The organism is Bellilinea caldifistulae (assembly GCF_001306055.1).
Lineage (GTDB): Bacteria > Chloroflexota > Anaerolineae > Anaerolineales > Anaerolineaceae > Bellilinea > Bellilinea caldifistulae.
In genome coordinates this window covers 1-230,686 of record NZ_LGHJ01000011.1, presented here as the reverse complement: position 1 = coordinate 230,686, position 230,686 = coordinate 1, and the positions used below count along the sequence as shown (strand labels likewise).

215 protein-coding genes, 5 tRNA genes, 1 pseudogene and 1 CRISPR repeat array (1 of these 222 cut by a window edge) are annotated in these 230,686 nt (G+C 57.1%); of the genes and pseudogenes, 161 read left to right on the top strand and 60 right to left on the bottom strand.

The features are described 5' to 3' along the window. The 3 genes from AC812_RS05655 to AC812_RS05645 all read left to right on the top strand — a co-directional run. A protein-coding gene (locus AC812_RS05655) for an SDR family NAD(P)-dependent oxidoreductase (protein ID WP_061912903.1) crosses the window boundary here: on the top strand, nucleotides 1-227 show its 3' end. Its footprint begins 718 nt before the window's first position; only the last 227 of its 945 coding nucleotides appear in the window; its start codon lies off the left edge, out of view; its stop codon occupies nucleotides 225-227. Then, nucleotides 217-1,830: a phytoene desaturase family protein gene (locus AC812_RS05650; protein WP_061912850.1), complete on the top strand. Its 1,614-nt coding sequence runs from the start codon at nucleotides 217-219 to the stop codon at nucleotides 1,828-1,830. The genes AC812_RS05655 and AC812_RS05650 overlap by 11 nt, the downstream gene beginning before the upstream one ends. Nucleotides 1,831-1,962: 132 nt before the next feature. Then, nucleotides 1,963-2,382, top strand: coding sequence for a hypothetical protein (locus AC812_RS05645; RefSeq protein WP_061912849.1), 420 nt, complete (start codon nucleotides 1,963-1,965; stop codon nucleotides 2,380-2,382). Between the two features lie 41 nt (nucleotides 2,383-2,423). On the opposite strand, the gene AC812_RS05640 is transcribed toward AC812_RS05645, so the two are convergent. The 3 genes from AC812_RS05640 to AC812_RS05630 form a co-directional block, all read right to left on the bottom strand. Then, the gene (locus AC812_RS05640; RefSeq protein ID WP_061912848.1) at nucleotides 2,424-4,880 is read right to left on the bottom strand and encodes an HD domain-containing phosphohydrolase; all 2,457 of its coding nucleotides are present in this window, start codon (nucleotides 4,878-4,880) and stop codon (nucleotides 2,424-2,426) included. Between the two features lie 5 nt (nucleotides 4,881-4,885). Beyond that, nucleotides 4,886-5,329, bottom strand: a complete 444-nt coding sequence (locus AC812_RS05635) for a response regulator (RefSeq protein WP_061912847.1) — start codon at nucleotides 5,327-5,329, stop codon at nucleotides 4,886-4,888. 375 nt (nucleotides 5,330-5,704) lie between these two features. Next, nucleotides 5,705-6,586 carry an EamA family transporter gene (locus AC812_RS05630; protein WP_061912846.1) on the bottom strand — a complete coding sequence of 294 codons (882 nt, stop codon included), beginning with the start codon at nucleotides 6,584-6,586 and terminating at the stop codon, nucleotides 5,705-5,707. Nucleotides 6,587-6,851: 265 nt separating this feature from the next. Here AC812_RS05630 and AC812_RS05620 point away from each other — a divergent pair, with 265 nt between their 5' ends. The 3 genes from AC812_RS05620 to AC812_RS05610 all read left to right on the top strand — a co-directional run bounded on the left by AC812_RS05620 (nucleotide 6,852) and on the right by AC812_RS05610 (nucleotide 9,826). Then, nucleotides 6,852-8,009 (top strand): ATP-grasp domain-containing protein, encoded by a 1,158-nt coding sequence (locus AC812_RS05620; protein WP_061912844.1) that lies wholly within the window; start codon nucleotides 6,852-6,854, stop codon nucleotides 8,007-8,009. Between the two features lie 9 nt (nucleotides 8,010-8,018). After that, nucleotides 8,019-8,771, top strand: a complete 753-nt coding sequence (locus AC812_RS05615; RefSeq protein ID WP_061912843.1) for an esterase family protein — start codon at nucleotides 8,019-8,021, stop codon at nucleotides 8,769-8,771. 188 nt (nucleotides 8,772-8,959) lie between these two features. Further along, a complete protein-coding gene (locus AC812_RS05610) occupies nucleotides 8,960-9,826 on the top strand; it encodes a TerC family protein (protein WP_061912842.1) in 867 nt (288 codons plus the stop codon). Here AC812_RS05610 and AC812_RS05605 read toward each other — a convergent pair. Further along, the gene (locus tag AC812_RS05605; RefSeq protein ID WP_061912841.1) at nucleotides 9,823-10,263 is read right to left on the bottom strand and encodes a GNAT family N-acetyltransferase; all 441 of its coding nucleotides are present in this window, start codon (nucleotides 10,261-10,263) and stop codon (nucleotides 9,823-9,825) included. The two genes, AC812_RS05610 and AC812_RS05605, sit on opposite strands and share 4 nt — an antisense overlap. A gap of 222 nt (nucleotides 10,264-10,485) precedes the next feature. Beyond that, nucleotides 10,486-11,829, bottom strand: a complete 1,344-nt coding sequence (gene hisD, locus AC812_RS05600; protein ID WP_061912840.1) for a histidinol dehydrogenase — start codon at nucleotides 11,827-11,829, stop codon at nucleotides 10,486-10,488. Between the two features lie 352 nt (nucleotides 11,830-12,181). Between hisD and AC812_RS05595 the strand changes: the two genes are divergently transcribed. The 7 genes from AC812_RS05595 to AC812_RS18435 all read left to right on the top strand — a co-directional run bounded on the left by AC812_RS05595 (nucleotide 12,182) and on the right by AC812_RS18435 (nucleotide 16,911). Further along, nucleotides 12,182-12,529 (top strand): roadblock/LC7 domain-containing protein, encoded by a 348-nt coding sequence (locus AC812_RS05595; protein WP_061912839.1) that lies wholly within the window; start codon nucleotides 12,182-12,184, stop codon nucleotides 12,527-12,529. A 15-nt stretch (nucleotides 12,530-12,544) separates the two neighbouring features. Then, nucleotides 12,545-13,177, top strand: a complete 633-nt coding sequence (locus AC812_RS05590) for a 4-vinyl reductase (protein ID WP_061912838.1) — start codon at nucleotides 12,545-12,547, stop codon at nucleotides 13,175-13,177. 19 nt (nucleotides 13,178-13,196) lie between these two features. Further along, nucleotides 13,197-14,066, top strand: coding sequence for a response regulator (locus AC812_RS05585; RefSeq protein WP_061912837.1), 870 nt, complete (start codon nucleotides 13,197-13,199; stop codon nucleotides 14,064-14,066). Next, nucleotides 14,063-14,806 carry a polyprenol monophosphomannose synthase gene (locus AC812_RS05580; protein ID WP_061912836.1) on the top strand — a complete coding sequence of 248 codons (744 nt, stop codon included), beginning with the start codon at nucleotides 14,063-14,065 and terminating at the stop codon, nucleotides 14,804-14,806. The genes AC812_RS05585 and AC812_RS05580 overlap by 4 nt, the downstream gene beginning before the upstream one ends. Before the next feature lie 217 nt (nucleotides 14,807-15,023). Then, nucleotides 15,024-15,807: direct repeats of the CRISPR family, unit length 36 nt; unit sequence GTCCGAATCAACAAATGCCCGTAAGGGCATTAAGAC. A 111-nt stretch (nucleotides 15,808-15,918) separates the two neighbouring features. Then, nucleotides 15,919-16,332 carry a hypothetical protein gene (locus tag AC812_RS05575; protein WP_061912835.1) on the top strand — a complete coding sequence of 138 codons (414 nt, stop codon included), beginning with the start codon at nucleotides 15,919-15,921 and terminating at the stop codon, nucleotides 16,330-16,332. Beyond that, nucleotides 16,262-16,714 carry a hypothetical protein gene (locus AC812_RS17795; protein WP_169787262.1) on the top strand — a complete coding sequence of 151 codons (453 nt, stop codon included), beginning with the start codon at nucleotides 16,262-16,264 and terminating at the stop codon, nucleotides 16,712-16,714. The genes AC812_RS05575 and AC812_RS17795 overlap by 71 nt, the downstream gene beginning before the upstream one ends. Continuing rightward, entirely contained in the window at nucleotides 16,603-16,911 is a 309-nt protein-coding gene (locus tag AC812_RS18435; RefSeq protein WP_419714815.1) for a DUF559 domain-containing protein, read from the top strand. Before AC812_RS17795 ends, AC812_RS18435 begins: the two co-directional genes overlap by 112 nt. Nucleotides 16,912-16,942: 31 nt before the next feature. On the opposite strand, the pseudogene AC812_RS05570 reads toward AC812_RS18435, so the two are convergent. The 6 genes and pseudogenes from AC812_RS05570 to AC812_RS05545 form a co-directional block, all read right to left on the bottom strand. After that, a pseudogene (locus AC812_RS05570) lies at nucleotides 16,943-17,992 on the bottom strand (MFS transporter); the annotation flags it as partial. Continuing rightward, nucleotides 17,989-18,594, bottom strand: a complete 606-nt coding sequence (locus AC812_RS05565; RefSeq protein ID WP_061912833.1) for a hypothetical protein — start codon at nucleotides 18,592-18,594, stop codon at nucleotides 17,989-17,991. The gene AC812_RS05565 and the pseudogene AC812_RS05570, both read right to left, overlap by 4 nt. Then, nucleotides 18,594-20,096, bottom strand: a complete 1,503-nt coding sequence (locus AC812_RS05560) for a M20 family peptidase (RefSeq protein WP_061912832.1) — start codon at nucleotides 20,094-20,096, stop codon at nucleotides 18,594-18,596. Before AC812_RS05560 ends, AC812_RS05565 begins: the two co-directional genes overlap by 1 nt. A 43-nt stretch (nucleotides 20,097-20,139) precedes the next feature. Next, nucleotides 20,140-20,859 carry a lysophospholipid acyltransferase family protein gene (locus tag AC812_RS05555; protein WP_061912831.1) on the bottom strand — a complete coding sequence of 240 codons (720 nt, stop codon included), beginning with the start codon at nucleotides 20,857-20,859 and terminating at the stop codon, nucleotides 20,140-20,142. A 134-nt stretch (nucleotides 20,860-20,993) separates the two neighbouring features. Beyond that, on the bottom strand, nucleotides 20,994-22,475 hold the full coding sequence (locus tag AC812_RS05550) for an LTA synthase family protein (protein ID WP_145962450.1): 1,482 nt from the start codon (nucleotides 22,473-22,475) through the stop codon (nucleotides 20,994-20,996). An 80-nt stretch (nucleotides 22,476-22,555) separates the two neighbouring features. Continuing rightward, nucleotides 22,556-24,391: a hypothetical protein gene (locus AC812_RS05545; protein WP_061912829.1), complete on the bottom strand. Its 1,836-nt coding sequence runs from the start codon at nucleotides 24,389-24,391 to the stop codon at nucleotides 22,556-22,558. 172 nt (nucleotides 24,392-24,563) lie between these two features. Here AC812_RS05545 and AC812_RS05540 point away from each other — a divergent pair. Beyond that, a tRNA-Gly gene (locus tag AC812_RS05540) sits at nucleotides 24,564-24,636 on the top strand. Between the two features lie 191 nt (nucleotides 24,637-24,827). Here AC812_RS05540 and AC812_RS05535 read toward each other — a convergent pair. Further along, nucleotides 24,828-27,332: an ATP-dependent Clp protease ATP-binding subunit gene (locus AC812_RS05535; protein ID WP_201797681.1), complete on the bottom strand. Its 2,505-nt coding sequence runs from the start codon at nucleotides 27,330-27,332 to the stop codon at nucleotides 24,828-24,830. A gap of 260 nt (nucleotides 27,333-27,592) precedes the next feature. Here AC812_RS05535 and AC812_RS05530 point away from each other — a divergent pair, with 260 nt between their 5' ends. After that, complete coding sequence (locus tag AC812_RS05530) at nucleotides 27,593-28,534, top strand: aldo/keto reductase (protein WP_061912827.1); 942 nt, start codon at nucleotides 27,593-27,595, stop codon at nucleotides 28,532-28,534. A gap of 6 nt (nucleotides 28,535-28,540) precedes the next feature. On the opposite strand, the gene AC812_RS05525 is transcribed toward AC812_RS05530, so the two are convergent. Both AC812_RS05525 and AC812_RS05520 read right to left on the bottom strand, forming a co-directional pair. Further along, entirely contained in the window at nucleotides 28,541-30,184 is a 1,644-nt protein-coding gene (locus tag AC812_RS05525) for a ribonuclease J (RefSeq protein ID WP_061912826.1), read from the bottom strand. Nucleotides 30,185-30,358: 174 nt separating this feature from the next. After that, nucleotides 30,359-30,625 carry a hypothetical protein gene (locus AC812_RS05520; RefSeq protein WP_145962449.1) on the bottom strand — a complete coding sequence of 89 codons (267 nt, stop codon included), beginning with the start codon at nucleotides 30,623-30,625 and terminating at the stop codon, nucleotides 30,359-30,361. Nucleotides 30,626-31,177: 552 nt separating this feature from the next. Here AC812_RS05520 and AC812_RS17120 point away from each other — a divergent pair. The 3 genes from AC812_RS17120 (at nucleotide 31,178) to AC812_RS05510 (ending at nucleotide 33,464) form a co-directional block, all read left to right on the top strand. Beyond that, nucleotides 31,178-31,609 carry a DUF2690 domain-containing protein gene (locus tag AC812_RS17120; protein WP_082148835.1) on the top strand — a complete coding sequence of 144 codons (432 nt, stop codon included), beginning with the start codon at nucleotides 31,178-31,180 and terminating at the stop codon, nucleotides 31,607-31,609. 50 nt (nucleotides 31,610-31,659) lie between these two features. Next, a complete protein-coding gene (locus AC812_RS05515) occupies nucleotides 31,660-32,355 on the top strand; it encodes a hypothetical protein (protein ID WP_061912824.1) in 696 nt (231 codons plus the stop codon). 143 nt (nucleotides 32,356-32,498) lie between these two features. Next, nucleotides 32,499-33,464 (top strand): hypothetical protein, encoded by a 966-nt coding sequence (locus AC812_RS05510; protein ID WP_061912823.1) that lies wholly within the window; start codon nucleotides 32,499-32,501, stop codon nucleotides 33,462-33,464. Between the two features lie 3 nt (nucleotides 33,465-33,467). Here the strand turns inward: AC812_RS05510 and guaA are convergent, their stop codons facing one another. The 5 genes from guaA to AC812_RS05485 all read right to left on the bottom strand — a co-directional run bounded on the left by guaA (nucleotide 33,468) and on the right by AC812_RS05485 (nucleotide 37,184). Continuing rightward, the gene (guaA, locus tag AC812_RS05505) at nucleotides 33,468-35,024 is read right to left on the bottom strand and encodes a glutamine-hydrolyzing GMP synthase (RefSeq protein ID WP_061912822.1); all 1,557 of its coding nucleotides are present in this window, start codon (nucleotides 35,022-35,024) and stop codon (nucleotides 33,468-33,470) included. Beyond that, entirely contained in the window at nucleotides 35,021-35,593 is a 573-nt protein-coding gene (xpt, locus tag AC812_RS05500; protein WP_061912821.1) for a xanthine phosphoribosyltransferase, read from the bottom strand. Before xpt ends, guaA begins: the two co-directional genes overlap by 4 nt. A gap of 174 nt (nucleotides 35,594-35,767) precedes the next feature. Continuing rightward, nucleotides 35,768-36,271, bottom strand: a complete 504-nt coding sequence (locus tag AC812_RS05495) for an Hsp20/alpha crystallin family protein (RefSeq protein ID WP_061912820.1) — start codon at nucleotides 36,269-36,271, stop codon at nucleotides 35,768-35,770. A 34-nt stretch (nucleotides 36,272-36,305) separates the two neighbouring features. Further along, nucleotides 36,306-36,707, bottom strand: a complete 402-nt coding sequence (locus tag AC812_RS05490) for an Hsp20/alpha crystallin family protein (protein ID WP_082148834.1) — start codon at nucleotides 36,705-36,707, stop codon at nucleotides 36,306-36,308. 3 nt (nucleotides 36,708-36,710) lie between these two features. Next, nucleotides 36,711-37,184 (bottom strand): Hsp20/alpha crystallin family protein, encoded by a 474-nt coding sequence (locus AC812_RS05485; RefSeq protein WP_236839225.1) that lies wholly within the window; start codon nucleotides 37,182-37,184, stop codon nucleotides 36,711-36,713. A gap of 233 nt (nucleotides 37,185-37,417) precedes the next feature. Between AC812_RS05485 and AC812_RS05480 the strand changes: the two genes are divergently transcribed. From AC812_RS05480 to AC812_RS05445, 8 genes are all read left to right on the top strand, one after another. Further along, nucleotides 37,418-38,959, top strand: a complete 1,542-nt coding sequence (locus AC812_RS05480; protein WP_061912819.1) for a histidine kinase N-terminal 7TM domain-containing diguanylate cyclase — start codon at nucleotides 37,418-37,420, stop codon at nucleotides 38,957-38,959. Between the two features lie 290 nt (nucleotides 38,960-39,249). Then, on the top strand, nucleotides 39,250-43,611 hold the full coding sequence (locus tag AC812_RS05475; protein ID WP_061912818.1) for a GAF domain-containing protein: 4,362 nt from the start codon (nucleotides 39,250-39,252) through the stop codon (nucleotides 43,609-43,611). After that, nucleotides 43,608-43,910: a hypothetical protein gene (locus tag AC812_RS05470; RefSeq protein ID WP_062158823.1), complete on the top strand. Its 303-nt coding sequence runs from the start codon at nucleotides 43,608-43,610 to the stop codon at nucleotides 43,908-43,910. The genes AC812_RS05475 and AC812_RS05470 overlap by 4 nt, the downstream gene beginning before the upstream one ends. 140 nt (nucleotides 43,911-44,050) lie before the next feature. Then, nucleotides 44,051-44,455, top strand: coding sequence for a hypothetical protein (locus tag AC812_RS05465; protein ID WP_061912816.1), 405 nt, complete (start codon nucleotides 44,051-44,053; stop codon nucleotides 44,453-44,455). A 141-nt stretch (nucleotides 44,456-44,596) separates the two neighbouring features. Beyond that, nucleotides 44,597-44,989 carry a NifB/NifX family molybdenum-iron cluster-binding protein gene (locus AC812_RS05460; RefSeq protein WP_062158822.1) on the top strand — a complete coding sequence of 131 codons (393 nt, stop codon included), beginning with the start codon at nucleotides 44,597-44,599 and terminating at the stop codon, nucleotides 44,987-44,989. 111 nt (nucleotides 44,990-45,100) lie between these two features. Beyond that, nucleotides 45,101-45,787 carry a DUF5995 family protein gene (locus AC812_RS05455; RefSeq protein ID WP_061912814.1) on the top strand — a complete coding sequence of 229 codons (687 nt, stop codon included), beginning with the start codon at nucleotides 45,101-45,103 and terminating at the stop codon, nucleotides 45,785-45,787. A 68-nt stretch (nucleotides 45,788-45,855) separates the two neighbouring features. Beyond that, nucleotides 45,856-45,928, top strand: a tRNA-Asn gene (locus AC812_RS05450). Nucleotides 45,929-46,137: 209 nt separating this feature from the next. Next, nucleotides 46,138-46,950 (top strand): SDR family NAD(P)-dependent oxidoreductase, encoded by an 813-nt coding sequence (locus AC812_RS05445; RefSeq protein ID WP_061912900.1) that lies wholly within the window; start codon nucleotides 46,138-46,140, stop codon nucleotides 46,948-46,950. 27 nt (nucleotides 46,951-46,977) lie between these two features. Here AC812_RS05445 and AC812_RS05440 read toward each other — a convergent pair whose 3' ends face one another. The 9 genes from AC812_RS05440 to AC812_RS05400 form a co-directional block, all read right to left on the bottom strand. Next, nucleotides 46,978-48,018 carry a [LysW]-lysine hydrolase gene (locus AC812_RS05440; RefSeq protein WP_061912813.1) on the bottom strand — a complete coding sequence of 347 codons (1,041 nt, stop codon included), beginning with the start codon at nucleotides 48,016-48,018 and terminating at the stop codon, nucleotides 46,978-46,980. Then, on the bottom strand, nucleotides 48,006-49,181 hold the full coding sequence (locus AC812_RS05435; protein WP_061912812.1) for an aspartate aminotransferase family protein: 1,176 nt from the start codon (nucleotides 49,179-49,181) through the stop codon (nucleotides 48,006-48,008). Before AC812_RS05435 ends, AC812_RS05440 begins: the two co-directional genes overlap by 13 nt. Then, on the bottom strand, nucleotides 49,178-49,981 hold the full coding sequence (locus tag AC812_RS05430) for a [LysW]-aminoadipate kinase (protein ID WP_061912811.1): 804 nt from the start codon (nucleotides 49,979-49,981) through the stop codon (nucleotides 49,178-49,180). The genes AC812_RS05435 and AC812_RS05430 overlap by 4 nt, the downstream gene beginning before the upstream one ends. 14 nt (nucleotides 49,982-49,995) lie before the next feature. Further along, on the bottom strand, nucleotides 49,996-51,036 hold the full coding sequence (gene argC, locus AC812_RS05425; RefSeq protein WP_061912810.1) for an N-acetyl-gamma-glutamyl-phosphate reductase: 1,041 nt from the start codon (nucleotides 51,034-51,036) through the stop codon (nucleotides 49,996-49,998). Beyond that, nucleotides 51,033-51,983, bottom strand: coding sequence for a lysine biosynthesis protein LysX (gene lysX / locus AC812_RS05420; RefSeq protein ID WP_082148833.1), 951 nt, complete (start codon nucleotides 51,981-51,983; stop codon nucleotides 51,033-51,035). The genes argC and lysX overlap by 4 nt, the downstream gene beginning before the upstream one ends. A 23-nt stretch (nucleotides 51,984-52,006) precedes the next feature. Next, nucleotides 52,007-52,174: a lysine biosynthesis protein LysW gene (gene lysW / locus AC812_RS05415; protein ID WP_061912809.1), complete on the bottom strand. Its 168-nt coding sequence runs from the start codon at nucleotides 52,172-52,174 to the stop codon at nucleotides 52,007-52,009. 252 nt (nucleotides 52,175-52,426) lie between these two features. Continuing rightward, a complete protein-coding gene (locus tag AC812_RS05410) occupies nucleotides 52,427-53,368 on the bottom strand; it encodes a LamG domain-containing protein (protein ID WP_114676066.1) in 942 nt (313 codons plus the stop codon). A gap of 277 nt (nucleotides 53,369-53,645) precedes the next feature. Further along, a complete protein-coding gene (heR, locus tag AC812_RS05405) occupies nucleotides 53,646-54,452 on the bottom strand; it encodes a heliorhodopsin HeR (protein WP_061912808.1) in 807 nt (268 codons plus the stop codon). 778 nt (nucleotides 54,453-55,230) lie between these two features. Beyond that, nucleotides 55,231-56,478 carry a trans-sulfuration enzyme family protein gene (locus AC812_RS05400; RefSeq protein WP_082148832.1) on the bottom strand — a complete coding sequence of 416 codons (1,248 nt, stop codon included), beginning with the start codon at nucleotides 56,476-56,478 and terminating at the stop codon, nucleotides 55,231-55,233. Nucleotides 56,479-57,158: 680 nt separating this feature from the next. On the opposite strand from AC812_RS05400, the gene AC812_RS05395 reads away from it, so the two are divergent. From AC812_RS05395 to abc-f, 21 genes are all read left to right on the top strand, one after another. Further along, nucleotides 57,159-58,421 carry a Glu/Leu/Phe/Val family dehydrogenase gene (locus AC812_RS05395; RefSeq protein ID WP_061912807.1) on the top strand — a complete coding sequence of 421 codons (1,263 nt, stop codon included), beginning with the start codon at nucleotides 57,159-57,161 and terminating at the stop codon, nucleotides 58,419-58,421. Between the two features lie 81 nt (nucleotides 58,422-58,502). After that, nucleotides 58,503-60,830: a PEP/pyruvate-binding domain-containing protein gene (locus tag AC812_RS05390; protein WP_061912806.1), complete on the top strand. Its 2,328-nt coding sequence runs from the start codon at nucleotides 58,503-58,505 to the stop codon at nucleotides 60,828-60,830. A 28-nt stretch (nucleotides 60,831-60,858) separates the two neighbouring features. Next, the gene (locus AC812_RS05385) at nucleotides 60,859-62,301 is read left to right on the top strand and encodes an aspartate kinase (protein WP_114676065.1); all 1,443 of its coding nucleotides are present in this window, start codon (nucleotides 60,859-60,861) and stop codon (nucleotides 62,299-62,301) included. Beyond that, nucleotides 62,298-63,353: an aspartate-semialdehyde dehydrogenase gene (gene asd / locus AC812_RS05380; RefSeq protein WP_061912805.1), complete on the top strand. Its 1,056-nt coding sequence runs from the start codon at nucleotides 62,298-62,300 to the stop codon at nucleotides 63,351-63,353. The genes AC812_RS05385 and asd overlap by 4 nt, the downstream gene beginning before the upstream one ends. A gap of 316 nt (nucleotides 63,354-63,669) precedes the next feature. Further along, complete coding sequence (ilvD, locus tag AC812_RS05375) at nucleotides 63,670-65,337, top strand: dihydroxy-acid dehydratase (RefSeq protein ID WP_061912804.1); 1,668 nt, start codon at nucleotides 63,670-63,672, stop codon at nucleotides 65,335-65,337. A gap of 61 nt (nucleotides 65,338-65,398) precedes the next feature. Then, nucleotides 65,399-67,117 carry a biosynthetic-type acetolactate synthase large subunit gene (gene ilvB, locus AC812_RS05370; RefSeq protein WP_061912803.1) on the top strand — a complete coding sequence of 573 codons (1,719 nt, stop codon included), beginning with the start codon at nucleotides 65,399-65,401 and terminating at the stop codon, nucleotides 67,115-67,117. Beyond that, nucleotides 67,117-67,680: an acetolactate synthase small subunit gene (gene ilvN / locus AC812_RS05365; protein ID WP_236839224.1), complete on the top strand. Its 564-nt coding sequence runs from the start codon at nucleotides 67,117-67,119 to the stop codon at nucleotides 67,678-67,680. Before ilvB ends, ilvN begins: the two co-directional genes overlap by 1 nt. 19 nt (nucleotides 67,681-67,699) lie before the next feature. Further along, nucleotides 67,700-68,761, top strand: coding sequence for a ketol-acid reductoisomerase (gene ilvC / locus AC812_RS05360; RefSeq protein ID WP_061912802.1), 1,062 nt, complete (start codon nucleotides 67,700-67,702; stop codon nucleotides 68,759-68,761). A gap of 29 nt (nucleotides 68,762-68,790) precedes the next feature. Next, a complete protein-coding gene (locus AC812_RS05355; RefSeq protein ID WP_061912801.1) occupies nucleotides 68,791-70,410 on the top strand; it encodes a 2-isopropylmalate synthase in 1,620 nt (539 codons plus the stop codon). 43 nt (nucleotides 70,411-70,453) lie between these two features. Next, nucleotides 70,454-70,663, top strand: a complete 210-nt coding sequence (locus tag AC812_RS05350) for a hypothetical protein (RefSeq protein ID WP_061912800.1) — start codon at nucleotides 70,454-70,456, stop codon at nucleotides 70,661-70,663. Beyond that, on the top strand, nucleotides 70,638-72,068 hold the full coding sequence (leuC, locus tag AC812_RS05345) for a 3-isopropylmalate dehydratase large subunit (protein ID WP_061912799.1): 1,431 nt from the start codon (nucleotides 70,638-70,640) through the stop codon (nucleotides 72,066-72,068). Before AC812_RS05350 ends, leuC begins: the two co-directional genes overlap by 26 nt. Nucleotides 72,069-72,080: 12 nt before the next feature. Next, complete coding sequence (leuD, locus tag AC812_RS05340; protein WP_061912798.1) at nucleotides 72,081-72,671, top strand: 3-isopropylmalate dehydratase small subunit; 591 nt, start codon at nucleotides 72,081-72,083, stop codon at nucleotides 72,669-72,671. Nucleotides 72,672-72,695: 24 nt separating this feature from the next. Further along, complete coding sequence (gene cimA / locus AC812_RS05335; protein WP_061912797.1) at nucleotides 72,696-74,282, top strand: citramalate synthase; 1,587 nt, start codon at nucleotides 72,696-72,698, stop codon at nucleotides 74,280-74,282. 17 nt (nucleotides 74,283-74,299) lie between these two features. Next, the gene (gene leuB / locus AC812_RS05330) at nucleotides 74,300-75,376 is read left to right on the top strand and encodes a 3-isopropylmalate dehydrogenase (protein WP_061912796.1); all 1,077 of its coding nucleotides are present in this window, start codon (nucleotides 74,300-74,302) and stop codon (nucleotides 75,374-75,376) included. Between the two features lie 24 nt (nucleotides 75,377-75,400). Beyond that, nucleotides 75,401-76,324, top strand: a complete 924-nt coding sequence (locus tag AC812_RS05325) for a branched-chain amino acid transaminase (RefSeq protein WP_061912795.1) — start codon at nucleotides 75,401-75,403, stop codon at nucleotides 76,322-76,324. Continuing rightward, the gene (gene pheA, locus AC812_RS05320; protein ID WP_061912794.1) at nucleotides 76,321-77,175 is read left to right on the top strand and encodes a prephenate dehydratase; all 855 of its coding nucleotides are present in this window, start codon (nucleotides 76,321-76,323) and stop codon (nucleotides 77,173-77,175) included. The genes AC812_RS05325 and pheA overlap by 4 nt, the downstream gene beginning before the upstream one ends. A 224-nt stretch (nucleotides 77,176-77,399) precedes the next feature. Next, entirely contained in the window at nucleotides 77,400-79,184 is a 1,785-nt protein-coding gene (locus AC812_RS05315) for a GAF domain-containing sensor histidine kinase (protein ID WP_061912793.1), read from the top strand. A 23-nt stretch (nucleotides 79,185-79,207) separates the two neighbouring features. Further along, a complete protein-coding gene (locus tag AC812_RS05310; RefSeq protein WP_061912792.1) occupies nucleotides 79,208-80,038 on the top strand; it encodes an alpha/beta fold hydrolase in 831 nt (276 codons plus the stop codon). Nucleotides 80,039-80,082: 44 nt separating this feature from the next. Further along, nucleotides 80,083-80,577 (top strand): HIT family protein, encoded by a 495-nt coding sequence (locus AC812_RS05305; RefSeq protein WP_061912791.1) that lies wholly within the window; start codon nucleotides 80,083-80,085, stop codon nucleotides 80,575-80,577. Between the two features lie 27 nt (nucleotides 80,578-80,604). Continuing rightward, nucleotides 80,605-81,012 carry an OsmC family protein gene (locus AC812_RS05300; protein ID WP_061912790.1) on the top strand — a complete coding sequence of 136 codons (408 nt, stop codon included), beginning with the start codon at nucleotides 80,605-80,607 and terminating at the stop codon, nucleotides 81,010-81,012. 178 nt (nucleotides 81,013-81,190) lie between these two features. Further along, the gene (gene abc-f / locus AC812_RS05295; RefSeq protein ID WP_061912789.1) at nucleotides 81,191-82,846 is read left to right on the top strand and encodes a ribosomal protection-like ABC-F family protein; all 1,656 of its coding nucleotides are present in this window, start codon (nucleotides 81,191-81,193) and stop codon (nucleotides 82,844-82,846) included. A gap of 18 nt (nucleotides 82,847-82,864) precedes the next feature. Here abc-f and AC812_RS18355 read toward each other — a convergent pair whose 3' ends face one another. Continuing rightward, complete coding sequence (locus AC812_RS18355; protein WP_346265124.1) at nucleotides 82,865-83,059, bottom strand: ribonuclease toxin HepT-like protein; 195 nt, start codon at nucleotides 83,057-83,059, stop codon at nucleotides 82,865-82,867. Between the two features lie 61 nt (nucleotides 83,060-83,120). Here AC812_RS18355 and AC812_RS05290 point away from each other — a divergent pair, with 61 nt between their 5' ends. Continuing rightward, entirely contained in the window at nucleotides 83,121-83,639 is a 519-nt protein-coding gene (locus AC812_RS05290; protein WP_145962448.1) for a hypothetical protein, read from the top strand. On the opposite strand, the gene AC812_RS05285 is transcribed toward AC812_RS05290, so the two are convergent. Both AC812_RS05285 and AC812_RS05280 read right to left on the bottom strand, forming a co-directional pair. Further along, complete coding sequence (locus AC812_RS05285) at nucleotides 83,589-85,100, bottom strand: dolichyl-phosphate-mannose--protein mannosyltransferase (protein WP_061912787.1); 1,512 nt, start codon at nucleotides 85,098-85,100, stop codon at nucleotides 83,589-83,591. The genes AC812_RS05290 and AC812_RS05285 overlap by 51 nt on opposite strands. Before the next feature lie 11 nt (nucleotides 85,101-85,111). After that, complete coding sequence (locus tag AC812_RS05280) at nucleotides 85,112-87,361, bottom strand: ATP-dependent helicase (RefSeq protein WP_211261464.1); 2,250 nt, start codon at nucleotides 87,359-87,361, stop codon at nucleotides 85,112-85,114. Nucleotides 87,362-87,474: 113 nt separating this feature from the next. On the opposite strand from AC812_RS05280, the gene AC812_RS05275 reads away from it, so the two are divergent. From AC812_RS05275 to AC812_RS05265, 3 genes are read left to right on the top strand one after another with little or no spacing between them, the layout of a single operon-like run. Next, nucleotides 87,475-88,563 (top strand): response regulator, encoded by a 1,089-nt coding sequence (locus tag AC812_RS05275; protein WP_061912785.1) that lies wholly within the window; start codon nucleotides 87,475-87,477, stop codon nucleotides 88,561-88,563. Between the two features lie 40 nt (nucleotides 88,564-88,603). Continuing rightward, nucleotides 88,604-89,110 carry a hypothetical protein gene (locus AC812_RS05270; protein WP_061912784.1) on the top strand — a complete coding sequence of 169 codons (507 nt, stop codon included), beginning with the start codon at nucleotides 88,604-88,606 and terminating at the stop codon, nucleotides 89,108-89,110. Nucleotides 89,111-89,170: 60 nt separating this feature from the next. Beyond that, entirely contained in the window at nucleotides 89,171-90,340 is a 1,170-nt protein-coding gene (locus AC812_RS05265; protein WP_061912783.1) for a S8 family serine peptidase, read from the top strand. Nucleotides 90,341-90,499: 159 nt separating this feature from the next. On the opposite strand, the gene AC812_RS05260 is transcribed toward AC812_RS05265, so the two are convergent. Then, nucleotides 90,500-91,288, bottom strand: a complete 789-nt coding sequence (locus AC812_RS05260; protein ID WP_061912782.1) for an SdrD B-like domain and LysM peptidoglycan-binding domain-containing protein — start codon at nucleotides 91,286-91,288, stop codon at nucleotides 90,500-90,502. A 19-nt stretch (nucleotides 91,289-91,307) separates the two neighbouring features. After that, complete coding sequence (locus AC812_RS05255; protein ID WP_061912781.1) at nucleotides 91,308-92,399, bottom strand: GGDEF domain-containing protein; 1,092 nt, start codon at nucleotides 92,397-92,399, stop codon at nucleotides 91,308-91,310. A 169-nt stretch (nucleotides 92,400-92,568) separates the two neighbouring features. On the opposite strand from AC812_RS05255, the gene AC812_RS05250 reads away from it, so the two are divergent. From AC812_RS05250 to AC812_RS05220, 7 genes are all read left to right on the top strand, one after another. After that, complete coding sequence (locus tag AC812_RS05250) at nucleotides 92,569-93,864, top strand: adenylosuccinate synthase (RefSeq protein ID WP_061912780.1); 1,296 nt, start codon at nucleotides 92,569-92,571, stop codon at nucleotides 93,862-93,864. After that, complete coding sequence (locus AC812_RS17790) at nucleotides 93,861-94,676, top strand: hypothetical protein (protein ID WP_169787261.1); 816 nt, start codon at nucleotides 93,861-93,863, stop codon at nucleotides 94,674-94,676. The genes AC812_RS05250 and AC812_RS17790 overlap by 4 nt, the downstream gene beginning before the upstream one ends. A 97-nt stretch (nucleotides 94,677-94,773) precedes the next feature. Next, nucleotides 94,774-95,190 carry a single-stranded DNA-binding protein gene (locus AC812_RS05240; RefSeq protein ID WP_061912779.1) on the top strand — a complete coding sequence of 139 codons (417 nt, stop codon included), beginning with the start codon at nucleotides 94,774-94,776 and terminating at the stop codon, nucleotides 95,188-95,190. 15 nt (nucleotides 95,191-95,205) lie between these two features. Then, nucleotides 95,206-95,541 (top strand): DUF3467 domain-containing protein, encoded by a 336-nt coding sequence (locus tag AC812_RS05235; RefSeq protein ID WP_061912778.1) that lies wholly within the window; start codon nucleotides 95,206-95,208, stop codon nucleotides 95,539-95,541. A 5-nt stretch (nucleotides 95,542-95,546) separates the two neighbouring features. Then, nucleotides 95,547-96,194, top strand: coding sequence for a translin family protein (locus AC812_RS05230; RefSeq protein ID WP_061912777.1), 648 nt, complete (start codon nucleotides 95,547-95,549; stop codon nucleotides 96,192-96,194). Further along, entirely contained in the window at nucleotides 96,191-96,436 is a 246-nt protein-coding gene (locus tag AC812_RS05225) for a hypothetical protein (protein WP_061912776.1), read from the top strand. The genes AC812_RS05230 and AC812_RS05225 overlap by 4 nt, the downstream gene beginning before the upstream one ends. 2 nt (nucleotides 96,437-96,438) lie before the next feature. Next, the gene (locus AC812_RS05220; RefSeq protein WP_061912775.1) at nucleotides 96,439-96,954 is read left to right on the top strand and encodes a CRISPR-associated protein Cas4; all 516 of its coding nucleotides are present in this window, start codon (nucleotides 96,439-96,441) and stop codon (nucleotides 96,952-96,954) included. On the opposite strand, the gene AC812_RS05215 is transcribed toward AC812_RS05220, so the two are convergent. Further along, entirely contained in the window at nucleotides 96,951-97,961 is a 1,011-nt protein-coding gene (locus AC812_RS05215) for a GNAT family N-acetyltransferase (RefSeq protein ID WP_169787263.1), read from the bottom strand. The genes AC812_RS05220 and AC812_RS05215 overlap by 4 nt on opposite strands. A 20-nt stretch (nucleotides 97,962-97,981) precedes the next feature. Continuing rightward, entirely contained in the window at nucleotides 97,982-98,686 is a 705-nt protein-coding gene (locus AC812_RS05210; protein ID WP_062158819.1) for a glycosyltransferase family 2 protein, read from the bottom strand. Between the two features lie 153 nt (nucleotides 98,687-98,839). On the opposite strand from AC812_RS05210, the gene AC812_RS05205 reads away from it, so the two are divergent. From AC812_RS05205 to gatB, 5 genes are read left to right on the top strand one after another with little or no spacing between them, the layout of a single operon-like run. Continuing rightward, nucleotides 98,840-99,160, top strand: coding sequence for an Asp-tRNA(Asn)/Glu-tRNA(Gln) amidotransferase subunit GatC (locus tag AC812_RS05205; RefSeq protein WP_061912772.1), 321 nt, complete (start codon nucleotides 98,840-98,842; stop codon nucleotides 99,158-99,160). Between the two features lie 6 nt (nucleotides 99,161-99,166). Continuing rightward, nucleotides 99,167-100,765, top strand: coding sequence for an amidase (locus AC812_RS05200; RefSeq protein ID WP_061912771.1), 1,599 nt, complete (start codon nucleotides 99,167-99,169; stop codon nucleotides 100,763-100,765). Between the two features lie 52 nt (nucleotides 100,766-100,817). Continuing rightward, nucleotides 100,818-101,291, top strand: coding sequence for a DUF4870 domain-containing protein (locus tag AC812_RS05195; protein ID WP_061912770.1), 474 nt, complete (start codon nucleotides 100,818-100,820; stop codon nucleotides 101,289-101,291). Beyond that, on the top strand, nucleotides 101,284-101,745 hold the full coding sequence (locus AC812_RS05190) for a DUF4870 domain-containing protein (RefSeq protein WP_061912769.1): 462 nt from the start codon (nucleotides 101,284-101,286) through the stop codon (nucleotides 101,743-101,745). Before AC812_RS05195 ends, AC812_RS05190 begins: the two co-directional genes overlap by 8 nt. Nucleotides 101,746-101,769: 24 nt before the next feature. Next, entirely contained in the window at nucleotides 101,770-103,224 is a 1,455-nt protein-coding gene (gene gatB, locus AC812_RS05185) for an Asp-tRNA(Asn)/Glu-tRNA(Gln) amidotransferase subunit GatB (RefSeq protein WP_061912768.1), read from the top strand. Nucleotides 103,225-103,359: 135 nt separating this feature from the next. Here gatB and AC812_RS05180 read toward each other — a convergent pair whose 3' ends face one another. Beyond that, nucleotides 103,360-104,772, bottom strand: a complete 1,413-nt coding sequence (locus AC812_RS05180; RefSeq protein WP_061912767.1) for a thioredoxin family protein — start codon at nucleotides 104,770-104,772, stop codon at nucleotides 103,360-103,362. Between the two features lie 75 nt (nucleotides 104,773-104,847). Further along, entirely contained in the window at nucleotides 104,848-106,209 is a 1,362-nt protein-coding gene (locus AC812_RS05175) for a sensor histidine kinase (RefSeq protein ID WP_061912766.1), read from the bottom strand. Nucleotides 106,210-106,332: 123 nt separating this feature from the next. Between AC812_RS05175 and AC812_RS05170 the strand changes: the two genes are divergently transcribed. The 4 genes from AC812_RS05170 (at nucleotide 106,333) to AC812_RS05155 (ending at nucleotide 113,544) form a co-directional block, all read left to right on the top strand. Next, nucleotides 106,333-107,490 carry a uroporphyrinogen decarboxylase family protein gene (locus AC812_RS05170; RefSeq protein ID WP_061912765.1) on the top strand — a complete coding sequence of 386 codons (1,158 nt, stop codon included), beginning with the start codon at nucleotides 106,333-106,335 and terminating at the stop codon, nucleotides 107,488-107,490. Nucleotides 107,491-107,740: 250 nt separating this feature from the next. After that, a complete protein-coding gene (gene amrS, locus AC812_RS05165; RefSeq protein WP_061912764.1) occupies nucleotides 107,741-108,853 on the top strand; it encodes an AmmeMemoRadiSam system radical SAM enzyme in 1,113 nt (370 codons plus the stop codon). A gap of 44 nt (nucleotides 108,854-108,897) precedes the next feature. After that, nucleotides 108,898-110,421 (top strand): L,D-transpeptidase family protein, encoded by a 1,524-nt coding sequence (locus tag AC812_RS05160; RefSeq protein ID WP_061912763.1) that lies wholly within the window; start codon nucleotides 108,898-108,900, stop codon nucleotides 110,419-110,421. A gap of 96 nt (nucleotides 110,422-110,517) precedes the next feature. Continuing rightward, nucleotides 110,518-113,544 carry a C25 family cysteine peptidase gene (locus AC812_RS05155; protein ID WP_061912762.1) on the top strand — a complete coding sequence of 1,009 codons (3,027 nt, stop codon included), beginning with the start codon at nucleotides 110,518-110,520 and terminating at the stop codon, nucleotides 113,542-113,544. Nucleotides 113,545-113,557: 13 nt separating this feature from the next. On the opposite strand, the gene AC812_RS05150 is transcribed toward AC812_RS05155, so the two are convergent. Next, nucleotides 113,558-115,825 carry a diguanylate cyclase gene (locus AC812_RS05150; RefSeq protein WP_061912761.1) on the bottom strand — a complete coding sequence of 756 codons (2,268 nt, stop codon included), beginning with the start codon at nucleotides 115,823-115,825 and terminating at the stop codon, nucleotides 113,558-113,560. Nucleotides 115,826-116,071: 246 nt separating this feature from the next. On the opposite strand from AC812_RS05150, the gene AC812_RS17115 reads away from it, so the two are divergent. Next, entirely contained in the window at nucleotides 116,072-117,697 is a 1,626-nt protein-coding gene (locus AC812_RS17115) for an HD domain-containing phosphohydrolase (protein WP_082148826.1), read from the top strand. Nucleotides 117,698-117,880: 183 nt separating this feature from the next. Here AC812_RS17115 and AC812_RS05140 read toward each other — a convergent pair whose 3' ends face one another. Continuing rightward, a complete protein-coding gene (locus AC812_RS05140) occupies nucleotides 117,881-119,011 on the bottom strand; it encodes an MFS transporter (protein WP_061912760.1) in 1,131 nt (376 codons plus the stop codon). A 202-nt stretch (nucleotides 119,012-119,213) separates the two neighbouring features. Here AC812_RS05140 and AC812_RS05135 point away from each other — a divergent pair, with 202 nt between their 5' ends. Together AC812_RS05135 and AC812_RS05130 are read left to right on the top strand one after the other, a co-directional pair. After that, a complete protein-coding gene (locus AC812_RS05135; protein ID WP_061912759.1) occupies nucleotides 119,214-120,185 on the top strand; it encodes a sugar-binding transcriptional regulator in 972 nt (323 codons plus the stop codon). Between the two features lie 20 nt (nucleotides 120,186-120,205). Beyond that, nucleotides 120,206-124,135, top strand: a complete 3,930-nt coding sequence (locus AC812_RS05130) for an NAD(P)-dependent oxidoreductase (protein WP_061912758.1) — start codon at nucleotides 120,206-120,208, stop codon at nucleotides 124,133-124,135. A gap of 155 nt (nucleotides 124,136-124,290) precedes the next feature. On the opposite strand, the gene AC812_RS05125 is transcribed toward AC812_RS05130, so the two are convergent. From AC812_RS05125 to AC812_RS05115, 3 genes are all read right to left on the bottom strand, one after another. Beyond that, nucleotides 124,291-124,569 carry a hypothetical protein gene (locus AC812_RS05125; protein ID WP_061912757.1) on the bottom strand — a complete coding sequence of 93 codons (279 nt, stop codon included), beginning with the start codon at nucleotides 124,567-124,569 and terminating at the stop codon, nucleotides 124,291-124,293. 13 nt (nucleotides 124,570-124,582) lie between these two features. Further along, nucleotides 124,583-125,755, bottom strand: a complete 1,173-nt coding sequence (locus AC812_RS05120) for a hypothetical protein (RefSeq protein WP_061912756.1) — start codon at nucleotides 125,753-125,755, stop codon at nucleotides 124,583-124,585. A gap of 282 nt (nucleotides 125,756-126,037) precedes the next feature. Then, complete coding sequence (locus AC812_RS05115) at nucleotides 126,038-126,781, bottom strand: serine hydrolase (protein WP_061912755.1); 744 nt, start codon at nucleotides 126,779-126,781, stop codon at nucleotides 126,038-126,040. A gap of 243 nt (nucleotides 126,782-127,024) precedes the next feature. Between AC812_RS05115 and AC812_RS05110 the strand changes: the two genes are divergently transcribed. From AC812_RS05110 to AC812_RS05070, 9 genes are all read left to right on the top strand, one after another. Next, nucleotides 127,025-128,014 (top strand): ABC transporter ATP-binding protein, encoded by a 990-nt coding sequence (locus tag AC812_RS05110; protein WP_061912754.1) that lies wholly within the window; start codon nucleotides 127,025-127,027, stop codon nucleotides 128,012-128,014. Continuing rightward, on the top strand, nucleotides 128,011-128,991 hold the full coding sequence (locus AC812_RS05105) for an ABC transporter ATP-binding protein (RefSeq protein WP_061912753.1): 981 nt from the start codon (nucleotides 128,011-128,013) through the stop codon (nucleotides 128,989-128,991). Before AC812_RS05110 ends, AC812_RS05105 begins: the two co-directional genes overlap by 4 nt. A 147-nt stretch (nucleotides 128,992-129,138) precedes the next feature. Continuing rightward, nucleotides 129,139-130,944 (top strand): peptide ABC transporter substrate-binding protein, encoded by a 1,806-nt coding sequence (locus tag AC812_RS05100; protein ID WP_061912752.1) that lies wholly within the window; start codon nucleotides 129,139-129,141, stop codon nucleotides 130,942-130,944. Between the two features lie 120 nt (nucleotides 130,945-131,064). Continuing rightward, nucleotides 131,065-132,060 (top strand): ABC transporter permease, encoded by a 996-nt coding sequence (locus AC812_RS05095; RefSeq protein WP_061912751.1) that lies wholly within the window; start codon nucleotides 131,065-131,067, stop codon nucleotides 132,058-132,060. Between the two features lie 11 nt (nucleotides 132,061-132,071). Next, on the top strand, nucleotides 132,072-133,070 hold the full coding sequence (locus tag AC812_RS05090; protein ID WP_061912750.1) for an ABC transporter permease: 999 nt from the start codon (nucleotides 132,072-132,074) through the stop codon (nucleotides 133,068-133,070). Nucleotides 133,071-133,210: 140 nt separating this feature from the next. After that, a complete protein-coding gene (locus AC812_RS05085; protein WP_062158818.1) occupies nucleotides 133,211-133,894 on the top strand; it encodes a hypothetical protein in 684 nt (227 codons plus the stop codon). 129 nt (nucleotides 133,895-134,023) lie between these two features. Continuing rightward, a complete protein-coding gene (locus AC812_RS05080) occupies nucleotides 134,024-134,770 on the top strand; it encodes an AzlC family ABC transporter permease (RefSeq protein WP_082149259.1) in 747 nt (248 codons plus the stop codon). Then, the gene (locus tag AC812_RS05075) at nucleotides 134,767-135,087 is read left to right on the top strand and encodes an AzlD domain-containing protein (RefSeq protein WP_061919848.1); all 321 of its coding nucleotides are present in this window, start codon (nucleotides 134,767-134,769) and stop codon (nucleotides 135,085-135,087) included. The genes AC812_RS05080 and AC812_RS05075 overlap by 4 nt, the downstream gene beginning before the upstream one ends. Nucleotides 135,088-135,149: 62 nt before the next feature. Next, nucleotides 135,150-137,039, top strand: coding sequence for a DUF6541 family protein (locus AC812_RS05070; RefSeq protein WP_061919846.1), 1,890 nt, complete (start codon nucleotides 135,150-135,152; stop codon nucleotides 137,037-137,039). Here the strand turns inward: AC812_RS05070 and AC812_RS05065 are convergent. Continuing rightward, the gene (locus tag AC812_RS05065) at nucleotides 137,036-138,088 is read right to left on the bottom strand and encodes a potassium channel family protein (protein ID WP_061919844.1); all 1,053 of its coding nucleotides are present in this window, start codon (nucleotides 138,086-138,088) and stop codon (nucleotides 137,036-137,038) included. The genes AC812_RS05070 and AC812_RS05065 overlap by 4 nt on opposite strands. Before the next feature lie 139 nt (nucleotides 138,089-138,227). Between AC812_RS05065 and AC812_RS05060 the strand changes: the two genes are divergently transcribed. From AC812_RS05060 to AC812_RS04990, 15 genes are all read left to right on the top strand, one after another. Beyond that, nucleotides 138,228-139,445 (top strand): M28 family peptidase, encoded by a 1,218-nt coding sequence (locus AC812_RS05060; RefSeq protein WP_145962601.1) that lies wholly within the window; start codon nucleotides 138,228-138,230, stop codon nucleotides 139,443-139,445. A gap of 178 nt (nucleotides 139,446-139,623) precedes the next feature. Next, on the top strand, nucleotides 139,624-139,980 hold the full coding sequence (locus AC812_RS05055) for an NADH-quinone oxidoreductase subunit A (protein ID WP_061919840.1): 357 nt from the start codon (nucleotides 139,624-139,626) through the stop codon (nucleotides 139,978-139,980). Further along, nucleotides 139,971-140,453, top strand: a complete 483-nt coding sequence (locus tag AC812_RS05050) for an NADH-quinone oxidoreductase subunit B (protein ID WP_061919838.1) — start codon at nucleotides 139,971-139,973, stop codon at nucleotides 140,451-140,453. Before AC812_RS05055 ends, AC812_RS05050 begins: the two co-directional genes overlap by 10 nt. A 75-nt stretch (nucleotides 140,454-140,528) precedes the next feature. Further along, nucleotides 140,529-141,041, top strand: a complete 513-nt coding sequence (locus tag AC812_RS05045; protein ID WP_061919836.1) for an NADH-quinone oxidoreductase subunit C — start codon at nucleotides 140,529-140,531, stop codon at nucleotides 141,039-141,041. 13 nt (nucleotides 141,042-141,054) lie between these two features. Then, on the top strand, nucleotides 141,055-142,284 hold the full coding sequence (gene nuoD / locus AC812_RS05040; protein ID WP_061919834.1) for an NADH dehydrogenase (quinone) subunit D: 1,230 nt from the start codon (nucleotides 141,055-141,057) through the stop codon (nucleotides 142,282-142,284). Next, entirely contained in the window at nucleotides 142,281-142,802 is a 522-nt protein-coding gene (locus tag AC812_RS05035; protein ID WP_061919832.1) for an NADH-quinone oxidoreductase subunit NuoE family protein, read from the top strand. Before nuoD ends, AC812_RS05035 begins: the two co-directional genes overlap by 4 nt. Continuing rightward, nucleotides 142,799-144,070, top strand: a complete 1,272-nt coding sequence (gene nuoF, locus AC812_RS05030; RefSeq protein ID WP_061919830.1) for an NADH-quinone oxidoreductase subunit NuoF — start codon at nucleotides 142,799-142,801, stop codon at nucleotides 144,068-144,070. The genes AC812_RS05035 and nuoF overlap by 4 nt, the downstream gene beginning before the upstream one ends. After that, nucleotides 144,067-146,559, top strand: a complete 2,493-nt coding sequence (nuoG, locus tag AC812_RS05025) for an NADH-quinone oxidoreductase subunit NuoG (RefSeq protein WP_061919828.1) — start codon at nucleotides 144,067-144,069, stop codon at nucleotides 146,557-146,559. The genes nuoF and nuoG overlap by 4 nt, the downstream gene beginning before the upstream one ends. 11 nt (nucleotides 146,560-146,570) lie before the next feature. After that, nucleotides 146,571-147,602, top strand: coding sequence for an NADH-quinone oxidoreductase subunit NuoH (nuoH, locus tag AC812_RS05020; protein ID WP_061919826.1), 1,032 nt, complete (start codon nucleotides 146,571-146,573; stop codon nucleotides 147,600-147,602). Nucleotides 147,603-147,606: 4 nt separating this feature from the next. After that, a complete protein-coding gene (gene nuoI, locus AC812_RS05015; protein WP_061919824.1) occupies nucleotides 147,607-148,098 on the top strand; it encodes an NADH-quinone oxidoreductase subunit NuoI in 492 nt (163 codons plus the stop codon). A 17-nt stretch (nucleotides 148,099-148,115) separates the two neighbouring features. Continuing rightward, the gene (locus AC812_RS05010; RefSeq protein ID WP_061919822.1) at nucleotides 148,116-148,673 is read left to right on the top strand and encodes an NADH-quinone oxidoreductase subunit J family protein; all 558 of its coding nucleotides are present in this window, start codon (nucleotides 148,116-148,118) and stop codon (nucleotides 148,671-148,673) included. A 3-nt stretch (nucleotides 148,674-148,676) separates the two neighbouring features. Beyond that, the gene (gene nuoK / locus AC812_RS05005; RefSeq protein ID WP_061919820.1) at nucleotides 148,677-148,976 is read left to right on the top strand and encodes an NADH-quinone oxidoreductase subunit NuoK; all 300 of its coding nucleotides are present in this window, start codon (nucleotides 148,677-148,679) and stop codon (nucleotides 148,974-148,976) included. Between the two features lie 79 nt (nucleotides 148,977-149,055). Next, nucleotides 149,056-151,038 carry an NADH-quinone oxidoreductase subunit L gene (nuoL, locus tag AC812_RS05000; RefSeq protein ID WP_061919818.1) on the top strand — a complete coding sequence of 661 codons (1,983 nt, stop codon included), beginning with the start codon at nucleotides 149,056-149,058 and terminating at the stop codon, nucleotides 151,036-151,038. A gap of 30 nt (nucleotides 151,039-151,068) precedes the next feature. Next, the gene (locus AC812_RS04995; RefSeq protein WP_061919816.1) at nucleotides 151,069-152,580 is read left to right on the top strand and encodes a complex I subunit 4 family protein; all 1,512 of its coding nucleotides are present in this window, start codon (nucleotides 151,069-151,071) and stop codon (nucleotides 152,578-152,580) included. Between the two features lie 10 nt (nucleotides 152,581-152,590). Beyond that, nucleotides 152,591-154,036, top strand: coding sequence for an NADH-quinone oxidoreductase subunit N (locus AC812_RS04990; RefSeq protein WP_061919815.1), 1,446 nt, complete (start codon nucleotides 152,591-152,593; stop codon nucleotides 154,034-154,036). On the opposite strand, the gene AC812_RS04985 is transcribed toward AC812_RS04990, so the two are convergent. Then, a complete protein-coding gene (locus AC812_RS04985; protein ID WP_061919813.1) occupies nucleotides 154,023-154,694 on the bottom strand; it encodes a TetR/AcrR family transcriptional regulator in 672 nt (223 codons plus the stop codon). The genes AC812_RS04990 and AC812_RS04985 overlap by 14 nt on opposite strands. A gap of 98 nt (nucleotides 154,695-154,792) precedes the next feature. On the opposite strand from AC812_RS04985, the gene AC812_RS04980 reads away from it, so the two are divergent. Beyond that, a tRNA-Arg gene (locus tag AC812_RS04980) sits at nucleotides 154,793-154,865 on the top strand. Between the two features lie 509 nt (nucleotides 154,866-155,374). Here AC812_RS04980 and AC812_RS04975 read toward each other — a convergent pair. Next, nucleotides 155,375-158,212: a PQQ-binding-like beta-propeller repeat protein gene (locus AC812_RS04975; protein ID WP_061919811.1), complete on the bottom strand. Its 2,838-nt coding sequence runs from the start codon at nucleotides 158,210-158,212 to the stop codon at nucleotides 155,375-155,377. 243 nt (nucleotides 158,213-158,455) lie between these two features. Here AC812_RS04975 and AC812_RS04970 point away from each other — a divergent pair. The 52 genes from AC812_RS04970 (at nucleotide 158,456) to AC812_RS04730 (ending at nucleotide 193,574) form a co-directional block, all read left to right on the top strand. Then, nucleotides 158,456-158,528: transfer RNA gene (locus AC812_RS04970), tRNA-Lys, on the top strand. A gap of 186 nt (nucleotides 158,529-158,714) precedes the next feature. After that, the gene (locus AC812_RS04965) at nucleotides 158,715-159,122 is read left to right on the top strand and encodes a hypothetical protein (protein ID WP_236839279.1); all 408 of its coding nucleotides are present in this window, start codon (nucleotides 158,715-158,717) and stop codon (nucleotides 159,120-159,122) included. An 842-nt stretch (nucleotides 159,123-159,964) separates the two neighbouring features. After that, nucleotides 159,965-160,177: a hypothetical protein gene (locus AC812_RS17520; RefSeq protein WP_061919807.1), complete on the top strand. Its 213-nt coding sequence runs from the start codon at nucleotides 159,965-159,967 to the stop codon at nucleotides 160,175-160,177. A 38-nt stretch (nucleotides 160,178-160,215) separates the two neighbouring features. Continuing rightward, on the top strand, nucleotides 160,216-160,560 hold the full coding sequence (locus AC812_RS04955; RefSeq protein WP_061919805.1) for a single-stranded DNA-binding protein: 345 nt from the start codon (nucleotides 160,216-160,218) through the stop codon (nucleotides 160,558-160,560). 75 nt (nucleotides 160,561-160,635) lie between these two features. Beyond that, nucleotides 160,636-160,911, top strand: a complete 276-nt coding sequence (locus AC812_RS04950; RefSeq protein WP_062158816.1) for a hypothetical protein — start codon at nucleotides 160,636-160,638, stop codon at nucleotides 160,909-160,911. Between the two features lie 3 nt (nucleotides 160,912-160,914). Next, nucleotides 160,915-161,211, top strand: coding sequence for a hypothetical protein (locus tag AC812_RS04945; RefSeq protein WP_061919801.1), 297 nt, complete (start codon nucleotides 160,915-160,917; stop codon nucleotides 161,209-161,211). Continuing rightward, a complete protein-coding gene (locus tag AC812_RS04940; RefSeq protein ID WP_145962600.1) occupies nucleotides 161,187-161,675 on the top strand; it encodes a hypothetical protein in 489 nt (162 codons plus the stop codon). Before AC812_RS04945 ends, AC812_RS04940 begins: the two co-directional genes overlap by 25 nt. Further along, nucleotides 161,672-162,583, top strand: a complete 912-nt coding sequence (locus AC812_RS04935; RefSeq protein WP_061919797.1) for a hypothetical protein — start codon at nucleotides 161,672-161,674, stop codon at nucleotides 162,581-162,583. The genes AC812_RS04940 and AC812_RS04935 overlap by 4 nt, the downstream gene beginning before the upstream one ends. 62 nt (nucleotides 162,584-162,645) lie before the next feature. Further along, nucleotides 162,646-162,894 (top strand): hypothetical protein, encoded by a 249-nt coding sequence (locus AC812_RS04930; RefSeq protein ID WP_061919795.1) that lies wholly within the window; start codon nucleotides 162,646-162,648, stop codon nucleotides 162,892-162,894. A 217-nt stretch (nucleotides 162,895-163,111) separates the two neighbouring features. Next, the gene (locus AC812_RS17515) at nucleotides 163,112-163,375 is read left to right on the top strand and encodes a hypothetical protein (RefSeq protein WP_145962599.1); all 264 of its coding nucleotides are present in this window, start codon (nucleotides 163,112-163,114) and stop codon (nucleotides 163,373-163,375) included. Beyond that, nucleotides 163,372-164,118, top strand: coding sequence for a ParA family protein (locus AC812_RS04920; protein ID WP_061919791.1), 747 nt, complete (start codon nucleotides 163,372-163,374; stop codon nucleotides 164,116-164,118). The genes AC812_RS17515 and AC812_RS04920 overlap by 4 nt, the downstream gene beginning before the upstream one ends. Then, nucleotides 164,115-164,891 (top strand): ParA family protein, encoded by a 777-nt coding sequence (locus AC812_RS04915; protein ID WP_061919789.1) that lies wholly within the window; start codon nucleotides 164,115-164,117, stop codon nucleotides 164,889-164,891. Before AC812_RS04920 ends, AC812_RS04915 begins: the two co-directional genes overlap by 4 nt. Before the next feature lie 12 nt (nucleotides 164,892-164,903). Beyond that, the gene (locus tag AC812_RS04910; RefSeq protein ID WP_145962598.1) at nucleotides 164,904-165,560 is read left to right on the top strand and encodes a hypothetical protein; all 657 of its coding nucleotides are present in this window, start codon (nucleotides 164,904-164,906) and stop codon (nucleotides 165,558-165,560) included. 5 nt (nucleotides 165,561-165,565) lie between these two features. Further along, entirely contained in the window at nucleotides 165,566-165,769 is a 204-nt protein-coding gene (locus tag AC812_RS04905) for a hypothetical protein (RefSeq protein WP_061919785.1), read from the top strand. Nucleotides 165,770-165,825: 56 nt separating this feature from the next. Continuing rightward, complete coding sequence (locus AC812_RS04900) at nucleotides 165,826-166,599, top strand: helix-turn-helix domain-containing protein (RefSeq protein ID WP_061919783.1); 774 nt, start codon at nucleotides 165,826-165,828, stop codon at nucleotides 166,597-166,599. Next, nucleotides 166,577-166,822: a hypothetical protein gene (locus AC812_RS04895; RefSeq protein ID WP_061919781.1), complete on the top strand. Its 246-nt coding sequence runs from the start codon at nucleotides 166,577-166,579 to the stop codon at nucleotides 166,820-166,822. The genes AC812_RS04900 and AC812_RS04895 overlap by 23 nt, the downstream gene beginning before the upstream one ends. Continuing rightward, nucleotides 166,809-167,210, top strand: a complete 402-nt coding sequence (locus AC812_RS04890) for a GxxExxY protein (protein ID WP_061919779.1) — start codon at nucleotides 166,809-166,811, stop codon at nucleotides 167,208-167,210. The genes AC812_RS04895 and AC812_RS04890 overlap by 14 nt, the downstream gene beginning before the upstream one ends. A 15-nt stretch (nucleotides 167,211-167,225) precedes the next feature. After that, nucleotides 167,226-167,657, top strand: coding sequence for a hypothetical protein (locus AC812_RS04885; protein WP_061919777.1), 432 nt, complete (start codon nucleotides 167,226-167,228; stop codon nucleotides 167,655-167,657). Further along, entirely contained in the window at nucleotides 167,629-167,817 is a 189-nt protein-coding gene (locus tag AC812_RS17510) for a hypothetical protein (protein ID WP_145962597.1), read from the top strand. Before AC812_RS04885 ends, AC812_RS17510 begins: the two co-directional genes overlap by 29 nt. Before the next feature lie 19 nt (nucleotides 167,818-167,836). Further along, nucleotides 167,837-168,142 (top strand): hypothetical protein, encoded by a 306-nt coding sequence (locus tag AC812_RS04880; protein ID WP_061919775.1) that lies wholly within the window; start codon nucleotides 167,837-167,839, stop codon nucleotides 168,140-168,142. A gap of 40 nt (nucleotides 168,143-168,182) precedes the next feature. Next, entirely contained in the window at nucleotides 168,183-168,710 is a 528-nt protein-coding gene (locus AC812_RS04875) for a hypothetical protein (protein ID WP_061919773.1), read from the top strand. Further along, complete coding sequence (locus tag AC812_RS04870) at nucleotides 168,707-169,171, top strand: hypothetical protein (RefSeq protein ID WP_061919771.1); 465 nt, start codon at nucleotides 168,707-168,709, stop codon at nucleotides 169,169-169,171. Before AC812_RS04875 ends, AC812_RS04870 begins: the two co-directional genes overlap by 4 nt. A gap of 14 nt (nucleotides 169,172-169,185) precedes the next feature. After that, nucleotides 169,186-169,416, top strand: a complete 231-nt coding sequence (locus tag AC812_RS04865) for a WGR domain-containing protein (RefSeq protein ID WP_061919769.1) — start codon at nucleotides 169,186-169,188, stop codon at nucleotides 169,414-169,416. A 113-nt stretch (nucleotides 169,417-169,529) separates the two neighbouring features. Next, a complete protein-coding gene (locus AC812_RS04860) occupies nucleotides 169,530-170,255 on the top strand; it encodes a hypothetical protein (RefSeq protein WP_061919767.1) in 726 nt (241 codons plus the stop codon). 25 nt (nucleotides 170,256-170,280) lie between these two features. After that, nucleotides 170,281-170,574 carry a ribbon-helix-helix protein, CopG family gene (locus tag AC812_RS04855; protein ID WP_061919765.1) on the top strand — a complete coding sequence of 98 codons (294 nt, stop codon included), beginning with the start codon at nucleotides 170,281-170,283 and terminating at the stop codon, nucleotides 170,572-170,574. Continuing rightward, on the top strand, nucleotides 170,559-170,990 hold the full coding sequence (locus AC812_RS04850; protein ID WP_062158814.1) for a type II toxin-antitoxin system VapC family toxin: 432 nt from the start codon (nucleotides 170,559-170,561) through the stop codon (nucleotides 170,988-170,990). Before AC812_RS04855 ends, AC812_RS04850 begins: the two co-directional genes overlap by 16 nt. A 5-nt stretch (nucleotides 170,991-170,995) precedes the next feature. Then, nucleotides 170,996-171,565, top strand: coding sequence for a hypothetical protein (locus AC812_RS04845; RefSeq protein ID WP_061919731.1), 570 nt, complete (start codon nucleotides 170,996-170,998; stop codon nucleotides 171,563-171,565). 188 nt (nucleotides 171,566-171,753) lie between these two features. Beyond that, nucleotides 171,754-172,263 (top strand): hypothetical protein, encoded by a 510-nt coding sequence (locus AC812_RS04840; protein ID WP_061919729.1) that lies wholly within the window; start codon nucleotides 171,754-171,756, stop codon nucleotides 172,261-172,263. Then, on the top strand, nucleotides 172,260-173,612 hold the full coding sequence (locus AC812_RS17785) for a hypothetical protein (RefSeq protein ID WP_061919727.1): 1,353 nt from the start codon (nucleotides 172,260-172,262) through the stop codon (nucleotides 173,610-173,612). Before AC812_RS04840 ends, AC812_RS17785 begins: the two co-directional genes overlap by 4 nt. A 9-nt stretch (nucleotides 173,613-173,621) precedes the next feature. Further along, complete coding sequence (locus AC812_RS04830; protein WP_061919725.1) at nucleotides 173,622-174,185, top strand: hypothetical protein; 564 nt, start codon at nucleotides 173,622-173,624, stop codon at nucleotides 174,183-174,185. 3 nt (nucleotides 174,186-174,188) lie between these two features. Then, on the top strand, nucleotides 174,189-174,788 hold the full coding sequence (locus AC812_RS04825) for a ClpP family protease (RefSeq protein WP_061919723.1): 600 nt from the start codon (nucleotides 174,189-174,191) through the stop codon (nucleotides 174,786-174,788). Between the two features lie 3 nt (nucleotides 174,789-174,791). Next, nucleotides 174,792-178,166, top strand: coding sequence for a serine-rich protein (locus tag AC812_RS04820; RefSeq protein ID WP_061919721.1), 3,375 nt, complete (start codon nucleotides 174,792-174,794; stop codon nucleotides 178,164-178,166). Continuing rightward, nucleotides 178,163-178,414, top strand: coding sequence for a hypothetical protein (locus tag AC812_RS04815; RefSeq protein ID WP_061919719.1), 252 nt, complete (start codon nucleotides 178,163-178,165; stop codon nucleotides 178,412-178,414). Before AC812_RS04820 ends, AC812_RS04815 begins: the two co-directional genes overlap by 4 nt. Then, the gene (locus AC812_RS04810; protein WP_061919717.1) at nucleotides 178,411-178,611 is read left to right on the top strand and encodes a hypothetical protein; all 201 of its coding nucleotides are present in this window, start codon (nucleotides 178,411-178,413) and stop codon (nucleotides 178,609-178,611) included. The genes AC812_RS04815 and AC812_RS04810 overlap by 4 nt, the downstream gene beginning before the upstream one ends. Next, entirely contained in the window at nucleotides 178,608-179,447 is an 840-nt protein-coding gene (gene cpaB, locus AC812_RS04805; RefSeq protein WP_061919716.1) for a Flp pilus assembly protein CpaB, read from the top strand. Before AC812_RS04810 ends, cpaB begins: the two co-directional genes overlap by 4 nt. Nucleotides 179,448-179,461: 14 nt before the next feature. Continuing rightward, nucleotides 179,462-180,754 carry a nucleotide-binding protein gene (locus tag AC812_RS04800; RefSeq protein WP_061919714.1) on the top strand — a complete coding sequence of 431 codons (1,293 nt, stop codon included), beginning with the start codon at nucleotides 179,462-179,464 and terminating at the stop codon, nucleotides 180,752-180,754. A gap of 3 nt (nucleotides 180,755-180,757) precedes the next feature. Then, nucleotides 180,758-182,002: a type II/IV secretion system ATPase subunit gene (locus AC812_RS04795; RefSeq protein ID WP_061919712.1), complete on the top strand. Its 1,245-nt coding sequence runs from the start codon at nucleotides 180,758-180,760 to the stop codon at nucleotides 182,000-182,002. A gap of 2 nt (nucleotides 182,003-182,004) precedes the next feature. Then, nucleotides 182,005-182,937: a hypothetical protein gene (locus AC812_RS04790; protein WP_061919710.1), complete on the top strand. Its 933-nt coding sequence runs from the start codon at nucleotides 182,005-182,007 to the stop codon at nucleotides 182,935-182,937. A gap of 1 nt (nucleotide 182,938) precedes the next feature. Continuing rightward, nucleotides 182,939-183,802, top strand: coding sequence for a type II secretion system F family protein (locus AC812_RS04785; RefSeq protein ID WP_061919708.1), 864 nt, complete (start codon nucleotides 182,939-182,941; stop codon nucleotides 183,800-183,802). A gap of 9 nt (nucleotides 183,803-183,811) precedes the next feature. Further along, nucleotides 183,812-184,384: a methyltransferase family protein gene (locus AC812_RS04780; RefSeq protein WP_061919706.1), complete on the top strand. Its 573-nt coding sequence runs from the start codon at nucleotides 183,812-183,814 to the stop codon at nucleotides 184,382-184,384. A 115-nt stretch (nucleotides 184,385-184,499) separates the two neighbouring features. Beyond that, the gene (locus AC812_RS04775) at nucleotides 184,500-187,826 is read left to right on the top strand and encodes an OmpL47-type beta-barrel domain-containing protein (protein ID WP_061919704.1); all 3,327 of its coding nucleotides are present in this window, start codon (nucleotides 184,500-184,502) and stop codon (nucleotides 187,824-187,826) included. Beyond that, entirely contained in the window at nucleotides 187,826-188,371 is a 546-nt protein-coding gene (locus AC812_RS04770; protein ID WP_061919702.1) for a hypothetical protein, read from the top strand. Before AC812_RS04775 ends, AC812_RS04770 begins: the two co-directional genes overlap by 1 nt. Next, complete coding sequence (locus tag AC812_RS04765) at nucleotides 188,368-188,775, top strand: prepilin peptidase (protein ID WP_061919700.1); 408 nt, start codon at nucleotides 188,368-188,370, stop codon at nucleotides 188,773-188,775. The genes AC812_RS04770 and AC812_RS04765 overlap by 4 nt, the downstream gene beginning before the upstream one ends. A 3-nt stretch (nucleotides 188,776-188,778) precedes the next feature. After that, the gene (locus AC812_RS17500; protein ID WP_157235426.1) at nucleotides 188,779-188,940 is read left to right on the top strand and encodes a hypothetical protein; all 162 of its coding nucleotides are present in this window, start codon (nucleotides 188,779-188,781) and stop codon (nucleotides 188,938-188,940) included. 13 nt (nucleotides 188,941-188,953) lie between these two features. Continuing rightward, a complete protein-coding gene (locus AC812_RS04760; RefSeq protein WP_061919699.1) occupies nucleotides 188,954-189,358 on the top strand; it encodes a TadE/TadG family type IV pilus assembly protein in 405 nt (134 codons plus the stop codon). A 2-nt stretch (nucleotides 189,359-189,360) separates the two neighbouring features. Continuing rightward, nucleotides 189,361-189,801, top strand: coding sequence for a pilus assembly protein TadG-related protein (locus tag AC812_RS04755; protein WP_061919697.1), 441 nt, complete (start codon nucleotides 189,361-189,363; stop codon nucleotides 189,799-189,801). Nucleotides 189,802-189,881: 80 nt separating this feature from the next. Further along, a complete protein-coding gene (locus AC812_RS18255; protein WP_272897789.1) occupies nucleotides 189,882-190,010 on the top strand; it encodes a hypothetical protein in 129 nt (42 codons plus the stop codon). 67 nt (nucleotides 190,011-190,077) lie between these two features. After that, nucleotides 190,078-190,518 (top strand): hypothetical protein, encoded by a 441-nt coding sequence (locus AC812_RS04750; RefSeq protein ID WP_061919695.1) that lies wholly within the window; start codon nucleotides 190,078-190,080, stop codon nucleotides 190,516-190,518. Further along, nucleotides 190,502-191,770, top strand: coding sequence for a hypothetical protein (locus AC812_RS04745; RefSeq protein ID WP_061919693.1), 1,269 nt, complete (start codon nucleotides 190,502-190,504; stop codon nucleotides 191,768-191,770). The genes AC812_RS04750 and AC812_RS04745 overlap by 17 nt, the downstream gene beginning before the upstream one ends. A gap of 239 nt (nucleotides 191,771-192,009) precedes the next feature. Continuing rightward, complete coding sequence (locus tag AC812_RS04740; protein ID WP_061919691.1) at nucleotides 192,010-192,234, top strand: hypothetical protein; 225 nt, start codon at nucleotides 192,010-192,012, stop codon at nucleotides 192,232-192,234. A gap of 200 nt (nucleotides 192,235-192,434) precedes the next feature. Then, nucleotides 192,435-193,142, top strand: a complete 708-nt coding sequence (locus AC812_RS04735) for a hypothetical protein (RefSeq protein ID WP_062158812.1) — start codon at nucleotides 192,435-192,437, stop codon at nucleotides 193,140-193,142. Nucleotides 193,143-193,181: 39 nt separating this feature from the next. Then, on the top strand, nucleotides 193,182-193,574 hold the full coding sequence (locus tag AC812_RS04730; protein ID WP_062158810.1) for a hypothetical protein: 393 nt from the start codon (nucleotides 193,182-193,184) through the stop codon (nucleotides 193,572-193,574). A gap of 508 nt (nucleotides 193,575-194,082) precedes the next feature. On the opposite strand, the gene AC812_RS04720 is transcribed toward AC812_RS04730, so the two are convergent. The 3 genes from AC812_RS04720 to AC812_RS04710 all read right to left on the bottom strand — a co-directional run bounded on the left by AC812_RS04720 (nucleotide 194,083) and on the right by AC812_RS04710 (nucleotide 203,650). After that, complete coding sequence (locus tag AC812_RS04720; RefSeq protein WP_061919686.1) at nucleotides 194,083-194,931, bottom strand: RHS repeat-associated core domain-containing protein; 849 nt, start codon at nucleotides 194,929-194,931, stop codon at nucleotides 194,083-194,085. A gap of 9 nt (nucleotides 194,932-194,940) precedes the next feature. Further along, a complete protein-coding gene (locus tag AC812_RS04715) occupies nucleotides 194,941-195,420 on the bottom strand; it encodes a hypothetical protein (protein WP_145962596.1) in 480 nt (159 codons plus the stop codon). A 184-nt stretch (nucleotides 195,421-195,604) separates the two neighbouring features. Further along, nucleotides 195,605-203,650 carry an RHS repeat-associated core domain-containing protein gene (locus tag AC812_RS04710; RefSeq protein WP_062158808.1) on the bottom strand — a complete coding sequence of 2,682 codons (8,046 nt, stop codon included), beginning with the start codon at nucleotides 203,648-203,650 and terminating at the stop codon, nucleotides 195,605-195,607. A 369-nt stretch (nucleotides 203,651-204,019) separates the two neighbouring features. Between AC812_RS04710 and AC812_RS04705 the strand changes: the two genes are divergently transcribed. Next, complete coding sequence (locus AC812_RS04705; protein WP_061919680.1) at nucleotides 204,020-204,838, top strand: tyrosine-type recombinase/integrase; 819 nt, start codon at nucleotides 204,020-204,022, stop codon at nucleotides 204,836-204,838. A 10-nt stretch (nucleotides 204,839-204,848) separates the two neighbouring features. Here the strand turns inward: AC812_RS04705 and AC812_RS04700 are convergent, their stop codons facing one another. Together AC812_RS04700 and AC812_RS04695 are read right to left on the bottom strand one after the other, a co-directional pair. Beyond that, nucleotides 204,849-205,163: a HigA family addiction module antitoxin gene (locus AC812_RS04700; RefSeq protein WP_061919678.1), complete on the bottom strand. Its 315-nt coding sequence runs from the start codon at nucleotides 205,161-205,163 to the stop codon at nucleotides 204,849-204,851. A gap of 8 nt (nucleotides 205,164-205,171) precedes the next feature. Next, nucleotides 205,172-205,456, bottom strand: coding sequence for a type II toxin-antitoxin system RelE/ParE family toxin (locus AC812_RS04695; RefSeq protein ID WP_061919676.1), 285 nt, complete (start codon nucleotides 205,454-205,456; stop codon nucleotides 205,172-205,174). Nucleotides 205,457-205,622: 166 nt separating this feature from the next. Between AC812_RS04695 and AC812_RS17495 the strand changes: the two genes are divergently transcribed. Further along, nucleotides 205,623-206,030, top strand: a complete 408-nt coding sequence (locus AC812_RS17495) for a hypothetical protein (protein ID WP_145962595.1) — start codon at nucleotides 205,623-205,625, stop codon at nucleotides 206,028-206,030. 594 nt (nucleotides 206,031-206,624) lie between these two features. After that, entirely contained in the window at nucleotides 206,625-206,858 is a 234-nt protein-coding gene (locus AC812_RS04690) for a hypothetical protein (RefSeq protein ID WP_061919674.1), read from the top strand. Nucleotides 206,859-206,878: 20 nt separating this feature from the next. Here AC812_RS04690 and AC812_RS04685 read toward each other — a convergent pair whose 3' ends face one another. Beyond that, nucleotides 206,879-207,292, bottom strand: a complete 414-nt coding sequence (locus AC812_RS04685) for a ribbon-helix-helix domain-containing protein (protein WP_061919672.1) — start codon at nucleotides 207,290-207,292, stop codon at nucleotides 206,879-206,881. Between the two features lie 180 nt (nucleotides 207,293-207,472). On the opposite strand from AC812_RS04685, the gene AC812_RS04680 reads away from it, so the two are divergent. From AC812_RS04680 to AC812_RS04645, 8 genes are all read left to right on the top strand, one after another. Beyond that, nucleotides 207,473-207,748, top strand: a complete 276-nt coding sequence (locus tag AC812_RS04680; protein WP_061919670.1) for a hypothetical protein — start codon at nucleotides 207,473-207,475, stop codon at nucleotides 207,746-207,748. A 312-nt stretch (nucleotides 207,749-208,060) separates the two neighbouring features. Then, entirely contained in the window at nucleotides 208,061-208,873 is an 813-nt protein-coding gene (locus AC812_RS04675) for a hypothetical protein (RefSeq protein WP_061919668.1), read from the top strand. Between the two features lie 453 nt (nucleotides 208,874-209,326). Continuing rightward, nucleotides 209,327-209,734 carry a hypothetical protein gene (locus AC812_RS04670; RefSeq protein ID WP_061919666.1) on the top strand — a complete coding sequence of 136 codons (408 nt, stop codon included), beginning with the start codon at nucleotides 209,327-209,329 and terminating at the stop codon, nucleotides 209,732-209,734. Nucleotides 209,735-209,913: 179 nt separating this feature from the next. Continuing rightward, nucleotides 209,914-210,708: a DUF4942 domain-containing protein gene (locus tag AC812_RS04665; protein ID WP_061919664.1), complete on the top strand. Its 795-nt coding sequence runs from the start codon at nucleotides 209,914-209,916 to the stop codon at nucleotides 210,706-210,708. A gap of 166 nt (nucleotides 210,709-210,874) precedes the next feature. Further along, nucleotides 210,875-211,240: a hypothetical protein gene (locus tag AC812_RS04660; protein WP_061919662.1), complete on the top strand. Its 366-nt coding sequence runs from the start codon at nucleotides 210,875-210,877 to the stop codon at nucleotides 211,238-211,240. Beyond that, nucleotides 211,237-211,476, top strand: coding sequence for a hypothetical protein (locus AC812_RS04655; RefSeq protein ID WP_061919660.1), 240 nt, complete (start codon nucleotides 211,237-211,239; stop codon nucleotides 211,474-211,476). Before AC812_RS04660 ends, AC812_RS04655 begins: the two co-directional genes overlap by 4 nt. Nucleotides 211,477-211,524: 48 nt before the next feature. Further along, nucleotides 211,525-211,794, top strand: a complete 270-nt coding sequence (locus AC812_RS04650; protein ID WP_061919658.1) for an SWIM zinc finger family protein — start codon at nucleotides 211,525-211,527, stop codon at nucleotides 211,792-211,794. Between the two features lie 106 nt (nucleotides 211,795-211,900). After that, nucleotides 211,901-211,972: transfer RNA gene (locus AC812_RS04645), tRNA-Val, on the top strand. Between the two features lie 151 nt (nucleotides 211,973-212,123). Here AC812_RS04645 and AC812_RS04640 read toward each other — a convergent pair. The 7 genes from AC812_RS04640 to AC812_RS17960 all read right to left on the bottom strand — a co-directional run bounded on the left by AC812_RS04640 (nucleotide 212,124) and on the right by AC812_RS17960 (nucleotide 221,965). After that, nucleotides 212,124-213,203 (bottom strand): DNA double-strand break repair nuclease NurA, encoded by a 1,080-nt coding sequence (locus tag AC812_RS04640; protein ID WP_061919656.1) that lies wholly within the window; start codon nucleotides 213,201-213,203, stop codon nucleotides 212,124-212,126. Continuing rightward, nucleotides 213,187-214,623 carry a ParB/RepB/Spo0J family partition protein gene (locus AC812_RS04635; RefSeq protein ID WP_061919654.1) on the bottom strand — a complete coding sequence of 479 codons (1,437 nt, stop codon included), beginning with the start codon at nucleotides 214,621-214,623 and terminating at the stop codon, nucleotides 213,187-213,189. Before AC812_RS04635 ends, AC812_RS04640 begins: the two co-directional genes overlap by 17 nt. Continuing rightward, a complete protein-coding gene (locus AC812_RS04630; RefSeq protein WP_061919652.1) occupies nucleotides 214,616-216,322 on the bottom strand; it encodes an ATP-binding protein in 1,707 nt (568 codons plus the stop codon). Before AC812_RS04630 ends, AC812_RS04635 begins: the two co-directional genes overlap by 8 nt. A 44-nt stretch (nucleotides 216,323-216,366) precedes the next feature. Beyond that, nucleotides 216,367-217,266 carry a hypothetical protein gene (locus AC812_RS04625; protein WP_061919650.1) on the bottom strand — a complete coding sequence of 300 codons (900 nt, stop codon included), beginning with the start codon at nucleotides 217,264-217,266 and terminating at the stop codon, nucleotides 216,367-216,369. Between the two features lie 27 nt (nucleotides 217,267-217,293). Next, entirely contained in the window at nucleotides 217,294-218,790 is a 1,497-nt protein-coding gene (locus AC812_RS04620; protein ID WP_061919648.1) for a restriction endonuclease subunit S, read from the bottom strand. Continuing rightward, on the bottom strand, nucleotides 218,783-220,726 hold the full coding sequence (locus AC812_RS04615) for a type I restriction-modification system subunit M (protein ID WP_061919646.1): 1,944 nt from the start codon (nucleotides 220,724-220,726) through the stop codon (nucleotides 218,783-218,785). The genes AC812_RS04620 and AC812_RS04615 overlap by 8 nt, the downstream gene beginning before the upstream one ends. 228 nt (nucleotides 220,727-220,954) lie before the next feature. Then, the gene (locus AC812_RS17960; RefSeq protein ID WP_211261462.1) at nucleotides 220,955-221,965 is read right to left on the bottom strand and encodes a thermonuclease family protein; all 1,011 of its coding nucleotides are present in this window, start codon (nucleotides 221,963-221,965) and stop codon (nucleotides 220,955-220,957) included. A gap of 224 nt (nucleotides 221,966-222,189) precedes the next feature. Between AC812_RS17960 and AC812_RS04600 the strand changes: the two genes are divergently transcribed. Next, the gene (locus tag AC812_RS04600) at nucleotides 222,190-223,014 is read left to right on the top strand and encodes a tyrosine-type recombinase/integrase (protein WP_061919640.1); all 825 of its coding nucleotides are present in this window, start codon (nucleotides 222,190-222,192) and stop codon (nucleotides 223,012-223,014) included. Nucleotides 223,015-223,349: 335 nt separating this feature from the next. Here the strand turns inward: AC812_RS04600 and AC812_RS04595 are convergent, their stop codons facing one another. Next, nucleotides 223,350-224,591: a transposase gene (locus AC812_RS04595; RefSeq protein WP_061919638.1), complete on the bottom strand. Its 1,242-nt coding sequence runs from the start codon at nucleotides 224,589-224,591 to the stop codon at nucleotides 223,350-223,352. A 147-nt stretch (nucleotides 224,592-224,738) separates the two neighbouring features. Here AC812_RS04595 and AC812_RS04590 point away from each other — a divergent pair, with 147 nt between their 5' ends. Continuing rightward, a complete protein-coding gene (locus AC812_RS04590; RefSeq protein WP_062158806.1) occupies nucleotides 224,739-226,886 on the top strand; it encodes a WD40 repeat domain-containing protein in 2,148 nt (715 codons plus the stop codon). A 335-nt stretch (nucleotides 226,887-227,221) separates the two neighbouring features. Further along, on the top strand, nucleotides 227,222-230,014 hold the full coding sequence (locus tag AC812_RS04585) for a DUF11 domain-containing protein (protein ID WP_145962594.1): 2,793 nt from the start codon (nucleotides 227,222-227,224) through the stop codon (nucleotides 230,012-230,014). Between the two features lie 148 nt (nucleotides 230,015-230,162). Here the strand turns inward: AC812_RS04585 and AC812_RS04580 are convergent. Further along, a partial coding sequence (locus AC812_RS04580; RefSeq protein WP_157235423.1) for a transposase occupies nucleotides 230,163-230,686 on the bottom strand: 524 nt, incomplete at its 5' end.

Genomic DNA, 230,686 nt, shown 5'->3' with positions numbered 1-230,686 from the left:
TCTATAAAATGTTAAAGAGCGTGTTGATTGATCCGTTCGCCCGCTCCACCGAAATTGCCGCTGAAGCGCTCTACTACCTGGGAGTTTCCCCGGAACTGGACAACATTTCGGGCAAGTTCTTTAACCTCACCACGCTGGAGGAACCTGCCCCGCCGGCGCTGGATAAAAACGCTGCCATGAAGTTGTGGAAGATCAGTATGGAGCTGGGAGGTTTAAATGGAACGTAACCGCAAAAAAGTCGTTGTCGTGGGTGGCGGGATGGCGGGCTTGACGGCAGCCGCCTATCTGGCACGGGAGAAACTGGATGTGCTGCTGTTGGAAAAAAACGCGCGCATTGGCGGGTTGGTGAGCACCTTTGAAAGCAACGGCTTCTTTTTTGACACCGGCCCGCGGGCTTTGATCAACTCCGGCATTGTCAAACCCATGTTAAAGCACATGGGGATTGAATGGGACTTCTTCAAGAACCGGATTTCGATTGGAATTGAAGATCACTTCATCAGCATTCTTTCCATGGAGGATTTAGACGAATACCAGCGGATGCTGATTCAACTTTACCCCGAAAATGAGCCGGATATCCGGCAAATCATCGCCGCCATCTCTCAAATTTCCGAATACACCCGCGTGCTGTACGAGTTTGACAACCCGAATTTTACCGACCTGACCAAAGACAAAGCTTTCATCTTTAGAAAACTGATTCCGTGGACCTTTAAGTTTTTACACGCCCTGAGAAAGCTCAATCAATACAACCTGCCGATGGAGGAATTCCTCAAGGGTCTGACCACCAATCAATCGCTGATTGACATCATCATCCAGCACTTTTTTAGAAAAACGCCAACCCATTTCGCCCTGGGCTACTTTTATGTCTACCTTGATTACTTCTATCCCAGGGGTGGCACCGGCGCTTTAAGCAACCTCGTCGAAGAGAAACTTCTTGAATGGGGCGGCAGGATCGAACTGAATAAAAAAATTGTGGAAGTCAACCCGTCTCAATCCAAAATCATCGCGGCAGACGGACAGGAATATCCTTATGATTATCTGATCTGGGCGGCGGACTTGAAAACCCTGTATCGCAGTCTGAAGGTGAACGATCTTGACCCACATACCGCCGCCAAAATCAAAACGGAATCGGAGCGTAAATTATCTTCCAAAGGAGCTGAATCCGTCTTTATCCTCTATGCTGGCGTAAACCGCCCGCCTTCCTACTTTCGTCAGAATGGCGGGGAGCATGTGTTCTACACCCCTTCCCGGCAGGGGCTTGGCGAAACAAATCAGGCAGAAAGAATTCGCATCATTCGAGATTTTGAGCAATTATCGAAGGAGGAAATTCTCGGCTGGTTGGAAAGATACCTGAGCTTGAATACCTATGAAATTTCCATTCCGGTCTTGCGGGATGAAACCCTGGCGCCGGAAGGGAAAACTGGTTTGATGGTCAGCTGCCTTTACGATTACCAGATTCTGGAAAAGGTCGAGCAAGCCGGCTGGTATGATGAATTCAAAGAAATTTGTGAAACCACGGTGATTCGCGTTCTTTCCGAATCGATTTACAAAAACCTCCACGAGGATATCCTTTTCCGGTTTTCCGCCACCCCCTTGACCATTCAAAAAGTATCCGGCAGTTCAGAAGGAGCGATTACCGGTTGGTCGTTTGAAACATCCTCCCCTGTGGTTCACACTTTGAAAGACATCCCCAAATCGGTGCTGACCCCACTGCCGAACGTTTTTCAAGCCGGACAATGGGTGTATTCCCCGGCGGGTGTGCCAATTGCGATGCTGACCGGCTGGTACGCATCCCAAAACATCCTCAAAAAGGCGAAGAAAAACCCGGCATGATCTTGCTGCCAGCCTGCACCGGCATACACAAGATGCCTCTCGAAATCTGTCCGCTAAGCAAAAGAGAGGGCCGCCCGTGATTTTTGTTCTGGCTTTCAGCCGGCTGGTTTTGAACTTGCGGGAGAATACGCAATGATCGTCAAAATAATTCTTTTAGCCTTTATTTTTTTAGAAACTTCCAACGTGTTGGCTCTGTACTTTGCACCCGGTTCGAAAAGAGCCAATGCGGTGGGTGTCTTCTCCGCCTGGGAAAAATCCAAACAGATGCCGGATGTTCATGCCTTTATCCGCTATCTGGTTTACTGGGTGGCCGGGGCAAAATTGATTTTCCTTCTCCTTCTGGTTGTAATTGTCCTGTTTGGAGACGAGGCCCTCCAGCGAATCAGCCTGCTTGCTCTGGCAATCGGGACGGTCTCCTTTTACTGGCGATTATTCCCCCTCATCCGCTCTATGGACCGGGATGGGCAAATTGAACCCCCCAACTACTCAGCGAGATTGGGATGGATGATTGTGGGGTTAATTATTTTGTTTTTAGGGGGAGCTTTTTTGTAACCGGCCGGCGCCAGAACGCAAATCCCTTTTGCCAGGATGGATTACTGCCCCTCATTCCCCGCTGCACCCTCTAACCCCAACTCTCTAAGGAACAGTTCAACGGCCCGCGGGTCAAAGTGTCGGCCGGTTTGCTCAATGATGTAAGCCAGCGCCCGCTCTTTTGACCAGGCCGGCCGGTAGGGACGGTCGGAGGTCAGCGCGTCCCACACATCCACCACCGCAAAGATGCGCGCCGCCAGCGGAATCTGCTCGCCCTTCAAACCGCGCGGGTAGCCAGTGCCGTCCCACTTCTCGTGGTGGCAGTAGGGAATATCCAGCGCCGGGCGCAGATATTCGATTGGCGCAAGCATCTCATAAGCATAGAGCGGATGGCGGCGCATGATGACCCATTCCTCATCCGTCAGCGGGCCGGGTTTGAGCAAAATGGCATCCGGGATGCCCAGTTTGCCAATATCGTGCAGCAAAGCGCCCCGTCTGACGTGAACAAGCAGTTCCTCGCTCAGGCCGGCCTTGCGGCACAGGCGCATCACCAGTTCCACCACCCGCTGGGTATGTCCCTCGGTTTCCTTATCACGCAGGTCAATCGCCCGAGTCCAGCCCTCGATGGTGGCGTCATAGGCTTGCAGCAGATCACGGTTGGAACGCTGAACATCCTCATAGAGGCGCGCATTTTCGATGGCAATCGCCGCCTGTCCGGCGAGCATCTGTAAAAATTGCAGCCATTCGGCGTCCGTCGGCGGTGCGGAACGCAGGTACAGTTCAATCACTCCCTGCGGACTGGTTTTGGTTACCAGCGGAATGGCCATCATCGTGTGGTAACCGGCCGCTCGCAGGCGGTCTAAAAATTCATTCAAGGCGTCCGGGAAGCAGTCGCATTGCTCATGCAGCGGACAGGCGGGCAAAACCCGGTTGCCTTCAATGGCCTTGCCGGAAAGGCTTTGCCGGTAATCAAAACGCAGTCCAAGCGGAAAATCCACTCCGCTCCCGCTGCCGGCCGCGTAGGTCAGGCTCTGTTCTAACGGATCGTACAGCAGCACGCCAATCCCATCCAGATTCAACTGGCTGCGCATCTGCTGGATGAGGACTTGCAGGGTTTGATTCAGATCGAGGTTTGAGCTGATGGCATCATCAATGGTGCGCAGGGCTTCCAACTGGTGCAGCTGACGCTCTATGCGCTGGGCGGCCAGTTTACGCTCGGTGATGTCTTCAAGCGCGACAATCACCCGTTCGAGGGTTTCTTCATAACCATCGAGGGCGTTCCAATGCAGGTTGATGAAAATGCAACGTCCATCCGGCAGGATGTCGGAAGTTTCCCGCTGAAAGTGAGCCTGTCCGGCGGCAATTTCACTCAGTTCGATGATAAAGTCCTGCCACACCGCTTCAAAGTCGAGCAATTCTCCAAGCGATTGCGGCGGGTTTTCCTCATTTACGCCGTAAAGCCGCAGCGCAGCCCGGTTGTATGCCACAATTACCGATTGATCCATCAAATCCCGGACGATTTCAGGATGTTGGAGCAGAAAATTCCGCACATCGCTCACCCCGTTCCGCTGCAACGCCAGCAGACTGCGTTTAACTTCCGCAAAATTCTGCTCCAGCATGGCTACCGGCGAATCCATGAACAGAGAGCGGAAGCGTTCTTCACTGCTGCGCAGAGCATCATGTTCCTGTTCCAGACGGGCGCGGTGATAGGCATCCGCCAGGGCGTAGGGCAGGCGGTCAAGGTAATGCTCGGTTTTGGGGATGTAATCCTGTACGCCAAGGCGCAAAGCCTGCAGTGCAATCATCTCGTCGCCCTGACCGGTCACCAGCACAATGGGGATGGCGAGACGGCGCACCTCGCGTATCTCTTTGATCAGTTCCAGTGCATTCAGTCCACCGGGTAACTGATAATCCATCAGCAGGACATCCGGCCGGTTAAGCCGGTTTGCGTCGGTCAGCGCCTCCAAAACCTGCTGGCCGGTGTTAACCACTTCGAGGGTGATGTAGGGGGCGTTCTTCTCCAGATGGCGGCGGGTCAGGTCAATATCGGCGGGATGATGTTCGGCATACAGCACCCGCAACGGACGGTTATAGCGGCTGATTTGCTGGTGGTGATGCTGCAGGGCTGCTTCTATCACCGTCGGCAGCCGTTCCAGATAGTCATCGCGCTTGATGATGTAATCATCCGCTCCGGCTTTCAGCGCCGCAATGACGGTTTCCTCGTCCCCGCCGCCGGTGACCATCACAATGGCTACCGGCAGGTTGAGGCTGCGCAGTTTAACCAGCAGTGAAAGCCCATCCCCATCGGCAAGATTGCGGTCTATCAAGACCAGATTGCAGGGCTGCTGCTGTTCGTAAAGTAGTTCCAACGCCCCTTTTTGAGAAACGACAACCTCTATCTGAATAAAGGGAGCGTGTTTTTTCAAATAGCGGACGGTTAAATCGGCATCCTGCGGGTTGTCTTCGACGTACAAAACCCGCACAGGTCTTTTGGCAAGAACACCTGAACCGCCAATCATCTTTCTCAAACGCTCCGCAGGGCCGGCGGCTGGTTGAGCAGCGTCCAGTACACCTCAATCTGGGCGGCTACCTCCACAAATTTTTCAAATTCCACCGGTTTGACAATGTAGGAATTCGCTCCCAGGCGGTAGGCTGTTTCGATGTCGCGGTCTTCCTCCGAGGTGGTAAGCACGACCACCGGAATGGAGCGATAAAGCGGATGTTCCTTGTAGCGGCGCAGCACCTCCAGCCCGTCCACCCGCGGCAGTTTCAGGTCCAACAGGACGAGGACCGGGATGGGCGCGCCTTCGTCCCAGTGGCGGATCCAGTCAATCGCTTCTTCGCCATCCCGCGCCACCTCAATGGGATTCAGCACCCGCCGGCGACTGAAAGCCCGCCGGGTGAGATCCAGATCCATGGGGTTATCCTCGACCAGCAAAATGGGACGAAAAGGAACGGATAATGTCATTCGGGGAAACCCTCCCGCCAGTTCAATTCACCTTGCCGGAAGGTCACCCCCAACCGACAAAGCCTGTTTTGTAAATCATAGCATAAAACCGGGGAGAATTGAAATTCAAATTAATTTAACCGGTCAATTCGGCGGGCATGTAATTGCGAGCCGCCGTCAGGCGGCTTGGCAATCTCCCGCAAGACCGGCGGGGAGACCCCTCACTCCGTTCGGGGTGACATTAAGGGGTTTACGTTATTGCGAGCGAGCGCAAGCGAGCGCGGCAATCTCCCGTAAGGCCGGTGGTGGAGGCGGGGAGTTATGTGTTCCCCTGGACTGGCAAACCCGCCACCACCTTACTCGACATTCCCAAACCATTTCCACGCCCGATTGAGTTTAATCGGTCGAAGCCGCCATCCGCAGAGGAGTGCGCCGACGCACATTCCACTCGTTCAGCGCCAGCGCCAGCAGGACAACTACCCCGCCGATCAAAAGGCGCGGCAGATCGGCTTGCTCGCCGAAGAAAACCAGCGAAACCGCCACCGCCAGCGGAATTTTCAGGTCATTGAAAATTGCCAGCGTCCCGGCATTGACCTTGCGCGCCCCAACATTCCACAGGAAAAAGCCCACCGCCGAGGCAACCACACCCAGATACAGCAGCGTGAGCATCTGATTGGGCAGCAGGGTCAGCGTAGCCCAGGGCGTGGTGAACAGCGCCGGCAGGCCGGCCGCCAGTGTGCCGCCCAGATAGAGCAGCCCAAAAATCTGACCATCCTTGAGTTGAGGATGAGGGCGCATCACCTCGCGGTAAGCGACCTGACCCAGCGCAAAGCACAGATTGCTGATCTGCACAATCAAAAAGCCGCGCGTCAGGTCAGGGCTGAGCAAATTAGCCTGCTGGACGATAGCCGTACCGGCCACCGCCATCACGGTTGCCAGCAGACTGAACCCGTTCAGCCGGCGGCGATAGGCGTCGTTGATCAGCGTCACATACAACGGCGTAAAAATGGTGAACAGAGCCACTTCGTAGGCTTTGAGAAAGCGGAACGAGTAGATGTAGGTCACATACATCAACCCGTACTGAACGGCACCGATGAGCGCCAGCCGCAAGGCCAGCCGCCGGTCAACCCCGCGCAGGCGCAAAAACGGTAAAAAGGCCAGCGCCGCCAGCAGCAACCGGGCAAACGCCACAAAACTGGCATCCAGCCCGGTCAATTGACCCTTGATCAATCCAAACGAAAACGCCCACAAGAGAGAAACAATCCATAAATAAATCATGACCGTTACCTCTGTAAAAGAAGGAATGAATGGGGTGGGGAAGGGAAAAGGTACTTCCGTATTATTATATCGTAAAGAATGTCAGACATCCTTCTGGATTAATTCAGGTAAAGGATAGGAAATTGCTCTTAATTTTTAAAAAGGACGGGCTGAGGGTTGGGTATGTCTCGAAAAGACCATACAAGCAATCTGTAAATCTGCTTGAAATTTCAATCTTTTTTCCTTAAAATGTCTAATTATTCATGATGCGTCAACGGAGTTATCCATGAACTTCATCGCTTTTTCTCCCCACTACCCGCCCAATTACCTGCCTTTTTGGGCCAACCTGCGCCGTTTTGGGGTGAATGTGCTGGGGCTGGGCGATGCGCCGTGGGACTCACTTCGCCCGCAAGTCCGCAGCACGCTGACCGAGTACTACCACGTCTGGAACGCCCAGGATTACGACCAGCTCATTCGGGCGGTGGGCTACTTTACCCACCGTTACGGCAAAATTGACCGGCTCGAATCACACAATGAGTTCTGGCTGGAATCGGATGCGCGACTGCGCACCGACTTCAACATCCGCGGTCTGCGCAGTGAGCACATTCCGGCCATCAAACGCAAGTCGGAAATGAAAAAAATGTTTGCCAAAGCCGGTCTGCAACCCATCCGCGGGCGGATTTGCCACACCCTTCAGGAAGCCCACGCCCTGGCGGATGAGCTGGGCTTTCCGCTGATTGCCAAACCGGATATTGGGGTCGGCGCTTTTCAAACCTACCGGCTGCAAAGCCGCCGCGACCTGGAGGACTTCTTTGCCCGCAAACCGCTGGTGGAATACCTGCTGGAAGAACAAATCGAGGGTGAGATTGTGACTTTCGACGGCCTGACCAATCAGACCGGCAAAATTGTGTTCTCATCTTCGATGCGCTACGGCAGCGTGATGGACATTGTCAACAACCAGACCAGTTTCTGGTACCTGATCACCCGCCAGATCGAGCCGGATGTCGAAGCCGCCGGGCGCAAAATCGTTTCGATGTACCGCTTACAGGAACGCTTCTTCCACTTTGAATTTTTCCGCACGCCGGATGGCAGTTTGCGTCCGCTGGAAGTCAACATGCGCCCGCCGGGCGGCCTGACCACCGATATGTTCAACTTTGCCAACGACATTGATGTGTTCTACGAATACGCCAATGTGGTGGTCAACAATCGCTTCGATGCCGAAATCACCCGCCCGTACGCCTGCGCGTATGTGGGACGGCGCAACGCCATCCCTTACCGCCGCTCGATTGATGAAATTACCGCGGCATTTCCTCAGCAGGTGGTTTACCACGGCGTCATTGACGGGGCGTTTGCAGCCGCCATCGGCGATTACGGTTTCATCGTGCGCTCGCCCTATGAGGAAGAAGTGATCGAGATTGCCAGTTACATCATCGAGCAGGTCTGAGAGATACCCATGAATATTGAATATCACCGCTACTGGAGCGAGAACCTCCATCAGGACATGGAATTTAAAGTTTACGGACACGCCGGCAAGCCGGTTCTGGTCTTCCCGGCGATGGGCGGAAGGTTTTACGACTTTGAAAACTTCGGCATGATCGAGGCGGCCGGCTGGTTCATTGAACAGGGGTTGTTCCAGTTCTACACGGTGGATAGTGTGGATAATCAATCGTGGTGCAACTGGGGCGCCCATCCCTACGACCGCGGCTGGCGGCATGAGGATTACGACCGCTACATCATCCACGAGGTTGTACCGTTCATCCGCCAGCGCTGCGGCGAAGAGGCGCTGCTGCTGACCACCGGCTGCAGCATGGGCGGCTATCATTCTGCCAACTTCTTCTTTCGCCACCCGGATGTGTTCGACAGCGTCATCAGCCTGAGCGGGGTATTCAGCCTGCGTTTGTTCGTGGGTGATTACGTGGATGAGCGGGTTTACTTCAACTCGCCGTTATTGTACCTGCCCAACCTGAGCGATGAGTGGTACCTGGAAAAGTACCGCCGCAGTCAGATCATCCTGTGTGCCGGGCAAGGTGCCTGGGAGGAGGAGATGAACGCCGAACTGGCCGTCCTGCGCGGCATTCTGGAAGCCAAAGGAATCCCGGCGTGGATTGACCTGTGGGGACACGATGTCAACCACGACTGGCCGTGGTGGCGCAAGATGCTGCCCTACTTTCTGGGAAAACTGACCGAACATCAACAGCGCGGATAATGCTTTTTATCCTGATGCGAAACGATAATCCGCTTAATTTTTAACCACAGCGCTCAGATGGTGGTATAAACAGAAAAGCAGTCCATTCCCCCTTCTTTCCAACACCCGCAATCACAGATGACATCTCCCGGCGGGGAGAGGGGTGTTTTTGTTCTTAACTGCGGAAAAAAAACGCAAGGAGCACACCAGTGGATTTTTCCTTCATTGTCATTATTTTGCAATTGATTTTTCTGGAAGGCATCCTTTCGATTGACAATGCAGCCGTGCTGGGGGCAATGGTATCGGTGCTGCCGTCCGATCAGCCGATTCCGTGGCCAAAAGCCCTGAGCTGGCTGGGCAAGATTTTGGAAAAACCGCTCGGACATCAGCGCGAAGGCGCTTTGCGGGCCGGTCTGCTGGGCGCTTACATCGGGCGCGGGCTGATGCTGCTGGCAGCCAGCTACATCATTCGCAACCCGTGGCTCAAACTGATCGGCGCCGCCTACCTGATTCGACTGGCGCTGGACGATTTAGGAGCCGGTCACCACGATGAAGCCGATGATGACGGGCTGCGCAAGGTCAAACAGACCGGTTTCTGGATCACGGTCCTGAATGTGGAGTTAATGGATCTGGCTTTCAGTCTGGATAATGTGGTTGCGGCGGTTTCCCTGTCGGATCAGTTGTGGGTGGTGATGCTGGGGGTGTTCATTGGCATTCTGGTGATGCGTTTTGCGGCGGGCATTTTCAGCAGCGTTGTGCTGCGCTTCCCGGTGCTGAAAGCGGCCGCCTATGTGCTGGTGTTGAACATCGGTATTGAACTGGTGCTGGAAGAATTAGGGGTGATGGAATTTTCCGACTGGGCGCGCTTTGGAATTTCGGTGGCGACCATTCTGATTGCGCTGGCGTACGACCGTTTCCACTCTCTGCAGGTGGTTCTGCGCCCCGTGCTGGTGTGGCTCAGCCAGGGATTTGGGTTAATCAACGGGCTGATCAACTGGCTGCTGGTGCCAATTGGCGGGCTGTTGGGTCTGTTGTTCCGGCGCTCAAAGCGTGCCCAGCCCTCGGTGGATGTTTAGTCCAGTTTTTTCTCCATCCAGACCACCTGGGTGGTGCCGAAGTACTGGGTCGGCAGGCCGGCAATCTGATAGCCGAATTTCTTGAAGTAATCGGTGGTGTTGAGGCGCGCCTGACAGCCCAACACTTTGAATCCGCGCTGGCGGGCGGCTTGTTCCACGGCGTCCATCAACATTTTACCGATGCCCCGGCGTTGGGCTTTGCCGGCTACCGCCAGATGCGAAAAACAGCCCACTCCCGGTTCTTTTTCGAATAACTTCACCACCCCCAAGACCTCACCGGTTTGCGTATCTACCGCCATGAAGTGCTGGCTGATCGGCTCGTAGTCGTCCTTTTCGGTGCCGCGCGGCAAGCCCCACGGTTCGCGCAAAATGCGGTAACGCAGGTCGTAGTAGGCTTTGAAGTCCTCGCGGGTTTGTGGGGAGCGGATTTCGATCATCAAAACCTCCGGTGAATTAACGCAGATGCTGGCTTTTTTTATTGTAGCACAAGTTCGACCCCGCCCGCTCCGCCAATCTCCCGCAGAGCCGTTGGGGTGGCGAGAGGGGAGATTGGCGGGGCGGGAGACTCCCCTGCATTGTAAAGCGTCGCTGACGCTCGGAATGGCGTTAAAAATGGCATGTCATTGCGAACCGCCGCAAGCGGCGTGGCAACCTCCCGCTCACCCTTTGCGCAGGCGGGCCGCCAGGGCGTGGGCGCCCAGTCCCTCGGCCAGCGCCAGCCGTTCAGCCAGCGGGCTGAGCTGCTGCACCGCGGCGCGGTTCAGCCCCACCAGACTGACGATCTTGACAAAGTCCCACACGTTCAGCGGGGAAGCGTAGCGCGCCGAACCGCCGGTCGGCATCACGTGACTTGGCCCGGCGATGTAATCGCCCATCACCTCGCACGAATCCTCATCCAGGAACACCCCGCCGGCATTGCGGATTTTAGGCAGCCAGGCCCAGCCGTCCCGCACCACCAGATTGAGATGTTCGGGGGCGTAAGCGTTGCACAAATCCACCGCCTCGTCCAGATCGCGGGTGACGACCGCCCCGCCGCGCGCCGCCAGCGAAGCGCGGATGATTTCGGCCCGTTCCAGCCGGTCGGCTGCCGTATCGCCCAGCAGTTCATCCACCTGCGCGGCAACCGCCTCGGCCAGCCGGCGTGAGGGGGTCAGCAGCAGAGCGGTTGCCAGCGGGTCGTGTTCGGCCTGGGCCAGTAAATCGGCTGCCACGCGGCGCGGGTTGGCGCTTTCATCGGCAATTACCAGCGTTTCGGTGGGGCCGGCCAGTCCCTCAATGCCGACCACGCCGAACACCTGCCGTTTGGCAAGGGTGACGAACAGCCCGCCAGCCCCGACGATTTTATCCACCGCCGGCAGGCCGGGCGTGCCGAATGCCATTGCCGCAATCGCCTGCGCCCCGCCAAGCCGGTAGACGGCATCCACCTCCGCCAGCGCGCAAGCCGCCAGAATGACCGGATTGACGCTGCCATCCCGCCCCGGCGGCGTGCAGACCACCACCCGGCTGACCCCGGCGACCCGCGCCGGGATGACCGACATCAGCACCGAGGAGGGCAGCGGCGCGCTGCCGCCCGGCACATACACACCCACCCGCTCAATCGGGCGGATTAACTGGCCGAGCGTGCCTTCCGGATTCTGCTCGATCCACGAAAGGGCCGGCTGGCGGCGGTGAAACTGGCGGATGCGCTCCGCCGCGGTTTGCAGGGCGGCGCGCAGATCGTCCGGCAGAGAGTCCAGCGCAGCGCGGCAGTCCTCCGGCGGAATTTGCAGCCCGCCGCTCAGGTCGGCGCCATCCAGTTTGCGCGTCCACTCGCGCAGCGCCTCATCGCCGCGCCGGCGCACATCGCTCACAATCCGCGCAACCGCCTGCTCGGCGGTCAGGGGTTCGCCGAACAGGGCGGCAATCCGCTCCTGCACGGCGGCCGGCAGGCTGACCTCGTCCGGCGGGCGGCGCAGCAAAACGGTACGGCGGGCGGTTTCGGAATCGTAAATCGGTAAAGACATGACAGATACCTCCGGTCAGAATATAAAAAAAATCCCCCGCGGCACGGGGGATTGGATGGACGGGCGGAAAAAATCAACTCCCGCAGAACGCCCGCACCCGCCGTGCCGCCGAGCGGACGGGGGGATGATGAGCGTGGGCGTGGCTGTGCGGGAACATCATGGGGCTAGTTTAGCACAACCCCGGCGGATTTGTCAAATTTTGGGATCGCCCCACTTTTCAAAACTAAAAAGTCGCTTTGCTTGACACTGCTTAAGCCCTATGCTAAAGTAATTAATAACCTTTCTGACCGTGCCGGTCAGAAGAGGATTTGTTCTGAGGAGTTCCACCGTGACACGATCGCGTACCCAATTGATGGTTGACCGCCTGCGCGAATTGCAGGCTTCATCGCCGGATATCGAAGCCTCAGCCGTCGTCAGCATTGACGGTCTTTCGATTGCCTCGGCCCTGCCCCAGGGGGTGGAGGAAGACCGCGTTTCGGCCATGTCGGCGGCCATGCTGGCGCTCGGCGAGCGCATTGCCGGCGAACTCGGCCGCGGCGAAATTGAGCAGGTCTACATCCGCGGGCAGAAGGGCTATGTGGTGCTGATGGCGGTGGGGGAAGAAGCCGTGCTGACCACCCTGGCGCGCGAACAGGCCAAACTGGGGCTGATTCTGCTGGATATGCGCCGCGCCGCCGAAGACCTTGCCAAACTCATCTAAAGGCGCTCAAATACCATGGAACCCATCCCAAAAAGCGGCCTCTACTACCCCAATAAAATTGCGCGGATTGCCATCCTCGCCTACGAAGAGGTGATGGGCAAGAACGGCCTGAACGCCATCCTCAACCTGGCCGGCCTGCCGCACCTGATCAACAACTACCCGCCCGATAATCTGGAGCGCCAGTTCGATTTTGCCGATTTTTCCGCCATTCAGGGCGCACTGGAAGAGATGTACGGGCCGCGCGGCGGACGCGGGCTGGCTCTGCGCGCCGGACGGGCAACCTTTGATGCCGCCCTGCGCAACTTCGGCGCGCTGGCCGGAGTCGGCGACCTGGCCTTTAAGGTCCTGCCCCTCCACGCCAAACTGCGCATCGGCCTGCCCGCCATGGCGCGCATCTTCACCCAAACCAGCGATCAACTCAGCACGGTGGAAGAAAAGGACGACCACTTTGTCTACATCATCCACCGCTGCCCGGTTTGCTGGGGGCGGCACACCGATAAACCGGCCTGCTTCATCGCCACCGGTTTGTTGCAAGAGGGCCTCAAATGGGTCTCCGGCGGCCACGAATTCCGCGTGACCCAGACCACCGCCCGCTCGGTGGGTGATGAAACCTGCAATTTTGTGATCCTCAAAGAACCGATTTCCTGAACCAGCGGACGGCATCCCCGTGGAAGACGAAAAGGCGACCCTTCTGATTGTCGAAGATGATGTGGATGTGGCGGAAATGCTCAGCGCCTATTTTCAATCGCAGGGGTACGAAGTCCACGCCGTCCACTGGGGAGAAGACGGCTTGCAGGCTGCTCAATCCACCCTGCCCGACCTGATCATCCTCGATATCCGCCTGCCGGATGTGGACGGCTTTGAGGTGGCGCGCCGCTTGCGCGAACACCGCAAGACCAAAGATATCCCCATCCTGTTTCTGACCGAGCGGCGCGAACGCAGCGACCGGCTGCGCGGCTTGCAGCTCAATGCCGAGGACTACATCACCAAGCCCTTCGATATTCAGGAACTGCGCCTGCGGGTGCGCAATACCCTGCGCCGCGCCCGTCAGGGCAGCCTGACCAACCCGGTCACCGGTCTGCCCGAAGGCGCACTGGTGGACGAACACCTGCAAGCCTGGCTGGATGACCCGACCGCCGCCCTGTTTGTCGTTTCCATCCTCAATCTCGACCACTTCCGCGAGGTGTACGGCTTTGTTGCCTCGGATGACCTGCTGCGCGCCCTGGGGCTGATGCTGCAGGACCTGACCCGCGAGATGAGCCGCGCCGAGTTCTTCCTCGGCCATCTTACGCCGACCGATTTTCTGATCATCGCCCGCTTTGAAAGCCGCGCCGCCTTTGCCGAACGCGCCCAAAAGCGGCTGGAACAGTCCTTCGATTACTTTTACCGCGATCAAGACCGCGAACGGGGCGTGTTCCGCCAGCACGGTCTGGGCGTGCGCATCCGCGAATGGCAGCCCCAGCCGGGCTCACCGCTGCGCACCGCCGGGCAGGTGCGCACTGCCCTTCAGCAACTTGTCCAATCCCCCGCGCCATGAAAATTACCGTTGTCATCCCCACCTATAATGAAGCCGAAAACCTGCCCGTGTTGACCGAGCGCCTGTTCAGCCTGCCGATGCCCGAACTTTCGCTGCTGATTGTGGACGACAACAGCCCGGACGGCAGCGGCGAGATTGCCGAGCGGCTGGCCGCCCGCTCCGGCGGACGCATGTCCGTGCTGCACCGCTCCGGCAAACTGGGGCTGGGCAGCGCCTACATCCAGGGCTTTGAGCGCGCCCTCAACCTGGGAGCCGAGGCGGTTTGCCAGATGGACGCCGACTTTTCGCACCCGCCGGAGAAGATTGTGGAACTGGCGCAGGCGCTGGAAGAGTGCGATGTGGCGCTGGGTTCGCGGTATGTGCCGGGCGGCAGCCTGGACGAACGCTGGCCGTTCTGGCGCAGGGGGCTTTCGGCGTTCGGCAATTTTTACGCCCGCACCATTCTGGGCATTCCGGTGCGGGATGTGACCGGCGGTTTTCGCCTGTGGCGGCGCGAGACGCTCAAACGCATGCCGCTCGAACGGGTGCGTTCGAACGGCTACATCTTTCAGGTGGAGATGATTTACGCCGCCCATCTGCTCGGCTTCCGCGCCCGCGAGATTCCGATTCACTTTGCCGACCGGCGCTGGGGGCAGTCGAAGATGTCCTTGCGGATTCAGGTGGAAGCCGCCTACCGGACGTGGCTGCTGCTGTGGCTGTACCGTGACCTGCGCCAGAAGCGTCCGCTGGCCAGCCCGTGAGGGGAGTAATTGCGCATAGATTATGTGTACCCCCTCTCCATTCCACCGAAAAAATACCAATTTCAGGAGGGGGGTACGCAACAAAGATTAAAATTGTACGGAAAGGGAAATTTTTTGCCAGAAATGGTTGATTTTTAGCGCAGAAAATGATAGTATGGTGGCATACGGTTCGGATAAGTATCGGAAAAATTCCGAAAAAAGCAGGAGCGAGTCAGCAGTCCGAATCAACAAATGCCCGTAAGGGCATTAAGACCTCGCGGATTGCTCCAATCACAGACTTCATTGAACAGTCCGAATCAACAAATGCCCGTAAGGGCATTAAGACGGAGCGCCCCCGACCGACTGTGCTGCGGCCGATTCCGGAGTCCGAATCAACAAATGCCCGTAAGGGCATTAAGACGGAATAACAGTAGTACGGATAACAAGAAGGTTGTTTCGATTGTCCGAATCAACAAATGCCCATAAGGGCATTAAGACCCTGATATAGTCTGTTGAAACGTTCTTCTCCGAATATCGTCCGAATCAACAAATGCCCGTAAGGGCATTAAGACGGACAGCCTTTCAACGGGGGGAGGAGAGGTATCTTAACAAGGTCCGAATAAACAAATACCCGTAAGGGCATTAAGACTGACGAATGCGATTAACGCAAAAAAAGCGATAACCCAGTTTGGTCCGAATCAACAAATGCCCGTAAGGGCATTAAGACGTATCCTGGTTCTGTCTCCGTGTGTCTTACCCTGAGTCCGAATCAACAAATGCCCGTAAGGGCATTAAGACCTACCAGTGTTTTGTGGAGCAATAAATCTGCTGACTCCGTCCGAATCAACAAATGCCCGTAAGGGCATTAAGACCTTTGCAAAATCATCAAGTATTTCGTATTCAGCCATAAGTCCGAATCAACAAATGCCCGTAAGGGCATTAAGACGCATTGATTGTTAGGTCAGGGGGTAAAACAATTTTGCTCAGTCCGAATCAACAAATGCCCATAAGGGCATTAAGACCGAGGTCGAGTTTTGCTACACCATAGCCCACACCGGCAACAATATCATCGTGGATAAACTGGCGCGCGAACAATCGGGCGCCCGATTTCCGATCGGAAATGGAGGCCGCAAATGACGGAAAACAACCCCTACATCTCCCAGGAAATAATGGACTATTACTTCAAACAGTACGGCTTGTTTCTCCACAAATATGAGAACAGGCTCATTGAGCTTAGGGAACAATTGTCCAACTACCAGTTCATTTTTGCGATGCAGTGGTCTGGCAGGGGCTCGCCAACCATTGATGCAAGAATGATGTGGCCGCAATATTCACGCCTTCTCACCGAATATCACTCCCTGGCGTGCTTATACAACAATTTGCTGGATCGAATCTATCCAAAACAAAGTGAAGTTCCTGCGGAAAAGGAAACAGAAGAGCAAGAACAAAATACACCAGAAGAAGGAGGTACTGAAAATGAAGGAGATTTCATCGACCGACTTATACGAGGTCTTCATCGCCTGCGCCGCTGGCTGTCAGAGACGTGACGCGTCCGAATCAACAAATGCCCGTAAGGGCATTAATACCCCACCCCCTCCTGCGCCTCCCCAAAATCGCAGAAGCGATTTTTTATTAGGGGGAGGAGGCAGCCCGAACCAATTACCCCTGCCCGCCGCAAGCGACCGCAGGCGCGAGGGGGACGCCTTCAACCACACCGCACAAAGCACAACCCCCTTCCCACAATCAAAACTTTTGCCCAAACCTGCCGTTGCCATGTGCCCCGCACCCCGCCGGTTACCCGCCAGCGAGCAAAAAGCCTGCGTCAAAACCTCACCCGCGCCGAACGGCGTTTACGGGCGCACCTACGCGCTCACCGCTGCTTGGGTGCGCATTGCCGCGTCCAGCATCCCAGCGGTCAATTCAGTGTAGATTTCGGCGCAGCGCGCCGCCGACCGGTCATCGAAGGGGACGGCAGTCCGCATCCGGGACGGGTCAGGCGTAGTCCCCAGCCGTTTTACCGGGCGGGCGAACCGCCACCCGCACCTGCACCCGCTGCACCAGCCAGAACGCCAGCAGGTTCATCGCCAGCGCCGCCAGCAAATTTCCCCCCATGCCCACCCCGTTGAACAACAGCGGAGCCAGCTGAGTCCCCACCGCCCGGCCGAGCGCACCCATCGCCAGCGTACCGGCCATCACCGTGGCGCGCAGTTCGGGCAGGGTTTCGCTCATCAACGGCAGCAGCGAAACCAGCGAAAACTCAAACGACAGGTAAAACAAAAACAGACCGGTCAGGGCGCCCCAGGCCTGGCCGCCCAGCCCGTACATCACCCCGGCTGCCAGCAGGTTGACCAGCAGTCCGGCGCGCACCGACCAGACCTTGCCCAGGCGGTCCACCAGCCAGGCCGAAAGCCCCTCGCCGCCCATCTCGGAAAGCCCGATGAGCACCGCGGCGGCTCCCAGCGCCGCCAGTTGAAAGTTGAAACGCTGCTCCAGCCACAAACCGAACACCAGATTGACCGTCTCGTTGGCGGCCGTCAACAGCAAAAAGGTGAGCAGGCCGGCGCGCGCCGCGGGCGACTGCACCAGGCGGCCGAGCGGCAGGGAGGCAGCGGCGGCCGGCCCGGTCTGACCGGCCGGCCGGTCGGCCGGCAGAATGCGCCACAACGCCAGCAGGCTCACCCCGCCCAGCAGCGCCAGCGGCAGGAAAGGCGACTGCCACGCCCCGCTGCGCCCCAGCAGCGCCCCCACCAGCGGCACGCCGAAGATGAACGACAGCGACCACGACAGTTCGGTGATGCCCATCACCCGCCCGCGGCGTTCGTACGCCACCCGGTCGCCGAGGTAAGCCTGCATGGCCGGCAGGAAAATGATGTAAGCCAGGGCCATCAGCGGCAGGCTGACGGCGAAGCCGCGGAAATCCGGCAGCCAGACGACCATCAGCGCGCCGAACGTGAACAGCCCCATCCCCAGCAACATGCTCACCCGCCGCCCGTAGCGGTCGGCAATCGGGGAGAGAAACGGCCCGGCAAAGGTGATCAGCGAGCGGAGCGTCAGCACCAGCGAGACGGCCGGCAGCCCAACTCCCAGCCCGCTTTGAAAGAGCGACAGGTAGGGGTACACCATCCGGTAACTGGTGTTCAGCACGCTGCGAATCAGCGTGAACAGGACTACCTGCGGGGTCAGGCCGGGTGAATGCGGGGATTTCATACGGCTTTGCGGGGGGTAAAGCGAAACCACACGGCAATCTGCGCGCCGGTCAGCAGCGCCAGCCCCAGCAGCAGCCCAAAGGTCAGCCGGATGACGGGCGAAGCGGACTGCGCCACCGGCGACTGGGGGTGGAGGATGTTTTCGGCGCCGCCCAGCGCCAGCCAGAGCGCCAGCCCAAAGCCGGCGTTCGCCAGACCGGTCAGGCGCGGCTGATTCAGCACCGCCAGTCCGCTTTGTAACAAGACCGCCACCACCCCAAAGGTGAAGGGAATGCGCCAGCGCGGCTCATCCCAGAAAATGCCGCCCCAGTTTTGTTGCTGCACCAGCAGCGACATGGGCAGGTAGGTCAGCCAGAAGAGCAGGCCGCTGGAAGCGAGGGCGCGCGACCAGTCCGCCCAGCCAGCCGGGCGGATCAGCGCTGCCAGCCCGCACAGACCGGCGGCCGCAAAAAGCAGCTTGCCGCTCCACACCCACGCCCCGTGCAGCAACACCAGCCGCAAATTAGCGCCCAGCGTCCGTTCGGAGGGGCCAAGGGCAGTCACCACGCCGATCAACACCAGCGTCAGCGGCAGAGTCAGGCGCAATGGGCGGGTGGTGATCATTAATCGTCCGCGTTTGCGTCCTCTGGTCGGCGTGGTTCATCAGCGCCGCACCACAGCCGGATCAGATGCTGGTAAAACTGCACCATCCGTCCCACAGCGGCAACGCTGATGCGCTCGTTGATGCTGTGGATGCTGTCCAGATCCTCGCGGGTCATCACCAGGGGGGTCAGGCGCAGGACGTTTTCACACAGACCCGTGTAATAACGGGCGTCGGTGGCGCCCATCACCAGATAGGGGGCGGTGATGACGCCGGGGAAGACCTCGCGCACGGCGCGGCTGAGGCTCTCGTATGCCGGGCTGTCCGGTGAAGTTAGCGGGGTGGCTTCCCACGAGCCGTGGGGAATGACCTCAATCTGGACATTCTGATCGTTTACCGCCCGGCGGACATGCTCAACGGCCGATTCGATGGTATCCCCCGGCATGAGGCGCAGGTTGACCACCGCCTCGGCGGCCGGCGGCAGGACGTTTTCTTTGACGCCGCCGCGCGTCATCGTCACCGCGGCGGTGGTACGGATGGCGGCGTTGGTTTTCGGGTCTGCCGAAAGGCGGCGTTTGAGCAGTCCGTCAAACAGCCACGAGTTGGCAAAAATCAACTGGAGCGCCGGCGAGGCGGCGGCCCCGATGGCGCGGAAGGTTTCGCGCAGAAAGACGCTCCTTGCCGGGAAGGGATGGTCTTCGATGGCGGTAATGGCACGCGAAAGGATGCCAATGGCGGTGCTGGGCGGCGGGGCGGACGAATGTCCGCCGGGCTGCTCAACCCGCAGGCGCAGGGTCAGGTAGCCCTTTTCGCCAATGCCGATCAGCGCAACCGGCAATTCGACGCCCGGTAAAGTCCCCTGTACAATGGCGCCGCCCTCGTCCAGCACGGCTTCGAGTGACTCGCCGCGCTCGGCCAGCAAAGCGGCAATCCGCGCGGCGCCACGTCGCCCGCCGGCTTCCTCATCCTCGCCGAAGGCAAAGTAGAGGGTGCGTTCGGGTTGAAAACCGGCTTTAATCAACCCCTCGGCGGCTTCCATGAGGGCAATCAACTGCCCCTTGACATCCAGCGCGCCACGTCCCCACACCTGCTCCTCGGCGATCTCGCCGCTGAAAGGCGGGTGCTGCCACTGAGAAAGGCTGTCCTCGGCGGCCGGCACCACATCCAGATGGGCGCAAAACAGGATGGCGGGCAGTTCCGGGTTATTGCCGCGCCAGCGGTACAGCAGACTGAAATCGGAGACGATCTGGCGTTCCAGCGTGGCGTGAACGCGCGGGTAGAGCGTTTCCAGGGTGCGGTGCAGTTCGTAGAAGGCCATGGCGTCCGGCGGCTGGTCATCGTAGGAAATGGTCTTTGCGCGAATTGCCAGCGAGAGATGACCGGCGGCGATCTCGGCGTCCACTTCCGGCAGTTCAACCGGTTCAACCGGTTCGGGAAGGCGCATGAACAAACTGGTGCGAATCAGCAGAAAAGCCGCCACAAAGATCAGCAGCGCCAGCACGGGAAATAAAATGGGGAGCAGCATTGGAATGAACCTCCGGGGAAAAGATGCGGCGGTTGAGAGCCGGTCAGTAATCGCCGCTGGCGAGCAGTTCGTGCAGGCGGGGGTGATCGGCGTACACGCCGCGATATTCGGGCGGCAGCAGGGCGGCAATCCGGCACATCACCTCATCGGTCTGGCGGCGCAGGTCTTCTTCGCGGTTTTCGCGCGAGAACGGCGGCAGGCGGAAGGGCTTGCCAAAGCGCGCCACAATCTCACCCCGCCGCAGTTTGAGCAGGGCTTTGAGGGCAGTGTGCGTGCCGCTGATGCCCACCGGCACAATCGGCACGCGGGCGCGGTGCGCCAGCAGTACGGTGCCGGGTTTTCCTTCCAGCAGGGTGGCGGTTGTGCTGCGGGTGCCTTCGGGGGCAATTCCCAGCGCCCGCCCGGCTTGCAGCACCGCCAGCGCCTGCCCAAAAGCGGTGAAGTCGGCTTTGCTGCGGTCGAGCCAGATGCCTCCCGCCGTCACCGCAAACCAGCGGAAGAAGGGGTATTTAAGGTATTTATCGGCAACCAGGGCGGTAATATCGGGACGCACCGGGTTGACAAACAGCACCGGGATATCCAGCCGGCTGATGTGGTTGGTGGCGACGATCACGCCCCCGCTGGGGGGCAGGTTTTCGGCGCCGATGAAGGTGGTGCGGGTCAGGTGACGGATGAGGAAGGCGACTGCGCGCTGCAAGCGGCGGCGCGGCGGGGGTTGTTCGGCAGCTTGCGCCGGAGAATGCGGGGAAATGTTGGCGTTCATGCGCCTAATTGTATCACCGGCGGGTGAAGTTATGCAAATTCACCCGTGGCGCCCTTTTGTAGAAGAATCAGGGTCAAGCCCCACAAATGAGGAAAAGGCGGTGGATGCGGTCTGGCGGGGTTGAGAGAAACTTCTCAGCGCAGGCGAAATACCGAAAGCGCTTTGGCGTTGCCCCACCACAGTGTAAAAATTTCGTTGGGAAAGGGATAATCCTCGGGATGCCAGCGGTAATTGGTGATGAAGTAATCGGCCTGTTCGATTTCGGGGACAAAATACAGCCGTCGAGCCTGGTCGGCGGGTAGAATGGCGGCGTTGGCTTCACCGGGAAAATTGGCGGCGTGGACGCGGATGACCGGGCGCGGGTCGTATTCGAGGATGGCTTCCAGCCCGCGGCGGTAGGTCAGCCCCCAGTAGTCCATGTCGAAGCGCATTTTGACCGTCTGCATGTCCGGCCCGGCCAGCCGGTTGAAATACAGATTCTGGTAGGGATGGTGGGATGCCATCCACAACCCCGACGGCACAAAAATCGCCACCGCCAGAGCGGCGTTCAGCAGGCCGCCCGCCCGGGTGTGAGCCAACCGCCGTCCAAGCAGGCTGCTCAACCACTCCCAGCCGCTGACCGCAAAGATCAGCAGGGCCGGGTAGATGAAAAACATCTGCCGCCAGCCGTCGTACATCGGCGACCCCCGCAGAATCACCGCCCCGGCCGGCACTCCCAGCCACAGGGCCGCCAGAAGGGAGGGGGTCTGCTGGTCTGCCAGCAGAGAGCTGGGGCGGCTGAGCCACTGCCGAATCACCCGGGCGAATCCCGCCAGCATCAACAACAGGTAGGGGATAGGGGTGGTGATTCCAATCCACACCGGCAGATAATGCCACGGCAGTTCCTGCGGCGAGAGAAAATGACCCATATAGAGGACGGAAGCAAAATGGGGAAAATAGGACATGATTTCGAACGCCTGCGGGATTTCGCCGAGCGGGTCATGCCAGAAGACCGGATAAAACAGGAATACCAGAACTGCCGTAAGCAGCAGGTAAGTCAGACCATGGGTGGCGGCGCGGCGTGGGGGCAGCCGCCTGGCCAGCGCTTCCCGGACGAGCATCAGCGCGGTGAGGGCCAGCAGGAACATCCCCGGCAGGCGAATTGCAATCGCAGCAGCCGAATAAAAACAAACCAGAAGTAATCTGACCAGAGAAGGCTTGCTTAAGTACAAGAAAAGAGCCGCCATTGCCCAAATCACCGCAACCAGAAAGGGAATATCCTTGCTGTTGTAAAATGCGTCCGCAAACAGGCGCGGGCTGAACACCAGCAGGGCCGCCCCGAACAACGACAGCCAGCGGCGGGGGTACATACTTTCCAGCAGCAGGTAAAAACCAATCACCCCCAGAAGGAAGGTGAAAAAGTTCCAAAAGTGGCGGCTGAGATACATGAGGCGCGGTGAGGATTGATCCATCATCCGCACCAGAAAGATCTCAAACAGCGGCCCGTAATGGCGATCTTTTAATTCTAACAAGCGCTCGTCAGCATTCTTTAGGTAACGATAATTCGAAATTCCAATGTCCAATTGGATTGGTTCATCCCATGAAATGCCGAAATCCTCAACAATGGTGAAACCCAACCAAAGTAATCCTGTAAAAAAGATTAAGGCAACCAATTTTTTTAGAGAAAATTCCCTAAAGAGATTTTGCATAGAACTTTTTAACTCCTTATCGTACGTAATTGTATTAAAAACCCGCCGCCGATTTGCTGGAACAGCAAAGGATTATGCTCTTTAAACAATTCCTCGCCGGCGGAAAAACCGCCCAGCAGCCCCACGACCAGTCCGTAGAAGGCCAGGGCTGCCATCAGCGCCGTCAATGAGGGGCGCAGCCAGCGATGCCCGGTCAGTTTCCCCTGCAGCCATAAGAAGACCAGCCAGGCCGAAAGGGAGAGCAACGGCACAATTTCAATTTGAAAGCGCATGGAGGGGAAGAAATACAGCAACAAAATCGCTGTTTGGGCCAGCCCGCTGCCCAGCAACCCCAGCAGCAGCCAGCCCTCCAGTGGGAGGAATGCGTCTTTCCAAAGGCGTGAGAAGCGCCGGTGGCTCAGGTAGGGGCGCAGCCAGCCCCAAAGCAGTGCCCCACCGGCAGGCAGGATCACCAGCATCGGGAAAATGCTCAACCAGCCGGCTTGCGACTCGTGGGCGGTGTAGTGCTCCGGCAGGCGGATGAACCAGGGCCAGCTGGTTTCGGGGATGAAAGGCACGAAGATGTACGGAAATTCAGCCCGCCAGACGGCCGGCCGCAGCAGGTAATGATACAGGTTGGGGAGCAGGTAGCGGGTCGAAAATACCCACTCGCGCTGCGGAGGGTAACCGGGAATACCGAGCTGGTAACTCAGCCCGCTCTCCAACGGGTTGCCAAAGCGGGCGGCGTTGTAAGCCATCAGCAAGCCAATGCTGACCAGAATCGGCAGGGCAAAGGCGGCGCTGGCGGCGTAAAAGGAACGCATTTGCCCACCAAAATGGACGCGGTTCAGCCAGACCACCAGCACCAGCAGCCAGAGAGCCGAGACCAGCAAGGTCATCCGACTGCCGATGGCCAGCCCCACAGCCGCCCCCGCCGCCAGATACCAGACCCGGCTGGCTTGCGGTCGGCGGACGGCTTCGATCAGCGCGGCAACTCCCGCCAGCAGAAAAAACTGCCCGCTCAGGATGGACGCTTCATACACGCCCGGTCGGCCGGTCGGCCAGAGCAGGTACAGGTTCAAGCTCAACGCCGGCAGGAAAATCAACAACCAGCCGGCCTTCCGCGGCGAGGGGACGATCTGCCACAGGCGGTAGCCAATCCACGGCAGCAGGGTGACCATGCCGAGCAAAAATCCGACCACAAGAGCCTGATCCTCAATCACCCCGCCTACCACACTCTTGATACCTGCCAGAATCAGCGCCGGGGCAGGCCCCCAATAGAGGTAAAAGCGCCCCCGGTAGTAGGAAACATCCCACAAGTAACGAGCATTCTGGCGATTTTCAAACGGGTAGGGATCGGCGAGGCTGGATAAGGAAACATCCGGCTGATCCAGAAGCGACAACTGCCCGTGACGGAAAGCCTGCGCCAGGCGGTCAAAGTAGGTGTGGGGATACGGGAACCAGCCGGTCAGCGTCCCGGCAGTAACATACCACCAGACCGCCGCCAGCGAAAAGAAAATCGAAACGATCAGGGCTGCCCGCCCGCGCCGCTCACGGCTGGAGAGGATCGGCAGCCTGTAGACAACTTGCAGCCAGCCCTGAAGCCGGCGGTAAGCGGTTGTTGTTCGGAGAAGTGCCAGCCGCTCCAAAAGGAGTGCTTCTGCTTTTCTCAACGGTGGTTGGATAAGCGGCAGGAAATACACCCCCAATCCGCAAAGCGCCCCCAGCAGACCGGCGAGGAAGAGAATCGTCCGTCCTCTGCCCCAGCCGGGGTCGTTATCCAGACCGAACTGCCCGGCAAAAAGAGCGACAACAATCCAGAAACAAGCGAGGATGAAAATGACAACCGCCGAAAGACGACGCATACAAAGTAGCCGTTGGTTGCAAAAAGGGATGACCAGAACGCGAGCGGAATTATAACACTTGAAAGGCGGCAGCCGGTGAGTCGCTTTCGCGCGTGGAAGGGAATGGAAAAATGCCCGTCAAAAGGTTGACGATTTTCGGATTCTTGCTATAATTGGGATGCGTTCGAAAACTGCGGGCGTGGTTCAGTTGGTAGAACGTCTCCTTGCCAAGGAGAAGGTCGTGGGTTCGAGTCCCATCGCCCGCTCTCTCAATCCCCTGAAAAGGGGATTTTTTTGTGGGAACATCCCACCAGCAGGTGGCGTGGCGGTCTCCCGTACAGCCGTTGGGGAGATATCTTCCCCAATTCGCTGAAGCAATTTAAGGCGCAGCACAAGAGGAACGGTAAAGCCAGATTAAATGAACAGAGGGCATTTCTGCCCTCTGTTTTTTGTGGGATCACACGCTGGCTTCCAGCGTTTTTTCGGGTTCGCCGGAGGGGCTGTCTTCTTTGCGCAGGGTAATATCCTGATCTTCGTTGACATCCACCACCACGGTATCTCCCTCGCGGAATTCACCGGCCAGCAGGGCATCCGAAAGGCGGTCTTCAATTTTGTTTTGAATGACCCGCCGCAGCGGACGGGCGCCCATATCCGGGTCGTAGCCCAATTCCGCCAGCAGTTGAATGGCCGCATCGGTTGCCCGCAGGCGGATGTTGTTTTCAACCAGCCGCTCGGCCACTTTGTTCAATTCCAGCGAGACGATCTTTTGAATATCCTCGCGGTTGAGCGCGCGGAAGACAATCACCGAGTCGAGCCGGTTGATGAACTCGGGGCGGAAAACCCGCTTGAGCGAGTCGGTCAGCTTCTTGCGCATTTCCTCGTAGGATTGTTTTTCCTCTTCGGCTTCATCGCGCTGCAGCGGAAAGCCCAGATTGCTCTGGCGTTTGATCATGTCCGCGCCAATGTTGGAGGTCATCACGATGATGGTGTTGCGAAAATCCACTTTGTGGCCACGCGCATCGCTCAGGTGACCCTCTTCCATGATCTGCAGCAGCATGTTATGGGCTTCGGGGTGGGCTTTTTCGATTTCGTCGAACACCACAATCGAATACGGTCGCCGGCGGATCGCTTCGGTCAACTGACCGGCTTCTTCGTAGCCCACGTAACCGGGAGGAGCACCTACCAGGCGGCTGACGGTGTGGCGTTCCATGAATTCGGACATGTCCAGTTGAATCAGGGCATCTTCACTGCCGAACAGGAAACGTGCCAGGGCTTTGGTCAGTTCGGTTTTACCGACGCCGGTCGGACCAAGAAACACAAACGAACCAATTGGACGGCGCGGGTCTTTCAGGCCAGAGCGGGCGCGTCGCACGGCTTTGGAGATGGTCTGAATAGCCTCTTCCTGGCCGATGATGTGCTTGCGTAGTTCGTCTTCCATGTGCAGCAGCCGTTCCGATTCAGCCTGTGCCATCTGCATGACCGGCACGCCCGTCCACATGGAAACCACTTCGGCAATGTCATCGGCGGTGACCACCGGGCTGGTGCTGCGATCCCAGCCGGAGCGCAGGTTTTCCAGTTCGCTCTCCAGACGGGCTTCCAGTTCTTGCAGTTCCTGGGCGTCGTCGTAGCGGCCGTCTTCCAGCGCCAGATTGTGGTTGGCGCGCACCTCGCGCAGTTTAGCCATGATCTCTTTGGCGGTGGTGGCGGCTTTGCTCTTGTACATGCGCACCCGTGAGGAAGACTCGTCAATCAGGTCAATGGCTTTATCGGGCAGGAAGCGTTCCGTCACATAGCGAGCCGAAAGGCGCGCCGCGGCTTCAATGGCTTCATCCGAAATTTGCAGGCGGTGATGCTCCTCATAGGCGCTTCGGATGCCGTGCAGGATCTGGATGGTCTCTTCCACGGTCGGTTCGTTGACCATGATCGGCTGGAAGCGGCGTTCCAGAGCCGCATCGCTTTCGATGTGTTTGCGATATTCATCCAGGGTTGTTGCGCCGATCACCTGCAGTTCGCCGCGCGAAAGGGCCGGTTTGAGGATGTTGGCAGCATCCACCGAGGAGCCCGCTGAACCGGCGCCCACCAGCATGTGGACTTCGTCAATGAACAGGATCGCCCCGGAAGCCTTCAATTCATCAATGACCCGTTTGAGGCGCTCTTCAAATTGCCCGCGGTACATGGTGCCAGCCACCAGTGAGCCGACATCCAGCTGCAAAACTCGCTTTCCCAGTAACGGCGCCGGCACATCGCCTTCGACAATCCGCTGAGCCAGTCCTTCGACGATGGCGGTCTTGCCGACGCCCGGCTCGCCGATCAAGGCCGGGTTGTTCTTGGTGCGGCGCGCCAGAATCTGGATGACGCGCTCAATTTCCATTTGACGCCCGATGACCGGGTCCAGTTTACCCTCTTCTGCCAGGGCAGTGAGGTCGGTAGCCAGTTGATCCACGAGGGTGGTTTTCTGGCTCTTCTGTTCCTGCCGTTGTTGGCTCTGAGCTGCCTGACTGCTGCGGGAGGCGCCCGTTTGGGGACTGCCGCTGCTTTCTTGCAGCACACGGCGGGTTTGGCGGCGGATCTGTTCGGGGGTAATCCCCAATTTTCGCAGGACATCCATTGCCCGTCCCTCGGTGGAGCGGATTAGCCCCAACAGCAAATGTTCGGTGCCGATATAATGATGTCCCATGCGGCGGGCTTCGTCAATCGCAAATTCCAGCACCTGCTGGACTCCCGCTGAAAGGTCAATTTTTCCACCGCGATATTGCCCAATGCCGCTCAGCCGTTCGACCATTTCCTGCACCCGTTCGGGTTCCAATCCAAGGTCGCGCAGCACACGGCCGGCAATCCCGCCTTCTTCTTGAATGAGCCCCAACAGCAGATGTTCGGTGCTGATTTGGGACTGGCGCATTCGTTCGGCTTCCTGATGCGCCAGACTCAGCACGCGGCGTGCTCGTTGGGTAAAACGTTCCATGCTGGACAAGGTGTCATCCTCCTTAACCTGTCAAACCATTCATTCGCTTGAATGGGCCGATAACGATGGGGCAAATTCCCCGAAACGTGCTGCGGTGTGCAGCGGTCAATTGGTTTTCTTTTTTATGATTCTACCAGAGTTTAGGGGCTTGTCGAGTCACCCGTTTGAGGGATTGTACAAGGCTTTCTCCACCTTTTCTTTCTTGTCTTTACATTCCTTGCGGTAAAATCAAATCAATTCCACCCGACGGAGGTCTGATTATGGAATACCGACCGCTTGGACGCAGCGGGGTTCAGGTCTCGGCGATTGGGATCGGCACCAACCGCTTTGGCTCCGAAAAGATGCCCCAGGAGGAAGTCAACCGCCTGCTGGATTTTGCCGAGGAAGCCGGCATCAACCATCTCGATACCGCCGATATCTACACCGGTGGGCGATCCGAAGAAACCATCGGCGAAGCGCTGAAAGGCGCCCGCCGGCGCAAGTTCTTCATCGCCACCAAAGTATTCTTCCCGACCGGTGAAGGGGTGAATGAGCGCGGCCTGTCCCGTCATCACATTCTGGAGGCGGTAGAAGCCAGCCTGCGCCGCCTGCAGACCGATACCATTGACCTGTATTACACCCACCGCTGGGACGAAAACACGCCGATTGAGGAAACCCTGCGCGCTTTGGACGATTTGGTGCGCGCCGGCAAGGTGCGCTATCTGGGCTGTTCCAATTATGCGGCCTGGCAGTTAGCCCATGCCAATCTGCTTGCCGAGGTGCGTGGCTGGACGGCATTCACCGTCATCCAGTCCGAGTACAATCTGCTCAACCGCGAGGTGGAGCGCGAGGTTCTTCCCTACTGCCGCCAGTTCGGGGTCGGTTTTGTGCCGTACTTTCCGCTGGCGGGTGGCTTTCTCACCGGCAAGTACCGCCGCGGTCAGCCGGCTCCGCCCGGTTCACGCGGCGAAAGTTCAGCCTATGTGCAGGGCTTTATGAGCGACGCCTTTTACGACCGCATCGAACGGCTGGAGGGCTGGGCGCAGGATCACGGCCACACGCTGAACGAACTGGCCATTGCCTGGCTACTTGCCCAACCCTCGGTTTGTTCGGTGATTGCCGGCGCCACCCGGCTGGATCAGGTACAGGCCAACTTGCGCGCCCTCGAATGGAAACTCACACCGGGCGATGTTGAGGAACTTGCCGGCCTGCTGAAAACCTGATGCGGCTCACTCGCGGGAAACGGTTACGTAGATCATCGGGCGGCGGTGGGTTTCGTTGTAGATGTAATTGCTCAATTCCTTTTCGATGTCGCGGCTGAGGTTGCCGTTCAGGCTGCTGCCGATCAGGCCGGCCACCCGCTTGCGGGCTTCTTCCATCACCGTTTCGCTTTCGCGTGAGAGCATGAAACCGCGGCTGGTGATCTGCGGCTCGCGGCGCAGCCCGCCGCTGAAGCGGTCGAGCACCACGTTGACCAGCACAATCCCATCGCGTGCCAGAATCTCACGTTCGCGCATCACATCGGTATCCACCTCTCCCACGCTGGAGCCTTCCACAAAGACGTACGAGGTCGGCACTTTTTCTGCCAGCCGCAGGCTTTTTCCATCCAGTTCAAGCACCTGCCCGTTTTCGATGATGGCGATATTCTCACGCGGGATGCCCACCTGCTGGGCCAGCAGAGCGTGCTGGTGCAGCTGGCGCAGTTCGCCGTGGATGGGGATGAGGAATTTCGGCCGGGTCAGGTGGATGAGCAGTTTCATCTCCTCCTGGCTGGCATGACCGGAGACATGCACCGGCGCAATTGCCTCGTAAATTACATTGGCGCCGCGCTGGAACAGGCGGTTGATGGTGCGGTAGACGTTTTCCTCATTGCCGGGGATGGGATGCGAGGAAAGCACCACCGTATCGCCGGGGATGATGTCGAACAGCCGGTTGGTGCCGGTGGAAAGCCGTCCCATGATGGAGGAAGGCTCGCCCTGCGAGCCGGTGCACATGATCACCACCTCGTCAGGCGGCAGAGTCAGCGCCTGCTCAATGGACACCTGCAATTTTTCGGGAATATCCAGATAGCCCAGTTTGCGCGCCATTTTGACGTTGTCCACCATGCTGGTACCGACAAACGCCAGTTTGCGGCCGTGACGCTGGGCGGCATTAGCCACCTGCTGCATCCGCGAAATGAGGGAGGCGAAGCTGGCAATGATGATGCGACCGGGCGCTTCCTTGAAGACGCGGTCGAAGGCATCGTCAATCACCTTTTCGGAAGGCGTCCAGCCGGCGCGCTCGGCATTGGTCGAATCGGCCAGCAGAGCCAGCACGCCGCGTTGAGAAAACTCGGCCAGTTTGGCGTAGTCGCTGGGCTTTTCATCCACCGGTGTATGGTCAAACTTGTAATCGGACTGATGAACGATCAGCCCCAGCGGGGTGGTGATGCCCAGCCCCACCCCGTCGGGAATCGAATGGCAGACGTGGAAAAACTCAATTTTGAAACTGCCAATTTCCAGCGTATCGCCGGCCTGAACGGTGTGCAGTTCAACCCGGTCGAGCAGGCCGTTTTTGGCCAGTTTGACCTCGATTAAGCCGCGTGTCAAGGGGGTGGCGTAAATGGGCGCCTGAATCTGCTCCACCACGTGGCGGATGGAGCCGGTGTGATCCTCGTGCCCGTGCGTAATGATGATGGCGCGAATCTTGTTGCGCCGTTCGAGGAGGTAGGAGATGTCGGGGATGATGTAATCCACGCCGAGCATGTCACTGTCGGGGAACATCAGGCCGGCGTCCACGACGATGATTTCATCGCCGTACTCATAGACCATCATGTTACGCCCAACTTCCCCCAAACCTCCGAGGGGGATAATACGGATTTTTTTGTCCTTCATTTATTCTGGTACTCTTTTTCCTTTATAAAGATTTTTTTGTTTAAAAACACAACAGACGTGTGTTTAAGGTTCTAAATCAGGTTTCAAAACAAAACCCCGCCAGGTTGCAGGGCTCACGAACGAAAACGTTCCCGCCTGAGTGATTTTTTTATAATCAGTTGATATATTTTAACATCAAAGGGAGTTTCTGTCAAAGTGGAAGCGAAGAGCATACCCAACCGTGAGCGGTTGCCCTCGACCGATGTCCACCGCCACCAAAACCGGTTGAGTTTTTCCCCAGCCCCGCACATAGGCCCCATCCACGCCCAGAACACGTACCCGCCGGTGCAGGCGTTCTCGCCGCAATTCCTCAGCCCGCTGCTGGACATCCCGCCACAGGCTCATCGCACTCAACACAACCCCAAAGGCAGTCAGAAACAGGGAAAGCTTCTGATAACTCATCCCAAATACCCATCCAATTGCCGCTAAGGCCCGCATCCGTACCGTTTGACGAGCCCGTTCGACCCCTTCCGGATAATGGCGAAAAGTCCTCCGACAACGGCAGCAGCGATAGCGGTACACCCAGGCCTCTTTCAAGCGCGGATCAGTTAGCCGTTTGACCGCCCCTCCCCAACGCTGGAATATTTCACCCCCGCAATATCAACATTTCTGTGGACGATTTTCCTGATAATACTTGACTTTGGGTAATCGAAGCAGCACAATAGACATGGCAAGCTCGGTGTACTGGAATCTTGGATACCATCATAGTACTACCGGCTTGCTTTTTTTACAAAACCCACCACCTTTGTGATAGATTCGATGCATCCCAATTTTGAAAAAGAAAACAATTTGAAAGGACGTAACCGATACGCGTAGATCATCGGAAAAATCGAACTGTTCGATAGGGGTCAAAGTCATGGTGGGGGATGTGACCAGCGGTACTTCCAATCTTGGCGCTAATATGCTATATAGATTACAGATGTTGATGGAAGTGATGAAAAGGAAGTAGTCTCTATGAGCAGTAAAATATACCTGTTGATCATCTTCATTGGAGCCATCATGGTTCTGGGTATTGGGGTGTTGACGGTAGAAGCTGCAACGTGTTCCGGTAGTGGGTGTAATGGTTTAAATCCAAATTCTACCGGTTGTGACGCAACCGCCATTCGCCTCTATTCAACCACGAGTAATGGAGCTTTTATCGAACTAAGAAAATCCACAGAATGTTCAACATTTTGGGCGCGTACCACCAATGTGAGTGGCATAAACAAGTATGCTAATGCCACTCTCAAGTATTATTACTACACGGCTTCTTCCGCTCCCATAGGCAATGGAGAAAAGGTTTATTCAGCCCAACGCTACAGTGCGGATGGTGCTGGAATGTACGCCTGTGGTATGGTAAGTAACTCACCGATTAACTCAATGGTGTATTCCCCCTGTGTTCCATAAAGAATTCCTGTTTGTTCCATTTGGAAAATAGGTATAAGGAGTATAAAGAGATGAAAAACAAAAACTACACTAAAACAGCCTATCTATCGCTGATTGGCCTGCTCGTCATCGCGCTGGTTGGGGTGGGTCTGCTGCTTAGTGGGGCGGTCTTCGCCAAACCGAATGGGGATGAGGCAGCCCCTGCTTCACCCTTCCTGAAGGAAGATGCGAACACCCAGAGTGGTCCGGCGGCTTACACCGCTGAAGCCGGTGGCGTTTGGATGCAACTGAGCGATCTGAAGGTCAGCTCCGCCCAACTCAGTTTCAAACTGTGCTACGAAGTTCCGTTTGAATCCGACTGGGCGGCTGATCGGATGGCGCTGATTGCTGGCGAGCGCGAGTTGCGCGACCAGTATGCCACCATGCTGCTGGAAGGGATGACGCAAGTCGAGGGGCGCAGTGTGCAATGCACCCTCAACCGCTTTCAACTGCCAGCTGGGATAAGCTTTGCCGATGCCCGGATTGTCATCGAACGAATTGCCACCTCGGCTCCCGAACAACCGGATTGCGAGGCCGCCCAACAAAAACTGCTCCAGAGCGGTGTGCCGATCCGCTTCACTTGTCAGCACGGTGAATATTCCTTCGGTTTTGAGGTGCTTGAAAAACCGGCGGAAATGAGCGAACTGGAAGCGCGGTCAGTGGTCAGCGATGCCTTCCACGATGTCATCACAGGTCCGTGGGTGTTCGAGGTCTCGATGGAGCAGTAAGGGGGTGTAATCCCCCACCCGGAGGCTGCGGGGCGCGCAGATTGCCCGGCAGCCTTTATTTATTAAAAATAATACACGAAATTTCAAAATTGATCGCTGAATCGAATTGCATTAAAGCAAACCACATACTATAATAAAACCGTATGAGGGGTATCTTTCGGCTTATTTTCCTGTTGACGCTGGCCGGGCTGCTTTCCCTTTCACTGGGAACAGGCTATGCCCAAACGCCTACCCCGCCGCAGGGGGAGGATTTCGGCACGGGCTTCTACGTCAGCGGCGCGTTTCTGGCGCAGTATTACAGCGTGCCGAACCCGCTGGAAATTTACGGCCTGCCGATTACGCAGGAATTTGAGGGGGTTTCTTCATTTGGTATTCGCACGCGAATGCAGTACTTTACCAAGGCACGTTTTGATTTAGTCCGCACACCGGAAGGTGAGCGGGTGGTGGTCGCCAATCTGGGTGAGTTGCTGTACCCCGGCGCCGGACCGCTGGCACCGGTTCCCACCGAAGGTCCTACCTGCCGGCGTTTTCCGGCGACCGGCAAGAGCGTCTGCTACGCCTTTTTGCAGTACTACGACGCCAACAACGGCGAGGTCAACTTCGGCAATCCGATTTCGGACCTGGAAATCCGCGAGGGGCGTTATGTGCAATACTTTGAGAAGGTACGCATGGAGTGGCAGCCCGAACGACAGGCCGAAACCCATGTGGTGCTGACCGATTTGGGCAAGCGTCACTTTGATCTGGTGCAGCGTGACCTGGAAGCCGGCCGCCCAATTGGCAGCGCCATCCCCGGCCGGCAGCGTTTCCCGGTGGCACATGCCTTCTTTGCCCGCCCGCTGGTCGGCCCGCAAAGCAGCCAGACGCTGTTTGTGGTGGTGATTGACCGCTTCCGGCAGCCGGTGGAAGGCGCCGAGGTTTCGGTCGTTTTGGAATATCCGGATGGGGAGCGGGCGGCTTACCGCCTGAACAATACCGATGCCAATGGCATCAGCAAACTCACCTTTAACGTGGGGGAGTGGCAGCCGCGTCAGGTGGTGACGCTGGAAGTGCTGGTCACGGCAAACGGTGAGGAAGCCCGCGCCCAGTCGTGGTTCCGCATCTGGTACTAGGTTTCATTCCCACTCGATCGTCGCCGGTGGCTTGCTGGTGATGTCGTACACCACCCGGTTGACGCCGTTGACTTCGTTGACGATGCGGTTGGCTACCCGTGCCAGCAGTTCATGCGGTAAATCGGCCCAATCCGCGGTCATAAAATCCAGCGTTGTCACGGCGCGCAGGGCAACCACTTCCTGATAGGTGCGCTGGTCGCCCATCACGCCGACCGAACGCACCGGCAGCAGCACGGCAAAGGCTTGCGCAATGCGTTGAGGGCTGCCGGGCGGGGTGCGCCCCAGCAGGCCGGCCTGTGCCAGTTCGGTGGTGAAGATGTGATCGGCGGCGCGCAGGCGTTCCAGCCGTTCGGCGGTGATTTGCCCCAGGCAACGTACTGCCAGCCCGGGGCCGGGGAAGGGCTGCCGCCAAACCAGTTCTTCCGGCAGGCCGAGCGCTTCGCCAACAATGCGCACTTCGTCCTTGAACAGGTAGCGCAGCGGCTCAACCAGTTCAAAGTCAAATTCGGCCGGCAGCCCGCCGACGTTGTGATGCGTTTTAATGCGCTGCGCCTTGCTGCGGTCGGGTGCGGCCGATTCGATCACATCCGGGTAGATGGTACCCTGCACCAGATAGGGGATTTTGCCCAAGCGGCGGGCTTCGCGCTCGAAGATGCGGATGAACGTTTCACCGATGATGCGCCGTTTCTCCTCCGGTTCTTCCACATCTGCCAGAGCGTTCAAAAAGTCAGCGGCGGCGTCCACCACAATCAGGTTTTCGCCCAGTGAACGGCGGAAAGCCCGCTCCACCTGCTCGCGTTCGCCGTGCCGCAGCAAACCGGTATCCACAAAGACGGCAATCAACTGATTGCCGACGGCGCGCTGCACCAGCGCCGTCGCCACGCTCGAATCCACCCCGCCGCTGACCGCTGAAAGCACCCGCTGCCCGCCGACCTGCTGGCGGATGCGGCTGACAGCCTGTTCGATGATGGTTTGGGGGGTCCAGTCCGGCCGACAGCCGCAAATCTCCACCACAAAGCGGCGCAGCATCTCCGCCCCGCCGGGGGTGTGATGCACTTCCGGGTGGAACTGTACGCCGTAAAGGGCGCGCTGGGGGTCGCCGATGGCAGCAATCGGACTGTTGAGGCTGCGCGCCAGCACCTCGAAGCCGGGCGGCGGCTGTTCAATGCGGTCGCCGTGCGACATCCACACCGGATGACTGCCCGGCGGGAGCAGCGGGTTGGGCCTGAGCGTCTCGACCTGAGCCGGGCCGTATTCTCGTTGCGCAGCCGGAGCCACGATGCCGCCAAGGGCGTGGGTCAGGGCTTGCATCCCGTAGCAAATGCCCAGCACCGGTAAACCGGATTGGAGGACATAGGCGGGTATGGATGGGGCATCCGGCTCATAGACGGAGGCTGGCCCGCCGGAGAGGATGAAGCCGCGCGGTTGAATCGCCAGTACCCGTTCCGCGGGGGTGTCCCACGGGAACAATTCGCAATAGACCTGCGCTTCGCGCACGCGTCGGGCAATCAGCTGGGCGTATTGCGAGCCAAAATCCAAAACAGCAATGGCATCGGTCATGGAGCGAAGACGATTTTCCCTTCCACCATTGAAACGATGCAGGCCAGTGAGACAATCGGCACGTTGAGGAAGGCGAGGGCGTCGCGTCCGCCCTCGAAGGTTTTTTCGATGAGCGCGCCAATGCCGACCACATCGGCGCCGGCTGCCTGAGTCAGACGCACCAGACCCAAAATGGTTGCGCCGGAAGCGAGGAAGTCGTCAATGATCAACACCCGCTCACCGGAAGCCAGATACTCCGGGGAAACAATCAATTCCACCGGTCGCCCGCGGGTGTGGGATGGAGCAATGGTCAGGTAAACCGTATCCGGCATGGTGATCGGCTTGGTTTTGCGGGCGTAGACCACCGGCACGCCGAGGTGCCTGGCGGTCATCAGCGCCGGGCCGATGCCGGAAATCTCGGCGGTCAGCACGCGGGTTGCGCCGACGTGGGCAAAACGTTTGGCCAGTTCGGCGCCGCAGGCGTCCATCAAGACGGGATCAACCTGATGATTGATGAAACTGTCCACTTTGAGGATGCCGCCCCCCAGATTTTTGCCTTCTTTCAAAATTCGCTCTTTGAGTGCCTGCATACGTTCCTCTCCCAAAAAAGTATTGTATGGACATTATTTTACGCCGAGTGAAGGGCGATTCCAATAGGGCAGGCAGGTAAAAACGAGAAATACACCATTTTTTAAGAATTGGAAGATTAACAAAAAGAGGCTGCCCCGCTTGCGGGGCAGCCTGAGCGGATTTGCTGCATGAGGTCAACTGGATTTGATCGGGATGACTTTGCGCGCGCTTTGGGCTTCGGGCGTTTTGGGCAGGTTGATGGTCAGTACGCCCTTGCGGAAGGTGGCATCGGCTTTATCCACTTCCACCTCGCACGGCAGCGGGATGACGCGCTGGAACGATCCGTAGCGCCGCTCCATGCGGTAGTAATCTTCGCCTTTTTCTTCTTCCTCTTGCCGTTTTTCACCGCGCAGGATGAGAGCATCACCACTGACGGTGATTTCGATGTCCTTCTCATCCAGTCCGGGCAGTTCGGCGGTGATGATCACTTTCTTATCGGTTTCTTTGACATCTACGCTGGGCGTGAAGGTCTCCCATTCCTCATCGAAGAGGCGCCACGGCATCAGCGACCAGGGCCGTTCGAAGAAGGAATCGAACCAGCGGTCGAAGTCCCGCATCAGCGCGCGCGGCTGGTCATTCTCGCGGCGGATGGCCAGCGAGCGTTTCGGTCGGAAGGGAATCAAGTCGGTGATCGGCATACCTTTCACCTCCTTTCGGTCAGGGGTTTATTCTTTATGAGGTTTTGACCGGTATGCGGCGGATGCGAGCCGGGCCGGCTTTGGGCAGGCGCAGATGCAGTACGCCTTGTTTCATTTCGGCTTCGATTTTGTCGCGGTCAATATCATCCGCGAGGGTGAAGACCCGCTCGTAATCGCCGCCTTCGTACTCGGCGTATTCAAGGTCGTATTCCTGCATGTGGGGCATCTGCACCGTGCCGCGGATGGTGAGGACGTTCTTTTCGAGAATCACCTCTAAATCATCCTGACGGACACCGGGCATATCCGCCAGCACCAGAATCTCATCGTTGGTTTCGACGATGTCCACCGCCGGAGCGAAGACGCGTCGGCTGCGGCTTTCGCGGACGGCGGGACGCTGTTCCTGTTGGACTTGAATGGCGCGGCTTTCGTCAGACATGGCTCATCCCTCCTTTCCGTTGGATTGGCCAGCGTGGACGGCAATGCGTTTGGGTTTATCGGCTTCGGCGCGCGGCAGGGTGATGGTCAGCACGCCGTTTTCGTAATGGGCTTCCACTTTGTCAGCATCAATGGCAAACGGCAATTGCAGGGAGCGGGCAAACTCACCCTGGAAGCGCTCACGACGTTGATAGCGGGCGCCTTCCGGCAGGTCATTGGCTACTCGCTTGCCGCGCAGAATGAGGGTATCGTTGTTGACCGACAGTTCCAGTTCTTCGGGCTGGATGCCGGGCAGTTCGGCGGTGACGACCGCCTGATCGTTATTCGTCCAGATGTTCAAAGGCGGGAATTCAACCTCCATCCAGCGTCGGCGGCGAGGGAAGAAGGTGTCGAACATGCGCTCCATCTCGCGCTGCATGCGATCCATTTCGCGCTCCATGCGGCGCATCTCACGCCAGGGAAACAGAGGTTCCAACATAAGCCATCCCTCCTTTCTATCAGGTGGTTGTTTTTTTGTTCATGCGTTTTATTAAGTAGCGCAAGAGTCTATGAAAAATATTAGCGAAGCGTAAAAAGAATATCAAAAACTGGCGGCGGAGATTGGTTTTTGCGACCTGATTCACTCAATATTTACGGAAAAACGCCCAAAACTGTCTATAATTAGGATGAGTCGAGGTTGACGATTTTCTTTCTCTGCGAAAAAAGTTAAGATTGCATACTTCTCCGCCCCTGATAATTATTTTTCTCTTGCTGCTTTCCGGTATCATGTGCGCTTACCTGGCGGCCTGGTCATCCCTGCGTCATCGTCAACCGGGGGCTTTGGAATTTGGGCTGCTGACGTGGGCAACGGCTATCTACTCGCTGGGATATGCCGTTGAAATCAGCCGCAATAACCTCGAAGATGTGCTTTGGGCGATCCGGGTTGAATACCTTGGACTGGCTTTTCTGCCGCCGTTGATTTTGATCTTCACCTTTCGTTTTGTGAGAAACAAACCCCTCAACCGCGCCGTTGTTGCGGGACTGCTGACGGTTTCGTTCATCACCTTGGGATTGGTGTGGACTGTCAACTTCCATTCGTTGTACTACATCTCTCCCCGCATAGAAAGCGGCAATTATTTCCCCGGACTGGTTTTTGAGCGCGGCCCGTGGTACAAGGTGCATCTTGCGTACCTGCTCCTGGCTGGCAGCCTTTCGCCAATCCTGTTGTTCTGGCATGCCAGGCGGGCTGAAGGCCGCCGCCGCAGCCAGATGATTGTGCTGGGGCTGGGCGCACTCATCCCAATTGTGGGTGGTTATCTTTTTGCTGCCGGAAAGATCCCGTACGGGATTGACGTCGGCCCGTTCGCCCTTTCGCTCTCGGTGTTGTTCTTTTGGGCAGCGTTGTTTCGTTATGGCTTGTTTGAGATTGTCCCGGCGGCGCGCGAACTGGCGCTGGACACGGTTGGAGAGGCGTTGATCGTTGTGGACTATACCGGGCGTGTCATAGACCTCAACCGGGCGGCGATTGACTTGCCGGGCCTGGCAGGGTTGAAAATAGGGCAGATGTTCCCCCGTGATGGTGTTCTGTCCGGCTTTGTGTTTCATAGCCTGCAAAATTCGGGAGGGGAGACAGAATTTTCAACCGAGGATCAAAACGGCAATCTGCGCAGTTACCGGGCGCGCTCCTACCTGTTGAAGGACACTCTCGGCCGGCAGGGCGGCTGTGCCGTTTTGATTACCGATATCAGCGAAACAACCCGCCTCATTCGCCGGCTGGATGAGCAGGCCAGCACCGATGAACTGACCGGTTTACTCAACCGGCGCTCCATCATGCAAATCGGCAGCCGCTTGATCGAGCAACTGAGCAGCAACGGCGGCTGGCTGGGGATTGTGCTGATGGATTTAGACCACTTCAAAGAGATCAACGATTCCTACGGACATCAGGCGGGGGATACCGTCCTGCGCTGTGTTGGCGAGTGCCTGCCGAAAGCCCTGCGCGACGAGGACGTGATTGGCCGTTGGGGCGGGGATGAGTTTGTGGTCTTTCTGCCCGGCGCCGACCGGCCGGCTGCCTGGCAGGTTGCCGAGCGCCTGCGCGCTCAGGTTGCTGCCTGTGAGCCGCTCAAGGCTGTCCCAACCATCCGGGTCAGCGCCAGTTTTGGGGTGTACGCGGCATGTGTGGACGGGAGTGTGGGGATGGATGATCTGATGCGCGCCGCCGATCAGGCGCTCTACCGTGCCAAGAACAATGGCCGCAACCAAAGCGCAGTCTGAAACCGACATGCAAGGCAATCATCAGGCTTGCATCCTGCCGTGTGATGACCGTTCCCGACAGCGGGCGAATAGTCGCTGGTTGAGAATCCTTACAGTTTTCAAACTGGCTCTTGTTTTCAGTATGATTTGTGGTATCTTAAAAAAGGTTCAATCCGTTCATCTCATTCCTTCCTCTCCCGCTGTTTTCTCTTTTCAGGGTGGTTGAATCAACGCTAAGGTGAAACCCGGTCAACAACGCCTGCAGGGAAGGATTGCGGTGGAGAAGCATCCAATCCCATTCAGGTAAATTTATGGGTCGGGTCTCATCCGAGTACTTTTCCTCCAATCGAGTGCCGCTCAGCGAACTGCTGACGCTCTATCAGGAATTGCAGGAACGCGAGGCTCTTCTGCGTGCCATCCTGTACAGTATTGGGGATGCGGTGATCACCTGCGACGAAAACGGGAAGATCACCCTGCTCAACCCGGCTGCCGAGTCGCTGACCGGCTGGAGCGAAGCCGAAGCCAGAGGCAAGCCGCTGGAAGACATCTTCCGCATCATCAACGAGGAAACCCGCCAGCCGGTTGAAAGCCCGGTGCGGCGGGTTTTGCGCGAAGGAGTGGTGGTTGGGCTGGCCAATCACACTCTGCTCCTCCGCCGTGACGGCAGCGAATTGCCGATTGCCGATTCGGGCGCTCCGATCCGCGGGGAGGGCGGCACCATCCGCGGGGTGGTGCTGATTTTCCGCGATCAAAGCGCCGAACGGGCGGCTCAAAAGGCGGTTGACGAAGCTCGTCGCTTTGCCGAGGGGATTGTCGAAACGGTGCGTGAGCCGTTGATTGTGCTGGACGGTGATTTGCGGGTGGTGCGCGCCAACCCGGCCTTCTACCGGTTGTTTCAGACCACGCCGATAGCAACCGAAAACCGGCTGTTGTACGAACTCGGCAATGGTCAGTGGAACATTCCCGAACTGCGCCGTTTGCTGGAAGATATTCTGCCGGGCAATACGCGTTTTGAGAATTATGAAGTGCGCCATGATTTTCCCGGGATTGGACGGCGTACCATGCTGCTGAATGCCCGCCGCATCTACCACGAAGATAACCGCACCCGCTTTATTCTGCTGGCAATTGAGGATATAACCGAACGCCAGCAGGCGGTTGATACGCTTAACCACAGCGAAGCACGTTACCGCACCATTTCCGAGATGATTTCGGACTACGCCTATGCCTTTGAAGTGCTTGAAGACGGCAGCCTGAAGCGCGAATGGGTGGCCGGCGGCTTTGAGCGGATAACCGGCTTTACGCCGGAAGAATCGGAAGCGCGCGGCGGCTGGCAGGCGCTGATTTACCCGCCGGATATGCCGGTTGCGTTGTGCCGGGCAGAACGCTTGATGAGCGGCCGGCAGGATACCAGTGAGTTCCGGATTGTGCGCAAAGACGGTTCAGTGCGCTGGCTGCGCGATCACGGCCTGCCGGTGTGGGATGAAGATCAGAAGCGCGTGGTGCGCATTTTCGGCGCTGCACAGGATATTACCGATCAAAAACGGCGCGAAAGAGAGTTGGAGGCGCAGGCGCTGGTGGTGCAGATTTTACAGGAAGAGGGCGACCTGCAGTCCCTGCTGATGCGTTTGCTGGAGGCGGCCTGCCATGCCATACCGGCTGCTGAAAAAGGCTCGGTGCTGCTGGCAGAAAGCGACGGCCGCCTGCACATGCGGGCGATGATCGGTTATCAGGATGAGCGGGTGATGACGGCTTCCTTTCCAATGGACTCGGGGTACTCGGCGAGGGCTTTCCGTCTCAATCAGCCGCTGGTGATTGAAGATGCCCGCGCCCATGCCGAAACCCGCTATGATGGCGAAATTGCGGAGATGGCTACCGTCCAGAGCGCGATTGTGGCACCGCTGGCCGTCAAAGGGCGGGCGATTGGCGTGCTGGCGCTGGACAATTGCAGCCTGAAATTTGCTTTTTCCGATCAGGATTTGCAAGTGCTGACCACTTTTGCCGCTACGGCCGGTCTGGTCATTGAACGCACGCGCCTGTTTGAAGAAACCCAACAACGGTTGAAAGAACTGCAAACCCTGCAGCAGGTCTCAGCCGCTCTCTCCCAGTCTGATTCGGTTGAGGATATGACCCATATCTTTGTGGAACATGCCGTCCATTCGGTGGATGCGCGGGCCGGTTCAATTTACCTGCTGGATGAACAGACCAATGAACTGACCGCCCGAGGCTGGTACAACCCGCGTGGCGAATGGATTGAGGGGCTGGAACGGGTCTTTCACCAGCAGCTTGGCGAAGGGGTGGTTGGCAAGGTGGCGGCCAGCGGCGAGGCCTACACGTTTGAAGACTGGCGCAGCGATCCACATACGGTTTTGAAACCGGGGGAAGAGGAACTGCTTCAGCCGGTGCGGGGCGGGGTTGCGCTGCCGCTGCGCGCCGGGGCGCGTACTATCGGCGTGATGAACATCTGGTTTGAGCGGGCGCGCATGGTAACCGAAACCGAACGGCGTCTGCTGGCTGCAATTGCGGATATGGCCGGGAATGCCCTTCAACGCGCTCACCTCAACGAACAAACCCACCAACGGCTGGCCGAATTGAGCGTGCTGCACTCGGTCAGCCAGGCGCTGCTGCTGAGCGGTATGGAAGCAGAGGCGGTCTACGAGGCCATCCATCAGGCTGTGGCGCAGTTGATGCCCTGCGAAGCCTTTACGATTGTGCTGGTGGATGCGGCTACTTCGGAGTACCTGGCTGTCTACCTGTACGATAAAGGCGGACGGTTTCCGCCGCGGCGCATTCCGCACGGCAGCGGGCTGAGCGGCCGGGTGATTGAGCAGGGCAGGACTCTGGTCATAGAGGATTACCCGCTCAGCAACCTGCCGGCGGTGCACTTTGGCGACCCCGAGTCGGTGCGCTCGATTCTGGCGGTGCCTCTCCGGCAGGGACGGCGCGTACTGGGAATGATTTCCGCGCAGAGTTATCAACCCGCCGCTTATACCTCCGCCCATACCCGCCTGCTGGAAACACTGGCTGCACAATTCGCCACCACGCTGGAAAACGTGCGCCTGTTCGGGGAAACCCGGCAGCGCCTGCGCGAACTGGAATTGATTGCCCACCTGAGCTCGGAATTGCGCCGGGCAACCACCCGCGCTGAATTGCTGCCAGTGTTGTTGGAGCAATTGATGACCCGGATGAAGGTGGATGGGGCGGTGCTGGAAACCGTTCACCCGCTTAGCGGGGATGTTACGATTGAACTGGGCGTTGGCATTTGGGAGTCGCTAACCGGCGAGATCATCCCGGCCGGGCAGGGTTTGAGCGCGGTGATTTTACAAAGCGGAAAGTCTTATTTGAACAATGATGCCCACCATGACCCGCGGGTGTACTTCCCCCAGCAATTAGGCGATTGCGCTTCGATTGCCGGCGTGCCGTTGCGCGCCGATGATACGATCAACGGTCTGTTATGGGTTGGCAGCTGCCGCCGGCTGGATGAGGATGATCTGCGTTTGCTGCATTCGGTGGCGGACATGGCCGCCAGCGCGCTGCTGCGGCTGCAATTGCATGAAGAGACCCGCCGACGGGTGGAGCAGTTGCAGGCTCTGCAAGCAATTGACCGGGTGATTACCAGCAGCCTGGACTTGCACTTTTCGCTGGACGCTTTGCTGGAGCAGACCCTGCTGCACTTGAAAATGGACGCTGCCGGTGTGTTACTGTTCAATCCCACTACATTGATGCTGGAATATGCGGCCGGACGCGGATTCCGCACCCGTTATTATCAGAAAGCCCGCCTGCATTTGGGAGAAAGTCAGGCCGGCATGGCTGCCCTGGAACGGCGGATTGTGCATTGCGGCGATTTGAGCGTTGCCGAACCGCCGTTCATCCATCCACAATGGGTTGAAGAAGAGGGTTTTGTGTCTTACTGCGGCGTTCCGCTGGTAGCCAAGGGGCAGGTCAAGGGTGTGCTGGAGGTGTTCAGCCGTTCCCCCTTTGAGCCGCAGGAAGAGTGGCTGGGCTTTTTTGAAGCAATTTCCCGCCAGGCGGCAATTGCGATTGAAAATGCCCAGTTGTTTGAGAATCTGCAGCGCAGCAATCTCGATCTTTCGCTGGCGTATGAGGCGACCATCGAGGGCTGGTCGCGCGCACTGGATTTGCGGGACAAGGAGACCGAGGGCCACACCCGCCGGGTTGCCGACCTGACCCTGCTGATGGCCGAGCGGATCGGTCTGGATCCTGCTCAGGTGGCGCATGTGCGGCGGGGAGCCCTGCTGCATGACATCGGTAAAATGGGCATCCCGGACGCCATTCTGCTCAAACCCGGCCCGCTCACGGATGAAGAATGGGAAATCATGCGCAAGCACCCGCTGTATGCCTATCAAATGCTCTACCCGGTTCAGTACCTGCGCCCGGCGCTGGATATTCCCTACTGCCACCACGAAAAGTGGGACGGGACAGGCTACCCGCGTGGGTTGAAAGGCGAGGAAATCCCGCTGGCGGCGCGCATTTTCGCCGTAGCGGATGTGTGGGATGCCCTGACCAGTGACCGGCCTTACCGGCCGGCCTGGCCGCAGGCCAAGGCGCTCAATCATATCCGTGAACAGGCCGGCACGCATTTTGACCCGCGGGTCGTCAAAGTGTTTTTTGAGGTGATTGAAGATTTTTTGGCAACAGAGGCAGCCGCCGAGTGAAGATACGTGTGCTGAGCGAAAGCGAATACCGCATGTTCAGGCGAATCCACGGCGGGGATGATGTACTGGCAGTGGAGGAAGGCAAAATCCGGCGCGAAAAGGGGCTGTATCTCAACCTGCGGCGGCAGGGCAAAGCCCGCCTGAAACAGCGATTGAAGAGGATCGGGGGTATGGCTGGCGAGGAGGAGTGGCTGGAGGAAGAGATTGCTCAGGTTGAACAACGTGCCGTCCGCGTGTACCGCAATGCCCGCCGCCACAAGCAGCGCTTGCACGGATTGCAGCCCTACGAGGAGGATTGACTCAGCCGTCGAGGGGTGATTTTGAAATTTCCCACTTGTAATCTGTCGGCTGAAGATTGTATGATAGAAAGCAGAAAAATGCTCCTCTGTTGTGATTTGAGGGGGATTTTCTATATCGGGTACACAGAGGAGAGATGAACATGGGAAACCGGAAATTTTGGATGGTGTTGGGAGCGTTGATGCTGGTTTTGGCAACGGTGGCGTGTGAATTCAGCGCCAGCACCGCGAATATCGGCGATGCGTGGCTTTCCGACAGCGAAGATGGCAATAACCGCGTCACAACCTTTACACAGGATGCCGTTTTTTACGCTTTCGCCGATTTAAAAAATGCGCCCGAAGATACCACCTTGAAGGCGGTGTGGATTGCGGTGGATGTGGAAGGCGTGGATCCCAATTTGGTCATCAATGAAACCGAGTTTACCAGCGGCAGCAACATCATCACTTTCAACCTGAGTAACAATAATCTCTGGCCGGTTGGTAAATACCGCGTGGAAATTTACCTGAACGGTAAACTGGACAAGACGCTCGATTTTGAAGTGCGTTGATAAAAAGCCCTGCCCCATTGCTGGCGAAATCCTCTCTCAGACCAGACCTCGCACATGTTGCTGGTGTTGGTGCCAGGCCGGGATGGTGCACCCATGCAGCGACGCCATTTTATCCAACCTTCAAACCCCAAGGAGTTGACAATGAAAATTGCACTGGTTACGGATGATGGAAAAATGATCAGCCGGCATTTTGGACGGGCTTCTCAGTATCTTGTGCTTTCTCTGGAAAATGGTGAAGTGGTCAGCCGTGAACTTCGCCCCAAGCTGAGCCACCACCAAAAGGATCATCATGAGGCGCAAACTCACCACAACCATGGCGAGTCTGAGGACCAGCACCATCAGCGCCATGTTTCCATGGTTGAGGCAATTGCCGATTGTGAAGTATTAATTTGCGGTGGAATGGGACGCGGGGCTTATGAAAGCATGTTACGCCTGAAGATTAAGCCCATCGTTACCGAATTGACCGATGTGGATGAGGCGGTCAAGGCGTTTTTGAACGGTGAACTGGTGGACCACACGGAATTGCTTCATTAACCCGAAGACACCAATGTCTGCTGGATTTTAGATGAAAACATTCCTGAAAGTGATAAAATAAGTAAAAAATTATCATCAACCCGGCTTAAGAGAATTCAGGAGTGTTATAAGGTGGATGATCCGGCTTTGCTGGAAATGCAAGAATGGATTGAGCGCTGGCAAGAGGTTCACGACCAGCGCGCCATTTTTTTAAGCTGTTATCGAATGATGACGATGAATATGCTGGAGGCTATCCGGCGGGATGAGTTTTCTGACGGCGGTTGGGTGGATCATCTGCTGCACCGTTTTGCGGACTACTATTTTTTGGCGCTGCATGCTTATGAGGAGCGGCAGGAAAATGTGCCGGTTGTCTGGCAGGCGGCTTTTCGGGCGGCGGCAGGCAGGGATTATTCGCCGCTGCAAAACTTGCTGCTGGGGGTCAATGCCCATATCAATTATGATCTGGTGCTTACGCTGGAGGAGCTGCTTCAGCCCGAATGGGCGGAGTTGAGTCCGGCCCGGCGGGCGGTTCGCCGCACCGATCACAATCGCGTCAACCGGATCATCGCCGCGACAATTGACGCAGTTCAGGATCAAATCCTCGAACCGGCCATGCCGGTCTTGCAGGCAGTGGATGTTTTGATGGGACGTGTGGATGAGGGGCTGATTTCGGGTATGATTACCCGCTGGCGCGGCAGGGTGTGGCAGCACGCCGTCTATCTGGTGGAAACCTCTAGCGAATTTGAGCGGAAGGAGTGGATAGAGCGGGTGGAGCGCGAAGCCCTCCGGACTGCGCTCTGGATTGGATGGAAGGGCTGAACGGCAGCGCTCAGAGCCAACGCGATTCCTTGACATGCCTACCGGTTGATTTTATAATAATGGCACGTTCCTCGATAGCTCAATCGGCAGAGCGGGCGGCTGTTAACCGCTAGGTTCCAGGTTCGAGTCCTGGTCGAGGAGCCTGTTTATTTAAGGGGAAAAGTTTTATGGCAGGTTTACCCGCATTGCTGTAAAATCCTGTGTAATTATAATTATCCTTAATTGACCCAAATAATCGTTGAAACAAAAAATGCCTCTAACTGGCAGATGGACGGATTTGGCCGTCTTGACACCCGGTGGAGCGCATTTTCGGCATTGCGGGGGAAGAATTTTGGCGGGAGGAACCGGCTATGAAAGTGAATGGTAAAGTGATTGTGGTCACCGGCGGTGGAAATGGAATTGGTCGGGAACTGGTGCTGTTGCTGCTGACCAAAGGCGCGCGGGTGGCGGCGGTGGATATCAACCCGGCGGCTCTGCAGGAAACGGTCGGTCTGGCTGGCAGCCGCAGCGGGCAACTCTCTACCCATGTGGCGGACATTACCAACCGCGAGGCGGTGGCGGCTTTGCCCGCTCAGGTCATTGAATTTCACGGCGCGGTGGATGGGCTGATCAACAATGCCGGCATTATTCAGCCGTTCCGGCGGGTCAAAGACCTGGATTATGCCGCCATTCAGCGGGTCTTGAATGTCAATCTGTTCGGCACCATCTACATGACCAAGGAATTTCTGCCCTGTTTGCTGGAACGGCCTGATGCGCACCTGGTCAACATTTCCAGCATGGGCGGCTTTTTGCCGGTCCCCGGCCAAACCATTTACGGGGCGGCCAAAGCCGGTGTGAAATTGTTTACCGAGGGCTTATACTCCGAATTGCTCAATACCAACGTGCGGGTGACGGTGGTCTTTCCCGGCGCTATCGGCACCAATATTGCCGCCAATTCGGGTGTAACCCTTGCATCCCCCGCTCAGACACAGGAGCAAAGCAGCCGAATAAAACCCCTGCCGCCGGCGAAAGCTGCTCAAATGATTGTGGAAGGCATGGAGCAGAACCGCTACCGTGTGCTGGTCGGATCAGATGCCCGCTTCTTGGATTTGATTTATCGCCTCAGCCCGCAGTGGGCGGCAAACTATATTTTCAAGCAGATGCAAAACCTGCTGCCGGATTAATCCTGACCAACGCGGATGGTTCTTCTTTCAAACCTGCATCAGTTGATTCAGGACTTCTTTCAGCACGCCAATGCTGCGGCGGTACTCGCTCAGCGAGATGTGTTCGTTGGGGGTGTGGTCGAGGTTGGAATCGCCCGGCCCGTAGGCAACTGCCGGGCAGCCCCACACCGGGGCAGCCAGATTTAAGTCCGCTGTGCCGCTCTTGAGAGCAAAAGCCGGTTTACCGCCGACCGCCCGAATGGCGGACAAGAACGCCCGTACCAAAGCCGTGTTCTTCTCCCCAAGATACGCCGGCACAGCATCCAGCAGGTGCAGGCGACCCGCCCCTGCCAGCGCCGAAAGCTCAATAAAGGCCTGTCCGGGGGCAAACCAGGCCGGCAGGCGCAGATTGATCCACAACTCGGCCCAGCCGTTAAAGCCATCCTCACCCGATTGCATCTGACGCAGGATGGGCGTAACCTGATCGAATGTTCGTTGATAAGGTTCGTTCCATGCGGCGGCGGCAGCCGTCAGGCGGTTCCAAAAGGCGACGGCGGCCTCCGGCGCGTTTTCAGCCTGGGCGGCCGGGTGGGCGAGCGGCTGTTCGACGCGGTAAGACAGCAGCAGGCTGCCTTTGTACCCCAGCGTTACCCGATCCCAACCGCTCGGCTCGCCGATGATGGCAAAGTCGGGCCAATAACGATCCACAATGGCTTTGGCACCGCGCGAATCGCCTTCTTCCCCAACCGCACCGATCACCACCACTTGCCAGCCGGACGGGATGGTTAACTGGCTGACAGCAGCCACAAAGCAAGCCAGCGCGCCTTTGGCGTCCACCGCGCCGCGCCCGAAGAGCAAATCGCCCTCACGCCGCACCGGGATTTCCCCGCGCACCGTGTCAATGTGCCCCAGCAGGACGATCTGACGCCCGCCCTCGCCGCGCCAGCCGATGGCATTGCCCACCGCATCCACCTCGACCTGAAAATCCAGTCCGCGCATGGCATGCGCCAGAAACTCAACCGCCAGCTGTTCGGCAGCCGTCGGGCTGTAAGACCGCAGCAAGCCTTCCAGCAGGGTTACTTCGTCCATTCGGCGGCTTCCTGGGTGAGGACGAGGGCAACCGCTTCTACCACCCGTTCAAGATCGCTCTTTTCGATCACCAGCGGCGGCAAAAAGCGCATCACCGTCAGGCCGGCCGGCAGCGCCAGCACACCTTCGTTCATCAAGGCTTGCAGGTAGGGTGTGACTTTCTGCTTGAGCTCGATGCCGACCATCAGACCCAGCCCGCGCACCTCGCGAATCTGGGGGGAATCCAACCGGCGCAGGGCTTCGATGAACCAGCCTCCCAGTTCGGCAGCCTGTTCGGGCAGGTGATTTTCCAGCAAAAAGTTCAAACTGGCCAGGGCGGCGGCGCAGGTCAACGGGTTGCCGCCGAAGGTTGAGCCGTGGGTTTGGGGCGGCAGGCTACCGACCCGCTCACCGATCAGCACGGCTCCCATCGGCAAGCCGCCGGCAATGGACTTGGCCAGACACACCAGATCGGGTTGTAAATCGTAATGTTGAAAGGCAAACAGTTTGCCGGTACGCCCAAAGCCGGTTTGTACCTCGTCCACAATCAGTAATGCTCCACGCTCACGGCAAACCTGTTGAGCGGCTGTCAGAAATTCGCGGCTGGCCGGGTGGACACCGCCTTCGCCCTGGACGACTTCCAGCAGCACGGCCGCCGTTTGATCGCTGACCGCCGCTTGCAGGGCCTGCGGATCGTTGTAAGTCAGATGAGTGAAGCCCGGCACCAGCGGCTCGAACGGCTGACGGTATTTTTTCTCCCAGGTGGCGGAGAGTGCGCCAAAGGTGCGCCCGTGAAAAGCGCGTTTGAAGGCGATGATCTCGCTGCGTCCGGTCGTCAGGCGGGCAAACTTGATGGCGGCTTCGTTAGCCTCTGCCCCGGAGTTGCACAGGAAAACCCGCGGATAACCGCTCACCTGGCACAGGCGTTCCTCCAACGCGGCTCTCCGGTCGTTGTAGAACATTTCCGGGCAGGAAATCAAGCGTTGAGCCTGTTCGGCAACCGCCTGAGCCACCTGGGGGTTGGCGTGGCCGATGTTGGCTGCCCCCTGCCCGCCGACACAGTCAATATACATTCGCCCGTGGCTGTCCCACAGATGGGCAGCCTGCCCGCGCACAATCGCAATCGGGCGTTTGGTGTACAGGCCGGAAGTGTAGCGGTCTTCAACTGCCAAGATGTCCATCATTCGATCACCGTACCTTTCCCTTGCAGAGCATCCACGAGGGGGTGGGGGCTGCGCCCATCCCCAAAAATGACCCGGCTTACGCCGCCTTGCAGGGCTTCGGCAGCACCCAGCACTTTCTTCTTCATCCGGCCTTCGGCATACTCAATGGCACGCTGTACTTCAACCCGCGGCAGGTGATGAATGAGGGTGCTTTCATCCGGAAATTTGCGCATCAGACCGGGTACATTGGTCAGCAGGATTAAGGTGGCTGCGCCGAGGGCGGCTGCCACCATCGCCGCCGCCCGGTCGGCATCCACGTTGAGCGCTTCACCGTTCGGCGAGATCGCCAGCGGCGCTACCACCGGCGTGTAACCCGTGGCGATCAACAGGGAGAGGATCGCCGGGTTGACCTGCTCGATTTTGCCGGTGTAATCGTCCCGCAGCACCAGTTTACGCCCGTTTTCCACCACCCGGATGGCTTCCTTGCGATGAGCGATCATCCAGCGCCCGTCCAGTCCGGTCAACCCAAAGGCGTTGACGCCATGTTTCTGCAACTGCTCCACCAGCAGGGTATTGATTTTGCCGGCAGTAACCATGGCAAAAATTTCCAGCGTCTTCCGGTCGGTGTAACGGCTGGTAAAACCGCTTTCGCTGGTGACGAAGCGCGGCGGATGGCCGAGTTGGGTGGATATCTCATTCACCTCCGCCGACCCGCCGTGAACCAGCACCACCTTTTGGCCCTGTTGGACCAGATTGGCAACATCGGCACAAATGGAAGATATGTTGACGCCGGCGGCGCCGCCAATTTTGACAACCAGCATGGGTGATTCCTCCGCTAAATGGGGTGTAATCCGCCAAAAGTCAGGCCGGCAGTTTCGTCAAAACCGCACATCAGGTTCATCGCCTGCACGGCTGAACCGGCAGCGCCCTTCATCAGGTTGTCAATCGCCGCCATGCCGATCACCCGCCCGGAACATTCGTCCACATCGAAGCCGACATCGGCGTAGTTACTGCCAGCCAGAATTTTGGGCTCCGGCACGCGGTAAATGCCGCGCCGGTCGCGTACCAGCCGGATGAACGGCTCGCTTTCGGCCCATTGGCGGTAGATTTTCCACAAGTCCTTTTCGCCAATGCCCGGACGCAAAAAGGCGTGAGCGGTTGCCAGCGCGCCGCGCACCAGATCCACCGCCGTCATGGTCAGGTGAACCTCGCTCAGACCGAGTTCCTGAATCACCTCGGCAGTGTGGCGGTGTCCGTATGCCGAAAAGGTGCGGATCACGCCGCTCCGTTCGGGGTGATGACTGCCGGGATTGGGGGAAGCCCCGCCCTCCGAAGAACCGGTTTTGATTTCGACAATCACCGGGCGGGTGAGATCGAGCGCATCGGCCTTGACCAGCGGGTAAAGCGCCAGAATGGAGGCGGTGGCGTTGCAGCCCACGCCGCTGATGTAAGCCGCCGAGCGCATTTCCTCGCGGTGTAATTCCGGCAGGCCGTAAACGAACTTACTCAACCAGGCCGGGGCGCGGTGTTCCTCTCCGTAATACCGCCGGTACAGTTCGGCATCCCGCAGACGGAAATCCGCCGAGCAGTCCACAATCCGTGGGGCAATGGCGGCGTAATCTTCGATCCGCTGCTGGCTTTCGCCGTGCGGCATTGCCAGAAAGAGGACATCACACGGTTTAACCTGCTGAGGGTCGCTGAATTTGAGGGTGGTGCGCTTGCGCAGGTTGGGGTGCTGCTGATACACAAATTCACCGAGGTGACTGCCGGAAGTCGCCTGCTGGATTTCCACGAAAGGATGATCGAGCAACAGGCGCAGCAACTCGCCGCCCACATAACCGGCCGCACCGATGATTGAAACGCGCAAGCGGCTCATTGGGCGGCTGCCCTCCACAGGGGGATGCCCAGCGGGGAGGTGTGCAGGATGCCCATGGGTACTTGCGGCGCGCTCACGGCCGGAAACGGGGGGTGAATTTGACCCTCGGCAACGGCGAGGGTGTACTCGACCATCAGGCCGGCAACGTCCACCCCGGTGGTGGGGGCGAGGGTGTGAAACTCGCTGGTGTGGTTAATCTCGTTGACCAGAAAGCCGCGCTGCGGGTCTTCGAGAACATCCACGGCCAGCACGCCGCCGCCGACTGCCTGAGCAGCCGCAACGCATAAGGCGTTCAATTCAGGCGTGATTGGGCAGACTTCTCCCTTGCCATCGCGAGCGGTGTTGGTGATCCAGTGAGAGGAGGTGCGGTAAATGGCACACACCGTCTGATCCCCCACCACAAAGGCGCGGATGTCGCGTCCCGGCTTTTGGATGTATTCCTGCAGGTAGTAGATGGAGTGCTGGTAAGAACCGAGTGTCTCTTTGTGCTCCAGGATGGCTTCGGCGGCGTCGCGGTCGTTGATTTTGGCGAGCAGCCGCCCCCACGAACCGACCACCGGTTTTAACACCACCGGGTAGCCCAGTTCTTCGATGGCCTGCAGTGCCGATTCGGGGGTGAAGGCGACCTTGATGCGCGGCTGAGGGATGCCGGCGCGCGCCAACGCAGCCGAAGTGGCCAGTTTATCCCCGCAGGTAGCGGCGACATGCGCCATGTTGACCGTCGGAATGCCCCAGGCGTTGAGTATCTGGGTGGCGTACAGGCCGCGCGCAAACGAGAGGCTGCGCTCCAGCACGGCGGAGTAGGACAGCCAGTTTTCGGGGTGGGCAAAATCGAACACCGCTTCGCGGTCGTCAATCCGCTCGTGGGGGATGCCGCGTTTTTCCAGCGCTTCGAGGATCCACTTTTCCTCGATCCGCACCCGTGAAAGCAGGACACCAATTTTCATCGCTGTTTCTCCTTTGGCGGGGCTTACTCGCCCCAGTCTTCTTCTTCCATGGGAGCCAGTTCCAGCTGGAGTGGCTCAAGGCTGATTACTTCCAGGTCTACACCGCAATCCGGGCAGACCACAATTTCACCGACGAGGACATCGTTCAGCTCGATGGCGGCTTCGCATTCGGGACAGGATGTTAGGGACATGAGAACCTCCGTTTGAAAAAGATGTTAAAAAGAAATGCCCTCCGCGGGGCGGAGGGCTTGATTTGCCGACTCACTGTGATTGGTGAAGGAACTCAACCACGCTGGCGTGCATAAAGCCGTCCTGCCCCGCAAGGGGGAAGGAATGGACGACGATCCTTACGCACGCGCAGTTCCAAACTCATGATGCTTCAAATTATAGCGGTTTGGTCGGAATTGTCAATAGCCGCACGGCTAACAAAATGTTAAGAATTTTTAGCGGCGCACCAAAGGCAGGTAAATTTTAAAGTCATAGATGATACTACCGGTAAAGGGACTGTCAAGCACATACTGCGGGCCGAGATTTGGGGATGTGCCGCCATGCTTGCATTGACCGTTATTGCCCTGACCGGAAGCATCGCTGACCGTTCCGTTACAGGGGCCCGGCGTACCGTCGAAGTGATAAAGTGCAACCGTGCTGGCATCGGGGTTGAAGGGCATACTCGGCGGGGTAAAGTTTGCTGTGTAGCGTATGACGTTGGAGATGCGTAACTCGTCCAACCAGCCGTTGAAGGATGGGTAGGTGCTGGGGTCGTAGTCATGCTTCTCGGCGGCGATGACCAGATAAGGGTCACTGTTCGTGTAAGAAGTATTGCGTCCGTCCCGATAAGAGAGATTCCCGCCAGGTCCGTTTTCGGTTTTTTGCAATTGCCCGTCCACAAAAATGCGCATCTGCCCATTCCCGCTCTGGCGGGTGACGGCTACATGATGCCACTGACCATCTCGCAAGTCGCTTATTCCGCAGATGGTGCGGCGGTTACTGCCCACCGCCGCACCAAAGGCAATCCTACCGCGGTAAAGCGAGATGCCGTAATCGCCGTAATCGCCGTCGCCAAAGATGTCGCGGTCGAGGATGATGTTGCCGTTTGTCCAGGTGTCTTCGGAGGCGCTTTCCTGGCAGGACGGGCTGGGGTTACTCGAGGGTGCGGCTTTGAGCCAGAACTCAATGGTGAAATCGCCGCCGACATCCACCGAACGATGTGGATTATCCAGAGGAATCTTAACCCGGTCAATATCGCCGCTGCCCGTGCCGAAGAAACGCAACGAGGTTTGATTGGATTGAGCCGGCGCGACAGAGAGTACAACCTGCCTGGGTTGGGCAGGCAGGATAAGTGCCAGCAAAACAGCCCCGAATCCAATTAGCCCCATCCGTTTCATGTACCGCAGCTCAACCGTGTAAGATATTTGATAATACGGATGTGAATTGCCGTATTATTAAAATATACCCAAAAAATTTTTTTCAAGAGCTGGATGGGTAGTCCGGGTTGGGTTAACGAATTTGTAAGGTTCGAAATGGTTGGCCTTGAGCGTGCGCCGATGGAGTGGTGTTGAAAAGGCGCTGTCTGCTATTGCCGATGACCCATCCGCGGCGGGTGGTTATGGCAGAGAGTTCTGGATGCTGCTCGCGATGGCAAGGGCTGTGGCGCGGGTATTTCTACACCGGGGCGAGTGTGCCGAACCAGATCAGCCATGCCAGCACGGTCTTGGCAACCAGGCTGAGGATGATATACACCCGTTCGCCGTAGAGATAGTCCTTCCATCGGCCGACCTTTTTGTACTGCAGCACCATGTTGACGGCAAAGATGTTGAACATCACAAACAGGGTGGGTACGATGGCGTAGACAAAAGCCGGTGGTTTGGCGTCGCCGGAGTTGACCGCTCCCATGAAGTACAGGAAAATCACGATCCACGGCACAATACCTGCCAGACAGCCGTAAATAAACGCCAGCCAGTTCGTCCGCGTGGTCGTCTGGTTGTGAACTTCCATCATGATGCCAAACAGGTTCATCATGGCGTTGATGCCGAAAATGGCGATCATCGTCCCCAGGTCCCAGATGCCGACCAGCATACCGATCAGCACAACCATCAACGAGGAACTGAGAGCATATTCGTAAAAGCGGATGGGGTTCATGCCCTTCTTCAGATTTTCGACATACGGGCGGTAGCCAATGGTGGAAAGGTAGAAGTGGGCAACGGCTGAGATGAGCAGGAAGACGGCTACAGCCGGTCCGAAGGGTAGTTCGTAGAGCAATTGTGGGTTGGGTGTCAGGGTGAAGGTTGCCCGGTCGAAGGTGAGGTAGTTGGTGAAAATCGGGTAGGTTCTATCATTGCTGACTACCCACATGAAAATGCCCTGAATCAGGTGCAGAAAGCCCATGATCAGGTTAAAACGGCGCAGCCCCTGAAATTTTTTCAATTCTGCAGCGGCGGCAACGAGGGGACCATTTGATTCCGAAGTCATATTGATTACTCCTTGTTTGAATTGGAGCAGCCTGACGAAAAATTATTTTTACCGAATAATTCACGCTTTAGCTGCCGGCAGGCGATGGGTGTGGCTGTCTCCTTTGCTTGTGTTTTCCCACCTGCATCTAAGATTACTATAACACCAGCCAGCCGGAAAAACATCCCTCTGGTTCCCTAACCTTATACATTCTTTGTACGCGCCGAATTCCCTGCCCGCCGACCGGTCACCAAAGAATAAAATTCCCTTACCCACAGGGCAAGAGCAGTCCTCTATGGAAAAAATCCTGCCGAATTGAAACGCCTGCCGGTAGGATTGTAGTTTTTGGCAATTTGTTCGTCCTATCGAGCATCAGCGACACTTGCACCGCACTGCGCTTGGTGCCGCGCTGGGAGGGCTCCCACCCAACCTCCGCAACGGCCCTGCCGGAGACCGCCACGCCGCCTGACGGCGGCTCGCGGTGACGTAAACCAGCTAATGTCACCCCGAACGGAGTGAGGGGTCTCCCACCCAACCTCCGCAACGGCCCTGCCGGAGACCGCCACGCCGCCTGACGGCGGCTCGCTGTGACGTAAACCAGCTAATGTCACCCCGAACGGAGTGAGGGGTCTCCCGCCCAACCTCCGCAACGGCCCTGCCGGAGACCGCCACGCCGCCTGCGGCGGCTCGCGGTGACGTATACCCGTAAACGTCATTTCGGGCGAAGCGAGAAATCTCCCTCCCGGCCCTGCGGGAGATTGCCGCGCTCGCTCGTGGTGACGTCAACCGAGGGAGGGTTTTACAACGCTTCGAGAGCCTGCTTCAGGTCTGCGATCAAGTCGTCGGCATCCTCAAGCCCCAATGACAGGCGCACCAGATTGTCGCGGATGCCCAGCGCCTGTCGTTTTTCCGGTGGGACATCGTAGTAGGACATCAGTGCCGGTTGAATGACCAGACTCTCCGTTCCGCCCAGCGAAGGCGAAATGTAGGGGATTTGCAGGCGGTCAATGAAGCGAGCGGTATCGTACAGGCCGCCGCGCACGGTGAAAGAAACCACACCGCCAAAGCCTTTCATCTGCGCGCTGGCCACTGCGTAATCGGGATGGGAGGGCAGACCGGGATACCAGACCTGCTCGACAGCCGGGTGGGATTCCAGAAATTCGGCGACCCGTTGCCCGTTTTCATTATGGCGCCCCAGCCGGATGCTGAGGGTCTTAATGCCCCGCAGCAGCAGGTAGGCGTTGTGCGGGTCGGCGGTGGCGCCAAGAATGTTGTGCAGTTCACGCACAGGAGTCAGAGCCGCGGCGCTGCCGGCAGCGAAGCCGGCCAGAAGGTCATTGTGACCGCCCAGATACTTGGTGGCCGAGTGAATGACGATGTCCACACCCCAATCCAGCGGGCGCTGGTTGAAGGGGGTGGCAAAGGTGGTATCCACCACGCTGATCAGCCGATGGCGGTGGGCGATTTCAGAAAATCGTTCCAGATCCAGCACGCGCAGATAGGGATTGGTGGGCGTTTCGGAGAGCAGCAAGCGGGTGTTCGGGCGGATGGCGTCTTCCAGCGCAGCGTAATCGCCGATGGGTACGACGCTGGTCTGAATGTCAAAACGCGCTAAAAATTCCAGACAGATCTGGCGCGTCCGACGGTAACAGTCGTCGGTCATCACCAGATGGTCGCCGCTGCGCAGACAGGCCAGCAGGGTGGTGGTAATCGCGGCCATGCCGCTGGCAAACTGGATGGCGGTTTCGGCGCCTTCCAGGGCGGCCAGGCGTGCCTCGCAGGCGGCGATGGTCGGGTTGCCGTAGCGCCCGTATTCGAGACGGTCGGTGGGCAGGCCGCGGCTGTGAGCGTCCTGATAGGCAATCACTTCCTCGCTGTTGCGAAATGTGTAGGTGGCGGTTTGTACCAGCGGTTCGATGATGGCGTGGTAGGGTTTTTCGCGCTGGCTGCCGGCATGAATGGCACGGGTCGAATCGCCCCATGATTCGGGGTCCGGTTGCCGGTTGAGCAGGTCTATCAGGGTGGAAAGGGGCACAGTTTGTGTCATGGGAATACCTCCGGGGAACTGAAAAATAAAAAACGGGCTGCCTGAACCTTGCAGGCAGCCCGCTGGTGGACGATGAGCGATGCAGAAGCCGGTTTTTATTCGACCCGTCTCCGTGCAAGCGCTGCCTGCTGGATGAGGCCGCGCATGACCATCGCCATCATCATCGCCATGAGGGAGAGAGCAATCAGCAGGCTTGCAGGAATTAAGGTCATCGAATGTTTACCTGAACGGGAATTACCCCATAGTATAGTGAGTTTTTTGAAAAAGTCAATTAAGAAAAGGTTAAAAAAATTCAACCGAAGCGATTTTTTCGGAAAAATGATCTGAATTTTCCTTCAATCCCTTTACAAAACGGATGAAATGAATATAAAATAGCCCAACTTTTTGAAAACAGACCGTCCGGATTTGAGGTAATTGGTTGCTGCGTTTTTCCACTAGACGGTTGCAGCGGGTTCCCGTTAGCCGTTCACCCCACGCCCCGATTATTACAATAACTCCCCCCACGCGTTGATTTCAAGCGAGGGCTGCCGCCGGGAGGGTTCTCTGCCTGTGCCGGCGGAGCAAATCACCCAGACGCCGTAGAGGACTCGCGGCGCTGCACTTTAACTTATCCTATCGGTTTGCTACCTCCAAAAGAGGTGATTCGCCAGCATTCTACTTCGCCAAGGAGGAAGTTTTTTATGTCTGCTTCATCTTCTCAACCCTATAACCCGTTTCGGGTGGCTCAGCAGCAACTCGATGAAGCCGCGCGCCTGTTGCAATTAGACGCGGCGGTGCATGAGCTGCTGCGCTGGCCGATGCGTGAATTGCATGTCACCCTTCCAGTGCGCATGGATGACGGCACGGTGCGCATTTTTCAAGGCTTTCGCGTTCAGTACAACGATGCGCGCGGTCCGTGCAAGGGCGGAATCCGCTACCACAGCGAGGAAACGGTGGATACCGTGCGTGCGCTGGCAGCCTGGATGACCTGGAAAACCGCCGTGATGGACTTGCCGCTGGGGGGCGGCAAGGGCGGAATCATCTGCGACCCCAAGCAGCTTTCTCCCGGTGAACTGGAACGGCTCAGTCGCGCCTACATTCGTCAGGTGGGGCGCATTTTGGGCGCCGAGGCGGATGTACCGGCGCCGGATGTGTACACCACTCCCCAGATCATGGCCTGGATGGTGGATGAGTTTTCCTACCAGCGCGGTTACACCGAATTTGGGATGATCACCGGCAAACCGCTGGCGCTGGGCGGCTCGGCCGGGCGCGGGGATGCCACGGCTCGCGGCGGAATGTACTGTCTGCGCGAGGCCGCCAAAGCCCATCAGGTGGATTTGCGCGGCGCAACGACCGCCATTCAGGGATACGGCAACGCCGGTTCTTTTGCCCACAAACTGGGCGCTGAGCTGCTCGGACTCAAGGTGGTGGCGGTTTCCGACTCGCGCGGCGGTATTTACAACCCGGACGGCCTGGACTACGAGGCGGTGCTGGCGCACAAGCAGCGCACCGGTTCAGTGGTCAACTTCCCCGGCGCACAGCCGGTCAGCAATGCCGAACTGCTTGAACTGGATGTGCAGGTGCTGATTCCGGCCGCGCTGGAAAACGCCATCCATCAGGAAAATTGCGAGCGAATCAAGGCGCGGTTCATCGCCGAGCTGGCCAACGGCCCGACCACGCCGGAAGCCGACGCGGTGCTGTTTGCCAAAAAAGCCGTCGTGCTGCCCGACTTTTTGTGCAACGCCGGCGGCGTTACCGTTTCGTACTTTGAGATGGTGCAAAATGCCTACGGCTATTACTGGGATGAGGACGAGGTGCATCAGCGGCTTGACCAGCGCATGACCGGTGCGTTTTGGAAGGTCCATGAGGTTGCCCGGCAGCACGGTGTGGACTACCGCAAGGCGGCTTATCTGGTGGCGGTTAGCCGGGTGGCGGAAGCGGTTCGGCTGCGCGGCTGGGCGTAAAAATGGGCGGAAGAGGGTATAATTTTCAGCATTCGCCAAAGTGAAGCAGAATTTTATACCCTCTCTGGCAGGCGGTGAGGTATGTCGGTTATTCCCCCTGAGTCATCGAAAATTCTGGAAATTTACCTGCTGCTGGCGCAGTACCCCATGCTGGCTTCCTCCATCCGTCGGCGGATGCGCGAGGAGTTGTTCCAGCGTGGGATCATTTCGCCGGAGCGGTTCGAGCAGGAAATCCGCGAAAAGGCCATCGAATCGCAGAAGCGCGAAGGGCTGGGCGATGAGCAGCGTCCGGAGGACAGCGAACGTTGGGAGTTGCGCTATCACCGCATCCGTCGCATCCTGACCGATTTTTACTTTGCCTACAACCTGCCGATTGAACTGCTGCACAAGATTGTAGATGATGTGCTGGCCGATCGCGGAGGAGAGCGCCCGCCGGTTGGATCGGAAATCAGCCTGCGTTTCAACCCGGAACTGGCTCCGCTGGAGATGGTACTGCGTCAGGCAGAAGCCTACGAATCTCTGCCGCCGGAGCAGCGCGCTCAGGTGCAGCACCATCTCGAAGAGCTGCGGGTGGTGCTGCTCAAAAGCCTGCTGAGTGACCAGCTGGGCTTCATCCGAATTGCCAAACGCTGGTTCACGGCTGCCGATTTCAGCTACATCATCCGCCACCGCATCGGCAGCGGCAAAATTGGCGGCAAAGCCGCCGGAATGCTGCTGGCCTATAAAATCCTGCAGGCGACTGTCCCCCAGTTGGCCGAGCGCATCACCCTGCCACGTTCGTACTTCATCGGTGCGGATGTGTTCTACGACTTCCTCGCGCTGAACGATCTGGAATACGTCAATCAGAAGTACAAATCGGATGAGCAAATCCGGCAGGATTACCCGCTGATTCAGGAAAAATACGCCGGCGGGCGCTTTCCGGAGGAGATTGCCGATCAACTGCGCGACCTGCTGCGCGAGGTGGGCAACACCCCCCTGATCGTGCGCTCTTCCAGCCTGTTGGAGGATAATTTTGGCGCGTCATTTGCAGGCAAGTACCTGAGCGTTTTCTGCCCCAACCAGGGCAGCCTCAAAGAAAACCTGCGCGACCTGACTCTGGCAATCCGGCGGGCGTATGCCAGCATTTACAATCCGGATGCGCTTTCGTACCGCCGCCGGATGGGGCTGATTGACTACGACGAACGCATGGCGATCCTGATTCAAGAGGTGCAGGGTCAGCCGTATCGGGGGAAGTATTTCCCGTCAGCAGCCGGCGTTGCCTACTCGTTCAGCCCGATTGTGTGGAACCCGCGCCTGCGCCGGGAGGAGGGCTTTGCCCGCCTGGTGGTTGGGCTGGGGACGCGCGCCGTGGAACGCACCCCCAACGATTACCCCCGCCTGATCGGTCTGAGTCATCCTAACCTGCGCCCGGAGGTGACCCCGCAGGCGATCCGCCAGTACTCTCAGCATCAGATGGATGTGATTGACTTGCAAAGCAATGCGCTGGTCACTCTGCCGGTGCAAGAGGTGCTGGGGACGGACTTTCCGGCACTGCGCTGGGTCATCTCGGTGGACGATGGCGAGACAATCCGCCCGCCGTTGACGCTGGGGCTTTCGCTGCAGCCCAGCCAGTTCGTGGTCACGTTTGAACGGCTGCTGCAAACCGATTTCGTTCCCCTGCTGCGCAATATTCTGAGCCGATTGGCGGAGGAGTACCACTCGGCGGTAGATGTGGAGTTTGCCCTGACGATTCAGCCGGGGGAAGGTGGCAAGCCCGACCTGAAATTTCACCTGCTGCAATGCCGCCCGCATCACAGCTGGAATGCCGATTTGGCGGTGCGGTTGCCAGAGGGAGTGCGCGACGAGGATGTGATCTTTGTCAGCAACCGGATGGTGCCGCTGGGGGTGGTGGAGGGGGTGGAGTACATCGTCTTTGTGGATCCGGAAAAATACTACCGCCTGCCCTCGGCGCATGATTTCAGCGAAACAGCCCGCCGGATTGCCCAGATCAACCGCGCGCTGGAAGGCAAAAACTTCGTCCTGATCGGGCCGGGGCGCTGGGGCTCGACCGATTTCATGCAGGGTGTGCCGGTCACCTATGCCGATATTTTCAACACCCGCGCGCTGATCGAACTGACCAGCCGCAAAGGCGGCTATGCCTCCGAGCCGTCCTACGGCACGCATTTCTTTCAGGATCTGGTCGAGTCGGGCATTTTCCCGCTGGCGGTTTCGGCGGAAGAAGAAGACGATTATCTCAATCTGGCATTTTTGCGCCGGGCAACTGACCAGCGGTCAGTCTGGATTGAGGAAAATTCGGCGGCGCTGGAGTGCATCAAAGTCATTCACCTGCCGGCCGAGCGCCCAGCCCACCGGCTGGAAATTCGGATGGACGGCAAGAAAGGTATGGGTTATTTACGGCCGGCGGAGTAATGGTACAGGAAAGTGAGGTGTTTTTAAAGTGTCTTTATCCAATCCACAAAATCTGGTGATGAAATTTGGCGGGACGTCGGTGGGCAGTCCGGCGGCCATGCGTCAGACGGTGGAGATTATCATCCGTCAGAAAAGCCGCTCGCCTTACCTGACCGTTGTCACTTCGGCCCTTTCGGGGGTGACCGACTTGCTGCTGCGCAGCGCAACGGCTGCAGCGCACGGGGATGCCGAAGTGTACCAGCAGGCAACTCAGACTCTGACCGCCCGCCACGAGGAAGTTCTGAACGCTCTGGTGTGTGAGTCCAACCGCGCCGCAGCCGTGCGTGCCGAAATCGAGCGGATGATCGGCGATTTTGCATCGCTGTGTCTGGCGATTTATATCCTCGGTGAGGCTACCCCGCGGGCGCTGGATGCGGTTTCCTCGCTGGGGGAACGCATGGCGGTGCGTCTGCTGGCAGCTGCTCTTCAGGAACAGGGCTGCCCGGCTCAGGTGGTTGAGGCAACCAGCCTGATCATCACGGATGATCACCATCAATCTGCCTACCCGGAATGGACGGCGACCCAGACGGCGGTGCGTGAGGTGCTGCCGCCTCTCCTGCAAAGGGGCATCGTCCCGGTGGTGACCGGCTTCATCGGCGCAACCCGCAGCGGCGTAGTAACCACCCTTGGACGGGGCGGCTCGGATTACACGGCTGCTCTGCTGGGGGCGGCTCTGCCGGCTGACGAAGTCTGGATCTGGACGGATGTGGACGGCGTGATGAGCGCCGATCCGCGCATCGTACCGGAGGCGCATACCATCGAGGAACTGACCTTTCGCGAGGTGGCCGAACTGGCTTACGCCGGCGCCAAGGTGCTGCACCCCAAAACCATCCGTCCGGTGATCGAAGCCGGCATTGGCCTGCGCGTGCTGAACACCTTCAACCCGGATCATCCCGGCACGCGGCTGGTGGCCGAAAAACCCCCCGAAAATCATTCCAGCATTGTCAAATCGGTTACCGCCATCCGCGGGATGAAACTGGTTACCGTCGAGGGGCGTGGTATGCTGGGTGTGCCGGGTGTGGCGGCGCGCACTTTTGCGGCAATTGCCTCCACCGGCACCAACATCTCGCTCATCTCGCAGGCATCTTCCGAGCAGGCCATCTGCATTGCCGTACCGGCTGCGGCAGCCGAGCGGGTGATTGCCGCCATTCAGAACGAGTTTTACCGCGAAATTCAGGGCAAGGACATTGACCGGGTGTGGGCAACCGATGAGGTGGTCATCCTCACGGTGGTGGGTGAGGGGATGCGCAGCACGCCGGGGGTCGCCGGTAAGGTGTTCAGCGCACTTGGCGAACAGGGCATCAACGTGATCGCCATCGCGCAGGGTTCATCGGAGGTCTCGATCAGTTTTGTGCTGAAGGACGAGGACACCCAGGCGGCGGTACGCACATTGCATCGTCAGGTCATTCCCCATCAGGAGGTGCAGGCATGAGCAAGATTCCGGTTGCCGTGCTGGCCGCAACCGGCAGCGTCGGCCAGCGTTTTGTGCAGTTGCTGGACAATCATCCGTGGTTCGAGGTGGTGGCGTTGACCGGTTCGGAGCGCGGCCATGGAAAAACCTACGGCGAGGTGTGCCGCTGGCTGTTGCCAGAGCCAATGCCCGATTGGGCGAGGATGATGCCGGTGCTGCCCAGTGAAGCCGAATCGCTCAACGGGGCTCGTCTGGCGTTTTCGGCGCTGCCAGCCGATATCGCCCGTCAGGTTGAGCCCGCCCTGGCGCAAGCCGGGATTGGGGTGTGTTCGAATGCTTCCGCCTACCGCCGTGAGCCGGATGTGCCGCTGCTCATTCCGGAGGTGAATCCGGAACATGCCCGCCTGGTTGAAGTTCAGCGCAGGCGGCGCGGCTGGACGGGCTGGATTACCACCAACCCGAACTGCACCAGCACCGGCATGACGATTGCCCTCAAAGCCCTGCAAGACGCCTTTGGCTTGAAGCGGGTGTTTGCCGTTTCGCTGCAGGCCCTTTCCGGGGCGGGTTACCCCGGGGTTGCCTCGCTGGATATTGCCGATAATGTCATCCCGTTTATCAGCGGTGAGGAGGACAAGGTCGAGTGGGAACCGCGCAAGATGCTGGGCAAACTGGAAGGCGAGGAGATCCGCCTTGCCGAATTCGGCATTTCGGCGCATACCAACCGGGTGGCAGTGACCGACGGTCATTTAGTGTGTCTTTCGGTCGAACTGGCTGGGCGGGCTGCTCCCGAACAGGCTGCCGCTGTACTGGCAGAGTACGAAGCTCCCGCTCCGGTGGCGGATCTGCCTTCGGTAGCCCGACCGGTGATTGTGGTGCGCGAGGAGGAAAACCGCCCCCAGCCGCGCCTTGACCGGATGACCGGCCGGGGCATGACGACGGTGGTGGGACGGGTGCGCCCGGATGCTCTCTTTGACCTGCGCCTGACGGTGCTTTCGCACAACACCATCCGCGGGGCGGCCGGCGGCTCGCTGCTCAACGCCGAGTTGATGGTACGGTTGGGGTATGTGTCTTGAACTCCACCAATGTAAAGAAAAGGTTAAAATTTTTGAAAGGTACTTGACTTTTGACTCCAATTGTCCTACAATAGGGCGAAATTTCCCCAATTTGGAAAAATTTATCCCCCGATGATTTCGTTCTTCTCCCTGTTCATTCTTATCGCGATTTTGGTTCTCGTTATTGTACTCGAGAACCCATTACCCGTTTGGGCGGTAAGAGTGAGCGCAGGAGAGTCCAGAAGCAGATAAACTCAGACCTAACGCATAGCAAAGAAAAAAGACCGCCCAACCGGGCGGTCTTTTTTGATAACCCGTTATCGCCAGAGGAAGAACCATGCGCTCCACTCCCATCAAAACCAGACTTGAATTTGCACCTCACCGGGCTTTACTCAAAGCCACCGGCGTAACCGATGCCGATTTGGGTAAGCCGTTTATTGCGATTGTCAATTCCTATGTGGATATCGTCCCCGGTCATGTTCACTTGCAGGCATTTGGAAAAAAGATCAAAGAAGCCGTCCGCGCTGCTGGCGGTGTGCCGTTTGAGTTCAACACGATTGCCGTGGATGACGGTATCGCCATGGGACACGAGGGGATGAAGTTTTCGCTGCCCTCACGCGAGCTGATTGCCGACTCGATTGAGACGATGATTTCCGCCCACCCCTTCGATGGCATGGTATGCATTCCCAATTGCGACAAAATCGTTCCGGGCATGTTGATGGGGGCTGTGCGGGTCAACATTCCGGCCATTTTCATCTCCGGTGGGCCGATGGCGGCCGGGCGCACCCCGGATGGCGAGGTGATTGACCTGATCTCGGTCTTCGAGGGGGTTGGAGCGGTGCAGGCCGGCCGGATGAGTCGCAGCCGACTGAAAGTGCTGGAAGATTACGCCTGCCCCTCGTGCGGTTCGTGTTCCGGCATGTTTACCGCCAACAGCATGAACTGCCTGATGGAAGCGCTGGGGATTGCTCTGCCCTACAACGGCTCGGCGCTGGCGAATACGCCGGAGCGCGAGGAACTGGCTCAACGGGCGGCCGGGTTGATTTTGGATCTGGTCGAGCGCGACCTGCGCCCGCGCGACATCATCACCCCCGAGGCGATGGACGACGCCTTTGCGCTGGATATGGCGATGGGCGGCTCAACCAACACCATCCTGCACGCCCTGGCCATCTGCAACGAAGCCGGATTTCCCTACTCGCTTGAACGGATCAATCAGGTATCGGCAAAGGTGCGTCACTTGTGCAAGGTCAGCCCGGCCGGCAAGTGGCACATGGAAGATGTCCACCGCGCCGGCGGTATCCCGGCGATTTTGAACGAAATTCAGCGCGCTACGGGCATGCTGCACCTCGACCGCCCGACCGTGAGCGGTAAAACGATGGGGGAGAACCTGCAGGGAGCAGAAATCCGCGATGAAGAGGTCATCCGCCGCTGGGAGAACGCCCACTCAACCGACGGCGGGCTGGCGATCCTCTTCGGCAATCTGGCGCCGCGCGGTTCGGTGGTCAAGACCGGCGGTGTTTCGGCGAATATGCGCCGTTTCAGCGGGCCGGCGCGGATTTACGAATCGCAGGAAGATGCCCTGCGCGGCATTCTCGCCCACGAAGTCCAGCCCGGCGATGTGGTGGTCATCCGCTACGAAGGCCCGAAGGGCGGACCGGGCATGCAGGAGATGCTCAGCCCGACCAGCGCCATCATGGGCATGGGACTGGGCGATAAGGTGGCCCTGATCACCGACGGGCGTTTTTCGGGTGGCACACGCGGCGCCTGCATTGGGCATGTTTCTCCGGAGGCGGCGGCCGGAGGTCCAATTGCGGCGCTCAAGCCCGGTGATGTGATTGAAATCAACCTCGATGAGCGCAGCCTGAACGTGCACCTGAGCGACGAGGAAATTGCCCGTCGGCTGGCAGAACTGCCGCCCTTTCAACCGCGCACGACCAGCCGCTGGCTGCGCCGCTATCAGCAGTTTGTTACCAGCGCCGATACGGGGGCGGTGCTGATGTGTTGAGAAGGATTACTCATTCATTCTATTGAGCCGTCATTTTCATCATTCGTCAAAGGAGGAAGCAATGAAATTAACCGGTGCACAAATTGTTTGGGAGGTGCTGAAACGTGAGGGGGTTGAAGTGGTGTTTGGCTATCCGGGCGGGGCTAACCTGCCAATTTACGACGCCATGCTGGATTACCCGGTACACCATGTGCTGGTGCGCCACGAGCAGGGTGCAGCCCACATGGCGGATGCCTATGCGCGGGTGAGCGGCAAGGTGGGGGTGGCCATGGCGACTTCCGGGCCGGGCGCTACCAACCTGACCACCGGCATCGCCACGGCAATGATGGACTCTTCGCCGACCGTTTTCATCACCGGGCAGGTGGTCAGCCGGTTCATCGGTTTTGATGCCTTTCAGGAAACGGACGTCACCGGTATCACCCTGCCGATTACCAAGCATAATTACCTGGTCACGCGGGTGGAGGATGTTGGCCCGGCCCTGCGGGAAGCCTTTTACATTGCCCGTAGCGGGCGCCCCGGCCCGGTGCTGGTGGATATTGCCAAAGACGCCCAGCAGAACAGCACCGAGTGGCAGTATGACCCGGCTCCGCTTAAGTTGCGCGGTTATCGTCCGCAGCGTCACCCGCTTTGCCGGCAGGTGGAGCAGGCCCTTGAACTGATTGCGCAGGCGCGCAAGCCGTTGATTCTGGCCGGGCAGGGCGTGCTGCTTTCCAACGCCATGCGTGAATTGCAGGAATTTGCCGAACGGGCGCAAATTCCAGTGGCGATGACGCTGCTGGGCATCGGCGGTTTTCCGGCTTCGCATCCGCTCAATCTGGGCATGATGGGCATGCACGGCGAGGCGTGGGTCAACCAGTCCATTCAGGAAGCCGACCTGCTGCTGGCGTTTGGGATGCGCTTTGATGACCGCGTGACCGGCAACCTGAAGACCTACGCTCCGAATGCCCGCAAGATTCACATTGACATTGACCCGGCCGAGATCAACAAGAACGTGCGGGTGGATGTCGGGATTGTCGGCGACCTGCGGGAAACGCTGCAAACCATGCTGGAACACCTGCCCCGGCTGGATCATTCGGTCTGGTTGGAACACATCCAGGAGATGAAAGGCGAAAGCGCCGTGCGCGACATTCAATACCTGCCGCCGGACGGCCATCTGTACGCTGCACATGTGATTCACGACCTGTGGCGTTTCACCGGTGGGGATGCAATCATCACCACCGATGTGGGCCAGCACCAGATGTGGGCGGCCCAGTACTACCGCGTGGACCAGCCTTTCCAGTGGATCACTTCCGGCGGACTTGGGACGATGGGCTTTGGCCTGCCGGCCGCCATCGGGGCTAAATTTGCCCGCCCGGAAGCGGAGGTGTGGGCGATTGTCGGTGACGGCGGTTTTCAAATGACGGCTGCCGAACTTTCCACGGCTGCTCAGGAGGGCATCAAGGTCAATGTGGCCGTGATCAACAACGGCTATCTGGGCATGGTGCGCCAGTGGCAGGAGTTCTTCTACGAACGGCGCTACGCCGCAACCCCGATGCGCAGCCCGGATTTCGTCAAACTGGCTGAGGCACACGGGCTGACCGGTTTGCGGGTTGAACGGCGCGAGGATGTTCAGGCGGCTTTGGAGACCGCCCGCGCCAGCGATGGCACGGTGGTGATTGATTTCCGGGTGGAGCAGGAAGACAGCGTCTATCCGATGGTGCCGGCCGGGGCCGACCTGCACAACATGATCCGCCGTCCGGTGCGCACGGCGATTGTCGAAACCGGAGAGGATGAATTGTGATGACTATGGAGCGGAAAATGGCGCATACACTGGTTGTTCTGGTTGAAGACAAACCCGGCGTGCTGAACCGCGTGGCTTCGCTCTTCCGCCGGCGGGCGTTCAACATCGAATCGCTGACCGTCGGCCACACCGAGCAGCCCGGTCTCTCGCGCATGACGATTGTGGTTGAAGGAGATGATTTCGCCATCGAGCGGTTGACGGCTTACCTGTATAAGCTGGTCAATGTGGTGCAGGTGGAAGACCTGACCCACACCCAGAGCGTGGTGCGCGATCTGGCGCTGATCAAAGTGCAGGCTCCGCCCGAAAGCCGCACCCAAATCATGCAGGTGGTGGATGTCTTCCGCGGGCGGGTGGTGGATGTTACCAACCAATCTTTGATAGTTGAATTAACCGGGGATGTGGAAAAAATTGACGGCTTTGTTGAGGTGCTGCGTCCGTTCGGCATCATTGAGATGGTGCGCACCGGCGTAGTCGCCATGGAGCGCGGCAGTACGCCGTTGTATGTGCCGCTCAACGGCAACGGGCAGGCCCACCCGCACCCCGAAACAATTTCCGAAAACTGAGACGTGAGGAGAAGCAAACATGGCAAAAATGAACTTTGCAGGCGTTGAAGAAGAAGTGGTAACCCGTGAGGAATTCCCTCTCAGCAAAGCACAGGAGGTTTTGAAGGATGAAGTGGTCGCCGTGCTGGGGTACGGCGTGCAGGGCCCGGCGCAGGCGTTGAATTTGCGTGATAACGGCATCAAGGTCATCGTGGGGGTCAACCCGGGCGGCAAATCATGGGAGAAGGCTCAGCGGGATGGCTGGGTGGTGGGTGAAACCCTGTTCTCGATGGAAGAAGCCGCGGCGCGCGGTACGGTAGTGCAGTACCTGGTATCGGACGCTGCCCAGAAATTGACCTGGGAGCGCATTCGCCCGTGCCTGAAAGAAGGCGATGCCCTCTATTTTTCCCATGGATTTGCGGTGGTGTACAAAGATCAGACCGGTGTCGTGCCGCCCGCCTATGTGGATGTGGTGATGGTCGCCCCGAAAGGTTCGGGCACCAGCGTGCGCGCCAATTTTCTGGCAGGCAGCGGCATCAATTCCAGCTTTGCGGTGGCGCAGGATTACACCGGCCGGGCACGCGAGCGCACGCTGGCGCTGGGCATCGCCATCGGCTCCGGCTATCTGTTTGAAACCACCTTTGAGCACGAGGTGTATTCCGACCTGACCGGTGAACGCGGCGTGCTGATGGGCGCGCTGGCCGGCATCATGGAGGCTCAGTATCAAACGCTGCGCGCACACGGCCACACCCCGTCGGAGGCTTTTAATGAAACGGTCGAGGAATTGACCCAAAGCCTTATTCGGCTGGTGGCTCAAAACGGGATGGACTGGATGTACGCTAACTGCTCAGCAACCGCCCAACGCGGGGCACTGGACTGGCGGCATGAGTTCCGCAACGCTACCCTGCCGGTCTTTGAGCGCCTGTATCAGTCGGTTGCCAGCGGGGAAGAAACCCGCCGCGTGCTGGAAGCCAACAGCCAGCCGGATTATCAGGAAAAATTAGCGGAAGAACTGCGGCAAATGCGGGAATCGGAGATGTGGCAGGCCGGGGCAATGGTGCGCTTCCTGCGCCCCGAAAACTGGCAAAAAACCGCCGGTTGATTTTTTATCGGTTCATCAGGAGGAAAGCGATGAGCGAACCCTATGTACGCATTTTCGATACCACCCTGCGAGATGGCGAGCAGTCGCCCGGTGCGACCATGACCAGCGCCGAAAAGCTGGAAGTGGCGCGCGGGCTGGCGCGGCTGGGGGTGGATGTGATCGAGGCTGGCTTCCCGGCGGCCTCGCCGGATGATCTGGAAGCCGTGCGCCGGATTGCCATCGAAGTCGGTAATTCGGCGGATGGCGGGCGGGTGCCGATCATCTGCGGGCTGGCGCGTGCCACCAAAAGCGATATTGACAAAGCCTGGCAGGCGGTTCAGCCGGCTGCGCGACCGCGCATCCACACCTTTTTAGCCACTTCGGAAATTCACATGCAGTACAAACTGCGCATGACCCGTCAGCAGGTGTTGGAACGGGTTGCCGAAATGGTGGCATACGCCCGCAGTCTGTGCGAGGATGTCGAGTTCAGCCCGGAGGACGCCGGGCGGAGTGACCCGGAATTCCTCTATGAGGTACTGGCGGTTGCCATCCGCGCCGGGGCAACCACCCTGAATATCCCCGATACGGTGGGCTACACCACCCCGGATGAATTTGGCGCGCTGATTGCCGGAATCATCCAGAACACACCGGGCATCGAAAACTGCATTGTTTCGGTGCATTGCCACAACGACCTGGGGCTGGCAACCGCCAACACGCTGGCCGGTTTGCGGGCCGGCGCCCGCCAGGCCGAAGTGACCATCAACGGTATCGGCGAGCGGGCTGGCAATACCGCCCTGGAGGAGGTCGTCATGGCGCTCCACACCCGCCCGCAGTTTTACGGCCTGCACACCGGCATTGATACGACGCAGATCAGCCGTATCAGTAAACTGGTCAGCAACTACACCGGTTTGCCGGTGCAGCCCAACAAGGCGATTGTCGGCGCGAATGCCTTTGCCCACGAAGCCGGCATTCATCAAGACGGGATGCTCAAGCATTCCCTGACCTACGAGATCATGCGTCCCGAAACAGTTGGGGCTACACAGAGCAAACTGGTTCTGGGCAAGCACTCCGGGCGGCACGCCCTGCGCACCCGTCTGGCGGCGCTGGGTTACGCGCTGGATGAGTCTGAAATGGATCAGGTGTTTGAACGGTTTAAGCACCTTGCCGACCGCAAGAAGACCATCACCGATGCCGATTTGGAGGCGCTGGTTTCGGACGAATTGTACCAGCCGCGCGAGTTCTTTGCGCTGGACGGTTTACAGGTGGCCTGCGGGACGATGGGCATGCCCACCGCCACCGTGCGCCTGCGCGGCCCGGATGGTCAGCTGCATGTCAGCGCAGCGGTGGGCACCGGGCCGGTGGATGCGGCCTACAAAGCCATTGATGCGATTGTCAAAGCCCCCAATACCTTGCAGGAATTCGTCGTGCACGCCGTAACCGAGGGGATTGATGCGCTGGGAGAAGTAACCGTGCGCATCGAGGGCATTGACGCCTTGCTGCAAATCAGCCCGCAGCGCGAGGCTGAAGTGCCGCGTACCTTTGGCGGCTACGGTGCCGATACGGATATTGTGGTGGCCAGTGTCAAAGCCTACCTGGCTGCCCTGAACAAGTTATTGGTGGCCAGCGGTCAGTACGGCAGTGTGGAGCAGTCGGCAGTTCAGCCGGTTTAATCGGTCCTTTTTTTCAATCATTCGCCAGAGAGGAGACTGAATCATGAACCCCATTTTTTCCGCTTACTTTGAACCAGATGATCCGGCGCAAGCCTTTGTGCGCCCCAATACCATCCCCGCCGGATGGGATATGACCGACTTTTTGATGAAGAGTCATCCCCACCGCCCGGCTGCCGAAATGAACGGCACCGCCTATGAACAACATCTTCGTCAATCGGTGAGTGAGTATGAGCCGCCCAAAAACGTTGTTTGAAAAAATCTGGGAAAGTCATGTCGTTACCCAACCGCCGGATTCGCCGGCTGTTCTGTACATAGACCTGCATCTGGTGCATGAAGTCACCTCGCCGCAGGCGTTCAGCGGTCTGCGGGCGCGGGGTTTGCGTGTCCGCCGCCCGGAGCGGACGGTCGGCACGCTCGATCACGGCATCCCCACCCTCAGCAAGCCCAACGGCAACGGGGATGGCCGGCTGGCGTTTGCCGATGAGCTCAGCCGCCGCCAGATCATGCAAATGGAAAAAAACTGCCGCGAGTTCGGCATTCCGCTGATGGGACTGGGCAGCCCGAATCAGGGTATTGTGCATGTGATCGGCCCGGAACTGGGGCTGACTCAGCCGGGCATGACGATTGTCTGCGGTGACAGCCACACTGCCACCCACGGCGCGTTTGGTGCGCTGGCATTTGGGATCGGCACCAGCGAGGTGGAGCATGTGCTGGCCACTCAATGCCTGTTGCAGCGCAAGCCCAAGACCTGCGCGGTGCGCATCGAGGGGCGATTGAAGCCGGGCGTTACCGCCAAGGATGTCATCCTCGCGCTGATCGCCCAGATTGGGGTGGCTGGCGGCACCGGCTATGTGTTTGAGTACATGGGCGAAGCCATCCGTTCCATGAGCATGGAAGAACGCATGACCATCTGCAACATGTCCATCGAAGGCGGGGCGCGGGCTGGCATGATTGCTCCCGACGACACGACCTTTGAATTTCTGGCCGGGCGGCCGTATGCGCCGCAAGGTGAGGCGTGGGAACGTGCCGTTGCCCGCTGGCGCACCCTGCCCAGCGATGAGGGCGCTGCCTTCGACCACACCGTTTATCTGGATGCCAGCCGGCTGGAACCGATGGTCACCTACGGCACCAATCCCGGCATGGGAATCCCGATCAGCGGACACATCCCCTCTCCGCAGGAGATCAACGATGCCGCTCAGCGGGCTGCGCTGGAAAAATCGCTGGCGTACATGGGGTTGCAGCCGGGCGCGCCGCTGCTGGGTCATAAACTGGATGCCGTCTTTATCGGCTCCTGCACCAACGGCCGGCTGGCCGACCTGCGGCAGGCGGCTGCGCTGCTGCGCGGGCGCAAGGTGGCGCCGGGGCTGCGGGTGCTGGTGGTGCCGGGCTCACAGCAGGTCAAAAAACAGGCCGAAGCCGAAGGCCTGCACCGTGTCTTTCTGGAAGCCGGAGCGGAATGGCGCGAACCGGGCTGTTCGATGTGCATTGCGATGAACGGCGATCAACTCGAACCGGGGCAGTACGCCATCAGCACCAGCAACCGCAACTTTGAAGGGCGGCAGGGCAAGGGCGGGCGCACTTTCCTGGCCAGTCCGCTTACGGCGGCTGCCTCGGCGTTGACCGGGGTTGTCACCGATCCGCGCCCCTATCTTTCGTGAGGAGCCAGAGCCATGCAGCCCTTTACCCGCTTAACTTCAACCGTGGTGGTCTTGCCGGTCAGCAACGTGGATACCGACCAGATCATCCCGGCGCGTTTTCTGAAAACGACCGACAAAAACGGGCTGGGCGCCAGTTTGTTTGCCGACTGGCGTTACCTGCCGGACGGCAGCCCCAACCCGGAATTCGTTCTCAACCAGCCTCAAAGTCAGGGGGCGCAGATTTTACTGGCCGGCGATAACTTTGGCAGCGGCTCCTCGCGCGAACACGCTGCCTGGGCATTGCTCGGTTGGGGCATTCGGGCGGTAATTTCCACAACCATTGCGGATATCTTTCGCAACAATGCCCTCAAAAACGGGTTGCTGCCGGTGGTGGTCTCCCCAGAGGTGCACGAACGGCTGATGCAGATTTTTGGCAGCGACCCCGCTCAAAGGCTGACGATTGATCTGGCCTCGCAGACGCTGGAACTGCCGGACGGCAGTACGGCAACCTTCCCGATTGACCCGTTTAGCAAAACCTGTCTGCTGAACGGCGTGGATGAACTGGGCTACCTGCTCGGTTTGGAGGCTGAAATTGCCCGTTACGAAGCGCAGCGCCAATTTTAGAGGTTCCCGGAGGAGCGTGAGAAAATGAAAATCGAAATCTACGATACTACCCTGCGCGATGGTACCCAGCGTACTGACATTTCCCTTTCGCTGAATGATAAACTGGCAATTGCCAAACGGCTGGATGAGTTTGGGGTGGACTTCATCGAAGGCGGCTGGCCGGGCTCCAACCCCAAGGATGCCGAGTTTTTTGCCCGCGCTGCCGAGATGGAATGGAAGCACGCCGTCATTGCCGCCTTTGGGGCGACCTGCGCGGTCAACAAGACCCCTGCCGAGGATGACAACATTCGTGCCTTGCTGGACTCGAAAGCGCCGGTTTGCACGGTGGTGGGTAAATCCTCGCTGCTGCATGTCCATGAAGTACTGCGCACCACCCCGCAAAACAACCTGCGCATCATCGAGGAATCACTCGCCTATTTGACCGCGCAGGGCCGGCGGGTGATTTACGATGCCGAACACTTCTTTGACGGTTACAAGGAGGACGCCGAATACGCCTTGCAAACGCTGGCGGCGGCACTGCGCGGTGGAGCCGAGACGCTGGTGCTGTGCGATACCAACGGCGGCAGCATGCCGTGGGAGGTGAGCGAGATTGTTCGGGCGGTACGGGCGCGCTTTCCGCATGCCCGACTGGGTATCCACACCCACAACGACGGCGAGTGCGCGGTGGCCAATTCGCTGGCAGCCGTGCGGGAGGGATGTGTGCAGGTGCAGGGCACCATCAACGGCTACGGCGAACGCTGCGGCAATGCCAATCTGTGTTCGGTCATCCCCGATTTGGAATTGAAGATGGGCTACACCTGCCTGCCGTCCGGTCATCTGGCTCAGTTGACCGACCTTGCCCACTACGTAGCCGAGATCGCCAACCTGGCTCCGGATGAACATCTTGCTTATGTGGGACGGGATGCCTTTGCCCACAAGGGCGGCATTCATGTGGCCGCTATGCGCCGCACGCCGCGTTCCTACCAGCATATTGACCCGGCTCTGGTCGGCAACCGCTCGCAGGTGGTCGTTTCGGAACTGTCCGGACGGGGTAATCTGCTCAGCAAGGCCGAGGAAAACGGGATTGAAATTGACGATCAGGTCAATCTCAATCAGGCACTGCGAGAAGTTAAGGCGCTGGAAGCCAAAGGTTTTTCGTTCGAGGCGGCCGATGCTTCGGTCATGCTGATGCTGCTGCGCCAGAAAGCCGATTATCAGCCACCGTTTGAACTGGTGGACTTCACCGCTGAGGTGGAACACCGCGCCGGGCGGGGGATGATTGCCGAGGCAACCGTCAAGGTGCGGGTTGGTGGCGAGTTAATCCACACCGCCGCGGAGGGCAACGGGCCGGTGGCGGCGCTGGATGCCGCCCTGCGCAAGGCGCTGCTGCCCTACTACCCGCAAATTGCCCGCTTTCACCTTTCGGACTACAAGGTGCGCATTCTGGACGGCAACAACGGTACCAGTGCAACCACCCGCGTGCTGATCGAAACCCGCAACGGCCACCGTGCCTGGGGGACGGTCGGTGCCAGCACCAACATCATCGAAGCCTCGTGGCGCGCGCTGACTGATTCGATTGAGTACGGCGTTCTGGTCGTCGAAGCCCAGCCGCAACCCGAAGCGGTTCATTGAAAGGAATTGTCTTTGCCATGACCTTTACCATCATTGTATTACCCGGCGACGGGATTGGCCCCGAAGTTACTCATGCAGCCCGACAGGTGCTGGATGCTGCCGCAGCCCAAACCGGGATTGAAATTACCTACAAAGAGCGTCTGATCGGCGGCTGTGCGATTGATCGGCTGGGGACGGCGCTGGACGAAGCCACTCTGGCGGAGTGCCAGCAAGCGGATGCCGTGCTGCTGGGTGCAGTTGGCGGGCCGAAATGGGATGATCCCACTGCGCCCGTCCGTCCCGAACAGGGGCTGCTGGCACTCCGCAAGGGATTGGGCGTGTTTGCCAATTTGCGGCCGGTGCGGGTGTACCCTGTTCTGGTGGATGCCTCGCCGCTGCGTCCCGAAAGGTTGCAGGGAGTGGATTTGCTGGTGGTGCGTGAGTTGACCGGTGGGCTGTACTTCGGTGAGCCGAAGGGCCGCCTGCGGCAGGACGGGCGTGAGGGGGCGGTCGATTCGCTGGTGTACTGGGATTACGAAATCGAGCGGGTGGTGGATCTGGCTTTTCAACTGGCAGCCGGGCGGCGCGGGCGGTTGGCCTCGGTGGACAAAGCCAATGTGCTGGAAACGTCGCGCCTGTGGCGGCAGATTGTTCAACAGGTCAGCCGGCGCTACCCGCAGGTGCAGGTCGAGCATGTGCTGGTGGATACGGCCGCCATGCGGCTGGTGACCAGTCCGGCTGCCTTTGATGTGATTGTCACCGAAAACATGTTTGGCGACATTCTGACGGATGAGGCCGCCGTGCTGGCCGGTTCGATGGGCTTGCTGCCTTCCGCATCGCTGGGCGGGAGGGGCGGCGGCTTGTACGAGCCGATTCACGGATCGGCCCCGGATATTGCCGGGCAGGGAATTGCCAACCCGCTCGGCGCGATTCTCAGCGCGGCCCTGCTGTTGCGCTATGCCCTGAAGCAGGAAAAAGCGGCGCGTGCGGTGGAACAGGCGGTGGAGCGCGCCCTTCAGGAGGGCTGCCGAACCCGCGATCTGGGCGGCAGCCTCTCCACCCGGGCAATGACCGATGCCGTGCTGGATCGGCTTTCTTTGGAGGATTCATTCTAATCTTTCATCAAAGGAGAATTCATCATGACGGAAAACGAAGGTTATACCTGGCTGGACGGCCAACTGGTCAAAAACGAGCAGGCGATGGTGCCGTTTATGACCTCGGCTTTGCATTACGGTTTGGGCGTTTTTGAGGGCATCCGCTGTTATGCCACACCGCGCGGGCCGGCGATCTTCCGGCTGAAGGATCACATTCAACGGCTGTTGGAATCGGCCAAGATTCTGGGGTTTCGCTCGCTGCCGTTTACCCAGGAGCAACTTGAAGAAGCCTGCCGCGAGGTGGTGCGGGCCAACGGCTTTGAATCCTGCTACATTCGCCCGTTGATTTTCTTCGACAGTCAGGTGAAGAACCTCAATCTGGATGTCGGCTGGGCGCGGGTGGGGATTTCCGCGTGGTACTGGGGGGCTTATCTGGGCGATGAGGCGCTGGAAAAAGGCGCCCGCATGAACATCTCGTCCTTTACCCGCCTGCATCCAAATATCATGATGACCAAGGCAAAAATCACCGGCAATTACGCCAACAGCGTGCTGGCTAAAACCGAATCGGCACGGCTGGGCTTTGATGAAGCCATCATGCTTGACCCGCAGGGCTATGTGGCTGAATGCACCGGCGAAAACCTGTTCATCGTTCGGCGCGGGGTGATTTACACACCCGGTACCTGGGCGGTGCTGGAGGGCATTACCCGCGATGCCATCATCACCCTGGCGCGCGATTTGGGCTACGAGGTGCAGGAAGCCCAGATCAGCCGCGATCACCTGTACGTGGCGGAGGAGTGTTTTGTGAGCGGCACGGCTGCCGAAATTGTGCCGGTAACCGAGATTGATCACCGTGTGATCGGCAGCGGGCGGCGCGGCCCGGTGACCTACCGCTTGATGCAGGCTTTTCACGCGGTGGTGCGCGGTGAGGATGAACGCTATCAGCACTGGCTGGATCTGGTCAATCCATGAGCGGTTTGCGGGTTGCCTTTCAGGGTGAACCCGGCGCCTATTCCGAAGCAGCCATCTTTGACCGTTTGGGCAGCGACGCGGTCAGCCTGCCGTGCGAATCGTTCGAGCAGGTGTTCGAGGCGGTTCAGAGCGGACAGGCGGCGCTGGGTTTCATTCCGATTGAAAATTCTCTGGCGGGTAGCATCCATCGTAACTACGACCTGCTGCTCCAGCACAATTTGCATGTGGTGGGCGAGCATCACCTGCGGATTGCCCACTGCCTGATTGCCCTGCCGGGGGTACGGCTGGAGGAGGTACGGCGGGTGATCAGCCACCCGCAGGCGCTGGCGCAGTGCAGCGAAAACCTGCGCCGATTGGGGCTGAAAAGCGAGGCGGTGCATGATACGGCCGGGGCGGTGCATCTGGTGCGCCAGCGCGGTGAGCGCGATCTGGCGGCGATTGCCGCGCGCCGGGCAGCCGAGTTGTACGGGATGCAGGTGCTGGTGGAAGGGCTGGAGGACAACCCGCTCAATTTCACCCGCTTTTTGCTGATTGCCTGTCAGCCAGTTGAAGCGGGTGGGGATGCCAAGACCTCGATTGTGTTCAGCCTCAAAAATCAACCGGGGGCTCTGTTCAAGGCGTTGAGTGTGTTTGCCCTGCGCGAAATTGACCTGACCAAGATCGAATCGCGTCCGCTGGTGGGCAAGCCGTGGGAGTACTTCTTCTACATTGATCTGGCGGGTTCCATCGGCGAAGAGCGGGTTCAAAACGCCTTGCGCAATCTGGGTGAGTTTGCTACCTTTTTACGGGTGTTGGGGTCGTATCCCCGTCAGCGGCAGATGGGCGGAGACTCTTCACTACGTTCGGAATGACGTAAACTGGTTTATGTCATTGCCACGCCACCGTCAGGCGGCGTGGCAATCTCCCGCAAGGCTGTAGGGGGCAAGGGCGGGGATTCCCACCTGCACTGCAAAGTGTTGCTTCGCTCGGAATGACATTAAAAAGGAAATGTCATAAAGCCAGAAAAAAAAGTCTGGCTTCACCTTGCAATTTTATAAGTCTATTTTTGGTTACAAATCGGTTATGATTTAATGGTATGCGCAGAGCAGAATTCCCCTATTTGCCCGATTTGCTGATACTGGCGCTGCGCTGGTTAGTGCTGGTTGTTTTCATAACAATCCAGGCGCTTGCCGGGGTGCCTTCCGTTCTATTTTTGGGGGCGATTGCGGCAACCGCCGGCCTCAACTTGATTTTTTCCATTCTGGCAGTTGCCAACACCCGTCTGCCGGCTCACCGGTTGATCGGCGTGGTATTCGATGTGCTGATCGGTGCGGCGTTTTTCTACACCAGCGGCGGGTTGGGAGGACCCCTTTCATGGGCGGGGGTGTTGGCGATCCTTAGCGGGGCGCTGTATTATGAATGGCGCGGGGCGTTGTTCAGCACCCTGCTGGTGACCCTGCTGGAGGGCGGGGTTACTCTGCGGATGATCGGCACGGAAAGTCTCCCGGCTTATTTGCTGCCGGCCAGCCTTTTGCTGGCAATTCACCTGACGGCCATGCTGGTGCTGGGGCTGCTCAGCCGGCGGGTGATGCGTTTGCTGCGCCAGCGTTACCGTAGCCTGCTGGCGTTGCGCGAAGAAACCGAACGCAAGGCTCAGATCAAAGAACGCAAGCGGCTGGAAATTTTTTACTCGATGGTGGAAACGCTCAGCGCTACTCTGAATTATCAGGTGGTGTTGGATACTGCACTGAACCTCACCCAGAGCGCGCTGGGTGAAGAAAGCGAGACCACTCGCCTGATCAGCGCTGTGCTGCACTTTGAGGGCGATCAAATGGGGATCGGCGAAGCACGCGGGCTTTCACCGGCTGACCGGCGGGTGGTGTTTTACGCCAAAGAGGGCGGGCTGGCGCGCGCCCTGAAAAGCGGCCAACCACAGTTGATCTCTAACCCGGCTGCCGACCCGGAGCTGAAACGCCTGCTGGCGTTACAGACCTGTCAGGCGGCACTGGTGCTGCCGCTGATGCGCGGAATGCAGATTTATGGGGTGATGGTGTTTGCCCATCCGCAGGCTGAATTTTTTACCAGCGAACGCTGCGATCTGCTCGAAATGATTGGTCATCAGGTGGTGATTGCCATTCAGAACGCTCGCCTGTTCGAGGAGATCGAAGAGGAAAAAAATCGAATTCTCAGCGCACAGGAAGAAACCCGCAAGAAACTGGCGCGAGACCTGCACGATGGACCGACTCAACTGGTTGCGGCAATTGTAACCCGGGCGCAAATTGCGGCAAAAATGCTGCAACGCAAACCAGAAGAATTACCGCAAGAGCTGCAACGGATTGAGGAACTTGCTCTACGCGCAACTCAGGAACTGCGTCATATGCTGTTTACCCTGCGGCCGCTGGCACTGGAAAGCGACGGATTGAACGCCGCATTGGAACAAATGGCCGGCAAGATGAAAGAAGTCTACCAGCAAAATGTGGCATTGGAAATTGAGCCGCAGGCTGTGGATGCATTGGATCTGAACCGGCAAAGCGCAGTGTTCTATCTTGTAGAAGAAGCCATCAACAACGCCCGTAAACACGCTCAGGCAAGCCTGATTCGGGTGCGGTTAAAACGCTTGCCCGATGATGAGGGGATGGTCTTTCTGGAAATTGCCGACAATGGTAAGGGATTTGATGTAAATGGTGTGCTCAATTCCTATGAAAAACGGGGAAGTTTGGGTATGATTAACCTGCGCGAGCGGGCTGAAATGATTAACGCCGTCTTGCGCGTCCACTCGGCTCCGGGTAAAGGCACTCGCGTTCAAGCCATCATTCCGCTGGACGAAGCCGCAGTAGACCGCTTGCAACGCGGAGTGGCGAAAGTCCCTCAAGCCAATTAATCACGCCGCACAGGAAAATTCACATGCCCTTGACAGCCGGAATTGCCTATTCGCTGCATGAGGGGGGCAAAAGTGATCAAAAAGCCGTCATCCTGATTCACGGGGCAGGCGGCAGCCATTTGGACTGGCCAGCCCAATTTCGGCGGCTGACTGGTTACACGGTCTACGCAATTGATCTGCCGGGGCATGGGCGTTCTACATTGCCGGGTTGTCAATCGGTTGAAGAATACGCCGAAGTGCTGCTGGAATTCCTGGCGGATTTGGGGCGCTTTCAGGCGGTTTTTGTCGGACATTCCATGGGGGCTGCGATTGCTTTGTATCTGGCGTTGGAATTTCCACAGCACGTGGCCGGCGTGGGGCTGTTCTCGGCGGCGGCTAGCTTCGATGTGCCATCTGGACTGGTGGATTACCTGAGTAGTCCTGCCTCGGCGCCGCTTGGCATCCGCTTAATTCGGGAGCGGCTGATTACCAGCACCACCAGCCCTGAACTGGCTGCCCGCATTTCGAGCAGTTTGCACAAGGTACGCAGCAGTGTGCTTTACGGCGACTGGCTGGCCTGTGCCCGTTTTGACATTCGGCAGCGGCTCAACCAGATTCAATCCCCGGCTTATATTGCCTGTGGGCGCCACGACCGCCTGACACCCCCTTCACGCTCGCGCTTCCTGGCCGATCAGCTGCCAATGGCCCGGCTGGATGTGATTGCAGATGGCGGCCATCTGCTCCCATTGGAGCGGCCCGACCTGCTTGCCGCACGGCTGACGGGTTTTTTGGACGATTTGCACGCCGCGTTGGAAAATCCGGCTTTGTGGATTAAATTACCCAAAAAAGACCCGGTTCAAACTGACGAAGAGTAAAAAACAACTGGAAATCTTCCCGCTGGCTGTGATACAATCGGCGCATGGATCACCTCTGGTCACCGTGGCGAATGAAATACATTCAGGGCAATGAAAAAAGCAGCCAGTGTGTTTTCTGCGCGGCGCCGCATCAGGAAGACGGACACGAAAACCTGATCATTGCGCGAGGTGAACGCGCCTACGTGATTCTCAATCGCTTTCCCTACACCAGCGGGCATATCATGGTTGTGCCGTACGATCATCAACCCAGTCTGTCCCAACTGGATGAGGCAACCCGATCGGAGATCATCGAGTTGCTTAACCGTGGTCTGCTGGTGCTGCAAAATGTCTATAAGCCGGAAGGATTCAATGTGGGGGCGAACATCGGCAGCGTGGCTGGGGCAGGCATTGCCGAGCATTTTCACTTTCACATTGTGCCGCGCTGGGCAGGAGATACCAATTTCATGTCCACCTTAGCCGGCACGCGCGTTCTGCCGGAGGCGTTGGAAGATAGTTTCCGCCGCATCCGCGAAGGCTGGGCGGCTTTGTTCGAAAAGTAATTTCAGAACGGATGGAGGAGTTTTTCAATGGCATCTGCATCGGTGCAATGGATAGGCGGACAACGTTTTGTGGGAATTGATTCGACCCATCACTCGGTTGTGCTTTCTACACCGGATGAAGGGGTGGGGATGAAGCCATCCGAGATGCTGCTGGTGGCACTTTCAGCCTGCACAGCCGTGGATGTGGTCAATATCCTCCAAAAAAAACGCATCGAATTGACCTTTTTGGAAATCAAAGCCGAAGCCGTGCAGGATAGCGACCCGCCGTGGACTTTTCGCAAGATTCACCTGTTATATCGTTTGGGTGGCCAGGGGCTGACGCCGCAAGCCGTCGAGCAAGCCATTCACCTCTCGGAAGAGAAATATTGTTCGGTATCCAACACCGTGCGGGGTGTGGCAGAAATTACCTACTCGTACGAAATTGTCGAAAAATAAATCCGCAAACGCAATTTGTGGTATACTGACGGCAGGTATTTGAACAAGGAAGGTGAGATGATTCGCAGTAACCTGTAAACAGCGGTGTTTTGTGGCAGCGCCCGGCGCGCGCATGGTCGCGTTTTCGTCCGAAGGCTTCTGCCTTCGGATTTTTGTATTAAATTGACAGGTTACTGAGATGCTTAGTGTTCAAAATCTAACCAAATCTTACGGAATTGAAGTCATCCTTCAGGATGTTTCGTTCAACCTCAACCCCGGCGAGCGGATGGGATTGATCGGAGCCAATGGGAGTGGAAAAACCACTCTGCTGCGTCTTATAGCCGGTGAGGAAAAGGCGGATCGGGGTGTAATCCGTTTGATTCCATCCTCGCTTAAGGTCGGCTATTTACCGCAAAGCGTTCGCTTTTTGCCTCAGGACACCCTGCAAAGTTATCTGAATCGCCTGCAGGGAGACCTTTCTATCCTGACGAGGCGGCTGGGGGAAGTGGCCGGGGCATTGATGAACCCAAATTGCCCGGCTGAATTGCAGGCGGAATACGATGGGCTGCTGGTTCAAATTGAGATCGCTGCCCAATCGGCTGGAGAAACGCCGCGTGTGCTGGCACGGCTGGGTTTAGATCACCTGCCGCCTGAGTTGCCGGTGAGCGCATTGAGCGGCGGACAAAAGACACGTCTGGCGCTGGCGGGTTTGCTCATCCACCGCCCGCAATTGCTGCTGCTGGATGAGCCGACCAATCACCTGGATGTCGAAATGCTGGAGTGGCTTGAAGAGTGGTTGCTGGATTTCAATGGCGCTGGGTTGATTGTTTCTCATGACCGCACCTTCCTTGACCGGGTTGCCACACGCATTCTGGCGATTGATGCAATTACCCATACTGCCCGGCTGTACGCGGGTAATTACACGGACTATCTGGAAGCGGTGGAAGCCGAGAGACAACGGCAGTGGCAAGCCTTTCAGGATCAGCAGGCTGAGATTGCCCGCCTGCGGGCAGCCGCTTCTCAGGTTCGCTCACGGGCTCGTTTTCATAAAGGTGGAAAAGCCGACCCTGCCAATACCGACGGATTCAGCGCCGGCTTTTTTGCCAACCGTGCCAAAGAAACCGTGCAGAAAGCCAAAAATATCGAAAAACGAGTGGAACGCTTGCTCACCGAGGAACGAATCGAAAAGCCGGCGCGCAGCTGGGAGATGAAAATTGAATTTGGCAGCCTGCCGGAAAGCGGACGGGATGTGCTGGTTTTGGAAAACCTGGCTGTCGGATATGAAAATCAGCCATTACTGAGCGATCTCAACTTAGTCCTGCGCTATGGCAGCCGAACTGCCCTGCTCGGCCCAAACGGATGCGGGAAGACGACCCTGCTTCGCACGATCCTTGGCTTGATCCCGCCGGTGAAGGGGAGAATCCGCCTTGGCAGTCAAGTGCGGGTTGGGTATATGGCTCAGGAACAGGAGACCTTACCGCCGGATAAGAACGCCTTGCAGATTGTCCAGGAATCAGGTGGTTGGAACGAAACGGCGACACGCTCGTTCCTCTCTCAGTTTCTGTTCAAAGGCGATGAGGTGTTCACGCCCGTGGGTGTGCTTTCGTTTGGTGAACGAGCCAGGCTGATGCTGGCCAGTCTGGTGGCACAGGGCTGCAATTTGCTGCTGCTGGATGAACCCATCAATCATCTGGATATTCCGGCGCGTACCCGCTTTGAACAGGCCTTGCAGAACTACCGCGGGACGATTCTGGCGGTTGTGCATGACCGTTACTTTTTGCAATCGTTTGCCACCCAATACTGGCGGGTGGAAGGCACGCAAATACGGGTGGTGGATCTGAAGCCGATGTTGTGAAATCAATCGTTCTTTGGACTAAACCGTTTCATTCATGCATTCCAAAAAGTCAATGAAATTGGAAAGATCGTTTTTCACGCTTCCAAAACATTTTGCCAGACCTTGAGTAAGGAATTGAAGTATGGCCGGGCAAAGGTTGAAAGCATAAACATTTCTAACCACATTTCGAAATTCCCTGTACTCATCCAGGCATTGGCGGTTCTCATTTGAGATTACATATCAAATATTCTCTGGTAAAATCAGGACAAATTTAGTCCGATTTCTGATGGCCTTCATGGATATTCTGAATCATCCTTCACTGCTTGAACGTTTGTCCGTTGAACCGGTCACGCGTCTGTTTGTGAGTTACGAAGCCGTTGCGCCGCTGGATGAGAGCCACGTTCAATCATTGAAGCGGTTGTTCGACCTGCCCGGCGTGTTGCCGGTGCTGATCGGCGCGCCGCCGCTGGATGAACTGCGCGCCGCCTTACCACTCGACGGGGTGCTGCTGGCCGGACGGCACGGCTCCGTGTTTCACGAGCCGGACGAAGACCCTGACCGGCTGGGAAATCACCTTCAACTCAGCGCGTACGATCCTCCTGCGATGCGGCGCGCCCTGACCGGCTGGGTGCTGGCCAACCGCTCCCCCTCCGATGTGTTTGCGGTTTACATGGGTTGTGCGGCCTTTGACCTGCTGGCAATGCAGCTGATTGAGCAGCTGAACGGCTGGGCGGTATTCAGCAGCCGGGATTGTGGCTCGCGCCTATTTAACTTCAAATACTTTCCAGCGACCAATATCCTTACGCAGACTTAAGCAAAATTGCTGACCAGCAATCGTTTTTAGGGTTTCATTCTGTATCACTAACCATTTGATATCCTTACTTTGCAAGTAATTGCAAATGGAAATGGAAGGATCGGTCAAAACAGACGGTAATTGGCGATTATAGACATCTAATTTTCGGTCATAGAGAATAAGGTCTTCGCGGCCGGTCAATGCTTTGATCGCTTGAAAGTCCCAATATTTGAGCTCAAGCAAAATTTTACCTTGAGGTGAAGTTGTGTTGATCATTCGCTTTAAAAAATAACCTGTGCGAATTGTATCTTCTGCCATTCCCACAGGAAATTGAAAGATTTTGGATGTGTTTTGCCAAACACCAATTATAAGCGGCAAAATCAATAGCATTGATCCAAATACCCGAACATGCTTCTTGCCTTTCAGGTTTTCTGTGGTTTTAGCCAGATCAACAATTCCTGCTATGCTGTATGGTAAAAACAGGGTAGTATAGAACAAAGAAAAACGCTCTGGGGCAGCGCTGGCTGGCACTGAAAAGATGTTGATAATGCTGTTAAATAACAAGGTTGATATTCCAATGACAAGGGGAATAAAATTCCAGCGTTTGCGATTTTTGAGCTCAATAATTATTCCTGCAACTACAGAAATCCATAAACTGACTGGTAATGCATTCCAAACCAGTCTGGGATAGTATAAGAATTTCTCTATCCAAGGCACCTGATCATAACCATAATACCAAGTAGAATAACCTACATGATACCGGAAAGGAGCAAGAATTTCTCCAGTCTGAACCAGGCCGTTTAACCAGATTAAGCCAATCAAAAGATTGCTGATTACAAATAATCCAAAATAAGGTAAAAGTACCTTTTTAGAGATGTTTCTTATCTTTGTGAGTAAAACTATTAAGATGACTAAATTGACTATATTAATAAAGATCCAGCTTTGAATGTGAAATCCGCTAGTGATCAGGAAGCAAAGACCTGCGAGATAAGCATATTTATTTTTCTCGTACTTCAACCAACAAACGACAAGAGCAATACCAGAAAATAAAAACGGAAAATAATACATTTCAAGCATTGGTGTTCCACTCAACCACACAAACCAGGGCTGAAAACTGATCAATAAAGTTCCCAAAATCGCAATTGGATAACTATCAAAAGATATCTTTAAGAGGAAAAATAACCCGACTGTGGCAAGACAAGAAAAAAAGAATACAGTCACACGGGGGGTAATAATTGCTTCGGGATAGATACTGAAGGCAAAACCGTTTATATATTTCTCAAATGGTAACCAAACATCTGTGAAGTCTTTTGAAAAATTAAAAGTAAAATGATTTGACCAACTTAAGGCACGAATAGCTCTAGTGAACTCATCTGCCGAGACGCTGACAAAGCCTTTTTGGAAAAGGAAAACTTGTAAAGATGCTCGTCCAATTTGTAGAAAAAGAAGATATAAGAAAGCAAAAACCGATTTCTGCTTCATGGGGATAAAGTTCAACTTTTCGGTAAAATTTCCAGGTTGGCGAGCGAGGCGACCAGACGCTTGAAACCGACGCTTTCAAAAAACACATCCACCGTTTCATCGCCGTCTTGAATGCGGCTTTCCATCACAATTCCCTCGCCCCAAACCGGATGACGCACCCGGTCGGTGGGATGAAAGCGCGGTTCCACCAGCGCGGCAGAGGTTTGCTGGTGAGATGGGGTAAAGAGACGTGTCCGCAGGGCACGTGATTCGGGACTTTCCCAGCGTTCCCGCTGTCTTCGCTGCCCCTGCCGCTGAATCAGCGATTCCGGCAGGTCTTCCAGAAAGCGGGAGGGTTCCTGAATCTCCGGGCCGCCGTACTGGCTGCGCTGATGAGCGCGTACCAGATAGACGCGGTCTTTGGCGCGGGTAATGCCGACGTACAACAGTCGCCGTTCTTCAGCCATCTCCTCCGGATCATCTTTGGAGCGGGCGTGTGGCAACAAGCCTTCATCCAGCCCGATGATAAACACAAACCGAAACTCCAATCCCTTGGCGGCGTGCAGGGTCAGCAGGGTGGCGGCATTGCCGGCTTCCTCCGGCAGGGTATCCTGATCGGAAACCAGCGCCAAATTTTCCAGAAAGGCGGTCAGGCCACCCTCGCGGAACTCATAGGCCAGCCGGCGCAGCTCCTGCACGTTGTCCCAGCGTTCTTTGCCTTCATTGCTGCCGTCGTCAATGTATTCCTGATAGGCCGTATCCAGTAAGATGCGGTCGAATAAACCGGGCAGACTTAACCCATCGGCGACGGCCCGCCGCCAACCAGCCAGCAAGCTGCCAAAATCGGTCAGGGGTAGAATGCTGCGCCCGCTAAAGCGCCCCCAGTGCGGGGATTGCTCTCCCTTTTCCCCCAATTCGATCAACAACTGTCCGGCGGTCATATTCGCCTGGCGGGCAGTCAGTTGCAGGGCAACCATGGTCTTTTCCCCCACCCCGCGCGGCGGCACGTTGATCACCCGCGCCAGAGAAACTTCATCATCCGGGTTATGCACCAGTCGCAGGAAGCAGATCAGGTCTTTGACTTCGCGCCGGCCGTAGAAACGCAGGGCGCCCACCAGCCGGTAGGGCAGGCCAGCCCGCAGAAAGGCCTCTTCCAACAGGCGGGACTGGGCATTGGTGCGGTACATGACCGCAAAGTCACTGCCGCGGGCTTTGCCGCTGTTGATCCATTGCTGAATGGTGTCCACCACAAAGGCGGCTTCGGCGTGTTCATCCACGGCCTCGTAAAGTACCAGCCGTTCGCCGCTGCCCCGTTCGGAGAACAAGTGCTTTCGGGTACGGTGTTTATTGCGGTCAATGACGGCGCGGGCAGCGTCCAGCACGGTTTGAGTCGAACGGTAGTTTTGTTCCAGCAGAATTTTCTGGCAGGCGGGGTAATCCTCTTCAAAGCGCAGCACATTGCGGTAATCTGCTCCGCGCCAGCGGTAGATGGATTGATCCTCGTCGCCTACCACAAACAAATTGCCGTGAATAGAAGCCAGCAGTTTGAGCAATTCGTACTGCACCAGATTGGTATCCTGAAACTCATCCACCAAAATATGCTCAAAACGGCGGGCGTAACGCTCGCGCACCTGAGGATTATCCACCAGCAGGCGCACGGTTTCCAGCAGCAGATCATCAAAATCTACCGCGTTGGAATCGCGCAGCAGCGACTGATAGCGCTCGTAAATCCGTTTGGTGATTTCATCCCGATAGGATTGGGTTGGAAAATCGGCAGGTGTGATCAGGTTGTTCTTGGCGGTGGAGATGGCCGCATGGATGCTGGTGGGACGGTATAGTTTTTCGTCGAGATTGAGTTCCCGAATGGCGCGTTTGACCAGCGCTTGCTGGTCGTCGCTATCCATGATGACAAAATTGTTGTCAAACGAAAGGTACTGCGCCTCGCGCCGCAAAATGCGGGCGCAATTGGCGTGAAACGTGCCCAGCCAGACGCCTTCGGCTGCATCCCCCAGCAGGGATTGCAGGCGGTGCTGCATCTCACGAGCGGCTTTATTCGTAAAGGTGACCGCCAGGATATTGTGCGGTCTAACCCCCATCGCTTCGATGAGAAAGGCAATTCGCTGGGTGAGCACGCGGGTTTTACCGGAGCCCGGCCCGGCCAGTACCAGCACCTGCCCCAGCGGGGCCGTCACAGCGGCGCGCTGTTGAGCGTTCAAGTGATCGAGGTTGATCATTGCAGGGCGATTGTACCACAAGCCAAACAAAGGGGATGAAGGTATCAATGGTTTCAACTAACGAGGCAGGACTTAAGAATTTGTAAGGCAGATGGGTTGGTTGGCAGGTCTTTTTTCCGGTATACTGGAAATACCTTGCTCATCCTGCGCGGGAGGTTGCCATGAAACGCATCCTGATTGTGGAAGATGCCCTCGATTTGGGGCGGATGCTGCGTCTGGCGTTGGAAACGCTGGATCGGACTTTGTCAGTACGGGTGATTCAATCGGCGGAAGAGGCGCTGCTGGAATTGAGCGGCAGTCCGCCGGTTGCGCTGATTATCAGCGATATTCGACTGCCGGGCATGTCCGGGTTCGACCTGTTGAAAAAGGTACGCCTGCGCAGCCCGGAAACCCGTATCATGCTGATCACCGGCTTGAGTGATGAGCAAGTCACCCGGCAGGCTGCCGAAGCCAAAGTAGACCGTTTCATGCGTAAACCCATCGAGATGAGCGAATTTCTCCGCACGGCCGCCGAGCTGCTGGAATTGCCCCTGCCGGCAGAACAACCCCCCGAAACCGCCGACGCAAGCGAGCCGCTCCCCCAGCCCCGCGAGGACTTACCAGGCCTGCTGACCCGCCTGCGCCGCGAGCTGGGCGCCGTGCAGGTGTTGTTGTGTGATGACCGCGGGCGGGTGGTGGCTCAGGCCGGCGAAGTCGGCGAGGTGGATTTTGAGCAACACTGGGCGCCGCCGATCATGGCGGCTTTGAGCGCACTGGTCAAAGCCAACCGCCTTGTCCGCTCCGGGCTGCCGCAAGCCGCGCTGGCCCTGCGCGGTGAGCCGCGCAGCCTGATTCTGGCGCCGGTGGGCGGTTACGGGCTGGTGATTGTGCAGGAACAGGACGGCAGCGGGCTGCGCACGGCACTGGCCTTTGAGGCGGTGCTGCAAGCTCAGAGCGAACTGGCAGCCATCCTGCGGGCGATGCAGGTAGATTTCTACCCGATGAGTGATGCCGCAGCCGGTACGAGCAGCCCTTCCCCGGCAGCGACACCCGCCGTTGAAGAAGTGATCAGCAGCGAAGAACCGCTGCCGCTGGAGGAGCTGGAAGTCCAATTGCAGCGCACGGCAGCCAGCCTGGATCCCAATGAGGTCGACTCGTTTTGGGAGAGCGCCGCCGAGCAGCAAGTGCTGGAAGCCACCAACCCGGATGCGCTCAGTTACGAACAGGCGCGTCAGTTAGGACTGGCGCCCGAGGATGACAACCCCGCTTAACTCGAATTACAGGTGACTCATGCCAAGGATTTATCGGTTGATGCAAAAGCGCCGCCGGCTGGGGGCGGGGCTGAGTGGTCTTGTGTTGGTGTTGCTGCTGACGGTTAGCGGCGCGGCGCTGGCTCAGGATTTACCGCCCGCCAGCGCCGGGGTGGAGGTGCAAAGTGAGGTGCTGGAAGCGCTGGCGGAAGACGGCCGCGCCGATTTCATTCTGGTGATGGCTGAACAGGCCGATTTAAGCGCGGCTTACACGATGGACTGGGAGTCACGCGGCTGGTACGTGTACAACATGCTCAAAGAGACGGCCGAGCGTACCCAGGCGCCGGTCATTGCCGCCTTGGAAGCTGCCGGCGTGCGCTACCAATCCTTCATTTCTGGCAATGAAATCTACGTTTTCGACGGCAGCCGCGCCGCGCTGAATCAGGCGCTTTGGGCAGGTGAAATTCAAGAAGTGCGCGCCCCGGTGGAAATCACTCTTGCGGCGCCTCGTTTTGAACTGATGCAACCCGGGCCTGTCCCGCAGAATCAGATTCAGACCACGGCGTGAGGGCTGGGGGACACACACGCCCCTGAGTTTTGGGCGCAGTTCGGGCTGCGCGGCGAGGGCGTGCGGGTGGCGAGCATTGACACCGGCGCGCAGTGGGATCACCCCGCCTTGCGCGAGGCGTACGCCTGCAAGGATGCCCCCTCCAATTCGGCTTGCTGGTGGGATGCCACCAATGTCTGTACGGGCGGTTTACCGTGCGATGATCAGGGCCACGGCACGCATACGATTGGCACGATGATCGGCAGTGATGATCCAACTTTAACCCATCGGGTAGGCATGGCGCCCGGCGCGCAGTGGATTGCCTGCAAGGCCTGCAGCGGAACGAGTTGCAATGGTTTAAACCTCGCAGACTGCGCCGACTGGCTACTGGCTCCCGGCGGCAATCCCAATAATCGCCCGCAGGTGGTCAACAATTCGTGGGGCGGGCCGGGCGGTAACCTGTGGTTTACCAGCAAGGTGGAGAGCTGGCGGGCGGCAGGAATTTTTCCGGTGTTTTCAGCGGGGAACGATGGTCAAAAAGGCTGTTCAAGCCTCAATTCGCCGGGGGATTACCCCCAATCCTTTTCGGTGGCGGCCCACAGCCAGAGCGGTTGGATTGGCGATTTTTCCAGCCGCGGGCCTTCGACCATTAGCGGTCAACCCTACACCAAACCCAATCTGACGGCGCCGGGGGTTGGTATCCTTTCAGCGCTGCCCACTAATCAATGGGCTTATGCCAGCGGCACCTCAATGGCTGCCCCGCACGTTGCCGGGGCAGCGGCGCTGCTGTATTCGTGCGCGCCGGCGCTGCGCGGGAATATGACCGCCACCTTTGAATTATTACAACAAACCGCCGACCCACCCCTCTATGGTGGCAGCTGCGGCACACCGGACGGCGGGCAGAGCAATTACACCTACGGCTACGGTTACCTGAATGTGCTGCGCGCCGGGCAGGCGGTTTGCCCGATTGGACAAGTGCAGGGCAATGTCCGGTCGTTGTCTTCATCCCAGCCGATACCCAACAGCAGGGTGGTTCTTAACTGGATTGGTGTTCCACGGCAACTGATTGCAGATGCAAGCGGTTTTTTTCAAACCTCGGCAGTGGCTCAAACCTATCAGGTAACGGCTTCAGCGGAGGGATATTGTTCGGCTACTCAACAGGTTACGATTGCCAAAGATACCACGACAACCATGAATTTTAGTTTAATTGAATGTCCCAATCGCTTGTTTTTGCCCACCATTAGCCGATAAAAAATAAAAAAATTTATGGAAAGCCGTTATGTGCACACGTCGGATGCAGTGCAAAGATATGCCTGCACTGGAAAGTGTCACTAATGCTTGACCTGACCTGAACAGGGCCTGTTACCGCGAGCCGCCGGCAGGCGGCGTGGCGGTCTCCCGCCCCGGCAATCACTTGCGCGTCAGCAGGCGGGCGTAGATGGCCAGCCCAAGCCCGGCCAGCAGGATGATGCCGCCCATCACCGCCATCAGCGGCGAGCGCCCGCCTTCACTGACCGGGGTCGGAAGCGCCTGCGAACTCAACTGCGCGCCGAAATCCAGCACCGAGTTATCCCCCGCGCTGACCTTCAGGGCATAATTGAGCAGGGTGGTGGGGTTATAGCCCTGCGGAATTGCCACGCTGATGTTGTACTCCCCCTCTTCCAGATTGTCGAAACAGGTTGGCTCTTCCAGACTGGCGCTGGTTTCACCGGTCAGCGAAACCCGCCCCAGCCGGTCGGTAATGCTGACCGCCCCGCCGGGAATGGCGTTTTCGCCGTCTTCGGCCATCGCATTGCCGTTGACGTCGTTGAACAGCACAATACAGACCCGCCCGGTGCCGCGGAAGGGCGTGGGCGAGGGCAGCACCGGCGTTTCGGTCGGCGGCACGGCCGGGGTCGGCTGGGGTTCTACCGTGCCGAGCAGCAGGCGCGTGCCGGTAATCAGTACACAGGCTGCGTCCAGATTGTTCAGACGGCGCAGCTCATCCAGCGAGACCTGATTCAGCAGCGAAACACTGATGCAGGTATCCCCTTCTTTGACGGTGTAAAAAATTTGTCCGTTTTCGTTGGGGGTGGGAGTGAAGTATAAAACCTGGGCCTGAGAAACTGAGGGCTGGGTCAGGTTGAGGCTGAGCAGGAAGAACAGACCTGTCAAGAGCAGGCCGGCAGAAAACCAGCGGCGGCGGAAAGCATCCTTCATATGCGCTTTGATTATAACATCAATTGGGAATTTCCCATTCAACCCGGTTGCGTCCGTTGTTCTTGGCGCGATACATGGCTTGATCGGCGCGTTGCAGCAGGGATTTGACCGTGTCCCGCTCACGGCTGAGTGTGACACCGAACGACATGGTTATGGGCAGACCATCGCTGAATTCAAAGGACTCGACCGTTTCGCGCAGCCGGTTTGCCAGATGCAGAGCGCGTTTCTGATCCTCTTCCAGCGCGAGAATCAGAAATTCCTCGCCGCCCCAGCGGCCGATCACATCACTGGCGCGCAGCTGGTAGTGCAGGCATTCGCCCACTTCGCGCAAAATTTTATCGCCGGTTTCATGTCCAAAGGTGTCATTGATACGCTTGAAGAAATCCACATCGGCCAGGATGACGGCAAACCGCCGCCGACGGGCGAGGTGTTCTTCCAGCAGGCCGGTCATCCCGCGCCGGTTCGGCAGCAGGGTGAGCGCGTCGGTCAGAGCAATTTCTTGAATCCGGTTGGCTTCGGCCAGTGAAAGGTTGAGGTCATCTTTTGCTTTGGCCAGCAAAAAGACCAGAAACAGGATGCCGGCGATGCGGGTTTCCAGCCGAACCAGTTCGAGGGTGTAGGCTTCTCCCAGATCGGTAAAACGCAAGGCGCCGGCAACAATCACCATTCCCAAAAAGAGCAGATTGAACTGTAACGCCTTGCCACGCGGAAAGACGATATAACTCAGGATAAACGAAAAAGCAAATGTCCAGAAGACGGCTTCAATCTCCTGCCATTGTTCGAATAAAAGCGGGTGGAAGTAGAGAAAGTAGATGTACTTGGAAAAAAAGAAGAGCGTTGTGGCGATCAAGACCGAGCGCTCGATTAAATTGAGCGGGACACGCTTCCATAACAGCGCCACACACCAGATTGCCAGAGCCGTTGCCAGAAAGGGATAAGTAAAACGGATGAAGACTTCCTGATTTTGTTTTTGCAGCCAGATAAACACAACCGACAGGAAGCCCGGAAAAGCCGCAATCAGGTACAGCCAGCGCCGGCGTTGGTCAATCTGTCGTGAGAGGCTGCTTAATGATGGGGGAGATTCGGGTTGGGTTGGCAGGTTGTTGTTCATCGGGAAGTTTGAAGTTCGCGGCAGGTAACAACACTTTATTATGCCATAAATTTATCCAATTTTATCAAAAAATGTCAGGATAACTGTCACTAAAAACCTGCGGGTGAACGGAGTATAATCGTTTTGAAAGATTGTCTGAAAGGGCAATTTCCTGCGGAGGGAATGGATCATGCCGTTAGATGTTGTCATTGGAACACAATGGGGGGATGAGGGCAAAGGCCGTATTGTGGATTTACTGGCGGCTCAGGCGGATATTGTGGCACGCTTCAACGGCGGTGATAACGCTGGCCATACCGTCACAGTCGGCAGCCGCACCTTCAAACTGCACCTGATTCCTTCCGGCATCATTCACCCGCACACCATTGGGGTGATGGGTAACGGCATGGTGATCAATCCGGTTACCTTTATCAATGAAGTCGAAATGCTGCAGGCGGCCGGAGTGGCTGCCGGCCCCGACCGGCTGCGTATCTCTTATGCGGCTCATCTGATTACCCCGGCGCACCGGGCTTTGGATGCTGCTCAGGAAGCCGCACGTGGTCAGGCACAGATTGGCACAACCGGCCGCGGGATTGGCCCGGCTTATACCGGCAAGACCTCGCGGAACGGTCTGCGCATGGAAGATATGCTGGATCCGGCTTCCTTCTATAAAAAGATGAAACAGCATGTCGAAGAAATCAACATGATGCTGAAAAGCATGTACCGGGTTGATCCGCTGGATGAGAACGCTGTGGCGCGCGAATATGCCAAGCTGGCCGTTCAACTGGCCCCCTATATCGCCGATACCGGCGGACTGGTTCATCAGGCTCTGCGGCAGGGCAAGCGGGTACTGGCTGAGGGTGCCCAGGGGACTTTGCTGGACCTGGATCATGGGACTTACCCGTATGTGACCAGTTCGTACGCCACCGCAGCCGGAGCGCTGGTGGGACTGGGAGTGGGGATTGTGCCGGTGGAGCGGGTGATTGGGGTGACCAAGGCGTTTCAAACCCGGGTCGGAGCCGGGCCGTTTCCCACCGAGGTATTTGGCAAAACTGCCGAGCGGCTGCGCGGCACCGGTAAAAACCCGTGGGATGAATTTGGTACCACCACCGGGCGACCGCGCCGGGTTGGCTGGCTGGACGGGGTTTTACTGCGCTACGCCCTGCGAGTGAATGGCGTAACGGAATTAATGGTGACCAAGATGGACATCCTCAGCGGGCTGAGCAATTTGCGTCTGTGTACTGCCTACCAGCATGGCAGTCAGGTGGTCAGCGAATTGCCGATGGGACCGGCTAACCTGGCTCCCTATGAACCGATTTATGAAGAACTGGCCGGCTGGGAAGAAGAGATTACCGCGGTGCGGCGCTGGGAAGACCTGCCCGAAGCCGCCCGGGCGTATGCCTGCCGGTTGAGTGAGTTTTGCGGCGTGCCGGTTCGACGGGTTTCGGTCGGCCCGGAACGCGAACAGGTGGTCGAAGTTCCACTGTGAGATCATTGCTCCGCTGGCTGGGTTTGCTGCTGCTGGCGGGGGTGGTCAGCGCTTGCCTGCCGGCTGGTGGCCTGAACGCGCCGCTGGCCGATACACCCACTCCCCCGCCCACCGGCACACCCACCCCCACTATTGTCTGGTTCCCGCCGACACCAACCCGCACACCGCCGCCCACCCAGCCGTTTGTGCCAACCCCCACTCCGCAACTGGGCAAGGATCAAATCCTGCTTGAAGATGATTTCAGCCAGCGCGAAGCATGGGTGACCACCCGCACGAGCGCCGGCAGCGCCGCTTATGGGGTGGATGAACTGACCCTGGCGGTTGCCAGCCGCCGCGCCTATCTGGTTTCGCTACGGCGCAGCCCTCCTTTCAAAGATTTTTATCTGGAAATGAGCACACGGGTGAGTCTGTGTCAGGCGGAGGATCAATATGGTTTGCTGCTGCGGGCGGCCGACGAATGGAATTATTACCGCTGGGTGATCACCTGTGACGGGCGGACGCGCCTGGAACGGGTTCAACAGGGCGCCTTTGTGGTGGTGCAGGACTGGCTCGAATCACCGCGCATTCAGGCAGGTGCGCTGGCTGAAAACCGATTGGGGGTGTGGATGTTCGGCCGGGAGATGCGTTTCTTTGTGAATGATCTCGAATTGTTCAGCGCGCGTGATCCGGTTTGGGATGAGGGGCTGGTGGGCGTGTTCGTGCGGGCGGCCGGTGAGCCGCCTTTGACGGTCAGTTTTGATGATTTGCTAGTCTGGTCGCTCGACCGGACGCAGATTCCCACCTCAACACCCGTACCAACAACCGCACCTTAGACGGAATAATCCTTCTCCCCCAATTACTTTTGAAAATGGCTTTTCGTGTACAATACAAGAAAGGCAAAAACATTCTGTACACCAATCAGGAGAGACCATGTTCCATACGATCATATTCATTGGCAACCTGGGCCGGGATCCAGAAATGCGCTATACGCCCACCGGTCAACCGGTGACCAGTTTCAATGTTGCTTCCAACCGTCAGTATACCAATCAGAACGGCCAGAAGGTTAAAGAAACCATCTGGTTCCGCGTTTCGGTGTGGGGCAAGCAGGCGGAAACGTGTAATCAATATCTGCGCAAGGGCAGTAAAGTGCTGATCGAGGGCCGCCTGACTCCCGACCCCACGTCGGGGGGGCCGCGTGTCTGGACGCGCAGCGACGGCACCAGCGGGGCCTCTTACGATGTGACGGCCAGCACGGTGCGCTTCCTCTCGGCTCGCGGGGAAGTGGAAGGCGATTTGGGCGGCGAAGACCTGCCGGAGATGGACGCCGGTGAGGACATCCCCTTCTAGGCGAGGGCAGCAGCCATGACTACCCCCAACCGCCCGCCGGCCGGCATCCCCATGGAACTGCCCGATGATCTGACTCCCTTTTACAGCAATGTGGTGCGCATCAGCCACACGCCCACCGATTTTGTGCTGGACTTTGTGCAGGTGCTGCCAGCCCAGCTGCGCAACCTGATCCGTTCGCGGATTGTCATGTCACCGGTCGGCGCCAAGTTGTTTCTGCGCGCGTTTGCCGAAAATCTGGCGCGTTACGAAGCCAGTTTCGGCGAAATTCAAATCCCCCAGGGAGACCCCGGCTTGGCGGGTGACCTCTTCCGCCGCATTCATCCTAACGAACCACCCCCACAGGGAGAATAACCCCCATGCCCGATTTGAGCGAACTTAACAGCCGGGTGCACCAGAATTTCGAAGCCCTCAATCAGGCGCGCGAACAGGCCTTGCTGCAGGCCCGTCAGTTAACCCGCCTTTGTGCCAACACCATCCGCGCTTTGCACCGCAGTGAAATGGAAACGGCTCACCAAAATCTGGAAGAAGCGGGCGGGATTGCTGCCGGGCTGCAAAACCTGCTGGGCAATTACCCGGTGCTTTTGTACGCCGGTTATACGCAAGATGCGCTCAAAGAATATGTAGAAGCCAGCCTGACCTGTGCCATCATCGAGGACGCAGCCCTGCCTTCTCCCGAAGACCTTAAGGTGGAATACAGCACTTACCTGAACGGCATGGCCGAAGTGACGGGTGAATTGCGCCGCCGTTGCCTGGACATCTTGCGGCAGGGTTACTCGGAAGAGGCCGAACGCCTGCTGGGCTGGATGGACGAGATTTACAACCTGCTGGTCACGGTGGACTACCCCGATGCGCTGACCGGCGGGCTGCGCCGCCAGACGGATCTGGTGCGCGGGATTGTCGAGCGCACCCGTGCCGATTTGACCCTCAGCCTGCGCGAAGAGCGGTTACAAAAAGCGCTGGAGCGCGCCTTGAACCGCCTTCCTGAAGAGCCTTTGAATCCATGAAACGCAGCGTCCTGCGCGCCTCGGAAATTGGGGCGTTTTTGTATTGCAAACGGGCGTGGTGGTATCAGCGTCAGGGACTGGCATCGGAGAACGAGTCCGCCATGCTGGAAGGCACCTTCACGCATCAGGCACACGCCCGACAGGTGCTGACTGCCCGGCTGCTGCGCCTGCTGGGTTGGGTGCTGCTGGCCGCCGCGCTGATTGCCGCGGCAGTTAGCCTGACGCTGACCCTGTTGGGTTGAACATGGGACTGTGGTGGACAGCCCTGATTCTGGTAGTGGGCGGGCTGGTGCTGCTGTGGCTGGGAGCGCGCCAGCAGCGGCGCAGCGGCCTGCCGCCGGGGCGGGTGCTGTACACTGACCCGAAGATCATCGGCGAACCGGAACGCCCGTTGTTCGACCCGGATACGCTGCTGACCGGTAAACCGGATTATCTGGTCAAAGAAGGCAGCGCTGTCATCCCGGTGGAGGTCAAAAGCGGTTGGGCACCCCCCGAACCGCACCCCGGCCATGTGTTTCAGTTGATGGCATACTGCCGGCTGGTGGAGCGTTCGATGGGCGTGCGTCCGCCCTACGGCATTCTGCGTTACCGCAACCGTACCTTTGCCATAGATTTTACCCCTCAGGCTGAGGCGCAATTGCTGGAACTGATTGAGGAAATCCACGCTGCCGGCGGGCGGGAACAACCCCGTTCGCACGATTCTCCGGCGCGCTGCGCCGGCTGCGGTTTTCGCAGCCAGTGCAACCAGCGGCTGGGTTAGGGCTTGACCTCGCCGCGCGGGTCTCCATTGAGCGGTTTCTGCAGTTCTACCGCGGCCGGTTTGCCTTCTCCGTTTTCCCCGCCGCGGATGCGGGTAATACGGCTGTAACCGCAGGCTGTCCAGAAGCGCAGGGCGCGCCAGTTCTTCAACCCCACTTTGATCCGTGCCTCACGAAAGCCGATTTGTTTTGCCTGCGCTTCCAGATGGCGCACAATCTCACGTCCAAAACCACGCCCCTGAAAGACCGGGCGCAGGTACAGACTGCCGATGTACATGGTGTCCGGCGCGGGGTAGCCGAAGTAAACCGCCAGAAAGCCGATGGTATCGCGGCTTTCCAGGTCGCGAATCAGGTAAAGCGATTCGCGCCACGGCACACCCCCGGGAGGCAGTACGCTGTGGCGGAGGGCTTGCAAAGCCTGCTCGTGGGGCGGCAATAATTGCCCCATCTCGCGCAGAATTTCCTGATTTTCACTCAAAATCAGGGTCAACTGGTCGAGGAAGCGCTCATCGGCGAGGTGCAGGAAGCAGGACTCAGTCTCCCAGCGGTCGGGCAGGAAGGTGCGCGGGGCGCCTTCGCGGCGCATCCAGTAGTGCGTATCGGTTTCGCCGACGATAACAAAGCCCAGCCGCAGGTATAACTGACAGGCGGGGTTGATCTTCAACACTCGCAGGCTGACCGGCAGGCCGCGGCTGGCGGCGCGTTCCAGTACTTCCCGAATCAGCGCTGTGCCGATGCCCAACCCCTGATACTGTGGCAGGATCTCGATGTTTGAAAGGGTGATGCCCAGCGGGGTTTCTTCCAGGGTGAGAACCCCAATTTCGGCGCCCATGTAACGGATGATGTGGCTGTGTTGGGGTTTGAAGTGCTCCTGAAAGTAACGGTATTGAAATTCCTCGTCCCAACCCCAGGTTTGCTGGATGTAGGGTTTAAGCGCGGCACAGTGAAGCTGCCACAGAAAATCAGCATCGCGTTCGTTTGCAGGGCGGAGAGATAAATCGCTTCTCATTTTTTTGCCGATTACAGCTCTCAGGATTTTAGAATCTGGCGGGTGCGCCAGCATAACTGTAAAAAACCAGCCAGATGCGCCAGCGGGCGGATGTGGCTCTTTTCGCCGGCGTAGATGGTGCGGATTTCGACCCAGTCCAGTTTCAGCCCGTGCTGAATGCAGCGCACAATCATCTCAACCTCAAACTCAAAACCGCGTTCCCGGCTGGGCTGCTCGATCAGCAATCGCATCAACCGCTGGCTGATCAGCCGGTAGCCGGATTGATTGTCGGCGATGGGCTGGCCGGCTGCCCACGAAAAGAGGACGGTTCCAAGCGTATTGCTCAGCCGGCGCACGGCGGGCATTTGCCGGAAGTTGCGTTTGCCGATGATCAGATCCGCCTGAGTTTCTGCCCGGCGGCGTAAAAAAGCCGGTATCTCAGCCGGGTCGTGCTGTCCATCCGCATCCAGTGTGACAACCGCCTCGACGCCCTCTTGCAGCGCAGCCGAAAAGCCACGAAGTAAAGCGGCACCTTTGCCCTGATTGGGCTGCTGGATCAGCACCCTGGCGCCGGCAGCGCGTGCCAAAGCGGCGGTGTCATCCGTTGAACCATCGTCTATCACCAGCACCGGCAGGTACTGGCGGGCTGCCCTGACCACCCCGCTGATGTGCGCTGCTTCGTTGTACGCCGGTATCAGCGCCAAGAGGGCAGCGGAGGGAGCGGGTTCCGCGGATGGGTTCTGCACGTGATTAATTGTATCACAAGCAAGACCAGTTGCCCGCGGATGGGGTTTGCAATTTGATGAGGTTGATCGAGCGAATTTACCGGCAGGTTTTTGTAGAGCGGCGGATTTATGATAGGATTAAGGCAAACTTTTCGACGCAGAGGGAAGACCACTATGACCGATCGAATTGACCCGCAAACCTTTGCTCATCTGGTAGAGCTGGCTGCGCTGGAACTGGACGAGTCGCAGGCAGAATACTTGCGCCGCGAATTGAACGCTCAATTGAGCGCCATACACGAGCTGGAAGCCATTCCGCTGGGGGATGACCTGCCGATCACTTCGCACGGCGTTCCTTACACGCCCCAAATCAGCCAGCCGCCGCGCGCCGATGTCTGGCAGCCTTACCCCGATCCGCAGGAAATCATCGCTCAGGCGCCGCAGAGCGAGGAAGGTTATGTGGTCGTCCCGGATATTCCCCATACCACGCTGGAATGATGCCCCATGGAACTGTGCGATCTGCCTGCCTATGAATTGAGTCTGTTGCTGCGCCGTAAACAGGTTTCGGCGCTGGAAATTACCCAATCCTGCTTGCAGAGGATTGAAAAGGTGGACGGCCGCCCCGGTCAACTGGACGACGGGAAGGCCGATCCTCAAGACGAAGAAAAAGTTCACGCCTTCATCACCCTGACCAAAAAGCGCGCCCTGGCGCAAGCCAACGCCATTGATCGTAAACTGGCCGCCGGGGAAGACCCCGGCCCGCTGGCGGGCATCCCGTTTACCGTCAAGGATATTTTTTGTGTGCGCGGCACACCTTCCACGGCTGGTTCACGCATTTTGGCAAACTTTGTTGCCCCCTACACGGCTACCCCGGTGGAGCGGATGGAAGCCGCCGGGGCGGTGCTGCTCGGCAAGGTCAACCTGGATGAATTTACCTACGGTTCGTCCAATGAGTCGACCGCCTTTCAACCGGCACCGCGCAACCCGTGGAACCCGGCTTGTGTGCCGGGCGGCTCTTCGGGCGGCAGTGCGGCTTCGGTGGCGGCCGGCGAAGCGCCCCTTTCGTTGGGCACCGATACCGCCGGCTCGATCCGCCAGCCGGCCGCCTTTTGTGGCGTGGTGGGCGTCAAACCGACTTACGGACGGGTTTCGCGCTACGGGTTGATTGCATTCGGTTCCTCGCTGGATTGCCCCGGCCCGCTGGCTCGCAATGTGGTGGATGCGGCTTTGATGCTGCAAACCATTGCCGGCCTTGACCCGCGTGATTCGACGACTGCCAATCTGCCTGTACCGGATTATCTGGCCGCCCTCGAAGAAGGGGTGCGCGGTTTGCGCATCGGTCTTTCGCCGGATTATTTCCAGATCACCTTCCCCGACCCGCAGACCGGCGAATACCGTCAGCAGGAGCTGCCCGCCGAAATCGAGGCGCGGGTGCGCTACGCTGCCGAGGTGCTGGCTTCGTTGGGGGCAGAAATCATCGAAGATGTTCCCATGCCGAACACCCGCTATGGCATTCCGGCATATTTTGTGATCAGCCGGGTGGAAGCCGCCTCCAACCTGCACCGTTATGACGGGGTCAAATACGGCTATCGCACGCCCCAGCCGGTCAGCGATCTGCGCGAGATGTACCGCAAGACCCGCAACGAAGGTTTTGGGCTGCAGCCCAAATTGCGTATTTTGATGGGGATGTATGTGAGCGCGGCGCAATACTCAGCGCAGTATTACCGGCGCGCCTTGCGGGTACGCACTCTCATCCGCCGTGATTTTGACCAGGCCTTTGACCCGCAGGGCAAATACCGCCTGCATGCTCTTCTGACGCCGACCACGCCGACGACCGCCTTTGAGATGGGCGCCGTCTACGGCGATTCGGTGCTGATGCAGTATGCTGATCAACTGACCGTGCCGGCCAACCACGCCGGCGTGCCGGGCGTTTCGTTGCCATTCGGACTGGATGAGAACCGCCTGCCAATTGGGGTACAGCTACTTGGGCCGGACTTCAGTGAGGCGGTCTTGCTGCGGATTGCCCGCGCATTGGAACAAGCCACCGAAAGCGAACCGTGGCGCAAGTTGAAACCGCAGGTTTTGCGGAATCTGGCGGGGTAAGAGATGGGAATTTTCATGCGGCTTGACTTTGAACTTGAGGAGGGATGAGCAAATGAGCCAAAACGGTCTTTCTTCTGATGAGCGCTGGCTGGCGGCGCTTGCTCATGCCAGCATCCTGATTCCCACGCTGGGTTTTGCGGTTCCGCTGATTGTGTGGATCACCCAGCGCGAAAAGTCGGTTAACCTGCGCTTTCAGGCCTTGCAGGCGCTCACCTATCAATTACTGCTGGCGGCGGTGTGGGTGGTCCTGGGGGCGCTTTCCGGTTTGTTTATGGGCGCACTTGGCCTGGTGAGCGGCGCTTTTGCCCTTGCCGCCCAAACCGAAACGCCGTTGATGCTGGTTACCGGGGGTCAATTTCTGGTTATTGGCGGATTGCTTTGTTTGATGGGACTGGGGGCGTTGCTGGGTGTCATTGGCGGAATCGCCTGTCTGAGCGGCAGCCATTTCCGCTACCCGCTGCTTGGCCGCCGCATGGAAAGTTTGTTGCTGCGCCATGTCCCCGCCGAGGAGGTGAGCCATGCCTGAAACGAGATTTTCGGAGGAGTCCGAAGACCGCCTGGTTGCGGCGCTCTGTCATTTGGGCGCATTCCTGCCTTTCTTTGGGATGCTGGCTGCCCTGATCATCTGGCTGACTCAAAAGGTACGCAGCCGCTGGCTGGGTTTTCAATCCTTGCAGGCATTGCTTTTTCAAGGAATTGCATTTGCCCTGTACTACCTGGTCGGCTTTGGGATGAGCGTGGGCTACTTTGTGTTTGTCCTGCCGCTGATTGCCCTGAGTGAAACCGGCTGGGGTGACCGCGTCCAGTTTTTGCTGGTGCCGTTCTTATTCCTGTTCTTTGGGATGCTGCTGTTGATCGTCGCCGCAACTTTTGTTTATTATCTGCTGGCGGGTATAGCAGCTGTCAACACGCTGCGCGGAAGGGATTATCGTTATCCGCTGATCGGAAAATTGACCGAAAGCCTGACTTCCCGCCGTTGATTCTCCATTCTCACGAGGTTTTTGATGACCGAATATGAAGCCATCATCGGGTTGGAAACGCACATTCAGCTCAACACGACCACCAAAATTTTCTGCTCGTGCAAAGCCGATTCGTGGAATGACCCGCCCAACACCAACATCTGCCCGGTGTGTACCGGTATGCCGGGTGTGCTGCCGGTGCTGAATCGGGCTGCTGTGGAAAAAGGGGTATTGCTGGCAGCGGCCATGCACTCCGAACTGCGTCCGATCTCGTACTTTGACCGTAAAAATTACTTTTACCCGGATTTGCCCAAAGGTTATCAGATTTCGCAGTACGATCAATCGCTGGCCTTTGGCGGCTGGATGGACGTGCCGGTACCGGCATCCGCCGGTAAGACGGCTTATGTGCGGCGGGTCAACATCCAAAAACTGCATCTGGAAGAGGACGCCGGAAAGACCAAAAATGTTGGCAACCGGCGCTGGATTGACTTTAACCGTTGCGGCGTGCCGCTGATCGAGATGGTCACTGCCCCGGATTTGCGCTCGGCCGATGAGGCTGCTCAGTACCTGATTCGCCTGCGCCAGTTGCTGCGCTGGTTGGGCGTTTCGGAAGCCGACATGGAAAAAGGCCACCTGCGCTGTGATGCGAATGTGTCCATCCGCCCGAAAGGTGCGGAGTATCTCAACCCCAAAACCGAAATCAAGAACGTCAATTCGATTGACGCGGTACGCGAGGCAATTGCCACCGAAATTGAGCGGCAGGTGCGTGAAATGGAAGCCGGGCGACGGATTGAAGCCTGGACGCTTGAATGGGATGAGGATGCCGGGGTACTGCGCAAGATGCGCTCTAAGGAAACCGAAGCCGATTACCGCTACTTCCGCGAGCCGGATTTGCTGCCTCTGCGTCTCGATGAGGAATGGAAGCAGTCCATTCTGGTGCAAATGCCGGAATTACCCCTGGAACGGCGGGCGCGTTTTATCGAGCAATACGCTTTACCGGAGTACGATGCCGACATCCTCACCGGTGAGCGCAGCCTTTCGGAATATTTCGAAGCCGCCGTCAAAGCCTTTGGCGGCGACCCCAAGAAGGTCTCTAATTACCTGATGAACGATGTGCTGCGCATGCTCAACGAAAGCGGTAAAAACGCAGCCGAACTGCGGCTGACGCCGGCCTACCTCGCCCAAATCCTGCAACTGGCCGAAAAAGGCACCATCAACACCACCACCGCCAAAAGCTTGCTGCAAAAAGTGGAAGAAAGCGGCGAAGCCCCACAGGTGATCGTCGAGCGCGAGGGGCTGGCCAGGGTCAGCGATGAAAGCGCCATCCGCGCCGTGTGTCAGCAGGTACTGGCAGCCAATCCCAAAGAGGTCGAATCCTACCGCGCTGGCAAGACTACCTTGCTCGGCTGGTTTGTCGGGCAGGTGATGCGCCAGATGGGCGGGAAGGCCGACCCCAACCTTGCCCGGCGCCTTTTGGAAGAGATGCTCAATCAGTCCTGATTCGTTAGAGCGGCGTTGCCACTCATTGCTCGAATTCACGTTATTCAGGGTGTGAGGAGACTTAACCCCGAGATGCCGAAGCGCACAGGATTTCTCTTTCCTTGCGCCCTGGCGTTGCTTTAGTTTGCCTGAGGGTTATTTTTCGGGTTGAGAAACCCGGCTTTTTCTGGCAGCGTGGCGGCGGCGCGGGTGGGCTTCGTTGCCGATCCAGATGCCGAAACGGGGCAGGACGCGGCGGTGAATCAGCAGAATCAAGCCGGTGACGGCAAAGGCTGCCGCAAAGACAATCAAAGCCGTGCTGAGGTTATCCAGCAGATTGGGGTTCAGCACCATCACCACTGCCAGGGTCAGCATCAGCACTCCGCCGATCAGTTTCAGAATTCGACCGTGTTTTTCCTCCAGACGGCTGGCTTTGAGGGTGAACACGGCAACGAAAAAGATGACCAGTTCATCCAGCTGATAGATCAGCATATACAACAAGAGTAAAAGGGCAAAGGTCAGTGGCTCAACCTGATTGGCAGCCAGCAGATTGCTCCACAAGACTGGAAAGCCCGCCGTGCAGGAAAACTCAACCAGCGAAACCCCGGCGGCAAGCGCAATGGTGGCTCCAATCAACCCCCAAAGCGACTGGCTGGCGTCCATCACCCGCCGGATGCCGCGGGCGATGCCGGGTTTCTTTTCATCGGCGATGGTGAAGGAGATGCCTTCTTTGTAAAAGAAATAATCTTTGATATTAACGGCAGCAAAGAACAACGCCACCAGCGCAACCAGCACCCGGATCCAGCCCACAAAACTGATAAAGGTGAAGATGGTGAATAAACCGGCAATGAACAGGGCGTACACCGCGGCGGTCACCGTCAGGAAGACAACCCCGATGATGATGACCTTGCGGCGCGAGCCGGTGTGCAATGTGAGCGCCAGCAGCATGGTCAGCACCCACACGGAGCAGGGGTTGAAGCCGTCCACAAAGGCGATCAACGTGGTGCTGACCGCCAGCGACTGGTGGCTGAGATCCACTGTGCCGATCAGCGGCAGGGTGAGCGTTTCGGCCTGTTGTTGCACCGCGGCGGGCGGCTGGGGTGCTGCGGCAGTGGGCTGAGCTGGGAAAATCACCCCGGCGCCGGCATCCGGGCAGCCAGACCGATGACAATCCTGAATGACCTTTTCAATTTCGGGGTTGATGGACTTGTTATATCCAACCCAGTGCTGGCTGCCGATAAAGATGGTCGGCACATAGCGGGCTTCAAATCCGTAGGCGGCCGCCATCTTCTCGAATAAGGCGCGATTGCCCTCGTCGTACCACACTTCGTAGAAGCGCAGTTCCACCCACGGGTAACGCTGCGCCAGCCCTTCCAGATACGGCTTTGCCTCGGCACAGTGCGGGCAGCCATCGCCCCAGAACATGTAAATGATGGCTTCGTTTTCCTGCGGGGGCTGATCCTGTGCCTGTACCTGCGCGCCGGCGCTCAACAGGATGGCCACCAGGCTCAGCGCAATTCCCCACCACGGGTTAGGAAAATGACGTAGTAAACGAAGAGTGTTATTCATCGAGTTACCTCAAACCGATTGCGTAACAAATACAAGGGAATACTGATAGAAAAACAGGACGTTGTGTGAATCTTATCACAAATTTAAAGAGCGTTTGGGGATTTCGAGGTAAAAGGTGGCTCCTTCCCCCGGCGCGCTGATCGCCCAAACCCGTCCGCCGATCCGTTCCATCGCTTTGCGCACAATTGCCAGCCCCACCCCGGTGCCGGGGTAGTCCTCGTTGTGGTTGAGACGCTGGAAGATTTCAAAAAGGCGGTCGTGGTACTGCATGTCGAAACCGATGCCGTTATCGCGCACCCAGAGGATGTGGCTGTGGGGGTGTTCCTCCCCGCCGATCTCGATGCGCGGATGGGAGCGGTTGGCGCTGAATTTGAGGGCGTTTTCCAGTAAATTTTGGAGCGCCTGATACAGGCTCTGGTAATCATGGTCAACCACCTCAAACGGCAGGTTGACGATGACCTGCGCGCCGCGCTTTTCAATTTCCAATCGAAACTCGTTCAACAAATTTTGAATGAGCGGTTGAATTTCCAACCGGCTGATGCTCAGGCTGCGCCGCTCCAGCCGCGAATAGGTCAGCAGGGCGTCAATCAACTGCGCCATCTGAGTTGCCCCGCGCCGGATGGCGTGCAAAAACTCGCGCCCTTCTTCATTGAGCGATTGGGCGTGATCTTCCAGCAGCAGTCGGCTGTAACCATCTATACCCCGCAGGGGTGCTTTCAGATCATGCGAAACGGAGTAGGCGAAAGTTTCCAGTTCCCGATTCTTGCGCTGCAAGTCGGCGGTTCGCTCGGCGACCTTCTGCTCCAGTTGCTGGGTCAGCTCGCGCAAAGCCTGTTCGTTTTGCAGCAATTCGGTAATATCGGTGATCGAAAACACTGCCGCCAGCTGACCTTCCCACATTAATTTTCGGCCGGTGACCGAAACATCTACTACACTGCCATCCTTGCGGACATGACGGGTAGTGTAGCGGTAAGAACCCTGGCGGGTCAGCCCTTCGATCATCCCACCGATGGCAGTTTTTTCTTCGGGGCTGCGCAGGTCGCTTAGCTTCATTTGACAGAACTCATCCCGGCTGTAACCGTAAAACTGTTCGGCGGCCGGGTTGACCGCCAGAAAGCTTAAGGTATTTAAATCCACCACCCAAATCGGGGAGGGAGCATTATCGAAGAGCGCCAGGCGTTGGCTGAGCAGTTCTTCTTCACGCCGTTTTTGACGGATATCGTGGGCGCGTTCGAGGTACAACAAAACTGCCATGGCCAGTACAAAGCCAATTCCCTTGACGCTTTGCCAGCGACTCAACTCCGCCGCATCCTGTACCAGTGATTCCAGAATGCGGTCGGAGAACAAAATCCAGCCGCCGCCAATCAACAGATAAAGGGCTGCAACCCGCAGGGCGGGGGAGAAAATGGTCAGAAAACGCTTGAGGGGTGAGATCATCTGGAAAACCTGCCCCCTGTATCCGTGGTCGAGTCACCTTTTATTTTTATACCATGTTTTGGGGCGTGTAAGTCATCAAATAAGATTACAATGGGGGTGATTTTCATACAAATTGGAGGATGTATGGCGTCACTCACCCCGCGCGAGCGTGTTCTGGCGGTTTTGAATCATGAGGTGCCCGACCGCGTGCCGATTGTGATCGGCGCCGATTTGACCACCGGTATTCAGGAACGTGCCTACCGTCGTTTGACGGGCTACCTTGGGCTGGCGGAGGATTACCAACCGCTATACGACTGGCTGGAACTGGGCGCGCCGTTGCCTTCGGAGGCGGTGCTGGAACGGCTGCATTCGGATGTGCGCGGCGTTCAGGACCGCTTTCCGGCCGCTACTTACGCCCGCAACCGCAGCCGCCCGCCCGGCAGCCCGTACGTGGATGATTGGGGTGTCGGTCAACCGGAGATTGAGCCGGGGGTATATTTTCCGGCCATCCATCCGCTCAGCGAAACCAGCCGGCTGGAGGATCTGGAAACCTACCCGTGGCCGGATATGCACGACCCGAGCCGCTTTGCTCACCTGCGGGTGGAGGCCGGGCGGCTGGCCGCCGCAAACCGCTACGCGATCATCGGCGCACCGTGGCTGATTTCACCCCTGGAGCGCGCCTTCCAGCTGCAAGGGATGCAGGCTTTCCTGCTCAATCTGGTGGATGCACCGGACTTTGCCGCGGCGCTGTTGCGAAAAATCACCGATCTGTGCAAGACCCACCTGACCCATTTTTTAGGTGAGGTGGGCGAGTATCTTGACCTGATCATTCTAGCGGATGACCTGGGCACCCAAAACAGCCTGCTGATTTCGCCGCGCACCTACCGCAGTCTGCTCAAACCTCTGCACGCTGAGTTGTTTGCGCTGGTGCGCCAGCACAGCCGCGCACGCATCTTTTTCCACTCCGATGGGGATGTCTTCCCCCTGCTGGATGATCTGGTCGAAATTGGTGTGCAGGTGCTGAACCCGATTCAGACCAGCGCCGGTCGGATGGCCAATCTGGAAGAGCTCAAGCGGCGCTACGGAAAGAATCTGGTTTTCTGCGGAGCGGTGGATACCCAGCGGGTACTGCCTTTCGGAACACCCGACGAGGTGCGCGCCGAGGTCAGGCGGGTGATTGACCTGCTCGGCTCCGGCGGCGGCTACCTGCTCGCCTCGGTGCATACCATCCCGAACGAAACCCCGCCGGAGAACATTCTGGCGATGGTGGACGCGGCTGTGGAGTTTGGCCGCTACGGTTAAACCACCACACTGCAGCCGCTGCTCAACCACAACACCAGAACGACCAATCCGATCCCGATCAGGGTAACAATCAACTTTCGTTCCATCTTCTCCTCCTGCCGGTGGGGCGTTGAGAGCGGCGTTGGACAACTCATTAAGGGGACTTCTCCACGCTGAAGACGCCGCCGCAGCATGGTTTGTTCCATCCACTTGACCATTTCGGTATAATGAAAGAGAAGATCGTTTAACGGTTCAACAAGGAGTGTGAAACATGGTTACGCTGGCTGAGCGGTTGGACGAAATGACCCGCCCCGGCGAGTTGTACGAGAAACTGGAAGACGGGGCGGTGCGGTGTTACGCCTGCGCTCATCGTTGTTTGATCAAACCCGGAAGGCGCGGCATCTGTCAGGTGCGTTTCAACGCCGATGGCGAGCTGCGGGTGCCGTGGGGTTATGTGGCTGCTTTGCAGGTGGACCCCATCGAGAAAAAGCCCTTCTCGCATGTTTTGCCGGGGGCCGATGCGCTGACCTTTGGTATGCTGGGCTGCGATTTCCACTGCAGCTACTGCCAGAACTGGCTGACCTCGCAAACCCTGCGCGACCCGCAAGCCGGGATTGATCCGGACTACATCCTGCGGATTACGCCGGAAAAACTGGTGGAATACGCTCTGCGCAACGGGGCGCAGGCGGTGGTTTCTTCCTACAACGAACCGCTGATTACCTCGGAGTGGGCGGTGGATGTCTTCCGGCTGGCCAAACTGCGCGGTCTGTTGTGCGCCTACGTATCCAACGGCAACGCCACGCCGGAGGTGCTGGATTACCTGCGTCCGTATGTGGATGCCTACAAGGTTGATCTCAAAACCATGCAGGACCGCCAGTACCGCAAACTTGGCGGTGTGTTGCAGCACGTGCTGGATACCATCCGCCGCGCCCACGACATGGGCTTTTGGGTGGAGGTGGTCACGCTGGTTGTGCCGGGCTTCAACGACAGCCCCGAGGAATTGTGGGAGGCCGCCCGCTTTCTGGCGTCAGTCTCGCCGGATATCCCCTGGCATGTAACCGCCTTTCACCCCGATTACAAGATGACCGATCCGCCGCCGACTTCGGCGCGCACGCTGCTACAAGCGGCGGAGATTGGCCAGGAGGCCGGCCTGCACTTCGTTTATGCCGGTAATCTGCCGGGGCGAGTCGGTTCGCTGGAGGATACCCGCTGCCCGCAATGCGGCGAAACCGTTGTGGCGCGGCGCGGCTACATTGTCACCGATTACCGGCTGACGGCCGAGGGAAATTGCCCACGCTGCGGTACGCACATCCCCGGCATCTGGCACACCGATCCGCAGCAGGTGCGTTTGCACGGGTGGGGTTACCCGCGCCCGGTGCGCTGAAGCGGCGTTGGGGAACCAGCCCCGGCTGACGGCGTCTTAACCGCATGGGACATTCACCCCGCTCATCCTCGCTGGTCAGGTGGCAGCCGCGCTGGGCCGTCTGGGCGCTCAGCGTGCTGGCGCTTTTGCTGCTGGCGGGCTGGGGACTGTTTGGGGTGTATCTGATCTTCCGGTTTGGCGGGCCGGTGGCACCGCGCGTGATGGTGGGCGAAACTGCCATCGGCGGGTTGAGCGAGGCGCAAGCCGCAGCGCGGATTGACCAGCAGTGGAACCGTGAGCGGGTTTGGCTGGTGACCGACGGTCAGCGTTACTGGCAGGCCAAACCGCTGGATTTCGGCGTGTGGGTGGATCCGGCGGCGACGGCAAAGCAAGCCTATCAGGTGGGTCGCGGTGAGCGGCGCTGGCAGGAACTGGCCGAGGTGATTTTCGACCGCCGCCCGCTGCAAGTCAGTCCGGTGGTGGTGGTCAGCCCGAGGCTGGCGGTGGAGCAGTTGCGCAACTGGCGGGGGCTGGTTGAACGCCCGCCGCAGCCGCCGGCTTTGCGCTACGACAATGGTGGCTGGGCTGCCGCTCCCGGTGAAGCCGGGTTGGCGCTGGACGTGGAAGCCACCGTGCGCTGGCTGGAGCAGAACGCTGCCCTGGCCGTTCGCAGCGGGGTTCTGACTCTGGTCACCAGGCCGGTGCCTTCTTCCACGGCTGCGCTGGAAGCGCGCCTGCCCGAACTGCTTACCCAACTCAACCGCCCGCTGCGGGTTGAGGGTTACGACCCAATTCTGGACAAGCGGGAAGTTTGGGACGTGCCGCCCGCTCAACTGGCCGAGTGGGTGAGGGTGGAATGGCAGGACGACGAACCGCGCCTGCGGCTGGATGAGGGGGCTTTTCCGGCGTATCTGGACGGGCTGCAAAGCCGGTTGACGGACGGGCGCACCGTCTGGTTGCCGCCTGACCCCTACAACCTGAGCGAGCGTTGGGCGAGCGGCACACCCTACACCGTCATCCTGCGCCATCCACCGACGACCTACACCGTCCAACCGGGCGATACGCTGCTGTCCATCTCCTACCGCGTCCAGATTCCGGCGTGGATGATTTTACGCGCCAACCCCGGCCTCAACCCGGATGTGTTGCCGTCCGGCAGCACCCTGACCATTCCCTCGCGCAGTGATTTGCTGCCGCTGCCGGTGGTGGTCGGCAAGCGGATTCTGATTTTCATTTCGGCACAGCGCATGACGGTGTTTGAAAACGACCAGCCCATCCGCGAATTCATCATCAGCACCGGCATTGACCGTTCGCCCACCCAACCGGGCGTGTTTCAGGTGCAGAGTCATGTACAGGAAGCCTACGCCTCGGTGTGGGATTTGACCATGCCGTACTTTTTGGGGATTTACGAAGCCTGGCCGGGATTTATGAACGGTATCCACGGGTTGCCGACTCTTTCCGGCGGGCGGCGGCTGTGGGCCGGCAGCCTCGGCCGGCCGGTTTCCTACGGCTGTATCATCCTCGACCTGCCGGCAGCCGAGTGGCTTTACAACTGGGCGCAAAACGGCGTGGTGGTGGAGATTCGCCAGTAGGCCGCTATCTCCCCGACATTTTTCCAACCGAACAGATACCGTTTATGCTACAATCCTCACTGAGGGTGAGTCATTTGCATGGGCGGGAGGTGGACGATGCGCACACAGCGGCGGGGTGTTCGGTTGGCTTGGCGGATATGCGGGCTCTTGCTGACGGTGTGGGTGGCCGTCCTTCCCCTGATGGAACGAAGCAACCCCCTGCGCGCAGCGGCATTCGCCGCTCAACCGCAGGGGGTTTTGGCGAGCGCCAGCAACATGACGGAAGCCCAGTCTGCTCCGTCGCGTTACCTGATCATTGCGCCGGATGAGTTTGCGCCGGCGCTGGCGGGTTACATTGCCGCAAAACAGGCTGAGGGATACGATGTCATTTTTAAGACCCTCTCTCAAATCGGGTCTTCGGCCGCGCAAATCCGTGCCGTAATTCTTTTCTATTCGCCGCAGTTTTTACTGCTGGTGGGGGATGTGGGCATGCTGCCGGCCTGGCCGAGCCGCAACGGTCTATCCACCTCCACCGACCTCTACTACGCCACGCTGGACGGTGCGTGGGACTACACCCCCAACCTGGCTTATGCCCGTCTGCCGGTGCATTCGACTGCCGAACTGCAAGCCGTGCTGGCGAAATGGGCCGACTACCGGGCGCTGGACGGCAGTCAGGCATGGCTGGGGCGGGTTGCTTTCGTTGCCGGCGACGAAGCCAACGAAAGCATCCACAACCAGATGATTGAGCAATACACCCAACCGGCTGGGTTTGATGGGCGGTTTCCGAACAACCCGCAGCCGGGCGGTGACCGGTTGTACGTCCATGCATACGCCGCCGCAAAAACCGACCTTGCTGCTGCCCTGAACGAGGGCCGCGGGCTGGCCGTCTACTTTGGTCAGGGCAGCAGACCGGGGTGGATGTCACCGTATTTTACGGCGGAGGATGTGACGGCTCTCACCGGCCCGCCCCTGCCGCTGCTGGTCAGTTTCGCCAGCCGCACCGCCGAACTCGACGAGGAACAGACCTCCTTTGCCGAAGCGTGGCTGCTGCACCCCACCTCCGGCGCTCTGGCGGTGATTGCTGCCGGGGCAGACACCACCCACACTGCGGACGAGCGGCTGGAGAGGGAACTGTTCCATGGATTGTTTTCTAACGCGGCTGCTCCGCCGCCGTTGGGAGAAGCCCTGCGCACCGCCTTCCTGGCATTTGGCGGGTACTATCTGCCGGGCGAAACGCTGGTCAAACAGTATTACGAGATGTACAGTCTGTGGGGCGACCCAACCCTGCGGCTGTGGCTGGATGCTCCCCGGCGTTTTTCCCTTTCGCTTGAACCCAACACCCTGTCGGTTTGCGGCGGCCTGGCTTCCAGCCCATCGGTGGAGGTTGGTCTTGCCAGCAGCCTGACCCAGATGGTGGCCCTCTCGCTGCTCAATCCTCCGCAAGGCGTGAGCGGCACATTTTCACCCAACCCGGTCGGTTCACCCGGCAGCGCCGCGCTCACCCTCACCATTCCCGCTGAACTTCCGGCGGGGTACTTTCCTCTCACCGTGCAGGGGCTGAGCAGCGCATTTCAGCAGGCAGCGGCTTTATCCCTGATGGTGCGCCCGGCGGCGCCTTCGGACAAACCCCTGCCGCTGCTGCCGGCGAACGGCGCCATGCGGGTCAGTCTGCGTCCCCAATTGAGCTGGTCAGCGGTCAGCGGGGCGGATGGTTATGATGTGCAGATTGGTCTGGACGCCGATTTCAGTCCAATCGTGGAGGTCTTTGAGGATATTGCCCAGACAACCCTCACGCTCAGCCGGGAGCTGCAGCCCAGCCAGACTTATTACTGGCGGGTGCGTGCCAAAAACGGCTGCGGGGCGGGTGATTATTCGCCGGTCGCACAATTTACCACCCTGCCGCCGCCCGGTGAGTGCCCGTTTGGCAGCCAGAGCGAGTTGCTGTACAGGCAGTCCTTCGATGCCGTCCCCACCGACGGCTGGCTTCTGCAAAACGGCTGGGAGGTGAGCGGCGCTTTTGGCCGCGGCGGGGTAGCCCGGGCAGCCGCGCCGGCTGAGATTTCGCAAAAAACCCTGACTTCTCCCCTTCTTTCTTTGCCGGACGATGCGAGCGTACTGGCGGTGTGGGTGCGCGCCGAGATGGCTTACGAATTTGGCGAACCGCCGGCCTGTCTGGACGGGGGTTTACTGGAAATTTCCACCGATGATGGTCAAACCTGGTTCAGGGCTGGATCAGAGGGGCTTCTCAACCCGCCTTACGAGGGCACTCTGGCGGTTTCGTTTGGCAACCCGCTGGGCGGTAGCCCGGCCTGGTGTCATCGGCGGGATTGGTCGCCGCTGGCTGTTGACCTGACCGCGTATCGCGAGCAGGAAGTCCGCCTGCGGTTTGTGGTGGCGAGCGGGGCGGATGAACAATCCGCTGAGGGCCTGGCGCTGGATGAGTTTGAGGCGGTTGCCTGCCGTGCCGAATCGCCCGTGCGCCGGCTGGCAATCAGCCCGGCGGAGCAGTCCGCCATCTTACCTGCCGGGGCTGCCGCTTCGTTTGTGTGGCAGGTCAGCAACATCGGCGGGCAGAACGAGCGGGTTGAAATCAGCATCAGTGGCGAATTGCCGGCAGATCCGTCCCCACCGTCGTTTGTCCTGAACGCCGGTGAGTCTCAGGAGATCCGGGTTGAAGTCCGGTTGCCGGACTCGGCTGCACCGGAATCAAAATACAGGCTGGATCTGACGGCTCGGAGCCAGGAAAATTCTTCCGTGTGGGCGGCAGCCAGTCTCGAGTTGACCGTTCAGCGGTGCGGTCTGCAATGGAGCGTGCCGGAGGACATTCCTCCCCTGAGTGCGGGTCAGGATTATCTGCTTCAAATTGTCCTCACCAACACTGGCAATGCTGCCGATACCTTTCGTCTCTCGGCGGTAGATCAGCGCAACTGGAGGGTGGTTACGCCGGATGTCGGCCCAATCCAGATGGGGGAAAGCGCCCTGCTTTACCTCCCCATTGCTCCGCCGGAGAACGCACCGCCGGGAGAGACAAACCGTCTGCGGCTTACCGCTCATTCGGAGGCCTGTCCGTCTTTTGAGCAGAGCCTCGAAAGGCTGCTGGTCATTCAGGGTAGCCGGCTGTTTTTGCCGGTCATCCGCCGCTGAAACCGGTTGGTTTTCATCCCACCTGCACCTGATTTCCACCGTTTTGTTTGGCGGTGTACATAGCCGCATCCGCCCGCTGGATCAGCGATTGCAGGCTGGCTGAGGGGTCATCCAGACCGGCTGCGCCGATGCTGGCCGTGATGTGATGAGTATTACCCTCCAGCCGAAAAGGCCGTTCCCGCAGGGCATTGAGCAGCCGACCGGCAACCATGACTGCTTCGGCAGGCGTGGTTTTGATTAACAAAACGATGAACTCATCCCCGCCGGGCCTGCCGATCAGATCGCTGGAACGCAGGGCGTGTTTCATCCGCCGGGCCACCTTCTTGATCAGGTCATCTCCAATCAGATGTCCATAGGTGTCGTTAATCTCTTTGAAATGATCCAGATCGATCACCAGCAGGCTGAACGGTTCGGCATAACGGTGGGCGCGCAGCAGTTCCCTCTCGCCGGCCTCGAAGATGGAACGGCGGTTGAGCAGACCGGTCAGCGGGTCAAGCGTAGCCAGCCGCTGGGTCTGGCTGTACAGACGGCTGTTCTGAATGGAAAGGGCTGCCGGCCCGGCAAAGGTCTCCGCGAGGGCAACCTCATTATTCTTGAAGGTGGAAGGAGCCGAACGAATGGCCCAAATCAGTCCGATGGGGCGGTTGTTCCAGCGAAGCGGGATGCTCATCCAGGCAATTCCCTTGCCGGTTTCTCCCAGCCATTCCAGTTGGCGCTCATCCTGGATGTGATTGACAAACCGCACGGCAGATTGGATTTCCTGCACCAGGGGGTGAACGGCGGTCAGGGAAGGCGGCGGAGCGCCGGGTGGGTAACCGATTTTGCCTGCCAGATAAAACCGATCCCGCTGCTGCAGGTACAGCGCACAGCGGTCGTAGGGAAGAATGCGCGCCAGACCGGTCAGCACCTGTTTGGCGGCCTGTTTCGAGTTCAAATCGTGAATCAAGGCGCTGATGGCTTCCCGCAGGGCTTCCGATTCGCGCCGGTGAGACTGTTCGATCATCAACAGGTTGCGGATACGCTGCTCCATGCGTTTCTGATCGGTGATGTCGGTAAAAACGCCGAACGCACCGATGAACCGGCCCCTCTCGTCAAAATGGGGCGTGGCATGGACGGAGAGGATGCGCCGTTGCTGATTGGGAAGGACAATCTCGATTTCATAATGGCTGCGGAAGCCCTTGCGGCGCAGGGCGGTTTGTTCCAGCACCACCTGCATTTGATCGGCGGAGAGAAATTCGCTCAGGTTGCGGCCGGTTAAACTGCCGGGCTCAACCCCAAACAGTTTTTCGGTTTCCAGGTTAACGTAAAGGAAGTTCTCCCCCTCATCCACCAGCGCAACTCCCAAACCTTGATTTTCGACCAGCATACGGTAAAGTTCTTCGCTGGCGCGCAGGGCGGTTTCGGCTTTGCGCCGCTCAAAGAAAGCCCCAAACAGATTGGCGGCCGTCCGCAGGGTGTCCACTTCATACGGCTGCCAGGTGCGTTCGCTGCGGCACTCGTCAAAGCCGATGAACCCCCACAACTGCTGTTGAACAAAAATGGGGATAATCAGAATGGAAAGAATGCCCTGCCGGCTGAACTCCGTCTGTTCGGCGGGGGGAAAATCGCGCACCCGCCCGGATACGACCTCGCCGCGCTGCAAGGTGGCTAAAAAGTGATCAAATCCGACAGCCAGGTAGTCGAAATTTTGTAAAGTCGGGTCGTCAATTTGAGGCTGGATGCCGGCAGCGCACCACTCATAGCGCTGGCTGGTCAACAGCCGCTGGCCGTTTTCCCAGTGATTTTCAAAGATGTAGACCCGGCTGACATCGGCGGCGTTTCCCAATTGCGCCAGCACCAACGGGATTTCTTCTTCCGGTTGAGCGGAGCGGAATAACTGGTAACTGGCATTTGCAACGGCACGCAGAACGGCAGTCTGGCGGCGGTGAGCACCGCGGGCTTCTTTGACCGGACGCAAGTCGCGTAACTCGACGCCCAGCAGGTCATCTTGCAGGGGCGAAATTCGTACGGCAACCGGTATTCGCTGTTGCTCACGATCCAGCGCGAACAGCTCGTATTCCGTCCCCGAATGAGCAGCCAGTTCCCGATCGGTTTGCTGAAATAGGGAGTGGTATTCGGGTGGAATGAGATGCCAAAGCGGGAGAGCCGAAAGTTGATCGGCGGTATAACGCAACAAATGGAGGGCGAGCAGGTTGGCGGACACGATTTCGCCGTCCGTGCGGACGATCAAGGCTGCCTGCGGGCTTTGTTGCAGAAAATCGGGATGGTTGGATGTGTTCATCATCTCCACCCCGGCTTAGCAGTTCAATAGCAGGTGGTTATTTTGGGCTGGCAATGCTGGCATTGACCTTGCACCCCCTCATGATAAGTCACTAATGCGAGCATCCATACGTTTGGGGAATGGATATTTCCCATTATTTTACTCAAACCAAACCGATTTTCAAGGTCATTATTGGCTTTTTTATGCGCTTTTTACATTTTGCGTGGACAAATTCACCCCACGAGAAAGGGAAACAGACCCGGCTTTATGAAACGTCCCCCTTATTTCCGCCGCAAGACAGGCACATCTGCCGCTTCTTATTATGAGCAGGCGCTGCATCATACCCGTCAGGCATTGCTGCGGTTGATCGAAAGTGTACCGGCAGCCGTGTGCATTCTGGACAGACGCGACTTCACCTATCTGGAAGCCAACCCGTGGTATTGTGATCTGATCGGCATTCCCCGCAGTCTGTTGATTCATCAATCCGAAAACAGCCTACCAGCGGGGCTAGGCGAGAATAATTTGAAGAAAATCCTCGCCCGCCTCGGTGGGGAGCGTTCCCTGCATGGGTTGGAATTATTCATTTTTAACCAGCAGGGCAGGTTGATCCGCAGTTATGCCAATATCGAGGCGATTCTCTTCAACGGACGGGCTGCCTTGTTGATCACCCTCACCGGTGAGCAGCGCGAAGACCCCCGTCTGCTTTGGGGTTTGAACGAAAGTAAACTGGCGGCGGTCGGTGAGGTGGGACGGGCGCTGGCACAGCTGGACGACTTAACCGAAATTTACCGCCGGTTGAGTGCAGCAGTGGTTCAATTGCTCCCGGACGTGTGTACGGTGTATATCTCCCTCTACGAAGGGGAAACCCAGGAACTGATTTGCGCCTATGGGGAACATGAGGGCGAGCCGGTGGATTTGAACCGCGTGCCGCGCCTGAGTCGGCTCACTCATCCCGATTCGCATCAGTTTAAGGTCATTCAGAGCGCTAAACCGCTGGTCATAGATGACCTGCTGGCTCAGGCCCCGCCCGGCACGGCCCGGCTTGGTTTTGTACGCCCTGGCCGGGCGGTGCGTTCGGGGGTGTATGTGCCCATGTTGACTCGCGGGCAGGTAATTGGGCTGGTGCAGGCTCACAGTTACCGTCCGGCGCGCTTCCGCATGGCGACCGACACAGCCCTGCTCAGTCTGGTGGCGAACACGGCTGCCGTTGCCATTCAGAACGCGCAGTTGACCCGCTCACTGGAACAGTCCAACCAGGATTTGAATCAGACCTACGAAGCCACCATTGACGGCTGGACGCGCGCGCTGGAATTGCGCGATTTCACCACCGAACGACACTCCAACCGGGTGGTGGATCTGACCGTGGAAATGGGCAAACGCATGGGGTTGAACCATGCCGAACTGGTGAAACTGCGCCGCGGCGCTCAGCTGCACGATATTGGAAAGATTGGCATTCCGGACGCCATTTTGCTCAAACCCGGCCCGCTGGACGAGAGCGAGTGGAAAGTGATGCGCCGTCATCCGTTATACGCTTACGAACTGCTCAGCCCGATTCCCCACTTCTACGACCTGCTGGATATTCCCTACTGCCATCACGAAAAGTGGGATGGCAGCGGTTATCCGCGCCGGCTGCGGGGTGAGGAAATTCCGCTGGGGGCGCGCATCTTTGCGGTGGTGGATGTGTGGGATGCGCTCAGTTCCAACCGCCCCTACCGCTCGGCGTGGCAGCCGCATCAGGTAGTGGATTACCTGCGGTATCAATCCAACCGCCATTTTCAGGCGGAGGTGGTGGAAGCGTTCCTCGACCTGATCGGCGGTTATAGCGGTGGCAGCGCCGCTCCGCGTGGGCCGTTCTTCACTCCGGGTCGTTTTTACTCCACCCGGCTGGGCTAAATCAACTCGCGGGCGGGGCAGCTCTCTGTGGTTGCAATCATGCCGTTGTTAATGAAAGGATACCTGAACTGCCCGCGTAATGGCTTTGGGGGAGATTGCCGCGCTCGCTTGCAATGACGTTTACAAGGTTGATCTCTCCGGCCCACCTCCGCAAGGGCTTTGCGGGAGACTGCTCCGCCCGCTTCACCCTTGACCGTCGAGGATTGCCGCGCCGCCAATGCCCATCAGCACAATCAGCAAACCGATGATCACGAACATCAGCGGAATGTTCAGCGCAGCCGCCAGCACCCCACTCAGCCACGGGCCGAGGAACATGCCCAGCGAATAAACCGACTGATGCAGTCCCATGGCGGTGGTGCGTTCGGCCGCATCCACACGGTTAATGCTCAACCCCATCAACAGCGGATAGCCAATTCCAAATCCCAGACCGACCCAGAACTGGAAGACGAACACCCATGCGAGGGTTGGCGCCCAGGCTGCGCCAAGAATGCCGCCGCCCAGCAGAGCAAAACTGAGCATGACCATGCGCCGCTGACCAAAACGCTGGGCCAGAACCGCTGCCAGACTGTTGCCCGCCAGGCCAATCAACAGATTGAGGCTGAGCAGCATGCTGATGACCACATCCGAAGCACCCTTCTGACGCGCCAAAATGGGGATGAAGGTGAAGGTGGCGGCGAAGTCGGCGGTGTGGGTCAGCACCTGGAGGAGGGAAGGCAGCATCACCTCCCGCCGGCTGATCAACCGCTTCAGACCATTCAGGGAGGGTTTGCGGGGTGGCGTGGGCGCTTCCGGTAAAAAGAGCAAAAGAGCGGCACCTAACAGTGCAGAGGCTGCCGCCAGGTTGAATGCCAGTGGGTAACCGCCCAGTTGATTCAACCAGCCGTTGATGGCAGTGGCAACGATCCGCCCGGTGGTTGCGGTCATTGCCAGAATACCCGTGGCGCGCACCACTTCTGCCGCTGAAAAGCGGTTGGAAAACAGCACGACCAGCGGCACCCAAGTGCCGGCTGAAACACCGACCAGCGCCCGCCCAAGGATGGCGATCTCGATGGTGGGGGCATGGCCGAGGGTCAGCGCACCGGCAGCCACCAGCAACAGCCAGAAGATGGCAAACGGCTTGCGGCGTCCGGCCCAGTCCGCCAGAATGCCGAGCGGCAGGCGCACGATCAACTGCCACAACCCGTACATCGAAAGCGCCGTGCCGATCAGCGCCAGATCGCTCGTTTTGGTTTGCAGATAGAGCGGCAGGGTGGGCACATACAGGTACAACGCCGACCAGTAAAGGAAGACGACCACTAAAAAAAGAGCGTTCAAAAGGAGTTTCCTCGATGGAATAGAGTGGGAAGACGCCCCAGGCGGAATGACTTAATTGTGGAGCAAAGTAGGGGAGATGACAAGCCAAAATCCACCGGCGAATTGCACCAGTAGAATTGAAAATGGTGGGTGAGTTTGGAAAACAACTTGCATCTTTCTTCAAAATTTGCTAACATTTGTTCAGAAAGGGTTCAAATGTAACATGCATGATTCAACGCTGGAAGACATCTCCACCCGTGAGCAGCTGCTGGCGCGGGTGGCCTGGCTGTATTACGAACGAGACCTGACTCAGGCGGAGATTGGTGCGCGGCTGGGTCTCTCGCGCATCACCGTCAACCGGCTCCTCAAGGAAGCCCGACAAAGTGGGATCGTCGAAATCCGCATCCGACCGATTTCCACCGATCTACCGCTGGTGGAAGCCCTCTTGCAGCGTTATCCCCTGCAGGACGCCTGGCTGGTTCCGGCAATGGATCAAACCGGCGAAGAACTGGCTCAGTCGTTAGCCCAAATGGCAGCCATGGTGCTGGCTCAGCGGTTGCAGGAAGGCTGGACGGTAGGGATTGGGGTCAGCCGTACCATTTCCTACATTCCCGATTTTCTGGTGCTGGAAAAGCCGCTCGCCTGTCGTTTTGTTACCCTGATGGGCGGGCTGTATTTTCGTCCGGTGGAAGTTACCCACAACTTTGATGTGCTGACGCGGCTGGCAGTGCTCACTGGCGGAGAAGCATACTACCTCCCACTGCCCACTTTCGTCAGTGAACCGGCTACCCGTGATCATCTGCTGGCCGACCCGCTTATCCAGCGCAGTCTGGATGTTGCCCGTCAGGCGAACGTGGCTATTTTCAGTGTCGGCACGGTGGATCAATCTGCGCTTTTATATCAGGTGGGGTTGCTCGGTGAGGAGGACCTGAACGAACTGCGCGTCTATCAGGCGGTGGGGGATGTGCTGGGGTATTTCTTTGACCGGCGGGGTCAATTGGTGCCGGCCGGCATTCACCAGCGGCTGCTCGGCATTTCATTATCCGATCTGCAGCGCATTCCCCTGAAAATGCTTGCGGCGGGCGGTCAGCCAAAACGACCGGCGGTAAAGGCGGCTCTGTCCAGCGGGCTGGTGGATGTGCTGGTCACTGATACGGCTACTGCACACTGGTTGTGCGATGCTGAAGAAGTTTAATCATTGAGGAGGTTCAGGCGATGAGCAAACAGTGGTTTATCGGTTGGGATGCTGGCAGCAGCGGCGGGCGCTGCCTGCTGGTCAACCCGGCTGACGGACAGATTTTCAGCGGTTACCGCTCGTGGACTCACCCGCTTTCGCCGGCGGGTGGCTGGGCTTATGATCTGGATACCGAAACCATCTGGCGGACGCTGGGGGAATTGACCGGCGAGGTCATCCGGCGTGCCGCCGTTCAACCTGCGGAAATCGGGGGGATTGCGGTGGTCAGCATGCGCCACACCGTTGTGCTGGTCGGCGAAGCCGGTGAGGTGTTGTTTGCCGCGCCCAACCGCGATGCGCGAGCCGTTGAGCAGGGCATGACTCTGGGTGAGGCGCGCGGCCGGGACCTTTACCAGCGCACCGGTCACTACCCCAGCCCGGTACTGATGGCGGCGCGTTTGCTGTGGATTAAAGAAAATCAACCGGCGTTGCTGGAGCGCGCTCGTTACGCCCTGACGCTGAGCGACTGGCTGACCTACCGCTTGTGCGGTGTGGTGGCAGCCGAAGCTTCGCAGGCTGCCGAATCGCTGCTGTTTGATTTACACCAGCGCAACTGGGCGGGTGATCTAATCACGGGGCTGGGTTTACCCGAGCACATCTTCCCGTCCGTGGTCTGGGCGGGGGGGCGGCTGGGAAACTTGACCACCGGCGCGGCTGAATTTTTAGGTTTGCCGCCGGATGTCGTTGTTGCCGCCGGTGGCGCCGATACCCAGAGCGCATTGCTGGGCACGGGCATCACCTCTGCCGGACAGGCCGGGATTGCCGCCGGAAGCACTGCCCCGGTGATGGTGACTACCTCAGCGCCGCGTCTGCACGCGGAGGGACGTACCTGGTGCGGGCTGCATCTCCTTCCGGATGTATATGTGGTGGAAAGCAACGCCGGTTCGGCCGGGAGCGCCCTCGAATGGGCGGCCGGGGTGCTTTACCCGCACTCACCTCAACCGGTGGCTGCGCTGTGTGGCGAAGCCGCCACCGTCCCGCCGGGTGCAGGTGGGGTTTTTTCCACGCTGGGGGTGCAGCTGTTCAACGCGGCTGCGCTGGGCCTGCCGGTTGATTCACTGACCTTTTCGACTTTCAGCCTGCCGTCCGGACAGGCCGGGCGCGCCTGTCTGGCACGCGGAATTTTAGAGGGGCTGGCGGCTTCCATGCGCCTCAATCTCGAACAGGCCGAAGGGGCAGCCGGGGTGGTTGCTTCCCAAATCCGGGCAGGCGGCGGGCTGACCCGCAGCGAGGTGTGGAATCAGATGCTGGCGGAGGTGTGCGGCAGGCCGGTTGAAGTCAGCCGGACGCCACAGGCTGCCGGGCTTGGAGCGGCGATGTGCGCTGCCAGCGCAGCCGGGGCTTATCCTTCCCTCGGCGAAGCCGCCCGCGGCCTGTGCGGAAGTTTGCGCACCTTTTCACCACCGGCTGAACGGGTGAGTTTTTACACCGAATGGTTTGGAGAATGGGACAGCATCCGCCGCCAGCGCGAAGATGCCGATCAAACCGCAGCCGGCAGCATAGTGCAGGCGATGCAGCACAGAGCCGCACCGCCAGTCAGTCTGCCGCGCGATTTTCGCCCGCGCATGCTGGTTACCGCCGATTTGGGTGATGAGGCGGTGCGCCTGCTGAGCGAATTGGGCGAAGTAACCTACGCAAGTTACCGCCGCGAGGGTCGCTTGCTGAGCGGCGATGATCTGGTAGAAGCCCTGCGGGGCTATTCGGTATTTGTCACCGAAGTGGACGTGGTGGATGCGGCAGTTTTGGAGAAACTGCCCGACCTGCGCCTGATTTTTGCCTGCCGCGGCAATCCGGTCAACGTGGATTTGCAGGCCTGTACGGCGGCCGGTGTGCCGGTGATCAACACCCCGGGGCGGAATGCCGATGCCGTGGCCGACCTGACGATTGCCTTGATGCTGATGCTGGCGCGCCGTCTGCCGGAGGCTGCCGCCTTTTTACGCCAGCCGGGCGGTGAAGCGGGTGACATGGGACGGATGGGGCAGGCCTTTTTCGCTTTCCAGGGCAAGGAATTGTGGGGAAAAACCGTTGGGGTGATCGGCGGCGGTGCAATTGGCCAGCGCGTCATCCGCCGCTTGCTGCCGTTTGAGGCGTGTGTGCTGTTGTATGACCCCTACATCAGCGAAGAACAGGCTGCGCTGTACGGCGCTCAAAAAGTGGAACTGGGCGAATTGCTGGCCGCCAGCGACTTCATTACCCTGCACGCGGCGGTGACGGACGAAACCCGCGCTTTACTGGATGCGGCCGCTTTTGAGCAAATCAAACCCGGCGCATTTTTAATCAACACTGCCCGGGCTGCGCTGGTGGATCAGGCGGCTCTGCTGCAAGCCTTGCAGTCCGGACGGCTGGCCGGGGCTGGTTTGGATGTCTTTCCGGTTGAACCGCCCGGCAGTGATGATCCGCTGCTGGCGCTGCCGAACGTGATTGCCACGCCGCACATTGGCGGTAACACCCAGGAAGTCGGCATTCATCAAGGAAAGATCATTTTGGAAGAAATGAAACGGCTGTTGAGCGGTGAGCGGCCGCGGTATGCGCTCAATCCCCAGGTTTTGGACAATTTTCGCTGGCAGGGGGAGCGGCGCGCCGACCGCCGGACGTTGGAAAAACTGCGTCACACCTCGACCGCCGGGGTTACCGATATCGAAGCCGCCCAAAAAACGGCCAGCCAATCAGCTGAAAAGCGTGGTGGGCTGCTCGGCGGGCTGAAACGCCTGATTGGCAAAGAAAGCCAGCCTGCTTCAACGGCTGCGCAAAGTCAATCTACCCCACTTCTAGCAGCCGACGGCGCGGCCGGACAATTCCAGCGTTTGCTGAGCCGCTTTTTGGAGGAAATCGAAAAGGATGACGAAATCCGCGCGTTTGCCCGCGATAAAAATGTGACCTTTCAGTACACCCTCAAAGATCTGGGAATCACCTTTTACATGCGTTTTGCCGGCGGGGAGGCCCGCGCCGGCTTGGGTGATCCCCCTCATCCGCCGGATGTGCGTTTGAAAATGACCGCCGAAACGCTGGACGGCATTTTCACCGGCCGGTTAAATCCCACCCGCGCTGCCATGACCGGGAAAATTTCTTTCAGCGGAGATACTTCCAAGGCCATGACCATGCAAAAAATCAACCTGAGCGCGCCGTATCAGCGCGCCCGTCAGGCGGTAGGCGATCCCGGCGACCTGAGTGTGTTGAACGCGCCGCCCGCCCAGCCGGCCTCGGCGGGCGGGTCCGCAGCAGCGGCTCAAGCGGCGGTCTCAACTTACTCGGCTGCGGCGGTCATCCGCAAAGCGGGGGATGTGCGCGATGAGATCCTCGAAATCATGCGCGAATTGTACGAGCGGGGCTGGATCACCGCCACCGGCGGCAACATCAGCGCGCGGGTGGAGGGCAAACCGGACGAGGTGTGGATCACCCCCAGCGCCATCTTCAAAGGGGATTTACGTCCGGAAATGATGGTACGGATTGACCTGCAAGGCAACCCGCTGGGTGAGTCGGATTACAGCGCTTCCAGCGAGCGGCGGGTGCATTGCGCCATTTACCGCGCCCGGCCGGAGGTACAGGCGGTGGTTCACACCCATGCGCCGTACGCCACCCTGCTGGCGCTGACCGGTACGCCGTTCTTGCCGCTTTCGACCGAGGCGGCTTTCATTGGCGAGATACCGGTGGTACCGTTTATCATGCCCGGCACGGATGAACTGGGCGAGGCGGTGGCAAAAGCGCTGGGGCCGCGCGGCATTGCCGTGCTGATGCAGAATCACGGACTGGTGGTGGCGGGCAGCAGCCTGCGCCGCGCAGCGGATATGACCGAGGTGATCGAAACCACCGCCCATAAACTGATCACCTGCCGCTTGATGGGTGTGCAGCCTGCCGTGCTACCGGAGGAGGTGGTGAAGAACTTGCGAGAGATGGGCAGCATGTTAGCCTGAGGCGGTCAAACCAATTGGGCAGGGGGACGAAACAGCAGCATCAAACCAGCCAAACAAAATCCCATCAATGAATACCCCTGCAGAGCCGGTGGTTTTCCCCAACCACCGGCTTATTTTTTTTGCAGAGGGCGCTAATGGACGCTTTGCCGCTGGGTTCAGCGGGTGATCAAGGGCAGCATGATAGAGTACTCGCCGCCTGAACCGCACCAGTAACCCAGGCAGTCGGCGGTGTTTACCCCGCTCTCGCTGCCGATTACGCTTTGGCCGAGGGTGAAATCGGCGCTGTAAAATGATGAAGCCGCGTTACCGCCGCTGCCGGTTATCGGCACCAGCCAGTCCACTTTGTAGCTGGCGGATTGCATGGCGCTGGCCGGTAGGGTCAGTGAAAGCAGCAATAACAGGATAAAAGTGAGGAAGAACCAGCGTGTTTTCATGGTGAGTTCCTTCCTAGTACAATGGATGGTGCCCTAACCGCACGCGCACCCCGCCGAAGTCAAGAAAATGAGATGTGCTGTTGTAGTTAATCGTCAACGCAACCGTAAGAAAACCGGTTTCATCGCTGAGCCACTGGTTTACAGGAAGTGAGTAGGATGTGTAGGTGGTGCTATTGCGGGTGGTTGGGTTGTCCACAAGGTACATGAACGCCGGCCCACCACCGATTCTGCCGCTGGTCAATTGCTTGAAGACTTGTGTTCGGCTGATTGAACTACCCGCATTCGAAACATCGTAAAAAATGGTCACTTCTTCCACTTTGACCGGTTGACCGTATAACACCGCCGGCAAAGGAATACCAAAGACAAGCCCTTTGATACCGGTTGATGTGTATTGAACGGTTATGCTGCCGTCGCCGTAGTAATTGATCACATCGTCTGCCGATGTGGATTTTGCCTCAATGGCCGGCACAAAGATATACGAATCGGCTTTATCCTGGATTGTGCCGTTGTTGGTAACTTGAAATTCATCCTCGCCGCCATCTCCGCCAAATGCTTTCAGCAACGAGCCGCTGCTGGTGTTTTCGATTACCAGCGTGGCATCCGAACCGCGGGCTTTGACCCATTCGCCAATGCCGTTGGCAGTACTGCGGTTTTCCACCCACAGGGCAGCCCCGCTGGCACCGCCGCCCACATCGCTTTTGACATCCAGCGCTCTTTGGCCTTCGGTTGTGTTGGTGATGATTGCGCCGGGTTTCAGGCTCATGGCATACGGAACGGGGTAAATTGTCAGGCGAGGAGTCATTTCGGAGTCGCTATCCACGCTGATACCAGCGTACAACTCGTTTCCGATAAACACGGAAGAAGAACACGGCACCAAAACCGTGAAGAGGCCATGATCTAAATTGACCGGCGTACTGATTGAGCAACGGGCGCTGCCTCCTGTAGGGACTTCGTAGATGCGCACGGCAATCTGATGAGCGCCGTTGATCGGGTTGCCAGCCGCATCGGTCAGGCGGCCCTGGACAGGAATGTAACCCTGAACAGCCGATTGAATGGAGACATCTCCCTCGGCGTTGGTTTCTTCAGCGGGTGGGTTGCCTTCCTGCGCTTGCCCAAGTTGGGTGCCGTTGCCAAGCAGCCAGGCGACTGCCAGCAAAATTACGAGCAAATGGACGAACTTTTTCATGAAACACCTCCCCAATTGAAAGGATAGAGCCGCGCCACGACATCAAAAACGCCACCGGTCAACGTTGACCGATGGCGGTGAAGGCAGGCGTTTTGGGGCGCGTTGGCCTGCCAGCCGACAAACCTCCCTGTTTGTCTGGACATGGTTTAATTGAATTATAGAATATCAACAATCGAAATTCAACAGATTATTAACTTATTCTATAAAACCAATCAATAATAGACCGTAATCGAACCCAAAAAATTCAGTGTGATGGGGTAGAGTAAAGCTCTTGGTCGGGGTTTATTTTTCCAGCAGCAGTTTGCCGGCCTGGGCAAAGATGGGGTAGAGGGCGGTTTCATCTCGTGCGCCGCTGGTCAAGAGGAAGATGCGGCAGGTGCGGGTATATCCCCAGTCGTGCAGGACGCCGGGAATCGAGCCGGTTTTGTGGTAAAAGTCCACCTCGTCGCGCGGCAGGTCGCGTTTGAGCAGCAGATCATCCTGATTGACCAGCAACATCGGCTCAACCCAGGCTTTTTCGGCGGGGGTGAGCGCATCGAATAGTTCAAAAAAGCGGATGCAGTCTTGTGCGCTGATCCAGTTATCCAATCCCTTTTGGCGGGCTTCAAAGTCCATCAATTTGCGCTGGATTTCGGTGGCGGTCAATCCCATCTCCTGCCGGAAGAGGGAGTTAAGCCGTTCCAGGCCGATGCGGCGGATAATCAGATTGGTGCAAAGATTGTCGGAAAGTGCCATCATCAGCAGAAGGATATCGTGGTAAGGCAGGCGGCGGGCGTGTAACAGCCACGAAAAACCAGCCCCATGCACTTCCGGTTCGTCATCCAGGCAGCAAATTTCCCGCTGGTTAACCTCGCCGCGCCGTTCGAGCAGTACCCAGGCCAGCAAAATTGGAATTTTGATGATGGATGCAGCAGGAAAGCGCTGAGCATTACCGGCATGCAGCGGAGCGGTATTGCCGTGCCGGAAATAGAACGAAAATTGGATATTAAGGGTATTGATTTCTTCTAAAAAAGGAGTATGATACATACAGTAATTATAATGCTCAACCCTTTCATTCCTAGTTTTACCTTACGGAGCATCCAATAAGTAATGACATATTCCCAATAAAAATGGGAAATTCTTCACCCCTGTTGTCCCTTTCGGGCGCAGGGGTTGAATTGACAGTACCCCGCTTAAGGTGTAGAATGCAACTTGTGTCTCGACCAATTGGCTATTATTATCCCCTCAATTTTTCCTAATTGAATCACTGCCCAATCCAGAGGTCAATGCATGCCCGAAATTCTTCAAGTGCAAGGTCTGGAAACGCAATTTCGTACCCGTGAAGGGGTTATCCATGCAGTTAATGGGGTATCTTTCAGCCTGAAAGAAGGCGAAACATTGGGAATTGTGGGGGAAAGCGGCTGCGGCAAGAGCGTGACGGTGATGTCCATGCTGCGGCTGATTCCCTCGCCGCCTGGCAAAGTCACGGCCGGTAAAGCCCTGTTTCAGGGGCGCGATTTGCTGACCATGTCGGATGAGGAAATTCGCCACATCCGCGGGGCGCAGATCAGCATGGTCTTTCAAGACCCGATGACTTCTTTCAACCCGGTGTTGACCATTGGCCGGCAGGTATCCGAACCACTGGAAGTGCACATGGGGCTGAACCAGAAACAAGCCGAAGACCGCGTTGCGGAAATGCTCGCCAAAGTCGGCATACCCAACCCCAAAGATCGTTTGAATAACTATCCGCACCAGTTTTCCGGCGGGATGCGCCAGCGGGTGATGATTGCCATGGCGCTGGTCTGCAACCCGCAGATCCTGATTGCCGATGAACCGACCACCGCGCTGGATGTGACCATTCAGGCGCAGATTGTGGATCTGGTCAAACGCCTGCGCGACGAACTGGGAATGGCGATCATCTGGATCACCCATGATTTGGGGGTGATTGCTGGTCTGGCCGACCGCATGGCGGTGATGTACGGCGGCTTCATCATCGAAACCGCCCCCGTGCGTGATTTGTACGGTCATCCAACCCACCCCTACACAATTGGGCTGCTCGGCAGCCTGCCACGCATGGATGAGGCGGGCAGCCGTCGGCTGGTTTCGATTGATGGGTTACCACCGGTGCTGCTGGAAAAACCCACTTACTGCCCGTTTGCACCGCGCTGCAAGTACGCGGTGGAACGCTGCTGGCATGAAAATCCCCCTCTTATGCAGGTTTCCCCTGACCATTATTCCGCCTGTTGGGTTGATACCGAAACCGGGAGAGAACGTTCATGACAAGCACCGAAGTTCTGCTTCAAGTTCGTGATCTGGTCAAGCACTTTCCGATCATGCGCGGAACGTTGATTCAGCGGCAGGTCGGTGCGGTCAGGGCGGTAGATGGAGTTTCTTTTGATGTCTTTCACGGTGAAACGCTGGGGCTGGTGGGTGAATCGGGCTGCGGTAAATCCACTACCGGCCGCGCCATTTTGCAATTGTACCGGCCCACTTCGGGGAGCGTGATTTTCGAGGGTGTGGATCTGGTCGGGCTGAAAGGCGAGGATTTGCGCAAAATGCGCCGGCGTATGCAAATGATCTTTCAGGATCCATACGCCAGCCTCAACCCGCGGATGACCGTTGGGCAGATCATCGGCGAGCCGTTGATCATTCATGGGATTGCTGACCGGAAAGAGGCGCAGGAACGCGCCGAAGAATTGCTGCGACTGGTGGGTTTGAACCCGGCTTATACCAACCGCTACCCGCACGAGTTTTCCGGCGGTCAGCGTCAGCGGGTGGGTGTGGCGCGCGCCCTGGCGCTGCAACCGGCTTTTATTGTCTGCGATGAGCCGATTTCGGCACTGGATGTTTCGGTTCAGGCGCAGGTGGTCAACCTGTTGGAAGACCTGCAAGCCCAAATGGGTTTGACTTACCTGTTCATCGCCCATGACCTTTCGATGGTGCGCCACATCAGTAACCGTATTGCGGTGATGTACCTGGGGGTGGTGGTGGAGCTGGCCGACCGCCACGAACTTTATAATCACCCGTTGCACCCCTATACCCAGGCGCTGCTCTCGGCGGTGCCGATTCCCGATCCGGTGATTGAGGCGCGCCGTCAGCGAATTATCCTGAAAGGGGATGTTCCCTCTCCGATCAACCCGCCTTCCGGCTGCCGCTTCCGCACCCGCTGCCCGCTGGCCGATACCATCTGTGCCGAGCAGCGCCCGGAATTCCGCGAGGTGGCGCCGGGGCACTGGGTTGCCTGTCACATGGTTTGATGGATCTTCTTCGTGTTGGTTTCGTTTTGGAAATTTGAAAGGAGGTGATGGCTGGAGGAAAGCCGTGCAACCTGTTTTGCTGAAGAAACCCCCCTGGTTTCAAAGCCTGTATCCACTTTACACAAATTTCTCTAGGAGGAGAAAGATATGCGTTCCAAATTGCTTGTTTTTGTGTCTGTGCTGATTCTGGCGAGCATGGTGCTTTCTGCCTGCCAGCCGGCCGCTGCAACCCCCGAAACCATCGTTCAAACGGTGGTGGTGGAAGGCGAAGTGCGCGAAGTGGTGGTGACCGCTACTCCAGCTGCTGCGCAGCCCGAAGCCAAACAGCCCGTCCTGCGTGTCAATCTGGGCTCCTGGCCCGACATCATTGATCCGCAGAAGTCATCCTTCGTCAACGAAATTGCCCACCTCAAACTGATCTACGAAGGTCTGACCAAACTGGATGGGCAATTGAACACCGTCCCCGGTGCTGCGGAGAAGTGGGAATACAACGAGGACGCCACCGAACTGACCTTCACCCTGCGCAAGGGTTTGAAGTACAGTGACGGTACCATCCTCAACGCCAAGCGCTTTGAATACTCCATTCTGCGCAACATTGACCCGGCCACTGCCGGTGAATACGCTGCCATCACCGACAACATTGCCGGTGCGGTGGCCTGGCGCGAAGCCGATGTGGCCAACCTGAGCGAGGAAGAACTGCAAGCCCTCAAGGACGGCGTGGAAGTTAAAGCGCTTGACCTGAACGGCAACCCCTGCACCGACTACGAACAGGAAGACTGCCTGATTCTCAAAGTCGGTCTGGATGGCGACCCGGCTACCCCCGAACGCGAACCGGCGCCCTTCATGCACACCGTGCTTTCCCTGTGGGTGACCTACCCCGCCAAGGAAGAACTGATTGCCGAAGGTGGCGATATCTGGTGGACTTCCTCGAAGTATCACATCGGCAATGGCCCCTTCATCGTCAAGACTCTGGAACCCTTCGTGCGCGGTTACTTCGTGCCGAATCCCAATTACTGGGCCGGTGTTCCCACCTACGATATCGAGTTCTCCTACATCACCGACAGTGCTGTGGCGTTTGAAGCCTACAAAAACAATGAATTCGATATTGTCCCGCTGGTTGCCGAAGACCTGGCCGTTGTCCAGCAGGATCCTGTGTTGAGCAAAGAAGCCCAAATCTACCCCGGCTCCTGCACCTTCGCTTTCTACATGAATCAGGACAAGCCGCCCTTTGACGAAAAGCCAGTCCGCGAAGCGTTTGCCTACGGTACCAACCGCGAAGCGTGGGTGACCGACATCCTGCAAGGGCTTGGTTCCCCGACCCTGACCTGGATCCCCAAGGGCTTCCCCGGCTATGACCCGAATGAGACCCGCTACGGTTTCGATCTGGAAAAAGCCAAAGAAGCAATTGCTAAATCCAGCTACGGCTCGTTCGAGAATCTGCCGCCCATCAAGCTGACCTTCTCCGGTACTGCCCGCAACCGCACCCGCTTCGAGTGGCTGGCTGCTCAGTGGAGCCAGAATCTGGGCGTCAAGGTTGAGCTGGATCCGGTCGAACCGACCGCTTACACCGCTCTGACCAAGAACCGCGAGACCCTGCCGCAGGTCTTCTACCTCGGCTGGTGCGCCGACTATCCCGATCCTCAAAACTGGCTGAGTGTGTACTGGATGTCCACTTCCGAGTTTGCTCGCCGCTATGGCTTCGCCAATGCGGAGATGGATGCTCTGATGAAGAAGGGCGACACCACCCTCGATCCGCAAGAGCGCCTCACCTACTACGATCAGGCTCAGAAGCTGCTGGTGGACACCGCTGCGGTGATCTTCATGGTCAACAACGTCAACTCCTATCTGGTGAAACCGTGGGTCAAAGGCATCGTCTTCACCCCGCAGGACGCCGGATGGCCGGGTGATGTGGATCCGCTCTCCATCACCATTGACACCTCGATGATCCCGTAAGGGACATCCGTTTTCAACGGTTTGATCAACTGGCTGGTTCTGTCCGACCGGGCAGAACCAGCCAGCCCCCTGTGAAGTTGAAGGACAGGGAGTAATTCTCGAAATGAGGGAAAACCGTAGATGGGTAAATATCTCATTCGGCGATTGTTGTGGCTGATCCCGGTCATTATTGTGGTATCCGGGATAACCTTCATCCTGATGCACAGCGCACCCGGCGGCCCGTGGGATCGGGATACGACCGCCCGCCAGGTGGATCAAAACACCCAGCGCATTCTCAATGAATATTACGGGCTGGACAAACCCCTCTGGCGGCAGTATGTGGCGTATGTTATCGGAGATTTCAACAAACAAGGTAAGTTTGTTTGCGGATTGGTCTGTGGCAATCTGGGCCCCTCTTACCGCATGCGCGGCCTGACCATTCAGCAAATTCTGTTCATGCCCCCTGAGGGGAAAAACTTTTTGTACAGCCGCTTTGGCTATTCGATGCGGTTGGGTGTGTTTGCTCTGTTGTTTGCGGTGGCAATCGGCATCCCGGCGGGTGTGATTGCAGCGCTTAAACAGAACACCATCATTGACTATGTCAGTTTGTTCATCGTGACAATCGGCATTTCGGTGCCAAATTTTGTCATGGCGCTGTTTTTGATTATCCTGTTTGCTTCGACCCTCAAGTGGGTCAACATTGTGCCGCGCAGCTGGGATGAGGTGAGTGTCTGGGTTCTGCCTACCGTCATCCTTGGCTTTGGGACGATGGCGCGCACGGCGCGTCTGATGCGCGGTTCAATGCTGGAAGTGATGCGCATGGACTACATCCGCACGGCGCGTTCCAAAGGTCTTGCCGAGCGGGTGGTGGTGCTGCGCCACATGATTAAGAATTCGCTCATTCCCGTTGTCACCATCCTTGGCCCGGCGTTGGCAGCTTTGGTGACCGGTTCTTTCATTATCGAAACCATGTTCGGTTTCCCCGGTATGGGGCGCGCCTACGTGACGGCAATCGGTCAGCGCGATTATTCGATGATTATGGGTACAACCCTGATTTACGCGGTGCTGATTGCGCTGGCCAATTTAAGCGTGGATATCGTTTACAGTTTTCTCGATCCACGCATTCGGTTGGATTGAGGAGGTAGGCCATGGCAACCAAACCTTCTGTAAACCCAACGCCTTCCCAGATTGCCGACCTGACCATGATGACCGTCAAACCGCGTAGTCTGTGGGTGGATGCCTGGTACCGCCTCATTCGCAACAAAGCGGCGGTGGCCGGCATGATCGTGATCATCTTCTTCTTGTTTGTGGCCATCTTCGCAAACCAACTCGCCCCGCACAATCCCCTGCAGACCAATGCCGGCAAGAGTTTTTTGCCCCCAGCCTGGATGGAAGTTGGACCAAACGGCAGACCCTCCGACCCGGCGTTCTTTTTCGGCACCGATAACCTTGGACGGGATGTACTCAGCCGCACCATCTACGGCGCGCGGGTTTCGATTGTGGTGGGATTTCTGCCGACGATTGTGATTGTGCTGGTGGGTTCCGTTGTCGGTCTGCTGGCCGGCTACAAGGGCGGTCAGTTCGACAACATCCTGATGCGGTTTACGGATGTCATCTACGCCTTCCCGGATTTGCTGTTCTTCATCATCGTCATGGTCACTTTGCGGGAGACATTCATTGGCAAGTTGCTGAACGGCCTGTTCCTGCTGTTTATGGCGCTGGCGATTGTCAACTGGGTCGGTTTTGCGCGGGTGGTGCGCGGACAGGTACTCTCGCTGAAAGAAAAGGAATTCATCGAAGCCGCCCGCTGCATCGGCGCTTCGGATGCGCGGATCATGTTCCGCCACCTGCTGCCCAACAGCCTTGGGCCGATCATCATCCTTTCGGCGCTGACCATTCCCGGAATGATCATTACCGAGGCCATTCTGGGCTACCTTGGACTGGGCCTGACGCCTTCGACCAATCCGAATGACATCTTCATCACCTCGTGGGGCGCTTTGATGCTGGACGGACAGGCGGCGATCAATGCGCAGCCGTGGTTGATTCTGCCGCCGGCGATTTGCGTTTCGTTGATGGTGCTGGCTTTCACTTTTTTGGGGGATGGCCTGCGGGATGCGCTTGACCCGCGCCTGCAAGGGACGCAATAGACCTTCCACGAAAATGACAACGAGTAAGCCCCTTCTTCGAGGAAGAAGGGGCTGTTTTTTTGAGTGGAAATTGAAAAGCGGTTGTAAAGCCGCGAAGGGCGGCGCGTATTATACTAAAAACAAACCGGGAGGTGATCTTTTTGGGCAAACGCCGCCTGCAACCGTATGCCTTTTCCCGCCTGCTGACCGTGCTGGTTTGTCTGGTTGCGGTCTTTGTGCTGGCGCTGATGCTGCTCAGTCCGGCGCGGGTTACCGTGCAGGGGGCGGTTTTGTTCCCGGTCGCGCTCCACTCGATCCGCTCGGCTGATTACAGCGCCGACCAGATTGACCGGCCGCTGCCGGTGGTGGCGACGGCGATTATTGGCGATGCCCTGCGGGATGCCGTACCCGGCAGTAAGGATGCCGAGTCAATTTACCGAGATCTGCAATCGCCGGTACCGACGGCCACCCTGCCGCCCGGTGTGACCCCGCCGCCGCCCCGCCCCTCGCCGAGCCCGACGGCGCAACTTCCCACATCCACTCCAATCCAGCCAACCCCAACCGAAGGGACGACCCCCACTCCAACCGAGGCGCAACTGCCGACCCAGCCGGTTACCCAGCCCACTCGTCGGCCTGCCACGCCAACGTCGCTTCCAACTTTGCCGCCACGCCAGCATACGCCCACCGCTGTGCCGCCAACCGCCACTCAGCCGCCCACCGCCACACCATTGCCGCCGACGGAAACGCCTCCACCGACTGCCACCCCCCTGCCGCCCACCGCTACCCGCACCCAGCCGGGTTACCCGCCCCCGCCGGTCACGCCCACCCGCCCGGCGTACCCGTGACAAACAAGTTTTTGAGAAGAATTGCATTTTTCCGCCCATTGCGGTAAAAATTGGTATTCAATCTATTGGGACAGGTTAAGCCGTAAACCAATCGGTTATGAAGCCGGTATAAGAAAATTTGCCGGTTGAATGAGTGCCTGGCCGGTTCTGGGTTACCTGGCTGTACCCGCCATAAAGTTGCAAATTGAAGATTGCCGGGCTTTGAAAAGAACACAGCTGCTCAAAGGAATCCAGTACACGCTCCCTTTGCTCATCGGCATTGCGCCGTTTGGTATGATTTACGGCGTGCTGGCGATCAAAGCCGGTTTCCCGGCAGGGGCGGCTCAGGCCATGTCGGCTATTGTGTTTGCCGGCTCTTCTCAATTTATGATTGTAAACCTCGTCGCCGGCGGTTCGCCATGGCCGGTGGTGGTTTTGACCGCCGTGGTGGTCAACCTGCGCCATGCCCTGTACAGCGCCTCGCTGGCACCCTACCTCAAACACCTGCCGGCATCCTGGAAGGCGGTGCTGGCGTATGTGCTGGTAGATGAAGCCTACGCCGTCGGCATCCATCACTATGAAAAGAACGGCCTGGCGGGTCATCCGCACTGGTTTTTACTGGGTTCCGGACTGGCGGTTTGGATATGCTGGCAGGCCAGTACAGCGCTGGGTATTTTTCTGGGGGCGCAAATTCCGGCGGGGTGGTCGCTGGATTTTACCCTGGCCCTGACCTTTATTGCGATTGTTGTGCCCGCTCTGCGGGAGCGGCCGTTATTGGTTTCAGCAGTGACAGCCGGGGTGACGGCTGTCGCGGCACATGCGCTCCCCTACAAACTCGGCTTGATTCTGGCGGCGCTGGCTGGGATTGCCGCCGGTTTGTGGAGTGATCGGCAATGACCGAGTTCTGGTTGATTATTTTCATGGCTGGGGGGTTGACCTATATGATCCGGCTTTCCTTTATCGCCCTTCACGGACGCTGGCAGGCTCCGGTGTGGTTTGTGCGAGCTTTGCGCTTTGTGCCTCCGGCGGTGCTCAGCGCCATCATTTTGCCTGAACTGCTGGTGGCCGATGGACAGGTTTTCCTCTCGCCGTTCAATCCGCGTCTGCTGGCGGGAGTGGCGGCCATTTTGATCGCCTGGCGCAGCCGGAATGTGTTTGTGACCATTGCCGGGGGGATGCTGTTGCTCTATCTTTTCCAGTTTCTGCTGGGCTGAAGTGCCTGCTCGGCGAAAAAGTAGAATAAACTTATATGGAGTGCAAAAGGTAGAGATAAGGTATGCCGGCGGATTGGTGGTTTGTTTCTGCTGAACAGTTGGGCTGGTCGGCGTTGAGCGTCGGGCTGGTGTTGCTGCTGCCCGGGGCCGGGCTGCTGGTCTGGCTGGCGCGCCGTCCGATGGACTGGCTCGAATGGCTGGCTGAGGCGGTGGGATTATCGCTGTCACTCACTGCGCTGATGGGCCTGGCAGGTTTTTTGGTGCATTTTCGGTTCACGACGGCCCTCCTTTTTGGACTGCTGGCAATCAGTCTGCTCTCGCTCACCGTTGGCGGGTTGCTGCGCCTGCCTCCCAAAAGTCAGCCATACGGCTGGCGGCATTGGCTGGGGCTGGCTGCCGGTTTGGCCGGTGTGGCAGGGGCGCTTTACTGGCGCTGGTTTCAGGCGCGGGAATTGTACCTGCCGGCCTGGGTCGACTCGCTGCATCATACCCTGATTGTGCAGAAAATTCTGGAAAACGGCGGCCTGCCGGCCACCCTTGCGCCGCAGGTCAATGCGCCGCTGGCTTATCATTACGGTTTTCACCTCAGCACCGCCCTGTTTGTCTGGCTGAGCGGCTGGGATGTACCCACGGGGGTGCTGGTGTTCGGTCAAACGTTGAACGGGTTGATTGCGCTTTCGGTCTATCGGCTGGCAAAAGGTTGGTGGGGGGATTGGAAGCGAGCTGGGCTGGCGGGGCTGCTGGTGGCGTTTGCCTTCCAGATGCCGGCCTACTACGTTACCTGGGGGCGCTATACTCTTTCTGCCGGGCTGGTGCTGCTACCGCTGGCGATGCTGGCGGTGGAACGGGCGGCTCGTCCATCTTCGCGGAATGTCGAACGGATACATGCCTTGCTGCTCACCGCCGGGGTGGCTCTGACTCACCTGACCGCTCTGCTTCTGCTGGCTTTCTGGACAGCGCTGGTGGTGCTGGAAGGAATCCTCCGCCGGTGGCGGGGGAGGACGACGAACGGGGATGCAGTTGACCTGCGCGGAGGGGTGACGGCCGGGCTGAGTGCCGCGGCGGGTGTGTTGCTGGCTGCGCCGTGGTTGTGGCGCATCTGGCAGGAATTTGGGGCAAGCGCGCAGGTTTCGCTGGTTTTACCCCTGGATGATGGGCAAGCCGATTACTGGAATTACATCCTTTATTTGCTGGGGCCGGCTTACAGCCATGGGTTGTTCATGGTCGCCGGGGCGGGTTTGTTATGGGGGCTGCTGCGGAGGGGCGCGCGCCATCTGGCTTTTTGGGGGCTGGTGATCGCTCTGCTGATGCTGCCGTGGGGCGTGCGTCTCAACCCGATCCGGCCGGATCACATGGCGATTGTTTTGTTCTTACCGGCTGCCCTGCTGCTGGCAAATGGGGTGGTCGGGTTGGGTGAACTGGCCGGGCGTCTTCGCTGGCGCAGTCTGCGGCTGGCCGGTCAGGCGCTGCTCGGACTGGCTGCCTTAGCGGCAATCGGGTGGGGCGGCTGGCAGAGCCGCTCGGTGCTTAACCCGGAAACCATCTTTGTGTCCAAAGCGGATATGCGGGCTTTCGAATGGATCCGCCAGAACACGCCGCCGAATGCCCGTTTTCTGATCAATACCACCCCATGGATGGCGGGGGTTTACCGGGGTGTGGACGGCGGCTACTGGCTGCCATTGATCACAGGCCGGCAAACCTTACTCCCGCCGGTGCTCTACACGCTTGGCGATCCGGAGCAAGTCCGCCAAATCAACCAGTGGGCTGAACGTGCCAGCCATCTGACTACCTGCGATGAGGCGTTCTGGTCGCTGATAGACGAGGGCAATCTATCCTTTGTGTACCTGCGTGAGGGCCGGGGTAGCCTTCAGCCGGCGGGATTGTTGAACTGCCCGGAGGTGGTGTTGATTTACCGGCGGGATGGGGTACTTCTTTTCCAGCTTGAACGTTAGTTATCTCGAATCAGCTGATTCAATTGAGATGATCCCCCCAGCACAACCAGTGTTTGATTCAGTTCAATCCGCCGTTCGGCGGGGGGATGCATGTCCTGGATTTGATCGTCCTTGATCAGCACGATGCTGATGTCGTACCTTTTTTCCACTTCGCCAACGGACTGGCCGATCAGTCCGGAGTTTGGGCCGACCTGCAGGCGGGCAAGGCTGAGTGACTGTCCTTCCACAGTGATCGGATTGGTGATGTCGGCACCGGCGGCAGCCGCGGCAAAAGCCGGGGCGGCCATGGCGGTGGCGCTCATCGCCACAAAGCCAAACTGTTCCTGAAGCGATTGAGCAAAGTCATCATCAAAAATACGCACGATGACTTTGATGCCGGGGTTCATGCTGCGGGCTTTGACGGCGATTTTGAGGTTCATGGCGTCATTTTGAGTACACAGTACAATGGCGCGCGCACGGGCCACACCGGCGGCTTCCAGGGCGGTTGGACGGGTGGCATCCTCTTGAATGACCGGGATGCCCATTTTTTGAGTGGTATTGACCAGATCGGCGGATGGGTCGAGTTCAATAACTACGACGGCTTCACCCAGTAGATGCAGTTTTTCAACAACGCGGTAACCCAGGTGTCCCAAACCGATTAGAATGATATGATTGGAAAAAGTCGAAGCGATTGCCATTTCCCACTCCTTGCTGCGTGCCCGGCGATTGAAGAGCATGATGCCAAAATCGGCCAGCCCCTGAGCGAGCGTGAGTACACCAATGACCGGCATGACGAAGTAAAACATCTGTAAAGCAGGATGATGCGGAAACTCAGCGCTCGGCTGCAAAAAGGCAATGGTAAGCATCAGGTACACGGCAGCGATGTAGCCATCCACCGGTTCGGCGAAGCGTGCCGAAAGTTGTTGATACAGCGCTCCAGCGCCCAGCAGCGCCGCCACAAAAATCAACAGCGGTGTACGAAATTGGCGCAAAAGCACGACCGTATCGCGCCATGAAGCCAGCCAGCGACGAAAAAGGGATTGGTTCGAGTGCCGGCGGGGCACTTTCATGACTGCTCCATCCTTGCTTGAATCCAGATTACCTCGCTTGGGGGGGGCTTAATCCTCCTCTGGTAGGAAGTATATCCGATTCTTCTGGTTTACAATTTTGAACGGGGCACGTATTTTGACCATCCGGAAAGGTGATATTGTGAACAGTAAAAATTGGGAAGAACGGGTCAGGGAATATTTGCACTTCCTGTGTGTGGAAACAGGGGGGCGGAGTGTGGGTAGTGAAGGCAACCAAAAAGCGGCGGAGTATATTCGGCGAGCTTTTTCCTCCAACGGCTGGCAGGTACAATCCTCCCGTTTCGAATGTGTGGACTGGGAGGAAGAGGGTTGTAGTCTGTGTGCTGGCGGGCTGGCATTTGAAGCCAAAGCCAGCCCTTACGGCCGGGGCGGGAAGTGGATTGCCCCGCTGATCTGCGTGGGCAGTCCGGACGAATTGGAGAGCGTATCCCTTACGGGGAAGATTGTCCTGCTGCACGGTGAATTGACCCGCCAACAATGGACACCCAAAAACTTTCCCTTTTATCAACATGAACAGCATCAGCATTGGATTGGCCTGTTGGAGCGAAAATCTCCGCTGGCGATCATCGCTGCAACCGGCCGTGATCCTCAGATTGCGGGCGGTGTTTACCCGTTTCCGCTGATTGAGGACGGCGATTTCGATATTCCCTCGGTTTACATGACGGAGCAGGAGGGAGAAAAATTGGCGGAACAGGCCGGTAAAATGGTTGAGCTGGAAATTCGCGCCCGGCGTATGCCGTCACAGGGGAATAATATCCGGGCGATGTTGCCCGGCAAAAGCAGCCGCAGGGTGGTGTGTTTTGCCCATTTCGATGCGAAAATAGGCACACCCGGCGCGCTGGATAACGCCAGCGGGGTGACCATCTTGCTGTTGCTGGCAGAAATGCTGCGGGGGGAGCGTCTCAACTGGACAGTTGAATTGACCGCGCTCAACGGGGAAGATTACTACTCCAACCCCGGTGAAGTAATCTGGTTGAAGGAAAATCAGGGGCGATTTACTGAAATTGGGCTGGGAATTAATTTTGATCTGGTGGGTTTTCGCGAAGGGCGCACCGCATTTTCGCTGTATCAACTGCCAAATCCATTGGAGGCCATGATTCGCGGGCGATTTGCAAAATTTGGCGGGCTGGTGGAGGGCGAAAGCTGGGTGCAGAGTGACCACAGTCTGTTTTTGATCCATGGAGTGCCGGCGCTGGCGTTTGCTTCTGAAAAAATGGCCGACCTGATGCAGGATGTGATTCATACCGAAAGGGATACGCCTGATCTCATCGAGCCGGACAGGATTGTTGAAACGGCGCTGGCAGTGGCGGACTTGATCCACCATCTTGAAGGGGAGTAGTCCCATAAAAGTATAGACATCTTTGTTGCATAATTTCAAAAAGAAAGTAAAATAGGGGAGTATTTCACCTCTGTTCGTTTAGCCGTTTTTCTTGTGAAATTTACCACCAGCGTTCCCGAATGTGATATACTCACATTCGGGTACTTGGACTATATTTGTGCGAATTGAAAGGCCGATCATGTTCGAAGATTACCTTCCCCTGCTGGTCATCCTTGCACTCGCCGTTTTGATTGGCTTCATTGTCGTTTTGCTGGGCGTGTTGTTCGGCCCGCGCCGTCCCACCCCACGCAAGATGGCTCCTTATGAGTCGGGCATGGTACCTTACGGCCCCGGCCGGCGGCGCATGTCGGTGCGGTATTATCTGATTGCTGTTCTTTTCATTCTCTTCGATATCGAGGTTGTGTTTGTAGTATCCTGGGCGGTGGTGCTTCGTAAACTGGGGACACTGGGGCTGCTCGGGATGCTGGTGTTTCTGGTCGTTTTAGAGGTAGCGCATTTGTACGCGTGGAAGAAAGGAGCATTAGAATGGGACTAGAGCAGAAAACCGGCAATTTAGGGGTTGTAACCACATCGCTTGAACAGGTAGTCAACTGGGCGCGCACCAATTCGATGTGGCCGATGTTGTTTGGCCTGGCGTGTTGCGCCATTGAGATGATGGCCGCCCAGGCGCCGGCTTACGACATGAGCCGCTTTGGGATGGAATTGATGCGGGCCAGTCCGCGCCAGTCGGATTTGATGATTGTCGCCGGACGCGTCTCGCGCAAGATGGCGCCCGTATTGCGGCAGTTATACGATCAGATGCCCGATCCCAAATGGGTGATTGCCATGGGTGATTGCGCTTCCTGCGGTGGCGTGTTCAATAACTACGCCATTGTGCAGGGTGTGGATGAGGTGGTACCGGTAGATGTGTACGTGGCTGGCTGCCCGCCGCGCCCGGAGGGTCTGATTCACGGCGTGATGACCCTGCACGAGAAAGTCAAACGTGAGAAATTGAAGGATTGGGCATAGTTGGTTTACCCGTAGGGAGAGGTTGACCCCTCTCCACATCATGTGATTTTTGGAACAAGCAGGATGGAGTAACGGATGAGCGAACATCTCGAAAAAGTGGTCCAGGACTTTCAGGAACGGTTCAACGCCGGTTTGCATTGTTACGCCGGTGAAACCACCCTGATCCTCAGCCGGGAACATCTTCTGGAAGCCGTGCAGTCCCTGCGGGACGAGTGCGGCTTTGATGTCTTAATTGACGCAACCGCGGTGGATTACTGGCCGGAACAGACGCCGCGTTTTCATGTGGTCTATCAGTTTTACTCGATGGCTCACAATCTTCTGTTGCGTTTGCGCGTTCCGCTGGATGGCAACGCTCCGCATGTGGATACCATCGAGGGCATCTTCCCCAACGCCAACTGGAAAGAGCGCGAAATTTGGGACATGTTCGGCATCACCTTCGATGGGCATTCCGACATGCGGCGGATTTTGATGCCCTACGACTGGGTGGGTCATCCGCTGCGTAAAGATTATCCGCTCGGCTATGAGGAACCGCAGTTTTCATTTAATTACGAAGAAATTGACCGGCGTAAGCCGTATGCAAAGGAATGAAGCGGAGGCAGCCATGACCGAATTACGCCCTGTAACCGTTGATGAACTGCGGCATCTGGTCAGCGAGCGCGCCCTTGCCGGTGAAACCATGCTACTCAACATGGGGCCGCAGCACCCCAGTACCCACGGCGTGCTGCGCCTGCTGCTGGAGCTGGATGGTGAGATTGTGGTTAACTGCATTCCGGATATCGGCTTTCTGCACACCGGCATCGAAAAGAACATGGAGGCCAAAACCTACCAGCAAGCCGAGGTGATGACCGACCGGATTGATTACATGAATAATATGGGCAACAACCTGACCTACTGTCTGGCGGTTGAAAAACTGGTCGGGTTGGATGTACCGCCCCGCGCGCAGGCTTTGCGAGTGATCCTGGCGGAGCTGCAGCGCATTTCTTCACACCTGCTCTGGTTGGGCACCAGCTCGCTGGATCTGGCGGCTATGTCGGTGTTCCTTTATTGCATGCGTGAACGCGAACTGATTCTGGATGTGTTCGAGATGGTCTCCGGTCAGCGCATGATGACGACCTACATCCGCCCAGGTGGCGTTTGGCGGGATGTACCGGCCGAATTTGAAGCCGCCGTGCGCCACATTGTCGAGATCATGCCGGCGCGAATTGATGAATACGAATCCATGCTGACCACCAACATGCTCTTCCTGGAACGCACCCAGGGCATTGGTGTGATTTCTGCCGAGGACTGCAAGCGCTGGGGCCTGAGCGGCCCGGTGATCCGCGCGACCGGCATCCCCTACGACCTGCGTAAAGTGCGTCCCTACAGCGGTTATGAGCAGTACGATTTTGAAATCCCAACCGCAAGCAGCGGGGATGTGTACGGGCGCTATCTGGTGCGTGTGGAGGAAATGCGCCAATCGGTGCGCATCATCCGCCAGGCGCTCGACCGCCTGCCCTACGGTCCGGTGCGCAGCAATAACCGTAAATTCGTGCCGCCGCCGCGCTCGGAACTGGGCGTGAGCATGGAAGCGTTGATCCACCACTTCAAATTGTGGACGGAGGGATTCCCGGCTCCGAAGGAATATGTATACGCGGCTACCGAAGGCCCGCGCGGTGAACTGGGTGTTTATCTGGAAGGGGATGGCGGCCCAAAACCGTACCGGGTTCACTACAACACCCCGTCGTTTGCCAATTTACAAGCCATGCCGATTCTCACCCGCAACCATTTCATTGCCGACCTGGTGGGAATCATCGGAAGTGTTGATATTGTTTTGGGAGATGCTGACCGGTGAACGCTTTACGAGCCCAATATCCCGAAGAAGTTGAGCGCATTCTGGCAAAATACCCCGCGGAGCGCAAACGTTCGGCGGTGATGCCGCTGCTGTACCTTGCCCAGCGGGCGGAGGGTTACATCCGCGCCCAGGATTTGCGCGATATTGCCGAGATTTGCGAGATTTCAATCACGGATGTGGCGTCCATTGTCGGTTTTTACACGCTTTATTACGACCAACCGCTGGGACGTTACCACATTCAGGTATGTACCGACCTGCCCTGCGCCTTACGCGGCGCAGAGGACTTCCTGCGCCAGCTGAGCGAAAAACTGGGGATTGGTGTGGGCGAAACCACACCGGATGGTCTCTTCCATCTGGAAGAGGTCAAGTGCATCGGCGCCTGTCACCGCGCCCCGGTCTTTCAGGTTCAGGGGGATGGCGAGATCGTCTTTCATGAAAACCAGACGGTAGAAACCGCCCTGGCAGTGATTGAGGCGCTGCGCGAGCAGGCCAGAGCGGCGAAAGGAGAACAAGCATGAGCCAGCACATTCTCCTGCGCCATCGGGATATTCCCCATCTTGACCGGCTGGAGGTGTATCAACAGCATGGCGGGTTTGAGGCTTTCCGCAAGGCGGTCACTTCGCTCCAGCCGACGGAAGTGATTCAGGTGGTCAAGGACTCGGGGCTGCGCGGACGCGGCGGGGCCGGTTTTCCCACCGGTTTGAAATGGTCGTTCTGCCCCAACACCATCTGGCCGCATTATGTGGTGGCCAATGCCGATGAATCCGAGCCGGGCACCTTCAAAGATCGCGAAATTATGGAGAGCAACCCGTTCCAGTTTTTGGAGGGGTTGATGATCGCTGCTTTTGCCATTCAGGCCAACACGGCTTACATCTACCTGCGGGGTGAGTACTGGCACATTGGTAAACTGCTTGATCAGAAAATTGCCGAACTGGAAGCTGCCGGTTTACTGGGAGAGGGTCTGTTTGGCACGAATTACAGCCTGCGCCTGTACACCCACATGGGCGCGGGGGCCTACATCTGCGGGGAAGAAACCGCCCTGCTCGAATCGCTGGAGGGCAAACTGGGGCAGCCGCGTCTGCGCCCGCCCTTCCCGGCGGTGGCGGGTTTGTACGCCCGCCCGACGGTGATCAACAATGTCGAAACGCTGGCAAACGTCCCGCCGATCATCCAGAACGGGGCAGCCTGGTACCGCGACTTCGGCACGGACAAGAGTCCGGGGGTCAAGATATTCAGCCTGTCCGGGCATGTCAACCGTCCGGGAAATTACGAACTGCCACTGGGCACCACCTTCCGCGAGTTGATTTACAACTACGGCGGCGGCATTCCAGAAGGACGTAACATCAAAGCGATTATGTCGGCGGGGGCCTCTTCTACCCTGATCATGGCGGATGAACGGGCGCTCGACACGCCGATGGACTACGAATCACTGGTTGGGCTGGGTGCTTCGCTCGGTTCGGCTTCGGTGATTGTGCTGGACGAGACAGTCAACATGGCCTGGCTGGCGCAAAAGACCACCCACTTCTTCAAGCACGAATCCTGCGGCAAGTGTACCCCCTGCCGCGAAGGAACCTACTGGATGACTCATATCCTTGACCGGATTGTGGCTGGCAAAGCCGCCGAGGCGGATGTGGAATTGCTGCAAGCCGTGGCCGGTCAGATGCAGGGCAAATGCCTGTGCGCGCTGGGTGAGTTCTCTATTCTTCCGGTGTTGTCTTCGATCCAAAAATTCCGCTCCGACTATCTGGAAAAGGTGGCAACCCCGTCCTTAGAGGTTCAATCATGACAAAACTGGTTACGCTGACAATTGACGATCAACCGGTAAGCGTACCGGCCGGTACCCTGGTGGTAGATGCTGCCAAGCAAATTGGCAACGACATCCCGGTTTTCTGCTATCACCCCAAGATGGAACCGGTGGGTATGTGCCGGATGTGTCTGGTGGAAATCGGCCGGCCGATGGTGGATCGCGGCACGGGAGAGGTTCTACTGGATGAAAACGGCAAACCGCGCATTCAATTCGGCCCGAAACTGGAAACGGCCTGCACCACGCCCGTTTCGGAGGGGATGGTGGTGCGGACTCAAACCAAAGTGGTCGCCGATGCTCGCCGTGAGGTGTTGGAGTTCATCCTGACTTCGCATCCCCTGGACTGCCCGATTTGCGACAAAGGCGGCGAATGTCCGCTGCAAAACCTGACGATGGGGTTTGGGCCGGGGCAATCGCGCTTCTTGTACGATGACAAAATTCACCTTGCCAAGCACGTTCCGCTGGGGGAACTGATTTACCTCGACCGCGAGCGCTGTATCCAGTGCGCGCGGTGTGTGCGTTTTCAGGATGTGATTGCCGATGATCCGGTCATCGGTTTTTACAACCGCGGACGGCGGCTGGAAATTGTGACGTATTCCGAGCCGGGCTTCGACTCGATTTTCTCCGGCAATACCACGGATATTTGCCCGGTAGGTGCGCTGACGACGGCCGACTTCCGCTTCGGGGCGCGCCCGTGGGAGTTGAAGTCCTCGGCTTCGATTTGTACTCACTGTCCGGTGGGTTGCAACCTGACCTTCAACACCCGCCGTGAGGCGCGCGCCGGCGGCAACCCGGTCATCAAGCGGGTCATGCCGCGTCAGAACGAGCAGGTCAACGAAATCTGGATTTGCGACAAGGGCCGCTTTGCTTATCACTACACCGAAAGCCCCCAGCGCTTGACCCAGCCGCTGGTGCGCAGAGGGGATGGTTTTGAGGAAATTAGCTGGGAGGAGGCTTATCAGTTAGCTGCCCAGAAAATCCGTGCAAGTCAGAATTTATTAACTCTGACTGGGGGACGTCTTTCCAATGAGGATTTGTTCAACCTGCGCGAATTGACGCTGGCGCGCAACGGGCAAGCCGTTCTGTACAGCGATATGGCAGGCGGTGACCTGACCGCCAGTTACGGGCTGGCGCCCGGCAGCAATTTTGGCAGCATGGGCAAAGAGACGGCCATTCTGGTGGTGGCCAGTGACCTGCACGAAGAGGCACCGGTGTGGTGGTTGCGCATCAAAGCGGCCGCTCAGCGCGGCGCACGTTTGATTGTGCTGAATCCGCGCTCAACCCGGCTGGATAAATTTGCCACGCATACCCTGCGGTATGCCTACGGCGAGGAGAGCCAGGCGCTGGCGACATTTTTACCCGGCGCAGCCGTGCCGGAAGCCTATCAGGCTGCCGTGCAGGAATTTCACTCGGCAGAAAATGCAGTGATTGTATACGGCAGTGAAGGGGCTGGGCTGGCTGCTTCCCAAGGGCTGGCTCAAACGGCGGCGGCCATTCTGGCGGCGCGGGGTAAAGTCGGACAGGTCAACAATGGCCTGTTAGCCGTCTGGCAGCGCGCCAACGATCAGGGCGCCTGGGATGCCGGCTTCCGCCCGGTGGAAGACCTGCCGGCTGCCCTGCGTAACGTCGAAGTTGCCCTGATTGCGGCAGCAGACCCGGCTGGTGATGATCCGCTGCTGGCTCAGGCGCTGGAAGAAACCGGCTTTGTCATCGTGCAGGAGTTGTTCATGACCGAAACCGCCCGGCGTGCCGATCTGGTGCTGCCGGTGCAGGCCTTTACCGAAAGGGAAGGTACCCTCACCTCCGGGGAACGGCGGGTACAGCGCTTCTACCCGGCTCTGCCGCCCCGTCCGCAAACCCGTCCCGATTTTGCGGTGGCAGCCGGGATCGGCAAAGCGCTGGGGCTGGATCTGGAAGGAAGGGCGGCTTCGCTGGTCTTCTTGCGGCTGGTAAAAACGCTGCCGGCCTATGCCGGTCTGACCTACACTCAACTGGCAGAAGTCACACCGCAGTACCCCATCATCGGCCGGTCGGATTTGTACTACGGCGGCACTGCCTACGATAATCATCAGGGATTGGGTGTGCAACTGCCGTTGTTACCGGCTGCTCGGCCGGTGGCGGTTGGGCAGTCTCAAACTGCTGCCTCCGTCACGGCGGGGGAAGGAGAAATTCTGCTTGTGCCGGTCACACGCCTGTATGACCGCGGCAACACAGTGCTGCCCTCGGCGCTGCTGCATCAACGGCTGGCGGGTAAAACCATCCGCCTGCATCCGCAAACGGCCGCCGCTTTTGGCTTGAATGCTGGCGAGACGTTGCGCCTGAGCCGGGATGGCTGGTCGGCCGAAGCGCAGGTTGAACTGGATGAGGAAGTGCCGTTGAAGATGGCGCTGGCGGTGCGCAGTACTGGAATTCCATGCTCGGCCCTGTCGGCCGTGCGGTTAGAGCGCCTGACGGTTGCATCTGCGGATTGAAAGGAGCATACATGGTTACAGCCGCACAAATTTGGGAATGGGTCATCAAATCGCTGATCATAATTCTGGTGCTGACCGGCGGGTTTGCCTATGTGACTTTGTACGAACGCAAAGTACTGGCGCGCATTCAGGCGCGGGTTGGGCCAAACCGCGCCGGACCGTTCGGCTTGCTTCAACCCGTGGCGGATGGCATCAAATTGATTTTCAAAGAGGAGTTGACCCCCGCAGGGGCCGACAAGCTGCTGTTTACGCTGGCGCCCGTCATCACCGTCATCCCGGCGCTGGTGGTCACAGCGGTCATCCCGTGGGGAGAATCGGTTACCCTGTTCGGTAAGACCTACACGCTCTATCTGACGGATGTCAATGTCGCCATCCTGTATATCATGGCGGTGACTTCCATCTCGGTCTATGGGATTGCCCTGGCGGGCTGGTCATCCAACAACAAATACGCCACGCTGGGCGGGTTGCGGGCTACCGCTCAGATGATCAGTTACGAACTGGCGCTGGGACTTTCGTTTGTCGGGCCGATTTTACTGACCGGCTCAATGAGCATGCTGGAAATTGTGCGCGCTCAGCAGAAATTGTGGTTTATCTTCCTGCAGCCGGCCGGGTTTGTGCTGTTCCTGGCGGCTTCGCTGGCGGAGGTCAACCGGGCGCCGTTCGATATGCCGGAGGCTGAGCAGGAGCTGACCGCCGGTTATCATGCCGAGTACTCCGGCATGAAGTTTGCCCTGTTCTTCATGGCCGAATACATTAAGATGATTGCGGTTTCGATGATTGGGGCAACCCTGTTTTTGGGTGGCTATCTTTCGCCGCTGACCATGTTAAGCGGCTTGCCGGTGATTGGCTGGCTGTTTGCTTCCGGGCCGCACTGGTTGTTCTTAAAGGTGGCTTTGTGGTTGTTCTTCATGATTTGGGTGCGGGCAACATTGCCGCGCATCCGCTATGATCGGCTGATGCAGCTTGGTTGGAAGATCATGTTCCCGCTTGGCTTGGTGAATGTGATCGTCACCGCTGCGGTGATCGTTTTAGCAGGAGGTTAATGGTATGATCAAAGGCTTGTTGACGACGCTTCGGGAGATGTTTCAGCAACCGGTTACAATTCAGTACCCGGAAGTTAAGCGGCCGGTGCGGACACGCTTCAAGGGGCGCCACGTGCTGAAACGCTATGAAAACGGGTTGGAAAAGTGTATTGGATGTTCGTTGTGTGCAGCCGCCTGCCCGGCCGACGCGATTTTTGTGGAATCGGCCGAGAATACCGATGAGGAACGCTACTCTCCCGGTGAACGCTATGCCAGCACCTACGAAATCAACATGCTGCGCTGCATCTTTTGTGGATTCTGCGAGGATGCCTGCCCAACCGAGGCCATCGTGCTGGGCGACAACTACGAACTTTCTTTTACCGACCGGCATCAATCCATCTACACCAAAGATATGCTGCTGGAGCCGGTTCCGCCGGGCGGCAAACCCACCCCGCAGAATACCGAACCGGGCAAGTACACCCGCTCGGTGCCGGTGATGCAGGATCCACAGGATTAAGGAGGAAAACCAAGCGAATGGATATTGGCGTCCTGCTGGTCTATGGAATACTCGGTTTGACGGTCATTGTTTCGGCGGTTGGCTTGATAGTCAGCCGGAATGCCTTGTATTCGGCGCTTTTTCTGGTGGTCAACTTCGTTGCGGTCGGTTTGCTGTATCTGGCATTAGGAGCACCGTTCATCGCCTTTGCGCAGGTGACGGTTTACGCCGGTTCGATCATGGTGCTGTTCATCTTTGTGATCATGCTGCTGGGCGCCGAAAACCTGATGCTCGATGAACCGCTACGCGGGCAGCGGGCTTTGGGCATCTTGCTGGTGGTGATCTTTCTGGCTGAAATTGTGCTGTACTACTTGCTGCGCACCACGCCGCTCCAGGCCATTCCGGCTATTCCGCAAACCTTTGCCAGTCCGGCGGAAATTGGCATGCTGCTGTTCAACCGTTACCTGTTGCCGTTTGAAGTGACGGCCTTCATCCTGCTGGCGGCTACCGTTGGTGCCATCCTGCTTTCCAAGCACGAAGGTCCCACCCGGCCAAAACCGGGCATTCAAAAACCTGAAACACCCGTGGAGGGTTAAGCCATGCCAATGAGTTATTATCTGATCCTTTCGGCGGCCATGTTTGCGATTGGGGTGCTGGGTGTCATTTTGCGCCGCAATCCGCTGGTGGTATTCATGTCGCTGGAATTGATGTTCAATGCCGCCAATCTGGTGTTTGTGGCTTTCTCGGCTTATCATCAGATTTTGGACGGGGATTTGTTCGTCTTTTTTGTGATGACAACGGCGGCGGCGGAGGTTGCCGTGGGGTTGGCTTTGATGGTGGCCATCTTCCGCGCCAAACGCACCATTGATCTGGATGAGATGAGCATGCTCAAAGGGTGAGGGGGGACGTCCATTTGATTTTCTACTTGTCCAATTTGCTGCCGGTTTGGCTTTCATTCTGGGAACGGGAGAAGACTGAATGAACTTTGAAACGGTATTACCACTTGCGCCGTGGGTCGTTTTCTTCCCTGTGCTGGGTATTTTGCTGAATTTATTGTTGGGTAAACGCCTGGGAGAAAAGGGCATTGGCATCATTGCCAGTCTGGCTGCCGGTTTGTCCTTCGGTGTGGCGGTGTTGCTGGCTCTGGGATTGGCCGGACATCCGGAGGGGGCTACCTATCCTTTCCTGCGCTGGTTGGCCGTGGGGGACTTCGTTGCTGACTGGAATTTCCGCGTGGATACGCTTTCGGTGACGATGATGCTGGTGGTTGCCGGGGTGGGTAGCCTGATTCACATTTATTCCATCGGTTACATGCACGCCGATGTGCGCCATAATGGTGAACCCGGCCGCTTCCGCCGCTTCTTTGTGTTTCTCAACCTGTTTGTGGCGGCGATGATGATTCTGGTCAGCGCCGACAACTTCCTGATGCTGTTCGTCGGCTGGGAAGGGGTTGGCCTATGTTCGTACCTGCTGATCGGGTTCTGGTTCGAGAAGGGCGCCGGTGGAATTGCCAACGCTCAGGCTGCCAAGAAAGCCTTTGTGGTCAACCGCATTGGCGACTTTGGTTTACTGATTGCTATTTTTCTGATTTTCTACAATTTTGGCAGTCTGGATTTTGAAACAGTCTTTGCGCAGGCCCCGCAGGTTGCGGCTGCCCTGCCGGGTGTCATTCTGGCGATCACGTTGTTCATGCTGCTGGGTGTAACCGGTAAATCGGCGCAGCTGCCGTTGTACGTGTGGTTGCCGGATGCGATGGCCGGCCCAACCCCGGTTTCGGCGCTCATCCATGCGGCAACGATGGTTACGGCGGGTGTCTACCTGGTGGCACGCTCGCAGGCCCTCTACCAGCAGGTGGTGCTGGCGCAGGATGTGGTAATGTGGGTTGGGGCTGCCACGGCCTTTTTTGCGGCAACAATTGCGGTGGGGCAGTACGACATCAAAAAAGTGCTGGCTTATTCGACCATCAGCCAGCTGGGTTTTATGGTCACAGCGGTCGGGATGGGGGCTGCCGTGGCAGGGATGTTCCATCTGGTTACCCATGCGTTCTTTAAAGCGCTGCTCTTTTTGGGGGCCGGCTCGGTGATTTTAGGCATGGAACACGGCCATGAACACGCCGCGGCGCACGGCAGTCACACTGAGGGGCATCATTCCGCCTTTGACCCGCAGGACATGCGCAACATGGGCGGCTTGCGTGAAAAAATGCCGCTCACTTTTTGGGTCTATCTGATCGGTGCACTGGCCCTGGCAGGGATTGCGCCGCTCTCCGGCTTCTTTTCCAAGGATGAAATTCTGGCGGATGCCAGTCTGCATCATCCGGCGGTCTATCTTGTGCTGACCGCAGCCGCATTCCTGACGGCTTTCTATGTTGCCCGTCAGCTGGCGATGGTCTTCTTTGGCAAACCGCGCAGCGAAGCCGCCGCTGGCGCAGCAGAAAGCCCGGCGGTTGTGACCGTTCCGCTGGTTATTCTGGCGGTGCTGGCCGCGGTTGGCGGTTTGCTCAACTTTCCCACCACTCATTGGCTGGAAAAGTGGCTGGAACACAGCCTGTATGGGGTGGAGCCGGCCAGGTTCATCCTCTCGGTGGCGCTGATTTCGCTGGCGGTGGCTTTGACCGGTCTGCTGATCGGCTGGCTGGTTTATGGACGCAAACCGCTGGAAGATGCCCGCCAGCCCGACCCGCTTGCCAGACCGCTCAATGGGCTGTTTTTAGCGCTGGAACACAAATGGTGGGTGGATGAGTTGTATCAGGCCGTTGTGGTAAAACCCTATCTGCGGTTGGCGCAGTTCCTCGCTCAACCTGTGGATCAGGGGGTGATTGACGGGCTGGTCAACGGGGTTGGTAACCTGCTGCGTTCCACGGCTCAATCGTGGCGGCGCATCCAAAACGGCTATGTGCGTTCGTATGCGCTGACCATTCTGCTGGGTGTGGTGCTGGTGGTCACCTATCTGGTATTGCGCTGAGGCTGTCATCTTGTGGATCAAGGAGTTCTCATGATTTTTGGACTTCATCCGCTTCTTCTGGTCACTTTTTTGCCGCTGATCGGGTTTTTCATTATTCTGTTCCTTAAAGCCGAACAGAAAAACGCCATCCGCTGGACGGCGCTACTGACCTCGCTGGCAACTTTTGGGGTGTCGCTGGCGATGCTGGCTCTGTTCGATCCTGCCAGAGGCGACCTGCAACTGGTGTACCGAACCTCGTGGCTGCGGGTTGGCGGTATCTCGATTGATTTTTATCTGGGGGTGGACGGGCTGAGCATTCTGCTGGTGATGCTGACCACTTTCCTGACCCCGATTGCCATCCTTTCGACCTGGTCTGCCGTTGAAGAACGGGTCAAGGGGTTCATGGCTTTCTTCCTGCTGCTGGAAACCGGCATGATTGGCGTCTTTCTGGCGCTCGATCTGGTGCTTTTCTACATCTTCTGGGAGTTCACACTGGTACCCATGTACTTCCTGATTGGGGTGTGGGGTGGTGAACGCCGGGTTTATGCCGCGGTTAAGTTTTTCCTGTTTACGATGTTCGGTTCACTGCTGATGCTGCTGGCGATTCTGGTGATGGGCCTGCAGGTGGGTAGTTTTGCGTGGAATGATCTGCTGGCTCAACGGCAGTTATTTGCCCAGACTCAGTTGTGGCTGTTCCTTGCCTTTGCGCTGGCGTTTGCCATCAAAGTGCCGATGTTCCCGCTGCATACCTGGCTGCCGGATGCCCACGTGGAAGCACCGACGGCTGGCTCGGTCATTCTGGCGGGGGTATTGTTGAAGATGGGCGGTTACGGTTTTTTGCGCTTCAACCTGCCGCTTTTCCCCGAAGCCAGTTTACAAGCGGCACCCTACATGGCCGTTCTGGCGGTGATCGGCATTCTGTACGGAGCGGCGGTTTCATTGATGCAGAAAGATGTGAAGAAGCTGGTGGCCTATTCCTCGGTCAGCCATCTGGGGTTTGTGATGCTGGGCATCTTTGCGCTCACCCAGCAGGGGCTGGCGGGCGGCGTGCTGCAAATGATCAACCATGGGTTGAGCACCGGCGCGTTGTTTTTGATTGTGGGCATGCTGTATGAACGCCGCCACACCCGTGAGATGAGCGCCTATGGCGGCATCTGGAAGGTCATGCCGATTTTGGGGGCGTTGACGCTGATTGTCATGCTCTCTTCCGCGGGTTTACCGGGGCTGAACGGCTTTGTGGGCGAGTTCACCATTTTACTGGGGGCGTTCGGTTCGCAGGTGTTGAACAGCCCCTACTTTGCCGGAGCGGCGACGATTGGGGTCATTCTGGCGGCTGTTTATCTGCTGGTGATGTTTGAGCGGGTCTTCCTGGGCCCGGTGCGGGTGGAGGCCAACCTCTCCCTGAAGGATTTGAATGCCCGCGAGGTGATTACACTGGTACCTCTGCTGGTGCTGATTTTCTGGATCGGCCTGTACCCGGCGCCGTTTTTCAACCTGATTAACCCGAGTGTGGAACGGTTGGTTTCACTGGTGCAGGGTGCCGCGATGCTGGCCATTCATTAGGAGCGATGCGATGAACCTGAGCGATTTCATTCTCACACTTCCGATTATCACATTGCTGGTTTGGGCGCTGCTCCTGCTGGTGGTGGATTTATGGGTGCCCAAGGGACGCAAGGGCATTGTGGCAGCCCTGGCGGCATTGGGCCTGGCTGTGACGATGGGGGTTACGCTTTCGCAATCGGGCGGCAGCGGGCTGGCGTTTCAGAACATGATCATCGTGGACGGTTTTGCCGTCTACCTGAACGTGTTGTATCTGGTCAGCGGTTTGGTGGTGGTGGCGCTCTCTCACGACTATCTGAAACGCATGAATCTCGAACGGGGCGAGTTCTACCCGCTGATGTTTTTCTCGATTGCCGGCATGATGCTGGTGACCCAGGCTTATAACCTGATCATGGTCTTCCTGGCGCTGGAATTTCTCTCCATCCCGCTGTATGTGCTGGCCGGGCTGGCGCGCGAGCGGCCAGAATCGGAAGAGTCTTCCTTAAAGTACTTTCTGCTGGGGACATTCTCATCTGCATTTGTGTTGTACGGTATCGCCCTGATTTTTGGGGCAACAGCCACAACCAGCCTGGCGTTGATCATCGAGCGGGTGGGGCAAGGTGCCCTCAATCTTCCGCTTTTCATCGCCGGGGCTGCGCTGATGCTGGTCGGTTTTGCCTTCAAACTGGCAGCGGTTCCCTTCCATGAGTGGGCGCCGGATGTTTATCAGGGCGCGCCTACGCCGGTTTCCAGTTTCATGGCAGTGGCGGTCAAGGCAGCCGGGGTTGCGGTCTTGTTACGGGTTTTCCTGACGGCCTTCCCAAGCCTGGCGGCGGAGATGGCGCCACTCGGCTGGGGGATTGCGGCATTGACCATGCTGATCGGAAACCTGCTGGCGATTGCTCAGACCAATCTCAAACGGCTGCTGGCTTATTCCAGTATTTCCCACGGTGGTTATTTGCTGATGGCGTTTGTGGCTTATGGCAACCCGCAGGTAGCCGGTCAGGCGGTGGCGGCGATGTTGTTCTATCTGCTGGCCTACACACTGACCACCTTCGGGGCGTGGGCGGTGGTCATTTCGGTGGAGCAGAACGATTATCAGGGCCTGGAACTGGATGATTACGCCGGTTTAGGGCTGAAGTACCCCTGGCTGGGCGTGGCGATGCTGGTGTTCATGCTCTCGCTGACTGGTATTCCACTGACCATGGGCTTTTGGGGCAAGTTGTTCCTCTTCCGCGCTACCGTGGATGCGGGATATGTGGAACTGGCTTTGATCGGCTTGCTTTCTTCGCTGATTTCGGCGTATTACTACCTGCGCGTGGTAGTGATGATGTTCATGCGCAGCGGTGAACCGCGCATCCGCCGGGACGGCTGGTTGAGTCTGGTGGCGGTGGGTTCGGCACTGGCGGTGGTTGGGTTGAGCCTGCTACCCAATCAAATTTTGCAGATGGCAGCCCAGGCGATTCTCAGTTTGCAGTAGTTGGGGTTGCGCTTTTGCGGCGGTGGAGTGTTTCCAGCGCGTACAGTTGCAGGTTCAACACGGCTGAAAACTCTGCAAAGACATCCGAAGGCGAATCCTCAGCCGGGGTCAGGGTGAGTGATCCCGGCAACCCAATTAACAGGGCAATCATCCGCCGCAGAATGACCTGGCCTTGACCGGGCTGCAAATAAGGCAGCCGGCTTTCGATCAAGTCGGCTGTGGTTTGCAGGGAAACATGGAGCGGCCGGGTTATTTTGTCAATGCTGTCCGAATTGAGAGCCTGTGTCAGACGAGTTGGATGCAGGCTAAGCAGGCGGAGTAAAATGGTTTGACCGGCGGGTGCAGGTTGACGGCGCAGACTGCGTTCCACCAGCCGGGTGAAGGCAAGCGTCATCAGCGGTGGGGTTTGGGCGTGTAAATCGGCGCTTAAATCGTCCAACCAGCGGTTGAGGTTTTCAACCGTCAGGGTCAGGAATAACTGTTCTTTGGATTCAAAGTACAGGAAAAGGGTGCCTTTGGCAAGACCGGCACGGTCAGCAATCTGCTGCATGATGATTTGCTCGTAGGGGGCGTTTTGGAACAGTTCAGCCGCGGCATGGAGGATGGCGTTGCGGCGGGCATCTTTCTGGGCGGGGGAGATGGCGCGGGTACGTGGCATGGTTGAATGGCCTCCGGAGATGATGACTACCGGTCAATTATAGGGATGGAGGAAATGAAAGTCAAGTAATTAAAAATTGCGGTATAATAGGCGCAACAGCCCCCGTAGCTCAATGGACAGAGTGACAGACTTCGAATCTGGAGGTTCAGGGTTCGAATCCCTGCGGGGGCGCTGAATACGGAAGAGCCGGTGAGGTTCAGGGTCCCCGGAAGGGGATGATATTCGAATCCCTGCGGGGGCGCTGAATACGGAAGAGCCGGTGAGGTTCAGGGTCCCCGGAAGGGGATGATATTCGAATCCTGGGGGGGCGCTGAATACGGAAGAGCCGGTGAGGTTCAGGGTCCCCGGAAGGGGATGATATTCGAATCCCTGCGGGGGCGCTGAATACGGAAGAGCCGGTGAGGTTCAGGGTCCCCGGAAGGGGATGATATTCGAATCCTGGGGGGGCGCTGAATACGGAAGAGCCGGTGAGGTTCAGGGTCCCCGGAAGGGGATGATATTCGAATCCCTGCGGGGGCGCTGAATACGGAAGAGCCGGTGAGGTTCAGGGTCCCCGGAAGGGGATGATATTCGAATCCCTGCGGGGGCGCTGAAAGTTACAAAATGAGATTCAGCGCCACTGCAGGAAGATATCCATGCCGTGGCGCTGAATCAGAGCCGGCAATTGAGCCGGTGATGGTTTAGTTTCCGGCTTGAATGGCGAATACCAGATTCTGGATGTAGAACAAATCGCCGCGGCTGAAGGCGGGTGTGTCAATGTACTTGGTGAGCTGGGCTTTGTTTTCCCGTAAAATCAATGCCCTGGCCTGAAAGAGAGCCGGAATGCTGTAAAGGTTTGCCATCACCCCTTCACCCAGGCTGGACTCAAAGCGAGCAACGAACCAGTACGGGGCGACCGCTTCGTATTCCTGAACCGCTGCCTGAACTTGACTGAGCCGGTTTTGGCGCAGATAATCGGCTACTTCCGGTACCAGCCAGAGAAAATTGGCGGAAACATCCAGATGTTTTTTGTGGTATCGGTCGTTGACCCAGTATGAATCTTTGCTGAATAATTGTGCGCGAAGCGCGAGCAGGCGGTTGTATTCATTCGTCACCTGGGTGCGCAGTTGAGCATCCTGCGTCGTACGGCCGGCCATTTCCTGTAATCGCAGAAAGCCGTAGTAGCCGGCCAGATAGGCATTGTGCTCAAATGGCCTCTCGCGGAAGCGATCGTTTGAGAGACTTGCCGACCATTGCACGTTGATTTTACTGCGGGCGAGATCATAAATCCGGCCGGCATCATTCGGAAAGATCTGCGCATATTTCCACATGGCATAAAAATTGAAGGGTGGATATTCCCACGAAAAACCCCTTGCCCGGGCGCGCGGCGGGTGGTTCTTCAGATCGTTCTGCACTTCAGGGGGGAGTACCATATCCTCACGGGCTGCCCCGGTGTTCCAACCGATGGTGGCGTACATATTGGGGTCGAAAAAGGCGCTGAAGTGTTGTTGTAAATAAGGCCGAAGCCGATTTTGCAGATTGGCGGAGAGCAGCGGGTAGGCAATGCTCAGAACATAGAGAGTTTCACCGGGGTTGTCGAAGTAATCCACAAATTCGGAGTTGTTTGCCGCAAATTGACCGGGATTGTAATAACCCGGCCGCAGATGACCGGCGTCAATCATTTTGCTGATTTCGTTTTCCAATCGGCTGATCAATTGGCTGTTGTCCAGTGAACTTCCATAAGAAGAGGGTGGGTTGATCCGCACGATGGGCAATAAGCCCGGCCCACTGCCGCTGCCGTAGGCAATGATGGTGTTGCTGCGATGGGTGAATAACATCCCCTGATGCGGGATGATCGGGTTTTGGTCGCCGTGATTGTGGTAAGCGGCGTTGACGCTGTTGGTGGTGCCGCGGTACCAGCCCTGCAAGCGCGGCCAGCCGGGCCAGATCACCCAGGTGGGATCATAGCCGGGCGCCTGTTGGCTGAGGTTGTACGACCACAGCTGGCGGCTTTGCCCGGGGGTAGTTACCGAAAAATAATCACCAACGCGATCACAACACAGATTGCGGTAGATGACAGTGCCGCCTCCGGAAATCGCCTGAGGTTCAGCCAGCGCGCCAGCGCCGCCAATTACACTCAAGAAGGGTTCGCCCAGGTGCCACCCCATCACTCTCCCTTTTGAGTCGGAGCAGCACTGGTAGAGTGAGCCGGCATAGAGCGTGCCATCCGGTCCGGCGATGGGCGGGTAACGGTTGCCGGAGTTAGTGCCCCACCATGCAAACGGGGCGTATTCCAGGTTGCCGTCGTTGTCAGTATCGAAGCGGTATTCCTGACCATTACTTTGATTCAGCACCACAAACACCCGCCGCCACGGCTTGTGTTTGAAAGGATCAGCAGCGGGATCTTCTTCCAGATATTCCAGCACACTGCTGGCATCAACGACCTGAAAACCATTGGATCCTGGTTGAGGACCGTAGATTGCGCCGAAAATTTGCCCTTCGGGGAAACCTTCAAAAATACCTTCCAGTTGCAGTTCGCGGTACGTGCCGAAAGTGCTGCCGGATTGTGAGGTCAGGCTGTTCAAGCCCGGGCGGGAACTGGTGCGGTAGCCCTGGGCAACCGAAAAAATGACCTTATCCTGATAAATGACCGGCCAGTAGGATTGGAACTGCTCGCCGGGCATGGTTTCGGAGCGCCAGATGAGGGCGCCGGTGGTAGCGTTGAGAGCGTAAGCGCGGTTGTCGCCGGCTGCAAAATAGACGGTGTTGTTGTTGTAAGCCGCGGTGAGGAAAATTGGCCCGCCGGCGGTGAAGGACCAGAGTAGCTGACCCTGTCGGGGAGTATTGTGTGCCCCGATGGCGTACATTTTCCCGTCCCGGTTGCCGATGATCACCTTGCCATCCGCGACCAGCGGGTTGGCGCTATAACCGGCGCCTGCTCCGGAAAATGACCAGAGATACTGGCCGGTACGGGCATCCAGGGCGTGAAGTTTGCGGTCATAACCGCCCACATAAACCACGCCATTGTCCACCGTGGGGGAATTTCCCAGCGGCATTTCGGTGTCAAAGCGCCAGGCCACGGAGCCGTCGGCGGCGTTGAGAACAATCAAACCTTTTGCAGTGGAGATATACAACAGCCCGTCCACGGCAATAATTTGCACATTTTGGGGGATGTAGGCTTCAATGGGGCGGTACCACTGGAGGGATAAATTGCCTGTCACATCGTGGCTGATCCACGATGTGCGTTGGGGGTTGGCTGCCAGGGTTGACCAGTTTTCGCTGCTGATCCCCCGGCTGACGAGAGGAAGGTAAATCACCCCACCATCATCATTGGGTATCACCTGATTGAGGCCACTGTACGGGCTTTTCAGGTTTATGCTTTCATTAGCAGTCAACTGGCGGGGTGAATACCCGGCGACAGGCTGGACGGTTGTTGCCAGCAGGACAATCAGCAGCGTGATGAAAAAAAATTTTTGTAAGTTGTTTTTAAGGCTCAAAAAGTACTCGAAAGTTGCGACAGGAGCATTTGGTTGCATCATGAGACTTTTCCCTTATAAAGAGTTCCTGTTTGGGTATCGTTAAGTTGCGATTGCCCCCTGTCGCTCAGGAACATTACTTTGTTGAGTATAAATATCAAGCATTCTATCTGTCAAGGAATGGTTGGCGGAATTTACAATACTGTAAACTTTGGGGACTATGAGGCGGTTTTACAGGCCTGGTCAAAGCAGCAGTTTGATTTGACCACCAAAAAAAATTGGGATATAATACGCCGTGCAAGATATGGCTCACTAGCTCAACTGGCAGAGCAACTGACTCTTAATCAGTGGGTTCAGGGTTCGAGTCCCTGGTGAGTCACCTTTAGAGGTACTTTACCATCATCAAGTCAAAAAAACAGGGATTCCATCCCTGTACTCTGCAACGCACCCGATGGATCCCTGGGTGCGTTTTGTGTGTTCAGCAGGAAGGTCAGGTATGGTTACACTCCCCACATTTCTCCCGGTAGCCGAAGCCGCCCGCAAGTACGGGCTGGAGGAAGCCCGCTTGCGCCAATGGATTGAGAAGGGTAAAATCAGGGCGGGAGTTGTGGCTGGAGAAATGGTCGTGAGTGAAGATGAAGTGCGAGTTGAAGCCATTCAGGAAAAGGGTCTCCGCAAAGAGGATTTGCCGGAGTACCAGAAACACGCGCATTTGAAGGGATGCAGTATCGGATTCACAGAAGCAGTTGATAAATACAAAATCAATCTTTCAACACTACAAAGGTGGTACAAAAAGGGACTTATTGCGGAAGTTAAGAGAGAGAGAGGATTGGGGGGCGAAAAGATATTTTTGGATGAAGCCGACCTTGCTTATTGCGTAGAGGTGTATCGTGCTAAAGGTGGGCGAGGAAAGTGGTTATTTGATAAGCAGGGTCTGCCGTACCAACCCAAAGGCAAATATTCGATTTACTGAAAACACTTAACTAATCATTTTTTATTTTTGAAAAACTTACCCAAGTATTGACAAGATGGGTAGGTACGTGCTAAACTATCCCTAGCACCTTTTCAAACCAAGAACGAACTGCCTCAACCGAGACGCACCCGCAAACACAACGCCCCGCCGGGCGTTGTGCGCCCGACCGGGGCGTTCCGTGAGCCGTGTGGGTGGCACGCTCACGGTTGAGGCAAGCAGAGTGCGCTGCTCGCCTCGTGAGGAAGTATACCACGAGAGAACAGAACCCTGCGATGACCCCGGCAGGGTTTTTGTTTAGCGGTGTTGGCTCACTTCTTTCCCTCCATTCAGGCGGCAGGTGCGTGAGGATGGGTTCGAGTCCCGTCCGCCTGAAACAGCACCTTGACAAGCGACATGGTGATCCTCCAAACAAACCAGCCGCCAAAGAGGGGCAGGATGCTCCCCGATCCTGCGGTGGGTGCAAATCCCACCCGGCTGGACTGGCGAACCTGACCTTGCTAGCGAGGCAGGTGCAGCCCGGCGCACCCTATACGTGATGAGCGGAAAGGCAAGAGACATGAGCGCCGGGAAACAGGCAGGGTGACGGCCCGGAGAGACGGGAATACTACTCCGCCTGCAATGGTGGGGGACAGCCGGGAAAGACCGGCATGGGCAACCGACTATCCAGGTTGAGCGAGGGGTGCGTATTCGATACCACGCACAGGGGTTTGACCACGTTCCCCCGCCGAAAAACGAGGAAGTCCCCCGGTGGTGCAAGGGACGGGTTTTTGACCACGTTTTGCCAGAAAAACGAGCGTTTGTCCCCCGGTGGTGCAAGGGACAATTTCTGGATGAGGTTTCCCATGTGTGAGCATCGAAACAAAGTTGGCGACAATTACGGTCTGACCTGCCTGGACTGCGGGACGGTACTGGAAGGCTACGGCTATCGGGTGCAGAGTCCTACCTGCCGTCATGTCTGGCTGAAAGGCGAGGGCGGTTACGAGTGCCTGTACTGCGAAGAATGGCTGAACGAGGAGACCTGGCAGATGTTCTACGACAACCCCATCGGCGTATGAACGCCGATTTTCATTTTTCCCCACGAGGAGCGATAACGATGCTGGAAATCCAACTGATCGGCAATCTGGGCAAAGACCCGGAAGCGCGCTACACCCCTGAAGGGGTGCTGGTGTGCAGTTTCCCGGTGGCGGTCAAGACCCGCAAGGACGAGACCGTGTGGGTGGACGTGAGTGCCTGGCGGGAGTTAGGCGAACGCTGCCACCAGTACCTGGCAAAGGGGCGGCAGGTGTTCGTGCGGGGTGTCCCTGCGGTGGAAGCCTACACCCGCAAGAACGGCGAAGCAGGAGCCAGCCTGAAAGTGACCGCCCAGGTGGTGCAGTTTTTGGGCGGCGGTAAGGCGGAAGCAGAGACCGACAGCACCAGGGGTGAATTGCCGTTCTAGATCTTGAACTTGATTGAACCAACAGCCTACCTGAAATTTGGTTCGACCGGATGTCGAAAGGGCGGAGCGTGGGAGATGGACAAACCCATCTGTGAAAACTGTGGGGATGTGATCGAAGGCGAAGCGGTCTGGCTGAAAGAGCCGGACGGAAAGCCTTTGCGGGTCTGTCATGACTGTGCCAACCCGGAGTTTGGCGGCCTAACGGCTGACGAACTGGACGAGTTAATTGCCTTCGAAGCCGAAGTGCGTGAGCGGGAAGAGCGCAAGTTTGAAATCCTGTTTCGGCTGGAAGGGCTGCCTGCCGATGACTCGCTGTGGGTGGAACTCCGAGAGCGGTTGGGGGTGAGGTGAGGGATGACCAGGCGGCTGTGGCAGACCCCGCCGGGGTATTACTGGAAAGTGGTGGTAGACCCTACTCGCAGCGGGGACGAACCGGGCATCTTCTACGGCGGACACTTCCGCTGGACGGACATTGTCCTGCCGGGGTGGGATGAGGAGAGCCGCCGGATCCCCTGCCCGTGGCCGAGCGGGACGGTGTTCGAGAACGTCAAGACCGGCGAGCGGGTGGTGATTCAACGGGGTAAGGTCGTGCGGGCCGAGGGCAGCCGAGCGGTGGAGTTGAGACAGTGGACGGGTGTATCCTCGGATTGATCTTGTTTGTGGCAGTGGTGCTGTACTTCACGCTGGGGCTGCGGGCGAAAGCGGAACAATACACCCCGCCGCCGGAGCGGCATGTGGACGCCCGCAATGTTGACCCGGGCGAGACCTACCGGACGGTGATGGGGGCGGTGGATGAGGTGCAGGGCCGCTGGCTGGGGGGCAGATACGGCGATGAGGTCATCCACCTGCACCTGCCGGGCCGGGCGGAGATTGCCCGGCACGATTCGGACTTACGGCGCAGCCTGCGCTGGCTGGAAGAAGAAGCCGGAGCGGTGGATGTGGTGCTGCACTACGAGGGCGAACCTGCGGTAGACCGGCGGGTACGCTGGGACAGGCTGGAGAGGAATGCAGACGGCAGCATCCGCCGCAGTGAATGGCGGCGCACAGAGGCGGGCTGCCTGCCGCTGCTTGCATTAGTGATTGTTTTCTTGCTGATTGGAGTACTGGTCTGGTGAAGCGAGTAGTGATTATCGTCCTGCTGCTGCTGACCGGCTGTGTAAGTACACCTCCGGTGCAATACGCCCCGCCCGACCCGGCTGCCCTGCGCGCAACCGCCCAGGCTGCCGAAGCGCTGGCCGGGCAGGTCGAAGAGCAGACACGGGCGACTCAGGCGGCGCAGGAAACATCCCTGCGGCAGACCGCCGAAGCGGTCAGGCTGGAAGCCACTCGGCAGGCGGTCAGCCTGGAAGCCACAAAGCAAGCCCTTGCCATCGCCGAACAGGCGTATCAGATGACGGCTACCGCCGAAGCCGTCCGGCGGCAGGCCGAACGGGAAGCCCAAGCGCAGCGGCAGGAAGGCTGGCTGCAATTGCTGGCATTGCTCATCCTGCTCTTGACACTCCTGGCATTGGGCGGAGTGGTGGTCGTGCTGGTGTGGAGAGCGGGCAACGAGTGGATTGCCTGGCAGTCCCGCCGCAGGCAGTTGGTGGAGAGCCGGGCGGGAACGTTGCTGCTTCTAGCCGGGAACGCCCCGCCGGTGCGGGTGCAGGTCATCCAACCGGCCTTACCGGCGAGGCTGCCGGATGAAGGGGATGAGAGCGAGACCGAGCCTATTCCGTATTCAGTGGATGGGGAACTGGTTGGCTTCATCCAGCGTCGGGCAGACCCGCACAAGCGGCTGGCGCTGCGCTTGCTGCGGGAGAGCATCCAGACGGTTGGAGCGCAGTCGAATCGAATTCCCGGCTGGCGTGAATTGGGCTGGAGCGCCGAAGTGTGGAGTCAGGCGGTGCGGTTGCTGTCGCGCTATATCGAGACCCAGCCGGGCAAGGGGACGTATCTAACAGGGGAGTACGCCACCCTGCAAGAGTTGTATTATGCGGTGGGAGAACGCCGGGCAGTCCTCTCCCCTGCCCCGGTGGAGTGAGTGGAATTGTTCGGCGAACAGAACGGCGAACAGGACAGAACAGAACGGAACAGGGCAGAACAATGGAACTGGACAACGAACTGGTCAAATTCAATCCGTATCGCTGCAAGGCCTTGGGGCTGACACCGGTTGAGGCGCGCTGCTTGAACTACGTGCGGCTGCACACGCCGCTGCACACCCGCATGAAGCAGACCTTTCCGGGGGTGTATGAACGCCTGGAACGGCGGGGGTTGATCGAGATGATTGCAGGTGAGTGGCGGCTGACCGAAGCAGGAAAGAGCAAGATACGGGTGTTGTTAGAGGGCAAATGAATGAGGCGGTTTGTGCTGGTACGGGAGAGCGACCCGAGTGGAGTGAGCGGTACGGGCGTGGTCGCCGAGGGAGTGGAGTTTTCGGACGGGCTGGCGGTACTGCGCTGGAAGCGCGAGCCGTATGGGTTGAATGTGTACCTGAAAATCGAGGATTTAGTGACCGTGCATGGACACGGCGGAGCAAGTTATATCGAATGGCTGGACGGAGGTAATGGACATGGACAGGACCGAATGGCGGGTCTATCGCATCGAGGACAGGGACGAACTGGCAGCGGCGATTGCGTTGTACGAGAAACGCAAGGGGGTGAGACCCCGCTATGCGCGGGTGAGTGAGAAAGCCCCGGCGTGGCTGCTGGCACTCTTGGAAGAAGCGGACGGGTTGGAGATTGAGCGGGCGGGTAATCTACTCGCGTTCGATGTCTGGCTGACACATGAGAAGAAAGCGCAGCCACAGTTGAGTTTGTTCGGGGAGGCGGGATGATGGGAAAAGTGATTACGGTTGCTCACTTGCGGGAGAATACCGGCAAAACAATCACGGCGATCCAGTTTGCCTACAATCTTTCTCTTGAGGGGCGGGTACTACTGCTGAATTTTGGACGGGCGAATCAACATAAAAGATTTTTTGAAATTGAGTATGTCTCTCCTCTCGCCGATTATGAGAAGCTGCTTGAAGGGGGATTAGATTTTGCTCACCACTTGTCTTCTGTTAGCCCTAGACTGTGGCTAATTGACTCGAGTGTAGAAAAAATAATCAAAGTAGGGGAATTATTCAGAGAGCGAGTTGATGAACTTAAGGAATTATTAAGCCGGAGTGGATTTGAGTGGGTAATTATAGACACTCACCCATTTCCCACGCACACGACCTATGTGAGCATGGCAATTTGTGATCATTTACTGATTCCGACTACGAAAGATTTTTTAGCGTTCAAGACATTTGGGCATACCGTGGCGGCGTATGAAAGTGTTCGTGAAGATGCCGAACGAAAAAATGTAAGTATCTTGCTGACCAAAGTAAGGAATGATGATTTAGAAGCAGAGGACTACGAGCGATTCGAAATGAAAGAGGCGGTTATTGGAGAGATTTCGATGGAAAACCAGGACTTGATTGGACTGGGCTGGCAGGGGTTATCTCCGGGGCGGAAAGTACGCATTCGAGCGAATTTTGAGTATAGGAAGGCTATTCAACGCTTCTTGACGAGATTGAACGAGGAGGTGAATGGATGACAAAAGTCATCACGATTGCGAATCAAAAAGGGGGGGCGGGAAAGACCACCACTGTCCTCAGTCTGGCTCACGGCTTGGCGCTGCGGCGAAAAGAAGTATTAATTTTGGATTTTGACCCACAGGGTCAAAGTGCCAGTTATCTAGGGTTGAAGCAAGAACCGGGTATCTTTTTCTTATTGATGTCGTCGATTAAACCACTAGAGAAAAATGAGTTAATTCTCCTCCGTCAACAAGTGAGGGGGACGGGTCGAGCGAATTTGTGGATCATACCGGGTAGTCAGGAGACTGCTGTAGCTCAGAACTCCCTATCTGCATTAGATAAGCCGGTGTCGTACATACGAGATGCGATTCATGTTTTCATGCGTAATGGTTTAGATTACATTGTGATGGACACCAGTCCATCATTGGGCGGGTTGCAAGAGCGAGCGATTTGGGCATCCGACTTTGTGATTGTACCGGTGGCGATGGAATTTGGCTCGCTGGAAGGACTGAACAAGACCGTAGGTATCATGCGGAATTTGAAAGAAAACAAAGGCTGGCGGGGGTCACTGGGTGGAATACTGCCCACGTTTTACGATGATGTAACGCGGGAGACGAAAAAAATTGAGGAAGACCTGAAAGCAGGATTTAGTGAAACGGTATTACCGCCGATCCACCGAGCAACGGTATTTCGGGAATGTATTGCCGAAGGACAAACTGTTTTTGAAAAAGCCCCAACAAGCCGAGCCGCACAGGAATATGCGTGTTTAGTGGATCAAGTGTTGAAGTGGTAAGTGAGTAAAAGAATGGCAGAGCGTAGGACATTCTGGGCTGGCAAAAGCCAGGAAGAAGAACAGACTAACACAGGGAGGACTGTACCTTTGGCATTGCCGCAGATCAGCGTGGTGGATCTGATGAAAGGTCCCAAGAAGCCGCGTAATCGCACTTGGGAAAAGGCACATCGTGCTAAGACCTTTCGGAGTGTGCCTGAGGAAGTAAGCGCAAGAGTGGTAGCGATTGCCGATCAGGTGGGCGTGACGGCGGATGAGGTGGCAAGGGCATTTCTGGAGTATGGTCTCTTTTGCATGGAGCGGGAAACCCTGACGATTCAACCCAAAGTCAAAGGGACACGTATGACGCTTTACCCGCTTGATAGTGGCTGGACGAAACAGAACGGTTGGGTTGAAGAAGGGTGGAATCCTGTTCCAAAGGCAGTCAGTCCGAGCAAAAGCAAGCGTAAGCGAGAAAGGGAAGAGCCGCGGTTATGGGCTTCCCGTGTGGCTTACCGCTTGCCCGATGAGCTGGTCAAGCGGCTGAAAGAGAAAGCCGACAGGCACAATGTTCCTGTTGGGGAACTGGTTGGGCTGCTGCTCAAACACAGCGCAAATCGTTATGAAGAGGGTGTACTGCGGCTGACACCTTACCCAAAACAGGATGCACAGGCACGATGGGAGGAAAGGTAGCAATCATGGTCGAGGAAATTATGATGTTTTTTGAGAGCCCAAAAATCAACGTCAGCGGTATTGCTGACGTTCCGCTGACCTCCCGCTTACGTTCCGCTGACTTTGACGCTGACAGCGACGCTGACGTTGTCCTCTCTGGAAGCCCTGCAAGCCCTTTGTTTTTCACTAGTGGCTATGTCAGTATCCCTATGATAAAAAAAGCCTTTTGAACGGAAAATTTCGATTGTTACGAAAATAACTGAAATCCAATTCCCGGAGGTGAAAAGTGAGCATTGAGGTTATTACAAGGGCGTGGAAATACAGTCAGCATGGCGGATCAACATTGTTGCTGTTGATGGCGCTGGCGGATTGGGCAGATGATTGGGGCTTTTGCTACCCCGGACATGAGGCGATGGCGAGGAAGATTCGCTCCAGTGAGCGGAATGTGTATTACCTGCTGCGCAGACTGGAAGAGAGCGGGGAGATACGGGTTATCAACCGTGGGCGGGGTGGAAAGAGCTCTGAGACAACCATTTACCAGGTGATTGTTGGGATGAGCGAACAAGAAATCGCTGAGAGTGAGAGACGTTTGTCTGCTCTGGGAATCTCGCTTTCACCTGCAAACTTTGCACCCCCTGCAAACTTTTCACCTGAAAAATCTTTCACTGCATTAAATGTATTAATTAACCGTCAGTATACTGCTGCTGAATCAATTAACAGTAAACAGCAGCAAAATGACGTTTCACCTGCAAACTTTGCAGGTGAAAAATCTTTCACTGAAAAATTGCGTAAAAACGGGAATTTGCCCGCTGAAATCAAAGACACCTTGAAGCGGTTGGGTTGGCGCGGGTCACTGGCAGATGTCGAGACGGCCTGGCAGGCAGACCCGGAGCGGGTGAGACAATGGTTATGGTATGCCGGGAAGCAGGGCTGGAACGGGGCACTGCTGCGCACGGTTCTGCGGAACGCTGGCGAGTACCCTCCAGAGTTAGACCCGGACAGCAGCCAATCCCGCCGCCGTTACCTGGAAGGGCCGTATGCCGACCTCATCGAGCATTAGGCAGCTGCAAGAGCAGTTTGGCGGTGAACTGGTGGCGGAGTTGGTGCAGGAGATACCGCTGGCCGACCTGGAATCAGCCCTGCTGGACGAGAGCAATCCGCTGGCGAAGGACTTACAGACGGCAGTGAGCGCGGCGGTGGATGCGGGACGCAGTCTGGCACGGCAGATTGTGGTCATGGCGTTGGAGCGGGTTTTGTGGGAGAGGCGTCATGGTTGCCGATAAGTTTCTGCCGATGGTGGGAAAGATCATCCGCCATGCCCGGCGGGTGCAGCGGGAGTTGGGGCCGGGACATGCCGAGATGGTCTATCATCGGGCCTTGCTGCACGAGCTGCGGTCAAACGGGGAGACGGTGCAGTACCAGCCGCGCCTGAAAGTGCAGTACAACGGGCAGGTGGTTGGTGAGGTGATACCGGACTTGGTATTGCGGAAAGGCCCTGTGGCGGTGCTGGTGGAGTGCAAGACAGCGGAGCGGTTCGAGCAGGCCGACTTCGACCAGTTGCGGCGTTACCTGCGGGTGTATCAGGGCGAGGCGATGGGCTTGTTGTTAGGCTTTGGCGGGAAGCGGTTGGAATTTCGGCGGGTGATGGTTGAAAAGGCGCTAAAATCTTGAAAACTGGGAGGTTGCATGAAACGGTACAATCAGGTGATTCTGGACGGGCAGATGAGCCTGAGGCGGGTGTACGCCATCCGGGGCGTCTTGGCAGTCGAAGCCGTCCTGACCACCGATTTGTCGGTGCTGGGCGGCAGTCACCGGGTGGTATGCGAGAACGACCTGGCACTGGAAACGCTGGGCTTCGTCCTCACCGGGCGGGCGCACCGTGAAGCCCTGCACGCCACCGTCCACGGCTGGCTGTGGTCTGCGGATGAGCGGGCGCATGTGGTTGCCCGTGAGGTGGTCTTTCATGTTCCGCCGCTGTTGCGGGAGCAGGCGGTCAACGTCATCAAGCAGTTACGCAAAGCCGAAGGGGTACTGCCGGAGCGGGTGGCGGTGAACGGCTGGCAGGTGAGTTTGCGGGAGATGCTGGCGGATGTGGTGGTGGACGGCGGGCTGGTCTAGCGACCAGCGGGGGCGGCCTAACGGCCTGGCTTACGGCACAGTGCGCCTTGCGCCCCGTCACCGCTTGACGCCTAGCGGCGTCTGCGCTCTTGGCGTAGCCGCCTGCGTTCGGGGGCGCTCCGGCGCAAGTGTGCCTGGTGCGGGCGTAACCGCCCGTTGAATTTTTGCGGAGGTGCAGGATGGACATGATTTATCGGGCGATTGTGAACACACTCATCCCGCCGGTGGACTACCCGGCCAGTCTGCTCATCAACCGCAGCGATTGGGGTCAGGTGCTGTGGGCGATAAAGCAGGGTGTGCCGCATTACATTCGGCATCGTGGTACGACAAGGTTATTTGGTGTTCCACCAATAGCAGGATTTTACGAGCCAAAACCCGGTGATGTCTATCTGGTGGTGCGCTTGAAGCCGGGCATTGCGCCAGGAGAGGTGGAAGTCGAGGCAAGCCCTGACGATCTGGAAGTGTTGAAAGTCGAGGTGCTGTGATTTTCATGGCGGGTCAAATTCAAATTTCTTGGGAGGGAAAATGACTGCCGATGGTGAAACGTGGGACGGAGAGGAACTGGTGCGGATGAGCCGTTATGATACCCTGCGCCGCTATGATGCCCTGGCGATGCACTATCGGGCGAAGGTCATCCGTGAGCAGGTGCTGCCGCCGGAGGTGTGCAAAGGCATGATTGCCCGGCTCTTGACCATGCCGGGCGGTGTGAGGGGCGGACGGCTGGTGTGGGATGCCCTGCTGCCGCTGGTGCCGCCGGGGGGATACGATTTCGACCGCTTCGATGTCCAGAATGCGGTCATGGAAAACCTGCGTACGGCGGAGCAGCGGTATGAGTTTGACAGTTCGGCGTGGTGGTGGCGGCTGCGGGTATTGTACGACATCCCCGACCCGGCCGTTTGGGTGGTTGAGCAGGCCGAACGCAAAGAAAAGGGCTGGTCAAGGCGGCTGCTGAAAATAGCTTTCGGGGACGCTAGTCTGAACCTGATGAAGGTCTATCAGTTGGTCAAAAAGTGCAAACGGGAACTGGAAAAGCGAAAGAGGCGGCTAGGATGAGTTTTGCCTTTCGCAAGCATGACTACAATCTGGACGAGTTCGAGCGCTGCCCGGAGCATGGCTGTATCGTCATGCGGGTGGTGGCTGAGGCAAAGCCGGTCTGCCTGCTGGACTGGCTGAACGAGAACGCTGCCGAGCGGATGGTGCGGGATGTCATCCTGCGGGGTCAGGGCGAGTACGACCTTCCGGCGGTGATTCTGGACAACGGCTTCCTGCTGCCGGTCAAGCGGGCGGTGGATGTAGTCACCGGCAACTCGCAGGGTGAGGTCAACGAGAGCGTGCTGGACTGGCGGGTGACCGACATTCTCTACCTGCGGGGTGATAATCAAGAGGGGGTGGCGGTGGAACTGCTGCCGGATGGTTCGGAGGCGGATGATGACCCCGGCTTTCTGCTGTACCTCGACCTGCAAATCCTGACTTACCTGCTGTTCGATGCCGAGATTCGCAAGTACGAGCCGTGAGGTAAAATGCCCTGATGCGCCTCATCCGCAATGACCCTGAACGGAATATCCACCGCTGGTATGTGGTGGGGGTTCAGGCGACCCTCTTGGATGCTTGGGCGGTGGTGTGCGGGTGGGGTAGCCTGCGTTCGGGCTATGAACGCTGGCGCTGTATCCCGTGCGAGGACGAGACCCACGCCCGCCGACTGGCGGAGCGGATTGCCCGGCGCAAGATTCGGCGCGGATACCGTTTTTCGGCGAGGTGAGGACGGGTGCGGCGGGGAAATCTTATCCGTACCATTGTGCCAGAAAAATATAGGGGGGTGCCACATGAATGGTACGGATAAGATTTTGTAAAATTCATGGTCAAAATGTGCTTATGGAACGGGTAAGGGCGATTCGGATTGAATTATGGCGGCGGATGGAAACCGCCGTGCAAATCTTGGCAGAGGGGGTTTGTTTGCAAGTAGAGGTCGAGCAGCGATTGGGTATCTACGGTGGTTCGGCAAAGCGGTTGTTCGACTTGCTGGTTGAGCAGAATTTGGCGGAACGGCTATTTTTCAGAAGCGGTCAAACAAAATACGCTATCCTGCGCCTGACCGACAGCGGTGTGGTGTTTGCCGCAGAACTGGGTTGTCCCATCCGCCGGTCAGAGTGGGACATTCTTACCCAAAAACACAACGCCGAAGAACACGCCAATCATGCTTTTGCCATCCTGCTGTTTGCCTACCACGCCCGCAGGCGGGGCTGGCGGGTGGAAGTCTGTCCAGCGGTGGACAATCCGCTGGTAGAGCCGGATGTGCTGGTCGAGAAGGACGGCGAGCGGATTTATGTCGAGGTGGAGACCCTGCGCCATCCCCGCAAACGCAGGGACGGGGCGGATAACACATGGGTGCGGAAGTGGATCAATCAGTACAACTTCCAGCGGCGGGTGGCAGTATGCACCCTGACACCCAAACGGATGCAGGGTATCCTGCGCTATCTCAAACCCCGCTTTGCGGGGGTGGCCACCGAACTGACCACGCTGGCAAAGCAGCCGGACAGCGACCTGTGGCTGGAACGCTGGAACCGCGGGCAGGGGCTTGACAAAATCCTTGTTGTGTAATACTCTATACACAACGAGGTGTGAGATGGCCGAACTGATTCGAGTGCAAGTGATGTTGGACAAAAGTGACCAGTTGGAACTGCACGAGATTGCTCAGGAACAGGGCAAGAGCGTGTCTGAAATCCTGCGGGAATTGGTGCGCCGCTATCTGGAAGAACAGCGCCGGGCGGAGAGTGAACAATTCCGCCGCACGCTGGCAAAGTTGCGGGAAATTCGCGAACGCACTGCTGCTCAATATGGCGTGTATGAGGGTGACATTCTGCGGGATGTGCGTGAGGAATACGAGCGGGAGCAGGAGGAGAAATGGGGATTGTCGTAGATGCCAGCGTTGTGGTCAATGTCCTGCTGACTCAAGATTACTCGGTTCAGGCGGAGCGATGTCTGGACGACTGGAAGTCCAGCGGTGAAGTGTTGTACGCACCGGCGCACTGGTACGCCGAGGTGGTGTCAGCCCTGCGCTTTGCCGTGTTCAAACGCAAACTGGCCCCGAAGGATGCCGACTTGTTGGTGGACATTCTGCCAGAAATGGGGGTGCGGCTGGTGGAGCCGACCCCTGCTTTGCTGAAATCCTCGCTGCGCTGGGCGGAGCGGTTGGGACAGAGCAAAGCCTACGATGCCCAGTATGCGGCAGTGGCGGAGCAGTACGGAGCGGAGTTGTGGAGCGCCGACCAGCGGCTGGTCAATGCGTTGCAAGCGCAGGGGGCGGGGTGGGCGCACTGGATTGGGGGGGTGTGAGGTCTATGGCGGCCATCACACGCAAAGGGTTGAAACTGGCAGCCCGCAACCTGGTAGCCTTGCCGTTCAAGGCGCTGCTGTTGGTTTTTGAGGTGGTGCTGCGGGTGACAATAATCGCCGCGCTGGTGTTGGTGCTGGCGGCTGGCGGGGTGGGGTGGTACTTCTACGCCGTCAAGGCCAATCAACCGATGCAGATTGACCCGCGCTTTGCCAGGACACTGCCGCCGGAAGGGATGACCTTCCGGGAGTTCTGGCAAGACCGCTTCGCCGGGTGGGAGAAGATTGACGAGCAAAACTTTGAGGGCAAGAATGTTTGCAGCGGCACAATTATTTTTGTGCCAGTCCGCCAAATTGTTATTCCCTTCCTGCGAGTGTTTGTGGTACGCACCCAGCCCGGCACGGCAGAAGCCGAGTCGTGGATTCGTGGGGCAAAGGGCATCATTGCACCGGACGAGTTGCTGTTTCTGGATGCCTGGTGGTGGCAAATCGAGAACGAGTCATGGTGGTATTGGGTAACGGCGTTAGGGCGTCCGTGCCAGTTACCGCCGCCGCAAAGACCGGCGGAAACCCCCTGACCTTGCAGTGTTGTAAGGGACTGAAAAATACCACTTGCGAACGGAAAAATAACTTTGTAGAATAATCGGCGAGGAACGGGGCATGCGGCTCCGAGGGCACGAGAAGCCCGAAACGTGAGAACGCTGTTTGTATTTAAGCGGCTCTCCCCAGTCAGGGAGAGCCGCTTTGTGTTAACCGGAGGTGAAGCGTGGAAATCAAACTGTCAACCGTCAAAAGAGGGTTAGTCATCCTGCTGGTGGTCTTTGCGGCAATTGCCGCCGTGCGGTTTATCCTGCCGATGTTCACTACCGCCCAGGCAGAACCCGAACCCACCCCCGTCCCGGACGGACGGGAAGCCGCCATCGCCGGTCTCACGGCGTTGTTTTCGGTGGATGTGACCACCGGCTACGATGCCTGGCTGCAATCGGTGTGTGCGGTGGCCACCGAGAACGGCTGTGCCTTCGCCGAACTGTTCACCAATTGGGACAGGGTGGTGGAGACCAAAGCGCGCAGCGAGTACCGGGTGCAGTCGGCGGAACTGCGTAAGGATTTGGGCGAGCGGCAGGTGTGGATGGTCACGGGGACGATCCGAGACCTGAACACCGGCGAGGAAAAAGGGGGCGAGATACCGGTACTGGTGGTGCGAGAGAACGGCGAATGGAAATTCGACCATTTTCTGTTCGAGCAGGAATTGCAGGCGTTGGAGGCTGAGCCATGAAGCGGGTGATGTACGCAGTCCTCTTGTTCGTTCTGTTGGCGGTGAACATTCAACCCGCCAGAGCCGATTGGGGCGACTTCTTTGACGAAAACGGCAACCTCAAAGCGGGCGTGGTGGATTTGGGTGAGCAGAAAGTTCCGGCGGACTGGATGCCGGATGCGCCTGCGTGGGTACCGGACTGGATTTATGACGGGGCAGCGACCTACCATATGTACGCCCTGCCGAGCGGGGAGAGCGTCTTGCTGCCATCGGCCACGACCCTGTTCTTCATGGCGATGAACCCGCGTGAATCGGGGTTGGTCAATTCGGACGGTTCGGTGGGGACAGGACTGGGGTATGCAATCTGGGGGGTTGGCGACATCGTTGGGGGCAACATGAGCGGCAGAGATGTGATTGCCGCCGTCCTGCAAGTCCTGAACCTGCCCTACGCCAGAGAGTTGGCGGATGCGATCATTCAGGGCAAAGACGCCTGGTCTGTGTTGAAAGAAAGCGATGCGTGGAATCTCTTTGACATTCTGAGGCGTGCTGCAAACCAGGACAACAACTTCTACCGGGTAATGCTGCTGTACTCATCCTGCCAGAACTCGCCGACCGGCTGTCCGCAGGCCCTGCTAGACGAACTGCGGCGGCGGGGGCAATGTCCGCCGTCCCTGTGTCCGGACGGCAACATCCCCGGCAGGACACCCACGCCGGACAGGGTGGTGCAGAAATGCGGTGCGCCGAGCGTAACGCAGGGCAGGATCAGCGGCACGGCGGTCAAGACCGCCCCCAATTACGCCATCGTGACCGGCCAAGACCCGGAGAAGCGCGGGGTGGATTTGCAATTCAGCCTGACCATCGAGCCGACCATCTTCCGCTACTACACGCTGGAAGAACGCAAAGAGGTCAACAAACGCTGTATCGCCCCCAACGGCAGCCTTGTGGAACTGCCGCCGCCCATCAAGGACAACTGCAAAGCCCCCAACCGGTATGTCGAGGAAGAGGAAGAAGTCGAGTACTGCGTCCTGCACGAACAGACCTTCTGCGAACAGGCGCGGGTGCTGGCTTCGGCGAGCCTGAAAAAGTCCAGCCGGGACTGGATTTTGAACGACCTGGCCCAGTGGTATCCGGGGGCAACCCTCATCCGCCCGGACTGGAACTGGCGCTATGCCACCAGTCAGGGCTGCGATGCGTCCAACACCTTCCGCTGGACGCTGGTACAGGAAAAGGTGCAGATTCGTGACCCCGGCTTTTACGCCATGACACTTTCGGGCATTACCAGCGGCACGCCGGTATCACAGTCCCGTTCGTTCCAGATACCGGCAGGCGAATTTGACGCCTACCTGATGATGACCACCATCATCAAGTAAGGGGGCGGGATGAGTCCGGACACGCTGCTTTTGCCTTTGGTGTGGGTCTTGAACGGCCTGCTGGCGCTGGTCTGGCTGGCAGTGGACAACCTTGCGCTGGTGCTGCTCATCCCGGCGCTGGTGTGGCTGTACCTGCTGCTGGGTCAGCGTTTGCAGGAAGCGCAGGCGCGGCGGATGCGGCAGGTGCTGCTGCCCGCCGGCGGGCTGGCACTGGCGGCGGCGCTCATTGCGCCTAACCCTGCCCCTTACCTCATGGCAGGGCTGGCGGGAGTGGGCGGCTTCGTGATGCGGGTGGACAACTACCGCCCGGACGAATCGGCGTGGGAGACGATTCAGAACCTCATCCTGTACGCCCTGGTGGGACTGGGCGCACGGGTGTTGTTCTGGGCATTGGACAACCAAGCGGCGGACAATCTCATCGCCGGGGTGAATTATCTGGCGGTGCTGGCGGGCTTTGCGCTGTGGGGGATGCCGGTAGTGCAGGCAGGGCTGCTGATCAAGAACCTGCTGGCGCACGCTCCAACCGGGGCAGACCCCCGCACGGTCATCGAGCGGGCAAGGGAGCGGAGGTAAGGGATGAGAGGAGAGCGCTGGATTCAGTTTCTTTCAGCGGTGAACGGCGAGAGTTTTGGACTATTGGTGGAGATTTTCCAAAACGCCGTACTGGAAGGGGTGGAGCGGTTGCATTTGCTGCTTTCCACACCGGGCGGATCGGTTTCATACGGCCTGACGCTGTACGCCTTGATGAGGGGGCTGCCGATAGAAGTGTGGACATACAACATCGGTCAAGTGGATTCAATAGGGGTGGTGTTGTACTGCGCCGGGAAAAGGCGGCTGGCTGCGCCGCAAACGCGCTTTTTACTACACGGTATCCGAACCCATCTGGAAGAGGGCAATTACACCGGCGACCAGTTGCGGAACATCCTGACCGAACTGGAAAGCGACCAGCGCAATATCTGTCGGGTGCTGGCCGAGTCAACCGGCCAGACGCTGGAAAAAGTCGAGGCGGATTTGTCCCGCACGGTGACGCTTTTGCCGGAACAAGCGCGGGAATACCGTCTGGTGGATGAGATCGTCACGGAAATCATACCTCCGCAAGCGCGGCTGACGACCATCTTTCTCAAAGAGGAGAAACGGAGTGGACGGTTATACAACCTTGAATGGGAGCGGAGGTAAGGGATGCTGCGAATACTGGACAACGGCATCGAGAGCAGGAACGGCCACTTTCACGCCGCCTGGTGTCTGGTGGACGAGGACGGACGGCGGTACTACCGGGTGGCCGTCCTGCGGGAACTGACCGCCATCACGGACGACCCGCAGAACCGGCGGCAGGCGGGTGAAGGGATACTCGGCAAGCAGTGGGCAGCCATCACCGGGCTGTACAACGCCGGGGTGAACTTCGTCTATTCGGCACTGGGTATCTTCCAGCCCGACCACATCGGAATCGTGCAGTTGTACGGAGCGGCGGTGTCCGCCGAATCGGTGGCGGCGGGGATTAGCAGAGCCGAGCGGGATGCGGCGGCGGTCGAAGCGACCCTGGCGGGCTTTGCCCAATCGCAATTGAGAGCGCCGGATCTGGACATCATCCGCTGGTATGTCGAGTTTTTGAGCAGTGCGAGGAAACCGCTGGCGTTACTCGGCCACCCCGACCCGAGAGTGAAACGGCGGGGGACGGGACGAGACGGCGCACTGCCGGAAGAAGCGGACGACCTGGCCATCGAGCAGAACGAGATTCTGTTCAGAGGACTGGCAAAACTGCGGGAGAACTTTGTCTTTCAGGTGGTCAGCGACCATGTGCCGCGCGGGGAACTGGTGCGGGACCTGGAGCAGATGGCACGGATTGCCAGCAATTACGCCTCCCGGCGCAAGGGCAGCAAGTCCATCGGCTTTTCGGTGGGTATCCCGATTTTCAACGCATTGGCGCACGGCTATTCGGGAGCGGGCGGACGGGCAGACAGCCACGCCCACAGTCAGGCGGAAGCCTGGAATCAGAACTGGGGCGAGGCGGACACGGAGAGCCGTTCGCACTCGGTCACGAGAGGGTCGAGCGTGAGTCTGGGCGAATCGGAGAGCGAATCGGGCAGCCGCAGCGTGATGCAGGGGACGAGCCAGATGGAGAGTCAGAGTACCATGCAGGCCCAAAGCACCATGCAGAGCCACAGCCGGATGCAGAGCCAGACCGAATCGAGCGCATGGGGCAGTTCGAGCGGGACGAGCCAGACGGCGGGCAGCGGGAGCGGCTGGGCTTTGGGACATGGGACGAGCCTCAACCAGTCCGTCAACGCCGGTGGCGGAATCAACGTGGGGGTGGCCAAGATCGACCTGGGCGGCGGGATGGGCGTGAGCGAATCGTGGAACCTGACCCAAAGCCAGAGCCAGTTTGCCTCATCGGGCAGTTTCCAGTCCACCAGCGAGATGCACGGACGGGCGGACACCACCGGCGAGAGCTGGACGACCGGCACGGGTGAGAGTCGCGGCACGGGACAGACGGTTGGCAATGCCACCTCGCAAGGGGTGGTGGAGAGCAGCGGCTGGTCACGCTCGACCAGCCGGGTGGTCACGACCATGAACAGCGAGACCAACACCACTGGCGAAGCGCACACCCGCAGTCAGGGGTTTGGCAGGGGCTACGGTGAGACGGATGCCTACGGACAGACCCGCTCGAGTATCGGCGCACAGACCGCCGGGGCGGGGCTGACCTACGGGCTGGCCCCGGCGATCAACCTCAACCGCACCTGGCAGGTGGAGGACGATGTGGCCGAACGGCTGACGGAAATCCTGCGGGGCTTCGAGGGGCTGTTGAACACGGCAACTCATTCGGGGGGCTTTGTGACCAGTGCCTACCTGCTGACCGACTCGGAGCGGGCGGCGGTGGCAGCGGCAAGCCTCGTGCCGGAAGCCTTCTACGGCGAGGGCGCACCCACGCCGGTCTTGACCGCCGAACCGCCGGAGGCGGAGAGAGAGGCGGTCATGGAAGCGGCACGGGCGTTCGTGCCGTTCAAGGCGAGGACGAACGACCCGCACGACCCCTTCGATGGCTGGTTGTTCTGGCGCTACGCCAGCCTGCTCCCGGCGGACAAGGTGGCGGCGTATGTCGCACCCTCTCTCTTGCAGGAAGGCACGCTGAAAGTGATTGCCCCGATCCCGGACGGGATGGGCTTCTACCCGAAAATGCCCGGCGAGGTGGTACTGGGGCACCAGTACAGCCCGAATACCGCCGACCTGACCAATGCGCCGGTCAGACTGGACAAGCCCCGCCTGATGCACACCATGTTTGCCGGGGATACCGGCTGGGGCAAGAGCGTGGCGGCGGTGCGGATGGCGTATGAGATTGCCTACCGCTGGAACATGCGGGTGGTGGTGCTGGACTTTGGCTTTGCCTGGCGCAGTTTGCTGAATGCCCCCGGACTGGAAGGGCGGGTGGACATCCGCCAACTGCGTCCCGATGGCGTCCGACCTTTGCGCTGGAACCCGCTGCAAATCGGGACATACATCAACCCGGAGACGCAACTGAAAGCCTTTGCCGATATTTTCGGCAGTGTGGCGCAGTTAGGGCAGAAACAACAGCAGCACCGCCTGCTGGATGCGGTGCGGCGGGTGTATCTGAGCGTGGGTGTGATGGTGGACGACCCGCTGGTGCGGGCTGACCCGCAGTACGGGCGGGTTTCGGCGGAGGAAGCCGCCCGGCTGGGGCTGGTGGAAGGCACACCCCTGGGCGACCTCTCGGCGGATGACCGCCAAAGAGTGGCGGTGGAGCGCAGCAAGCGGGTGGGGCTGGGCGACCTGTACGAGGAGATCGAGCGGGAATACGACTCGCTCAACCCGCGCGACCAGGTAGGGCGGGGCGTGCTGGAAGGTATCCTGTGGCGGTTGAAGTCGCTGGTGCGGGGCGCACCGGCGGCGCAGTTCCAGCCCGGAGCGGATGCGATACCGGTAGAGGACTTGGGCCGACCCAACGGCGTGGTGGTGCTGGAAGGCGGCAAGTTTCTGGACAACTTCGCCAAAGCCTGGCTCTTGGGCTGGGCGGGCTGGCTGATTTACTCCGACATGGTGGCCCGGCGGGAGAAGCAAATCAACCGGGGTGAAGCGGATTTGTTCATGGTGTTTGAAGAGGCCAACATCATCTTCACCGGGCTGGAAGGCGGCGGAGATGCCACAGAGGGCAGAAGCGCGCCAACGGTGGGCGAGCAGTACAGCAATATGTTCCGGGATTCGAGGAAGTACGGGGCGTACTTTGGGGTGGTGACCCAAAGCCCCTCACTCATCCCTTCGGGCATCATCTCATCCTGCAACAACCTGGTGGTGGGCTTTCTGAAAACCCCCAAAGACAAGGACATCGTGCTTTCGGCGATTGCGAGAAGCGAAAAGGGCTTCGTGGACGAACCCTGGCGGCGGTTTCTGGCGGATGAGCATATCGGGATGGTGATCGGGCGTTTCCCGTATGCCCACAGCCGCGAGATGCAGCTGCCGATTCTGTTCCGTCCGCTGATGCTGGACGTACCGGAGCCGACCGATGCGGAGATTGCCGAGAAACTGGGGAGGATAACGCTGTGAGCAAAGCCTTCGTACCGCTTTTGGTTTTCGTGCTGATGGTGGCGGTCATCCTGCTGGTGAGCGAGGGAATGAGCGGCGAACGCTGGCAGCCGCTGGCCACCGCAACCGTATGGCGGGGCGTGTTTCTTTCGACCAATACGCCCGTTCCGCAGGTGGAACGGACGCAGTGGTGGACGGAGATCAAGACCCCGACCCCCAAACCGACACTAACCGTTACCCCAACCGTTACGGAGACGAAAGCAAAATGAACGAGCAAGACCGAAATCAACGCATTCCATTGAGCGAAATCGTGAACGCCATCCCGATTCAGCCGCAGTATGTCCTGTTGATTGTCACGGAAAAGGACGGCAGCAGGCAGCGGGTGGTGCATTGTGATTTGCGTGAGTTCGGTGAGGCACTGGCCATCTACGATGGCGCAAATCAATATCTGCGAGGTGAAGCGTGATTAAGAAATACCTACCCTACCTGTTAGCCGCATTGGTTTTCTTTGTGGCGTTAGCCATGCTGCGTCCGCCCGAGCAGACGCAGGTGGCGGTTGCTGCCGTTGACCTGCCTGCCGGTCATATCCTGACGGAGGGTGACCTGGTGATGAAGGGCGTCCCGGCGGACTTGCTGCCGCCGGAAGGGGCAATTACCGACCCTTCCCAAGCAGTGGGTCAAGCCCTGCGGATTGACCGCAGTGCAGGCGACCTGATTCTGACCGCTCATCTGGGCGAAAAGCCGGTTACCTTGCAGCCGGACGAGCGGGCGGTGGCCATCCAGGTGAGTGATTCGGCGGGGCTGGCAGGCATCATCCGCCCCGGTGACCGGGTGGGCGTGACCGCCGTCCTGACGGACGGCGACTACACCGTGCAGGGCGTATTCAGCAAGGCAACCGTAGAGAACCTGCGGGTGCTGTACATCCAGCCGAGTTTTCAGGCGGAAGACCCGGCGGAAGCCGCCGGACGAATCATCACCCCCGACCCGCAGACCGGCATCGCCGTGCAGCGGCAGCGCAGCAAAGAGGGCGTGGTGGTGCTGGCCGTGCCTGCCAAAGCGCAGGCAGTCGTGTACGACTTCCAATCATCGGGCATTGAAGCCACCACCGCCGTACGGCTGGTCAATGCGGTGGAACTGCTCTCCGCCCTCGACCAGGCTGACAATGTCAAATTGTCGCTGTATCTGATGCCGGACGAGGCCCAACCGATGAACACAAGCGGCTTGTGGCTGCCGGAACTGGTCATCCGTCAGATGACCCCGACCCCCACGCCGACCCCGCTGGGCTTTGCAGCCGGGCAGTAACAACGAGGTGGGCTATGGCATGGGGAACGAGTAACGAGAGCAATCAGGATGCCGTGACCCTGCTGCTGGCGGGGCCGCCCAGCCGCCTGGGGGTGTGGAGTCAGGCGTTCCAGATGGACAGCCGCTTTCGGGTGGTGACGCTGGCGACCGACCCGCAGGACTTGCAGGCCAAACTGTCCTACAACCCCGAAGTCATCCTGCTGGATGCGGCGATTTTCAGCGGGCCGGAACCGCTGACCCAATTCCTGACCCGCGTGCAGGGAGCGGCGTATGTGGTCTTGCCCGGCGGCGTGCCGGATGAAATCATCCGCCCGATTCGGGAGATGACCAGCGTCAAGGGTGTGTTCGTGGGGGATGTCAATATCCCCGACCTGTCCGCCCGCATCATGGCGGAAATCGGGGCGCTGCGCTCGCAAGCTCCGGCCCTGGCAGGACAGGCACGCTGGCAGCAGACCGCCACCACCATCGGCGGGCTGCGGGTGATTACGGTGTGGAACCGGGCTGGCGGGACGGGCAAAAGTACGATTGCTACCGCGCTGGCGCTGGACGCTGCCCAGCGGGGCTTCAAGACCCTGCTGGTGGGGTTGAGCGCGCCGGATGTGTCCCTGCCCACCTTCCTGAACCTGAAAACCACCCCGAACCTGTCCCTGTGGCTGTCCCGTCCGACCTTTGCGGACGGCATACAACCGGCAGTGCAGTCGTTTGGCGGGCTGGATGTGCTGGTGGGTTTGCAGGACAGCCTGCGGGAGAAGGACTTGCTGCAAAAACCGGAAGAGCAGAGCAGTATCAACAGCCTGGCGATTGCCGCCACCTACGGCGGCTATGCCGTGATTATTTTCGACACGCCCGTTTCGGGTTGTTATCCCTCGGCGATCAGTGCCAGTAACACGCTGGTACTGGTCTCCAACCCCACGATTGACCATGCGGTCATCACGGCGGAAGCCTACCGGGTGGTGTTCCAGAAACTCGCCGGGCAGCACCGGGTTGGGGCGTCCAATGTGTTTGTGGTCTTGAATCGGGGGCGCAATGGGCTGCTCGGCATGAACGAGTGGCACGAGGCGGCACGGGCGTTCGCTCAATCCGCCGGACTGACCGCCTTCCCGCCGGTCACGGCGGTGATACCGGAGATACCCGAAGTAGCGGTAACGGCTAACGCCGGGCGTTCCGTACTCACCGCATCGGAGAACTTTGCCCGTCCGATTCACAAGTTGGGCGATTTGCTGTTCGGGCAGAAAACCAGCGATAACGGCTTTCGCAGTGATGCAGGTGTGGTGAAACTGGGGCCGATTCGCATTCGCAAGGGGTGAGCGATGTCGTGGGACTTCTTTCAGCAGGTAACGCTTTCGGCGGACGAGCAGGAACTGGTCATTCAAGACGCTGCTAACGACCTGGCCAATGGCCTGACCTTCCGCCAGATGGTGGATGTGGACACCCTCAACCAGCGGGCGGTAGGGGCGGTGGGCGAAGTGCTGGCCCGCCGCAGGCTGGATGTCCCCCGCGATGTGATGCTGTCCCTGGCGGAGAAGGTAGTGGGACGGGTCAACGGACTGGGGGCGTTGCTGCCGCTTCTGCGGCGGGATGACCTTTCGGAAATCACCATCACCCCGGAAGGCAAGGTATTTGTCCTCAAAAAGGGGGCAGTACAGTTTTCGCCGGTGGAGATGAACCTCGACCAGCAATCTTGTGGGCGGATGGTAGAGGCGTTGCTGCGTCCTACCGGTAGAGGCATCAGCGAGGCATTACCTACCGTGAGCGCAAAACTGCCCCGGATTGAATCGCTGCCGGGACTGAAAGGCGGGGCGCGGGTGCATGTGCTGCACCCTGCCATCGTCCCTTCACGGGCGGGCATGTATTCGGTCAATATCCGCCTGTTCGAGCCTGCGCCGGTCAAACCGGAGAAACTGATCGAGTGGCAGGTAGCCCCGGAGAATGTCATCGCCGATTTGCTTGCAGCGGTCAGTCGTGGCGTGCGGATGCTGGTCATCGGCGGGACGGCCAGCGGCAAGACGACCTTTCTCTCGGCGATGTGCAACGCCATCCCGAAGGATGCGCGGGTGGTCAAAATCGAAGACCCGGAGGAAATCTGGATGGAACACCCGCATGTGGTCACCATCGAAGCCCGCAAAGCCCCCCTGGGCAGTACCAGCGTGCAGGACTATACCCTGCGGCACGGCGTAGATGACGCCATGCGGATGTCCCCCAAGTGGTTGATCGTGGGCGAAGTGCGTACCGGCGATGCCGCCGCAGCCCTGTTCCGGGCGCAAATGAGTGACCATCCCGGACTTTCGACCTTCCACGCCGAAGGCCCGGAGGCGATGGTATCCCGCATGGCGTTGATCATGGGTGTGGACGCCAAAATCGAGCGGATGAACGCCAAAGACCTGATTGCCCAGGGTATCGAGGTGCTGGTGCAGGTGGGCGTTCCCCGCAGCGGCGACAAACGCCGCCTGATTGGCGTGTGGGAGATTCAATCCGAACTCAAAGGCGGCAATGTGGCGTTCGAGCAGTTGTACGCCTTTGGCGACAAGAGCATGAAGCCGGTGAGCAGGAGGTAGGCATGGAAGCGATGGCGATTGTGCGGCAGGTAGTACCGCTGGTGGGTGCGGGAGCGGTGGCGTTCATCGCCTACCGGCTGGCAGTGGGTTTGCAGCTGCGCAGCCGGGCGGAGAGTCGGGTGGCCGCCCTGACCGGTATCCAGCAGCAGGAAGAAAAAGTGGCTTTCGGCAGTGAAGCCCACCGCTTGCGGCTGGCGTTTCGCAAGTTGGGGCTGGATGTGGCCGGGCGGGAACGCTTTGCCCGCGATGTCGCCCGCATTGCGGCGGGGGTGGCGGTGTTCATCGTCCTGAACACGGTCTTGGGACTGCCGACCCTGACCAGCCTGATTGGTTTCGCGGGTGGCTGGATTTTGTTCAACGGCCTGATTGACGGGGCCTGGGCGCAGGTCAAACAGGACATCGAGAAGGAAATCCCGCTGTTTCTGACCGGGCTATCTTCTACCGTGCAGGTCACGCCGAACGTCCTGCAAGCGGTAGAGGATGAACTGCGGACATTGCAAGCGGGTGGGGCATTGCAGACCTGGCTGCGGGATGAGTTCCTGCCGCGCTGTCAGCGGGAAGGCTTCGAGGCATTGGACGGGTTGACCCGTGAAGCGTTCGGTCTTTCGTCTAGTTTGGGGATTGTGGTCTTTCTGCTGGGACGCTTGTGGCGGACGGGCGGCAAGGAGTGGGAGACGGCCTTCGAGATGGCCAGCAAGAATCTGGAAGGCGTGCTGGATGCGCGGGTCTTGGGACAGGCGACCGGCAAGAGTGCCAAAGGCAGCGTGCGCCTGATTGCCGGAATCACGGCCTTTGTGATGGTCTTGATTCTGCGGAATGAGGCTCTGGCGGCCACCGTCCAGCAGCCGATTGTGCAGCTGGCGTATGCCGGAATCATCCTGCTGATGCTGTTCGGCTGGGGCTTTATGAACAAACTGATTGACGAGGCATTTTGAGATGGACGCATATCAGGTACGGCAAATCGTGGCACTTGTCCTTGCGGCACTGGCGGCATTCTTTGCCTACCGCATGGCAAAGACCATTCGGTTCGAGCGGGGCGCGGCGGCGCGGGTAAGCGGAATGCTGGACGGCAGTAACCAGTCCGCCTTTGACCGCTACGGCGAGCAGTACATCAAGACCCGTCCGGGGAGCCTTGTTGACCACCTGAAGATGGCGCAGTTGGGCGGTAAGTACGCCGACTGGACGGTGGGCGGTATCCTTGCCCGCAGTCTGGTGTACGGCGGGGCGGTGCTGGTCTATCTGCTCTTGACTCAACCGGGGCCGATCTTCTGGCTGGCCGTGCCAATTGCCGCTTACTACCCCATCCTGCGGGTACGCAGTGCTGCCAATGACACGCGGGCGGAGATTCAACGGCTGATGCCCGAAACGGCGACTGCACTGGCGGCGGAGATGTCGGCCGGGGCAAGCCCGGAGCAGGCCCTCTCACGGGCAGCGGAGATACCCGGCCCGCTGGGGAAAATCCTCAAAGAAGCCGTGTCCGAATCGTCCCGCTCTGGACGCCCGGCTTTCACCAGCGGCACGGCGGAGGGGGTGGTGCTGGAAGTGCTGGCAAGGTACAACCTGCCCGCCCTCTTGCGCTTTGGGGTGCAGTTGGATCAGGTGGCGGGCAAGGGTGTGGAAGGCCCGCGGGTGATGAGCGAGGTGGCAAGGGGCTTTGCCCGTGAGTACCGGGCGCATGTGCAGATGGCGGCGGCTAGTCTGGATAACACCCTCTTGATGCCGATGACCGTGTTCTTCTTTGCGCCCTTCATGGTGGCCATCCTCTTGCCGATTTTGCTGGCTCTGTTCAGTGCCTTTTGAGGTGCGGCGATGTGGAGACGCTGGAAGGCCGGGGACTGGATTGGCGCAGTGGTGTTTGCCCTCTTGCTGGGCATCCGGCTGGCGCAGGTCACGGCAGGGTCGTGGATGGCTTTGCCACTGGCGGTGCAGTCCGGGCTGGCGGCCTTCCTGTTCCTGACCCGCCGGGCGGAGAAGAGCGGGGCAAACCTGACCCGCAAACTGACCGCCTGGCTTGCGGCGGTCTTGCCGTTCGGCTTGCAGCCTGCGGCGCAGGAAAACATCTGGCTGGTTGTGGCTTTTGGCGGGGTGGTGTTTTCGCTGTGGGGACTGGCGTCTCTGGGACAGAGTTTCGGGATTGCCCCGGCGGACAGGGGGCTGGTGGTGGGCGGGGCGTACCGCTTCATCCGCCATCCGATGTATGCCGGGGAGTTGCTTTCGTTCGGTGCGGTCACGCTCTCCAACCTGAACGCATGGAACGGTCTTTTATTCTGTGCAATCGTCTTTGTTTTCGTCCTGCGGATTGGCTGGGAAGAGCGCATTCTGGACGGCTACGCCGACTACGGTCAGCGGGTACGCTGGCGGCTGCTGCCGTTCGTCTGGTAAGGAGGTTTGCGATGGAATGGACTTTGATGGCAGGAATCTTTGCGGCAGGGCTTTGCGCCGGGCTGGTGCTTGACCGGCTCTTGCGCTGGGCGGCGAAGCAGTAGGGGAGGCGGGTATGCGAGGGTGGTCTGGCAAACTCTCCCCCCTGGTGGCGTTGGCGGTTGCATTGGTAACGGTCACGGTGGCGATTGCCGCCTACACCGGCCCGATTCGACCCCGTCAGGTGGAGGTTGTTACCGGTTGGGTGCGTTCGATTTATCGCAACTCGCCCTGGACGCTGGAATGCCGCTGCGGGATGGGCGGTCCCGGTCAACGGTGCAGCGACAACGACTACTATTGCTTCTGCGGCGATGTGCCCTACAACAACGGTGCGTTGTACACCTGCTACGAAAGTGAGCAGACGACTACGGTTACTCACAACCCGGCGACGGCTAGCGGCAGTTTCGCCTGTTCGACATGGGGCAATGGCGGCTGGTGCCGGGCTGGGGCGTCCCTGATTGTGAGCGGGAGTGAGCCGGTCAGCGGCTACTCGATTACCCGCATGGAAGGCAATTACACCGGTGGGAACGAGGCGGCGGTGTCGTGCAGCGGAGCGTCTTGCAGCTTTACGCCGCCGCAGGGACAGGGGACGTTCTGGTACTGGGCGGTGTCCAGTTACGGGGATACCAGCGCCAAGAACAGCCTGGCTTACAAGTTCGATTCGGGTGCGCCGTCCATCACGCCGTCATTGAGCGGAACGGCGGGGCAGAACGGCTGGTACCGCAGCAATGTGACCGTGAGTGCCACTGCCAGCGATGTAGTCTCCGGCCTGTATAGTTTGAACAACGCCGCTGCCAGCGGGCCGGGCAGTTTAGAGTGTATTTCAATCCCCTGCACGATCAGCGCAGACGGGATAACCCAGATTGACCTGGTGGCGCAGGATTGGGCGGGTAATACCAGCACTACCAGCGTGACGGTGCGTAAAGACAGCGTTGCCCCGTGGATTAATTTCAATCCTTCGGGGACGCCCGGCGAGCAGGACTGGTATCGCAGCCCTGTTGTGTTGAATGTGCTTGCTTACGATGACACCAGCGGGGTGGCGGGACTGACGCTTTCCTGCGGCAGCAATCCCTGTAATATCACGACACAAGGGACGACTAGCGTAACCGCCACTGTTAGTGATGTGGCGGGCAACACGGCCAGCGACAGCATTACGCTTCGCATTGACAGCGTGCCGCCTTCGGTAAGTTTGAACGAAAGCGGCCCGACCATCAACGGTATCTGGTATATCGGCAATGTAACCGTGAGTGCCAGCGGCAGCGACCCTGCGCCGGGTTCGGGCTTTTCTCATGCAATCATCAGAGTAAACACCGGCTCATGGGTCAATTCGCCGGTCACGATTACAACCGATGGGGTTCACAGTATCAACGCCAGAACCGCCGATGTAGCGGGTAATTACTCCAACACGATAGCCGCCACGATTCGCCGTGATACCGTTCCGCCGGTGGCCAGCCTGAATATCCCCACACCCAACGGGCAGAACGACTGGTTTACCAGCAACCCCACCGTCTCCGCCGGTGGAACGGACGCCACCAGCGGGGTGGCCATCAGCCAGGTGCGGCTGAACGGCGGGGCGTGGCAGAGCAGTGCCGTGATTGGCACGGACGGCGTTCACACGGTAGAGGGACGGGCGCAGGATAACGCCGGTCACTGGTCAAGCACAGTCAGCAGTACCGTGCGGGTGGACACCACGCCCCCAACCGCCAGCCTCTCCCTCCCGCCGGTGGATGGACAGAACGGCTGGTATGTCTCGGATGTGGCGGTTACGGCGCAGGGTACGGATGCTACCAGCGGGGTGGCCAGCCGGGAAGCCCGGCTGGGCAGCGGCGCATGGCAGCCGAACGGCCTGACCGTATCCGCAGACGGAACGCATACCGTCACGGTGCGGGTGACGGACAACGCCGGGAACAGCCAGACGGCAACCGCAACCGTGCGGCGGGATGCCACACCCCCCACGATCAACGGGCTGGATGTGACCGGTACAGCCGGTAACAACGGCTGGTACCGTAGTGATGTCGAGGTGAGCGGGGTGGCCAGCGATGCCACCAGCGGAATTGTGCTGGTGGAAGTAAATGGGCAGCCAAATCTCACCCTCTCGGACGGTGTTCATAGTGTCCTCATCCGGGCGGTGGATGAGGCGGGCAACCAAAGCACGCAGGCGGCCACCGTGCGGGTGGACACCACCCCGCCGGTGGGAGCGATGACCCTATCCGGTGAGGCGGGTGTCGAGGGCTGGTACCGCAGTGCGGTGGAGGTGAGTATCACCGGCGAGGACGCCGTTTCGGGCCTGGCGGAGGCACGCATAGGGCAATCGCAAGGTCTTGGTATTCTCTCTGCAAATGAGACCTACGAGGCAGAAGGCTGGCATACCGTCATCGGTGAGGTAGAGGACAAGGCCGGATGGGTGACGGAAATCCGGCGTTCGTTCGGGATTGACCTGACCCCGCCGCAGGGCGGCTTCGAAGCCCTGCCCGAACTGCTCTCCGGGACGGTAGAACTGGCGGGTGATGCGTCCGATGCGCTATCGGGACTACTGCGGCTGGAAATCTCGTTCTCAATGGGCTATCAGTGGCAGGAAATACCCTTTGCCGCTGACCGCTGGGCGTATGCGTGGGACACCACCCAGACCGGCGGCGGATACAAACGCCTGTACCTGCGCCTGACGGACAAAGCGGGCAACACCTACACCACCGGCGTGGATGTGCTGGTCAGCAACGCCCTGCCTGCGGCGGAGATAACCCGCCTGTGGGTCATCAGCGAAAGCGGGCAGGTCAGCATTACCCCCGGCGATCTGCCCATCCGTCAGGTCTGCCTGACGATTCAAGACCCGGCAGACGAAAGCCGCAAGGTGGAATGGTGCGGGGACAGTATCGAGGACATCCCCAATCCGGTGCAGTGGGACGGCAAGTTCCCAGACGGCACGCAAGCCGTGCCGGGACAGTACCCCGTGACCGTGCAGGTCACGGACATCGCAGGCCGCACGGTTACGGCGAGCGGGACGGTGATTATCCCCGCTCCCACACCCACGCCAACGGCGGAGGAACGGGAAGAAGCGACTGCCACAAAGCCGCTGGTGATTGCCGTCCTGCCAACGGCCACGCCGACCCCCACGGCTACGCCGACCCAAACGCCAACCGAAGAAGAACGGGAAGAACCGACCCGTACACCCCCGGCGGTGAGTGTGGTGTTGCCGACCCCGCAGCCGACTGTGGCGGTCAAGCCGCCCAAAATCGAGGTGCAGGCGGCGGTAGAGGTGGTGCGGCGGGCCTTGTGGCCGTTCCTGACCCTCATCGGGCTGGCGGCGGCACTGGGCTACTCGGCGATGAGAGACGAACGACCCAAAGCGATTCGCAAACTGGCGGAGCGCATGGAACGAATCAAAGACTTGCAGGAGGTGAAGTAATGGACTTATGGGCAGCAGCGACACTGGCAGCCGTGCTGATGCTGGGTGCCATCCTCACCCTGTACAACTCCCGTCAGGCGTCCGCCCTGCGGGAGATGGAGCAGGTGTTGAGCGACTGGTATCTGATGCAGGTTGCCGAAAAGCGGGAGAAGCAGCGCCAGGCGGTCAGGGTGGACAATCCGCTGGCCTGGCTGGGGCAGCACCTTGACCTGACCCTGACCGGGGTGGAGCGGGTGCAGGGTGAGGCTCTGGCGGTTTCGTTCTTGACCGACAATGCCACCCGGCTGGTGGTCTCGCCCTTCTCACCCGACCGGCTGAAACGGCTGTTGAAGCCGCTGGAAGCCAAAAACGGCAAGGTGGCCAACCTGGTTGACCCGCTTCTGGGGCGCAATCCCGGCAAGGTGCAGGTGGAGGAACGCTCGATCCTGAACGCCGGGGAGTGGTTCGACATCGAAGCCGGTCAGGTGGGTAAGGCGCTGGGCGTCAATTGGGGCGAACCCAAGCGGCTGTATTTCTACCGTGTCCCTCTGGCGGAGAAGAAATGACGGCATGGCTGGTTACCGGAGCGGTGATGGTTTGGCTGGTGGTCTGTGCGGTGTACGACATTCGCACCCGCAGCGTGCCGAACATCCTGACCATTCCCCCCTTTGTGCTGGCAGGATTGTGGGCGGTACGGCAGGGTGGAATCACCCTCTGGTTGTTCGGGTTGGTGTTCGTGGTCATGTTCTTTTCGTTCTGGAAAGGAGGTACAGGCGGAGCGGACGGGAAGGTTTTAGCAACGATGGCGGTGTTCATGCCCGCAGGTTTTCTGATTGCGCTGGTGCTTCGGCTGCTGGTCGGAGCGGGATTGTGGCTGCGTCACGGGAAAGATGCACGCTTTCCGGCAGTGCCCGTGTTTGCAGCAGGTGCGTTTCTATCCATTCCAGTTCAAATCATTTCGGGAGGTTAAGTCATGTTCGAGAAAATCAAACTGTTCTTGCTGAGCCGTGAGGCGAACGACATGGGCGAGTACGCCGTAGTCGGTGCGCTGATCCTGCTGGTGGCCCTGGCAGGCTTCCAGGCCTTGGGCATCAACATTCTGGGCAAAATCATGCAGGTTGCCAGCGGTATCTAGTCGGAGGACGGCGATGGTCAAAAGACGGCATGAGGCTGGGAATGCGATGGCGGAGACCGCCGTATCGCTGCCGGTGGTGCTGGTCTTGACCTTTGCGCTGATCAACTTCGCCATTGCCGGGTATGCGTCCGTAGCGGCGGCCAATGCCGCCAATTACGGCGCACGGGTCGGCTCGGTCACGCAGGGCGGGGCAGCGGCGGCTGCGGCTTCCGCTGCCCACAGTGCACTGTCGCGGACGATGATTGGGGATTACTCGGTAGCCGCTTCGGGCGGCGGGCGTCCCGGTTCGCTGGTGGTGGTCACGGTGAACTGGACGGCCCCCAATTACATCGGCTCGATGCTGGGACTGCTGGGCGGTGGCGGAGCGGTGGAGTTCAAGGGTCAGGCGCAGGCCACCTTCCGGCAGGAAGGATGGTAGGCATGAAACGGACATTCCGCAACGGCGAACGCGGGCAGACAATGGCCTATTTCGTGATCGTGCTGACCTTCGTGGTCATCCCGCTGGCGGTGCTGACGGTGGACATCGTGCGGGCGTTGTATCTGCATGCCCAATTGCAGGCGGCGGCGGATGCCGCCTGTGAGGCAGCGGCGCAGGCATTGGATACGCCCACCTTTGTCCGAACCGGCGCACGGCAAATCAATCTGGGGCTGGGTGCGTCTTATGCGGCGCAGGCGTTCAGCGGGACGGTGGCCAACAAGGGCATTGTCGGCTATTCACCTGCCCTGACCGGCATATCGCTGTTATCGCCAACGGTGGCGCGCTGCACGGCCAGCGCCGGGCTGAAACTGCTCATCCCCTCATCGCCAACTTTGAATGTGCATGTGGTGGCGGTGTCGGAGATGCGGGTCAACCGGCGTTAGGGAGTTTGACGGATGCCTGGGGTCTGCCAAGCTCACGAGGGTGCGGAGATCCAGATTCGGCGAAAGGAGGTCTCCGCCCTATGAGGAGTGCAGCCGTCAATTTGTGGCTGTCTGCCATCCAGGTGGCAGCCGCCCTGTTCGTGGGAAATCTGCTGGCCAAACGGGTCTTGGTGCTGGTGTACCAGATGGTCGCCGGGCTGACCTGGTAGGGCAGCAGGCAGGCGCAAGGCACAGGCCGAACGCCTGCCCCACGGCACGGGCAGAAAGGAGCGAGGTTTGGAGATCGAGATTGACGCGAGAGAGTTTTCGGTTGTGGCCGCTATCGTGGCCGTGAATGTCCTGATACTGCTGGGCGTGCTGGGCTGGCTGTTCACGCCGGAAGGCGGCAAAGTCCTGACCTACGCAGAGTGGCAGATTCACAAGGCCGAGCGCGCCTACCGCCAGGAACTGCGGGATTTGCAAAAGACCTGCGAGGAGATGGCGGCGTTGCTGGACAAGCCGCTCGACCCCTTGCGGGTGCAGGTAGCGGCAGACCGCATCCTGAACGAGATGGCAAAAGGCGGGCAGGCCGTCTTGCAGCCACAGCGGGAAGCGGTCGCGGCTGCCGCGCAAGCCCTGCGGAATTGGGCGATGGGCGACAGCCGGGAGCGGGCAGTAGAAGCGGTGGCGGAAGCCAGCCGCAGGGTAGCGGAGGTGAGCGGTGGAAGCCTACCGTGAGCGGGCGTTGGAGGACATCCTGAACGCCGAGCGGGAACTGCGCCAGAACGCCGAGCGGGTGGCACGGGAATACCGGGCGCTGGTGCTGGAACTGGCCCAGCGTTTGGCAGGGGAAGCGTTGGAAGCCCGCAGGCGGGACAACCCCGCCATACCGCAGGTCTGGACGGCGGCGGACTGGACGGCGTTCTGGAACGGCGTCAGCGTGGGGACGGGCAGCGGCTGGACGAAGCCGAAGGGCAACGGGTATGAAACGCTGGAACGGCGCATCGTGCAACTGGAAGGCGAATTGACCACCCTGCGGGAGCGGCTGGAACGGGCGCAGATGGAAGCGGCGCAGGAACGCCGCGCCCGCGAGGAGTTGCAGCAACGGCTGGATGAGGCGAAGGCGAAGGAAAAGCCGAAGCAGAAGGGCGAAGCCAAACGGCCAGCCGGGCGCATCCTCACCCCTGCCGAACTGCCCGAACTGTGGCGCAAGTTGGTCGAGGAGATGAGCGGGATGGTCGTTCCGCCCGCACCGGAACGCTTCAAGGCGCAGTTGAAACCGAAAGAATCGGGCATCCGCTACCGGCGCAAGGTGCTGGTGCTGTATGCGGTGGCGAGAGGGGGCATCAGCAGCCGGATGGAGATCGACCGGGTGGTGAGCGTGGTCGAGGGGTTGTCCGAGCGGACGAACTCGGTACGCCGTCCGGTGGACGATCTGGTGAAAAGCGGCCTGCTGGTGAGCGACAACATCCGCATGTACAAACCGTTCGAGACCGGGCTGGCGGTTTATCGGCTGTCCGAAGACGGCAAGGCCCTGTGCGCCCTGTGGGGCTGGCAGGTCGTGGAAAGCGAATGGGAGCGGCTGTTACGGCTGCACCAGGGGGCGGCGCAGGAAGCGCACAGCGTCATGGCGCTGGCCTTTGCGCTGCACGCCCGGCTGCGCGGCTGGGACGCCGTGATATTGCCGCAGGTGGAAGGGGCTGCGCGGCCCGACTTGCAGGTGGAGCGGGACGGCGAGCGCTGGTATGTCGAGGTCGAGCGTGGCGATGGCAGCCGCAGGAAGTGGAAGAACCTGGCCGAGTTGAACGATGGCAGGGTGGCCTTGTGTGCGGCGAACGAAGAGGGACGGGAGAAACTGGTGCGGGACTGCAAGGCGGAGCGGCTGGGCGGGGTGGCCACCGACTTGAAGTCGCTCAGTTTCATCGGGGACGAGTTACGCAAGATGGTGGACATCACCCCGGCAGAATCGTTGTGGCTGGAACGCTGGTAAGCGGACGGGGGTGGGGGAAGCGTCCCCCTTCCCCGTCCGGGGATCAGCCCGTTCCTGGTCTCCGGGTGGCTCGTTGACAGGCGAATACGGCGGGAGTGGCTGCTCTCCCTCTGCTGGCACGCTTACCCGCAGTGTGCCGGGACGGGTGGCGGCTGGCTGCCTTCTCTGTCTGCTCATCCGTGAGGGTGGGCGGTCAGAGGGCAGTCAGCCCAAAAAACCACTCGAAAAGGAGAGCAGCCATGAAACACTTGATTTTGTTCCTGTTGGCCGGAGCGGGGTTGTATCTGGCGGGGGTGGACTTTGAGACCCTCTTGGGTCTGGACACCGCCGCTGTGGATACCGTCCTGCTGGTGGTGGCGGTGCTGTTCGCTGTCGTGTTCATTGTCCGTCTCATCTGGACGGCGGTGTACATCGGCAGCGGGCAGTATGCGCTGGACAGACGGCTCGACCAATGGATCAAGTAACCGCCGTATGCGTGCCGAAGCGAGCCAAACAGACCGCCTGCGCGAGATGAGCAGGCGGTCATGATTTTTTTGCAGTTATCTACTTAATGCCGAAAGTCATACCACCTTCTATGACCAGGGGTACTTGTATGGATAAGTTGCTATTCCTATAATGAAATAAATTCTATGATGTTGATTCATAAAATAGGAGTGATAAAGGAATGAAAATGAGAGAAAAATCACCCCAACAAGGGTTCTTAATCCATCAGTGTAAATTTGACAGAAAATCGGTAATATATGTCATATTGATAATGATTTTGCTGATTCAAATATCTATTCCCCAAACAGATGTACAGGCCAGCAGGTATTTAAGAGGCCCGGCGGGAGAACGAGTTAAGGTACTTCTACGGAACTCAGAAACTGGAAGAACAGTAGAGTTGCCTGTAAATATTCGATATAAAAATGACCCAGACCATCAGATAGTTGATTATGAAGTCATAATTACCTCATCATATTTGAAGTCGGTAAGTAAGTGGGATCAAACGTCTGCAGTAAAAGCTACCCTGCAAATGGCATATCGAGAAAAGTTCATCAATGGAGTTAGATATATTGCGGTAGATAATTATTCTGCAATGTGGCAAAAATTTGATAATACTGTGAGTATTCGAAACTCACACCTTAGACCGGGAGTTGCAGGGGTAAGCGAAACTGGGAGAACTTACTCAACAAGCTATCAATATTGGATAGGAGTTCCCCAGTTGAATGTTTATTATTTTACAACCCCCCCATGGCGAGGTGTTTTTATAAATATGCAGGATGAAGTAGGTAACCATGGTGTCCATTTGTATAGCCAATTAGTCCGTGGAGGTAGTTCCTGGACATTACAATTCTGTATTGGTTTAGGACAAAGCGCTCTAGTGTGTGACTAATGGTTTTTCAAGCATTGTTGGATAATGAATAGGAGGCATGTGAAAACAAAGGCCATTTGGTTTCTGTTTTTATATCCTGTTGTTTGCTTTGGACTAGATCAGCTGCTCAGAGTAGTGCGACATTCCATGGCAACAGAGTTTGTTCTCTTTCCTCACCTTGTTGTGGTAGCCATGAGCAGCTTGATTTTTATGGGGGTAAGTTTGGGAATGTTTCTCTACTTTGCCGGACAAAAAGCAGGTGTAATGGCTTTGCTATTCCTTCTGGCTTTGGGATTATATGCGTGGTTGTATCCGTTATTACCACCGCAGTGGAGTTTTGGTGGGGTTTTGTATGGTTTTAATTCCTACACCAGTCTGAGTGGGGCTTTATTGATCATTCTTTCGGGATGGAGAATTTTTCACAAGTTTTATCATCGAAGTAAAGCAGGGTAATTCAAGATCCTAGGATGATCACCGAACAGGAAATAAACACTACCGGCGGCGGTGGTGTATTCCCTCACACCTGCACTTGCGGCAGGTGCAAGTGCGGCAATCCGCTGGCTGCCGATAAGTATCAATTCCTATCGGTTTTTAAAAAGAGAAACCCATTACTTTCTCCTTTTTTCGATTTTCCTGCGAAAAGAATGCAGCCATATGATTTGGCAATATCCAATGTAAGCACCTATTGTAGTCATCACAAAAATAGGAATGGTTATCCAAGCCCACGACCCAATATTCAAGTCAAGGAAATCACTAACACAATCTCCTGAACTTTGGCTAACTCCCATGAAGGCGAGCCCATTTATTACAATTATAGCGGTACCGATTCCTGTCAAAATGGAACGTCCCAATCGCTGTTTATTCGTTTTAGGTGCTTCCCAAGGCTTTGCGCCAATTATCATAATAACTAAAGCGATTATGATAATTGAGAGTGGAAAACCTTGACAGAAATTCATCTTCACTACTCCTTATACCATACAACTTGGGTGGATATTTGAAAATTGAGAGGCACATTATAGATATGAGTGTTTATTACCCCATGATCAAAGGCAACAGCGGCTGTTTGAATTAATAATGAGCCTTCTACAATGCGAGTTGCCCATCCCAAAATTGTTAGATAGCCGCTTGCCAAGGAATTTGAGCTAAAGAAGATATTACCCATCATGGTAATATTTTTAGGTGCTTGTGCAATTTGAAATTGTAGACGGCTATCACCGGATTTCATATCGGCCAAGATACTTGCTGTTGAAGCTATGGTTGCAGAAACATTCCCAACAGTAATCAGACTTTGGACAATCGGATTTGTTTCGCCCAATATCCAACCAGCGGCAAATCCTGATGGAATACCTGAGACGGGATTACCTTCAAAAATAGTTCCTGCGGTTGTGCCTACTCCCACATGACCAATTACGATCAATTCTGCCAGTGCGTCAACCCCCAAAGCAAAGTGATTGAGATTCGTTCCCCAATCTCTAAGCTGTTCAGGCGTAAATGGTATGGATTCTTCTATAATTACTTTAGTGTCAAATTGAAAAATAATTTTAGAATCCTTCAGCGTAGGTTCAAACTGCTCACATCTTGGATCATCAACTCCATCCCCACAGGCAAAATGCCCGCCGGGGTCGGTGTACCGAACCGGGATGTTGAGGGTGTAGGCGTACCTGTCCCATGCCAGCGGGTTACCCGCCCCCGGCACAAGGCTGTCCGGCTGTATGAAGTGTCCCAGCAGGGGGTCGTAGAAACGGGCGCGGTAGTCGTACAGTCCCGGGGTGGCTTCCTCTCGTTGGGCGGTGAAGTGGCCATTTTTCATCAACAGCGTTTAATCCTCCAGCACTGCTCCCCACCCCGGCCAGGAGAGAATTTGTTTGGCCAGATCTTCCGAGGTCACAATTTCCGGTGTTTGGGTGAGTGAATCGAAGTAAGTATCGGTATTCAAGAAACAAATCAAATCTACCTGATCAGCTCTTTCAACCGTTATTGGCTTGAAGCCACTTTGATCCGTGCGAATGACCAATCCTATCTCAGGGTAAAGCAGGTAAAGGCTCTTTGTGGCAATATCACCAGCCCAGACTCTCGAAATTACAACTTGATCGGGTATTCCAAAGGTTTCAATGGTGTTTTCTAAACTCAGATTGAAATCTCCAAATAAACCGATACGATTCACAACATCATCCTTAACGAGTATCTCACCCTTAAAATAATCTCCAAGAAAGTATAGTCTATAGACCTCTGAATAACTACCCCAGGGGCCGATTTTTATGGAGCGTTCTTGATCTAAATCTGGTATCTGACTGAGCATGAGGGGTACCTCAGCATTGGTGGTTTTACCCGGAATGATCTGATACCAGCAAGGCGGAGAGCAAGGTGAATCAAGGATAATCTGACCTGGTTCTGGAGTGGAGGTGGGTGGTGGGGTACAGCCCAGGGGGTATAGAAAGAGAATTCCAAACAAAAGAAGAAAATGAAGAATTTTCATGGACCACCTATTGAGTGAGCGAAACGATTGCACCGACCCATATTGATAACGAGCCGGGAACAACCTCTGGATTGTAGATACTCCAGGCAAAAGCCTCTGCGAAGTAATCGGCAGTTGATCCATTGCCATATCCACTTCGAGCGAAACTTCCCCATTTGAAATCCTCTGGAATTTGAAGTGGAGGGGTATTGAATCTCTTGCCTAGCGGAATACCGCCTGCAAATCTGACCGCGGCATCACCCAGACTCCCACCGATGACGGTGGCAGGTAGTATACCCGTATTGACAAAATTGTTATCGAAAACATGACCCAATTCATGGGCAATGTGCTGATGAGGATGCCTAAAGGTCTCAAACGAACTTGACAGCCAGACATGGCGGTGTGGTACAACCAGTGAAGTGGGCGCACCGGTCTTGAGAGACGCATATTTCTGAATTAACCCACCCACATGGAATACCGCATTACCCAAGTTTTTCTTAATCCAATAATCACCCTGACCACCAGTGTGTGAGTCGGCATAAGCACGAATATCAATGCCAGTTTTCATAATGATTTGAAGTTGGACAAGGGAGAAATTGCCCAAGACTGTCCATCCAAATTCATGATGGATGGCATTTTTATAGCCATAAGAAGTGAGGGGTGCGTCTGATTCACAATCGCGGGGGTGTGTACCATTACATGCTCGATGTCCTATTGGATCGGTGTACCGAACCGGGTTGTTGAGGGTGTAGGCGTACCTGTCCCATGCCAGCGGGTTACCTGCCCCCGGCACAAGGCTGTCCGGCTGGATGAAGCGTCCCAGCAGGGGGTCGTAGAAACGGGCGCGGTAGTCGTACAGTCCCGGGGTGGCTTCCTCTCGTTGGGCGGTGAATTTGTAGCGCACGGAATACTCACCGGTAGTATAGCGCAATTCGCCCCACGCTTTGTAGAGATGGCGGGAACGAAATGAGCCGCCGATGTCGGTGACTATGCTGGTCGAACCCAGGTGGTCACCGAACAGGAAATAGACACTGCCGGCGGTGGTGTATTCCCTCACAGCAATCCGCTGGCTGCCGATGAAGATGTAGTTGCGCCAGGTCTGCCCGGCGGGAACGGCCTGCAAAAGGGCGGGCTGCTGGACTGAAGGGGAGTGGGCGAACAGAGTGTTCAGCCAGTGCCACAAGCGTTCGAGGATGGTGGTGAGCGGTGACCAGCCTGCTGCCACCGTCAGAGGCGGCCGGAAGGCCGAGGGGCCGATGTAACTGGCGCGGCGCGATTCGAAAGCATCGAAAAACAGCGTACCGCTCACCCCGGCAGTCATGACCTGCGGCCCCAGGCGGACGCTGTCGACTCGCAACTGATCGGTGGTCAGGTAGAGGGTGTTCACCAGCTGCCCATCGAGGTACACATCCACCCGGCCGTTGGCAGCCGCTTGCCAGTCGAATTCGATGAAATGAGCCTCGTCGGAGAGGGTCTGGTAAGTGCCGTAGGACAGGCTGCCGTCGTTCTGACGCCCTTCAATACGCAGACGGTAGCCGTTCTGATAGTTCAGCCGCAGGCGGAGAATATCGTTATTCTGAGAAAGGCTCTCGTCGAGGGCAACGAAGATGAACTGGCTGTGGCCGTTGCTCATCACGGCCGAGTTAGGGTCGAAGTAAAAGCGGGCGCGGTAACGCGGCTCGGCGGTGGGGGAGTTGTCCTGCAGGTAGGCGGTGGTGGTGTCGTTGACCACGGCTTGCAAGCCGTAACTACCGCGCAGGGCAGCAGGGGTGGTCACGCTCAAGTTTGCCCCACCTGCCACAGCAGACCAGGCGTTCAAGTTGCCGCTTTCGAAGCCATCGGCGAAGATCAGGTCGGGCGGTTGGGTAGCGGTGGGGGTTGCGGTGTTGGTGGGGCTAGGGGTTATGGTCGGTGTAGCAGTGGGGGTGAACGTTGAGGTGGGGGTGCTTGTGGGGGTGGCGGTTGCCGTGGAGGTTCGGGTGGGAGTGCTGGTTTGGGTGGCTGTGGCGGTTGAGGTTGGTGTGGGGGTGGCCAGCACGGCCTCGAAGAAATCGTCCAGATATAGAGTGACCAGTCCGTTATCCACTCCTTTGACGCGTTTGCCGTCCCCGTCGTAGGTAAAGGAAACGATGACATTGCCGCTACGCGCTACCTGCACTAACCGGTTGTCGGCGTCGTAGGTCAGGATCGAAGCAGCGCCATCTTGAAGGCGGCTGGTCATGTTGCCGTTCTGGTCGTAACCGTAGGCAAAAGCCCGGCTGCCGCGCACGAATCGCAGAGCGGCATTCCAGTAGATGGCTTCCTGACCAAAGATGACATCCACGCCGTCGAAGGAAGCGCTTCCCTGACCGCGGTCGAGGATGGCCGCTCCGCCCTCGGCCTGAATGGTCTGTCCGTCCACGATGACATAATCCACATACAAATTGCGGTCTTCACCGTTGATCACTGCATCGTTGGTAAATACGACCTCAAAGACATCCTGACCGGTGAGGGATGTCGAAACCGAGTAGTCGGCGTAGGCGGTCGAGGTTACCGACCAGACGGCTCTTTCCTGACCGTTGACGTACAGCTTCATCTCCGGCCAGACCCCACCTGCGACACTGCCGCGCGCCCGGATGGAGACGGTCTTGTTACTACCGCCAATGCCGGTAACGCGTTGCACACCGTGCTTGTGAAGCGGATCGTAGGCGTAATATCCCTCTTGACCGGGGGCACCTTTGCGAGAAAGATTGCCGGTAATGTTGTCATAGGCGTAGGTTTCGCTATACAGACCGTTCGTGCCACCGCTGGCAGAGGCCGATACAAGACGGTTCAGGCTATCGTAAGCGAATTGCTGAGATTGTGGGCTGCCCATCACATAGTCGTCAATGCGAGTGATGTTACCGGTCGGGTCATAGGTAAACATCAGGTTGAGGTGAACGGCTGTTGGAGAAGCGACTTTTTCGACAAGGATATTCTTCAATCGTCCACACGAGGCGGCATTTTGACAGTTTCCCCCGGGATAAACTTTCCAATCGAAGTATTCGAATTTTTGTTTGAGCATCGGCGCAGTGGCCGAGCCGCCAAAGCGCTGCTCAACGGTTCTTCCGGCAGCATCATAGCGTAATTCCGGGGCATACGGGGTGGCGCCGTTGACCGTACTCACGGTCAATTGGGGATGATAGGTGTAGGTGACTGTTTCGCCCAGACTGCCATCGTTACCACCGGGGTACTTGATCTGCTGGATCTGGTCAGCGGAATTATAGACCCATTCCATGCGGTAGGTGCCATGCCCGCTGATGGTTTTGGTTTCGGAGATCATTCTACCGCGCGCATCGTACGTCCAGCTGGTGCTGCCGCTGGGGTCGCTCATCGAAGTGCGCTGGCCTTTGCCGTTTGTGCCCTGATCGTAGGCAAAACTGACTTGATAGGTTGGAGAGGATGGGCAGGCATCATCGCTGCGATAATGTTTACCGAGCAAACGGTTGAGCGGATCGTAATAGAGACAAATTCGCTGCCCGCGGGCATCGGTCTGGCGGGTGAGGTTACCAAGCGCATCGTAGGCATAGCTCCAGTAGCCCATGTCGGGGTCAATCATCGAGGTTTTACGCCCGCCGTAATCGTAGGAAATGTTTGTTACCGCAAAGGGGGTAGTGCTGTTGCGTTCGATCTGCTGGGCAGCGGTTAACCGGTCGAGCGGGTCGTACAGGTAGCGAGTTTTCGGCCCGGTGGGTGGCTTGACCTCAATAATTCGCCCCCATACGTCCTGGGTCTGGTAGGTGGTCTGATTGTTGGCATTGGTGATCGAGGTTTCCAAACCGTTGTACTGGTAAGTGCTTTCGATCGTCCCGTCCGGCCGAATGATCTGTAACGGTCTGCCCAGTATATCGTAAGTGGTTGTGGTGAAAGGTTGCACACTGAACGCCTGACCTTTGTAGCCCATGGTAAGGTTTGTATCGTAGGGGACTGTTTCGCGAATGAGGCGGTCGTAAGCATCATAATCGTAATCCACCACGATGTCGCGAGATTCAACACCACTCTGGTCGGGTTTTTGCAAAGTGGCGTTGGGAATGTGAGTCTGGATGATCCTGCCCAAGCCATCGAAGAAGAAACGCTTTTTGAACAGCAGACTGTCGTTCCCGGCCTCGATGCGTTGAACAACGGCAAACATATAGGGATAACAGGTGTCGCAATGGACATAGCGAGTGGTGGGCAGGGTGGAGCTATCCCCGGGGTGGACTTCACTGGTCAATCGGCCAAAACTGTCATAGGTCAACCAGACATCGTTGTTATTGGGGTCGGTAACCCGGCGTGGTTTGCCGATGCGGAAGTCAAAATCCTGATAAGTGGTCACGTGTGAAAGGGCGTTCTTTTCCCATTTCAGGAAAGTGTAATAACCGTCATCGTTGCAACCGGCCGGTTGATTGGCCACCCCGTAACAGGAAGATGTATTCTGAAACGAACCGGCAGCAAAGCCGTTGAAGGTGTTGGGCTGGATGTAGCGATTGACCGAGATTTGATTACCCCAACTATCGTAGGAATAAGCGGTGTCCTGATAAACGGGGCCGGTTAGATTGACCGGATCCTGCCAGTAGAGCAGCAACCGATGGCCGGTCAGAACCCCGGCAGTTGGAGAGAGATTGTACATATTTTGATTATCGTATAGATACCACAAGGAATAATGGACAAGGCTGGCGGAGATACCTGCCTGACCGATGGTATAACAATTTCCGTTTTGAGAACCGCCGGGACAGGCATACACATTATGATAACCGGGCAGGCCGACCAGGTAGAGGTTACCGGAGTTATTGGGATAATATCCCCACCAATGGACGCGGTAATCCTGCCAGGTGCTTCCATTCCAGAATGATTCGACCAGGTTGGTCAAATTGCCATATTGCTGGCCGTTTTGCCGGAGCGGGTCGTAGTAAAAGTATTTTTTGGATGCCGTCCAGGTCGATCCATTGGAAGAGTACACCAGGTTCTCTTCACTGGCTTTTCGTACCCAGCGAATACGAAGATCTGCTTTTGTGCTGAAGGGATACTGCGGCGTCCATGCATCATAAGCGTAGTAGAGGATCGTTTCGGTTAGTTTTTGATTGGAACCGTTTTGTATGGTAATCTTCATCGGCGAGCCGGTTACATAGAATTCACTGTAATAAGGCCGGTCTTTGGTGAGCTGGTAGAACTCGGTAGTTGTTTTACGTTGATCGGGGCCGATCTGGATGACTTTCTTGTGACCGCGAAAGACGGTGAAGGGTGGGTCGTAAAATGTAGATAATGGTTGGTTGAACTCGCCGAAACCGATTTCGTTGTTCATCGAAGCGCCTTCGTAGGTGTAGGAAAACGTGTAGCTTTTGCCGGTGATCTGCTCGGTCAATTTTCTGCTGCTCACGCGGTAGTAAGTGGGTAATCGGCGGAATTGCAGTTCGATGAGACGGCAATAATTATTGGGGGACCAGCGGCAGCCAATGCGAAATTTGGTTAGACCACTGCCGTTATTGGCCCAGTTGACGGGTCGGGAAGAAGCAGGAAGGGTATAACTTAAGTTGAGATTGAGCGTGGCGTTATTTGGTTTGCTCATTGGGAAAACATCCATCCCGGTTTGTCCGCCAGTGTTGTAGGTGTTTCCCAGCCCATCATCCATGCCGATGAAAAGATTCATCGAGGAAGGATTTGGAGCGATTGCGGGCATTTGAATTTTGATGTGCAATTCATATTGACTGCCCAGGAAGACATTTTGATATTCCTTATACGGGAATTGAGTTCTGACGAGCATATCCTCACTGCCAATCCCCCACTCATATTCGACTACATTGTTCAAATCCTGGCCGGGTTGGATGTAATGGCTGAGATTTTTTCTCCAAACGGCGGGGAAGTTAGGGTTATCCCATGGGTTGCCGTTATCGAAATCACTGCCCGGACTCGCCCACGAGTACCATCGGGAGTAGGTGAATTCGTAAATGCCCCCGAAACCATTGTCCACTTTGGTCAGATGCATTTGATCATTGTAATAAAATTTGACCATGGGCTGATAAGAGGGCTGATTATTGCTGTCAAAGGCAACCAGTTGCACGGCATTCAGTGCCAGCGTCTTTCCACCGGCCTCCCAGGTATAGTTAGGGAAGATGGGGGCAGAACTCATGCCGGAGACGTTGTCCAGATTGTAGAAGAAATTGTATTGATATACGGTGGTGGCGTTGGTGAAAGCGGGATTGCCGTCGGGATTGTGTTGGATTTTTAGAGAAACCAGACGACTTTTGTCGTAGAAGAAATTGAGCGGCGTGCTGTCCCACCAGGTGCGGTAGTCGGTTCGATCATGAGCAAAGGTAAAGAATACCCGATAACGGTTATTCGGGTAGATGATCGACTCGGGAAGCACCGAACGGTCGTAATAATCATCGTTATAGCCATTGTCATCGCGGTCGACCGGCTTGGTAAACTCGGTATATGTAAAGCGAATTTCCTTGCCGAACTTGTTAGTGATGGTATTGACCGACCAGCGGTAGTTTTCAAATGCCCAATCCTGCCCTCTTATACGAAGATAGCGGCTGATGTAGCGATTATCGGGAGCGTCGCGGAAATGGACATATCGTTGTCCAAAGAGGTAGCGGTTACCCTCTTTGTCCCACACCTCCCACCAGGGTTCGTATGAGGTGTACTGGTAATAATTGATCTTGATGAAGGTTTCACTTTCGGTGTGATAAACGCCGTTGGCATCCTTCAAAAGGCGATGGGACACGCCGTTAAGGATCAGATGAAAAGTATCATCACTGGTATCCGAAGAAGTGCCGTGCATGTCTCTGAAGATATACGGAACATCCAGTGACCAACCCATGCCGACCCAATTGGCCTGCGTAACAATGTTGGCGGTATCTACGATCTGGCTGTTGTATTCGAGGGACAAGGAAGGTTGAAAACCACCCGGCCCGGGTGGCAGATTGATTGGGATAGAGAAGGTTCCTGCCCCGGTGAAATCGGCGACTTGAAAACTTTCCGGCCGGTTCATGAGCGGGGACTGCAGGTTGTCGGAATTGAGGTTGAACAGGGTGAAGTGATCGGTATATGCGGTTAGAATATGGGTTTCGGCATCTGCTCGACTGGGCAGGTAGAGCCACTCCATTTTTTCTTCGTCCAAGTAGGAGAGATAAAGGGCTGCTTCGTTGCCACCATACAATTCGGGGTCATATTGGACTTCGATTTTTAGCGGTTTTTCGAAGTGTTTTACCGTTTCACCTGCCTTGTTGATGGCAAGGATCTCAAAGGCTGTCTGGTCTGCACCGCTGATCCATCTATGCTTGTCCGAGACCGGCAGGATCACCACCGAAAGTTCCTCTGAAAAAGATTCGGATGGAAAACTTACCGAAACACGATTTTGGGCATCTACTGCCCTGGCTTCGGTTATACCCGCAACTAAATTGGGTCGGGCCAGAAAGAGGTTATCCGAAAAGATGGGATCATCATTTACCCAACCGGTTGCGCGAATCTCCAGCAGGTTATCCTCCACTTTTTGCGGGATCAGAATTAATTCTCCCTGTGTTTCTTTTGGGTAAAGTGTAAAGATGGGTTCTTCCCATTTGCCATCCTGCCCTTCGGATGGTTGAATTCCCTGCGGCAGGATGATTTGAAGACGAAGTTCACCGACATTGGTGGAGAAGGTTTCCGGGAAATGCCATCGCAAGAGGATTTTTTCATTTTCGACCAGCAAGGGAGAAGCGACTTCGATGAAAAAACCCTGTCTCAGTATCTCTTGAAACGACAGGATATCTGTCGGTTGCGTTTCCTGGAGGGGCGGCGTAGGGGTTTCGTTTGCTGCGGGCGGGATTGCCGGGGAAGGTGTGGGGGTGAAATCCACCGTTGGGTTGATGGATTCTTCCCCCTCGTTAGGAGGTGACGGGGTGATTTCTTGGGTTGGATTGGGTTCTGGGGATGGTAAAGGGGATGATTGTTGCTGGAGAGAATCGAGGAGGCGATTGATGTTATCAGGTATTGAATAACCCTTGGGTGGTACGGAAGTGCCGAGCGGGATGAAGGATGTCAGAAAGGGGTTGAGAACAAGGACTAGAACAATAAGAAGGTTCAAAATAGGGTTCATCAGGAAAACCTCCCGATCGTTTCACTCTCGCCTGCCAAACCATAGTGATTTTTTGATGAAACAATCGGGCGGTGTCGAAGTGGCAAGTTCAAGTTGAAAAAAAGCTTCTTTTCTTTATGATACTCAGGGGCAGGCTGCCAGGGAGGCTTCCGTAAGGGTATTTTTGAGGTTGCATAGGTTAACAACAGGTTAACAAATCCTTAGAATTCAGGTGCAATCGGCTCATTTTGCACGTCGCACAACATAGTCGTACAATACACATTGTACGACCCAAAACACCCCAAAAACCCCTCAAAACCCCCGTTTTTGGGGCTAAAAACCCCTCTAAACTGCGTCGCACAATGTTTTTAACGAGAGGAAACCGCACCAATGAACCCCATAGAGGACTTCCTGTCAATCCTCACCAGCCCCCGCACGGCAGAACGCTATCGCTCTGCACTGGACGAATTTGCCGAGTGGTACACCAGCACCACCGGCGCAGGCGTGGACTGGAACCTGCTCACCGCCGTTGAAGTGAAGGACTACACCGCCTACCTGCAAACCGTTCGCAGGCTCTCACCGGCCAGCGTCAATCTACGCCTGGCAGCCATCCGCTCGCTCTTGCGCCACCTGGGGCGCACCTTGAAGGTGAAAGGTCCAAAGCAGGTCACCCCGCCCCTCAAAGCTCTCTCCGCCCGTGAGTTGGGCAGGCTGTTTGCCGCCGCCGAAGGCAGCCAGCGGGACACCGCCATCCTGAACCTGATGGCACGGGCAGGCTTGCGGGTGGGTGAGGTGGTGCGCCTGCGGCTGGGAGATGTCGAGATGAACGGGCGTTCGGGCTGGTTGACGGTGAGAGGCGGCAAGGGTAACAAGACCCGCCGTGTGCCATTGAACGGCGAGGTGCGTCAGGCTTTGAAAGCCTGGCTGGACGAAAGACCGAAGGTGACGGAGGATTGGCTGTTTCTCTCCCGCAGCAGTGGGCCGCTTGCGGAGCGGGATGTGCAGCGCATGGTAGCGGAGTATGCGCGGATCGCCGGGGTGGAAGCCACCCCGCACACCTTACGGCACACCTTTGCCACCCGTGCGATTGAAAAGGGGGTGGATGTGGCCACGCTTGCGGCGATTCTGGGACATTCCCGGATTGAAACGACCGGGCGTTACCTGCACCCGACTGCGGAGCGAATACAGGATGCAGTGGAGGGGGTGTGAGATGATCCCATCAAGCAGCAGTGGGGGTGACCCGGCGCGGTCGGACTTCTCGTTCCAGGCGTTCACCCAGTTTGTCCAAAGCCACATCTAGATCATATTCGGCCTGTAACCCCATCCAGAACTGAGGTGAAACCCCAAAATAACGTCCGAGCCGCAGGGCGGTGTCGGCGGTGATACTGCGTTCCCCCAGGACGATTTCATTGATGCGGCGCGGGTCCACGCCGATCTCAATCGCCAGACGGTGCTGGCTCAAATTCAGCGGTTTGAGGAACTCTTCCAGAAGAACCTCACCGGGGTGAATGGGATGTAACTTTTCGCTCATCATCATCCTCTCTATCGGTGATAATCCACGATTTCAACCTGATAAGCATGATCTTCCTGCCAGACAAAACAAATGCGCCATTGATCGTTGATACGAATGCACCATTGTCCATCGCGGTCACCGCTGAGTTTTTCCAGGCGGTTGCCGGGTGGCACGCGTAAATCGTTCAAAGAGGTGGCGTTGTTCAACATACGCAATTTTCGCAGAGCGACTTGTTGGATTTCCAGAGGCAGCTTGCGAGAACGCTCGCGGCGATAAATCTTCAGGGTTTCTTCGTCCTTGAAGCTCTTGATCACAGGATTATTATATAGCGCACAACGCTTGGCGTCAAGCGCCAAACAGGAATAATATACAATTCGAGATCAGATTACTTGCGTGCGGTTTTGACTTTTGCTACAATACGGACAGGAGCGTCCACAAGACCCTCCGCCTGAAAGAGCGTCAAACCGGCCACAAAGCCCGTTGGACGAATGTGAAAGCATTTGCCAACGGGCTTTTTCGTTATCGGCTGACGGTCAAAGCCGCTTTCGGGTGCAACTCCCGGACAGCCACATTCCACCGGCTGACAAAGCCCGTGGCGGGACTTTTACAATCGAGCGGTTCACCCTCACCGGTGTCCACTGGGACAAGTCTCTTTCGTTCTCCATTCCGGCGGGAGAGGGCTGCTCTCTTCCCCCGGCGTGGGGAACGAAAGGAGGTGAGCCAAATGTGAACCTGACCGAAGTGATACCCCTGCTGATCGTCCTTGCCGTGCTGCTGATTGCTTACGACCTTTCCCAAAAATATCTGCTCTATCGGCTGATACAGAAGGCAAGAGACCAAGAGGAGCGAGAAGCGTTACTGGCAATCCTGACGAACCGCAGGCGGTAAGTCCCCCCGGAGAGCGGCCACAAGCCCCTCTCCAAATTCACCACTCCGCAGAGTGCGAAATACTGGTGCAAGTCCAGTAGGAGTGACCTACCCGCAAGGGCATCGCACCTTACCAAAGCAAGCCAAACCGCCCTCGCAGTAGCGCCGGTGCAAATCCGGCAGGGCGGTCACGGCGGGAGCAGAATAAATCAGGCGTTCCCCGCAAGATAGGGATCGAGATGACCTCTTCAAGACTGGGGGATGTGTACGGCAAAGCGGAAGCCGTACAGACACAATTCCGGCTCTGCCCCGCCGGACGCCAAAGTCCGTCCGAAAGGAGGTGAGTGCCTGCAAGACCCCAACCTAGTCAGGGGGAGCGGGCGCAAACTCCGGCAAGTCCGGGAACGGGTTGCGGCGTCCAATCCCCCGTCAGGCAGGGTTACCCTCCCTGCCTGCCATGCCGACATCACCGACCGGGCGGATAAACCCGGAACTGCACCTTAACAACCAGCAAAGGCTTTCGGAAGCGTGACTTTCCGCCGTCTCATTTCGAAAAGACGGGGGAAGGTCACCCGCCAGGACGGTTGCCGCCCCAATTCCTTCTGGAGGTGCGGTATGCCTAAAAACCGTGACTGGCAAGAGCACGGGGTGCGGATCGGTGGGCGTGTTCTTTCGGAGAAAGAAGCGCAAGAACTCGTTCGTGAGATTCGCAAGCGCATTCGAGACCCGAAGGCCAGGAAGGAGGTGGAAGAGTTTCTCGCAGGTCAGCAGGTCGAGATTTCACCTGAAGTCCTGGAGACCCTCCGTCTTATCCTGGTGTCCATCGAGATGATGCGCCCCAAGACGTGACTCTTGCCCCATGAGGGGCGCTACCCGCGCCCCTCATCCTGATTGCTTTCCTCGTTTTTGGGGAAGGGGAGCGACCAGCCGATGAGGTCATTCAGAGCCTGTTCATCAATCTGAACAGGCTCCCCGATGCGGGCGATGGTGAAGATGAGATAGATCATCGTCTCTATGGGATCGGCCGTACCGTGCTCCAGTTGAAGCAGAAACGTTTCGGGGAGTTCGGTCAGCAAGCGGTCGGTGCAATACACCACAGGCTGTTCGTTGAGATACAAGACCCGTTCGTGCAACCGGAAGCGGGGCAGGCGTGCGATTTCCTGCTGGAACATCTCGGCGACGGCCATGCGGACGATGTCGGTAGCCGTTACCCCCTTTCGTTTGGCCAGCCAGGCGATCTGGGTCTGAGTTTCGTCAGAAAGACGAAAGCCTTTGATCTTCATAGAGAATTTCTCCAAGTGGTCATTTGTTATAACAATGTTATAACAAATGACTGCGAGTGTCAACTCCCGCACCTTAACAAAGTTATATCGCTCGCCTCTCTCCATCGGGCTGCCGCTCCAGCCACTGACTCATACCTACATGGGTCAGTGGTGCGGCACTGACCCGAAAGGAGAACAGCCATGACAACGATTACCCTTTGGGAACCCGAAGAACGCCCCGCCTATATTTTGCATTATGGCGATGTCGAGGTTGTTGGCCCGACTCTGGCGGCGGACGAGGTCATTTGCGATATGTGTCTGAGCGACTTACCCCTGCGTCCCGTCCCTGTGGTGGATGGAGACGCCTTGTGTCTGGAATGCCTCACGAAGGTAGTCCCGGACTGGCAGAGCCAGGTCACTCCCTTGTTGGAGTTGATATGGCGGACGCAGATTTCCGAATTTCAGGCGAGCGAGTAACACTTGGCAGGGCTACCCAGCCCTGCCCATCTGAAAACTCCACCTGACGAGGTTACCCGGTGCAACTCCGGGCAGGTGATTTCCCCGCAAGGGGCAGCACATTAACAGGTGAAAACGGTCAATCAAGCAGGGCGAAGGGACAGGGACTGGTAAAGCCTTCTGCCTGGACGGTCTCCCTCTGCCGCTGACGGTCAAGCGTGAGCGGTGGAGCGAGGCCGTTCAGGTACTCCCCTGACGCAGCAGGGCAACACACTCGTTTGCCCCCGGCTGCGGACGGGGGCGTGAAACAATCTCACGAAGGAGGTTTTTACCATGTCCACACTTTCCAACATCTTCACCCTGACCGGTCTGACGCTGGAAGAAGCCATCCAGCAGTTGGATCAAGAACTGCCCGCCGGGGCGTACAAGGCACTGCCGGGAGCGGTTGACTTAACCGATATTGACCCGAACTGGATGAGGAAAACCCTCAACCATGTGTTCGGGTTGTGCGGTCTGGGCTGGGGGTATGAGTACGACCCTGCCAATCTGGAATACCGCTACGAGTCCCGCACCAACGCAAAGGGCAACGAGTACGGCGTGTATGCGGCCATTCTCACCCACCTGCGCTTCTGGTACAAACTCGTTGACGGGAATATCCAGTACAACTGCTCCGTGCATGCCACCGGTGCGAGCGAGAACGCCAACATTGCCTACGCCATGAAAGGGGCGATTACCAACGCTTTGGGGAATGCCGTGTCGAACATCGGCTTCCAGGAAAGCGTGTATCTGGGTTTGCGGTCACACAAGGACTTCCAACCCGCCCCGAACGGCAACGGTAATGGCAAAGCGTATGCGCCAAAACCTGTACCTGCCCCTGCGCCGAAACCGCAGCCTGCTCCCGCCGCTGCTGAACCGGCTGGGGAAGGCGAACTGGCCGACCCCGGGCAAACGGTCATCCACTTCGGCAAGCAGAAGGACAAGACCATTGCCGAAGTGTGGCAGTCCGGGCCGGTAGGTCAGGGCTGGGTGCGCTGGTGCGCCAACACGGACGGCAAGGGCTTCGACCCGCAAGGCAAGCCTGAAAACGTCCACTTGCAGCGCATGGCGCGCGCCTTCCTCGCACTACAAGCCGCCTACGCTGGCTAGTCCGATTGACCGTCATCTGCACCCCCCTGCGGGGACGAGCCGGGCTTACCCAGTCCGGCTCTAACCGCCAATTCCTGCCCGCCGGAGCGATTGATCTGGCACTGCACCTTAACCAGTCCATTCCACGCACTTGCTAGGCACTTATCCGCTGTGCGTGAGCGCACGCCAGGAGCGCGATAGCAAAAGACCGGGACGCCGGACAGACCGGAGCGACCACAGGAACATCCGGGCGGCACGGCTCCGACAATAGTGCCGAGACTTCCGCGAGTGCAAATGCACCACCGGTAAAGTCGTACGTGGGAACGGCAGGGATGCGGCTGCCCAAACAACGCATTCCGAACCTTACCAGGTGAATATCAGGCGCATTTTCTCAACCTTCTCTTTTCCCCGCCGTGACGGGGCGTATCCACAAGATTCGCCCCTGGTCACGGACAGGGGCAGAGGAGGAAAACGATGGCAATGCGAAAATCTCAATATTATGGCGGGTCAATGCAGGAGTGTAAAGACGGTTGGGAGTGTTTTCGCTTGCGAGAAAAAGCCTTGCAAAACGGCTTTCACATTGAGAGGCGGGAAAAAGGTGTTGTCACAATTGTGATTCATGAAATCTCCATAGAGAAAGCCTTGCAAGAAATAGAAAAACGGCTCGCCAACTCTATACCGTTTTCACGAGAGTATGTCATTTACTCAGCTTTGCAGTACGGTCTTGTCCGAAACCGGCTGCCTCTAGCGTTCCAACTATATTGGGCTGAAAACGGGCTGGACAAGGTTGTTGAACGGATCAATGCCGAGTGGGATGACCAGGACTTCATCTCTGGAGTGCTGTACACCATCCGAAAGATTGCCGAAAAGAAATGCGCCTGATTTCAAACAAGCGCAGGCTACCTGCCTGCGCCATCCGGCAATACCACCCGCAAGGGTGTTTGCACCGCACCTTAACAGGCGAATACCGCAACCGTCCCAATCGTCCTTCAACCCCGCTGCACCGGGGGAAACACATCAGTTTCCCGCCGGGTGCAGACGGCGGGAGAAGGAGGAAAACCATGTCTGTTTTTAGCGAAATCCAAAAACCCTACACGGTCAGCGAGGTGCTTTCGGCTTACCGGCAGACCAAAGCCGCCATCGAGTACCACTGCCGGGAGTTAGAGGCTGTCTTGAAAGCGGCAGAGAACGCCGGGATTGGCTCGGCAGTATCCTACCGGGCAGTCATGTTCCGCGATGACCGGCTGGTGGAGTTGAAACGCTCGACCTGGCAGGCTTTGTTGGGAGCCAGCGGGGTGGAAAAGGTCTTGTCCGTCTCTCGGCTGGAACGCTTCGAGCAGTTTCTGGAAGGCAACGGGCAGGGGATAAGAAACATCCCTGAGCCGAGCGAGGAAGCCATCATGGAACTGCTGGCCGGTGGAGCGGCAAAGGAACTCTTTGCGGAGATGATTCGCGAAGCCTTTGACTTCCTTCGCCCCGGAGCAGGCTGGCATGACGAGTACAAGACCAACCAGAAGAACGGGCGGGTGAGTGTGGGGAAGAAAATCATCCTGGAAGGGTTGGTTCACGAAACGCCCTTCTATGTGAACATCTATCCACGACCCCGCCGCCACCTGATTCAGGTGGATAAAATCTTTCACCTGCTGGACGGCAAGCCCTTCCCGTTCGATTCGTACAGCAGCCCGCTGGTAGACGGCCTGTCCTCAGCCCGCAAGGGCGAGACCGAGTACTTCAAGTGGGAACGCTACGGCAACGGCAATCTGCATTTGACCTTCCTGCGGGATGACCTGCTGGTGAAGTTCAATCAGATCGCCGGCGGGCTGGCAGAGCCCGCCGTTGGGGACGGAGCGGTTTAGCGCAAAGGCAGGGGCCTCACCCCGCCCCTGCCGACTTTCTGCACCTTAACATGGTTACATACGCCTGCAAAACGCTGCACCTTTCTTTTCCCATCAACCCGCCCGCACGGGGAATCACCACATTCCCCGGAGCGGTGCGGGACGCGCCGGGGGAAGGAGGATTGCTATGGTATCCATCACACCGGGCAACATTGTTGCCAGCCTCACCGTTACGGAGGAGGACATCTTCTACGCATTGGCTTATCGGCGGGAGAAACCCAAAGACTGGCGGAACTTCATCGAGTACCTGTCCGATCATCTGGCAGATGCGCTCAACCAGCATGTCTACGATGAAATCCGCTACCTGACCGATGCCTACCTGCACCAGCAGGAAGAATGTCCTCACCGGCGCACCACTGCTGTCACCACCGGCGGGTATCACTACTCCGCCGGGGAGGTATGGGACGACCTGAAAGAGGAAGTCCACTGCCTCGACTGCGGCGCGGTGCTGACTGACGAAGAAGAACCCGCTCAAATCGAGGATGCGCCATGAGACCGGAAGTGGGCGAAATCGTCAGGATTGGTAAAAGCACCTTTGTCATCACAATCGTCACTGACCTGAGTGATGAACTTTGGGTGGTGTGGATGAGGCTCTTGGGACGGGGCAGGCGGTTGTACACGACCCACGCCTGGCGTTCTGCTGATGGTGGGATTGTGTACGGCCAGCCGATTTCCGTCATCAAGTCAATTGGCAAACCTTTCAGAACCCCGCTGCACCGGGGAGACTAATACTCTCCCGGTGTGGTGCGGCGCACCGGGAAAAGGAGGACAACTGCCATGTCGAAAACCAGCGATGCCTTGTTGGACGACCCCCAAAACGCACGGGCCTACCGGGCGATGATGGGGCTGATTCAGAAACAGCTTACCGTCATCGTCTTTATTCCCGGAATTGCGTGGGTGGTCAATTCCACGATGAGCGGGAAACCCCATGAATACATGGTCACCAAAAACGGCACATGGGCTTGTACCTGCCCGGACTTCACCAAGCGGCAGAAACCCTGCAAGCACATTGCCGCGGTGAAACTGCTGACCGAGCAGAGTGTGTAGCAGGCGGCGTAACACAAAGCCGGGCTTACAAGAGCCCGGCCATCTCACCCTGCGTAGTGTCTTGGGGCGGTGCAACTCCGCCCAGGGTGACCTCGGCAAGTGTCATGCCTCCGTAGTTCAAGGGATAGAACAGCACCCTCACGAAGTGTGAATGCGGGTTCGAATCCCGCCGGAGGCGCCCGCTTGCCGAAAAGCGGGCTGGGTAAGCCCGCTTTTTTGTTGGAAGGGCTTGAAATTTTCAGGGATAGCGAGTATGATGAATTTACTTCGTGAGGGTATCCGTGAACTACGGAAAGCAGGAGAGGGCAGAAAAGCCCTCTCTTGCTGTTTTATTCTCTAAAAAGTCTTTCTTCCATTTCTTCAAAAAAAATGTTCTCCGATAAGTCGGAAAGTTGGGCTGCAATTTGCGTTTGCAAAACTTTGCTCTTGAAGAAGTTGCGAATCTCTTTATCAACCGTATTCAGCAGAAAGGGAATCTCATGTCCCAGATGGTTCATCTGACAGTCAGCAACCATAATCCGCAACATTGGAGCTATATGATCCAGATGAACTTCAAAACCAAAGGCTTTTTGGCGAGGTTTGAAAACACCGCGCCAGATTTGCTTAGCTTCTTGGACAAATTCCTGGTCGTTCAGCCATTGAATTTCTCTCTGTTGTGCCGTAGATTGTCGCTCGACATGTTCATAAAAGGTTTGGGCGAAGAACACTTCGCCACTTTTGAGGGCACGTCCCAACCAAGAAAGAAGAACACTCTCTTTCAAGCTCTTGATAACCCCAATAACCTTTTTTTCTTTGAGCAGCTTTTTATATAGATTTCGGCCAATTTCTATGTTGCTCAGCCATTGATAGATTAAGGTTCCGTCACAGAAGATATATGGCTCGCTGATTTCCAACGCATGAACAGACTCGAAGTACCTCATGTAAGCAGTCAGAGAGATGCCAGCAATTTCTTCTTCGAGCTGTGTGAAAAAGGCTTTCATATCCTCGCTTTTTTCGTGAGACAGTCCCCTAACTATTGCTTGGGTTGTATAGCCGTGTAGAACATCTTCCAGCGGACGTACATACGAACGGCTACCTATACCAACGCACAAAGCCTGACCAAATGAATACTTTTGAAGTGGCAGAACAGGGGTACCATCTACAGCGGCTACTTTACCGTCTAATAATTCAGAAGCGGACTCCAAATTTCCAAAATCATACCTTTGAAGTCGTGGCATCTGGTTAGGCAATAACTCTTCACCTTTGGATTCGATGTATTCGCGAGCCTCGGCAATTGCCTTACGGGATAAGTCACTTGCCAGCATGGCAGATACATCTTCCACAATTCCGCCAAAATTTGCGACAAACTCATCGCGGGAAAATCGCTTGGAACGGTTGATCAATCCCTCAAAGTCAAAGCGGTTGGACATCACTTCTCTCCTCTCTCCGAAACACGAGCAATTCGCACACATCCCCGAACATTTTCCGCAAACGCTTTGCTTTGAGGTTCATCATTCCGGCCGCCCGCCGTTGCTGTTCACCACGGCTAACATATGCTCGAAAAATAACTTTGAAGCCGCTTTCAATTCCCAGTTGATACATATCTGCTGGGATATCGATAAAAGGATTTTCAGGGTCGTTGATATTCGTATAAGGTACAATCAACAAGCAGAAGATACCACCTGGGCGCAGGGAATCCCGCCCGGCTTCAATCACCTGTCTCATTATTGACCGATATCGGTTGTAATCTTGCGTTTTGGCTAATTCACCTTCTAAAAAGTTTGTAGCAGTACGAAAATAGGGCGGGTCTATGAAAAGCCAATCCACCTGAATAGGAAGCGGTTTAGTCATGTCATGTTTTTGAATGCTGTATTTGCTAGCCCACGGTTGCTTTGGGAAAAGGTCAAAAAGGTGGATTTCCAAGTTCAATTGTCGGTTTTTTTGCCAAAGATGTCGATCCGTATAAACCCGCCGTAACATTCCGCTTCCAGCCATCCCGTCAGCAGCAATTCCCTGCTCGGGGGCAAAATAATACAGTGCATTGGCATAAATCTCGCCGGGGATGCTGCCCGGAAACTGTTCTTGCAGCCATTTGGGACGTCCGAAAGTCCACCAATTTGATGGTTTGATGATGTCAAGTTCCGCTTGAATTTCGCCTTTTTGGATGCGATATTGGCGTATCACTTCTCGGACAGATAAATTTGATGTCTGTTTCGACATCATCTCGATAACAGCTCGTCTTCGCTGCGGGTCTTGGATGCGGGAAATTTCAAGTAACAAAGCGGGTTTGTCTGCAAGGGGTGTTGTTCGAATCAAATTGCGTTCCTCAAGGCTGAGCTTGCGTGCAATCGATATACGATCTCGATATGTCCTTTCCGAAATTCCTATTTCTCGGGCCAGGTCTTGGGAAGAGAAAAACGAAGCGGCAAAATTTGCCGGTTCGTTTTGGCTGTTCTTCCTCGCATTCTGATTAGAGATTTGTCCGCCATGCCCAGAGCGCATTCCCAAAGCCCGTAAGAGCTCATCTCGTTTGAGCAGATACTCCGCTTGTTCAAGGGCAGTCAACGAATGACGCATGAGATTTTCATCCAGGGCACAGAGAGATGCCTCGGGGCTTTCGTGAGGAAAAGGAGCTATTTTGCATTCAACTTCCTGCCACCCTAGCAGTTTCAAGGCTTCCAAACGGTGTAATCCGCTCAAGAGATAATAATCGCTTGACAAGACTAAGGGATGCAAAAGACCGACTTTTGCGATACTTTCAGCAATTTCTTCGATCTTGCTTGCCTCTGGAGTGCGCAAATGACCATTTAGACGGATATTTGTTATCGGGACAATCTGCCTCTCAAACATTATCGCTTCTCTCCAATTCATAGGGAGATGGAGCCATTTGGGCTAAAACTGTTGCGGTAGAGCCAAACATCCGACATAATGCTTGCCCAGGTGCTAGACTGATTGATTGATCGGCAAAGTCAACTCCCATAGTCTGTGTGGCAAATTTCGCCACTTCTCGATTGTTTTGTCTCATCACAATATGAGAATTGATGTTGTTAAGAATACTAGATGGGACCTGACTGGCGTTTTGTAAACTGATAATGACACCATGTCCTAACGATCTTCCTTCCATCATTGTACGATTGAATTCAAATTCGAGCAAATCGCTGTATCGCGTGTCATTCGTAAAGATACGATGCGCTTCATCAGCGAATTCCAGTATCCCTAAAGAGCGAAATTGCGGATTTTGAGATAAGTATCGTTGATTTTCGCGAAAGAAATATCCCAAAAATAGCGCATAACTGTCGGCATCTACGTCAGCAAGATCAATATAGACAATCTTGCCTTTGCTGATAAAATTGTCTACCCTATAGGGCTGCGTTTTGAGTTTTGTTGCTAGTCCGGTCGTTTGTTCAAAGGGCAATTGAGTTTGTTTCTCTGTTACTTCGCTCACTTCTTGATTTAGCGAGTCCAACCAAGGCATTGTTTTTTGTTTCCGTTCTACCTTGCGGATGATCGCATCTGCTGTTTGTTTGTGAACGGTTCGCTCAGATTTTTTGGAATTTTTCTTCCCTTCCTCTTCTTCCTTTTTGTCTCCATCACTTCGTTGACGAATCACATCTAAAACATCCTTCAGGCTGTACTCTCTTTTGGTTTCACGAAGTTCCTTACAAACGCTGACAAATTCTTCATATTGGTTATAGTCTGCTTTACCGGTAAAGAACAAAGATCCCAACCATTCTGCGTCAAAATCAGAAGCGCGGAAACTTAAAATTGCTTGATACCCTTTGTAGTGTAGATTCTTGGCGCGACCGATTCCATAGATTGCTACCCGAACCAGATTGTCAGCTCCAAAGGGCTGCAGGCCGTATTTTTTCATTTCATCCCAAACATCTTTGACGCTTTCATCTGAATTAGGCTTATCAATTAGTGTGTAATCAGGCTTTGCATCATATAGAAAGACAGTGAAGCCTATTCTGGCAGCTTGATAAACCAAATTGGCACCGGTATTGGACTTGCCTGAACCAGTACCGCCACTAATCATCATGTGATGTCGAAAAATACTTTTGTTAACACAAAGCGGGACATCATCCGCATTGAGTAAGTAGCCAATAGCATTCACTTGTTTTTCATCGTACTTTGGAAGTTCGAGGACTTTTAGGGTGGTTTCTCTATCCAATCGTTCTACTCGTGAACCCGGTTGCGGCCTGCGCCGCAGAGTCGTTAAGCGATGACCATCGTATTCACCCAGCAAATGAATTTCCCAAGTTTCGATGGTTTTGGCCATCTCAATCATCGTATCAGATCGGGATTGGGTTAGATACAATGCGTGAATGAGTGATGGATCAAAGGGATTATCGGTTACCATAGAAACATTGAGATTGGGTCGTGTGATCTGACCAATCCATTCTCGTTTGCTTTCAGGTGTTTGATAAGAAGTGTTTGGGGGAGTAATCCGCACGTAATCATACAATTGGAGATCACTGCTACCTTCTTGCTTTACAGCAGTGACATACAGCCCCTCTCTTCCCGGACGGTCTGTTAATACGATGATCATCGCATCATCCTCCTGTTCGTATAATTACTTTGAAATTTCCTCTTTTAGAAGTAAATACCGTCATCCGTAGAGACTTCATTCATACTCTTTTCTGATGTTTCATTTCCCGCTTTGCTAAGCAGGCTAATACAAGCCCGGATTGTGGCGAGGTAATAGTAGAATAACCAAGGATACCAAATCTCTTTATCATAGTCGGTCTTTTGATTTGCATTATGATGACGGATACCAAAATTATTCGCGAGGTTGAACAAATCATTCTCGTCTTTTGAACTCAGAACCTCTTTTAATCTCGGGCGAAGGTACTCTAATACATCTGCTAAGTCTCGAATTGCATCTCTTTTTTCATCCCAGGTGGCATGATAGCGTCTGAACTTTTCTATTGCTGTTTCCAATCGCTTTTCAACATTATCAGATTCATAATGAGGTAATTCGGACTCAAATAACGCTTCTAATCCGTGCTGGGGCAATGAAAGAATTTCCCCTTCTGTACTGAGCTCATATCCACTTTTATAATCTTTTAGGATGGAGTTAATCGCTTCCCGAAACTCTTTCTTACCGGCGTTCTGATCAAAGGAACTATAATGCCAACCGCAGTTATTGTAGTCGTGATAAAAGCCATCAACAGGCTTAGAAACGTTATCATATAAAAACTCAATCACATCAAATAAGTCTTCTTCGGAGTAGTGGATGTAGTTTTCCTCAATTGGCCAGAGCGAGTCTTTTCTAAGATGCAAAAAAACTATGGCCTCAATGTCCCTACCTAGATTGCCTGATACCCAACCATTGTAAGCATCCACACATCTATATCCAAATGCTTCTTGAAAGTACTCATCCCATTCGAATTTACGATACACCTCTATAAACAACCGCCTTAACAAATCAAGGTTGTATTTTGTGTGAGGGTGTTTACCCGTTCGGATTGAGTAGTAAGGGCGATTTTTCATACCTAAGTCGCACGATTCCAAAAGGGTTTAGCCATTTTCTAGTAATTTTTCAACCTTACGGATGGCCGCTTCTTCTATGACGTTGGCTTCATCCTTTTTTTCAAAGGCTTGAACCACCTTCTCACCAATTTCTTGTTGAATCTCCATCGGAGCGTTGGGTATCCATACTTCACCGGTATCACTTTCAGTCAATTCATCTACAACACCGCCATAAATTTTTGCCGTCAATTGATGCTGCCCGTAAGGCGTCATCAAAAAGGCGGCAATATAGCCCGGATGTCCCCTGCTGTTATCAGGCACAATGCGCAACAAGTGTTCGGAGGCTGCCCACTTGTCCATATATGAGGACACCAACCCTATCCGTCCGATGGTACCAGAACGAGTAGCCAACACATATCCAATCCTAATCAGACATTTGTCAATATGCTTTGCATTTACTTTTAGCGAGACGTATTTCAGATCATACGGGCGCATTTGTGGCAGATGTGACCCTTGCAGAAAAGGAACGCCGTATTCTTTAGGTACGTAAATACGCTTGAAACGTGGGGGAATAAAAATGTGAGATGCAATGCTTTCCAGTTGCACGGGCGCAAAGTTCCCTTCGTGCAGAAGTTTGACCACCGTTCTCGCAACCGGCACGTGAAACGAAGCGTCAAAACGATCTGACAGTTCAGAAGCCCAAATGCTAAACGCTTTGGGATGGGGAATTTCGGGGCGGTTAGTAGGCAGGCGTGGCGCAGTCGGCGCGGGCAGGTAGGGTACAAGGCTTTCATCGAAGATAGGCAGCCCTAACTTCTCGTGTAAGAGACTGTCAGCTTCATCCAGCAAGTCATTGGCCTCGTCGCGCAGGGCATATGCCCGCATGATCTGATTGTGGATTTCTAACTGAACGTCTTTGGACGGAAGTGGTACAGGGACACTTGCTAGATGGTGGGGTTCAATCTCAGAAACGGATGAACCAAATACACTCCGTAGTATTAAACCCTGCCCAATAGAACTAGACAGAAAAGCATATACGTATCCTGATTCTTCATCCACCTCTACTCTGATAACATGTTCACTTAATGCTTTACCTTGCAGTCTTTTACTGAAAAATGAGATTCTGCCAACCGACCCAGAGCGCGTAACAAAAATGGAGTTTTCTTTGGCTATAAGGTTTTCTATTTCGGTGTTTGAGTTTGGGGAAATGTAGTATTTCGTCTCCGGTCTATACTGAATGATCTCTGTAGCGCCAATGAATGGGATCCCTTTTGTGCTATCGGTTCGCGTCCTTTTGAACCTTGACGGATACCATATTGCCTTTGCTATTTCCCCTAATTGCTTCAAAGGGAATCCACTATCAGCAACAATCCTAAAGACTGATTGGCCTTCCTGGGCATAATAGTTTGCGTCTAGCCTGTTTTCCCCCTGATTCAACCAGTGCGCAGGGACGGTAGTCAGGGGGATTGAAATCCACCACCCCAATTCGATAAATTGCTGTCGGAGTTCTTCCCGGGTGATAATAGGCACGTTTCTCTCATCCATTGAGCCACCTCATTCGTTCAGGTTTGGAAACCCATTCGGTGAAGTAGCGCACCACTTCAGGCAGTTGGTCAAACTTTTCACGCATTTTCTGCTGGCGTTGTTCGGTGATCAGTTTGCCGTTTGGATTGCGACGGACAAACTTAGCAATGCCGTCATATTGAATGAGTTCGCCTTCAGGGGTTCGTAAATAAATGGTCTCGCCGCGTCGGTCATGTCCAACGAATTCAGGTGTAGCCATAAAAATCTCGTAATCAAATGGCTTGCCTGCTTGCTGCTCAATTCGTATTTCCTCTTCCGTCTTTTTTTGCAGCAGTAATACACTGGTTTGCGTGCCTGTATAGGGTTCAAAAGTTGCTTGTGGCAGGTCTATGCTGGCGATTATCCGGGCCCGCCGAAGAATCCAGCGGCGGATGAACGCTAATCCGGGATTGGAGAGAATACTATCGGGGAGTACGATTGCCAAGCGTCCACCGGGTTTTAAAAATTGTAGACAGCGTTCGATAAACAGCTGCTCTGGTGGCATGGATGCGCGGTGTGTTCCATTTTGCATTTCGAATGTCGACAACTCAAATTGTGCTAGGATATGTGGATCATCAATTGGGATCTTCGAGCCAAAGGGTGGATTGGTGATAACAATATCGAACGTGCCAAGTTGAATATGCTTTGCGACTTCGGCTATCCACTCTCCGGGGGGCAAAAGCGAATTAGCATGATACACGTTGGTCGAACCGTCACCGTGCATGACTAAATTCATCTGCGCAGCCCGTACCAAAACAGGGTTGAAATCTATGCCTACGAGGTGTTGATTAGCCGTTTCTCGCAACAACCGGGCAGTTTCTTCAAGAGCTTTGCTCTCGTCTTTCCATTTCACCCGCTGAACTTCTTCGAGGTATTCGCGCCAGACATTCATTACTGATACCAAGAAGCCGCCCGTTCCGCAAGCAGGGTCAAGAATACGGAGTTTCAGCCATTTATCCCGAGGGTAGGTTGCCAGCGCCATTTGCGTTGCCATTTCGCAGACATTACGCGGCGTGAAAAATTCACCTCTGTCACCGCGCAGATTACTCCCAACAAGTTGTTCATAAGCAGCACCCTTAACATCTGCCAGCGTCTGCAGAAGTGAGTAGCGTTGAAGTTCGCCGACAACATAAGCCAGCACCCGGTTGTCAAGGCGAATCTGTTCATCTCGGGCAAAGATATACGGATAGCGGTTTTTCACGTCTTCAAACAACTGATCTATTGTCTGCTTCAACCGCCTTTGTCCGATTTCGGAACGCCGTTCATTGTTGCCGATGAAAAAGCGCATTTCACCGAGAGAAGTGTCTTCATCATAGACCTTGCAGAAAATGAGCTTAAGCAATTCCTGAAAAGCGGGTTCCTTTTGTAATCCCTGATTTCCGTAAATGTAGTTATGGCAACGCTTGAATATGGCAATTAATTCTTCATGAGCGGGGACTAGTTCATCAAATCGTATGGGTTGTGGGGCATCGTATCCAAAACGCGGGATGTCAGTAGCTTCGGCAAAAGATACTTCTCCCGCATCCGAAACCAGCCGCTCCCAGACCTGGAGTTCTGAGCCAATCCACATCCCAAAGCGAGCATTAGGGCAGGCAGCAAGATAGGATTTGAGTTGCCCTACACCGTTATCTCGGTCGGTAGGGCGGACTTCTTCCCGTTTGCACTCCACAATGATTTTGATATTCTCTTGTTTATGCTCGACATGTGGCGGAAAGATAGCAATATCCACGCGCTTTTTGCTGCTTCCCAGATTAACAGTAAATTCAATTTCGATGTCTGATTTATCGTAGCCGTAGTCTTCTAACAGGCTACGCGCTATGCGTTGCCGGACATTCTCTTCAGGTGTATCAGGGCGAAGTTTACCTGTAACAACACATTGAATCTTACCGGGGGGTATCAGTGTAATTGTTTCTTCCATTTGAAGTTCCCTGTGCAGATATTTGACTTGTGAAATTCAAGACTCGATAACGATTCGCCCGCGCGTTGCGGTTGACTTGCGCGGGCGGCAAAAGTTTGCTATGCTTGTTTTTGCCGCAACGCGCCTTCACCGCGTTGCACCTCAGCCTCACCGAGACAGCGGTGGGGCTGATTTATGTCTGGCTTAAATATATCTGTTTTTTAGCAGAACATCAACCAAAACCAAACACTAATTTGACTCGCAGCCTATGCCATCGTTATCGCCGTCAAAGCGGTGCGGGTCGGGGGGTAAGACCTTGAAACGGCGGAAGGGAATATCTTTGCAATCCAAATCCGGAGGCGGTGGCGGTATACAAACACCTGGATAGGACGGATGGCAATTCCCGCTGCTGACACCAGCCGGAGGCAGGACGGCAGGGGGAGGGGCATAGGTAGGTGTTGGTTTCCACAATCCCCGCTCTAATTCGCGCGCCGCCCGTTGTGCGGCAACGAAAATATCGGCGCAGGCAACATCGGGGGGATAGGTGTAAGCATACGCATATCCCTGCCTGACCAGTTCGTGGTTTACAAAAACATCTCCCACGAAGACATACCGTAACAGGCGGTCATAACGATCTACTTCGGACACATCCTTCACAAGGGTAACTTTTTTACCTTCAACCAGTCGGCGGTTGGCTTCGGTGGATTGGTAGAAATAGAAATCTCCCCGTTCGGGAGTATCTATACCGATGTATCGCACTCGAAAAGTCTGGTTTCCAATGCGGACATCAATTGTATCACCATCGATCACGCGGGTTACGGTGCCCGTTTCTCGTTTGGTGTTTTGAGGAACGCAGTTCAAAGAGGTTGAGGGCAAAGTCACCGTTGGGGTGGGTGAGATGGTCGGAGTAGATGTGATGGTCGGCGTCAGTGTGATCGTTGGGGTGTGGGTCTCCGTAGGAGTTTGAGTAATGGTGGGGGTGGGGGTGATGGTTGGAGTTGGTGTGTTCGTTTCGGTTGGTGTGGGAGTAGAGGTGGATGTTGGGGTAATGGTTGCCGTTGGGCTGGGAGCAGGCAAGATGACACTGCCGATTGTAAATAACCCGCAGCACAATGTAACTACCCCAAACAATAGGAGAATTGGAAATGCAATTTTGGTTTGAGGATTTTTGAAAATTTGACCGGCCATGGTTGAGTTACGGAACGCAAATCGAATAACAACCGTTGGTATTGACTGCTGTATTTGTGAAATTATGAACATGGATTGCTGATATTAGACTAACTTGCGGGCGGTGAAAAAATTTGCTAGGATGATTTGAAATCATCCATACCCCCACGCCTGCATCACGGCCTCACTGTGGAATAACGGTGGGGCTGGTTTGTTTTCGGTTAATAGTATAGCAAAAAATTTTAATTTTCAGAACCGTTTTGAGGTGGCAGAATCGTAAAACCAAAAAATTACCACTTCATTGCGGAGGAAAAACCATGTCAACTTTCACACAATATCATACCGAGATGGAATTGTTCTTCGCTGAAAAGGGGTTCAGTTCGAAAACAGAAGAACAATATCGGGCAATATTGAAAGCATTTCTGGAAAGAGTAGATATTGAGTCTTGCACTGCAATTGATTTATTAAGCTTTCTTCGTTCAACGGGGTGGGGAAATTCTCGTCAATATGTTGCCTGCGGAATTATTCGGCAATTTGTCAAGTGGAAAATTGGTGATCATCCAGTTTTGCGAGTGCGTATTAAGAGAGAAAAAACGAGACCCGGCAGAACTCTGAATGAACATCAAATCCGTGAGTTATTCGCTTCATTTGATTTGACTACTTCAAAAGGATGTCGAGATTTCGCGATTGCAAGTCTGGCTTTGGATACCGGGTTAAGAGTGAACGAAATTGTTACAATCAACATGAAAGACCTGGCTCTTGAGAAGAGAGAGATTCTTGTGAGAGTAAAAGGTGGTCGTTGGGAAAGGGTTTTCTTTTCACCTTTGACCAAAGATGCGTTGCAAAAATGGATAGAATACAGAAATCCGCAAGACGAGCGGCTTTTCCAGGTGACCAGGGATGGTTTGAGGGTTATCATTCGGCGCTGGGGAGAAAAAATTGGTATAAAACTCTCTCCGCATGATTTTCGGCGAACTTTTGCAGTAATGGCAATCAAGGCAGGCGCGCCGAGTCGATTGGTACAGGTTGCGGGTCGGTGGTCTGATATTCGAATGGTTGAGTATTACACTCGAACAATAGAGGCCGTTGATTTAGGACAGTACTTCCCGATGGTTAACTTGAGCGTGCCAATGTCACAATGATCCAAACTAACTGGTATTTCTCTTTATGCCCGCTTAATGGCGGGCTTTTTATTTTTTACAGACTCTTAATCAGTGGGTTCAGGGTTCGAGTCCCTGGTGAGTCACTTCCAATGGGCACTTTACCAGCAGTGTTTTCTAAAAACAGGGACTCCATCCCTGTATTCTGCAACGCACCCGATGGATCCCTGGGTGCGTTTTGTGTTTTCAGCAGGAAGGTCAGGTATGGTTACACTCCCCCCATTTCTACCCGTTGCCGAAGCCGCCCGCAAGTACGGGCTGGATGAGGCCCGCCCTGTCAAGTCAAAAGATAATGTTACCGAGGGTGGTTGAATGGTTCAAAAGAATAAGGTTACTAAAGGGTCAACCTCCTTTCTGAGGGTATGGTGGATATTCACGGGTTGAGCGGTCTTTTGAGGAGAGGATGCCCAGAGTTGGTCAATCAGGTCTGCGATCTGCTGGCGTAACTGGAGGGGATTGGTTTGGCGGTGGAGGGTTTGGAGTTGGGTGAGGAGCGCGGGAGGTAAAGTTTCGACCTCACACAAGCGTTCGAAGGGGGTCTTGGGGATGTCAAAGACGCGCCGGTAGCGTTGCGGATTGACGACCATTTTTTGTTGGGTGCGCATGACTGGCTGGAAGAAATTATGATACAACCACAAAGCGGCATACAATTGGCGCAAGATAAGGAGTTGATCGAGGCGAACAAGACGCCCATGACCAACATAGGCCCGCACCAGACTATGATTGTTTTCTTCGACAAAGCGGTTGTCATTTTTGTGATAGGGACGCGAACGGGAGATAACTAATGCCGGGATTTTGTCTTGCCAGAAGCGCAGCAGATGGTCGTTGAAAAACTCGTTTCCGTTATCTGGGTGTAATTCCCGGATCGGGAAAGGTAGTCGCCGGAGTATCGCCTCAAAGCCGTCTTTCATCGCCAGATAACTGCGCCCATACACGGCTTCAATTTCGCTCCAACCGGTCTTGACGTCCACCATCTGGATGGTGTGAATGAATTCACCACGGGTGTCCTCGTCACAATGCAAGACCAGGTCAACTTCAAAGTGTCCCGCAGCCGCCACATCCCAGGCAATCCGCCGCATTGGGTAGGCACTGCGCAGCGAGTGGCGCTTTGGGCGGGGCGGCTTGCGGTAAGCCAGTTTCGCCTCGCTCCGCCCTGCCCGTTTGAGCATGCGTTTCAAGGTCGAAATGCTCACCCGTCTCAAGCACTCCAGCGTCTCCGGCTCAAGGCGCACTTCCCCCAAGCGCTGCAGGTGCAGCGCCACGGGTACAAGCGCCCCCTTGAGCCGTTCGGCACACGGATAATCCAGACTGCGCGCAACCACCCGCACCGCGTCTTCCACCGCCGCCCCGTAGGTTCGCCCGCGTTCACGGCTGCGTCGCTTCCGTGACAGCCGTCCTCTCATAAGCCGGATCAGTGACTTGCGGTGCATCCCCGTTACCGCTTGCATCTCGTCCAAGAGATATCCCTTTTCCTTGCGACTGGCGTTGCGATAGCGTTCCCACATCTTGTACAGATATTTTCGGCGTTCATTGATGCTCATTCGTTCTATCTCGACCATGGCTAGCTCTCCGGTAACATTTTCTTTTGAGCTAACCATCTTACTTCAGTAACATTTTATGTGAACCAACGCGCAGAATTGACAGTTGCGAAATAGGGTGCTAAAATGATGCTGGAGACAATATTTGCTATCGGATTAGGAGGGGAGATGAAGCGAGAAGCAATTATTCTTCAAAAAATCATATTTATTTTTATTTCTATAATCACTTTGTCCGTGATCGCCTCATGTCAGAGGGGCGCTGCAACGTTGCCAGCGGATTTAGCCACCACAACCCTGCCTGTGGCTACTGAAAAACCCACTTTGACGTTTACCATAACATCCTCCCCGACAATCACGCCTGCACCAACCTATACGCCTACTGTGACGCTTACCCCTACAATCACACCAACACCTTTGCCATGGGCGCGCACTGTTCTCAACTCTGGCAATGCCAGGCAATTGACCCTTCTTACCCATTGGGGATACGGAAGTATTCAGCAGGAAGAAAAAGTGGGGCCAGACAGGATCTTAATTAAGTCAACGGCAGGTGTTTACTTATTCCGCGAATCAGACAAGAAAATGATTGCGGAATACTACGGGGCAATTCGGTTTTTGGGGTCTCCTGATAAAGAAAAAGCGTCAATTCGCTTTCCAGATGGGTCTTTATTGCTTATCCAACTTGAAGATGGTAATGTCATTCATTCCTTTCCTCCGCTTGGTGACATTCCATCTTATCTTAGCGAGAAACTCGACGAAACACAAAGGGCTGATAGTCTTAGGGAGGCCTTAGAAAGGACCGATTTGGTTTTTTCACCCGATAGCCGCTTTCTGGCTTGTGGATATGCCGATTTTTCCATTGGCGTCTGGAATGTCGAAACGGGAGAACTCAAAGCCAAACTCTACAGCGACTTAACAGGCTACTCGTATCCGTATCAGATTATGTTTATTCCCGACGGAACGCATCTTGCTTCGATGGGAGGAAGGTTAATCTATTGGTCTTTGGAGAATGAGAAGGCGCTTTGGTATATAAACAACGCATGGGGATCGTTGGATATCGGCCTTATCTCCCCGGATTTTAATGTTATTGGTTATTCTTGGTATAGTGCAAGTGATAATAGATATCGGATTCACCTGATCAACTCAAGGGATGGAAGTACGATTGCTAAAATTGGCGGAGTGGCGAGTCAAAAGCCATTTTCTCCTGATTCAAAACTGTTTGTCACCACACTCAACGGGAATATTAACATTGACCAGGTGCAACCGCGATATGTGCGTTTACGCACGCTCTATACCAACTTAGAATCTGCAGTGGCTGAATTCTCGGAGGATGGGTCAAAAATCATCGTCAATGGCGGTGAGCTCGTTTATTCCGTGCCGGATTTCAACTTGATTTCCGAAGGCTCCCCATCAGTAAAGGAAGACACTCCTCTTCCAAGAAATGATTCTGAAGAATGGTTGTCTCTTGGCTTTGGCTGGCAGCCCCGAGGGGTCATTGCTCTTCCTGAAAATCAGGTTTATATATGGGGCGGTTGGAATCCAATTTGGCGATGGAATCCGCTAACCCGGCAAATGGACTGGGTCTCGTTTTCAGAAGGCCTGCTTACTGCGCCGGTGATCTCTTCCGATGGGGCGAAAGTTGCCGGATGTTTTATGGACCGTTTGGAGGTCTGGTCATTCGAAAAAGAAGCGTTTACGATCTCCACCCCGTGTCGTAAAGACAGCGTGTTAGCCTTTTTACCGGGCACAGATATTCTTGCAATTGGGCGTGGTGAGAAAATCACTCTCTTTGATATTCTCAAAGGGGAAAAAATTCAGGATTTTATTTTTAGCGATGGTTATTCTGTTGGATGGTTGGATATGTCTCCGGGGGGGAAGTTTTTCGCTTCAGGTGGCAGTATCTGTGGATTTGGCGGTTGTCGAGGTGATATTCGCTTATGGCAAGTTGATCCTCCCAGAGGTCTGTCACTGATCCCGGAAGGATCAGAAAAAGCAGTTGAAGATGTTGTCTTTACCTCTGATGAAAGCGAAATCATTGTTGCCAAAGGCTATGTGTGGCTGTGGAATGTTATGAGCGGGTCACAAGACGGTAAATTACCCCTTTTTGGACACAAGCTGGCTATTTCACCTAATGATACATTGGTTGCAGTAAGTCGTGAGGGTGGGGAGGTTTCCTTGGTGACCATGGAGACTCGCCAAATTGTGGGAAATATTCGCATCACAGCAAGCGACGTGATTGACCTGGCTTTCACACCAGATGGCGCCAACTTGCTTATCCTGGGCAATAATGGAGTTCTGGAGGTATGGGGGGTGCAGTAATCAGGTATGCCCCCTCAACGTACAGGGTTCTTTATCAAACGGGCAGCGCCTAGAGGGGACGAAAGTTAGAAAGAAGATACCACCTTACCCAGCCCCATACGAAACCGTCTTTTGAGCGTGTTTTCTCTTTTCTGGCACCTATGGATTCCAGCAAAGCAAGCGCCCGGGCGGCAAGGGTATAGCCAGTAAATCGCACGGTTAATCATTGGCAGGGAGGTTTGTCTCTTGTAGAAAGGGGGCACTATGGAAAGATAACAGTCCCGTTCTTATCGCCTCAATGAGTACTGGCAGGAGGAAATACTCAACTTCAAAGATCAATCAAAGGAAGGACTAAAATGAAAGCACGAAATTCTACCAAATTCGGCCTTTTAATTTGTGGGGCGTTGCTTCTGGTACTTCTGGTCGGTAGCCCAACCCCCCTAGCAGCTCAGGCACCAGAACCGCCGTATCCTCCAAATTCGCTCCCCAGCCACCCTCCAGCACCCGGAGTTGGCCCCTATCGTGATTCCGACGGAAACTGGTACATGCCCAACGATGCAGAGCCGTTCGTTGGCGCATCTGTTCAATTATCCCCTCAAAGCACTGGTGGCCCCGACGACTTTGGCTACATCTGGGACGATTCGGTAGCGCTGAACTGGATCGATGCCAGTAGTGGAACTGATGCGACCATTGACCCTCCTTACTGGGTTGAGGCTGGCCCTATTGATATTGGCTTCCCCTTCAAGTATTACGAGAACACGTACACCCAACTCTACATCTCGATGTATGGATTCGTATCCTTCAACTCCGGACAAAACGACGACCAGCAATCACAAATCCCCAGTCCCGAGGAACCCAATGACGTGATCGCCCCCAGTTGGGGACCGATCGATTATGTCAACGGTTATGTGCGCTACCTCACAGGGGGCACATTCCCCAACCGCTGGTTTGTTGTCGAGTGGAACCGGGTGACGGATGATTTCTTAAATGAGTACACCTTCGAAGTAGTTCTGTACGAGAATGGTGATATCGTCTTTCAATACCAAAATATGAATTATAGTGGGCATGGTTGGCATTGCCAGACATCCGGTATTGAGGATTCCACCGGATGGGACGGATTGACTATCACCGATTTTTGTAACCAGATTGGCTCTAACCACGCCGTACGTATCTACCGGCCAGTTGCCGCCCCTCGTGTGGGAATCTCTCCGCGTTACGACGGCCGCTTCACCCGCGCCGGCGCGATGGAGTCCTTCAATGTGCTCATCCGCAACACTGGTGAACTGGGAGCTGACACCTACGATCTGATTTCCTCTTCATCCTGGCCTATCTCCTTCTACGCCGCTGATGGCACCACTCCCCTCACCGACACCGATGCCGATGGCACGGTGGACACAGGCTCTCTGGCGCAGGGAAGCACTCTCACCATCACCGTCAAGGTGCAAACGCCGCCCACATCTAATGTGGGTGACGACAACGCTGCTGCTGTCACCGTTCGCTCCTCGCGTGACACCGGCAAGAGTGAGACGGTTAAATTACAGACAGCCATCCCCGCCCCCTTTGCCCAGGTGTATAGCGACAACGATGGAGCGATGAGCCTCTATCTTGTTCAGCCTGCTGCCCAGGCCGTAAAAAAGGTTACTGCAGATCTCTTCCTTCCCTGGTCCCCGGCCGTGGCCGAGATGCCCAATGGCTTTGCCTACTTCTGGTACGACTTATGGATGAAAGAGATCGAGTACACTCTCCTGGACCGCTACGGCAATACCGTGCGCGGGGTGAACAAACTGACCAACCATTCCGGGGCGACAACGCAAACCTGGAAGGACGAGAATCCCGCCGTGGCCGTCGCGCCGAATGGACGCATCGGGGTGGTGTGGTATCGCTACCTCTGGAACGGCAGCACCTCCCAGTACAACATCTGGTTCGCCATCCTGGACCCCGCGGGCAACCTGACTTATGGTCCGGTGAACCTAACCAACAACAATGCCTGGGGCTCTTATGATGACGTGAACGTGCCCTTTTTCAACTCTCCGCGCATTGCTGCCACCGGCGACAACCGCTTCATTCTGGCCTGGAAGCAGTATTATCGCGTAAGCGATGGTCGTGTAAAAGACGACATATACTACGCTATACGGGATGCGAACGGTGTTCAAGTCAAAGCTATCACAAACCTTACCAATGCTAGCCCTGGATCGAGCGGGAAGTACGGCCCTGCACTTGCGTCCCTGTCGTCCAATCGCGCTTTCATTTCCTGGGCGAGCGGTGGCAACATCTACTACGCCGTTGTTGGCAATGATGGTACTCTGGTCAAACCAGAGACAAATCTTTCTGCGGATGGGAATAACTGGGAAAATTACGATGCTGTACAACTTTCTAATGGAAAGATACTGGCAGTTTGGGAAACCATTGGGTGTGACCCTGGCGAACAGGTTCCTCGCATTCGGTTTGCACTGTTAGATACATCCTATAACCCAGTAGGGACGCCAGTGTGCCTGAAGGCAGAAGCTGCCGTCACCGGTGATTATTCCGTTTCGGTGACTGCCGACGCCGTCGGTCATGGGATTCTCACCTGGAGGGATTACTCCTCCTTCAATAATCTTTACTACGCTCTCGTAGACGGTAACGGCAATGTGCTCACTGACCCGATGATTTTTCTCACATCCCAAGCCTCAGATCCCTTTATCTTCACCAATGGTGAGGGCTATGGGAATACTTCATATAGCTGGACGCCGCCCACGGGTGTGGACGGGGTAGCGACTTTCTCTGCTTCCCTTTACGGTGCGCCACCAGGTGGAAATGCAGCGATACACATTCGAACTGCCAACCATGGCACGGCCAAAGCCACCAGTGTTGTGCTGAGAGCCACCCTCGACAGCAGTCTCACTTATGTAAGAGATACTTCGGGGATCACCCCCACCGTAAGCGGCGCTCAAGTGATATGGAACCTACCGGACCTGGGTTTCCTGGAAGAGGTCAACTTTACCCTTTATGTGCAGGTACCACCGTCTGCAGCGTATGGCACTCTTTATCCCATCGCTCTGAGCATAACCTCCGCTGAACTGGACCCGAATCCCTCCGATAACACCGCCAGCGCTCAGGTAATGGCGGCCCGACAGATGTTCCTGCCACTGATTAATAGAGGCTACTGAGTGACATGATGTAAGCAGGTTTCATGTTGGGGAATCGTTAGGGCGCATCCAGGGGCTGTCTGGAAAGAACATCCAGGCAGCCCTTTTGGTAAGGAAAAACAGGTCAAATAAAGCCGTTTTGACCAGCAAAAAAAAAATTGGCTGTTGATCAGGCAGCCAATTTTCGTAGATTGTGGGCTATGCTTACCAGCCCCCACTCGGTTATGACCTTTTCTAACCCGCGCAGGTGGAATCGTCGGAAAGCCATGTTGTGTTTGATCTGCCCAAAAACCGTCTCGACCTCAATCGAGCGTGCAGCGCGCAGCCGCTGTCCCTCCGCGCTGGTCAGGTTCTCGCGTGCTTTGCGGCGGTATTCCAGTAAGCGGAAGGAGATGCGGATCTTGCGGTTGCCCTTGGCTCGGGTGCACTGGCTTCGCAGCGGGCATTCGGCACAGTCGAAACATTCGTAGGTGTGCCGCTGGCTCTGGTAGCCGTTGTCGCTGGTGTAGCGCGAGGTGTACTGAAAATGCAGGCGTTTGCCCGCCGGGCAGATAAAGGTGTCGCTCGCTGGGTCATAGGCAAAGTGTTCGGCACGGAACTGGTGAGCCCGCAGCACCTGCGGGTTGCGGTAGCGGTGGGTATCCTGGTAGAAGGTGTTGTACTTGAGGAAGTTCTCGACATGGTGCTGCTCCA

Coding starts and splice junctions, on each gene's coding strand:
- AC812_RS04710 (WP_062158808.1), bottom strand. CDS start 203,650: ATGAACCCTATTTTGAACCTTCTTATTGTTCTAGTCCTTGTTCTCAAC.
- AC812_RS04590 (WP_062158806.1), top strand. CDS start 224,739: ATGAAGCGAGAAGCAATTATTCTTCAAAAAATCATATTTATTTTTATT.
- AC812_RS05650 (WP_061912850.1), top strand. CDS start 217: ATGGAACGTAACCGCAAAAAAGTCGTTGTCGTGGGTGGCGGGATGGCG.
- AC812_RS05175 (WP_061912766.1), bottom strand. CDS start 106,209: ATGATCTCACCCCTCAAGCGTTTTCTGACCATTTTCTCCCCCGCCCTG.
- AC812_RS05250 (WP_061912780.1), top strand. CDS start 92,569: ATGCCGTTAGATGTTGTCATTGGAACACAATGGGGGGATGAGGGCAAA.
- AC812_RS05125 (WP_061912757.1), bottom strand. CDS start 124,569: ATGAAAACACGCTGGTTCTTCCTCACTTTTATCCTGTTATTGCTGCTT.
- AC812_RS05530 (WP_061912827.1), top strand. CDS start 27,593: ATGGAATACCGACCGCTTGGACGCAGCGGGGTTCAGGTCTCGGCGATT.
- AC812_RS17500 (WP_157235426.1), top strand. CDS start 188,779: ATGTTCGAGAAAATCAAACTGTTCTTGCTGAGCCGTGAGGCGAACGAC.
- AC812_RS05255 (WP_061912781.1), bottom strand. CDS start 92,399: ATGAACAACAACCTGCCAACCCAACCCGAATCTCCCCCATCATTAAGC.
- AC812_RS05300 (WP_061912790.1), top strand. CDS start 80,605: ATGGCATCTGCATCGGTGCAATGGATAGGCGGACAACGTTTTGTGGGA.
- AC812_RS05155 (WP_061912762.1), top strand. CDS start 110,518: ATGCGCACACAGCGGCGGGGTGTTCGGTTGGCTTGGCGGATATGCGGG.
- AC812_RS05410 (WP_114676066.1), bottom strand. CDS start 53,368: ATGAAACGGATGGGGCTAATTGGATTCGGGGCTGTTTTGCTGGCACTT.
- AC812_RS04785 (WP_061919708.1), top strand. CDS start 182,939: ATGGACGCATATCAGGTACGGCAAATCGTGGCACTTGTCCTTGCGGCA.
- AC812_RS05205 (WP_061912772.1), top strand. CDS start 98,840: ATGACCGATCGAATTGACCCGCAAACCTTTGCTCATCTGGTAGAGCTG.
- AC812_RS05230 (WP_061912777.1), top strand. CDS start 95,547: ATGCCCGATTTGAGCGAACTTAACAGCCGGGTGCACCAGAATTTCGAA.
- AC812_RS17795 (WP_169787262.1), top strand. CDS start 16,262: ATGAAGGAGATTTCATCGACCGACTTATACGAGGTCTTCATCGCCTGC.
- AC812_RS05605 (WP_061912841.1), bottom strand. CDS start 10,263: ATGATCGAAATCCGCTCCCCACAAACCCGCGAGGACTTCAAAGCCTAC.
- AC812_RS05065 (WP_061919844.1), bottom strand. CDS start 138,088: ATGAAAGTGCCCCGCCGGCACTCGAACCAATCCCTTTTTCGTCGCTGG.
- cimA (WP_061912797.1), top strand. CDS start 72,696: ATGAAAATCGAAATCTACGATACTACCCTGCGCGATGGTACCCAGCGT.
- lysW (WP_061912809.1), bottom strand. CDS start 52,174: ATGTCCCTAACATCCTGTCCCGAATGCGAAGCCGCCATCGAGCTGAAC.
- AC812_RS05120 (WP_061912756.1), bottom strand. CDS start 125,755: ATGAAAAAGTTCGTCCATTTGCTCGTAATTTTGCTGGCAGTCGCCTGG.
- AC812_RS05595 (WP_061912839.1), top strand. CDS start 12,182: ATGGTTGACCGCCTGCGCGAATTGCAGGCTTCATCGCCGGATATCGAA.
- AC812_RS04690 (WP_061919674.1), top strand. CDS start 206,625: ATGCCTAAAAACCGTGACTGGCAAGAGCACGGGGTGCGGATCGGTGGG.
- AC812_RS05485 (WP_236839225.1), bottom strand. CDS start 37,184: ATGTTGGAACCTCTGTTTCCCTGGCGTGAGATGCGCCGCATGGAGCGC.
- AC812_RS04620 (WP_061919648.1), bottom strand. CDS start 218,790: ATGGATGAGAGAAACGTGCCTATTATCACCCGGGAAGAACTCCGACAG.
- AC812_RS05635 (WP_061912847.1), bottom strand. CDS start 5,329: ATGACATTATCCGTTCCTTTTCGTCCCATTTTGCTGGTCGAGGATAAC.
- AC812_RS05355 (WP_061912801.1), top strand. CDS start 68,791: ATGAGCGAACCCTATGTACGCATTTTCGATACCACCCTGCGAGATGGC.
- AC812_RS05475 (WP_061912818.1), top strand. CDS start 39,250: ATGGGTCGGGTCTCATCCGAGTACTTTTCCTCCAATCGAGTGCCGCTC.
- AC812_RS04775 (WP_061919704.1), top strand. CDS start 184,500: ATGCGAGGGTGGTCTGGCAAACTCTCCCCCCTGGTGGCGTTGGCGGTT.
- AC812_RS18255 (WP_272897789.1), top strand. CDS start 189,882: ATGAGGAGTGCAGCCGTCAATTTGTGGCTGTCTGCCATCCAGGTGGCA.
- AC812_RS17520 (WP_061919807.1), top strand. CDS start 159,965: ATGTGTGAGCATCGAAACAAAGTTGGCGACAATTACGGTCTGACCTGC.
- AC812_RS04680 (WP_061919670.1), top strand. CDS start 207,473: ATGACAACGATTACCCTTTGGGAACCCGAAGAACGCCCCGCCTATATT.
- AC812_RS05160 (WP_061912763.1), top strand. CDS start 108,898: ATGGGACATTCACCCCGCTCATCCTCGCTGGTCAGGTGGCAGCCGCGC.
- AC812_RS05315 (WP_061912793.1), top strand. CDS start 77,400: ATGCGCAGAGCAGAATTCCCCTATTTGCCCGATTTGCTGATACTGGCG.
- ilvN (WP_236839224.1), top strand. CDS start 67,117: ATGACTATGGAGCGGAAAATGGCGCATACACTGGTTGTTCTGGTTGAA.
- AC812_RS17785 (WP_061919727.1), top strand. CDS start 172,260: ATGAAGCGGGTGATGTACGCAGTCCTCTTGTTCGTTCTGTTGGCGGTG.
- AC812_RS04830 (WP_061919725.1), top strand. CDS start 173,622: ATGAGTCCGGACACGCTGCTTTTGCCTTTGGTGTGGGTCTTGAACGGC.
- AC812_RS04995 (WP_061919816.1), top strand. CDS start 151,069: ATGATTTTTGGACTTCATCCGCTTCTTCTGGTCACTTTTTTGCCGCTG.
- AC812_RS04630 (WP_061919652.1), bottom strand. CDS start 216,322: ATGATCATCGTATTAACAGACCGTCCGGGAAGAGAGGGGCTGTATGTC.
- nuoL (WP_061919818.1), top strand. CDS start 149,056: ATGAACTTTGAAACGGTATTACCACTTGCGCCGTGGGTCGTTTTCTTC.
- AC812_RS04850 (WP_062158814.1), top strand. CDS start 170,559: ATGGGGATTGTCGTAGATGCCAGCGTTGTGGTCAATGTCCTGCTGACT.
- AC812_RS05200 (WP_061912771.1), top strand. CDS start 99,167: ATGGAACTGTGCGATCTGCCTGCCTATGAATTGAGTCTGTTGCTGCGC.
- AC812_RS17960 (WP_211261462.1), bottom strand. CDS start 221,965: ATGTTCATAATTTCACAAATACAGCAGTCAATACCAACGGTTGTTATT.
- AC812_RS05590 (WP_061912838.1), top strand. CDS start 12,545: ATGGAACCCATCCCAAAAAGCGGCCTCTACTACCCCAATAAAATTGCG.
- AC812_RS04685 (WP_061919672.1), bottom strand. CDS start 207,292: ATGAAGATCAAAGGCTTTCGTCTTTCTGACGAAACTCAGACCCAGATC.
- gatB (WP_061912768.1), top strand. CDS start 101,770: ATGACCGAATATGAAGCCATCATCGGGTTGGAAACGCACATTCAGCTC.
- heR (WP_061912808.1), bottom strand. CDS start 54,452: ATGACTTCGGAATCAAATGGTCCCCTCGTTGCCGCCGCTGCAGAATTG.
- AC812_RS04990 (WP_061919815.1), top strand. CDS start 152,591: ATGAACCTGAGCGATTTCATTCTCACACTTCCGATTATCACATTGCTG.
- amrS (WP_061912764.1), top strand. CDS start 107,741: ATGGTTACGCTGGCTGAGCGGTTGGACGAAATGACCCGCCCCGGCGAG.
- AC812_RS04585 (WP_145962594.1), top strand. CDS start 227,222: ATGAAAGCACGAAATTCTACCAAATTCGGCCTTTTAATTTGTGGGGCG.
- asd (WP_061912805.1), top strand. CDS start 62,298: ATGAGCAAGATTCCGGTTGCCGTGCTGGCCGCAACCGGCAGCGTCGGC.
- AC812_RS04955 (WP_061919805.1), top strand. CDS start 160,216: ATGCTGGAAATCCAACTGATCGGCAATCTGGGCAAAGACCCGGAAGCG.
- AC812_RS04700 (WP_061919678.1), bottom strand. CDS start 205,163: ATGATGAGCGAAAAGTTACATCCCATTCACCCCGGTGAGGTTCTTCTG.
- AC812_RS05270 (WP_061912784.1), top strand. CDS start 88,604: ATGCAAAAGCGCCGCCGGCTGGGGGCGGGGCTGAGTGGTCTTGTGTTG.
- AC812_RS05645 (WP_061912849.1), top strand. CDS start 1,963: ATGATCGTCAAAATAATTCTTTTAGCCTTTATTTTTTTAGAAACTTCC.
- leuB (WP_061912796.1), top strand. CDS start 74,300: ATGACCTTTACCATCATTGTATTACCCGGCGACGGGATTGGCCCCGAA.
- AC812_RS04975 (WP_061919811.1), bottom strand. CDS start 158,212: ATGATGCAACCAAATGCTCCTGTCGCAACTTTCGAGTACTTTTTGAGC.
- AC812_RS05075 (WP_061919848.1), top strand. CDS start 134,767: ATGACCGAGTTCTGGTTGATTATTTTCATGGCTGGGGGGTTGACCTAT.
- pheA (WP_061912794.1), top strand. CDS start 76,321: ATGAGCGGTTTGCGGGTTGCCTTTCAGGGTGAACCCGGCGCCTATTCC.
- AC812_RS05195 (WP_061912770.1), top strand. CDS start 100,818: ATGAGCCAAAACGGTCTTTCTTCTGATGAGCGCTGGCTGGCGGCGCTT.
- ilvD (WP_061912804.1), top strand. CDS start 63,670: ATGCGCTCCACTCCCATCAAAACCAGACTTGAATTTGCACCTCACCGG.
- AC812_RS05535 (WP_201797681.1), bottom strand. CDS start 27,332: ATGGAACGTTTTACCCAACGAGCACGCCGCGTGCTGAGTCTGGCGCAT.
- AC812_RS05050 (WP_061919838.1), top strand. CDS start 139,971: ATGGGACTAGAGCAGAAAACCGGCAATTTAGGGGTTGTAACCACATCG.
- nuoF (WP_061919830.1), top strand. CDS start 142,799: ATGAGCCAGCACATTCTCCTGCGCCATCGGGATATTCCCCATCTTGAC.
- AC812_RS04720 (WP_061919686.1), bottom strand. CDS start 194,931: ATGAAAAATGGCCACTTCACCGCCCAACGAGAGGAAGCCACCCCGGGA.
- AC812_RS04715 (WP_145962596.1), bottom strand. CDS start 195,420: ATGCTCAGTCAGATACCAGATTTAGATCAAGAACGCTCCATAAAAATC.
- AC812_RS05070 (WP_061919846.1), top strand. CDS start 135,150: ATGCCGGCGGATTGGTGGTTTGTTTCTGCTGAACAGTTGGGCTGGTCG.
- AC812_RS04755 (WP_061919697.1), top strand. CDS start 189,361: ATGAAACGGACATTCCGCAACGGCGAACGCGGGCAGACAATGGCCTAT.
- AC812_RS05555 (WP_061912831.1), bottom strand. CDS start 20,859: ATGAACGCCAACATTTCCCCGCATTCTCCGGCGCAAGCTGCCGAACAA.
- AC812_RS05055 (WP_061919840.1), top strand. CDS start 139,624: ATGTTCGAAGATTACCTTCCCCTGCTGGTCATCCTTGCACTCGCCGTT.
- AC812_RS04845 (WP_061919731.1), top strand. CDS start 170,996: ATGGCGGCCATCACACGCAAAGGGTTGAAACTGGCAGCCCGCAACCTG.
- AC812_RS04665 (WP_061919664.1), top strand. CDS start 209,914: ATGTCTGTTTTTAGCGAAATCCAAAAACCCTACACGGTCAGCGAGGTG.
- AC812_RS04670 (WP_061919666.1), top strand. CDS start 209,327: ATGGCAATGCGAAAATCTCAATATTATGGCGGGTCAATGCAGGAGTGT.
- AC812_RS05495 (WP_061912820.1), bottom strand. CDS start 36,271: ATGCCGATCACCGACTTGATTCCCTTCCGACCGAAACGCTCGCTGGCC.
- lysX (WP_082148833.1), bottom strand. CDS start 51,983: ATGAAAATTGGTGTCCTGCTTTCACGGGTGCGGATCGAGGAAAAGTGG.
- AC812_RS05190 (WP_061912769.1), top strand. CDS start 101,284: ATGCCTGAAACGAGATTTTCGGAGGAGTCCGAAGACCGCCTGGTTGCG.
- AC812_RS04790 (WP_061919710.1), top strand. CDS start 182,005: ATGGAAGCGATGGCGATTGTGCGGCAGGTAGTACCGCTGGTGGGTGCG.
- AC812_RS05525 (WP_061912826.1), bottom strand. CDS start 30,184: ATGAAGGACAAAAAAATCCGTATTATCCCCCTCGGAGGTTTGGGGGAA.
- AC812_RS04870 (WP_061919771.1), top strand. CDS start 168,707: ATGAGTTTTGCCTTTCGCAAGCATGACTACAATCTGGACGAGTTCGAG.
- AC812_RS04800 (WP_061919714.1), top strand. CDS start 179,462: ATGGCATGGGGAACGAGTAACGAGAGCAATCAGGATGCCGTGACCCTG.
- AC812_RS05100 (WP_061912752.1), top strand. CDS start 129,139: ATGCGTTCCAAATTGCTTGTTTTTGTGTCTGTGCTGATTCTGGCGAGC.
- AC812_RS05580 (WP_061912836.1), top strand. CDS start 14,063: ATGAAAATTACCGTTGTCATCCCCACCTATAATGAAGCCGAAAACCTG.
- AC812_RS05010 (WP_061919822.1), top strand. CDS start 148,116: ATGGATATTGGCGTCCTGCTGGTCTATGGAATACTCGGTTTGACGGTC.
- guaA (WP_061912822.1), bottom strand. CDS start 35,024: ATGACCGATGCCATTGCTGTTTTGGATTTTGGCTCGCAATACGCCCAG.
- AC812_RS05130 (WP_061912758.1), top strand. CDS start 120,206: ATGAGCAAACAGTGGTTTATCGGTTGGGATGCTGGCAGCAGCGGCGGG.
- AC812_RS04735 (WP_062158812.1), top strand. CDS start 192,435: ATGAAAATGAGAGAAAAATCACCCCAACAAGGGTTCTTAATCCATCAG.
- AC812_RS05080 (WP_082149259.1), top strand. CDS start 134,024: ATGAGTGCCTGGCCGGTTCTGGGTTACCTGGCTGTACCCGCCATAAAG.
- AC812_RS04625 (WP_061919650.1), bottom strand. CDS start 217,266: ATGAAAAATCGCCCTTACTACTCAATCCGAACGGGTAAACACCCTCAC.
- nuoH (WP_061919826.1), top strand. CDS start 146,571: ATGGTTACAGCCGCACAAATTTGGGAATGGGTCATCAAATCGCTGATC.
- AC812_RS04920 (WP_061919791.1), top strand. CDS start 163,372: ATGATGGGAAAAGTGATTACGGTTGCTCACTTGCGGGAGAATACCGGC.
- AC812_RS04795 (WP_061919712.1), top strand. CDS start 180,758: ATGTCGTGGGACTTCTTTCAGCAGGTAACGCTTTCGGCGGACGAGCAG.
- AC812_RS05290 (WP_145962448.1), top strand. CDS start 83,121: ATGGATATTCTGAATCATCCTTCACTGCTTGAACGTTTGTCCGTTGAA.
- AC812_RS04765 (WP_061919700.1), top strand. CDS start 188,368: ATGACGGCATGGCTGGTTACCGGAGCGGTGATGGTTTGGCTGGTGGTC.
- AC812_RS04675 (WP_061919668.1), top strand. CDS start 208,061: ATGTCCACACTTTCCAACATCTTCACCCTGACCGGTCTGACGCTGGAA.
- AC812_RS05620 (WP_061912844.1), top strand. CDS start 6,852: ATGAACTTCATCGCTTTTTCTCCCCACTACCCGCCCAATTACCTGCCT.
- AC812_RS04820 (WP_061919721.1), top strand. CDS start 174,792: ATGCTGCGAATACTGGACAACGGCATCGAGAGCAGGAACGGCCACTTT.
- nuoK (WP_061919820.1), top strand. CDS start 148,677: ATGCCAATGAGTTATTATCTGATCCTTTCGGCGGCCATGTTTGCGATT.
- AC812_RS04950 (WP_062158816.1), top strand. CDS start 160,636: ATGGACAAACCCATCTGTGAAAACTGTGGGGATGTGATCGAAGGCGAA.
- nuoI (WP_061919824.1), top strand. CDS start 147,607: ATGATCAAAGGCTTGTTGACGACGCTTCGGGAGATGTTTCAGCAACCG.
- xpt (WP_061912821.1), bottom strand. CDS start 35,593: ATGCAGGCACTCAAAGAGCGAATTTTGAAAGAAGGCAAAAATCTGGGG.
- AC812_RS04760 (WP_061919699.1), top strand. CDS start 188,954: ATGGTCAAAAGACGGCATGAGGCTGGGAATGCGATGGCGGAGACCGCC.
- AC812_RS05090 (WP_061912750.1), top strand. CDS start 132,072: ATGGCAACCAAACCTTCTGTAAACCCAACGCCTTCCCAGATTGCCGAC.
- AC812_RS05350 (WP_061912800.1), top strand. CDS start 70,454: ATGAACCCCATTTTTTCCGCTTACTTTGAACCAGATGATCCGGCGCAA.
- AC812_RS05110 (WP_061912754.1), top strand. CDS start 127,025: ATGCCCGAAATTCTTCAAGTGCAAGGTCTGGAAACGCAATTTCGTACC.
- AC812_RS05275 (WP_061912785.1), top strand. CDS start 87,475: ATGAAACGCATCCTGATTGTGGAAGATGCCCTCGATTTGGGGCGGATG.
- AC812_RS05150 (WP_061912761.1), bottom strand. CDS start 115,825: ATGAACACATCCAACCATCCCGATTTTCTGCAACAAAGCCCGCAGGCA.
- AC812_RS04770 (WP_061919702.1), top strand. CDS start 187,826: ATGGACTTATGGGCAGCAGCGACACTGGCAGCCGTGCTGATGCTGGGT.
- ilvC (WP_061912802.1), top strand. CDS start 67,700: ATGGCAAAAATGAACTTTGCAGGCGTTGAAGAAGAAGTGGTAACCCGT.
- AC812_RS04890 (WP_061919779.1), top strand. CDS start 166,809: ATGGTTGCCGATAAGTTTCTGCCGATGGTGGGAAAGATCATCCGCCAT.
- AC812_RS05180 (WP_061912767.1), bottom strand. CDS start 104,772: ATGAATAACACTCTTCGTTTACTACGTCATTTTCCTAACCCGTGGTGG.
- AC812_RS04865 (WP_061919769.1), top strand. CDS start 169,186: ATGCGCCTCATCCGCAATGACCCTGAACGGAATATCCACCGCTGGTAT.
- AC812_RS17115 (WP_082148826.1), top strand. CDS start 116,072: ATGAAACGTCCCCCTTATTTCCGCCGCAAGACAGGCACATCTGCCGCT.
- AC812_RS17120 (WP_082148835.1), top strand. CDS start 31,178: ATGAGCAGTAAAATATACCTGTTGATCATCTTCATTGGAGCCATCATG.
- AC812_RS04875 (WP_061919773.1), top strand. CDS start 168,183: ATGACTGCCGATGGTGAAACGTGGGACGGAGAGGAACTGGTGCGGATG.
- AC812_RS04780 (WP_061919706.1), top strand. CDS start 183,812: ATGTGGAGACGCTGGAAGGCCGGGGACTGGATTGGCGCAGTGGTGTTT.
- AC812_RS04615 (WP_061919646.1), bottom strand. CDS start 220,726: ATGGAAGAAACAATTACACTGATACCCCCCGGTAAGATTCAATGTGTT.
- AC812_RS04825 (WP_061919723.1), top strand. CDS start 174,189: ATGAGAGGAGAGCGCTGGATTCAGTTTCTTTCAGCGGTGAACGGCGAG.
- AC812_RS05615 (WP_061912843.1), top strand. CDS start 8,019: ATGAATATTGAATATCACCGCTACTGGAGCGAGAACCTCCATCAGGAC.
- AC812_RS05095 (WP_061912751.1), top strand. CDS start 131,065: ATGGGTAAATATCTCATTCGGCGATTGTTGTGGCTGATCCCGGTCATT.
- AC812_RS05170 (WP_061912765.1), top strand. CDS start 106,333: ATGGCGTCACTCACCCCGCGCGAGCGTGTTCTGGCGGTTTTGAATCAT.
- AC812_RS04915 (WP_061919789.1), top strand. CDS start 164,115: ATGACAAAAGTCATCACGATTGCGAATCAAAAAGGGGGGGCGGGAAAG.
- AC812_RS04860 (WP_061919767.1), top strand. CDS start 169,530: ATGGAACGGGTAAGGGCGATTCGGATTGAATTATGGCGGCGGATGGAA.
- AC812_RS05220 (WP_061912775.1), top strand. CDS start 96,439: ATGGGACTGTGGTGGACAGCCCTGATTCTGGTAGTGGGCGGGCTGGTG.
- AC812_RS05325 (WP_061912795.1), top strand. CDS start 75,401: ATGACGGAAAACGAAGGTTATACCTGGCTGGACGGCCAACTGGTCAAA.
- AC812_RS05225 (WP_061912776.1), top strand. CDS start 96,191: ATGAAACGCAGCGTCCTGCGCGCCTCGGAAATTGGGGCGTTTTTGTAT.
- AC812_RS05235 (WP_061912778.1), top strand. CDS start 95,206: ATGACTACCCCCAACCGCCCGCCGGCCGGCATCCCCATGGAACTGCCC.
- AC812_RS04740 (WP_061919691.1), top strand. CDS start 192,010: ATGAAACACTTGATTTTGTTCCTGTTGGCCGGAGCGGGGTTGTATCTG.
- AC812_RS05465 (WP_061912816.1), top strand. CDS start 44,051: ATGGGAAACCGGAAATTTTGGATGGTGTTGGGAGCGTTGATGCTGGTT.
- nuoD (WP_061919834.1), top strand. CDS start 141,055: ATGACCGAATTACGCCCTGTAACCGTTGATGAACTGCGGCATCTGGTC.
- AC812_RS04945 (WP_061919801.1), top strand. CDS start 160,915: ATGACCAGGCGGCTGTGGCAGACCCCGCCGGGGTATTACTGGAAAGTG.
- AC812_RS04705 (WP_061919680.1), top strand. CDS start 204,020: ATGAACCCCATAGAGGACTTCCTGTCAATCCTCACCAGCCCCCGCACG.
- AC812_RS05520 (WP_145962449.1), bottom strand. CDS start 30,625: ATGAGTTATCAGAAGCTTTCCCTGTTTCTGACTGCCTTTGGGGTTGTG.
- AC812_RS05240 (WP_061912779.1), top strand. CDS start 94,774: ATGTTCCATACGATCATATTCATTGGCAACCTGGGCCGGGATCCAGAA.
- AC812_RS04810 (WP_061919717.1), top strand. CDS start 178,411: ATGAACGAGCAAGACCGAAATCAACGCATTCCATTGAGCGAAATCGTG.
- AC812_RS05515 (WP_061912824.1), top strand. CDS start 31,660: ATGAAAAACAAAAACTACACTAAAACAGCCTATCTATCGCTGATTGGC.
- AC812_RS04855 (WP_061919765.1), top strand. CDS start 170,281: ATGGCCGAACTGATTCGAGTGCAAGTGATGTTGGACAAAAGTGACCAG.
- AC812_RS05640 (WP_061912848.1), bottom strand. CDS start 4,880: ATGATTGGCGGTTCAGGTGTTCTTGCCAAAAGACCTGTGCGGGTTTTG.
- AC812_RS05395 (WP_061912807.1), top strand. CDS start 57,159: ATGTCTGCTTCATCTTCTCAACCCTATAACCCGTTTCGGGTGGCTCAG.
- AC812_RS05305 (WP_061912791.1), top strand. CDS start 80,083: ATGGATCACCTCTGGTCACCGTGGCGAATGAAATACATTCAGGGCAAT.
- AC812_RS04985 (WP_061919813.1), bottom strand. CDS start 154,694: ATGCCACGTACCCGCGCCATCTCCCCCGCCCAGAAAGATGCCCGCCGC.
- AC812_RS05045 (WP_061919836.1), top strand. CDS start 140,529: ATGAGCGAACATCTCGAAAAAGTGGTCCAGGACTTTCAGGAACGGTTC.
- AC812_RS05545 (WP_061912829.1), bottom strand. CDS start 24,391: ATGCGTCGTCTTTCGGCGGTTGTCATTTTCATCCTCGCTTGTTTCTGG.
- AC812_RS17515 (WP_145962599.1), top strand. CDS start 163,112: ATGGACAGGACCGAATGGCGGGTCTATCGCATCGAGGACAGGGACGAA.
- AC812_RS05560 (WP_061912832.1), bottom strand. CDS start 20,096: ATGCTGCTCCCCATTTTATTTCCCGTGCTGGCGCTGCTGATCTTTGTG.
- AC812_RS05440 (WP_061912813.1), bottom strand. CDS start 48,018: ATGGACGAAGTAACCCTGCTGGAAGGCTTGCTGCGGTCTTACAGCCCG.
- argC (WP_061912810.1), bottom strand. CDS start 51,036: ATGAGCCGCTTGCGCGTTTCAATCATCGGTGCGGCCGGTTATGTGGGC.
- AC812_RS04595 (WP_061919638.1), bottom strand. CDS start 224,591: ATGGTCGAGATAGAACGAATGAGCATCAATGAACGCCGAAAATATCTG.
- AC812_RS05445 (WP_061912900.1), top strand. CDS start 46,138: ATGAAAGTGAATGGTAAAGTGATTGTGGTCACCGGCGGTGGAAATGGA.
- AC812_RS05630 (WP_061912846.1), bottom strand. CDS start 6,586: ATGATTTATTTATGGATTGTTTCTCTCTTGTGGGCGTTTTCGTTTGGA.
- AC812_RS05435 (WP_061912812.1), bottom strand. CDS start 49,181: ATGATGGACATCTTGGCAGTTGAAGACCGCTACACTTCCGGCCTGTAC.
- AC812_RS04655 (WP_061919660.1), top strand. CDS start 211,237: ATGAGACCGGAAGTGGGCGAAATCGTCAGGATTGGTAAAAGCACCTTT.
- AC812_RS04600 (WP_061919640.1), top strand. CDS start 222,190: ATGTCAACTTTCACACAATATCATACCGAGATGGAATTGTTCTTCGCT.
- AC812_RS04930 (WP_061919795.1), top strand. CDS start 162,646: ATGGAACTGGACAACGAACTGGTCAAATTCAATCCGTATCGCTGCAAG.
- nuoG (WP_061919828.1), top strand. CDS start 144,067: ATGACAAAACTGGTTACGCTGACAATTGACGATCAACCGGTAAGCGTA.
- AC812_RS05460 (WP_062158822.1), top strand. CDS start 44,597: ATGAAAATTGCACTGGTTACGGATGATGGAAAAATGATCAGCCGGCAT.
- AC812_RS05135 (WP_061912759.1), top strand. CDS start 119,214: ATGCATGATTCAACGCTGGAAGACATCTCCACCCGTGAGCAGCTGCTG.
- AC812_RS04660 (WP_061919662.1), top strand. CDS start 210,875: ATGGTATCCATCACACCGGGCAACATTGTTGCCAGCCTCACCGTTACG.
- AC812_RS04885 (WP_061919777.1), top strand. CDS start 167,226: ATGAAACGGTACAATCAGGTGATTCTGGACGGGCAGATGAGCCTGAGG.
- AC812_RS04895 (WP_061919781.1), top strand. CDS start 166,577: ATGCCGACCTCATCGAGCATTAGGCAGCTGCAAGAGCAGTTTGGCGGT.
- AC812_RS05390 (WP_061912806.1), top strand. CDS start 58,503: ATGTCGGTTATTCCCCCTGAGTCATCGAAAATTCTGGAAATTTACCTG.
- ilvB (WP_061912803.1), top strand. CDS start 65,399: ATGAAATTAACCGGTGCACAAATTGTTTGGGAGGTGCTGAAACGTGAG.
- AC812_RS05115 (WP_061912755.1), bottom strand. CDS start 126,781: ATGTATCATACTCCTTTTTTAGAAGAAATCAATACCCTTAATATCCAA.
- AC812_RS05285 (WP_061912787.1), bottom strand. CDS start 85,100: ATGAAGCAGAAATCGGTTTTTGCTTTCTTATATCTTCTTTTTCTACAA.
- leuC (WP_061912799.1), top strand. CDS start 70,638: ATGAGCCGCCCAAAAACGTTGTTTGAAAAAATCTGGGAAAGTCATGTC.
- hisD (WP_061912840.1), bottom strand. CDS start 11,829: ATGTCTTTACCGATTTACGATTCCGAAACCGCCCGCCGTACCGTTTTG.
- AC812_RS05575 (WP_061912835.1), top strand. CDS start 15,919: ATGACGGAAAACAACCCCTACATCTCCCAGGAAATAATGGACTATTAC.
- AC812_RS05510 (WP_061912823.1), top strand. CDS start 32,499: ATGAGGGGTATCTTTCGGCTTATTTTCCTGTTGACGCTGGCCGGGCTG.
- AC812_RS05565 (WP_061912833.1), bottom strand. CDS start 18,594: ATGATCACCACCCGCCCATTGCGCCTGACTCTGCCGCTGACGCTGGTG.
- AC812_RS04910 (WP_145962598.1), top strand. CDS start 164,904: ATGGCAGAGCGTAGGACATTCTGGGCTGGCAAAAGCCAGGAAGAAGAA.
- leuD (WP_061912798.1), top strand. CDS start 72,081: ATGCAGCCCTTTACCCGCTTAACTTCAACCGTGGTGGTCTTGCCGGTC.
- AC812_RS17510 (WP_145962597.1), top strand. CDS start 167,629: ATGTGGTGGTGGACGGCGGGCTGGTCTAGCGACCAGCGGGGGCGGCCT.
- AC812_RS05310 (WP_061912792.1), top strand. CDS start 79,208: ATGCCCTTGACAGCCGGAATTGCCTATTCGCTGCATGAGGGGGGCAAA.
- AC812_RS04640 (WP_061919656.1), bottom strand. CDS start 213,203: ATGTCCAACCGCTTTGACTTTGAGGGATTGATCAACCGTTCCAAGCGA.
- AC812_RS05400 (WP_082148832.1), bottom strand. CDS start 56,478: ATGACACAAACTGTGCCCCTTTCCACCCTGATAGACCTGCTCAACCGG.
- abc-f (WP_061912789.1), top strand. CDS start 81,191: ATGCTTAGTGTTCAAAATCTAACCAAATCTTACGGAATTGAAGTCATC.
- AC812_RS05490 (WP_082148834.1), bottom strand. CDS start 36,707: ATGTCTGACGAAAGCCGCGCCATTCAAGTCCAACAGGAACAGCGTCCC.
- AC812_RS04635 (WP_061919654.1), bottom strand. CDS start 214,623: ATGTTTGAGAGGCAGATTGTCCCGATAACAAATATCCGTCTAAATGGT.
- AC812_RS04650 (WP_061919658.1), top strand. CDS start 211,525: ATGTCGAAAACCAGCGATGCCTTGTTGGACGACCCCCAAAACGCACGG.
- AC812_RS05260 (WP_061912782.1), bottom strand. CDS start 91,288: ATGAAGGATGCTTTCCGCCGCCGCTGGTTTTCTGCCGGCCTGCTCTTG.
- AC812_RS04905 (WP_061919785.1), top strand. CDS start 165,566: ATGGTCGAGGAAATTATGATGTTTTTTGAGAGCCCAAAAATCAACGTC.
- AC812_RS05105 (WP_061912753.1), top strand. CDS start 128,011: ATGACAAGCACCGAAGTTCTGCTTCAAGTTCGTGATCTGGTCAAGCAC.
- AC812_RS05430 (WP_061912811.1), bottom strand. CDS start 49,981: ATGCTGGTTGTCAAAATTGGCGGCGCCGCCGGCGTCAACATATCTTCC.
- AC812_RS05215 (WP_169787263.1), bottom strand. CDS start 97,961: ATGAGAAGCGATTTATCTCTCCGCCCTGCAAACGAACGCGATGCTGAT.
- AC812_RS04880 (WP_061919775.1), top strand. CDS start 167,837: ATGGACATGATTTATCGGGCGATTGTGAACACACTCATCCCGCCGGTG.